We start from the raw sequence: 164,427 nt of genomic DNA on the forward strand, positions 1-164,427 counted from the left end.
TCACGACTAAACCGGATCGTCAAACTGATCGTTTAGTTTCCGCCAACTGGTCAATAAATATTCACGATCTCACCCTGGTTCAGAGGGCGGCATTCCTACGAAGCTTGCTAAGGTCATCGCCAATAATGGTCACCCTACGTTAGCCATTGCTTATTTCAAAGCCGATATGCTTCCCAAAGAATTAGAAGAAATTCCCCTCTCCTATTTCGAAAAAGCGACAGCTTGGCTAAAACAAAAACACCCTGCGCGAAAACATATCACGCTCATCGGATGGTCTAAAGGCGCCGAGTTGGCGTTGCTGCTTGCGTCCCGCGACACTGTATTTGATCGTGTAATCGCGATTGCACCAAGCTCAGTGGTGTGGGCAGGCATTCTAGATGATTGGCAAACGGTACCTGGCTCAAGCTGGAGTCACAACCAAAAGGGATTACCCTTTGTTGCCTTCAATCCAACCGGACCTGTTGAAGGGTTGTTAGACCTATATACCCAATCTTTACAAAATAGAACGGATGGAGGAAGTGCGACAATCCCTGTTGAAAATATTCGCGGAAATGTTGTGCTTTATTCGGGGGGAATGGATGAAATATGGCCGTCCTCTTCTATGGCGGCTTCAATCTGCCAACGTATGATAGAAAATGAACGGTCTCGTTGTAAGCATATTGATTACCCAAAACTAGGCCATCTGTTAGATTACAAGATGCTTAACGCCTCAGAAGACTTGTACAGACACTTTGTAAACAGCATCGCCGGCAAACAATAAAGAATAATTCTCTAAATCGACCTAGGGTTGGTTCAATCCAATTCAAATACGCTACAGTGGCGAGCTAGACAAACAGGGACTGAAAGTTGAAAAAAGTTGCGATTATAACTGGGGCTAGTAGAGGTATTGGTGCCGCTACCGCTTTTACGCTATCTAAAAAGGGTTACCACGTTTGCATTAACTATTTGAAGAATGAAAACCTTGCTAAAGCTTTATGCACTTCAATTAACAGCAGTGGCGGCGTTGCAATTACTCATAAAGCGGATGTCTCAGAAGAGGCAGAAGTTCAAAGCATGTTTAACAAGGTTAACGCTGAGTTCGGCACCGTTACGCATCTGGTGAACAATGTAGGTGTGCTTTTTACAAAAACTGCATTTTCAGAAATTAGTGCCGAGCGCTTCACAACAATTCTGACTATTAATGTACTAAGCGCTTTTCTTTGCTCGAAAGCTTTTGTGAAACAAGTTCAATATGATGGCGCCATTGTGAACGTTTCTTCTGTTGCATCTCGAACAGGAGCCCCGTTTGAATACGTAGACTATGCTGCATCGAAAGGTGCTATGGATACGCTTACTACCGGAATGTCATTAGAGCTTGCTAGCCAAAATATTAGAGTCAATAGCGTGCGCCCAGGCTTTATTGCCACCGATATACATGCAGACGGAGGTGAGCCAGATCGCGTAAATCGCCTAAGCTCACAAATTCCGATGGGACGCGGAGGCAATACACAGGAAGTAGCAGATGCTATCGCATGGTTATTATCAGATGAAGCATCTTACGTTACAGGTTCATTTATTGATATTGCGGGTGGTAGATAAGTTAGAATAATCACAGACTACATTTATGCGATTAATACGCAGTAAAAAATTCGAGTGAATTTCTCCTTGATAGATAAAAGCTATCTCCAAATATTATTGCTAACTATAGCCAATTATTTAAGCTACAAGCGTGATGATATCACATAACAAAAATCGCAATTTGTATTACAGTATCTGTTTTTTAACGCATTTATGTGTTTCGTTTATATTTTTACAACGTGCAGAAACGTTGCTGGCGTTTTGCGCAAAAGACGAAACCGTTTTAAAATTTGGTAACCAGCTTTAAAACCAACTCAACGATATTCTAAAAGAGAGGTATACATTATGTTTACTAAAGAGATGGTGCATACTGCGCTACAAACGTGGTGCGACAATGTTGTAAAAGTTGGGAAAGTACATACCGAAGGTGGAGACGTGCAAGCGTTCTCTCTTCAGGTGCTCTCTGACAGCTACGATTATGACAATGGTCATGTTTTGTTTAAACCTACCTTGACGTTTGGTCGGCAAACGTTCCGCCCTACGAAAGAAGGCGCGCTATCATATTTTGTGGGTGGAAACAGCGATTACCCCAACGACAATGGTTTTAAGCTCAAGCCTTGGGTGAAAGTATGGTACAGCAAAGAAGACTTTATTCTTAACGGCGAATTAGCCATTGTGCAGTGTAATGTTCACTTTATTGGGGATGACGACAGTCACATTTTTGTGAATAAAAGCTTTGTCTTTAAGCAATGTGACGATGGCAAGGTGCGTATCATTTTGCATCAATCCTCACTACCTTATCAGCCATAAGTAGATTATTGAACATTAACCCAGCGCGTTGCATGTTATCAAAAGATAAAGGCAACGCGGTATTAGCGCTATCGATTACGTCTGTTATCTTCGAACTCACTTTCAAGCATGCCTTCACGCTGATTGACCGGAAGCATTTGCTGGTCAAATTCACTATGAGGATTGGTTTCGTTATAAGCCAGTGGTTCATTTTCGCAATTGAGTGAATTCGTTAAAACTGCTACACAAACTGACTTCTCGGCTTTGGCACTAGGATCGTGACTAAAAGTACAAGCAGACAGTGTGGATAATGCGCCCAGTGCCACTAACCATAAAGCTGCGCTTCTTGTAACTGAACCGGTTATCGTCACACCATGGTGTGTAATCATTGTAAGCCCCTAAATTAACTAACGTTATTTACCAATTTGGTATACAATATTTAGTTCTCTTTGAGTACAATATCATTTTTAAATTGGGCGATAAAGCGCTTTGAAATAACCCTGTTTTAGATACATATCCTGGCCACCAACGATAGTTTATCAATATTTATTGATAGGCCCTCGTTCACAACTTCGAAACCATATCGGTTATTATGACAAAGTAATTAACAATGGGTATATTTTCCTTTATATTCAATAAAGGCTATACATAGCCAAATTTCAATGGAAAGGGATGAAATGAACGTAGATAAAAAAGGATCTTTGGTAGTTGTAGGTACAGGTATTACTGTATCTGGCCAAATGACCTTAATTACGGAAAGCCTACTTAAAACAGCTGATATCGTATTGAGCGTTGTAACACAGTCGGCGCTAATCAATCTGCAAATGATTAACGCGAATGTGGTGTGTTTACGTCACCTTTATGAGCAAGGCAAATCTCGGGCACTCACCTACCAAAAAATGACGCAACGCATTGTTGATGAAGTCAAGGCAGGAAAAAAGGTGGTGGCGGCGTTTTATGGTCACCCTGGGGTATTTGTAAATCCCTCACATGAGGCCATCAAACAATTAAAAGATGAAGGTTATGATGCCGAAATGTTACCAGGGATTTCTGCCGAAGACTGCTTGGTTGCTGATTTAGGGCTAGATCCCGCACATTATGGATGTCAGTCGTATGAGGCGACTCAGTTTCTGCTTAGGCAATACACCTTAGACCCTCATATGATGCAGATTATCTGGCAGATTGGCAGTATCGCCGATTTCACGCATAACAAACACCGAACATCGCACCCAGGCTTAATGCAGCTTAAAAATGAATTGTTGAAATATTTTTCTCCTCAGCACACCATTATAGTTTATGAAGCCTCTACCATCCCCATTGCAGCTCCTCGAATAGAATACCTTGAGCTAAAAGATTTAGCGGCAGTAATACCAAAACCTATCACTACGTTGGTTATCCCTTCTAAAGGATTACCAGATTTTGATATGAAATCGATGGCAGAACTAGATTTAACCCCTGCCCTTTTTGAACAAAAGTTGTTTGGCTAAAACGTAAGTTTCTAACTACATAAAATAAAGGAATAAAAAATGAACGATTTGTTAGTAAAGTTTTTGATTGCTATGGATAAAGATGAAAAGTTGAAACAACAGTATGTCAGCGATCCTAAGGGTACTGCTGAAGCTTTTGGTTTATCTAACGAAGATGTCCAAATATGCGCAAAAAACGATGTTGCAGCGATAAAAAACCGATGTGAAGCTGAAGGCGCAGACAACTTAGAAATCAGTCACTCTAAATAAGTTGATACTGGCTATATGGATTTAATTTTATGAGATTGTGGTGTCTTTTGTGGGTAGTGCTTTTAGCACTGCCCAGTTTTTCTGTGTTTTCTCAAGACGTAACTGTCGATATTGAGAAGGTATTGCAAACTGCCGATAAGAATGTATTTGTTAACCCCACGCTCGCAAAGAAACTCCTTAATCAAGCCGAAAAGTATCTAGCAGACAAAGACCTTCCAGCCTATGAAGCTCACTTGCTTAACCTAAAAAGTCATTCGTATATTCTTGAGGGTAATTATAAGCTGGCTTATGAAATGGCCACCCAGGCAAAAAAACTAGCCACAGAAGCTAATAACCAATTGCAACTTGCCGAAGCGTTAAGACGACAAGGAATAATCACTTATTTCTTTGATTTATATGGTGAATCTCTAGAGTTACTGCTTAACAGCCTGAGTATTCATCAGTCGTTAGACACCAGCTACATACAAAACACGCTACAAGCTATAGGGAATTTGTATGCTAAATCCAATCAATGGGCCGATAACTTAATAAATACAGGTGAACAACTGGTCGCCGAATCAATTAAACGCGGCAACACCTATTACGAGGAACAAGGCTACGGTTTCATTGTGTCTGGCCTACTGGCTAAGGGAGAAATAGAGCAAGCGAAGTCGTTGATTGACCGAGTAAATACTAACCCCGACAAATTCGCGCCAATCTTAAATTTCTATTTGGCAAAAACTTACCTGCAATTAGGTAACCATGAAGAAGCGCTTGCGGTTACGGAAAATATTATCGATCATGCAATTGCTGGGAAGCATCGCCAACGTGAGCTAGCGGGGCTGACATTGCAGTCAGAGGTTTTACTCAAATTAGAGCGCATTGATGAAGCCACCCAAACGGTTTTGAAGCTCTTATCCATTGCACAAGATTTAGACATTACTGAATATCAGTATGAAGGCTTAAAGATGCAAGCCAATATTGCGCTACTTAAGGGCCAATATCGCGATGCCTATCAATTTCTTTTGCAACATTCAGAATTGAAGCAGCAGGTCTTTGATACCCGCCAATCGGAGCAACTAGCGTTTAACAGAGCCCGTTTAGAAACCGATCAAAAGATACAAAAAATTACTGAATTAGAACTTAGTCAACAACTGTCAGAACAAAATAGTACGTTTCAGGTGTACATCATTGTCACTATTTGCTGCGTCGCTATTCTTTTATTTTTTATGTTTGTTATTACGCTTAAACAGAAGCGAGAATTGCGAGAGCTTGCGTTAAACCTACAAAATGCCACCGACGCGAAATCAGAATTTTTAGCCCGTATGAGCCACGAAATTAGAACACCAGTGAACGCCATAGTGGGGCTTACAAAGCTAACGCAAAAATCTGTTGTTAATGAAGAGCAGAAAACCAATCTATCCCAAATTGAACAGTCGTCACAAACCCTACTAGGGGTAATTAACGATGTGCTAGATTTTTCAAAAATTGAAGCGGGAAAACTTAATATTGAATCTGAGGTTTTTGAACTCGACAAGCTGGTCGAGCAAGTCATTCGGTTACACGGGATAAATGCTAAAGAAAAGCGTATTGAATTGTTACAGTACGTGGCAAGAGACGTTCCCCTTCAAGTCTCTGGTGATGCCCTGCGTATTGAGCAAGTGCTGAATAATCTGCTAAGCAATGCCATTAAGTTTACTGACGAAGGGATGGTATTCGTATCGGTTAATAAAAAATACTCTGAACACGGCGTTTTACTTGAGTTCTCAGTAAAAGATACGGGAATTGGCCTTTCAACAAATCAGATAGAATCACTGTTCGATGCCTTTACGCAAGCTGATGAATCCATTACCCGTAAATATGGCGGAACGGGGTTGGGCTTATCAATTTGTAAGCACCTTGTTTCGCTAATGGGCGGGGAAATATGGGTAGAGAGTAAGCTTGGTCAAGGCGCTACTTTCTTTTTCACTGTGTTAGTTGAGCAGCATAATCAACTGCCACAACCCACTACGTTAGGAAACCTAACGTTATCCGACTTAAAAGTGTTGGTGGTTGACGACACTATGCTTTCAAGACAAGCAATAGCGGAAGCGTTACTGCGCATCAATATTAACCCAGATTTGGCCACTGGTGGTAAAGAAGCGCTTATGTACCTGCGTACCGCTGTGGCAAGTAATGTACCGTATGATTTAATCATTATTGATTGGAAAATGGCGGACATTGATGGCATCGAGTTAGCCTCAATTATTAATCAAGAGTTCAGTCAAGGTAAGCCTAATATTGCGATGTTGTCAGCTTATGATATTGAATCACTTAAAACCCTCGGGCGACCAGTGGGCGTAGAGTACTATCTACAGAAACCGGTTAATAGTAGCTCGTTGCAGAATTGCTTACTGAGAATGTCTACTCGGGGCAAACCTCAAATGGCATCGTTAGAAAGTGAAGCTAAAGCGTCACCCGATTTTTCTGATAAAAATATCCTTTTGGTAGAAGATGATGCGATAAATCGTAAAGTTGCCAAACTGTTTTTAGCCGATACTAAGGCCAAGGTCAGTGTTGCAGAAAATGGCTTAATTGCTATGCAAATGTTGGAGCAAGAGAACGTTTTCGATCTTGTCTTGATGGATATGCAAATGCCTGTGATGGACGGGTTAACTGCTGCTCAAAAAATCAGAGAAGAGTTAAAGCTAGATGTTCCAATTGTGGCGATGACAGCACACGCTATGCAAACAGAGATAGAAAAAAGCTTCGCCGTGGGCATGAATGCGCATATTGTAAAACCCGTTAAGCCTGAGTATTTGTATCAGGTATTAAGTGAGCAGTTTGTAAAAGAAACTTAAGCCTAACATTTAGAAAAAAACGAGCCTCAACAAGCTCAATAACAACCTTAAATTTAAGAACACATACACAAACAACGCTAGGAAAAAAAAGCGGTTAACCTGTTTTAGGTTAACCGCTTTTTATTTATGTTTACGTGTTAGCTGTTGAGTTTTAGGCGTTAGCAAAAGTACACACCTAAATTTCAGCGTTGTTGAAATAAAACTATATAGGTGAACCCGGTGGCAACGGCTTCACATCAAACGCCCCAGACCAATGACCTGATTTCCAGTAAGTATCGAAGTACTTATGCAAAACTTCATCAGCGTCTCTATCGCTATCATCATCTAGCCATTCATCGAACTCAAGCAACGCACTGTGCATCGCCATTTTAGCTTCTGGTGCTAATGCTGGGTTTGTTACGGCTTTCATTATGGCATTCAATGCAACTAACTGTAGACGTGAAGCAACCAAATCGCGCTTAGCCCCGCGTTTGTGTTTAGCGCGATACCAATGCACGTTTAATATCTGGCGTACTAGCCCTTCCACACCCACGAGTGCTTTTGTTCGGCTACTTTGCCACGCTAAACGATTCAAACGCTCTGGGTGTAGTAATAACGACAATGCAAAATCACTGGCAGAGGCAGCTGCTGATACTGGGTCGAGCATAAGCCCCATTTTTCCCTGAAAATGCTCACGGGTAACATCATCACCGTACGCAGTGGGCGGAATGAGTGCTAATACGCTTTCAGGAATAGTTAAATAAGGCACGGTAGTGGCAGTAATAAGCTGCTGCATGGCACGTTGCTGTACCTGTGGTGCAACGTCTTGCTGACCTTGTGGCGTGGTGTAATCGCCCTTACGCTCGTATTCGTAAATCAAGCCTCCCACTTGTTTTGCTACCGCTTCTAATTGAAAGCGATGAAGCAAATAAATTGGCACTAACGCATTTTCTAGTGACGACAAGCTAGCATTGGGTTTCAGTGTATCCATTCCCAGTTGATCAAGCGCATGCCGCCTGACCGCGGAGATTTCATCGAAAGCATCTAGCGGATCGGCACCGTTTTCCCACATGTGTCCGTTTGCCGAACTATGACGTGAACTTCGGGTATCAGAATCTGACTTAAATGCCAGTCCTTGATTACGAGTTTTAACAATTTGCTTAGCCAAACCTTCGGCTTCTTCATTGAGAGAACCAAATTCTTGATAGCCATAAACAATAGCGTGTTTATCCCAGGCACCTATGCCCTTTTCGTAAGCCCCTTCAAGGCTAATTCTATCGCCTTTTAGGGTAATGCGCGGGTGTGGATAATCCATCACGGAAGCCAAGTCGTTTTCACTGGCCGCAAAATTGTGTGCTATGCCCAAGGTATGCCCTACTTCATGGGCAGAGAGCTGCTTGATGCGATCTAACGCCATGGCTTCTTGTTCAGGTGAGCTAGCATTGTCACCAGAAAATGGGCTGGTAAGCCCTAGTGCGATTAAATAGTCTTGGCGAACACGCAGTGAGCCCAGCGTCACATGGCCTTTAATAATTTCACCCGTGCGAGGGTCGACCACGGACGAACCATAAGACCAACCTCGGGTAGCCCGATGCACCCAGTTAATCACGTTGTAACGTACATCCATGGGATCGGCATCTTGGGGCAACACTTTCACCTGAAAGGCATTTTGATAACCTGCCGCTTCGAAAGCTTGGTTCCACCAGCTGGCGCCTTCTTTTAATGAGGACATCACCGGTTCTGGAATACCTGGGTCTAGGTAATACACAATAGGTTCAACCGCTTCGCTCATAGGCGCATGTGGTGATACCTTGGCGAGACGGTGGCGTGTAATAAAGCGCTGCTCCGTAGGCTCATTAATTGCCGTAGAGTAATCGAAATAGCGGAATTTCCAATAACCTGAGTAGGGATGATAAGCCCGTGGTGTATAGCCATCGTCAGGTAATGCAACAAATGAATGATGAAGGTGTACCGAAAGGTTTTCTGCATCTGGCGCGACATCTGTCAAATAGTTACCCGGCTTGCTGCCAGCAAACGTGACTAAAGCTTCAAGCTCGGTGTTTTTCTCAAACCCCTTTGTGCGCGGTAAATATACTCCGCTACGGCTTTTGTCTGCTTTAAAGCTGCCTTGTTTTTTAGCTGCTAGCCGGTTACCGATGCCGTGAATATCGCTGAACAAGAAAGGTGTGTAGTCGATTAAATTCGCATTATCACTTTTCGCAACTATCACAAAACCTGCTAATACCGAACTTGCAAAAGCTTCACTAATACTTTGTTTTTCAGCAGCGCTGCCATGGGCTGCACGGTACTTAGTATTTAACTGCTTCAGCATCAGCTTATTGCCAAAGCGTTCGAAGGCAATTAAGCGAGTGCGCCCTAACTGGCCTCTATCTAAACCAATATCGTTAGAGCCTACGCCGTAAGGTAAGCTGCTTTGAAATAAAAACTGCTGCTCATCATTAGGTATCGATAAATACACTTTGTCAGTTTCATCATCATAATACACGGGGATGAGGCCATCTTTGGCTGACATCTCTTTGGTAAATTCGCTAATGGTGGGTAACGCTGCCCACACAGGTGTCGCGAAAACAGCAGACACGACCACAACCATGAACCACCGTATAGCGCTGCACGAGAAGCGCTTCTCAACCCTAGCCTTTTTATTACTTTGTTTGTTTTCGACCAACACGACTGATTTCCTTTTAAATAACGCCAACGCTGTATTTTACTTTTTATATCATCTCAACTTATACCTTATCTACCCTATCGTAAGTGTTTGATTATGCATATGGCTATTCATCGAAAAACACTGACTATTGCGTGAATTTTTAATGGGTAAGGTTCTAACCTAGTCGCAGATGGTTAATGCTTGTATTGATTGCTATTAAAAATCGCGACTAGAACCGCTATTGGTCATTGCAGCTGGCTAACGCTACCTGCTTTTGCTATTAGATATGGCGACTTTGTTGGAAATTAGGTTGGCACAATTGATATAGTACGGGGCATTGTTACCCCACGTTGTAAGAAAGCATGTTGAAGTACGCTACTCGAGCCACCACCCTATCCCCTTTTTTAGCCATGGCCTATGGTGAAAAAGCCACTGCGCTTAGCAATCAAGGACACGATGTTATTCGGTTAAACTTGGGTGAGCCTGACTTCGGCGCGCCCACGCCGGTTGTTGAGGCTATGAAGCAGTCGTTGTCTCAAGCTGATTACCCGTATACTTCAGCATTAGGCTTACCTGAACTTCGTAGCGCCATTGCCCAGTTCTATAAAACTCAGCACAACGTTGATATTCCAGCTTCGCGCATTGTAGTTACCGCTGGCGCATCAGCGGCTTTATTATTAGTGAGTGCAGCGCTCGTTGAGAACGGCGATAAGGTAATACTTGGCGATCCTTCATACCCTTGTAATCGTCGATTTTTAAACACCTTTGGCGGCGAAGTTACGTTAGTGCCGACTTCTAGCAAGCAACAATTTCAGTTAACCCATGACGATGTAACACACCATTGGGATAGTAAAACCAAAGGCGTGCTTATCGCTAGCCCGGCTAACCCAACCGGCACCGCTATTGCAGAAAAGGAACTATATAGTATTGGTGAAACCTGCAAGCAAAATGATGGATTTCTTATTGTTGATGAAATCTATCTCAACTTAGATTTACGCGATAGCTCGCCTTCTGCTGCAAAGCAACCTGCCCCACTTAACACGGTTTTGGCGAATGAGCGCTTGCACAACAATACTATTGTGATTAATAGCTTTTCCAAATACTTCGGTATGACAGGCTGGCGCTTAGGTTGGTGTGTGGTACCCGAGGGTATGACCCAAGTTATGGAGCGATTAGCACAAAACCTATTTATTTGCCCCTCTACCCTAGCCCAGCAAGCTGCGCTAGCGTGCTTTACATCGGAGTCACTTGCCCAATGTGAACAGAAAAAAGCACAACTGAGAACACGTGCTTCGTTTGTGCTGGACGCCATTGCAGACATGGGCTTAAGTATTGACGCGACACCAGATGGTGCGTTTTACGCGTACATCAATATTGAACCTACTGGTCTTACCGCCATTGAGTTCTGTGACCGTTTATTAGAAACCGAATATGTGGCATTAACACCCGGTGACGACTTTGGCGAACATAATGCTACTCGTTATGTAAGGCTGTCGTTTGCCACAGAGATAAGCCGTTTAAAAGAAGGCTTAACCCGTATGAAACGATTTGTTAAACCCTACCTTCGCTAACCGCTATTTATTCGCCTCTGTCTATTTTGTTTTAGCAAGTACTGCGCATTAAATACTGGGTGGTAAATTACGTGTGCATTCACACCCAAATCAATACTCAATTATTACCTAAAAAAATAATTTAACCTGAATGGATTGCGTATATTGGTTGCACGTAAGTTTTCCATGAAAAATAAAATAGGACACGATATTTATGAGTGATCAACGGGAATTCGATGTAGTCATTTTTGGTGCTACGGGCTTCACTGGTAAATTGGTAGCTGAATACTTCCAAAGCCAGTATGGCAGCGACAGCAGCGTAAAATGGGCTATTGCCGGGCGCAACGAAGCCAAGCTTGCGGATGTTAAAGCCGAATTAGATATTAGCGAAGATGTGGTAAGTATTATTGCAGATGGTGATGACGACGCTGCACTAGATTCGCTGACTAAGCGCACATCAGTGGTATTAACCACGGTAGGGCCTTACCAAATTTACGGTGAAAAATTACTCTCTGCCTGCGTTGACAACGGCACGGGCTATACCGACTTATGTGGTGAGCCTGCGTGGATGCACCAGATGATCAACAAATATGAAGCCAAAGCAAAAGATACTGGTGCCAATATTGTTTTTTCGTGTGGGTTCGACTCTGTACCTTTCGATTTGGGGGTTCACTTCTTACAAGAACACGCTAAAAAGCAAACCGGCGCCGCGATTGAATACGTAAAAGGCCGTGTAAGAAAAATGCAGGGTACGTTTTCAGGTGGTACAGCAGCCAGCTTAAAAGCTACTATGGTAGCAGCACATAAAGACAAATCGATTATGTCTGCACTGATTAATCCGTTCTCGCTTGCTGATGCTAACCAAAGTCACCCACAGCCAGATGGCACCAAGCCATACTACGACGAGTCTTTAGGTTCGTGGGCTGCGCCATTTATTATGGCGGCTATTAATACCAAGAACGTACACCGTTCTAATTACTTGGCAAACTTCGCTTACGGCAAAACCTTTCAGTATGATGAGATGATGCTTACTGGCCCTGGCGAGAAAGGCGAAGCGATGGCGAACCATGTTGCCCAAGACAAATCATTAGGTGGTGAGGGTGGCCCTAAGCCTGGTGAAGGCCCAAGTAAAGAAGAGCGGGAAAATGGGTTTTACGATGTTATGTTTATCGGTGAAGCAACTAATGGCGATACCCTTGCGGTATCAGTAACTGGTGACAAAGACCCGGGTTATGGCTCAACCAGCAAAATGATTTCAGAATCTGCCCTTTGCCTTTGTAAAGATGTGTCACTTTCTGGCGGCTTCTTTACACCTGCATCTGCATTGGGTGATAAGTTGATTTCTCGCCTCACTGAAAAAGCAGGGCTTACGTTTAACGTAGAGAAGTAAATTTCTTTTTTAAAGAAAAGCTTTTGAAACGCCGCTGCGGCTCGCCCTGCACGCGGCGTTTTTGTTTTTCGAAGGTTTGCTCTTTATCCCTCAGCGACATTTTTATTTGTAAGCCCTTCTACTGTTTTCCTTTCTGCCCTTCTCAGTTACTTAAAGCAAAAATTGTCAACAAAGTGTAAAGATTTGAACAGATTTCGTCTTATTCACTCCTAATCTTTGAACAACAAGATGCCTGCCCCCTCGCCGCTCCTTGCCCTCGGTATGCAAACGTCTGAAGAAATTAAAAGTAATTATAAATGCTTCAAAGGATTTGAAGGTTCAAATAGCAATCAATCTCCCCATTTTTTTAATGAGCATGTTTGTTTTTTAAATAAGCAGTTACAGGACATATTATGAAAAAATTAGCGTTTTTAGCCGTTACGTTAAGCAGCTTATATGGCTGCGGTTCAGACAACAACGACGATGAGCAAACCACTAATGCCACATTAACATCCCCTGATGTTGATACCATTTCTGATGCAAATAATGATGGAAACAGCGATGGATAAGTAGGGTCTATTCCGCTTATTTGCTTATGTATTAGCTTCTGTATTAGCTTCTGTATTAGCTTCTGTATTAGCTCATTACCTTTTATCTATCAGTGCACCAAAATTGCCGAGTTGAAGTATACAAAGTAAGACTTAATTAACCTTATCGGCTTTTCTGCTACCTACCGATGAGAAAAAAGTAAAGGAGAATACTATGGCTAAGCAACACGCAGCCCAGATTAAGAACGACGACACGTATGAAGCGCTTCGGAATAAAGGCTACAGCAAAGAAAAATCGGCCAGAATTGCCAACGCGCAAGCCAACGATGAGCAATCGCCCTCGAAAAAAGGTGGTGAAAGTAAAAAATATGAAGAACGTACCAAGAAAGAGCTTTACGACAAAGCTAAAGAAGTAGGTATTTCAGGTCGCTCAACCATGAGTAAAAGTGAGCTTATTGATGCGCTACGACATCATTGATACTGCATTGAGGGTGCTTTACTAGAGAAAGCGTATTTTGAATGCTAATGCGTATTAGTAAAGGTAAGGTAAAAAGCCGATGGTTTTGCTGTTGTCGTACCCCATAGAGGTATCAACAAAACCACCAGCATTTAGTCTTTATATTGCGTTACAAACTTATGCTAAAACCGTTTTTAATGCTTTTACGCACGCATCCGTTTCTTCAGGAATACCTACACTGATTCGTGACCATGTGTCGTAGCCAGGCCATGTACGGCCAACTACTTTAATTCCTTGCGCTTTCATTAACTTTGCAAACTCGTCGTGCGGCATACCGGTATCCATATAGATGAAATTGCCTTGCGGGTTTTTCGCATAAGCCTGGCCTAGCGATTCAGCAGCGGCCGTTAGCTTCTCACGTTCTACTTTTACCCTTGTACGCATGGTATTTAGGTTTGCATGATCTTCCATGCTAGCCATACCCGCAACTAATGCTAAGTAGTTCACACCACCCATACGCAACATGCCACCTAATTGTTTTGCTTGTTCAGCGGGTAGAATGGCATAACCTAAGCGTTGGCCTGCCATGGCATGAATTTTAGAGAAAGTGCGGCAAATAACCACATCATGCCCTTCGGCCACTAACTTTGATTGTACATTAGCTGGATAAGCGTCTGACATTTCGATATACGCTTCATCGATAAATACCTGCGCCTTTTTAGATACCCGTTTTGCAAACGCGGTAAGCTTAGCCGCATCTACCACTGTACCCGTCGGGTTATTAGGGTTACAAATATATACGGCAGTGGTGTCTTCAGTAACCGCAGCTTCAATCGCGTCTAAATCGAAATTCATATCAGCATCTAGCGGAACGTAAGTTACGTCAGCGCCCATGAATTCTGCGCCACGAGGTACACCCTCGTAAGTAGCCATAGACGTTACCAGTTTATTACCATTTTTTGTAATCCAATCGGCGTAGCCAAATAAAATGGGAGAAGAGCCATTGGTAACAATAATTTGATCTTCAGATACCCCTTCTTGTGCAGCAATTTTGCTTTTAAGCACATCCACCGTTGCATCTGAATAGCGTGCTAAGTTGAATAATTCACCTTGCATGGCATCTACCGCTTTAGCTGAAGGGCCAAAGGCGTTTTCATTAGACGATAAACGAACAAGGCCGTCGCTTACATTAGGGGTAGCAGTAGGAAAGTGATCCGTTTTCATACCTGCTGCGCTAAGTTCTTTAATACTAGAGTCTACGCATGCTGTTAGTGCAACTGCACCTGCACCTATACCTACTGACTTTAACCAATTACGACGTGATGAGTTAACTGATGGATTATTTTTTAATTCTTGTTTCATTTGCCACTATGCCTAATAAGTACACCGAACTTTAGATTAATGGGTAACAAGCGGGCATGCAAGAGAGAATTTTTAGTAACCCACTGAATTCATTGCACTTATTTAGTGCGCACAGTGCTCAAAAATGTACATCACTTACTAACTGCTACATTGATATTTTAATTATTCTTTAAATCAGATGTCGGACAATCCACATACAATGCGGTGAAAACCTGATATTTTGCTATAGCGGAGCATAAGGTTTTATTACGCTAGAATTTCGTCCGTTTTTTACCAAGAAAGGGGATTCGAGACGCATTTTCATCATTCACGTTTGACACTATTATCATAGAAATCAAAAGAAAATAGCCTATTTTAGCAGCAATGTTTTTATCGTCCTGACTACAAGCCTCCCTCTATTTTTTAAAATCTTTCGGCTTAAAAGACGCGCCTAAACATGAGTTGCAGTTCACTTTTTTGTATACTTTCCCCCTATTGAGCTGCTTGATCCCCAAGCTCATTTAAGCGCACCGAATACGATGAACATCATGCTACGTGTTGGTGCATTGTGGTGCATATGAAGATTTAGAAAAAAACGGCTTTTTCTGATCATCCTTCAGCATTTTTATTGATCAGTCTTTAGGTAATATCTCTAATGTTCTAAGGCTAGACAAATTCGTAATTAACATGGGTAATACTCCTAGCACTGCCGCTAATGTAGTAATAATAGAATCGAAGGCAATGTTGGCACTGAAAATCACTAACAGAAATAATAGCCCCACCAGCATAAATAATGGCGGTCGCAAATTATGCCAAATACTCGACCGCGTTTCTTTAAGCCATACCTCAATGTGCTTCGCAGACTCTGCGCTCATGACAAATTGCCTGAAGCTCTCATTCACCAAGTGCCATCCGCAATCTCGATAAATTAGTCCCCTTCGTTGTAAATGACCAATAATTTCAGCACTGGCTGGGTTTAACTTGGCACCTTGGGCAAGCTGTAACAAAATGAGCCGTTCATTCGTGGTGCATTGCTCCCACCGCATGCGATAAGCAGGCCGGGCGTGGTGAACAAAAAACTCAACAATTTGCTGAGGAGACCAGTAATTGTCCAGTTTCAGCGCGTGCTGCACCTCTTTTAGGTGAGCCACATTAATGCCATTCAGCGCAGACAATACTGCATCAATATTTTCTGCTGAGCGCTTTAGCTTTATTTCTAGATGGTAAATCAGAAACGCCCGTTGCACATCGAGTAAATCGGGCCAATGCGTAGATTCATGCGCCAGTACCGAAAAGGCGGTAGGCGATGTGGTGAGGGTATTTTTCTTACTGGCTACCCAATAATAATGTATAGAAAAACTGCGAAGTAATTTGCTCCACTGCCATAACTCGTTTTTACTCGGTAAATGTTGAGTTTCAAACGCAGGGAAGCTCTCGGCGTGGCTAAGTAACTGCATCGGTGACATTTCAGATACTAATATCAAGTGACACTTGTGTTTTTGAAGGGTTTGAATAAGCTCGAATGCGGCATCCCGTTCGGTGTGATCAAGCAGTGCTTTGTTTAGCCCTTTTAAAATAATGGTTGGCGTATTTTCAAGTTCATCTATTTTTACTATCTTATCAAAATCGGGTTCTTTCACGCGTGTGAGCCAATCTTGTATATCACCCACTTTATTTTCAAAAATTGTATGTTCGTGGGCTAAAAATGCGTTTTCTAAGTCAGATTGGCTGAGTTGGCTAATAAACTGAACCTGCACACGTTCAGAGTGTTGTGGTGTAAGTTGTTTCCAAATGTACTCACTGTCTTCTGCTTCAGATGGAGGGCGCAAGCGATAGCTGTCAAAAATATGCTCACCTAACAGCTTGCGACTAATAAGCAATAGGGCTGCACAAAACACACTGAATACGAAAACAGCAGTAATCATTAGCACAGGTAAAATATAGAAAGCGCTGGATGATCGCATGAAGCGTTGTGATGAGTAATGGAGTATGTGGTTACTGGTTGTTTTTATGTCAGTCCCCGCTTTGAATCGATACTCGGCTGCAGAATCCGTTTGCAACGCTAAACTACTGACAATAGCGTTAATAAAAGTATCAGTGTTGTTGTTCAATACCGATGAATAGTCTTTAGCTTTATCTAATGTTACCCAATTCTCTCGTTCTAATGCCGGGAATATGGTCTTGAAGGGGATCTCGGGGTTAGCAGCTGGTAGCCCGCCTCTTGCGCTCAATGGCTCTTGATACATTAATGCTCGATACTGCTGGCTTTCCAATGAGACATGTTGCTGCATCTCTAATAGATGTTGGTTCTGGAAGGTTGCCTGCCCTTCTAGCATGTAGCTATTTACGCTATTCACTAATAGAACCGTAGGTACAACCGTAACAAGATAAATGCATCCCGCTAAATACCAAATGTAACTGTTCGGCACGCGACTACTCAACTCAGACAAACTACTGGGTTTTTTATCTGATTGAACAGCAATTCCCTCGCGGACTGATTTTATCCACATTAAGCAGGTAGAAAACAAAAATAATCCGATCCCTAATAGCGGAAAAAACAGCGAATCGTAGCTTGAGTGAGATACATGGCTGTTTTCAGTATTAGTGAAAACTCCCGATAAAAGCAGTAATGACAGCGAGGCGAAGCAAACCAACGGAATAAAGAACGGCATTCGAACTAATAAACCAGGCGTGCTTACGTATCGCCATGCTAAAGCCTTTAATGATAATTTCTTACCCTCTATTTCAACGGGCACAAAGATAAATTGCAAAATGATGAGCATGAACGTTAACGTAAAAGACAAAAAGGCCAACCGTGGAATAACGGTATCGATAATGCCAATGGTGAAAATTTGCATAGCGCAAGCAGACCAAATCCATAAGGCCAACCAGCGATAAGTTTTACGCTCTCCCCCTATGACATTTGCGTTAGGTGTAGTGCTATTTGGGTTAGGTATAGCGGTATTTTCATCATCGTACTGATAATGAAACAAACGCGCCCACACACCTTGTGAGCTAATGTATCGGCTAATTAGTACTAAGGGAATTAACAGGGTTAAGTAAAGGATAACTGCTAGAAACACCAGAAGCATATTAACCTGCGACGCTTCTTCTTGGTTGTAGAACACCACAAGCGCCCATTCAGGTATGGTAGAGTGCAATGGCCCAATAACCATGCTGTGTTCTTCTCCGCCATAATCTAACTGGAGCTGCGCGGGCTGGTCAATGTCTATATTCTGTAAGTTGGATAGCGTCGTTAAAAGCTGTAAATCGTGTCCGTTTTCAGCCACGAAATTCTCCACTAAACTTCGCTCTTCGTTACTGTGGTAGAGCACTTTCCCCACTTGGTCGATAACGGCATACCCTATATTTTTCGGCATTACGCGCTGATTTAAGCTGGTCAGTAGCGTACCTATAGAGCTTACACGCTTGGTTATTTCGCCGGTGCCATTTTCCCCATCTTTATCGATATGTTCGAAAACCAATTGGCTATTAAACCTTGCATCATCGATATTGCGTATTCGTTCAATGAAAAATTGCTGGGGTATAGCGTTAGTTGATTCAAGCAATTTTTCACAGCAAACTTTTCGCCTTGTAGTGTTATAGTGAAATTTACCAACAAGCTGTATGTCTAGGCGCCACAGACCTCCATTCCACGCTCGTTTATAGTACTCACGTTCATTTAGAGGTGTTTTTTTAAAGTTATGAAGGTTTTTATGCGGGCGAAAAATCATGTCAGGCCTGTTCTCTTTATAGCGACTCACCACACCGCTTTTGCCAAGCAAGAACCAGTTTTCAATAAAATAAGCGCTGGTATCAGCTACTGATTGCTCATTAATAAGCGAGCAATTCAATAAATCAGTCACGTTGACACTATTCTCGCTACCGCCTGAATCTACACAGCCTGAAATGACATCACTTTGGCTTCTCTTAAAATAACGAGAATCTAATAACAACAGTTCCGATAACTCTTTATCGAAATCTGAACTTATCATTTTGTGTATATGTGTGGAATCTAGGGTCTTTTGTTGAAGCCAATATCTAAAAAAAAGCTGATCGCTTATCGCAATCGTGGCAACTCCAACTAAAATAAATAACCCTAAAATACATTGGGTAACATCAGAACGCGTATAGCTATAGGTGGGAGCACAGTACTGAATTTTAAGAATAGGAAGTGTAGCAACGAGCAGTGTTAAAAAGAGTACTATCCATAACGCTGTATTGTTACCAATTTTAAGGTTATTGAGGACCACTTCTTTTTTTTCTACGAAAGCTAGCAGGTAGAGCGTCGTTGCGTCGTCTTCACCTCCAGTGTTTAAGCCAGTTATTGTAATGGGTTGCCGATAAACCCGAAGGTATAGCCCAGCAATTTGCCTATCTACAGAATCACTCGCCTTTAGATTACCTTTACTACCCGTTTCATTATTTTCTTGTTTGCCCAGTAATTCTTCTACGTTTGAAAAGCGAAGATCAGACAGCGCTTTTGCGAAATTACTATGTCTTTTTTCCGCAATGACCTCTCCATTCTCATCACTGATCACCAGCAATGGAAACGGGCTTAAATGATTCGAGATAAGGTCAGCGATGGGCACTGTTACCGTGTTATGCGCTACATGAACTTTAAAAATACGAGATTTTGCGTCAAATTCGCTGTTAACTTTATTTGCTTCGACCCTGGTGGGTTCTTCGGTACTAACATCATTTTCTACTTCACTTTTAGTGGTACTATTCACTATCACAAGGTGTTTAAAGTTTTCATTCGAACTAATACGCTTTTTAAACTCACTGACTTTTTCATTGCTATTGTGGCTCTCATTTCCACTTTCGTTTTTAGTTTCTTGAGGCTTAAACTCCTCTTTCACGCTTGTTAAAAGCATATCAATAGACTGCTGTAGGCTCTTGCCCGCCTCATTTAATTGCCGCAGGTAACCATGGTTTTGCTGAATTTCATTCTGTTGAATTCGAAGAAAGTAGTATGCAGAGCCCACCAAAATAGCAATGAGCAAAAGTAGGCTGTAACGTTTGAGGGCTTCATGTCTGCCTGTGTGCATAATCCATACATCCATGTCGAATTAAGATAAATAAGTATGGCTCACACAACCAAATTTGTACATTTTTTAAACAGTTTATTTATGACGACTTAAGCGATAAACAGAGATTTAACCCGTTTTGATCCATATCAACGCTATTTTGCCTGACATAAACCACACTACAGCTATCCCGAAACCAACATGACTACGTGTATGCTCTCGCTAGTAAATAACAGCAATACAAACCACGACATTCATCCTGAACATCATGGCTTGTATAAACTTAGCTTAAGCCCTAATGCGGATATTGCGGTGGCGAGCAAGCCAGTCTTTGGTGCGAGTATTACTTTTCACGCAGACCTACTCACTCACAACAGCTTCATTGTTAAACCTGACAATTTATTAGGATGGGTAGATATGGGGGGACTAGCTTATTTTACGATTTGTTCAGGCCAGCTTCCCCTAGGCGTCAATAACGTGAATGGCAATGCAACCACGCTACCTTCACAATTTATAAGCGCGGAAAATGGCATGCTGCGCTTCACGTCAGCACTTCGCATATACCTACTGGCAAAAAAGCCCAGAGACATTCAGGAACACGGGTTATGTTACTTCACCCCAGTATAATTAAAGACATAAAGCGACGCGCAGACAGATCAGCAAAAATGGTATTTCTTACTAAGGCTGCGCTATTAGCTACTGGCGCTACTTTTTTCGAGTTGTCAGCAGCTTATTCTCGGTTTCTTTAGGAACGCTAACGGTAGACGGCAACACGTTATTCACCTTCTAAAACGCACATCTTAATCGCTTCTGATAAACCTGAAAAACGCTTATCTCGCCGTTCTACCATAGCGCTAAATGTGGTGGTGTTCGCGATAATCAAACATCCTTCTTTCGCCCGCGTTAGGCCGGTGTACACTAGGCCCCGATGAAACAACCCTGCGGCTTTTTCACTTTCCGGTTTAGGCAGTAATAACACCACGTATTTAAATTCTGAGCCTTGCGATTTATGTATTGTCATTGCAAATACCGTTTCAAACGCAGGAACCCGAGATAACGAAATTGAACGTAGGTTGCCGTCTTGAGTTTCAAACCAAGCCAATAGCTTTCCATTAAAATCAGGCCAGATAATACCCACCTCACCATTTGATAAGCGCTGTGGATGATTGTTTTTCACAATCATAATGGGCTGGCCTTGGTAGAAAAAACCTTCGCGGCGTTTGATATTGTGTTTAATCGCATCGAACACCAATGCATTTAATCCTTCTACACCCATGTCGCCTTTTCGTATCGGGGTCAACCATCGCACGCGATTGAGCAAACTAAGGGCTTCTTTCGCGCTTTGCGCTTGAAACACAGGTTCGTAACTTTCTTGTGCTAACTTTTTTAACGCGCTGATTGTGAACTTACTTTCAGGTTGTATAAATACACCATCTTGTAGCCAGCGATTTTTGTCGCTTAGGTTTTTAGGCTTTTGGCTGGAAGCGTTTTCTGTGAGTAGCTTTTCTGTGGCAGCATCTGAATGCATAGCATCAAACGCCTGCTTGCTTTTTCCTGCCTGAATAGCGGTGGCAACTTCAGCTACCTGCCCTTTAAATCGCTGAGGGGCTTGAAGGGTATGTACCCAGGTTTTGGCATTTTCGTTGAGCGGAAGTAAAGGCAGATGTGGACAGAGGGTAGCGATGTGCTGACGTAGTTCGCTAGTCACTGCGCCTAGGTTATTTTCAGATATACCCATTTCGGCAAACTCTGCTTCGTCGCTATCGTGCACAAGTTGCTCAAGTACATTCCCCAACTCTACAGCAGGCAGTTGATCGGCATCACCAATAAAATACAAACGCGCACGAGGCGGTAGAGCGCGAATAATTCTAGCCATGAGTGCCAAATCTACCATGGACGCTTCATCCACTATAAGCACATCAAGCATAAGCGGGTTGTGCTGATTATAGCGTGTGGCGATGGTGTGTTCACGTAGACCTAACAACCTATGTAATGTGACAGCATCAGTAGGTACACTATTTAATAATTTGTCATCCACCTTACCCCGTAAGGTTTCCAAATTACTCACAATAGACTCGGTCATGCGCTGCTGCGCTTTACCTGTTGGGGCGGCTAGTACTATGCGTTCATTCTGGTTACACGCTTGAAGCGCTAATAACAGCCTGAGTACGGTGTAGGTTTTCCCTGTGCCAGGGCCACCGTTAATAACACTAAATTGTTGCACTAAACTTTTGGCCACCGCAACTTGTTGCCAATCTTGCTCATCAATGGTGTTGGTTGGAAACATGGCTGGCCACAAGGCTTTAACCCGTGATAGCCCGTCTTCACTTAGCGCTGTGATATGAGTTCGATTAGCGATACTGGCGGCTATCTCTTGTTCAAAGTTATAGTAGCGCCGGCTATACAATTTGCCTGATTGATACACAAATAGCGGGGATATCTTGTTATTTTTGTCATCCTTTTCACTGCCCAGTGCCTTTTTAATTACACTGATCATTTCGGTAAGGCCAGGAAATTTGTAGCCTAATTTACGAGATGACGTAACTGAATCTGATGTTGTAGGTTCAGGTTGTACATACAATACCTGAGCAGATTGAGGCTCAGATTCGATCCAAGGTCGTGAATCAGGGTCGATTTCTAATTCACGTTCTTGTTCCTGTTCGGAATCAGTTTCTAATTTGGCTTCTAATTCGGCTTCTGATTCGGCTTCTGATTCGGCTTCTGATTCGGCTTCTGATTCGAGAAGGGGCTCAACAAACAACCGAGCTCCCGCGACTTCAGTGAGTAACAAGCAACTATGACCGCTGCGCTGCATAAATGACAACGTTACCAACAGGTGTAACCAAATAACCTGTTCAGCGTCGGTTAGGCTTTCGCAATGCGCAAACTCCAGTGCCACAAAACGATCGATAGCTTCAATGCCGAAAAGTTGTTCTAAGTACTCGTGACTATTTATCATAAGTCCAACTCCCCTTGCACTGCATCGGCTGACGGGGCATTTAAGCCTTGCTTGTTTGAAAGCGCTTCGCTAGAAACCGTTTTTCCTGAAGGTTCTTTTTCTTCTTCTTTGTCGTCGATGACGTCTATGCCTTCGTCTGCAATCTCTGGTGCAATCTCTGAGCCTGAAAATAAGCGATCCAATGCCTGTAGCGTTGCGCTATCTATGGGCGTGAAAAAGACGCCCTCCCCGTTCGTATTGCTTGGGTGCATGCCTCGCAAATACAAATAATACACGCCTCCAAAATGCGCTTCGGGCGTATAGTCAACAATGGCATTCTTTAAGTATCTATGTAGTGCTAAGCAATAGATTAAATACTGCAAGTCATATAGATGGTGCTGATTATTAGCGTTTAATGCTTGAGGCATATAGTGAGACACACTGTCGCCTAGCCACGTAGATTTATAATCGGCAACATAGTACTTACCTTCATAGGTAAATATTAAGTCGATAAAACCGTGCATCATGCCTTCAAGGGCCGACATCATTAAAGACGGAACAGGCTCTGCTGTAATAGGTTCTGATATAGATAAAATTGTGGCAGATTCGCCACTGTTATCTAGTGCAAGCTGCTTTGCCACAGACTTTCTATGTTCGAATAATATGTGCTTTAGTTCGCTCCATTTACTTTCGTTCATGGGAAAATAAAACTCCGCTTCCCGAAGGGTTTGCGGTAGTGAAAGGTCTGATAAGGTTAAATGACTCGGCGCCTGCTTTGTACCCAATGGCGTAGCTAGCACTTCGTCTAACCAGTTATACAAATCGTCTGTACGCGATGCTTCTAAACCAAATCGAACGGCAAGTTCAGCGCCGTTTTCATTCCAATCAGGCGCAGAAAAGTCGTTTAGCTCGAGTAAGTCATGCAATAAATTACCGGCGCTCGCCCCTTTTTGTAAGGTAAAGCGTATTTGGTTCTGAGAAACAACCTCAGCAGAGTTAACCTCAAAACCATCATCTAGTGTTATCTCTTCGTCTCGTACGGTTTGCATAACGGGTATGCTGGGTACTGTTTGGTTAACATTTTTTGCTGCTTGCCCTGCTGACATCACCGTCATGCGGCTAATGGCCGAGAAAGAAAATAAGCGCCAATCTTCGCTGCTTGTACCTGCAAACGTTAGCGTAGCTAAAGGGACAACCGTTTCTGTGCCGTCAAAGCTTGAGTATTCATGCGCCATCGAATCGGCACTAATGTGAGTAGCGTGAGCGTCGGGTTCACGAGCAATCGCGTCTAACATGGTTGCCCAATCACGACCTTCATCGTCATTAATGTTAAGGGCGTGGGCCAAGGCGCTTTTTTCATGCCCGTCTAGTGGTAATACACCCATATAACAGCGATGAGCCGCTCGGGTAACGGCTACATACGCTAATCGCATTTCTTCAGCGTCGCCCTCTTTGCGTACCCGTTCAATTGCCGTATTAGTGCGTCCTAATTGCAGCTGCAATTCTTGGCTCTGTTCATCGTAATAGGTGAATATTTGCGAGTACGACTTTCCACTTTTCGCTGGGTCTCGGTAACCCGTAGCAAAGGGAACAAACACAATGGGGTACTCTAAGCCCTTAGACCCGTGCTGGGTAACCAAGCGTATTAACTGGCTGTCACTTTCAAGTCTTAGCGTCATTTCTTCATCACTTTCAGGCTGATGAATTTGCTTGTGTAACCAATCAAGTAATTGCTCGGGGCGCTGATGGGTTGCCCCCGCTTTTTCTAAGGTTTCCGCTAAATGTTGGTAATTAGTAAGCGCGCGCTCTACTTCTGAACCATATGGTGTGTAATTCTCTTGCATTAAGTGCAGCAGTACGCTCATGCAGCCTTTTTGAAGCCACATATCACGTAGTGAGGTAACCTTGTCATAGGCTTCATCCCATAGCGCATCGTCTTCGTGATATAACAAATTAACGAGGGTTTGCGGAGTGTACCCCCATAAAGGTGAAGCTAAACTTGAGGCAACCTTACTGGTATCGGTGTTATGCCACACACCATTAAGCAGGCGCAGCACATCTTTAGCCTCGGGGGTGGCAAATAAATTACTTCTATCGCTTAAATAAACGCAGGCTAAGCCTTGTTGCTGTAATACATATTTAATGACAGAAGCTTCATTACGGTTTTTTACCAGTATGGCAATATCGGCAGGTTTAACCGGTCTAGCGGGTTTAGCGGGATCCTTTTCATCGACAAAAGTCACCTCATTAAACAAGCGGTAAATCTCTTGCGCTATCCATTGTGCTAAACCACGGCGTAGCGTATTCGCATCACTTTTTTCATCTAAGCTGAAGCTCACGTAATTCATTGCATCACGTTCGTCATTAGGATCGTTAAGTGGATGCGTTGCTGCCGCGGCTTTGGGTGTAAATTCGACCGGATTGTATTGAATATTAAAGCCGAACACATCTCTAGGGCTAGGCGCTTGTGAGCCTAGCTTTTGTAGATCAGACTCTTGTAGGTCGGGCTCTTGTAGGTCGGGCTCTTGTAGGTCGGGCTCTTGTAGGTCGGGCGCTTGCGGAACCGGCGCGCCATAAAAAAGACGGTTATAGGCCTTCACCATACCGGCAACCGAACGCCAGTTGGTGTTCATTACCCACCGGTAATCGGCCTGCTGGCCTGCTTTTAAATAAGTAAATATGTCGCCGCCCCTGAAGCGATAAATCGCTTGTTTGGGATCGCCAATCATCAGAAGCGCGTTATCGCTTTTCGAATTACCAGCATCTGTTTCGATGCCCGTATCTTCTTTAGCGTTAACATCACTATCGTGAACCGATGCTTTGGGATAGACCGCATCTAAAATAGCGTATTGCTTGGCATCGGTATCTTGAAATTCATCAATTAACGCAACGGGGAATTTCTTTCTAAGCTCAGGTACCAAGCTATTATCAGGCTTAACCACTTCATCGGCGAGCATACGAATAAGGTCGTCAAAGTCGATAACCCCAAGTTGCTGCTTTTGCGCCGCCACATTAGTTTTAATAAAGCTAATGGCGTCGTTAACCAGAGTAAAAACAGGAATTTTATCGAGGTTATCTTGCTTGTCTTTGCATGCTGCTAATATGGCATCGGCAAAGCCTTTAATGGGTGCAAGAATTTCTTTTATCCCTGACTTATTTCTACCAAACCGACGGCCATCAAGAAACGAGGCTCCTTCTGCCGGTAGCGGCTCATATTCACCACTTTCAAGCCAAGATTTGAGCGCAGCAAGTTCAGGCGTGCGCACTGCTTTATGATCAGGCTTTTTAAGTAGTTGATCGTGAATAAGCGCTTCGTTATCCACAATATTATTATAATGGAACGTAAACTGTGCAGGCGCAGTACTCTCGTTTTCGTGCAGGCCAGCGATAAACGCCTTTTCTATGGTTTCTTCATCTAGCAAAACCGGCGTAAGCGCGCTTCTTACGCTTGAGGAGAATTCATTTAATAGGTTGTCTGGCACATGCCAGCCTTGTTCCGCCAACAACATGAAGTCGTCTTCATTTTGGGAGACTTTTCTTATCCAATCTTGCGCCGCTTGCAAATAGAGATCGTTAGTGTCTTTACTTAAGTTCAGCGCCATTGCAAAGCCACTATTAAACGCTAATTGCCCAATCACATGCTGGCAAAAGCCATGAATAGTGAAGACAGACGCATCATCAAGTTCTAATTGCGCAGCTTTTAGCAGGGCCAAACTGTCTTTCGGTGAACAGGCTCTATAGAGGTGGGCATAGACAGGGTCGGCACCGTTTAATAGCACAGCTAGGTCAGCGTTTTCCTTTAAATCTTCATTGTCGTTACTAGCGCTATCATTACCAGAACTGTCATCTCCAGTACTGCCATCTCCAGTACTGCCATCTCCAGCACTGGCACTAGCTGTATGAATGCCATCAACGTCTAAACAGGCCTCCCAAAACGCGGTGGCTTCTCTCAGCGTTTTGGCTACACGGCCTTTAATTTCTTCGGTGGCCGCTTTGGTGAAGGTCATCACCAAAATCTCTTTTACATTAAGTTTTTTCTCTAACAATAAGCGTAAGTACAAACGCGTGATGTTATAGGTTTTACCCGTGCCCGCGCTGGCTTCAATTAAATGCCTTCCTTTTAGGGGCATGGCTGGCACATTTAGCAATTGCGAAGCACTTTTAGACAAGCTCATAACTGCTCCTGTGATGAAATGTTAGCCACCAAAGCAAACAACAAAAATGCGTGTGTGGCTGGCATATCATGCCAACTCACGCCATCAGGGAATAACCATTTAACATAAGGGTTACTCGCGATATCAGCAGTAAATTGCCCAGATGACTGAAGCCAATTTTTGAGTATGCGCTCGGCATCATCACTGGCAAAAAATGCACGTATATCGGGTATTAGCGACTTGCCGGGTTCACCTGTGTCTTCAGTATCAACGCCGCCTTGTATATCTACACTTTCTCTATCTTCTATATCGTGGCCGCCAAGGCTAGCCAGAAATGTGGGTAAGGAGACTTTGTTTGCCAGAAGAGTTCCGGGGGATTTTTTTGTGCCACTGACTACCGCACTCATTAATGAGCTATATACGGGCGTTGGGGCGCTCAATACGTCAACAAACAATGATTCAATACTTAGTAAAATTTGGCAGGCTGTGGTTTTATCTACTGACGGAAAGCTACGCTTCATTAGCTTGGTTTCACCTTTTACCCAATCGCAGTAAAAGATATCTAGCGGGTATTGTGTATAGGGTGTTACTTCATCGCTTGCGCTAAACACAAGCTGTGTCATAAAGTAACCTAACGCTCTAATGTCATTCACCTTGCCTGCGCACGGCTGCATCAAGCTGTTTCCACCTTCAAGCGCACTCGCGGTAAACGTAAAGTGGTTGCCTGCAAATTGCGCCCGTTTGGGTTCGGCATCATGGGGCCCCATCGCTTGGGTAAGAGCTACCGCGCTTTCCTTCCACAGTTCAAGCTCCTCTTGCGCCACTGGGTTATTGGGAATGTCACCACGAAGCGCGGCGAACTGCACTACCCTATCGCTGTGCTGAAGGGTTGCTGCATTAGCATCATCAAATGAAGCACTGGAAGAAAACATAGCATCGAGTACTTGGTAGCGCACTAGTGCGTTGGTTTCAAAAGGTTCGCTATTGTCTAGCAAAGTCACCGATTGGGATAAATTTACCCCCAATCGCTGCTGAGAAAAGAACGCTAGTGGGTCGTTAAACGCTCGAGCCACCTGCATACACTGAAAGCTGGTATTTTCAGGCGTGCTGTCTACCGCCAAAGGCGCGAGTGAATGTTCTTGTTCCCCAGTTTCTTCGCTGCTTTCTTTGCTGGTGTCAATGTTGGGGGCACTGGTAGCGGCGTCACGTAGTGATTGGGCTAGACGCAACCATCCCGTTTCATAGCTTGGAAGTGTGCCGGTAAAAGCACTTTCGCTAAACGGGTGCAATGGGGCATGTTTTAAATAATGATCAATGTTTACTTGATAGCCGGTGTCTAACATATCGAGAAATTCGCCTAACACTAGGCTGGGCTGACGCTCACTGTTATTTTTTACATCGTTACCTTGATAGCTTAAATACAGGCTTTCTCTGGCCGAAATAATCGCTTCTAAAAAAAGATACCTGTCTTCTAAACGACGCGAACGGTCGCCCACTCTTCTATCAGGCCCCGCCATTAAATCGAGTCCTAACGGCGTAGACTTACGCGGAAACTCGCTGTCGTTAAGCCCTAATATGCACACTTTTTTGAACGGGATACTACGCATAGGTAGCATGGAGCATACCGTGACTTGCCCCGTCATGAAGTGGTTACCCGCATCTGGAGACGAAAATCGACTTAACAGTAATTCCCGCACCTGACGCAAACTTAAATCGTAGGTATAATCGGCTTCTTCACATCGAGCAGACAAATCAGCGGCAACTTTAGCAATAAGATCCCAGCTGTGTTCTTGTTCTTTGGTTGGCGTAAAGCAGGTATCACGTAGTGCTAATAAATCGGCACCCCATGCATTCGGACTTCGCGGGGTATTAAGCTCAGTGGCAAACTTCCCTAGTAACTCAATAACATGGATAAGCTTACCTAGCGTTACCGTCGACTGACCTTCTACGTCAGGGATGGTCAGCATGTTGTCAATAACACCTTCGCTATCTGGCGCTAACATACCTAATAATAAACGCTTAATTCCCCACCACCAGCTGTAAGTGTTTTCATGGGTGGCTCCTGCAGATACATTGGCTTTGTGGCTGCCATTTAATCCCCAGTGAATATGGGCTTGCTTAAGCCATACCGTCATTTGATCAATATCGTCTTGTGCAATACTAAAGCGCTTTTGAACCGCATCAAGTTGTAAGTAATCCACGATATCTGATACGCCAAAACGGCTGTCAGGTAAATGAAGTAGCGTCATGTAAGCAGCAATAAGGGGCTCTGCATCCATGGGGCTTCTATCTGCGATAGAACATGGCAAGCGTACAGGCCCATTGCCCCCTAGCGGTTTGGTGCCCACTCTATGAAATACGGTATCAACAAATGGGGCGTAGTTTTCTATCGCCGGGCACATCACCAGCACATCGGATGGCGTTCTCGATGAGTCTTGCGATAACCAGTGCAGTAAATGATCGTGCAACACCTGAACTTCACGTAGCGCCGAATGCGTACACATAATGGTAACACTGTCGTCAGCGTTATCGGTGGTGTCTGGTTCTGTGCTCTGTATGCTTGCGAAAGGCATAGCAGGTAACGCTTCTAATATATCGTTGTGAATTTGGTTCAATAGTAACGTTTCACCCCTTTCACTATCTGCAGGAATAGGCGCGTCGAAGGCACTAACTTCAAACGTCTCTAAATCGGTGAGCAAATTAAAAAGCTCTCTGCCCTGCTGGCCAAAATTACCTAATAGCGGGTTACTTTGGTCTTGCTGCATCCATTTCTCTAGGCCATCTATGCGCAGCTGCCTTGCGAGTTCACTATCGCTTTTCGCATCGCCCCAATAATTCACACTTGGGTTCAGATGAAAAATATGAATATCAATGTGCGCCGCTAATGCATCAAAAAAGGCAATTAACTGCGGCGCCATGGTGTTTATAGCGAACACCACAATACGTTTGGGTAATTCGTTATCACCACTTTTTAGGTGATCGCCGTTATTTAACGCAGTCAGGGTGAGTTGGTGCAGTCGTGCAGGATGTAAAGGTTCTTGCCTGGCTAGATGGCGCCATATTTCACTTTGCCAAATTTCAGATTCATCATTAGTTTTACGTTGGTTTTCTTCCCATGCAAACAACCAATCTGGACGATATAACAAATATTGCTCGTACACATCGGCCAGCGCCGTTGCCAATTGCAACCGTTGTACGCCTTGCTCTTGCTCACTTCCCGCTTGTAACCAGTACTTATTAACTTGCTCGAACGCTGCCATCGATTGCAGAGATGTCTCTTGTCCTGATCCCTCGAGTCCCGATGCCTCTAGTCCCGATGCCTCCAGTAAAAGTGCATCAATGCGCCATACGAGGACTTCACGTCGATAAGGCGACTGCTTAGGCACTTTATCTTTACCCAACACCAGCCTTGCCGTGTTCCACATAAATCGAACCGGCAAAGGAAAATCAAGATTCATCGCCACGCCCTGCTCTTTAGCAAGTTGCATACTTACCCAGTGCTGCATACCAGGGCTTTCAACTAATATCGTTTCAGGGGTAAAAACACCATTAGGTTGATGCTTGATTAGCGTAGTAAGAAGGAAGCTGAGGTGTTCAAGTTTGTTCGATGGATAAAGCGCGAGCAATCGGAAAATCCTTTGTCGTATTCAGCGGGCGTTATGATAATGAGTGTATCGTAATTCAATGAATAGGTAAGCTGAAATTAAACAGATTTAAGCGATATTATTACGGGATGGTGTTTAGTAGATGGCTAATAAGGACAGACAAAAAAAAGAAAAAAACCCATACAGGCCTCAGGACACGAAAAACCTGTATGGGTAAGGTTTACGGGTTACCCAGTAGCAACGTGAATAAACGTTGCCTGGCGCTCATTCACGTTAGCGCTACTGCATAACACAGTTAACAAAATTGATTTTGCAGGTTAAGTGCCAACTTTTATTCCTAATTAAAACAACAAGTTAATCAAACCTATAATTTATATAAGTCTTTCCTTAGGTTACTAATGGTGCAGATGCACCATTTATGCACCATGAATTAAGCTTCTATCAGGCACTACACGAGCGACTGCCCCCCTGAACCAGCAATGGATTTAAGCTAAATAAGTCATCAATAAACATTCACTGACTCTTCGCATTGCAGTACAATTTCCTCAATTAGAAATTAAGCATAACGCAACCAAATGCTTGATTTGATAGAGACTTAGCTTTAGGAATAATAATGCTTACACAACAACAACTTGCCACCATGCTTGCGCTGCAAGATAAAATGAACACAAAAGTTAATCCCGATTGGATTAACGCAGGCTACGGTTACTTACGAGCAGCCATGGTGGAATCCGTTGAAGCTATTGAGCACCACGGCTGGAAATGGTGGAAAGCACAGCAAAAAGACTTGCCACAACTGCAAATGGAATTGGTTGATATTTGGCACTTCGCTCTATCTGCATGCATCATTGATTCTGAAGGTGAAGTCAGTACTGCTGCTGAAAGCATTGCCGCGCAATTGGCGTTAGGTGATGTTACCGTTACTTTCGACGGCAAAGACTACCACCCCAAACAACAGTCGCTGCTAGACAATTTAGAATTGATGACAGGGCTTTGTGCCGCTAAACGTTTTAGTGTGCCCCTTTTCATGGAAATTGTTGAGCAGTGCGATATGCATGCCGATGAACTTTATCGCCAGTACGTGGGCAAAAACGTTTTAAACTTTTTCCGTCAAGATAACGGTTATAAAGAAGGCACATACAAAAAAGAGTGGCAAGGCCGCGAAGATAACGAACATTTGGTGGAAGTCATGAATGACTTGAACCTGTCTGACGCCAGTTTCAGTGACAACGTGTATAAAGGGCTTCAAGCAAGATACACTGCGTAACCTAAATGACTTAGTGCTAGTTGCGCTTTACCTAACAGCACCTACAAAAAAGCCGAGCATAGTCATGTGCTCGGCTTTGTTATTTTTGATGCTGCTAAACTGATAAGTTAAGCATCTACCCACACTAATTTTTCTTTGTATTCAGCTTGAATAACAATATCAAAGCGCTCTTCAAGCACATGACGTTTTACCTTGAGTGTAGGGGTAAGTAAGTCGTTCTCAATGCTCCACTCATTTTTCATGATAACTACACGATCCATAACCTGATGGCTCTCTAGTTTCGCATTGATGTGTTCGAAGGTCTTTTTAAGACTAGCTTCAACACTGGATTTATCATGCTTTTGTGCATCTTCACTTAGTACTAATAAAGCGACAGGCTGAGGAAGGTTATTCCCCGTTACACAAACCTGTTCTACGATAGGGTTTTCCATGAATTTGGCTTCAATAGGTGCTGGCGCTACATATTTACCCTTGGCTGTTTTGAAAATATCTTTCAATCGGCCGGTAATCTTAACGTAACCGTCTGCATCAATAACACCTTTATCGCCCGTACGAAGGTACTTATCTTCAGTAAAAACTTCTGCCGTTTTATCTGGCTCTAAGTAGTATTCCAGCAAATTACAAGGCGCTTTAACCTGAATCTCACCTTCTTCTGAAATGCGAACATCAACGCCCTGATACGCTTTACCGATACAACCAATTTTGTCGTGGCGGAAAGGCACGCTGCTAGTACCGTAGGCACTGTTTTCTGTCATACCCCAACCTTCTGAGATATACACACCAATTTTAGCGAACCATTCAATAACGGCAGGCGCTAATGGTGCTGAACCACTGGCCCATAATCGCGCGCTGTCGATACCAATTCCTTTACGTACTTTCTTCGCTACCAGCTTATTGATAATAGGAATTTTCAGTAAGGTATCGAGTTTTTTCTGTGGCATTTTAGCCAATACGCCCATCTGGAACTTAGTCCAAAGACGAGGAACAGAAATAAATAAGGTAGGTTCGCAGTGAAGTACATCACGTTGGAACGACGATAACGTTTCAACAAAGTGAATTTTGCCACCACTGTAATAGCTTGCCAATTCAACCAGTACTCGTTCGGTGATGTGAGCAAGAGGAAGGTAGCTTAGAAGCCTATCGTCACGGTTGACGTTAAGTTGCTCTAACGATTGCTGTGCAGCCCAACAAATAGTGTAATAACTATGTACTACCCCTTTCGGCTGACCCGTACTGCCTGACGTATAAATAATGGTCATGATGCTGTTCATATCTTGAACAGGCGAGTCATCTATTGGCGAACAATCGATGAACTCTTTCCATTGCTGCTTAGTAGCGATATTCGGATAAGGAAAGGCGACGGTATTATATTCAGCTGGAATAGACGCTACTTGCTCTGCAGTATTATCTAATTTGCCTACGAATAATAATTGAACGTCGGCGTGCTTGAGAACGTATTGTACGGTATCAGGGCCAGCAGTAGAGAAAATTGGCACGGAGACGTGCCCTGCCATCATTATACCTAGATCGGTAATGAACCATTCGGCACAATTTTTCGAGAAAATACCGATTCGGCTACCCGCAGGCAATGCCATTTCTTCAAGGCGTTTTGCCACGCGGCGAGCTAGGTTCCCCACCTGCTTCCACGTATAATTTTGATATTCACCATTAACAGGCTGAGTAAGGAAAACGTCGTCCCCACTGGTTTGTTCCCAGTGGTACAACATACTTAATGGCGATTTAATCACTTCAGTGCTGTTTGCATTTGCTGTCATGTCTAGCGGCATAGGTCACTCATATGTTGTTATAATGTAGCTTATTTTTACAATCATTTCACAGATCTCTAATAAGCCTTATTTTCAGATGAATAACAAGCTTTTTAAACGGACGTTTACATTTCATGCGATGAATGACGTGGCATAGCGCCTGAAATTTAGATTTCTTATAGTTTAGACTTAACTTCTATGATGATCTAATACGCGTTAATTTTAAGCAAACACGCATCACATCATCACTTTAAAAGTTAACAATGCACTTAATCAGCAAAATGCACTCACCATTTTTTATTCAAGTAGGGGAATAGTTCGCTGCTAGGCATAGGTTTAGCGTAAAAGTAGCCTTGGTGTAAAACACATCCTTTCTCAGACAAACTTAACGCCTGCTCTTGAGTTTCTACGCCCTCCGCAACACTCAGCATATTTAAGCTACTAGCAAGGGTTATAGTGGTGGTTACCAAAGCATCATTCGCATTGCTTGGCGCCATATCGTCAACGAAGCTTTTATCAATTTTAAGTACCGATAGTGGGTAACGTTTAAGATAACTTAGCGACGAGTAGCCAGTGCCAAAATCATCTAACGCTAGAATAAAACCTGCATCAACAAAGCGTTCAATTTGACGCAGCGCATTGTCACTATCATCCATCAACACACCTTCTGTAATTTCAAAACGAAACGCTTCTTTTGGCAGATTGAATTCTTTTAGTAACGAAAAAACACTTTCTAAATCAAATTCGGTTTTAAAATGAAGGGCAGATAAATTGATTGAAACGAACCCTGTGAAGCCGTCTTCATACCAAGTAGCAAGGTCTTCGGCAGCCCTACGCATCGCCGCTCGAGTGACTTCAATGATATACCTTAGCTCTTCTAGAACAGGAATAAAGACGTCAGGGTAAATGGGGTTACCATCGAGCTCACCACGCAGTAACAGTTCAACCCCTATCGTGTTTTTTTCATGGGTATTAATGATTGGCTGGTAATGATTGAAAAAACTGTCTTCAGAGTAAGCCCGTTTTATCAAATTCTCTGTGATGAGCCTTTGTTTAGCCCTGTCGTTCATGTCTTTTGTGAAATATGTGAAGCCACTTAGCGTGTCTTTCTTTGCAGAATACATGGCCACATCAGCTTGCTTAATAAGTTCGGCGGGCTCTATGGCATCGTCGGGGTAAAAGGCAATACCCACACTGCATGACACTCGTAGCACCTCGTTAGCCAGCGAGATAGGTGTTTCAACCGACTCGATTAATTGTGCCACAAAGGAGGTTAGCCCATCCGTGGTTTCCATGTCTTCAATGACGATTACAAACTCATCGCCGCCCAACCGCGCCACAGTACCTGCATCAGATACTAAATTGCGCATTCTATTCGCCACGACTTTAAGTAGCTTATCGCCATAATCATGACCGAGTGAGTCGTTAATACCTTTAAAGCGGTCTAAATCGACAAATAACACTGCTACATGGGCACTTTTTTGACGCGCACCAGCAATAGCATGTTCTAGCCTGTCCAACAGTAAGCTGCGGTTAACTAAGCCGGTTAGGCTGTCGTAATTAGCTAACTTTAACAGCTTACGTTCTGCATTTTTTTGTTCAGTAATATCAGACACCACAAGTAGATAATGATCAGCTTGCTCGTCTTTTTCGTTCCCTTTAACAGCGCTGATGTCTATAAGAACGTCGTACTGCTTTGTATCAGCGCCTTCAATAACCGCCTCGTCTTTCCAGAACTCTCCCCCTTTAAGATCAGAGAGCTTGCCAGATAGCTGCCATTCCAACGTAGGATAACGGGTGAAAAGCCTATCTATTTGCTTTGCTAACGACTCTTTACTGTTGAAATTAAATACGTTTTCAAATGCAGGGTTTGCAGCTACAGGCACTTTATTTTTATCAAAAATAAGTACCCAGTCGCGGGTTTGTCGAAACGCATCGCTAAAAAGTAACGCTCGCTGTTGCGCTTTTTGAAGTCGAAATAGATGACGCTGGCGTGAAACCACGTACGCAATAATCATCAGCAGTATTAAGGTGAAATACGCTGCATAGGCAAAAGGCGAACGCCATGGTACATAAGGCATATCAAACGTCAAAGTGGCGGGTAAAACGTTATATTCTACACTGCTAGCAAGTGGTCCCACTGTAAAGTGATAACGACCTGGCTCCAAGTTAGTTAGGGTAATTTTATCGTCTTCTGACACGCCCTCGCTGATAACTTGATTGTAGCGTGATAAGGTGTAGTGATACTTTGCTTTACCCACTCCATTCATCGACAAGGATGAAAAGTGGATGGTCATTCCGTAGTCTTGATAATCCAAACTGATATTCTGTCCGTTCAGATTACCCAGTGGAAGCGGTAGTTCCCGGGAATCTACGCTAACGTCAGTAATGGCAGTTTGTCTTGAAATTAGATTGGAGTTATTACCTATCTGTTTCAGCAAAGCGGGTGAAAACACCACGACGCCGGAAGTGGAACCGTAGGCGAGTCGCCCATCTATGAGCTCAAGTGATGCCCCTTGATTAAATTCTGACACTGATAATTCGCGGCCATAAATAAAGTTTTGCACTTGGGCTGAGGCTGGTGAGTACCGATGCAACCCAGAATGCGAACTAAACCAAATGTCCCCATTACTGTCTTTTTGTAGACCGTAAACGATATTGGAGAGCAACAAATTACTCTCGTTTAAATTGTAAAGCGGTTCAAAGGTATCAGCATCTACACCGAATAACCCATACCCGCTAAAGGCTAGCCATAGCACACCTGTATTATCGATAACCCACGACGTTATCGACCGTTCATTCGCTCGTTGTTTTTCTGAAAAGCGATATACCAACTCATGCTCTAAAGTAACTGGGTCGACCAGCCATAAACCGCCAACCATGGCGAGAAACAGACGGTTATCGTGATAAGGAGAGGCACCTAAGAAACCAATGGAAAAATTGATATCGAAGATATCCTCGTCCAAATCGATAATATCTAACTTTTGCGCGTCTAAGTTGTAGCGGTAGTAATGATTACCTACAAAATATAAGTCGCCGTCAGCACCGATGGTGATACTCGAGTTCCATGCATTGAACACATCGCTATCAAAAGATGATTGCAATCGTGGTATGGATAACTTCCCTGTACTGGGGTCGAACAACCGAATTCCCATGTAAGTTTGCACAAACAACCTGCCATCGCCTGTGGGAACTAACTTTTCGATTAGCCACTCTCTGTCGGCCACAAATTCACTGTCAGAGGTAATGAACTGTTCTGATGTGCGCGTATTTAGGTTAAATCGATTCAGTCCATTCTCGGTACCAATCCACAAGACGTCCTTTTCGGTTTGCGCTAAAGACCAAACCACACTGTCGCTTAGCGTGGTACTTTTGTCATTTCGGTTGTTTTGAATCGCATAAATTTCGGCGCTTTTCACACCAAAATATAGTGCTCCCGCGTAAACCGAACTTAACCATAAGTTCCCCGCATAATCGGTTTCAATATCAACAATGCGCTTGTTAGAAAGCTCTGTTCTGCCGTTATGTGGCTCAAGGATGTGTTCACTCACCCACTTGTTTTGGCTTAGTTGTAATTCGAAAAGACCTTCGTTGGTGCCAAACCAAAATGCATTATCGCCACGTTGTTCCATCGTCCAAATGTTGCGGCTTCTCACTACTCGCTGGAATCCCGAGGGCTTACCGCTAACAATATGCGACAACAACTCACCTTTCGTCGTCTGAAATAACCCATTAACCGTACCTAGCCAAATTCTACCCTGTGCGTCGTGCATCAGAAATTTGGTGTTTAGATTATCCACATCGGGCTCAACGCCATTTAGGTAATTAACGGAAACGGATTCTGAATTAGCACTGGATAAATCGAAGGCATCCAATCCATCACTGGTAGCCAGTAACAGCCAATTGTCCACGACGATAATGTCTCGGATGAAATGTTGCTGAGCAATCAGTTCGTCACTAAGTGTAAAAATCGTCTCGTAAGACATAGTGTTAGTGTCAAAACGAACGACCTGCTCAGGCATGGCAACGAATAAGGTGGTTTCATTTTGCCAAAAAAACTGACTCACATCCTGAAACCAATCTTCTTGGGTTGAAAAAGGCAACGCCACTTGTTTGGTGATGGCTTGGGTGTTGAAATCAAGGCGGAAAACACCCGACGCGTACGTGCTTATCCATAATGCTTTGTCAGTTTCTAAACTAATTTTGTTTATAGATGCATTAACGAAAAGATCGTTCGGGCCTTTTATGATTTTTGTTCTAACGCCATCCCAACGTGCTACGCCGCCATCAGTGGCTATCCATACAAAGCCATCTGCATCTATCGCGATATCGTTCACAACGTCTTGTGGAAGCCCATTTTTAGTAGACAGCGATTGAAATACGGGATTTGAAAGACGGGGAGACTCAGCGTAGCTAACAATGCTAACGAAACAAACAGCAAATAAAACTGAGATTAGGTACCAGCGCATGAAAACTCGTATGAATGAATCGTTATTATTGTTTGTTATAGTGTATCAGAATGTTTGACTAAATTGCAGCCAGTACCATTAAGTTACTGAGACTCGCTTCCGTTTAACTTTATTAGTCTTGTTGAACAGGAACTCGCCCAGTATTAATAACTTGCCGTCGAATACTTGGTTGAGGTGCTAGGCGATACAAATCACCGTTTTGCCCCACGTAGTGTTTTTTCACCCCACATTCTTTAGCTATCATCGCGTGGGCTTTTAAGTGAACCTCTTCACCGTGTACAGGAATAGCAATTTGAGGTTTTACCCAGTGATACATGAGTTTAAGCTCTTCGGCGCACGGGTGACCGCTTGCATGAATGGGCAGTTGGCTGTCTTCGCTCATTATTACTTTAACACCTCTAGCACTAAGCACACTGTTTACTCGCTTAATACTGTCTTCATTACCTGGTATAGCAATAGCAGAATAAATGACGGTATCGCCTTTATCTAACTGTAAATGGGGGTGGTTGTCGTTAGCCATTCGAGAAAGTGCTGTATTTTTCTCGCCCTGACTACCCGTTGCCACAGCAAGCACTTCATTTGGTGGTAAGTACCCTAAGTGAAACGCATCTGCCACTGGCAAGTCTGCAGGCCAAATGTCTTGCTGGCGGGCAATGCTGTACATATTGATGAGGGAACGACCGTACAGTGCGATGTAACGCCCTGTTTTTTGGGCAACCCTAGCAAGGGTAATTAGCCGCGCGATATTACTCCCAAAACACGTAACGACTACCCTGCCCTGCAGAGGTTTAATTGTACTCAACAGACCGTCGTAGCAATTGCGTTCAGATATTGAGAAACCCGGTTTCGTTGCATTGGTAGAATCTCCCACCATGGCAAGAATATTCTCCTCCCCTAGGGCGCGATAGGTATTACTATCAAAAGGCTTACCGGTAATTGGCTGGGCGTCAATTTTCCAGTCGGCAGTATGTAAAACCGTGCCCGCCGATGTGGCTATTTTTAACGCATATGGTTCGGGCAACGAATGGGTTACCGATAACCAACTAACATCAAAGGGCCCTAGTGTCAGCGTTTGCTCAGAAGCTATCTCTACTATAGGTACTTTATTGATCAATTTTGTTTGTGCAAGTTTGCGGCGCAACACTTCGGCAGTAAAAGAGGTGGTATAAATGGGGCACTGAAAACGCGCCCACAGATAGGGCAATGCGCCCACGTGATCTTCATGCGCATGAGTGATAACAATACCGGCAATATTTTCTTTTTGTGCTGCAATGAAGGTGGGATCTGGTGCAACTACCCTATGATGGGTTTGCTTGTTTGTGCCAGAATAGCGGTAAGGCGGAATAAGCGGTTCGTCGAATGATACCCCGCAATCTACCATTAACCACTTGCCGTCATGCCCATACAGGTTCAGGTTCATGCCTATTTCCCCAGTTCCCCCTAAGGGTAAAAACCAAAGTTCCTCTTTTTTCGGCGTTATCAAACCTTAACCACTCCTTTAACTGCTTTCAGGTTAGAATATAAAACTTCCATGAGAGTTGTTACTATACTTTCATACGTAAATACTTAAAGACCGAATATTTGTCATGACCACGACGTTATCTGAAATGGAAGCACGTGTTATTGGTGTATTACTTGAAAAGTCAGTGACTACGCCTGAACAATACCCTTTGTCCCTTAATGCACTCACCAATGGATGTAACCAAAAAAGTAACCGATTGCCCGTCACCCAGTTAACTGAAGACGAAGTCATTAAAATACTTGATGGATTGAAAGGTAAACGAATTGTTCAAGCTTCATCTGGCTATGGTAGCCGAGTAGACAAATATTCCCACCGTTTTTGTAATACTGAATTCGGTGACATAAAACTTAGCGACCATCAGCAAGCCATTATCACCGAGCTTTTACTTCGAGGGCCGCAAACCCCTGGCGAATTGCGAGGGCGGTGCCAGCGATTAGCGCAATTTGCTGACATCAGTGACGTAGAGGCAACCATCAGCAGCTTACTTGCTTACCAGCCGGATGCTCTTATTTACTCACTACCAAGAGAGTCTGGTAAAAGAGAGATACGCTATAACCACACATTTTGTCAGCTAGGTGAGAACAGCAGTGCCAGTGAAAGCACAGACGACAATACCGATACCGTTGAAACACTGAAGGCGGCTCTACTTCAAGTAAAAGCCACCCTTGCCGATTTAGAATCGAGAATTAATGATTTAGCATCAGGCGACTAGTGCAAACGTACGTTGAGTTGGTCAATAATTTCAGCCCAATCAGCGTCGTCTTCGATAGCCGTTTTCAAGAAATCCGCTTGGCTTTCAGACCAAAACGGTGCTTCGAAAATATGTTGGCTCTTATTTAAGCCTTTGTGCGTTTCAATAAAACTTTCTATCGCTTCGTCGCTACTAGCTAGCCCTAACTGTTCAAACAAACTGCTCATAGTCGGTTGTTCAGTAAACATGGTAGCTCCTCTTCAATCATGATAATCCGTTAATATTGAAACGCTAGAAGCAAATGATGGGATCATTAAATTTGCTGTGCAAATTCCTCTGGTTCCATCACTTCGCCTTCTTCTCCTGGTACCGGACAAACCATAACCGTAAGATTGTCTTGTGTCATGCCGCCCACCCATTTGGTAAGAAAGTCTTTAGTTGAGATTTCCATCGCTTCACAGTCTGACCAATCTTCAGTTGCCCACAGCAAAGCAAGAGATGATTCTGGCCATACAGGAATGCCATCTTCATCGTCTGTCGTTAACATCACGCAACCATGTTCATCTTTAAGAATGAAAAGTTTGCCCGAAGTTTTAATTAGTTCAACGCTGGCTTCTAAGCGTTCGAACGCGTTCATTTGTAATAATGGGTGTTGAGTCGTCATAATTTTCTCTTTGCTATTTGGCTGGGTGTATGGCCGATACACTTGTAATTAAGGCTTCAAGCCCTACACGCCTAACTTGTTTCATGGTGTGAAGGTAAACTTTCATGGTGATACCTTCTAAAGGCTGTAATAGTGAAATTGCGATAGTTGGATCAAGTTGATTTACCGCTCCTTCAGGGAGTACAGCAACACCACCTTCATATTGTAGGTTATTAAGGGCTAAATTGAGTGAGTTCGTACGCAGTTTAGCATCACGAAGCTGAGGGTATAACGTCAGTAACAAATCTCTGGCTTTGCTACCCCAATCAATAGCGACAAACTCTGCCGCGTCTACCACATTACTACCTTCACCAATTCGGTATAACCCTAATTGGTTTTCTAATAACACTTCACTTTTAACTTCTTCTGACTTGAGCGGCTCGGTTGAAAACGCCAAATCGGTTACCCGTTCGTGTAATTGACGAGACAGCCCATCAAGTGAGAGTACTTCTGCTTTAACAGACCAGTCGGGAAAGGTATTGTGAAGGTGACTTAAGGTGGTTGGCAACATTAATTCACTGGCTAATTGCGTTGCCCCGCACACTACGTATTCAGAAGATTGAATTTGCAGTTCTTGCTTGGCTTCATTTAACGTGCTGCATAGCTGACGCGCATACGGCAACAGCTTTTCACCAGATTGGGTTAGCTGAATACTGTTGCGCTGGCGTATGAAAAGCGTGGTATGAAAGTATTCTTCTAACAACTTGATCCGCGCACTTACCGCAGATTGCGTTAAATAGAGATTTTCAGCTGCTTTGCCAAAATGTCGGGTTTTTGCAACTTCAATAAATGTGGTGAGAAAGCGTATATCCATGCTTCTTACAAAACCGATAAATAAGTGATTGTAAATTGTCACAGATGATACGGCATGTAAACACAAAAGCACAGCAACGCACTGCTATAAAAGCAGTGCGTTGTATTTATTTTCAACTAAGAAGCGTATTAACTACCTTCGTGCATTAAACGGCGCTGTTTCTCTCGACGTTGTAAGTCACGATTTTGTTTGTTTTTTACGCTTTGGTGGCGCTTTGTGCCCACCTTCTTGGTGTGAAAGTCTTCCTCTTCTACCGAGTCCAATTCTTCACTTTGGTAACGATAGTCTTTACTCATGTCTATCTCTAGGTTATTGCCACGTCGTCATTATTGTCTTGGCACCAAAAATAGAAAACGAATTTTTATCATCGTTGCGACAATAATTTTTTATAGTGGGTTTCATTCACGTATTTCGCTTCATCCCTTCAATTCCCCCACGTCCAGCCACCTTTTCACTGCCGAATCCAAAAAATAAAAAAATTACATCTTATTCATGACCTTAGATGAAAATAGAAGAAAATATCTTTGGAAAAATACACTTTTTACACCCCGTAAATTAGTACATATTTACACTTTGCATTTTCCAACAAAATTTTTTATTGATAAGGAAAAAATGTTTTGTTTTATGTTCTGATTCTTTTGTCTTAAAAGTTCGCTTGAAGACAACTCAATGCTGGGTACAACCATGAAAAATTTATCAATTCGCGTTTCTCAAAAACCTTTTATAGATAGACAAAAATTTCCTTATGGCTTTCGAAAATCTGGCGATTTCAGTATTGGTGAGGCAGATATACTAACCGGTTATGGAAAAACCCTGCTGGCACTGGAATGCGGAGAATTAACACCAGAGACGGATGATGAGCGTCATTTTATAGATTTTGTTAGTGGTAAAGTGGATGCTGACAATACTATTGAGCGCACCTGGGCCAAGTATGTACGCTTATCTCGAGGCAAGAAGCACTTCTACACGTTGCATAGCACCGCTGCGAGTAATCAGTCAGACTACGATGAAGATTACAGTGACGAAGCATTTGACGTAGCGTAATTTGGCGTTCAATTTATGTATAACCAGCTCGATGGAAATCGTGCTGGTTGCTTTTACTTGTGATTTTTCCCTCGCTTTTCACCGCTTTGTTGATCCATATCTTGATTGCGTCCGAACAAATCTTTGCATATTTGTAATGTTCTAACAGATGGTTCTATATTAATAACTTAGCTTTGTGAAATTGCTATTTTACGCAAACCACGCTGTTGAGAAATAGTAGAACAATATCTAATGAATTACCCAAGCCTGAAGGCAAAGGAGGCGCAGCGATGATGGTGTCATATAAACAAATTAAACATTTTTCAATTCATGCTACCGATAAGGACATAGGCGGCGTACGAGATATACTTTTTGACGATAAAGATTTTGTCATTAGATATGTAGTTGCCGATACGAATACATGGCTTCCACTTAGCAGGAAAGTGGTGATATCACCTATTTCAGTCACCCGATTGGATCAGGAAGAAGAAACCGTTGATGTTTCCATGACCTCAGACACGCTTAAAAATAGCCCATCTATTGATGAACACAAACCGGTTTCAAGAGAATTCGAAGAAACACTATTTCGTTACTTTGGCTATGGCTATTACTGGATTGGTCCTGGTGCGTGGGGCGATTTCGCTCACCCTAATCAGCTAGCGGATCCTGAGTTAGCCGCTATGGGTAAAGAAGAGTTAGACAATAAACCTGAAAATCACTTAAGAGCTTGCGGCGAGGTCAGTGGCTACGAAGTGGCAACCCAAGAAGATAACGTTGGGCACATTAGCGATTTTGTGTTTGATATTGAAAGCTGGCAAATTCAAATGCTAGTGGTAGATACAAACAATTGGCTACCGGGTGGTAAAAAGCTCGCGGTACTGCCATCAGACATCAAGAGTATTGATTGGTCTTCCCATAATGTCTCTGTCGACCTAACCCATGAGGGATTGATGGCTAGACCGGAGGTTGACCTTGATAAACTAGGCGACGCTGCATACATAGAGGCTTTAATAGCGAACGCGAAACTTGTCTAGCGAGGTAGAGTGCCTGTCGAGCGTTAGCGGTTAACTACCTTTAAATAACTTAGATTTAAGTAATCTCTGTTTAAATGAAACTAGGTTAATCATTCTGAGCGCAAAAGAACTTGTGAAGCAAACCGATGGTTTGTTTCACTCTTTCGTCGGCTAGTCGATAGTAAATAGTTTGTCCGTCACGGCGTGTAGCCACCATTTTAGACTCTCTTAATAGTGCCAGATGCTGAGAAATCACAGGCTGAGAAACGTCTACATGGTCTAACATCTGAGTAACAGATAACTCTTTGTCCACTAAAGAGCATAAAACCATTAAACGGGTTTTATTCGCCAACTGCTTTAGATAGAGCTCGGCTTCCATTGTATATTGAGCCATTTCACTCGTATCAACAGATAGATTATCAACGGCAAGATTATCAGTCATAACAACTCACTTATAAATTTACGTAGACAGGATACCAACCCGCCACCTTATACTAAAGTATACTACTATAGCAGCGAACGCCAAAACTCAATGTCACTTTTTTATAAAATATATAATGAAAGTAGGTGGTAGAAAATATAGCGATTTCCTTATATAGTAAACTCATCATTATTTTTCAAGGTGCTTAAATGTTAATCGATATCACTACTAGACTTGCCAATATCCCTTTTCCCCTTCGTTGTATAACAGCGAAAGAAGCGATGCAGGAAATATCTTCTAATCACGGTTTATTACTTGATGTTCGTGAACCCGCAGAGGCAGCATCTAGCCCTGTGGAAGCAGCATTAAATATTCCTCGTGGCATACTTGAGATGAAGGTTATCGAAAAATGTAAAGATGCCAAGTTTCCCATCTATATTCATTGCGCCTCAGGCATTCGCGCCAAATTAGCTGCCGAACAGCTAATGCACATGGGGTATGACAACGTGAGCGTAGTAACCTGTTCAATAGGCGATATTAAGCAAGCCACTGACGCATAAGCGCTGACAGCCTCAGGCTGCTTGTGGTATAACCGCTCTATACAGTGACGGAATAATCGATTAGAGCTCGCGGATGTTAAAATCTACATTAGAACAATGGCGCATGTTTAAGGCAGTGGTAGATGCTGGAGGCTTCAATCAAGCTGCCGCATTAGTGCATAAGAGCCAGTCTAGTGTACATCACGCGGTTCAAAAGTTAGAAAATGCTATTGGCGTTGTGTTGTTTGAAAACAGTGGGCGCAAGGTAAAGCTATCCCCTCAAGGGGAGTTAATGTATCGGCGAGCGGCGTTCGTTTTAAATGAAGCCCAGAAATTAGAAGCGGTAGCGGCTAGCTTACAAGCAGGAACCGAAACCCTTCTCCGTATCGCCGTTGATATCATTTTTCCATCCGATTTACTTTATAATGTATTGAGTAAAGTCTCTGATGAATTTCCTCTGCTACGTATCGAGATTGAAGAAACTGTGTTGAGCGGCGCAAACTCTTTGCTTGATAGTGGCAATGTGGATATTGCGATATCACCCTTCCCCTACCCCGGCGGATTCAGTGAAGATTTATGCGAAATAGACTTTGCTGCCGTAGCACATGTTGATCATCCTCTGCACGCACTCGACCGCGCCCTAACACTAGAAGATTTAAAGTCACATCGTCAAATAGTGGTAAGAGACTCATCTGCTGAGCGTAAAGTTGATGCTGGTTGGCTTGGCGCCGAGCAGCGCTGGACGGTTAGCCATATTAGAACGTCGGTAGATATGATTTCTCAAGGACTTGGATTTGCTTGGCTACCTATCGCTATTATTAAAAAAGAATTAGAAGAAGGGCTATTGGTGCCACTACCTCTTGGTAGCAATGGCGGTTTACGTCGCGCAATGCTTTATCTCACATTTGAGGATGGTGATGGCTTAGGACCAGCAGCCAGAAGCTTTATCGGTGAACTTAGATATCAATCGATGCAGCTTCCTTCTGCCGATGGCATGCTTGAACAATGCGTAGAGTCTATACAAAGGTAACGTAAGCAATAGCAATTTACCTATCGCGAAGCTCTACGTAACGCATTGACCTAATAATACAAACCCAGCAGCCTTAGCCAATACCTAGCCCTATCTGTTGGCCACCGTATAAAAATCCAAACAGGGCGATGGATAGCCCAAATAGTGCTACAGCGCCGTCATCCGTTGCCATACCAATAGCCATAATCAATACAGCAAACGCCGGTATTAATCCCATAAAGGGTACTAACTCTAGTGGCACCATCAACAAACCACACGCTGCACAGCTTAGCGCTATAAGCGAACGGAACACAGGTTGGCGCATAAAAAACCAACGCGGCATTAAGAAACGGTCAAATCGCACCGCCACAGGTTTCATTTTATTTACCAAAAATTCTATTCGCTCTGCATCCATTTCAATTTTCATAATGGTAGCGGGAAGCCACGGATGACGTCGACCGAGTAAAATTTGCATTGCTATCAGTAAAATTGTCACACCGGTAATGGTGGGTATACCAGGAATAGCCCCTATGGGCGTTGCCGCAATAAACGCAGGCAGAGCCAACATGGGGCCAAATCCCCTTTTTTCCATCGCATTCCAGAACTCGGAAAACGCCATGACGTCGGTGGTGTTTTTAGGCTGCATTTTTCCCAACAACTCATAAAGTGTCATTGACCTTGCGCCAGTTTCCTTAAACATTTTCATTCCCTATTTATGGCTTAAGACTAATGCCTTATTTCCATCGAAACCTATGCGTCTTGGGTGATAGCGAAGCGCAATACGCTTTTGGTATTCCATCAAAAATTCAATTAGGTCAGCAATATCACCGTGTACAACGCTTTTATCTTTCACTAACTCAACCGTAAAAATCTGAGATTAATTTTTCAGAAGCATTCTGGTAAGCGGTGAATTTTCGCGTTCGGTTGCAAAGCGACTATGCGTAAATAATGCGATAACTGTGCCACTGAAGTTATTCGTCGTTCAAATTTATGCATTTTGGTAGCGATCGGCACAATATGTGCTTTATTAGCTAAAGATATGTCATTGTGCGGATTGTATTTAGCTAACCCCTTTTACGTGATGCGAGGATCGCATTATGAGGTCAGCCCAGAGATATTGCTGCGCTTTTCAACCAAAGTTGAGTATGAATGCGACAACGTCTACGTTTGAATGTAATAATGCACAAATAATTATAAAATCAGGTCAATTTACTTCCCCAGCGCGCTGAACTAAGCAATCAGGAAGTGATTGATCATTTAAAAAAGGGATATTCAAGTGTTAACTGTTTTGCTTGTAGATGATGATGCCGAGTTTACCGAGGTGGCCTGCACTATTATTGAGTTTCTCGGCCACGAAGTGCTAACTGCTGCCACATTAGGCGAAGCGCGTGACTGGTTAAAGAAAGAAACCTTCGATCATGTATTACTTGATTTCATGTTGCCAGATGGCAGCGGTGCACACTTGTTCGATGAACTTAACGCGCTTCCCAAACGCCCACGCATTACCCTTATTACCGGACACCCATCGGTTAAAGGCGTCATTAAAGGTTTGTGCGGCCCCAATATTGATTACCTTGTTAAGCCTATTCAACGCGAAGATATTGAAGCAGTATTAACAGGAAAACCTAAAGTCGCTGAAGATACCCGCGAAAAAATTGAAAAGCATTTCGATTTGCTTATTGGCGAATCTGCGCCAATGAAAGAACTTTATAAATTAATTGAAAGAGTGAGCAGAACGAGTGCCAACGTTATGCTACTGGGCGAAAGTGGTGTAGGTAAAGAGGTGGTTGCAGCCGCTATTCACCGCGCGTCACAAAGCGAAGGCCCTTACGTAGTGACTAACTGTGGTGCCTTTTCAAAAGAATTAATTGGTAGTGAACTATTTGGCCACGAAAAAGGTGCCTTTACTGGTGCAGTTGGCCGTAAAGAAGGTGTTTTCGAACAAGCTGAAGGCGGATGTTTATTCTTAGATGAAATCACCGAAATGCCTATCGATATGCAGCCAAATCTACTACGCGTATTGGAAAACAAAGTGGTTATCCGTGTTGGCGGTACTAAAACTATTCCGGTTAATTGCCGCGTGGTGTCAGCCACCAACCGAACCATGGAAGAGATAGCGCAAAGCAAAGTGTTGCGTGAAGATATCTACTTCAGACTTGCCGTGTTTCCAATCACGATACCTACGTTGCGCGAGCGTAAAGAGGACATTCCTTTATTAGCGAAAACCTTTATTGAAGAATTTAATAAAGACAATGGGTCTAAGTTTAGTTGGCAAGAAAGTCAGCTAAATACATTACAAGCCTATGACTGGCCAGGTAACGTTCGTGAATTGCGCCACTTTGTCCATCGTGCAGCCATTATGAGCGACCCGACAAAACAAGTAATAGAGCTTCCTAAAACGATTGAGTCGCCTTTTGCTAAAAAACAAAGTACAGCGCCAGCACTTCAAGCGGGACGTACTATTGAAGATGTCGAGAAAGAACTTATTTACGCCACGCTTGAGAAGGTAAATGGGAATAAAACCATGGCCGCTGACATGCTCGGCATAAGCACCAAAACTTTATACAACCGACTTCACGCGTATGGCGATTTGGTCAAAGAAGACTAGTAAGGCAGGACAAAAGTTATGACTGAAGATGAGTTTGCCCGATTAAGCACTTATGTACACGATGCACGCAAACCACTAAATCGCATTTCTATGCAAGCTGAATTGGTAAAAATGGCGCTTAATGGCGAAGTTCCCGCCCAAAAAGCGATGGCAGCATTGGATAAGATAATAACCAGTGCTAAAGATTGCAGTGACTCCCTTTCTGAAATGACTTCAGATTTTGGCGACACATTATTGGATTGATGTAATGCTAAACAAAGTTTTGTCTTCGCTATACAGCTGGGTAATCATGGTGGTATTCGTGATTGCTATTATCACTGCGAATTCATTTTATGTGGTGCAAACCCTTGATGACTTATCAGCCTTAGAAGCGCGTCTATTTACCACTAGCCGCGTGATAAGCGCGGTGAACAAGTTGCACGTGGCCGTATTGCGCGCCGAATCAGGTCAACGTGGTTTCCTTCTTACTGAAGATGAAGCTTATCTGGAGGAGTACACACAGACACTGAATAACTTCACTGCCCTTGCCGATGAAGTTGAAGTGAGCGCGCTTGCGTCTGATTTGCCGGAACAATCAGAACGGATTGATAAGCTACTCGCCCTAACCCGCGTTAAAATTAACGGTATGGTACGTATTGTAGAGCTAGTTAGAGTGGGTGATTTAGATCAAGCCTTCACGTTGCTTGAAAGTGATAAAGGTCTTGATTTATACAACGACTTTGAAAACATGTTCGAACGCATTGATTCCTCAGAAAGAGATATTCAAGGTACGCATTTAGCCAGTTTGATGAAGCTAAGGCGTGACTCAGTGAATACGCTACTAATTTCATCAGGTACCACCCTGTTTCTTATTATCTCAATCTTCTTGTTGTTAAAAGCCAACATTCGAGAAAATGAGAAGCATAAAGATACCCTTGTAGACGTTAATGAAGACCTAGAACATAAAATATCTGAACGAAGCCAAGAATTACGAATTTATGCCGATGAGTTAGCTCGCAGCAACCGTGAACTTGAAGACTTCGCGTTTGTGGCCTCCCACGATCTCCAAGAGCCGCTTAGAAAAATTCGCGCCTTCGGTAACCGATTAGACTCTGGCTACAAAGATGTGATGGATGAACGTGGACAAGACTTTCTTGCCCGTATGCTTAACGCAGCCGAGCGTATGTCTATGTTGATTTCTGACCTTCTGTCTTTTTCTCGGGTTTCTACACGGGGTAAAGACTTCGAACAAGTGAATGTCGGTGACGTTATTGATGGTGTACTAGGTGATTTAGAAATAGCCATTGAGGAAAAAGGTGCCAATGTTATTGTGCAAGACATTCCTACTATTCGCGCGGACAAATCACAAATTGATCAGCTGTTTCTAAACTTATTGTCTAACGCGCTAAAATTTCAAACCGCTGATAAAGCACCTCTTATTGAAATTACAGCAACACCACCAAGTGAAGCTGATATGAAAGACATATTGTTAGCCGATGAGTATGACTGGATAAAAATTCAAATCTCAGATAACGGCATTGGCTTTGAACAAAGTTTTGCAGAAAAGATTTTTGCCCCGTTTCAACGCTTGCACGGTAGAAGCGAATACAAAGGAACAGGGATTGGCCTAGCGGTATGCCGGCGCATTGTTGAACGACACAATGGTCAAATTTCGGCAAAAAGCTCGCCAGGAGAAGGCGCAACCTTTACTATCCTTCTGCCAACAAACAGCGAGCCTTTTGGCTCTCTAAATAATCATGGAGATATCGCACATGACGCGTAAACAAACCCAACCAATTAATATCCTTATGGCAGATGACGATGAGGACGATCGTCTATTAACTGTAGACGCACTAAAAGAAAGCCGTGTGTTAAACAACTTATTTTGTGTTGAAGATGGCGTGGAGTTGCTTGAATTTTTACGCCATGAAGGTAAATACACAGATGCTAGCAAAGCCCCCCGCCCTAGCCTAATTCTGTTAGACCTTAACATGCCGCGAAAAGATGGCCGAGAAGCGTTACAGGAATTAAAAACCGATCCTAAATTACGTGGGATCCCAGTGGTCATCTTAACGACATCCAAAGAAGAAGAGGACATGCTTCGCGGATACGACTTAGGCTGTGCTTCATATATCGCTAAACCTGTGAATTTCGAGGGACTTGTCGAGCTTATGCGCGCGCTAGGTCGCTACTGGATTGAGTTTGTAGAATTGCCACACGATTAGTCGAATCTTATTAATTCAATTTACGTAGAGATGAGTCCATATGTAGGACGCAGTAAGTTATTACTCATGCTGCACGGCGCTAACCATTAGTGCCGCTATGTGTTAAAGCGCTTGTTATTTAGCGCTACGTTACGACTAATGTTTTATGGAGCGCACAGTGACCGAAGTTATCCGGGTTTTACTGATTGAAGATGACGAAGATGATTATTTTTTAACATCGGATTATTTACTTCAATGTGAAGAACCCCGTTTCCAGCTTACCTGGGTAACCAACAGTGCTGACGCCATAGATGCGTTACAGCGTCGAAATTTCGACTTGTGTTTGCTCGACTATCTACTTGGCGCAGAAAACGCAGTAGACGTATTAGAAGTGCTTAAATCAAACCAATTTAATCTTCCTGTTGTTATTTTAACCGGTCAATCAGACTCACAGGTTGACGAATTGGTGATGCGAGCGGGTGCAGCCGATTACCTGCAAAAAACAGAAATCGAGTCACCCCGTTTTATGCGCACCATTCGCTACGCCATGGTTCGACGAGAGATAGAAAACGAGCGATTAGAAAGACACAAAGTTGAACAACAGAACAAAGCGAAAGATAAATTTCTTGCTCATTTAGGCCACGAACTTCGCACCCCGCTTACGTCTATTTTAGGTTACACAGAGCTGCTATTAGACGACAAAGGTAATGACCCTTTGGCCCAAGAGCTGTCTATTATTTATTCCAATGGAAAGCACCTACTTAGCCTGTTAAATGACCTTCTTGATATGTCTCGCATTATGGCGGATAAACTTGAGCTTAATATCAAAGAAGTGCATCTAAGCCCTTTCCTTACTGATATTCATTCATTAATGCGATTAGCAGCGAAAGATAAAGATCTTGTTTTCGATGTGATTGCAGAAACCAAGATACCGGAAGTGATTGAAACCGATCCTACCCGTTTGCGCCAGGTGTTAATCAACTTAGTCAGTAACGCTGTGAAATTTACCGATACTGGCGCCATAACCGTTACCGTAGAAGTTCGTCCTCCAGCACCAGGAAAAGCCAATGAAAGGCTACACTTCATTGTTGAAGATACCGGCATTGGCATGCCACCCGATAAGCTAGAGAAAATCTTTCAGCCTTTCGAGCAAATCGAAGATATCATGCGTGCAAATCATGGCGGTGCTGGATTAGGTTTGGCAATAAGCCGAGAGCTTGTGGCCAAGTTAGGCGGAAGCATTAGTGTAGATTCAGTTTTTGGCAAAGGCAGCCGCTTTTCGTTTTCTATCGATCCCGGTGACATTAGCGAACAAAGCCGTACTCAACTTGCACTTAAGCCACCTAGCAGAGCTGAATCCAATAATTTAGATTTACAGGTTACTGGCAAGGTATTGATTGTTGATGATATTCGTGAGATTCGTCGCTTAACGGGGCATTTAGTCAGCCAATGTCACGCTACTGTTGCTTATGCAGAAAACGGCGTTAAAGCGTTAGAGGCTGTTTTACAAGCCGAAGAAGATAACGAGCCCTTTCATTTAGTGTTAATGGATATTCATATGCCGGTTATGAATGGTATTGAAGCCCTTCATGCAATAAGGCGGCATAAGAGCAACGTACCTGTTGTGGCCGTTACCGCCGCGAGTCGCAAAGGGTTAAAACAATCTTTAATGGATGACGGGTTTAATAATGTTATTAATAAACCTATTGAACGAGCTGCCCTTACTGAAGTGCTAGACCAGTATTTAGTGCGCTCTCAAGGACCAGCCGTGTCGAAAATAGAAACCGTTAAAACGGTAACTCAATGTACTCAACCTCAACCGACGGCTAAAAAAATATTAGTGATAGAAGACGACGAGGACGCAGCTGAGTTATTACAATTATTTTTGGTACACCAAGGCCACGATGTTATTACGGCCAATACGGGCGCAGATGCTATCGACCGTATGAACGAAGTGGTATTTGATCATGTATTAATGGATTTAACCCTTCCCGACTACCATGGATATGACTTAGCTGCCGAGTTAAATCAAATTCAACCCAAGGCCAAGCTGGTTATTGTCAGTGGCAATGAGCCAGATAGAGATACCATGAAACATTTAGGAGTTAGCCAGTCGCTCTTAAAGCCTGTGAGTAAAGAAGATTTAATCAGTGTGGTGTCATAAAAACAACATCGCACTAATAAGTTAGCTGCGACGAGTAGCTAACTTTTCCCTCCGCAAGCCTTTTTAACTTCTAACCGATTACGAAATTATTACACGGCCTACCTTGCAACTCTTACCTTAAATTAAATGCTAGCGTATCCGCCAAAACAAAACTAAAAATAAAACCTAAACAAATCAACAGCTTAAATACTTTTCAATGTTGGTATGAGCGTTGCAACTCTCTATGTGCAATCTAGCAAACTTAAGGAGAGTACTATGGCAACAAAAACTACTACGCCAAAAACAGCGAAAGTGAATAGCGTAACCGAGCCTAGTCACCCAGTCACGGATCAGTTAAAAGAAACACTTCATTCGTCAGTTGATAAACTGGCTGATAGTGCGGCCGTAGCTGAGGACAACATTCGTAACACGGCAAGTCGCTCTGCGGACAATATGTCTGAACGAAAACGTTTAGCTGAGCAAAAATGGCAGTCGTCTGGTGTACGAAAATATGCTATTGAGAACCCATTAGCCACTGCTGGTATGGCATTCGCAGCAGGTATGTTAGTGACTTCATTATTTCGCAAGAAATAAAGCATGAAACCTTTACCAGATTTTCGTAGTGCCACATACACGCTGAGCAGCGAAAATCCGTTTCGCCTGACTTCTCCGAGAAGTCAGGCGACATTTCGCATTCCTCAGCAAAGTACAACCGGCGAGACATCCGAGTCGTCTAACAACATTCCCCCAGACATTACATTTGAAGAGGCGCTGGCTTCTTTTAAAGCGCTTTACGCACAGAAAAAATATCAAGGCTTTGCATTAATCGACCTGATTAACGCTGAACTTCAGCTCATTACCAAGTCGATTTTTGTCAGTATTTTTGGCGCACTTACCGCATTTGCATTAGGTGGTTTTTGCTGGATTTTACTCAATTCATGCATTGGATTAGCCATGCACCATGCTGGCATGCCTGCACTACTTATTATGGTTATATTGTTACTGGTTAATAGCGTATTAAGTGTCGTTGCATTTATGCATGCACAGAGTGCATTCCGTTTTATTAACCTAAAACGACTTACCACATTAATGCAGTCTTTAACCAAGTAGTAGCAAACTCATTACGGCATTGCCGTCGGACAGCGTAAAACTAAGGAGCACTTATCATGAATATTTTTCTGAAAAAGAACTTAGAGGATATCAGGCAGTGTCAGCATAATTATTTAGCCCAAAAACATCATGCTGAAGAATCATTTGAGGAGGCTAAGCGAGATTGTCGTCTGCTCATGGGCAAACCTGAAGTATTATTAGGTATTGTTGCTGCTGGGGCTTACAAAGGTATAAATACTGACGCTCCAAAGAGCAAAAGAAATCAAGCTATTATGACTTTTGTGCGCACCACCGCACTTTCGTTCCTAAAATAATAGTCACTACAATTAATACTAGGAATTACCATGCGCTTACCAACAAAAATGAAAATAGCGGCTTTAGCATGCAGTATATTTGTTACCGCTTGCACCACTACACCTGTTGCCTCGCCCACACCCTACAAATCTGCGGTCACTAAAGAAGGCTATGGGTATTCTAGCGTTCAACTAACCGACAATGAATACCGAGTATTATTTAAAGCTACAGATCGCACTTCAGCAGATATTATTCAGCAATTCGCATTGCGCCGAGCCGCTGAACTCGCTAACAAACATAACTATGAATGGTTGGCTGTTATCAAAACCGACGTGGATAAAAAACCCGTTATGGCCAGAGCAGTCACCCACAATACCGATGAGCCCCAACCATTTGCCACCAATCAGCAATGCACTATGTCAGGATGTACCGAGGTGGCACAGCCTGCCCCGGGTCAAGGGCAGAACACGGTGACGCAGACACAGATTAACGACGTGTACTTCTCTATTCTGGTAAGAATGAGCAATACCCAAGGTAGTATGGGAAAGAACGCTTTATCTGTTACAGAAATTCTCGCTGACCAAGTAGATAAGGTTAAGTAAGCGCGCTTCAAACAGAAATATTTTTTGATGAAATGACCGCCACATGGCGGTCGTTTTGTTTTAAGCCCTCTAAGCTATATTTGAATTTGTTCAATTTTGCTCAGAATCTAAATGCAATGTGTTGGCTCGCTCTACCCAATCAAGATCTTTGGTTTGTTCATCCAGGGTTCCCTTGGCATCTTCTAAGAATACTTTGCAAAAATACTCTACCGACTGAAACCTTTCTCGGTACTGCTTCAATTGCACTTCCATTTCGTACATGGCGTTTGAAAATTCTGAATTGGATTTCGACAACTCGTAGTCACATTTAAGATACGCACATAGCACATCAGCGGCTTTAGCAAGCCGTACATGAATATCGTCTTTATCTTGTTCTATTAAAGGTTGATAGCGCTTCTGTAGCGGCTCAGGCAAGGTTTGTATCAGCATAGCCTCAAACCTGCGCTCGAGCTTTTTTATGGCCGCAGTAGTTTCAGGGTCGTGGTACTTTACAGGACTTGGAATATCACTCATACCCGCAATCTCGCTGCCTTCATGGAAAATAGCCATGGCAGCGACTCGATCGGGATCAACCGCTTCGTTGAACACATCCGCCGCTATCGCACCTAACATGTGAGCGACCATAGAGGCTTCGTAGATGTGTGTAGACAACATCTCCTCTTGAAACTGTGCCATTAAAGGCCATCGCTTCACATTTCTTGCCCGTTGCATCAAACCTATAAATGCGGAGTGAGTTTTCGCCATTTTGCGCCCTATAAAATTACGATTGTTAGAAATTGATAGTAGCATTTGCAAATCGGGAATGCTGCCTTGCTTGGTATGCCTCCCGCCATGTAAAAAGTGCAAATGCTCTGTAAACCTTGTTTAGCCGACGAATACATTATCGGTCAAAAGCAGTGGAATTTAATATCAAATACATATAAATCAGACACTTAACATTCAGGCACGGAGTTCGCATTAATATCTATGTCAGTAACGGAGCAAAAAGAGGATTTAGCTATGTTAGGTTGGGCAATTACTTTTTTCATTATCGCCATTATTGCAGCAGTTTTTGGTTTTGGCGGCATCGCAGGTGCAGCAACAGGTATCGCACAATTTTTATTCTTTGTGTTTATCGCTTTACTAGTCATTTCACTAGTCGCGAATGCCTTACGCGGTCGGTCACCACGAGCATAGATTTAACACACATTTAGATATTTTTAGATACTTTTAGGATACAGGAGAATGGACATGATCTCACAGAAATCATTATTGAAACTTTTAGCAGCTGGTACATTTGCACTAACACTTGCCGCATGCGGTGATAACAACGCAGAAGATGCAGGCGAAGAGCTAGACGAAATTGTAACAGATGCAGGCAACGCAGTAGAAGATGCTTGTGAAGATGTTAAAGAAGGCGCAGACGCCGAAGATAAAGACTGTTAATACTCGCTTTATCACGAAAAAAGCTGATGGACCTTGTCCATCAGCTTTTTTATACTTCTTTTTATACTTCTTCGCCGCCAAGCTCTCGCGCTAAATCGTCTAATTCTGATAGCGTTCTATCAAATTCATCCACCGCATAACGGTAAGATACCAACACGTGACGATCACTACGTCCAAACTTTACGACCAGTGAATCAACATCCATGTGTTTAACCGTGTTGATAAAACGATATGCTGTCATCTCACTGGCAAAACCAAATTCAACTTGGCTTTTCATCTTAAGCAACTACCTCTGGATTGTTATCCAATACATTTACTATCCGTTCAAGTAAATGCGTTTCTTGGTCATTAACTTTCCCATGCGCAATCCAATCTTCTAGCAACTGCGCAGGAGATAGGCTCTCGCCCTTCTCTAGTTTCGCTGTCATCATGGTTAGCTGGACATTGGTTCGCATGCTGCTATCGCTCTCAGGGCTAGGTAAATCAGTAGCGGCTTCTAACGCCACGGTTAACCAATGTCGACTTTGTTGAACAGGTGTAGGTTTAGACAGTGCAGACTTCCATCGCTTTTTAAGCATGTCGGCGTCATCATCATTGATGTTAGTAATGTCTCCTGCTCGCAGGCTCTCACTTAACACCGAAATAACCGATTGGGCACGCTGCTGTACCTTGCGAACCTGGCGCTGCTGAGCACGTGTTTGCTGCTGCTTTTGAATACCGGTTATTTTCTTATCGAGTTTTGCACGCATTGCACCAGGCAACTCTTTGGCACGCGATTCGATATCCTGTATTGAAGTAGCAATCGTCGATTCATCAGATTCCGAGTCAATAGCATTCAATTGAGTAAAAAGGGTATTAAAGGTTTCATCAAATGCTGATGACTGTGCCTTACGTTGATCTTTTAAGCGTCCGAATAATGCATCGTTTGCTAAGCGAAACTCACGCCACAATCGGCTTTCATCACGCTTACCGGCATGGCCTATGGCTTTCCAACTGTGTTGCAGCTGCTGCGCTGTTTCAGTGGCGCTAGCAATATCTTTCTCTGCTAACAGCGCTGAGGCTTGAGCAACGAGTTGCTGCTTCGCTTTTTTATTCATCGCATGCCACTGATTCACTTTAGTTTGCAGCGGGCTGATGGTTTTATTCCAACGTTGCTTTAACGACTCGTATTCACGCTTTTCAACCTGACCACACTCATGCCACTGCTTAACGGTTCTATCGAACAGTTTAGCCAGCACCGCTTCGTCCTGTGACAAATCGATGGCAGCAACTTGTTCAATTAATGACTGACGAGCTTTAAGCGCTTTCTCACGTTCAGCATCTAATGCCGCGTAATGCTCGCGACAAGGCTGAAACGCAAGTTCTAACGCGGCGTCGAAAGCATTTTGAAGCGCGTCATCGTCGCTGCCAGCGCCTAACGAAAGCCACTGCTGACGAAGATAACGAATGGCTTCACCACGCTGTTTTATATCTTCGACGGGAGTTGAAGCTAATGTCTGCGCTTCCTCTACCAGTGCTGGTTTTCTAGGTGCTGCAATATAATCTTGCCAGCCTTCGAGATGAGCAATATCTTCGGCAGTTTTCTCAAAACGCTTAGCCAATTGTTTCTTAACACTCTCAGGCATAGATTCAAAGCTTGCAGATAACTTTTCAAACTTAGTAATAGCCCCGCGGTACTTACCTTGGGCGATTAAGTTATCTATCACACTGATTTGCTTTCTGCACTGACGAAGCGCCTGGTCTACTTCTGCTTTTTTAGCTTGTTTTTTCTGACTGAAAACACGGGAAGCTGCATGCCAGCGCTTATTAAGGGCGCTTGGTACTGAAATAAGTTCATTGCGTAAGTCGTGATACTTTTCACTTAACGCTTTAAATTCGGCTTCGATTGATTCTGGGGCTTTATGGCTAACGTCATCATTTTGATCGGTGCCATTTTGAACAGCGTCTCCTTCAACAGATTTACTTTCAGTTGCATCAGTGTTTACAGCTTTGGCCGCTTCAACAGTTTGTTCTGTGAGCACTTTCTCTTTATCGTCTTGCCCACTTGTTACTGGTTCAGAAGGCGTAATTGCGGTGTGTTGTTGCTTAGCTTCTTCTGCAAGGGATTCTTCCGCAAGAGCTTCTACTTGAGACAAACAAATCAGAAGCTTTTGACCGTACTGCTGTTGCATCGAAAAAGCTTCTAAACTGTTGTTTAACGAAGCTATTCCAGTACGTACTTCGTCAAGCAGTTTAGCGCTGCCACCTAATGAAGCCATGTGATCTGCGCTTACTTCTAATGCGCGTACCGACTCATTGACTACCGCTACATCAGCAAGGGTCGCCTCACACAAACGCTCACCATAGAGCCAATTAACTTGTATAGTGGCATGCGATAAATGCTGCTTACAAAGGGCTTCAATTTCGGCTTTTTCTTTTGCCGCTTTTTGCGCTTCCCACTCAGGTCTAATACGCGATAGGTGACGTGATACCTTTTCGCTAATACGTGCGAATTTAGCGTCCACCGCCGTCTTATCTTCTGAACTCAATATCGATGAATCTGTCATTAAGTCATTATATTCACCTAACAATTCAGCTTGACGCTTGTCAATATCTTCAACGTCTGATTTATCAACCAGCGCTTGATATTTAGACAAACACAAAGTCACGCGTCGCATTAATTCAATAGGCTTTTCGGCTTGCGCTTTCAGTACTTGAAGCTTTGTAGCTATAGCGGCGTGAATAGCATTATCTCTGCATTTCTTTTCCAGCTTTTGCAGCACACTACTATCTTCAATAGTGGCCAAAATAGACTGTTGCATCGCGTTATCTGCATGATGAAGAAAAATGGTTTGGGTAAAAGCTGGCTTATCGACTTTGTGAAGCAACGTCATGACAAGATTATTGTCTGCCAATAAACTTGGGTCGTTGACCAATACAGTCTGAATCAATTCACCATTGGCACTTTCACGCAAAAATGATGCTTTTTCATTCGCGTTTATGGTTACATCACCCTGTCCCATCAAGGCTGCCTCAACGGTGCGTTCAGCAATTTTTTTCACCTTCGCATGGTGGGCGCTTTGTGACATTTTAAGCCACAATACAAACGTGTTTAGTTTGTTAAGGGCTGCAAGGCTGACATCAGCATTGGCATCGTTAAATGCTAGTTCATGTAAAATCGTTTTGTCTGTGGGCTTTTCCGGCGACAGGTTTTGAATAGCTTCCAGTCGTTTTTCGGGATTCTGACTGGTGTGAGAAGGAGCAAAGAACCGACTAAATATCATCCTGTTTAAACCGCGCTATAGTGTTGTTATCATCTTCTTGCTTGGAAAGTGCACGTTTAAAATCTGATTTACTTTTATGCACTATTTCGCCGCTTTCATTAACCGTCATATGTTCCGACGATTTCTCTATTTTTGCTTGATACAGCATGACTGCCTGCATACAGCTGGCCTTCTGCTCTTCACTTAAAGGCGTACCATCAAGCCATTTACCGGTTTCCACGGATTGACGCAGGCGTTCATACACCTCAGGCGTCATACTATTTAGTAATACTTCTATATTCATGAACGAAAACGTTTAATAAGTACAATTCTTACGCGGTTGACAAGATACCACACGAAGCCTGCAATACTGGCTACAATAGCGAGATTATGTTGCAAGTCGCCGGGCCTTGTTCCGCCCCAATACATAAAACCGAATCCCGCCACAAATATGATCATGGCAATAAGCGATTGATTTTGAATGCTCTGTAACTTTTTGAATTTTTGTAGATTTTTCTTACGTTCAATATCTTCTGAGGAAGCATCGCCTATCTTGAAATCACAATGTGGGCATATTTTTGCTTTGTCAGACGTTTTCTTATTGCACGATGGGCAGTCAACGAGTGCCATAATTTGCTCCTGTAGGAATGATGCGGAAATAACCAGGTAGCATTGGTTTTAGAGGTGAGTATTTTACGTATTGAAATGCGTATTGCAAAGCCTATTCAAAGGCAGATGAGCATTAATATAATTTAATTGAAATTGTGGTGTGAAAGCCAAACTTAAAAGGCTACCACGTTGGCCTGCACACCACGTTCACGCTAGCGATTATTTTTTGTGTCTAGACCAATAATCGTCAACGGTTTCTTTCATTTCTTTACAGAGCAGCACAATACCAAATAGGTTAGGTAAAGTCATTACTACAATGGCCACTGCCGACAATGCCCATACCAAAGTGGTATCAGAAAACGCAGCCCATACAAAGCCAGCTACGTAGATAACCCGATATGGCATTACCGAACGGGGACCAAGCAAGTACGTCATCGCTCTATCACCATAATACGACCATGCAATGGCTGTAGAAAAAGCAAACAGCAAAAGCCCGATAGATACTATGTATTGCCCAAACTGCCCAAAGTAACCACGGGTAAAGGCGATGGTCGTTAGTGCAGCTGAGTGCACCAAGGATTTACCGCTCACTTCTAGGTTATCTCGTACGGGTTTACCCTCTTCTATTTTAAGCGTACCGGTAAATAAATCTTCGCTACCAATGTTGTATTTAACATCTTCAGCAACTGAGCGTGAATTTAACAAGGTAAAGCCATCGCTAACCGCAGTGCCATTTACTACTGTGATGCTACCTGTGTACGCTGTTATCTCATTACCTTCTACGTCGTTTAGGTAACCGTAAAGCTTATCGACATCGGCTTGATCGCTGTCATCATATTGGCCTTGAACAAAGAGCATGTCAGAACGATCGAATACGTTTTCATGCTTTTCTTTCCATACACCAGAAGACAAGATAACCAAACCAGTCACCGTACAGATAATGATGGTATCGATGAAAGGTTCAAGTAGTGACACCATACCTTCAGACGCAGGCTCTTTTGTTTTAGCCGCAGCATGCGCAATTGGCGCAGAACCCTGCCCCGCTTCGTTTGAGAACAAACCACGGTTTACACCACGGTTAAACGCATACGCAAGTGATGCGCCTAGGAAGCCACCTGCAGCCGCAGACCCTGTAAATGCATCTTTAACTACCGCGGTGAAAGAAGGAATAATATTTTCAACGTTTGCGAAAATAACCGCTAACGCACCAATAAGGTAAATAACCGCCATTACCGGCACGACTCGCGCAGTAAAAGCAGCAATGCGTTGAATACCACCAAGGATAACAAGCGCAAGTAAAATACCCAGCACGCTACCTACTGCCCAAGGCTCGAAACCAAACGTGGCTTCAATACTTTGCGCAATACCATTACTTTGCGGCAAGTTACCGGTACCGAATGAACTCACTACCGTGGCAATGGCAAAAGCCACCGCTAGCCATTTCATGTTTAAGCGTCTGTCCATGTAATACATGGGACCACCCGCCATGGTGCCATCTTCGGTTTTCACACGGTATTTGTGAGAAAGGGTAACTTCAACGAATTTCGTAGTCATACCTAAAAAGGCCGTTACCCACATCCAAAATAAAGCTGCTGGACCACCTAAGAATATGGCGAACGCCACACCACTGATATTACCGGTACCCACCGTACCTGATAGCGCGGTAGTAAGTGCGCGAAAATGAGTGGTATCACCTGGGTCGCTCTCTTTGTCGAACTTGCCGGTTACCACTTGCCAAGCGTGTTTGAAAAAACGAATTTGAGGAAATTTAAGGTAGATAGTGAAGAAAAGACCTACACCTAGCAATACGTAAGGAAACCACCCTGCGCCGCCTAAAAAACCATCCAGTATGACGAGAAAACTATATAACCCTTCCAAGGTATCACCCCTTTATTATCTTGTTGTTATGATTTCTATTATTGTATTTATTAATAAAGCCCCGATGAAAAGGGGCTTTTTTGTGATGCTAATTTAACGTATTAACCATTTAACTTCTTTACTACGGCATTTACGGCAATAAGTAAATCCTCACCTAGCTGTCTGCTGCGCTGAACAGACCAGCCATAAATTTCATCAGGCACATCGACATTGTCTTTGAATGGCATTTCAACGGTGTAAGACATGCAGTTAAACTTCTCACCTACTGCATTTGCTGCCACGGTTAAGTTCCCCTCACCTGGCGCGTCTTTATCGTATCCAAACTCATCTTGAAATTCTGGCGTTGCATTTAGTAGCGCATCTTTAAACGTATTTTCTAGCGCTTTAATTTCATCAGAATAACTTGGATTACCTTCACAGCCTGCCACAAAATTGTACGGCAGTGCTTCATCACCGTGCAAATCGACAAACATATCTACGCCTATGTTTTCCATTGCGTTCATGACATAAAGTACTTCTGGGCTTTTATCAGCGCTAGGCGTAGCCCACTCGCGGTTTAAATTGGTGCCTACCGCGTTGGTGCGCAAGTGACCGCGTGCGCTGCCATCAGGATTCATGTTAGGTACTACATAAAACACAGCGTTATCCAGCAATTGTCGCGCCAGTCCGTCTTGCTCATCTAGCAAACGGTAAATTAAGCCTTCCGCACACCACTCCGCCATGGTCTCACCTGGGTGCTGTCTGGCAGTTACCCATACTTTTTTCTTGTTCGGGGTTTCTTCTCCAATCACTAGCATGGACATATCGCGGCCATCTAGTGTTAAGCCTAGAAACCGATGTTCACATAGCAGTGACATTTGCGCATCGTGCACTAAATCTAAGTGCCTCTCATAGCTGTAAGGAATGAAGTAAGCGAAATAAACACTAGGTTGTTCGAGTGTTAGAGAGAATGTGAGGTTATCGCCATCAAACTCGCTGGGGATACGAAACCAGGTTTGGCGATCGTATGATGCAAGCACATTGTAGCCTTTCCAGCCATCTGGATACGCCGACTTTGCTAAATCAGTTAAGGTCATTGTGTGGGTAACAAACGTCTCGCCAACTAAGCGAAAATGAAACCACTGGGCAAACTCAGATTGATTATCTTTTGGAATGGCAAGACGGATGTCTTCAACCGATTCAGCGCTTAACACGTCAATGTTGCCGCTATCGAATTGACTAGAAATATGCATAAACTGTCGTTTCTCTTCTTAATTTTAGCGGTAATTTAGCATAGTCGGTAACACAAATACCATGTGCCAATGCGCTATTTATGCCTCTTGGCGGCACGGTTTTGTTTACACAAATAAAAAACCGACCCTAAGCGGTCGGTTTTTATTCAAATTGAATATTAAAGCGGCAGTGTGGGGAAACTAAGCCCTGCCATATCCCGAATAACACGCATTACCTGACAGCTATAACCAAACTCGTTATCGTACCAAACATAAAGGGTAAGACGCTTATCAGCCACTATTGTAGCCTGCGAGTCGACCACTGACGCTGCGCGAGAGCCCACTAAGTCGGTAGAGACAATCTCTTTACTTGCGGTGTAATCGATTTGGTGTTGTAAGGTAGAAAAGAGTGCAGCATCCCGTAAGAATTCATTCACTGCTACTCTATCTGTGCCTTTCGCTAAGTTAAGGTTCAAAATAGCCAGTGATACATTCGGCGTAGGCACGCGAATAGCGTTACCAGTTAGCTTGCCAGCAAGCTTAGGGTAAGCTTTCGATACCGCTTTTGCTGCGCCTGTTTCGGTAATAACCATATTAAGTGGCGCACTACGACCGCGTCTGTCACCCTTGTGATAGTTATCAATTAGGTTTTGATCATTGGTGTATGAATGCACCGTTTCAACATGACCGTCTTCAATGCCATATTCTTCATCCAACGCTTTAAGCACTGGCGTAATCGCATTGGTAGTACAACTTGCTGCTGAAAGAATGGTGTCGTCTGGCGTAATCTCGTCATGATTTACCCCATGTACGATGTTTTTAATATCGCCTTTACCTGGTGCCGTCAGTACCGCTTTAGACGCACCTTTCGCTTTAAGGTGTAAACCTAAACCATCGCGGTCACGCCATATACCCGTGTTATCAACAATAATAGCGTTGTCGATACCGTATTGGGTGTAATCAACCTCGTCTGGGCTGTTCGCGTAAATCACTTGTATAAATGAACCGTTTGCTTTTAATGCATTACGCTCATGATCGATAGAGATACTGCCGTTAAATGGCCCATGCACTGAATCACGGCGAAGTAAGCTAGCACGTTTTTCCAAATCACCATCGCGTCCGCCACGTACCACAATGGCGCGTAAACGTAGCTTATTGTTTTTACCTTGGCGTTCTATCAACAAACGCGCTAACAAACGACCTATACGACCAAATCCATAAAGTACAACGTCTTGAGGCTTCTGATCGTCCTCTTTATCAATAACGTCGCCTAACTTCTCACTTAAAAATGCATTTAAGTCGTCGTTGTCTACCGCCGAACCGTAATTAAAGTCGAAGGCCAATTTACCAATATCAATTTGAGCAGGGGCAATCTGCATTTCGCTCAGCGCAAGTAAAATTGGGAAACTCTCCCGAAGTCGCAATTTTACTCCCTCGTGCAAGCGTACTTTGCGATGCGCTTTGATCACATCAGTTGCACTGGCATTTAATAAAGAGCGGCCATAAACTGAAATTTCTACTGCGCTATTTCGGTATAGCTTACCGATAAGGGGCAACATCATTTCCGCGTATTCCTGACGCTCTTGCCAGCTGCTTTGTAATTCCTGCTCAAACTGTTGGTTCATGTTTTTGCCTTTATCGACGTAAATTAACGGTATGTGACACGTCAGTTTTTTAATATTTTAGGGTACACTAGGTGAAGATTTCGTCTGACGGTGACGAGCAGTATCTTAAAGAAACAAACAAGGATGACCAAATTGTTGATAAATTTCATGAAATCAAAAAATTTGCCTGTTCTAGGCACTTTATTTAGTAATTTTCCAACAGGTTATAAAAATGTTATCACCACGCTATCGATGACCGTCATGCTGTCTGGATGTAGCGATTGGTTCGAACCCACTATTAGTGAAATTTGCGAAACCAACAGTGAAATGTGTTTAGATTTAAGCCTAGATGCACGTTGTCGTCACGAGCGGGCCGACATCATAAGATTAAGATACAACCACCAAACAGATACCTCAGACGCGTTCAAATACCCATTATTATTAGCGTTTGAAGATTACTTGGTCTGCGTGGAAGAAGCACAGCATATTGAGCACATAAAACGTAAAGGCAAAGAAGCCACCCGCCTTAAGGGGGTCATTACTGCTCAACGCGAACTTACCCGATTAGCCCGCGAGACTAAACGTTCCCTTGACCCTTACCTTTCTTATTACCACTGGTCTCGTCACAATGACAACGAGGCGTTTCACCGGTTTGAGCGCTACGCCGCGAGCAACAAAGTTAACGATCCTGAGTTACTTATTTCTTTGGCCTCGGCGCAAATTAAAACGGATCCTGAGCGCACAATTAATACCTTGTATAAAGCACTAAGCCTATACAAAGATGCAGATGACATAGACAGTGCGGTGTACTTATCATTGGTGTCGTTAGGTACGGATAAAGAAAACTATAGAATGGCTTATGTATGGCTAGGCGTAAGCGAATACTTTGACGAAAACATACCCTCAGCTAGAAGGGAATCACTTGGCAAAAAATTTAATCTTCCGGTTGATATTTTAGACAGCGTGGTTAGTGATATTGTCTCTGCCCTTGATAACAGTCAATTCGATGCGAGCGCACTTAAGCTACATAGACTGTAATAATGAAAATGAATTACATTTTTTTCGTCAGAAATAAGTGCTAAAAAAAGAAAAAATCCGCCAAACATGAGCGGATTTTTTTATTTTTTAGGTTAAGGAAGCTAAAGCTGTATATTTTTTGTTCGACTGTTTACCTTGTGAAAGACTACCTACTCAATGTAATCGCTACAGAGTTCGAGCCTAGCCTTTTACCACAACGTCACCATTACCTTTAAATGTCAGTGAAATTGAATTCACGCAATAGCGCTGACCGCTTGGCTCTGGGCCATCTGGAAACACGTGCCCCAAATGAGAATCACATTGTTTACAGAAAATCTCTACACGATGCATGCCGTGCGTATTGTCATCTCGGTAGCCAACATTGTCGTTTTCAAGTTGCTGAAAAAAAGAGGGCCAACCACAACCAGCATCAAACTTAGTTTGTGATGAAAACAAATCCGCTCCACAGCACTTACAAACATAAGTTCCCTCTCGGGCTTCATCTAACAACGCCCCGGTAAAAGGTCGCTCTGTCCCGGCATTGCGGCACACTCGGTATTCTTCTTCAGACAGCGTTTCTTGCCATTTTTGCTCAGACATCGTTTCTCCTAAAATTCATCCCTTAAAAAGAAAAAAGGTGCGCCTAAAGAACCTGGCACACCTTTCAATTTAGTACAGGAACCGTATTAGCGTTTTATAGAAGTTTGCGGGCGTTGGGGATCACTCCATTCTAAGTGATACTTTTTACCCGCAGGCTTATCTACACGTTGATACGTGTGGGCACCGAAAAAGTCCCGTTGACCTTGTAGCAAGTTAGCCGGCAGCACCGCCGTTCTATAGGAATCATAGTAACTTAGTGATGACATCATAGCCGGGCATGGAACGCCTGCAATAGTGGCTTGCGCAATTGACTGACGCCAATCAGATTGAAATTCTGAAATCTGTTCTGCAAAGAACGGATCCATCAGCAGGTTCGACAACTCTTCGTTGTTTTCATAAGCCTTAGAAATAGACTGTAGGAAAACGGCACGAATGATACAGCCCGCGCGCCAAATTTTTGCTATTTCACCAAACTCTAATTGCCAACCATGCTCTTTGGCAGCGATAGCCATTAGTTGGAAGCCTTGCGCATAAGCACAAATTTTAGAGCAGTATAACGCTTGTTCTAATTTATTGATGATGTCTTCTTTCTGCTCATCCGAATGAACCACAGGTTCAGGGCCAGAAAGCACCTTACTTGCTGCCACACGCTCATCTTTTAAGCTAGAAATACTGCGCGCAAATACAGCCGACGTAATGGTTTGCGCAGGGCTACCTACTTGCAATGCACTAACCGCAGTCCAAAGACCAGTGCCTTTTTGCCCTGCTCTATCTAGAATAACGTCAACAAGGGGCTGCTTGGTATCTGGGTCGAGTTGGTCGAGCACTTCAGCGCTAATTTCCATTAGGTAACTATTTAGCTTACCTTCATTCCAACGTCTAAATACAGCAGCAATGTCAGAAGGCGACATTTGCAATGCTTCGCGCATCACGTGATAGGTTTCACAAATAAGCTGCATATCAGCGTATTCAATACCGTTGTGTACCATTTTCACATAATGGCCTGCGCCAACTGGGCCAATATAAGTGGCACACGGCTCACCTTCTAATATGGGTTTACCTGGCACGAAACTCTCAAGAGGTTTACCGGTTTCAGGATCGACCTTAGCGGCAATCGCTTTAAGTACAGGCTCAATTCGGGTCCACGCATAAGGGTTGCCCGATGGCATTAATGATGGCCCAAAGCGTGCCCCTACTTCCCCACCAGAAACCGCAGTAGAAAAGAAGATAAACTTGCCTTTATATTGCTCTTCCCGTGCAACTGAGTCTGTCCACAAGCTATTACCAGTATCAACCACGATATCGTCGGCATGAATACCCGCATCAATAAGATGATTACATACATGGTCGACAGGGTCGCCGGCAGGAACAGAAAGAATAATAAGATGGGGGGCTTTTAGTTTGCTGAGTAATTCGGTGTAAGAGCTGCAACCTTCAACGCGAGGTTCAGCGTTGGCATCTCGCTCACTGGCGTCTGTTACGAGAATAGCATCGACCTTATGCTGGTCTAAATCGAAACACGCTACTCGATAACCGTGATCTACCAAGTTCATTGTAAGGTTACTACCCATTACACCTAAACCGATAAAACCAATATCACACGCTGTTGTGGCGTGCTTATTTCCACCTTCATTTTGCATAGAAAAACCCTCACATTCAGAGGGAGAGCATAATACCACCTGTACCAATAAAGAACAGCATACCGTGCCGATATCCGTTCGGTATGCTATTTTTTTCGTCAGAGGTAAAGCTTACGAGGTAAATTCGTTAAAACTAAACAGAGTAAGAGACTTACCCGCTTGTAAAAATACTTTTTGAATACAGATTTTGGGTTGCTCGCTGAGTGAAGCGTAGCGAGTATCTAAATGCAAAGTCCAGCCGCCTTTCGGTGACAAACTAGGTAGATTAAACCTCACGTCGTTGTCGCTGGCGTTTACACACATAAACCAATGCTCTGGGGTTTGTTCACCTACCGCGCACCCTCTAATTTCTACACCAAAAGCTTTATTGTGTGCCGCGTTCCAATCTTCAGAGGCTTTATCGGTACCGTCAGGTTTGAACCAATTAATTTGGCTGACATTTTTCGATAACGAGTAATGGTCGTCTTCTAGTTTTATCTCGCTTAACAAGGTAGAACCTTGTTTTAGGCGAATAACATACTGGCAAAAGCTAAGGAAATCTTGCTGACGCTTGTTCATTTCCCACTGCGTCCAACTAATTGGATTATCTTGACAATAGGCGTTGTTGTTACCGTTTTGCGTGCGACTTAGTTCGTCGCCCCCTAAAATATGTGGCGTGCCTTGTGAGAAAATAAGCGTGGCAAATAAATTACGCTTCTGGCGTTCACGTAGTGCCAATATATTTTTATCTTGGGTTTCACCTTCAACGCCATAGTTAGCTGATAAGTTATGCCCGTGACCATCACGATTTTCTTCTAGGTTAGCTAGGTTATGGCGATCGGCATAACTCACTAAATCATGTAGGGTAAAACCATCGTGGTAGGTGATGTTATTCACCGATGTGGAAATATGCCGGTAGCCTTTATGAAATAGGTCGCGAGAACCCATAAAGCGAGTAGCAAAATCGGCTGCTAAGCCTTCATCACCGCGCCAAAACGCACGTGCCGTGTCTCGGTACTTATCGTTCACTTCTAGCCATGGCGTGGGGAAGTTACCCACCTGATAGCCACCAAGCCCTATGTCCCAGGGCTCGGCTAGTAAAACGGTTTGCTTTAATACGGGGTCTTGCCCGATGGCGCGAATTAGCCCAGCATATTTATTATAAGCTTGTGGCTCTCGTCCAAGGGTTACCGCTAAGTCGAAACGAAAACCATCTACACCAATAGTGGTTGCCCAAAAACGCATGGCGTCTAAAATGAGGGTCATCATGTAAGGATGAGACGTATGCACAGTGTTACCGCATCCAGAGTGATTAGAATAAACCAACTCTCCCCGCTTAGTTTGCTCTAACAGATACGCTTGATATGGGCAGAAACCTTTGTATGACAAAATAGGGCCGCCTTTACCGCCCTCTGCCGTGTGGTTGTAAACCACATCTACAATCACCTCAAGCCCCGCTTTATGGTATTCATCAACCATATGCTTAATTTCGGCCAACGCATCTTTGCTGGCATAACGAGGTTCCGGCGCGAAAAAGTTAACTGGGTTATAGCCCCAGTAATTCGTTAACCCTTTTTCCGTAATGTAAGGCTCTGGCATAAAGGAGCACATTGGCATGAACTGAACCGTGGTAATACCTAGCGCTTTTAGGTGGGCAATAACCGCGGGGTGGCTTGCCCCAAGGTACTTACCTCTGTGTTCTTTTGGCACATCGGGGTGTAACTTTGTTAACCCTTTCACATGCGCTTCATAAACAATACGTTTGTGTTTTGGGATCTCGACCTTGCGAATAACACTTTCAGGGTAATCGGCGTCTGCCACCACCACACACTTAGGCACCATAAATTGCGAGTCGAATTTATACTGCCTAGCATCCCAATGAATGGGTCTGCTTAGTTTTTTTGCATAAGGGTCGATAAGCAATTTATCGGTGGGCACACCGTGCAGTTGCCCTTCGCCGCGCTCCACTCGATAGCCATATAAATGACCTGCTTTTACATTGGGAAAGAAACCATGCCAAATATCGCCGCTTTTTTCAGGCAGCAATATTTCTTCTATAGGTTCTTCGGTATCGTTGTGAAAGAGACATAACGCCACCGCTTTCGCATCTGGCGCATAAACAGCGAAGTTGCACCCATCATCATAAGGCGTAGCACCTAATGGAAACGCTTCACCTAATAAAACATGGTTTACCTTTGTGACGTTCTGTTTCGCGTCCAACGTAATTCCTATTTCGTAATGTAAAATACGGTAGATAAAGGGGGCAAATTAATACTGATCGAGTGGTCTCGGTTATTCCATGCTACCGGCGTAGGCGTGACATGGCTGTCCACAGGATAATCGCTCCCCCAAAATACCTGACTATCAGTATTTAGTGCAAGTGCCAACTCGCCGGCCCCATCTACCCCTACGCGGTAATGTTCTCTTGGTATAGGCGTAAAGTTACAAATAACATAGACTTTTTGCTTACCATCTAGCGACGTGCGAACAAAAGACACCACACTTTGGTCGGCATTTTCATGGTCAACCCAGGCAAAACCATGATGACTGTGATCTTGTTCGTACATAGCAGGAGTGCTGGTATAAAACTGATTCAATGCTTTGTATAAGCTTTGAATACCTTTGTGTTTTTTATGTTCCAGAAGGTGCCAATCTAAGCTGGTGTCATTGTTCCATTCTTTGCTTTGTGCAAATTCATTGCCCATGAAATTTAACTTCTTGCCAGGGTGCCCATACATAAAGCCAGCATAGCACCGCACGTTAGCGGCCTGCTGCCATTCGTCACCGGGCATTTTGTGCAATAAGCTGCCTTTGCCATGCACCACTTCATCATGAGAAATAGGCAACACGAAATTTTCGTCAAAGGAATAAACCATGCTGAAGGTAATTTCACCATGATGGTAATTACGATAAGCAGGATCTTTGGCAATATACGTTAGCGAGTCGTGCATCCAGCCCATATTCCACTTAAAGCCAAAACCTAATCCACCTTCAAACACAGGCCGTGATACTTTCGGGAAGGACGTAGATTCTTCGGCAATAGTCATGGCGTCAGGATAGTGTTTATATACTTCTTCATTCATCCAGCGTAGCAGGCTAATGGCTTCGTAATTTTCATTCCCGCCATCCACATTCGGGATCCACTCGCCTTCATTACGGGAATAATCGAGATAAAGCATAGAAGCAACCGCATCGACTCGTAATCCATCCACGTGAAATTTGTCTAACCAGAATAACGCATTGGCGACGAGAAACTGGCGAACGGTCTGTTTGCCAAAATCATAAATGCACGAATTCCAATCCGGATGCCAACCTCGCCTTGGATCTTCATATTCATAAACATGGCTTCCATCAAAGCGCGCAAGACCATGGCCGTCTTCCGGGAAATGTGCAGGCACCCAATCAATAATCACCCCTAAATCAGCTTGGTGGCATTTATCGACAAAGTATTTAAATGCATCAGGGTTACCAAAACGGCTAGTTGGCGCAAACATGCCCACTGGCTGATAGCCCCACGAACCATCAAAGGGAAACTCTGAAACCGGTAATAACTCTAGATGGGTATAGCCCATCTCTTTTGCGTAAGGAATGAGGTCGTCGGCCAACTCTTCATAAGTTAAATAACGCTGACCACTGTCTGCGTCAGGGCGCTTCCACGAGCCTAAGTGCACTTCGTAAATACTCATAGGGTTGGCATATTTATTTTGTTTACGAGATGCTAGCCATGCATCATCGTTCCACTGGTACTTATCGTGGTTAAATATCTTTGACGCATGAGAAGGGTATTGCTCAGCGCTAAACCCTAGAGGATCGGTTTTGTGCGGTAATTCATGCCCGTGGGCGTCTTTAATTTGATACTTATAACGTTCACCTTCGCCTAGGTTTGGAACAACCAATACCCAATAGCCCAATGAGGTTTTTTCCATTGGATGTAAGCGTCCGTCCCATTGGTTAAAGTCACCAATTAATGAAACTGAAGAAGCGTTTGGCGCGTACACGCAAAAACGAGTGGCAGGGAGTGCCTCCCCTTTTTCAGGTGTAACAGTGATGAGTTGAGCACCGGCTTGGTGATATAGGTTTTCTGGTTTGCTATCGATGTAATGCACAGCGTGGTATGCATTATCGACGAATTGATAAGGGTCGCAATAGGTGTAGCTATCGGCTTTATTGTGGATAGTCACCCAATAAACCTGCGCACTTTGGGCCTTTGTAATTTCACCCTCGAATAAACCAGCTTCAGTGAGCGGTTTCAGCATAACCTTTGGCAATGCGGTATCTGGCCAACTTATTTCGATGGATGATGCGTCTGGACGCCATACTCGAATCTTAGTTTTACTTCCTGTTTCAATTGGCCCAAGAACGGAAAACGGCTGAGAACATGTTGCATGCTCTAATTGCTGCGCTATCTGCTTTACCCGCGTTACCTGCATCTGCTACTCCTATTAAAAACCCGCAAGAAAACGCGGGTTTACTGCCCTAATATTAGGCAAAGGCGCGCGTATTTGCACGCCAACATATTCACTTTAAAAAATGAAAATTATAACTTAAGCACTCGCTTGTTTACGTGCTTGCGTTAATTGAGCTGCCAACTCTGTTATATCATGAGTCTCGAAAATAGCCTCAACATTCTTAGTCAGCTTTCTACGCCAGTTAGGGTACTCATTGAAAGTACCTGGAATATTTACGGGCTTGTCCATTTGTAACCAGTCTTCTAGCTGCAAGCTTAATAAAGCACTTGAGCCACCAGCCATATGCACTTGCATTCCTTTACTAAGTTCGCCAGTCATGCCAGTAGTATTCACATCGCTTCCAACATTCTCAGGAATTGAATGATGACCGTGTAATGAATCTAATATTGACTGTTTGTTTGCATGGCGATCGGCATACAAGGTTTGTAAAATATCGTCTGTTGGATAAAGGCCAATATCTTTGCCAAGCGCCAAGTCAAGACAATGCCAGTAACCTATAAGCGTAGGCATGTCGTGTGTAGTAAGTGTAGACATAGACTGCACAGGGTAATGGCTTGGCGAGAAGAAACCGCCATCTTCTGCTTGCTCAAAGAAGAAAACACGGTAGGAATACACACCATTGTCTGCCAACTTACTGCGAATCTCTTCAGGCACGGTGCCTAAATCTTCACCAATCACTAAGCTTTGGTTACGATGACTTTCAAGAGCCAAAATACCCAATAAATCATCTACCGGGTAATAGACATAACCGCCCTCTTTCGCATCATCACCTTTCACTACCCACCACAAACGTAGCAGTGCCATTACGTGATCTATACGAAGAGAGCCCGACGACGCCATATTGGCTGCAAATAAGTCGATGATTGGCTGGTAAGCCTGTTCGTAGAGCTTGCGAGGATCCATAGGAGGAAGCCCCCAGTTTTGCCCCAAAGGCCCTAAAATATCAGGTGGTGCACCTACGCTAGCGTCAACGCAGTATAAATCTTTGTTACCCCAAATTTCAGCACTACCTTCACTTACCCCTACCGCAAGGTCTCGATACAAACCAATGGTCATACCGCACTCAGTGGCTTTGCTGCTCGCCGCTTCTAACTGTTGCGCTGCTATCCATTGTAAGAACAAGTAGAACTTTACTTCGCTGGCGTTGGCTTTTTTGAATTTCGCAACAGCAGGGTTGTGGTAGTCTTTGTATTCTTCAGGGAATACAGGCCACCCCCAGCAGTCTTTTCCTTTCGCTTTTAAGTGTGACTGAAGCGCATCGTATACCGCCAGCATATCTAGGCTTTCACCACCTTCGGTAACAAACGCTTTAAATGCTTTATTTTGCTTGGTATTTTTACGAAGATGGCGAGCATCGTAGACATCAAATACCGCTTTTAACGCCGCCAATTTGATATGCGCGACAGCCTCATAATCTACATGTTCAGTTGCACGAGCATGGCTTAGCGTTTTTTGGAATTCTTCTGCATTCACCACGGCTTGAACACTTTCATCATCAAAGCATTCAACAGCAGAAGCATCAATGTACAAGTAGTTTAGCCAGCGGCGAGAACTAGGACCATAAGGAGAACACGCGTCTGGGTTAGCAGGGTAAAGTGCATGAATAGGATTAAGCCCGATAAAATCTGCCCCTACGCCTGCCGCTTTTTCAATGAGCGTTGCAAGGTCGGTGAAGTCCCCTATTCCCCAGTTTTTTTCACTGCGCACACAATAAAGTTGCACGCTCAAACCCCAAATCTTTTTACCCGCGGCAATAGGCTCTGGGGTGAAGCAGGCTTTTGGTGCAACAATGATGCGAGACTCTGCAAATTGATCATCGTCAGCACTTAACGCCATGGTGTGATAACCCAGCGGTAAGTTAAGTGGCAAAGACACCACGTATTCATGGAACTCCACCTCATCGATGTGCGCCATGGTCGTCATTTCTTGGTCTACCGGTGTAAACGTATGCTTTTCAATTTTTCCGTTTTCACAGTGAACTGTAATGACATGTTCATCGTTTACAAGCTCTATAGGTAAGCGCACAACGATAACAATAGCCTCATCGCTACGAACCACTTGAACAGGGTTCAGAGGAGATAACCAAACTGAGCTAATGTCGTCTATAATTTGCGATTGAATCTTTTCTTCACTGGCGGTGTCATAACCCAGCACGTTAAGTAATTTGGCTTTACTTGACTCTGCGATGGTTGCTGGTTTGCCCCATGCGTCGACGTATTGAGTCTCTATTCCACGCATTTCAACCAGTTGTTGCAGAAGATCTTGTGTCATCGTAACTTGTTCCTGTATTCCTGTGAGAGGCACGCTTAATTTGCACTAAGCAAATTTGCTTATACGTACAAAATATTAACATTATTCTAGAAACAGTCGCGCTATGAAAACTGAATACGATTGCATAAGCTGTTGTTCGTAATTTTCCAACAGTTTAGCGTTTTTGTTTTGCCAATTATGGCATTTTGATCCATACTTTACGTAATTTATTTTCATATTCAAAAATAATCGAGGTACGTCATGACAATTCGCATCGGTATTAACGGTTTTGGTCGCATTGGTCGCTTAGTAATGCGTGCGGCTGCTGCCCGTGAAGACATCGAAGTAGTTGCTATTAACGACTTATTAGATACAGATTACATTGCCTACTTATTAAAATACGATTCAACGCACGGTTTATTCGACGGTGAAGTTACAGTAGACAACAACGACTTAGTTGTAAATGGAAAAACCATCCGCATCACATCAGAAAGAGATCCTTCAGACCTTAAATGGAACGAAGTAGATGTGGACGTGGTAGTTGAATCAACTGGCTTATTCTTAACAAAAGAAACTGCTGCTAAGCACATCGAAGCGGGTGCTAAGAAAGTGGTTATGTCTGCACCTTCTAAAGACGACACGCCAATGTTCGTTATGGGTGTTAACGATGAAAGCTACGCGGGTGAAACTATTGTTTCAAACGCATCGTGCACAACTAACTGTTTAGCGCCTCTAGCGAAAGTACTTAACGATAAGTTCGGTATTGTAGATGGCCTAATGACAACGGTTCACGCAACGACAGCTACTCAGAAAACCGTTGACGGTCCTTCTATGAAAGACTGGCGTGGTGGTCGTGGCGCTGGCCAAAACATCATTCCATCGTCTACTGGTGCTGCAAAAGCAGTAGGTAAAGTTATTCCTGCACTTAACGGCAAGCTAACAGGTATGGCTTTCCGCGTACCTACGCCAAACGTTTCAGTAGTTGACCTTACCGTTAACCTAGCAACACCAACTAGCTACGACGCTATTTGTGCGGCAATGAAAGAAGCATCTGAAGGCGAGCTTAAAGGTATCATGAGCTACACTGAAGACGCGGTTGTATCAAATGACTTTATCGGCAACGCCAATACATCAATTTTTGATGCAACAGCGGGTATTGCACTTACCGACACATTCGTAAAAGTTATCTCTTGGTACGACAACGAATGGGGCTATTCAAACAAAGTTCTAGACTTAGTTGCTCACATTTCTAAGTAATCAGGTTTATCGATAACGGCGACTTTGTTGATCAGTTATTGAGTACATTGTTAATAGACTGAAAAAAGGTGTGAATACTATTCGCACCTTTTTTATTTTCAATGCACAATAAGCCATTATTAAATGGTAATGCGAGACCTTGCGGAAATCTCGACAACGGTACAATCAGCACGTTGCTTCATGGAGGATTTATGTCAACAGAATCATTGCAAGTAAGCGAATCAAACGGATTGACGTTTTTAGAGGTAGATAACCACCTCGGTTCAGCAAAAATCAGTTTATTTGGCGGACATGTTTTATCTTTTATTCCCAAAAAAGATGGTCAAGAACGCTTATGGGTAAGTCCCCATGCCTACCTTAACGGGGAGCGACCCATTCGGGGCGGCATACCTGTGTGTTGGCCATGGTTTAGTGACGATCATGGTAAAGCGAAAGGTGAGCTGCCTGCCCATGGTTTTTTGCGCACACAAGTGTGGCAGTTAACTTCATCAAGTGAAGATGAAGCTGGCACGCATATTACGCTTACTCCTTCCTTCACTCGAGCGGAAGGATTTGAATATGACTGTGCGGTTACCCTATCGATTACTGTAGGTAACGCTCTTACTGTATCGCTAATAACTGAAAATACAGGCGTAGTGCCATTTATTTACAACTGCGCGTTACACAGTTACTTCCATGTTGATCATATTCAAGCGGTTCGCCTTGAAGGTGTAACCGGTGACTATAAAGATAAGCTCGATGACTGGGCGGTAAAGCCCACACCGGAAAATTATACTTTTACCGGTGAAACTGACCGTATTCATATGAGCCCGGTAGAAAAAGCGTCTATTGTGGTAAACGATAAACCATTTACTGATGTTGGTTCAAAAGGCCACGACTCATTGGTGGTCTGGAACCCATGGCAGAGTGCTGCTTCAATTTCTGATATGGATCCGTTCGGGTACAAACATATGCTTTGTGTAGAGTCGTCTATCACCCAAGGTAAGACACTACAGCCAAGTGAGTCTTATGCCATGGTGCAAACGATAACGCCTGTGTTGCGCTAGCGAGCCGTTTAACGGCTTAAATAAAGTAATGCGCTAACGAGCTGTTTATTGGCTTGAATAAAAAAGCCCCGATAATAAGTGACGTCATATCAGTCACCATTACCGGGGCTTTTTTTAATGCTTTTTAATTAGCTGATGTTGGCACCCGCAACCGCTTCTTTAGCAAGTTGCGTAATACGTGACCAATCACCTGACTCAATAGCATCGTCTGGCGCTAACCAAGAACCACCAACACAAACCACGTTCTTAAGGGCTAGGTAATCATTGTAGTTACCTGGGCCAATGCCACCTGTTGGGCAGAACGTAAATTCTGGAAATGGACCACTGATCGCTTTAATCGCTTTAACACCACCAGACGCTTCAGCTGGGAAGAATTTCATATGGGTGTAACCCGCGTCTTTCCCTTTCATAAGTTCAGACGTTGATGAAATACCTGGAATTAGCGGTATTTCTGCTTCCATACCCGCTTTTAATAAATCAGCTGTCATACCAGGGCTAATTGCAAATTTAGCACCTGCTTCAATAACCGCTTTAAGCTGTTGTGCATTCGTTACCGTACCAGCACCAATTAAAGAATCAGGTACTTCGTCAGCAATACGCTTAATAACGTCGATAGCAGCAGGCGTACGAAGCGTAACTTCTAATACTTTAATGCCACCTGCCATAAGGGCTTTTGCTAGCGGAACTGCCTTTTCCACGTCGTTGATAACCAATACAGGTACAACAGGGCCAGCAGCAAAGATATCAGCTGGCGAATATTTCCATTTACTTGTCATAAATCAGCTCGCAGTATGTTGTTGAAGATAAGCAGCTGCACCTAATAAGCCGTGATCAGGCTCTGCTATCAAATAAGTAGGAATATCTTTCACATAGTGCTTCATTTGTCCTTTCGCTTCGAAACGAGCTCTAAAGTCACTATTTTGAATGAATTCAGGGAAACGGTTTGCAATACCACCGCCGATGAAAATACCACCTGTTGTGGCCATATTTAACGCCAAATTACCCGCAAAGCTGCCCATAATTCTGCAGAACTGCGTTAAGGTAGCGGCTGCAATATCACAGGTACCGGCTAATGCGGCTTCTGTAATTTGAGCAGGTTCAGCGAATGTGGCTTCTTTACCTGCATCTTGTGCCAGTGCGGTATAAATATTAAGTAATCCCCTGCCAGACATTACTTCTTCAGCAGAAGCGCGGCCGAAGCTTTTTTGCAGGTGACGCCATACCACAACATCAGTTTCATCAACAGGAGAGAAGTCAACATGACCGCCCTCGCCGTCTAGGGTTTGCCAGCCTGTAGAGGTCATCGTGATATGCTCTACACCCAAGCCTGTACCTGGGCCAAATACTGCAATGTTACCACCGGCTTTCGCCGTACCATCGCCAATTTGAACCACTTGTGAATTACTTAAAACCGGTAACGAATGTGCCACAGCGGTAAAATCGTTAATCACAAATAATGAATCTAATTTTAACTGCGAGCATAGCGCATTCTGCGAAAACGCCCAGCTATGGTTTGTCATCACGACTTGGTCGCCCAATACCGGGCAAGCAATACCAATACACCCTTCGGTGAATTGGTATTCAGGCATTTCAGCAAAATACTGTGAAATTGCCAAATCGATACTGGCAAAATCATTACACATGTATTTCTTTATATCGGTTACACCTGTTTCGGTAACCCGAGCTACGCGAATGTTAGTGCCCCCTACATCGGCCACAAACTTCTGGCTCATAGCGCCTGCTCCTGGTTGTAGAACAACGAGCATGCACCTTCTTCAGCACCGGTAAGGATAGCACGCATGCCGCCGAACATTTCTCGGCCCATTCCAATATGGTGGTGACCAATATCGGCAGGTTTCGCTTCACGGGCTTCAAGGGTAGCTTCATCAACGTGCAACGTTAATGCGCCGGTTTCTGTATTAAGCTCAATCAAGTCACCCGCTTCTACTTTTGCAAGCAAACCGCCTTTATAGGCTTCTGGGGTAACATGGATTGCGGCTGGAACTTTACCTGAGGCACCAGACATACGTCCGTCAGTGACCAAGGCCACTTTGAAGCCTTTGTCTTGTAACACACCAAGAGGGGGTGTTAAACGATGCAATTCTGGCATACCAATAGCCGAAGGCCCTTGGAAACGAACTACAACAATGCAATCTTTGTCTAAGTCGCCCGCTTTAAAGGCAGCGTCTAAGTCGAACTGATCTTCAAACACTACTGCTGGCGCCTTGATGGTGCAATGTGGAGTGCGAAGCGCTGATGTTTTAATTACACCGCGACCAAGATTACCTTCCAGCACACTTAATCCACCATCTGGTTTAAACGGCGTTTCTACTGTGGCGAGCACTTCTTTGTCTAAAGACTCAGTAGGACCATCACGCCATTCAAGCTCACCGTCTTTCAACATTGGCTCTTTGGTATAGAAGTCTAGTCCTTCACCACAAATAGTATTAACGTCGTTATGCAACAACCCAGCATCTAGCAATTGCTTGATAAGCAATGACATACCGCCAGCAGCTACAAAATGGTTAATGTCGGCAGAACCGTTAGGGTAAATACGAGTAAGCAAAGGCACAGCATTAGAAATATCTGAGAAATCATCCCAGTTAATGATGAAACCGGCAGAACGCGCAACAGCAATTAAGTGCATGGTATGGTTTGTGGAACCACCTGTTGCTAATAAGCCTACTAAACCATTCACAATGGCTTTAGCGTCAACAATATGACCGATTGGACGGTATGTATCGCCTAAGTCAGTAATACGTGTTGCTTGAATAGACGCTGCTTTCGTTAAGGCATCACGAAGCTCTGTACCTGGGTTTACAAACGAAGAGCCAGGTAAATGAAGGCCCATCATCTCTACCACTAACTGGTTAGAGTTTGCTGTACCGTAGAAAGTACACGTACCAGCAGAGTGATAAGATTGAGATTCAGCTTCAAGTAGCGCATCACGCCCTACTTTACCTTCTGCGTATTCTTGGCGAACGCGCGCTTTTTCTTTATTCGGTAAGCCAGAAGGCATAGGACCAGCTGGCACAAATACTGTTGGCAAGTGACCAAAGCTTAACGCACCCATTAATAATCCAGGTACGATTTTATCGCAAATACCTAGCATAAGGGTTGAGTCGAACATATTGTGCGAAAGCGCAATAGCAGCACCTTGGGCAATATTGTCACGGCTCATTAAGCTCAAATCCATACCGGTTTGACCTTGAGTCACACCGTCACACATAGCGGGAACACCGCCAGCAAACTGAGCCACACTACCTACGCTTTTTACTGCATCGCGAATAATCGCAGGATACGTTTCGTATGGCTGGTGCGCCGAAAGCATGTCGTTGTAAGCTGATACAATCGCCACGTTCGCTTTTGTCATCGAGCGCAGATCAGATTTATCTTCTGTGCCACAAGCCGCGAAACCATGGGCTAAGTTTCCGCACGAAAGCACACCGCGGTGAGGACCTTGGCGGCGTGCGTGTTCAATTTTTTCTAAGTATGCCTTACGGCTGTCTTTGCTACGCTCTATAATACGCTGCGTAACTTCTGCAATTCTTGAATCCATCATTGTCTCCTATGGCGCCCACATCAAGGTTACCGGGGCTCTGTTTACCACGGCCGTGATGGGCTTTTGCGCTTCGGTAGCATTATCCAGTGCATCAAGCAGAACCTGCTTTTTCTTATCACCGGTTAAATGCAGAAAAATATGTCGACTGTTTAGCAACGCCGGCAACGTAAGTGAAATACGTTGATGGGGTGCAGTTGTAGGTTGTACAGCAATACATGTGCGGCCACTGTTCATGCTCAAGCCATCATTGACTTGTTCAGAACAGGGGAATAGTGATGCGGTATGACCGTCTTCACCCATGCCTAAAATTAGCGCATCAAAAGGCTGGGACATACTTGCAATCGCTTTTTCAGCAGCATTTACGCCTTCGCTAGCATCAGCAACGTCGCTTTTTAATTCAACGAAATGTGCTGCACTGGCTTTATTTTGAATAAGGTTCGCTTTTACTAAACTGGTGTTACTGGCTTCATGACCTTCTTCCACCCAACGTTCATCAGCAAGGGTTATATCTACCTTGTCCCACTCTATGTCGGTTTCGCTCAACTGCTTAAACAGCGCAAGAGGCGTTCTGCCGCCACTTACCACAAGCGAAGCACGCCCGCGGGTTTTAATGCCAGTTTTAAGAATGCTCACCAAGTCTTCAGCAAAGGCTGAGGTGAGCGCATCAGGTGTATCGAATGAAAGAGTTGTTAACGCCATATTATTTCTTCTTCCTTACCGTTTTGCTTTCGTACCAACTGCGATTCGCGCGTGCCAAAAGGCCAATTGAATCTACCGGTCCCCACGTACCTGCCTGATAAGGCTCTGGTGGTTCATTAGACGATTTCCATGCTTCTAAAATTGAATCAACCCATGTCCAGGCTTGTTCAATTTCATCACGGCGAACGAACAGCGCTTGATTGCCTAGCATGACTTCAAGAAGTAGCTTTTCATAGGCATCAGGAATACGATCGTCAGCAAAGGCTTCAGAGAAGCTCAAGTTCAATTTTGATTTTTGTAAATCCATAGAGCCAGAGCTGGTTAAGCCAGGCACTTTGTTCATTACGGTAATTTCAACACCTTCATCAGGCTGAAGTCGAATTACCAGTTTGTTAGGTGGCAAGTTTTTAAAGCTATCGCCAAACAAGTTGTGTGGCTGACGCTTAAAGTAGATAACCACTTCACTGACTTTCGATGGCATACGCTTGCCAGTACGAAGGTAGAACGGAACACCCGCCCAACGCCAGTTATCAATCTCTGCTTTAATAGCAATGAAGGTTTCCGTTCTACTTTGAGTGTTAGCACCCTCTTCTTCCAAGTAGCCTGGTACTTCTTCACCTTTAACAAAACCTGCTGTGTACTGTCCACGAACCGTGCTATCGCTAATGTTCGTTGAATTAATCGGGCGCAGCGCTTTAAGAACTTTAAGCTTTTCATCACGAATGCTGTCAGCATCCAGTGTTGTAGGTGGCTCCATGGCCACTAAGCTTAAAATTTGAAGCAAATGGTTTTGCACCATATCACGCATTTGACCTGCGTCGTCGAAATAGCCCCAACGGCCTTCAATACCTACCGATTCTGCAACTGAAATTTGAACATGGTCAATACAGTTGTGATCCCAGTTGGTCGCGAAGATAGAGTTAGCAAAACGAAGTGCAACAAGGTTAAGTACCGTTTCTTTACCAAGGTAATGATCGATACGATAAATTTGTTTCTCGTCGAAGTATTCGGCAACTTGCTCATTAATTACTTTTGAAGACTCAAGGTCATGGCCAATTGGCTTTTCAAGTACCACACGCACACTCGAGTCGATGATTTTACAGCCGTGTAAACCACGACAGATATCGCCATAAATAGAAGGCGGTGTTGCTAAATAACACACCATAGTACGAGCAGGGTCAACATGGTCTTCTAAAACGCAGTAGCTAGCGATATCTTTCATATCGACACATGCATAATGAAGACGCGCTTTCATGCGCTCCCACGTTTGCTCACAAAGCTCTTTATCACCAAACTTAACTAAGTTTGTATGCACCTCAGCGATATAGTCTTCTAATTCCATTTCGTGGCGAGCTACGCCAACAATCGTTGTGTCTGGGTGGATAAGCTCTGCTTTTTCAAGCTGATATAATGACGGCAGTAATTTGCGTCGTGAAAGATCACCCAATGTGCCAAAGAGCACGAAATCACAGGGTTCGTAGGAATTTTCCAATACCATTTTCGTCGACCTTTTAAATGTATGTGTGAAACTAACGTGAGGTAGACGTACCTTCTAACGCCATCCACGTGTTATTAGCATATAGTTAACACCAAATGTAGTAAAATTACAACTTTTGGAAACTATTGAATCTCATTTCTATATATTAACGGGTTAGTACCCTAACTTGGCCCCTTTTGTTCCCCAGAAATGATAAAAAATGTCAAAAAATTACATTTTTCTTGTCACTTCCGTCACATTGGGTACTATGAGTCGGGTAACCTACATCAATTTTCCCTTACTAATTGCTTTCTGTATGAATATTTTAGAAAAAATTACACAAAATAAAGCGTCATTCAGCAAATCAGAACGAAAAGTGGCTGATGTGATCCTTGCGAATCCGCAAACAGCTATTCACTCGAGTATAGCAACCTTGGCCAAAATGTCGGATGTTAGTGAACCGACAGTTAACCGCTTTTGTCGACGTTTAGATACGAAAGGCTTTCCAGACTTTAAACTTCATTTAGCACAAAGTCTCGCAAATGGAACGCCGTACGTAAACCGTCATGTTGATGAAAACGATGGGCCAGAAGATTATACCAACAAAATCTTCGAATCGACCATGGCTTCTCTTGAAGTTGCGCGACAGTCTGTAGACGTGCAAGTGGTTAATCGCGTTGTAGATTTGTTAACTCAAGCACAAAAGATATCGTTTTTTGGACTTGGCGCATCAGCCTCTGTGGCACACGATGCACTAAACAAATTTTTCCGTTTCAATGTGCCAGTGGTCTACTTTGAAGACATTTTGATGCAGCGCATGAGCTGCATGAATTGTTCTACTGGCGATGTTGTGGTGCTTATCTCACATACCGGCCGAACCAAAAGCTTGGTAGAGATTGCACAGATTGCCCGCATGAACGATGCAACGGTGGTTGGTATAACGTCAGCCGACAGCCCATTGTCACATGAATGTACGTATGTATTGTCGCTTGAGGTGCCGGAAGATACTGATATGTATATGCCAATGGCATCACGTATTGCGCAACTTACGCTCATAGACGTGCTTGCTACAGGGTTCACGTTACGACGCGGTAATAAGTTTAGAGAGAATTTAAAGCGGGTGAAAGATACCTTGCGCGGTTCTCGCTACGAAAAGCGCAACGAATAAGTACTGCTGCTTCACGCATTCGAGTTAGCCTACCAATACGTGCATTGGTGCCTAACTCGGGTTCGCTATACTTGTAATACTTCGGTAAATGCCCCGCTCCCTACTCTCTTCGGTAATTAACCACATTTTTTCGCCATACCTGCTACCCTAGTTAAGTGGAAACAAGCTTAACTATTGATTATTTAAAATACAGAAAAGGCAGTGGATGGCATTAACACTCTATTATTGAGATGAATGACGCAACTGGTCGGCTCAGTTCCCATTTCTTCATCTTTCATTCACATTTATGTCAGATTCATCTACTATTCTGTAATAAAATTACGTAAAGCGATTACAGGTTAACCTTTGTACAAAATACGCAGGCTAGCCATATATCTACTTGTGCTACATCACTTAAAAATTGCGACGGACTCCTAATGACCAGAAGAACGAAAATTCTTGCAACGCTTGGCCCTGCCACTGATTCACTCGAAAAAATTCAAGAACTAATTGCCGCCGGTGCGAACACGGTTCGTATGAACTTTTCACACGGCCAGGCGGAAGATCATATCGAGCGTGCGAAACGCGTAAGAGAAGCGGCTAAAAACTTAGGTAAATACGTTGCCATTTTAGGCGATTTGCAAGGGCCAAAAATTCGTGTTGCTCGTTTTGCTGAAGGCGCGGTTAAGTTGTCTATTGGCGATAGCTTTACACTTGATGCTGAACTAGACCGCGATGCGGGCGATGCCAAGCAAGTTGGCATCGACTATAAAGCACTACCTGATGACGTAAGTGCTGGCGATATTTTGTTACTTGATGACGGTCGTATTCAACTTAAAGTCACCGGCGTAGAAGGTCGTAAAGTACTAACAGAAGTAACTGTTGGTGGCAAATTATCAAACAATAAAGGCATTAACCGTCAAGGCGGTGGTTTGTCAGCTGAAGCCCTTACTGAAAAAGATAAGAAAGACATTATCACGGCTGCTGAAATTGGCGTTGATTACCTTGCGGTTTCATTCCCTCGTAGTGGTGAAGATCTTAATTACGCAAGAAAGCTAGCTGAAGAAGCAGGCTGTTATGCAAAAATCTGCGCTAAAGTAGAGCGTGCTGAAACAGTAGCCACTGATGAAGCTATCACAGACATTATCAGTGCGTCAGATGCGGTGATGGTTGCGCGTGGTGACCTAGGTGTTGAAATTGGTGACGCCGAGCTAGTGGGTGTTCAGAAAAAGCTTATTGCCCGTTCACGCCAGCTTAACAAAATTGTTATTACAGCAACGCAAATGATGGAATCGATGATTGATAGCCCTATGCCTACGCGCGCAGAGGTTATGGACGTTGCCAATGCGGTACTAGATGGTACAGACGCGGTTATGCTTTCAGCTGAAACTGCAGCAGGTAGCTTCCCGATTGAAACTGTTCAAGCGATGGCGCGCGTTTGTGAAGGTGCCGAGACGCACCCTAGCGTTAAAATTTCTAAGCACCGCATGGATGAGCTTTTCTCATCTACTAGCGAATCAATTGCGTTGTCAGCAGTATACGCAGCAAACCACCTACCCAGCGTTAAAGCGATTGTAGGGTTAACTGAAAGCGGTAACACGCCTAAGTTAATGTCGCGTATTACTACCTCGCTGCCTATCATTGCGATGTCTCGCCATGAAGGTACATTAAACACTATGGCCTTATTCCGCGGTGTTAAGCCTGTTTATTTCGATTCATCGAAAAGCGAACCTGGTCAATTAAAATATGATGTCGTTGCAGCACTTAAAGCCAAAGGTTTAGTGCAAAGCGGCGACAACATCATTTTGACATACGGTGATGAAATGGAAAAAATTGGTGCAACCAATACGCTTAAAATTGTTGAAGTAGAATAACCGTTACTCCTACTTAATACTTTTTAAAGGCAGCCAATGGCTGCCTTTTTTATGCGTATTCAACGTTCTGTATCACGGGCACCTACTGCCTATACACATTGTAATTCACATACCAAACTGGTAGAAATGAAAGGTGTCTTTCACTTGTAGTTTTACTTACCACGCTTACTTCAACGGAATAATAATGAAAATAACCGCTCCTCTTTTTTCCGCGCTTTTTGCGCTACTTTGCTTTAACAGCATGGCTGAATCATCCATGAAAAGTGTAATAGTAGCCGCTTCTGAAACGCCATTAGCGCCAATCATGATTCAAGGACCCATGCCAATTGAAGCAGAGTACTTCGCATCACTTTTAACCGACGTTCGTATTGAACATTCAGGTAACGCCACCTTCTATTTGGGGACGTTAAACGGGCACCCTATCGTGGTCGCCAAAACAGGAAAAGGCTTAGAGAACACTGCTGCGGCAACGGCTATAGGTATAAGTCGCTACCAACCAAGAATCATTATTAATCAGGGTACATCCGGTGGGCACGATCCTAAGCTAAACGTTGGTGATATCGTATTGGGCGAAAAAAGCGTAAACGCGAGTAATTTCAAAACCCCTAAGCTAGAAGCGGGCGAAGGCTCTCGCCCTCTGAATTGGATCCCTATGGATTTAATGGCGTCAGAAGGCAGTGCCGGCGAAGGTGACAGTGCAACAGATGCTGAAAAAATTCGTTTTTATGCAGGTGATGAAACCTTACTTGAGCTTGCGATGTCGTTAAGCAAGGAACATAAAAGTGGAAACGTTGTGAAAGGCACCATCGGCAGCGGTAATTTTTGGAATAACGAAATTGATCGCATTGCATGGCTTCACAAAAATCTAGGGACCAGCGTAGAGGAAATGGAATCAGCATCGGCAGCGCAAATTGCCCATGCTTATGGCGTACCTTTTCTTGGTATTCGTATCTTATCTAACAACATTACCAATCACGGTGAATATAACCCTGGTACAGCAGAAGCTTGCCAAATCTTTGTAAAAACCGTTGTTGAAGCTTATATCGCATCGTTGCCAAAGACTTTATAAGCGCCTTGGAAAATAGCCCCATTATAGCCGCCAAGTTATTTTACCCTTACAGCAAATAACTTGGCACTTTCATTCTTAAAACCCATTGGCATTTATTTTATGAAATTAACCCTGCTTCGTAAACTTATACTCGCACTCACCCTAGTTTCACCATCACTGATGGCGAACACTGCCGACACAAAGGCCTCATCGAGTGACTTAACGTTAGCAAACCGCTTCGCCCAACTCGCATTAGCCTGTGTTCATAAAGAATACCCAAACATCATTAAACACATGATGACAGGGGCCGAACATGTTAAGCCGCCTAAACAGCTGTATCCCGCGTTTTACGGCTGCTTTGATTGGCACTCATCTGTACATGGGCATTGGTTATTAACCCGCATTGCGAGCCAATATCCAGAAACGCCTCACTACCCGGACATTATAAAACACCTCGACATCAGTTTTACCGAAGAGAATATCGCTGGTGAAGTCGCTTACTTTAACCGTGAGGGTACAGGTACAAGCTTTGAACGTCCCTATGGGCTTGCTTGGTTTTTACAACTAACCAGTGAATTACGTGAGTGGAATTCACCCGAAGCTAAACGGTGGCTAACCACCCTACTACCACTTGAGAAAAAAATCGTCGCCAACGTAACAGATTGGCTCCCTAAGCTTTCATTTCCTATTCGAGTGGGCGAACATAGTCAAACCGCGTTTGCATTCGGGCTTATGTTAGATTGGAGCCGCACGGCTGGCGATGTTGCATTTGAAAATTTGCTTACCAAAACCATCACAAAGTTATATGCCAATGACGTGAATTGCCCGCTAGCTTACGAACCATCAGGCCAGGACTTCTTATCACCGTGTGTTGCAGAAGCTGACTTGATGCGCCGAGTATATTCAAGCGAGCGTTATGCAAAATGGCTGTCTGCTTTTTTACCCAGCATTCCTATTGATGGCGATGGTTCATGGATAAACGTAGCCACTGTAGTGGATAAAAGTGATGGTAAACTTGCGCATCTAGATGGTTTAAATTTAAGTCGTGCATGGATGCTTGAAGGTATTGCCTCTGCATTGCCGTCAGACGATAAGCGTGTTGCAGCAATTAACAGTGCAGCACAATCACATAAGGTAGCGGGAGTCGATGCTGTGATAAACGATATGCATTATATGGGAAGTCACTGGCTTGGCAGCTTTGCTACTTATCTGGAAACCCAACGCGGGCTTTAAACCACTTACTAATACTAGATTAAATGAAGCAGAGTTGGCGAGCTTAGATGCTCGCAAACTCTGTAGTTGTTGAAGTAAACTGTGTTTGGTGATGGACTAAAATGTTCTTTGCGCGGTCGATTAAATCATCACGCTTAAATGTCCAATTACGTAAGTCCGCCTGCTTTGCTTCTGCAAGGTAAAACTCAATACGTGTTTTACGTAATAAATCTCGCTTCTGAGATACATCGAACTCGGTCTGAGCAAGTATGCGTTCTACTTTTACGATAGAGGCATGGTGGGATTTGTCTGAATCATCTGCGTTCGCTTTACCCACATAAGCCATGTTGTTTGTTAACACGCCTGCAAGCACAATAAGCAGTGAAATCAACACACCTGAAACTAACCAATTTAATACTTTCATCATTCACTTCCTTTTATACTAACTTGCTATTATCCATGTAAGAACGCGTTGGTTCTAAATGACTACTGCACGTTGTAACTTAAACACTTAATTACAACTTGTATTGCACATTGTGTTCCAAATTTCTTACTGCTACCTGATTACCGCGAAGAGTATACGCATCAAGGGTTAGAAAGAAAATTCGTCAAAGGTTGTAAGACAAAAGTTGTAAACTGGATGGGAAAATACTACATGTTGCTGCGAAAAAACGGCATGTTGAAATAAGCGCAAATGTCACTTTACTACTCGATATATCGCGTTATTATGGAATTCTAGGGTTTGATAGACATTAAAAAAGGGGCCGATTGGCCCCTTTCATCTTACTAATAACTGCTTAGTGTTTCATGGCTGTTTCAGTAATAACTTGCAAATTATCTTCAACATTTTTTACATCTGAAGCATTTTTCGCTATTTCGACAGCAAGTTGACGCTCGGCGTCTGAGTCTACGTTACCCGTTAGTGTAACGTTACCGGCTTCAACATCTACATCAATATCGAAACCAGAGATGTCGCTATCCATTAATAGGCGAGTTTTAATAACAGTAGCAATTTTGGCATCAGTAAGCGTGCCCGTTTGCTCATCATATTCTGATTCAGCGTCATCCGACATGTCGCTTGCCATTTTATCCATGTCTTTCTCTTCAATAATAGAAAGCTGGTTGTCTACTGACATAACACCGTCGATATTTGAAACTAACTCTTCTGCTAATTTCTTATCAACTGAATGATCTACCTTACCTGTCAGAACAACGTTACCGTTGTTTACGTCTGTATTGATATCGAATGAATCAAGGTTGCCGTTGAATAGTAGTGTTGCTTCGGCTTTGCCGTCTATCCACGCATCCTTAGCGCCTTTTTCCCATTTGTTATCTGTCTCCATGTCACCAGCAAAAGCTGCAGTTGTCATCGAGGTCGCTACAAGTATAGAAAGTAATGTACGTTTCATAACAGTTCTCCTTTGTTGAAACTCCCAATAGCTAATGCGAAACTCGAGCCAACGCAGCAACCGACTGATTTATAACAATTTACTTCACTTTCACTTTAATTATCACTTGTTAACATCTCTGCAAACTTTTCGACCTATGCGCATTTTTTACTTACATCTTGCTCAACCGGAACGAAAATTGAATATTCGTTAACCAATATACTTATTATTAATCGAGCAATAGCCGAGTTTGTCTTGTTTAAAGAGTTCGCAAGCAAGACAGCAAAGCAAAAAACAACTTAGTCAGGAACGACAATGAATATTTTACTGAACACCATGGCGATATTGCTTATCGCTGCCACTTTAGCCCCTTCACTCCCGTCGAAGCATTGGTTGGTTAGGGTATGGGAATTTCCACGGCTACAGCTACTTGGCTTAATGGTGATAGTGTTGATTGCCCGAGGGGTTATGTATCCATCGGATTTCTCCGCTTTGAACACGCTTATCACCGCATTGCTTTATATTGGATTAATTGCCTGCGCGATTTACCAAGCTATTTGGATCTTGCCTTATACCTTCTTTTATAAAAAGGAAGTGGTTAAAGCATCTTCTCAAGATGCTGGTGAGAGTATTAGTATTTTATCTAGCAATGTCTTTATGCCCAATGAAGATTATGACAAGCTATTAAAGCATGTGCGTGACACCAATCCAGACTTCGTCGTTACTCTTGAATCTAACAAGCGCTGGGAAATAGCCCTATCGGCACTAAACGAAACTCATCCTCACCAGCAGCATTGCCCTTTGGAAAACCTGTATGGCATGCATCTTTACAGTAAATACCCACTGAAAACGGCCAAGCTCAACTATTTAGTAGAAGATGATGTGCCTTCCATGCTTGTCACTATCGATATGGATGGACAAGATGTGACGCTTTACTTCCTTCATCCAAAGCCACCTAGCCCCACTGAGAACAAAACGGCTAGGCCCAGAGATGTCGAACTTACTATGGTAGGCCATGAAATAGCTAAAAAAGACGGGCCTATAATAGTAGCTGGGGACTTGAATGATGTAGCATGGTCGCCTACTACCAGAAAATTTAAGAAAATAAGCGGTATGCTTGACCCAAGAATAGGACGTGCATTTTTCAATACGTTTCACGCCCACTACCCGCTAGTTAAATGGCCATTGGACCATGTGTTTCATTCGAGTCATTTTATGCTGGAAGACATTAGAAAACTGTCTGATATTGGCTCAGATCACTACCCGCTGCTAACGCGATTGAAGCTGAAGCCAAAAGCCTGAATGCAGAAAGTAAAAAGCCGCTATAAAGCGGCTTAATATTGAAAAGGCTTACAACTAGGTAGGCACACGACGTATTGGAACGGACCTAACTGCTTTTGTATTGTGATTTACGCACCACATTACGCTTTCGCATGCTTCTTCACGACGCTTAAAATGGGCAAGACCAATAAGTTTGTCTTCTCGCGGCCACACCGCTTGTTTCAAAATAGCGGTATCGGTTTCGCTAAGTGCGCTAGTATCTAAACTCATTTCAACCGCTTTTTTATTGGGTTTAATCAATGAAGGTTGCGCATCGGTAATAATACTTTTTTTGACGCACACGTATTCACGCAGAACAGGATCTCGTACCACACCTATATAGTCGTCATCGCAAATAATGGCTGGCCACCCTTCAGAAATTCGGCTTTGCCAGAACATTACGACTGTGAAGGCCACTAAAACAAACAGGGTTAAACCAATAAATTGACTATCTAAATCTGGTGCAACAGAAACAATTATTCCTACTAATGCAGCAAATAATATCCACCCACCAAATACCCTTCGCATGGCATTAGGTGAAATACCCGAAATAACACTAACTTGTTTTAACTGGCTTTTTTCATAGTTGCGAAGTTCAACTACCGATTCAGAGTTCACAACTCTCTCCACTTGATTTTTACTCACTTTATATAGATATGATTACGCTCACAAGTGAACCATAGTTTATTATACTAATTAAGATTTACGCCGACTTAGGAAGTTCCGTAGACAATTGACATATTTCAAAATGCATTGAGTCTGCAAGGTTATCTTGCTGACGACGTAATTTTGTCAAGATCACAGACGGCTCTGGCTCTCCAAAAAAGAACCATTCAGCAAAGCGCTTTCCAAGCCCCCCACTCCGTAACTGATAAACATGCACTACATAGCGGTAGCCATTTACGTAAGCATCTTGATAAGCACGGCTTTCATCTACTGACGTCAAACCACCTCTTGGGTGAATAGCAAAGCTTTTCACCCCCGCGCCTCGTTTCGTTAAAAACGATATTCCCGCTTCAGTTACACGCTTAACCGCTGCCTGTTTAAGTGTCTCTAGCGAAATATGCAAGTAAGGCACATCAATTTTACCGAACAACCGACATGCATTAGGGCATCCTGGCGCTAGCCCCACAGAAAAAGCCGTGTGGTCACGTCCTTCCCAAGGGCGGATCCATACGTAAGGGCTAACGTGAACATAAAGTTCAATACCATCACACTGGACGCTAAATACGTCTGGAACCTCTGAATTTCTGGCGTTTACTAGTTCGTTAAGGCGCTCGTCACTGTATTGCATACTAGGCCTCCAATAAAATATTTTAAGCCAATGCGCTGTGAAAAAAACCTAACAACGGGGCGCGCTAAAAATACTCAGCTTAATGATTGACGAGTATGCCATATTTGGTATTTTTTTGTTAGAGCGTTCTGTAATAACAAAGCAGAAACTGACGGTGTATTATTACACTGCCAGTTTACGTTTTTGGATGGGTATGGAAATGATAGAGCGGGGAATTAGCGCTGTTCGCGATGATTTTCAGGAACCGCTACCAGTTGCTCCTCAACCATTTCACAGGTACCTTCCACGCTGTCACCGCGGCGGGTTTCAAATGAGACCGAATCTCCCTCAGATTTATCTTCACATGCTTCAATAGCTTCAGGTGGCGGTCCATTCGGACGGCCCTGTTGGGCAAATGCACTTAAACTTCCAGTAATAAGTGTGGCAACGAATACAAGTTTTAACAATTTCATGACTTTTCCTAAGAAGATTAACTAACTCACATTCAGCATACGCGTTAATTGTGCAGATACAGTGTAGAGAACATGTAGAAGTAAGGGAATAAAAGCAGAAACAATTGTGAGCAACGCACAAGGATAGATATACTCAGCAGAATGAAACTATCCCATAAATTACTTGTTATTCTTGTCGGCTTTACCTGTGTGTCTTTGTCGCTTTCATTAGCACTTGCACGATGGAGCTTCGAGCAAGGCTTTAATGAATTTATTCAAAATCAGGAGCGAGAGCGCCTGAGGAGTTTGAGTCGCGTACTTATTGCAGAATACAGCAGCAATAATAACAGTTGGGACAACATTCAAATAGAGAGTGTAGCGCCTACTGGCATGCCCCATCGACGCCCTGGAATGCGACCTCGACCTGGTGGCTTCCCTCCCCCTAGACATCAAATTGAAGATGTATCTGCCGGCCCTCCTACATTACTCACTAATCCGTCTGGGGACGTCGTATCTGGGCAAGCGTCCTATGAAGACGAAAACGAACGAAATGAAGTAAGCGTGAAACTCGACTTTAACGGCCAGATCATAGGTCGGCTTACCAGTTACCCGCCTAAGACACCTGATTCTGATGTGGCTCGCGCTTTTTCTGAACAACAGCTGCAAGCCATTATCTTTATAGGCCTATTGTCGCTTATTGCCTCGCTTATACTGGCATTAGGCGTTACGCCGCGCATGCTAAGCCCTTTTAAGGCAATATTACAAAGCGTTAAAGGCCTAACCGCCCATCAGTATAAAACCAACTTGCCAGAAAACCGTCCTGATGAATTTGGCGAGCTGATGCGGCACATAAATACATTGGGAAATACCCTTGGAGCGCACAAAAATACTAAAAGTCAATGGCTAGCTGATATCTCTCACGAACTCCGTACGCCTCTCACCATTTTATCGGGCGAAATTGAATTGATAAAAGCAGGGATTCGACCACTTGATCAAAAACAACTGGCCTCGTTTGACCAAGAGGTCACACGCTTGTCTTTATTGGTTGAAGATTTATACCAATTATCACTGTCTGATATTGGCGGGCTTTCTTATCATTTCTCGTCAGTGAATTTGAGCCAAGTAATCGTGCAACAAAGCGAAAGCCTTGCGCATATTTTTGATACAAAAGGGCTTACCTTCACTTGTTCCTGCCCACCCAACATCACCATTAACGCCGACCACCAACGCTTGAAACAGCTTATGCTCAACTTGTTAGTTAACGCATGTGAGTATACCGATGCACCAGGTACCGTGGAGGTAGTGGTTTCAGAACAACCTTCCTTTATCGTTATTATTGTCCAAGATTCAGCGCCAAGCATCGCGAAAGAAAATGCGGCGGCATTATTTGAACCTTTGTTTAGAGAAGATGCCTCACGTAGACGTCGAACACAAGGTGCTGGCCTTGGTCTATCAATTAGTAAACAAATTATTGAGGCCCATGGTGGCAAAATTAGCGCGTCAGTTTCGTCGCTCGGCGGCGTTAAAATTACGGCAGAACTGCCCAAACATTTCACTACGGATAATAACTAATGACACCGCACAAACATGTACTCATTGTTGAAGATGAAGATAAAATTGCGCAAATTTTAGTTGAATTTCTTGCCTTGGAAGGATTCACATCTACCGTATTAAATGAAGGCACACACGTGGTTGATACGGTAAAAAAGGAAGCTCCGTCGGCCATTATTTTAGATAGAATGCTGCCCGGTGTGGACGGACTCACCATTTGCAAATCGCTACGTAGTTTTTCTATGGTACCCATAATCATGTTGACCGCCCGAGTCGATGAAATAGACCGACTTATTGGTTTAGAAGCAGGTGCTGATGACTACGTTTGTAAACCTTTTTCAGCACGTGAAGTCGTAGCACGGATACAAGCGGTATTGCGGCGAACCACGCAACAAACCCAAACTGATTTGTCATCAGAAAAGCTCACTTTCCGCCATATCGAATTGGATATGTCTCGGTTTGAATGTGCTGTGGATGGCAACATTATTGAGCTTACACCGGTAGAATTCCGGTTATTGAAAACGATGATGACAAAACCTGGCGTAGTCTATTCCCGCGACCAGCTTATGGAGCTTGGCTATGAAGATGGCAGAGTGGTAAGTAACCGCACCATCGACAGCCATATGAAAAACCTTCGCCACAAATTAGCGACGGCAGAACACATCAGCCCTATTCACGCGGTATATGGCATTGGCTACAAAGTACAGTAGCCTGTGATACATCTTCATTAAAGCCCCTTCGAACCTGCACAGAAACTGCACATTTTAGCGATAGTCTTGGAATTGGTAATTCAATAGACATTCAAATCTAAAAAACAGTTCTGAGGCCACATATGAAGACGTCATTCTACGCACTACTCATGCTCGTGCTGCTGGGCGCATCAGCATGCTCTGATAGCGATAATTCCGACAACACTTCCACGACACAGGATAGTGATACGTCTACTGACTCAGATAGCGATAGCGACTCAAGCAATAGTATTGTTGGCGCAAACCCTGACTACTTTCTAGCTGCGGGTTTGGCCGAAACGATTACCACTACCTCTTGTACGCTTACAGATGGAACCACCACCGATTGCTACAAGGTTGTTATCAACGGTGCTCCTGCAAATACAGACATAGGGCCTTTCTGCCCGTCCACTATTACTGACGATGCCACCCAAGGCGGTATATGGTTTGACGGAAGTGGCGAGGTATATCAGCTGGAAGGGCAATTTTTTGTGGACGTAAAAACCCTTTATGGCGATGACTGGGAATTATACGATGAAGATACTGGCGAAATTTTCGTTACAGATACTCAGGTAGCCTGTGAAGCGGCAGCCCGTCCCAACGTAGCCGAAGAATATCAAAATCACTGTGTAGAGTGCTCAATTAGCTATTATGACGGTGGTATGCAACAAACCATTTTAATTCCAGTCACGCCAGTCCCTCTATCAAACCCCGAATCTATTGGTGCTGACTTGGGCGTTTCATTAAACGGTGTAGTGATAGCAGGCCCTGCCCCCGTCTCTCAAATATTAGCCGCGAACACCATTGCAGCGTTTGACGATTGTGGTGGCCACGTGAACCCCGCTGAAGGCTATCATTATCACGCATCATTAGGCTGTAGCGAAGTGGTAACCAGTATTGATGATCATGCCAATCTCATGGGATATGCCCTTGATGGCTTCGGCATCTACGGCATGTTAAATGCCAATGGAGAAGAAGACTATGATCTTGATGAGTGTAGAGGCCATGAAGACGATACAAGAGGCTACCATTATCATGCAGCAAGTGCGGCGGAAAACATGTTTATAGGCTGCTATCAAGGTGCACAAGGCAGTATAGAGGTAAATTAATGACGTCTGTAGGTGTAAAATCATTCAAGTCACTACCCGGAACATTACCTTTACTCTCATCGGTAACGTTACTAGCAATGGCATGCACGACGACAGTTTTGGCCCACAGCGGTCATATTCACAACGAAGCATTTGAAGCCTGCGAAACAAAAACTAAGGGCGAGGCATGCAGTTACCTTGTAGCCAACACGCAGCGTTATAAAGGAAGCTGCCAAGTTTTTAATTTAAAGACCTTGTGTGTTCGAAGTGAGCCCATCGAATATTTACAAACAGTACCAGATGAAATTGAGATTGAAGTTAAAACAGACCAGGTAACTACAGACCAGGTAACTAAAGACCAATTAGGCACTGTGAAAACCAGTAATGTTAATGCAGCTAACACCCCCTCTCAGTAATCATTAAACCCTTTCCCAAAATGGGGCATTCGCCCCATTTTTACACTGTGAAATAGATTCACACTAAGTGAATTCTTTGCAAGCCTAAACACTGGCACCCAACACAAAAATAAATAATCTCCAAACTTTTCAATATATTAGACTAAGGTCTAATTATTGCTAAGTTACCTGCAAGTAAGCATTACAGATAAGACAGTTAATGCGACGTTTGATAACAATGACAGTAGTTAAGCTATCAAACACTCACCAAAGGGAAATTAGGAGGTTCACATGCATTCACCCGTCAGCGTTGTCACGATAGTAAAAAGTCGTACAGAAAAACTCTGCAGGCTCATAGAGCAGCTTGAGTCATGTAACCCACTCCCCGATGAGCTTGTCATCGTTTGGATGTGTTCTCCTTCAACGCTTTCATTAGCGAAAAGTGAGAAGTTTAATATCGTGCATAAGTTTGTGGCTAACGGAGCATTACCGATTGCTAGAGCACGCAATCGCGGCTTACAAGAAGCCAAAAGCAACCTTTTAGCTTACCTAAATGTTGATGCTATTGTAGATAAAAACTTCATCGCTAAAGGATTGAATGCATGGTGTCCAGGTTCAGTGGTATTTACCAAAGTGACATTCGTTCCAGAGTCACAATGGACCTTTCCCCACGACACCTTATGCCATATTAAAAGCCAAGAATTACCAGACGAAGATAATAACGAAATTCCGTCAAGACAACAGGAAGATGATCATGGAAAGTTTAGTGACGATAGCATTTGTTCTACAGTGTTTTTTATTAGCAAGACAGATTTTAAGAAAACCGGCGGTTTCGATGAAGGTTACGACGGCTTCGGACTAAATGACGAAGACTTTTTTACCAATTGCCGTTCATTGGGTTTTTCATTAAACCAAATCGAATTGCAGACTTTTGCGCCAGAGCGCCCCAATTACCGCTGCCCTATTAATCACCTTCTAGATTTTGTCAGAAACGCCGAGCGTTACCACGCAAAATGGGGCGTTAACCCTTGTATCGATGTGCTAAATGCATACGCAGAAGCCGGTTATATTAATGAAGATTTTGAAACCGCCGGTATTCATGTTCTGCAATTGCCAAAGCGCGAAAAAACGCCTTCTGAAAACGAAATGTCTTCGCAAGAGCACGATACAGCGTTGATTAAGCAATCGGCTTAAAAATCGTGGGAAGACTGTTCAAGGAGTGAGTATGTCGATTTTAAAACCTGATCTAGAGCAAAAAGTATCAGCTTTTATCAACCAAGCCGATTACCCCTGTGTGGGAGCCAAAACTGCGTTAAACAAGGGTAAAATCACTGTAAAGCAGTACGATAATTTTCGATGCGACACGAATGACACCGACATCTTGACGGACATCTACGACTTCATTCATCGCTTTGAGCTTGATAAAGATATGTATTCCTCGTTGGTACTTACGTTTGAACAACCAGAAATTTTGAGTGAGGTTGTTTTTGATAAATTGATGTGGCGCAAGCTTCAGCGGCTTCATGACATCGACACCTGTATGCACGACTGGGATAACCAAGTAGACGAAAATCCACATAGCCCTAACTTTAGTTTTAGTTTGGGCGGAAAAGCGTTTTTTATCATTGGACTCCACCCCGGTGCGAAGCGAAAAAGCAGACGCTTTGAGCGCCCCTCGCTAGTGTTCAATCTTCACGAGCAATTTGAACTACTTCGCAAACAAGGCAAATTTGAGGATTTAAGAGACCACATTCGTCAACAAGACGAAGCCTTCTGTGGTTCAAAAAATACCTTGTTGCAAAATCATGGTGAGCAATCAGAAGCATATCAGTACAGTGGAAAGCAGCAACCTAAGCGTTGGCAGTGTCCTTTCCATGCAAATCAAAACTAATCTACATTAATTCAAATAGAGAAATAAAGAGGCAGCAATGCGACAAACCATTCAACCAAGAAGCGGCACAGCATTCACTATTAATAAAGGTGAGCGGCTAAAAGTTATTGACCCTGAAGGGGAACAAGTTGCCGATTTATATGCTTTTAACGCCCATGATAAAAATGAGTTTATGTCGTCAGGCCGTTCGCTAGATTATAACGAAAGCACCCACTTTAAATCAGGATGTAAGCTTTACTCCAACGAAAGTCAGGTGATGTTTGAAATCATTGAAGATACGGTGGAAGAACACGATTTTCTTTTAACCCCTTGCAGTGTGGATACCTTCAAACACTTTTATCCCAGTGAAACACCCGTACCTGGATGCCATGGCAACTTAGTGGCCGCATTCGCTGAGTTCGATATTCCTGCACATCATATTGGCACTACATTCAATACCTTTATGAACGTGGATGTAAGCCCCGAGGGAAAAATTGCCGTGCTACCGCCTACGAGTAAAGCCGGTGACTACACTATTTTTGAAGCAAAAATGGACATGATTGTAGGTCTTACTGCATGCTCTGCGGGCGAATCGAATAACTTTCGCTATAAACCAATTCAATTTGAAATTTTGCCCGCTTTATAAGCAAAATTTGAGACCGTTAAACTTGCTCTCGTTGAGAGCAAGTTCGCCCTATCATCACCTTAAATTCGTTTTACCCTCTATTTTCAACATAGCTCCCACCATTCAATATAGTGCGCTTCTCATCAACTTTTTCTAAATTTAAAAAAGCTTAGCATTTAGTCCTTTAGGAAAATTGCGTAAATGCTTGGTATCAATTATCTTTTAGGTACTCTAAGAAAAACATTATTTTTATGTCCATTCGCATACGGTACACGCTAGCGCTGCTTCTCATTGCCTGTCTTGTCACGGCATCTGTATTTACAATGCGAACAATGCTGAACAATCAGCGTCTTGATGCAGAAATTATCAATATTGCGGGGCAGCAGCGAATGCTCTCTCAACGCATTGCCCTTCTCGTACAAAAAATAAGTGCCTGTGGTGAAGACAGCGCATCGTCTACCGACATCCTTGAAGCGGCCATCAAGACCTTTTCAAGTAATCATCAAAAACTTATCTCTTTGCCTTCTTTACCAGACTCTATCTCTAATATGTATTTCGGTACTAGCCAGCTTGATGCAAAGGTTAATCAATATATTGCACAAGCAAGGGTACTTGTGAAATCACCCCAATGTTCTTCTTCAATTGTTATTACTATAGAACAAGCCACCAGGCTGCTAGAGCAACTTAATAGTGTGGTTTATATGTTCGAGCTAGAGGCGAAAAGTCATGTTGATGCGGTCTCGTCTCTTGAGTTCTATTTGTGGCTTGCCACTATATTCCTACTAGGGGTTGAAGCTTTTTTCATTTTCGCGCCCATGGATAGAAAAATAAAAAAGACAATACAGCATCTATATGAAGCCTCTGAAAAAGCAGAAACAGAAGCGCTAAAGGCGCAGGAAGCCAATAGAGCTAAGTCCGAGTTTCTATCGAGTATGAGTCACGAATTACGCACGCCAATGAATGGGCTGTTTGGCATGATTGAACTTGCGATGGATAACCCAAGCAAGAGTGAAAATTACTTACGAAAGGCCAAAACCGCTGGGCGACAATTGCTTACCCTTATTAACGACATTCTCGATTTATCAAAAATTGAAGCGGGGAAAATTGTGGTTGAAAAAGGCCCTGTCGACTTGCTTCAACTGCTTGATGAGGTGGTATCTATACAGCGTATTTATTGCCAGAACAAAGGCTTAGATTTTCATTACAATAAACAGCAAACGCTAGCGCCCATTATTCAAGGTGACATCACCCGTATTGCACAAATCTTACATAACCTATTGAGTAACGCCATTAAGTTCACCGAGTCAGGTAGCGTAACCTTATCGGTCAGCCAAGCTCTCACGGAGAGTGGCAATACCTTGCTGTTTTCGGTTAAAGATACCGGTATTGGTATTGATTCTGATAAATTGTCGACTATCTTTCAAAAATTTGAGCAAGCAGACCAGTCAACCACCCGCCATTATGGAGGCACTGGGCTAGGGCTGAGTATCGCTAAAGAATTAGCACAATTAATGGACGGTAATATTTTAGCCACCTCAACCTTAGGCGCCGGTAGTGAATTTACGCTAACCCTTCCGGTGGTTGAAGAGTCTCTGCCCGCCATCGAGGTTAAAACTGACGCCATATTGCGCTGCGCTATTGTGGACGACTTGCTTACAAGCCGAGAATATCTAGAACACGTGGTTGCCGCAATGTCGCTTATTCCAACGTCGTACTCAAGCGCAAAGGACTTTCTGGAAGATACGCCCAATAATTACGATGTTATTATTCTCGATTTAGCGATGCCAGAGATGAGCGGCGTTGATTTGTTGCGAGAATTAGTAAAAACAGATATCTCGCCATTTCCAAAAATCATTTTGATTTCAGCAGAACTTGAACGATTAGATTGTGAAGAGGCCGTGAAAGACGTTATTTGGCGCTCACATGCAAAGCCGATCATCCGCAAAGACTTAGAGCTCGATTTACAAAGCCTAGTGTCCCGAGCCAGCAAGCCAACCGGCTTCCCCCATAAAGCAGCGCCTAGGTTGCGCATTCTTATTGCAGAAGATAATGATATTAACGCCGAAATTGTAAAAGCAATGCTTGAAGGCGAAGGTTTTAAAATTGTGCATGTGAAAGATGGTGAGCAAGCCGTTGCAGCCTGTGCCAAGCACTTGTTCGACTTCATATTGATGGACTGCAACATGCCCGTAATGGACGGTATTATGGCCGCTAGCATTATTCGAAACGAATTAAAGATAAACACGCCTATCGCAGCACTTACTGCCAATGCATTCCCTGAAGATAAAGAAGAATGTTTAAATGCAGGCATGAATGACTTTCTTACCAAGCCATTAGATAAAGACCTGCTGCTCTCTAGTATTAAGCAATTTACGCAAAAGTGGTAACGCACCTTGAAGCGACCGACATACCTGCCGTTAGAGAAAAATCTTTTACTCGTAGCGTTTTTCCTCGCCAATATACCCTGGTGCAATGGCAAGATTATCGGTATTTTCCAGCGTTTCCTGATTTCGCAACCACAGTTGGTATTCACCCGTACGCAGACTGGCATGTTTAGTACAATCTACATTCCACCGGCGCAGTAGATACCCTGCCATAGCGGCCCGTACTTCAAGGTGAAGTACTCCTTCTTCCATACCATAATCGAGCTCAATGGCAGTAGGATGGTTTATATTTTTCGGGTGCGGCACTACTTCTAAGGCTATTTTTCGCTGCCATGCTTCATCGGCTAGGCTCTGTTCGCTTAATGCAGGGTTGGCCTTTAGGGTAACTTTACTAATACGGGTTAGCACGAAATCTCTGAAGCTTCCGGTTTTTCTATCAAACGCACGCACGTGCCAACGCTGGCCATTATCTACAATGCTATGGGGCACCAATTCTCGCGCGCCCGAACCACTTGAAAGCGACGTATAAATAACACTCACTGCTTTGTTATTAACAATAGCTTGCACTAGTTTCGCCACTACATAAATATCGGGGATATTTAACGACGACGCACTTTCTACAGGAAAATGAATATCACCGATGGCATCGAAGCCATCAGAAATATCGTTCGCTAACTTCACCAAGGTTCTTCGAGGGTCGTGCTCGAACAAAGGCACGAACGAATCGGTTTGAAAATAACGCTTTTCTCTGGCGTCATACGTAAGGTTATTTGGGGCTAACACTTTGTATAGGCTGAAATCTCGAGAGCCTGCGGACAAGCCCACTTCGAAACGACCTATAAGATCTTGGCGATAAATCGCCCCTTTAAACAACAAACAAAAATCGATATAAGCCAACCGCTGGCGCTGAGCAAAGCTGACGGTATCAAGACTTGCGTTTTCTGAAGGTGAAGCATCCCTAAGGCCGAATTCTCGCCCTTCATTACCTAGCATTTGGGTGGCAGACATATCATTTCCATTTAACTGTACTTTTAACCAGTGTGGTTCATTTTGAGCGCACTGTAAATAGAAATTTTTTCGTATTTTTTGTTATTGTCTTCACAAGAAACCTTAACTGATTTAGCGAGTATCAAATATAAAAAACCCAGCAGATGCTGGGTTTTTATTAACATGCTTAGTAATAAGCGTGTTGAGTTACATTGCTACGATATCTCGATTAGCGACGAGCCTTAACCCGCGATACCGCCATACCGAAGCAAGCAAGTAATGCTAGAACACCAGTACTTGGCGCTGGAACTTCTGTAATTGAAATTTGAGCGGATGACGTAGTCGCCTGCAACTGCTGGCCATTGGAGTTGAGAACACTGCCACTTACATCAAACAGTGAGTCGTTCACAGCACTTAATGCTGAAAAATTCAACGTGTACAGCTCTAAGGTCCCTGCTAGTAATTGCTGAGTCCCTAACATCTCTAACATCCATGAAAACGGGAGCAAACCCGTTGACGATACAGAGATCATTCCAGGAACAGTTGAGAACAAACCATCTAAGAAAGTAAATCCCGAGCTATCGCCAAAGGTTACAGAGCCATCTGAATACGTCAAGCTTGTTGAATCATAGATAAACGTATTATCAAATGATACCAGAGGTAGTGTTCCACCAATCGCTAGTAGAGCGTTCACATCTAAATTAACCGTAGCCGTAACAGTATCACCCACGTTATAAGATGCCTGATCGGTACTAATGTTAATAACCGCTGCTTGCGCACTAAAACCAACTAATGCAAATAAACCAATAATAAATTTTTTCATTCTTTAATTCCTACTTATTCTACTGCACAACCAGCGCGAGTACACATGGCCATCAAGGCATTTAGGTCAAAGAAATTAACCATGCCATCATTATTAAAATCATACTGTAAATCGCTCGCACCACCTGATAAGAACAAGCCGTAGAACGCCATAATGTCGTTATAATCTACGTCGTTGTCGCCATCAAAATCGCCAGGTTGTACCGCATCTGGGAAGTTAAGTACTACTAATACTGGGTCGTGATCTGAAGAGCGGTATGCATCAGCGCCGTAATAATCCGTGATTTGCGCGTCAGTTTTATACTCTTCATTGTAATCAAACACACGAGGCTCATCTGCGTTAATGTGCCATACCGTCGCATCAACCACATATTCAGTTAAGCTTGGGCTAGATAATGCGTGGTCTAGGTAACCTAGTTCGCCGCCAAATGTGTATGAGTATGCCGAATCGCCACCAAAGGTGTTAACTAAGTTGGTATAGCCAGCACTTTCAAGGGCCAAAATAGGCTCTTCTGCTGCATACGCGTTTAAGTCACCCATAATGAGTAAGCGGTCAGATAAGGTATCGCTATTGTTTTCTACAATGGCAACCAAGCCATTAGCTGCATCGGTACGCAATGCGTTCCAACAGCCCTGTCCATCACCTGAATCGGCATTATCACCGGTAGCACTTGAACAACTTCCTTTCGATTTAAAGTGGTTTACGGCAAGGGTGAATGCTTCACCGTTGGCGTTCACTGTAAATGATTGAAGAAGCGGCTGACGGTTACCATAGTCAAACGGTGACTCAGACGATGTAACAGCGTTACCAAATGGTGTGACTACTGCAGGCTTGTAAATCATGCCTACTGCAATTTCGTCGGTACCTAATGCTTCACTGATTGACACATAGCTATACACATCACCGCCCATTTCAGCATTAACCGCTGCGGTTAATGTTGCAATAGCAGAGTCTTCACCATGACCATCATTTTCAACTTCTACAAGACCCACAACATCTGCATCCATTGCTGCTAGCGCTGCAACGATTTTCGCTTCTTGGCGAACCAATTCGAATTCATTGGTAGCGCCGCGAGAGGTTGGGAAGTCTGGTCCATCGAAATAGTTAAGTACGTTAAAGCTAGCCACTTTTACATCGCCGGTTAAGCCGATTAACGGGTAAGCCGTACGTGCATTGGTGCGAACTAATTCTAAGTCCATTACCGGTAGCAATTGATACTCGCTGAACGAGTAATGCATTACACCTGTGAGGTTTTCAACTGTATCGCCCAAACGTAGAGGGTTAGCATGCGTTAGCCCGCCCACAGGGAATGGAATACCATCTAGGTTTTGGCTATTTGAAGCATCATCTACCAACAATGTATTGAGGGCATTTTGTTCTGCTAACGCTATCGCTTCGGCTGTGCCCGCAGGATATTGGTTAGTCGGGATCATCACGCGCTCAGAGCCCACGTTAAACTGTCCGTAACGACCTAAGTTATATACGTCATTGACCAGCAACGATTGGGTAAAGGTAATTTGCATACCTTCATAGGCTTCAAGGTTGGTATCTGTACTAAATGGCATACTAAGTTCTGTGTAGAGAATACTTCCACCTGCGCCTAACACTTCAACGTCGCCTGATAATACAAACTCGGTTAAGTCGTTGTATTCAACCACGTCACCTTGCATGCGAACCAAGTCGCCAACCATTGGGAAAGTCTCTAGGGAAGTAGCATATACAAACACACCTTCAGAGGTTGCGTCGTTGCCATCTGAATCAGCCGCTTCTTCTTGAACAAAGAAACCAGACAAGTCTTCCGCTACTTTGGTCACTACCGCTTCAATGATTACGGTAGTATCAGCAAGTGGTGAAGCATCACCTTCGTCCTGCAGTTCACTGATAAGCACCAACTCGACTGTTGGGTCTACCGGATCTACTGGGTCGACAGGGTCTGTCGGATCAGTTGGGTCGGTTGGATCTGTAGGGTCGACCACACTGCCATTGTGCGAACCAAAATAATCGTAAGTGTTTTGGCTGTAGCTATCCCACTCACTGTCTGGGTCAAAAGCAGCGTTACGTGTTGCATTACCTTCAGTAATTGAAGCTTTACGCACTAGGGTTACATCTTTACCCCAGTTGGTTTTTACGCCAAACGTACCAACAGCATCAATGGTGACATCACCGTAACTTAGCTCGATGTAATCGTCACCGTTGAAGTTCATTACAAAGCTACTCAACGTCGAGCCTGTAGTCAGCGCATCTTCAGCGCTAGCATGACTAAAGGTAGCCACGGCACCAGAGGCTAACGTGCCGCTAAGTTCCAATACTTTTTCGTCACCTACGCTGGTAGCGCCATTTGAAAGTAATTTAAGCTTATAGTTACTTAAATCTACTGCCTCAGTTGAACCATTGTAAATTTCTACCGCTTTGTTAAAGCTGCTGCCTTCAATGTATTCAGAAATGAAAACGGCGTGGCCTGAACCTGTACTTCCGTCAGTGCCATCATCAACTGAGTCACCAGAATCTTCTCCCGTATCACCGCCATCTGAATCGCCAGCGTCTGTACCATCACAACTTGCATTGAATATTAGTGAAGCAAGCTCAGGCTTGTCGATAAAGGGGTTACGGTTACCTTGGAATTCGAAAACTTTGCTGTTTCTTTCAAGTTCGAATTCATCAACAGGGTCGCTTTCATGCCATTGTAAAAGAACACACAGTTTGCCTTGGGCGGCTTCGTCAGTGCTGGTTAAACGGTCAACCAATACCAAGTCTGCTTCCGACTCGCTGCTATCACTGCCATCGTACCGTACGTCCATGTAAAACATAGCGCGTGCTACATCACCCTTTACTGAATCACGAGGTTCAAAAGAGTCACTATCAATGCTGTTTGCTGGCGCTTCAGGTAGTGCACCATCACTGAAATCAAAATCTAGATTGCCGCGAGAACCGTTTACCGATATATCGGTTGGGCGAAGGTGATGAATATCTGAATATGCGGCTAAGCTGCTACTAGAGAAACCATGGCTGTTCGCCCAAACGTGCTCTCTATTCCAATTGTCCTGATTGCTGCTTTGCGTGCCACTACCGTTACTGAATTTAGCTAACGATGTTCCCATGTAGAACAACACGACATTGTCTGGGTTGGCAGGGTCTTGATCGGTGTCAGTTAGGGCTGTCCATGCTTCTGAATAAGAAAGCTGATGGTGATCGAGTGAGATAATATTTTGAGCCAGCGCTTTAAGTGTTTCAGCGCTTTCATTATTCGTTATTGCTGTATCAAGCTGCGCATAATAATCCGCTTCAACATAGTCGCTGGGCAATTTAACCGCGGTTAAATCAGGGCAGTTAAAGCAACTTTCGGTTAAGGTACGAAGCGTGTCGTCAGATGTTTCGCCATCATCGCCGCCTTCATCCTCTCCTTCAGAGCCAGTTGAACCTGATAAAACAACGCTGTTTACAAAGTGGGATTCTGTCCCAGCATTGTTCTTCATAGCTAGTTTTATTTGAACCGTGCTTGCATCAGGAATAGCAGAATTAACGGTTACACTAGTGTAGTCATCTATAAGAGTGTGAATATCTGTTCCCAGTGCATTGGTGACTAAGACAAACTCTCCACCATCAACTGAGTACATCACATCAACATAATCTATGTCTTCTTGCGTACCACTTTCTGATACTTCGACATCAAGCTGCAAGTCAGTTAAGCCATTTACGACAATAACCTCAGACACCCACACGGCATCGCCATCTACGTCGCGAGCACTTAGTTGGCCGCCATCGACTTTAAACCAGTCAGAAACCGCACTTAAATCAGCGTCTGTTACATCAATACTCCAGCGTGATACGCCATCCATATCAATAGTAATAGTATCTCCTCCAACCGCTCCTTTGCCATCTAATGTGGCTGCGTCGAAGTTTTCTTCCCAAATTACATCTGATAAAGCGTTAAAAGAAAGTGGCAGCGTTAACACACTACCCAATATTAATTTCACGCACAAAGCTGACTTACTCAACTTCGCTCGCCCTTGCCTACCCAGTTCCGCCATGTTGTTATCGTCCACTTTTTTTTAGGAACGTATAAAATTATATACTTGCGTATACACAGCAAGAACTTGTGCAAAATAATATCATATTTTTATTTAAACATTAAAATCATAAACTTACGCCGTTTAAATAAGTTTATTTTTTGTTTAACTCAAGTGTACTTTGGTACAGGTAAAACTAACTGTGTAAATTTTGTGCAAATACTTAGGTCGTAATAAAACTGAAGCTTACCGCCCTCTTATATGACAATTTGAGGTCGAAAATAAAAAAGAGGCTGCCGAATGGCAGCCTCTTACGATTAATCACAGTAATACTGTTGATTTATAAAGATATTAATTAATTCTTATGTTTAGTTTCCATATTTGGCTAAGAATTTATTAAAGTCTTCTTGATATGTCGCTTTTAAGCGCAAGCATTGGTTCGACTCATCCAACATAATGTCGAAACTACGCGCCATACCTTCATGCTTATCTTTGATTGGCGTGTAAAACGCTTTAGCCATATCTAAGTTTTCGGCACTACAGGTAGTAGATACAAACTCAGGCATACGAGATACATGGTAATCAGGCATCTTTGCAATCAAGGCATCAAGGTTCTTGTCTAACCATTTATACAAGGCAGTTTTGAGCTCTAAATTACGCGATACTCTTACCAACATGTAAAGCGTGTTGGCTGGCGTAATATCATCGGTTAATGCTAAATCTAGCATTTTGTTTGCCGTGGCTTCATCAGTGTAGCGCATGGAATAAAGCAAGGTACGTTTAACATTGGGTAGTTGCGCTTCTTTGAATGCGGCCACCAACGTATCGTAGAGATCATCTTCAGTATACTTCGTGGTGATACCTATCGCGGTGTCAGCAATACCCGCAGGAACTGCACTGCTATCTTTAATATATTGCTTGGCTATCAATTCACTCTTTTTAATCAGTGCTTCGTTGTTTGCTCTGTTTCCGAGCAGGCTATAAAGCTGATTACGTAGGCTAATAACACTCTCCGCTTCGCCACTAGTTTGCTCAAGGGTAAGCTCATTTAATAAAGGTAAGTACTCTTGGTTCAACAACGCAGCATAGTTCGCTCTATTGTCGTCGTTAATTAAGTAGTCAAACTCACCCAAAACGCCTACCGCGGCACGTTTAACAACAGGGTCGTTGTCTTTCGCCAATGCGGTTAATACTGGCATTATGCTATCAATACTTACCTTGCCCGCGTTAAGTAATGCTTGCATGTTATACAACACATTTTTCTTTTCGCGGTTATTAAGCACATTTAAATCGCTAAGTAAGTTAGCAAGTTGCTTACTTGTAATTGCCCAGCGGAAATAGCCTGTTGCGTTGTCGTTAGGGAAAACCCAGTCAGCTTCAGCAAGTTGAGGCAATGTGGTTTTGGCTTTATCGATAAACACCACTTCTTGCTTTATCTTGCCATTTACTTTGTAAGTAAGTTTAAGTGGAACAGCCCAAGTTTGTGCTTCTACGGTTGCGCCTGCGTAATGAAAACGTTCCTGCGTAATAGTGCCGTTATCGTCTATAGAAATAAGTGGGTAAGCAGGCTGTTCTAAATAGGCTTTCATCATGGCACTTAAATTAATGTCTGATACACCATCAAGAGCAGCCCATAAGTCGTCAGCAACCGTATTGCCCCATGCATGGGTGTTCATATAGTTACGTACACCTTCACGGAACTTCTCAGTACCAATTAACGACTCTATCATTTGCAAAATAGACTCGCCTTTTGAGTAGTTAAGCCCCAAGCCATCCATTACATCAGGCTGGGTACGAACCACTTTTTTCACCGGTTTAACGGTAGGGCTAGCATCGGCACCGAACGCAGATTCTTGCACGATACGATCGGCAAAATTAAGTTCTGGGTAAAGCTCCATCATGGTGTAGCTGGCAGCCCACGAGGCAAACGCTTCGTTTAGCCATAAATCGTCCCACCATGCCATGGTAACTAAGTTACCAAACCATTGGTGTGCCAATTCATGTGCAATAACATTAAGCGGGCCTTTACGTTCTGTTAAACCAGGCTCATCTTCTAATAATAATAAGCTGTCGCGATAAGTAATTAGCCCTACGTTTTCCATCGCACCGTGCGTAAAGTTAGGCACTGCAACAAAATCGAGTTTTTTGTAAGGGTATTTAATATCGAAAAAGTCTTCTAGCGTGGCTAAAATTTCAGGGGTATGTTTCACCACAAATTTTGTTTTATCTGCATAGCCTTTAGGCACGTAGATTTTACCAGGTACCGACAAGCCTTCTAACTCTGCGCTATCGAACGGCCCTACGGTATAAGCAATTAAGTAGGTTGGCATAGGTTTGGTTTTTTCAAACTTAACCGTTTGCATGCCTTCGCTAACATCGCGGCTCTCAACCGGCGTATTCGATACCACCACTTGTTTTTCAGGCGCTGTGATTGTCATTTGGTACGCTATTTTAAATGCAGGTTCGTCGAAGCTAGGAAATGCTTTACGTGCATGCATATCTTCAAACTGCGTAAATAGGTAGTTTGTTTCTTCAAAACGAGATAAATACATACCATCAGATGAGGTATTCACCTTGCCTTCGAAGTCGATTACGAGGGTGTATTTGCCTGGTGCAATGTCAGCATCAGCCATACCCCAATTAATGTTGTACTCGCCTTCTTCAACATTAAGTGCTATTACGCGCTCGTTTTGAATAAGCTCGGCATGAGTGATCGTAAGATCTTGCTGATAAAAGCCTACTTTTTTGGTCACCGTATTAACTGTGACGTTTATACGAGTAGAGCCAGAGTAATGTGGTGCGTCGGGATCTAGGTTTAAATGAATGTCTTGAAAGGTTGGCGTTACGGAAGATGGTAAGCGGTATTCAACGTCTTTTGCTAACACTTGAGTCGTTAACAGCGCCAAAACACAACTAAACAACGTTATGATTCGTCTCATATATTATAATTCCATGTAGAGAGGGAACTGAGTTCCTGAAGCCGGAGCATTGCCCCATGTATAATCGCGGGGGGGCATAATCAGGTTTATCGAGGCGCGCAACCTGACTAGTCGCAAATTTTTTTAGAAATTGTTACGAGAAATGTCTAGCCTAATAGTTAGTGCATTCAGCGTGTTATACACGTATTTCGCCTCCTATTCCTTTCTCATAACTTCAAGATGTAGCGGTAATTCACCGCTTACGCCAACTCCTATCTTCAATAAAATGCATAAACTGTATCCACAGGTTTACCGATTATTAAGCGCGTCCATCGCTGTTAATCTCTTATTGGCAAGTTAACCACAACTAAAAAATGAATTAACAATTAAAGCAATCAGAGGAAACTATCATGGCGTATAACGGCTATACCACGTTTACCGCAAAGCAAGACGGTGCAATACTTACCGTCACTTTCGATTTCGGCCCCGTTAATGTTCAGGGCCAAGAAATGCTAGAAGACCTAATGGGTCTTGCTATGCGCCTAGAGCGCGATCGCACCGTCAAGGTTGTAGTATTCCAATCAGCTAATCCGGAAATTTGGGTTTGTCACTATGACACTAACCTTCTAAAAGATATGTCAACCGAAGCGGTAGCTCGCGGCGATGTAAAATTGCTCGACCTTCAAGTGGTCTTAGAGCGTATTAGTAAATTGCCACAGGCCACAATCGCGAAATTAGAAGGGTTTGCCCGAGGTGGTGGTCATGAATTTGCTCTAGCTTGCGATATGCGTTTCGCCGCTCGTGGCAAATACAAGTTTATGCAAATGGAAGTAGGCATGGGAATACTGCCTTGTGGTGGTGGCGCATCTCGGATGGCTCGTCAAACAGGCCTTGGCCGTGCTCTAGAAATAATTTTAAGTGCCCGTGATTTTAGCGCCGATGAAGCCGAAGCTTACGGCACCATTAATAAAGCGCTGGAGCCTGATGAAATAGGCCCATATGTAGATGCCCTTACCAAACGCATTGCGCTGTTTCCCGCAGAATCGATTAATGCCTGCAAACAAGCCGTATATGAATCTATCGATAAACCTATAGATGAAGCGTTACGTGCAGAAGCTTACTGGCTATATCAAGCAACCAGTAAAACCCCTGCCGTTAAACGATTTAACGAAGCAGACATTAAAGGAATGGAATACGATATGGAAAATCAACGCAATTGGAATGATCTCGTTGTTGCCGTACAAGATATTAACTAACACTACTTGAAACATTTTAGTGAACAAAAAATTTAGGAGCACATTATGTTAGGTGAAAACCACTCGTTACAATCTGACTTTCCAGAATACAAAGCCGTTATTGAAAAACTTGTAGAAAGCGACAGTACGTTTGCCAGCGAGACTAAACAATACAACGGGTTAGATGAAGAAATCCGCAAGCTGGAGCTAAAAGGCGGGCCAACCAGCGACGAAACTCTGCATCAAATGAAGCATGACCGCGCAGTACTCAAAGATACGCTGTACAGCAAGTTACAAGCGGCAATGTAAATAATCAGCAGATTCAATAGGTAAAATCATACGCCCCCTGTTGCACGTATTACTAAGTACAACAGGAGGTATGAATCTTCGTTCTACACTAAGCGGCCTTTCCGTAAGCTCGCGTAAAGGTATCGACAATAAACGTGATCCACTGATCTTTTTGAGCCTTTGTAGGCATATCATCTGGGTGAGTTAAATAATAGAGTTGTAACTCACTTCTCACTGAACCAATAAATATCCTTGCTGCTTCTTCACTCGTTAATGACCCGAGCTCAAGATCCCCTGCTTCATTCGCTGAACCCATAATATTTGCGACAACCTTAATGCTCGCTCGCGGGCCAGATTCATAGAAAATCTTACCTAAATTCGGAAAACGCTCTACCTCTGCAATTACCATACGCGCTAATGCTGCCCCTGATTTAGATAGAACAACATTCAAGTACACGTTAGCCACCTCGTGTAACACGTCGCGTAACTGTCCGGGTTTATATCGAATGGTACGCATACTAGTCGAGGTGGAAAAGCATTCGGTCTGTACAACCGCACTGAAAAGGGTTTCTTTGTTGGCAAAATGCGCGTAAACCGTAGACTTAGATACTCCCGCTTCTCGCTGAATCATGTCAGTGGTAGCATTAGAAAATCCATGGGCTAAAAATACCTTTCTTGCCGCTTGTAAAACCGTGAGGGCCTTTGCCCCTAGTGTCTTACCAAGCGCTTGTGCTACGTTTTCTTGTTCATTTGCTATCGTCATTGTGCACTACCCAACCCTAAACGTTATTGACAAATCTTCAATTCAACTTTATAGTGCCGAACTGAGCGGTACAGTTCAATATTATTCTCTTCCCAAGAATTTATCTGAGAATTAATAACACTAGGTTTAAAAGACCACGAATTACCTGAAAATCGATTCACTATTAACTAGTGAGTCGATTTTCTTACGACCTCAAACTGTACCGATAAGTTCGGTTCGATTTTATGATTTGTAATAACCAAGAGATTCTATTGTTATGCGCACCCACTACTTCAAAACAGCCCCTAGGATTAAAAGTCTGACTCTTTCTGTAGGCATTGCGCTTCTTGCTGGTTGCACAGTAGGTCCAAACTTTACTATTCCTGAAGAAGCTTATTCAATAACGGATATAGAGAATAATAGAGACTACGTTCAGCAATATAATGTCTCTAATACCATGATTTCCTCTTCATGGTGGTCGCAATTTAATGACCCTATTCTGACTGAACTTGTCGAGCGAGCTGAACACGCCAATCTGGATTTACAACTTACCGCGAGTCGCATTGAGCAAAGCCGAGCACGCTTAGGAATAACCAAGGCCAATAAACTCCCCCAAGTATCTTTTTTTGGTGATTACACCCGTGAAGATATTAGTGACAATAGTAAATTTGCAGCGCTTGGCGCTAAAGACAGTGGAAACAACTACTGGCAAACAGGCTTCGATGCAAGCTGGGAAATCGACTTGTGGGGTCATATCAAGCGTGCCGAAGAAGGTGCTATGGCTGAGTTAGAGGCAACACTTCTAGACCGAGAAGCCTTTAAGGTTAGCTTGATGGCCGAAGTTGCCCACCAATATCTACAACTTAGAGGTACGCAAAGCCAATTACAGATCGTGCAACACAATAAAGCTATTGCAGCGCATAAACTAATACTGGTTGGTAACCAAGCTAACAATGGTTTTGCTACGCGCTATGATATGTCGATGGCAGAGGCTCAGCTAGCCACGGTGGAAGCGCAAATGAACAGTATTGCTATCTTGCTTGGCGAATCGCCGCACGCACTCGATGCACTGCTTATTATGCCATGCCCCAACCTTCGCTACCTAATACCATTCCCATTGGCATACCCAGTGAGTTAGCGCAACAACGCCCTGATGTGCTCTCTGCCCAAGCTAAGCTTCATAAGGCCACTGCTGATATTGGGGTAGCACAAGCTAACTTCTATCCGCGCATTACCTTAGTTGGCCGCACGGGGTTCGAGTCATTTGAAAGTGGCGACTTAGCCACATGGGATGCCAGTTTTTTAGTGTGGGCCCTGCCATTTACTTGCCTATTTTTCAGGGTGGGAAGCTCGAACAACGCTTAAAGCTAACTGAGGAAGCGCAAAAAAGTGCGGCTATCGCCTACCGAAAAACCGTATTAAATGCGTGGCACGAAGTAGACAATGCCCTCGATGGATTAGCGTCAATGCGAAGCCATCATGACGCCCTTGAAAAAGCCTATCATGGCTATCAACAGGCGCTTCACTTTGCAGAACGCCGTTTTGAACAAGGTGCGGGAAACTATCTTGATGTACTAACCGCACAGCGCAATTTACTCGATAGCCAACTTGCACTTAGTGAAAGTGTGACCAGCACAAGCTTAAGCTTGGTGTCTTTATATAAATCGTTGGGCGGTGGCTGGAACGCAGTAGAGGTGAGCGATGAGTAAACCAGCTTTACCACCCACCAAAATTCTCGCAGCGTTACTGGGTATATTTATCAGTGCGATGATGGCTGGTCTTAACAACAGAGTTGGCACCTTGGGGCTAGTGGATGTGCGTGGCGCGCTCGGCTTTGGTGTAGATGGTAGCTCATGGATAACTACCAGCTATTTAGCCGGGGAAATACTCATTACCCCCTTTGCGACATGGTTTGCCATTACCTTTTCGGTTCGTCGTTTTCACACCTACATGGTGTTAATTATCGCATCGATTGCGCTTACCTTGCCCTTCGTCAATGACTTATCACTGGTTATCGCGCTCAGGTTCGTTCAAGGCGTAGCCAGTGGGGCTCTTGTTCCACTATTGATGATGATGGCGTTAAAAGCATTGCCGCTGCATATACGTTTGCATGGGCTAGCGCTATACGCCATGACAGCGACATTTTCGCCTAATATTGCTATTTGGTTAACCGGACAATGGACTGATGAGGTAAACAATTGGCGCCTTATATATTGGCAAGTTATCCCGCTGTGTTTTGTGGCTATTGCGTTGGTACGTTGGGGGGCTCCGAAGGAAGCTACCAAGTATGGGCGATTTAAAGAAGGGAATTGGCTAGGCATGGGCTTAGGTGTAATTGGCATGGCGCTGCTAACTATCGCTCTTACACAAGGGGAACGTTTAGACTGGTTCAATTCCACCTTAATCACCCTAGCATTAATAAATGGGGGCGCATTGCTCACTCTTTATCTTATTACCGAGTGGTACCACCCTACTCCTTTTATAAGTTTGCGACTACTCGGACGCAGAAATTTAGGATTAGGATCGCTCATCTTTACCCTATTATTAATTGTGTTCATGTCAGCGACGGTACTACCCATGAACTTTTTAACTGCAGTACAAGATTATCGAGTACTCCAATCGTCTCAACTTGCACTGATCATCGCCCTGCCTCAGCTAGTGTTGGGTTCTGTGGTAGCCATACTGCTATATAAAAAGTGGGTTGATGCGCGTGTTGTGTTCGCAATAGGTTTATTAACTATTGGTATCGCGTGTTTCATAGGTGCCGGTATTACCAGCAGCTGGAACCGTGATCAATTTTTAGTAACGCAAATTTTGCAAGCCATTGGGCAACCTATGGCGGTGGTGTCTATGCTGTTTCTGATGACAAGCGTGGTTCAACCACACGAAGGCCCTTACTTCTCAGGTATTATCAATACGTTGCGGGTATTAGGAACATTGTTAGGCGGCGCATTAGTAGGCCACCTTTTGACGCAGCGCGGCAGTTTGCATACAGATACGCTTATCGGGCACGCGTCAACATCAAGTTCATATTTACCCATACTGAACCCTGCAGAGTTGTCACACATTTTCGCTCAGCAATCGCTTACGCTATCAATAGCCGATATTTACCGTCTATTTGGTGTGCTTGCATGCCTGCTGATCCCCATAGTGCTCAGTATGACTCACGTGCCAGCGCCCAGCTCACCTGTAACCAATTAATCATTTTTAGCAAGGATAACAAATTATGGCATTACCCCGCCCTATCAAATTGACTATCGCTAGCGTACTTGTCGTCTTAGCAGTAGGCACTGTAGTTTATTTAAATGAACCAGAATCTAACAGCACCTTCCAAACCACAAACGACGCTTATATAGAAGCCGACTTCAGTTCGGTGGGTGCAAAGTTATCAGGGACGGTTAAAGCCGTTTTAGTCGAGGAAAATCAGCAGGTCAAACAAGGTGACCTAATGGTTTTAATTGAAGATGATGATGTTAAGCTAGCCGTTGCCGCTAGCAAAGCGAAAGCCCATAGTGCTAATGCGAACCTCGCGAGTATTAAAGCGAAATTATCTCAACAACACACAAAGATTGAACAAGCAGAGGCAACATATGAAGCGAGTAAAGCCGCGCTGGCCTTAGCAAAAGCGAATCAAACTCGTTTCAGCAACCTCGCTCAAGATGGTTCAGGTAGTAAGCAAGCACTACAACAAGCGGATGCTCAACTTACTATTGCTCAGGCTAACGTAGCGAAAAGTAAAGCAGAATTAACCTTTACACAGCAGCAAACCCAGGTACTTGAAGCAAGTTTGGACGCGGCCCGAGCAGCGCTTGAACTCGCCGAAGCAGATCTTGACACTCAAACGCTTAAACTGTCCTACACAAAGGTTTATGCCCCTATAGACGGTATCATTGGGAAGAAACTAGCGCGGGTTGGTGAGTTCATAAATACAGGGGAACCTTTGATGGTAGTCGTCCCTAGTAATACTTTATATATCACGGCAAACTACCGAGAAACGCAATTGGCACATATTAAAGCGGGCCAAACTGTAAACGTTGAAGTCGATGCCTTACCGGGTATCACCCTAAAGGGTAAGGTAGCCAGTTTAGGACCAGCAAGTAATGTCAGTTACTCTGCAGTTGCCCCACACAATGCGACAGGGAATTTCACAAAGATTGTTCAGCGCCTCCCCATACGCATTGGTTTAGACGGGGCACAAGAACATATTGAAGATTTACGGGTGGGCATGTCGGTAGTGCCAACCATAGAAACTAGCGTTGGCAAATAACGAGAGTTTTACTATTTCATAGTCACTTTTCCGCCAATTATTTTATAAGCAGGAGCGCCCCGCACGAGAGTTTCTCGAGCAAAGGGCTGCTCACAGCCCGGGCATTGGCAAGGTGTGGTGGTATAGTTTTCAACAATACGCTCCTTAAAACACTTTACTAATGCTCCTTTACCACCTTTACGGTATTTAAAAATTGGGGTTTTACATTTCGCGCAGGCTATTTGCACTGTTCGAACTGGCCCCTTTTTGTTTGGTTTAGCCATATCTGCCCATTTTATGAATCAACTCGTTCCTGGCGATGCTAAATTTAAACAACTGTGGCAACAACAATTATCCTTTCCACATGCGCTAATTATTGATAATACACCAATCCATAAACTTCTTGGACACACGCTTAGCTTGTCATTAATGGAAGTTCCCGAAAACTTCACCTATTATGGTATTAAGGCTCATATCTCCATAATAACACTCAGGTAATTATGTGAGGTATTCGGTTTTAGGTATTTATTCTGGGTATGCCGTAGTGGAAGTCTGCATCTTTGTTTATTTTTTAAAGGTAAAAGGTAAAAGTAGGCACATTAACGTTCAGTATGGAGGATTTAACATTTTGCATAAACTTTCACTGCTAATATACTGAACTTATACTATTCTAAGTTCGAAGAATTAATACGTAATTATCGCGCCTAGCAGGATACAAGCTGGATTCGACGACACAGACGCAACGGCGCTATCGACTAACGCCTTACGATAGAGCAATCGCCCCCCTGCAATAGCAGTATCTTTAGATTTAGTATTTTAAGGAATAATGAAAATGAAAGCGAAAGCGGTCCTATTACTTAGTTTAATGTGTGCACTTCCTGTAAGTGCAGCAAACGTAATTATCGTTAGTGCAAAAAATAATTCGGGTATTGACGCCGATGCGGTGAAAAGAATCTACCTTGGCAAAATGAAAGCATTTCCTGACGGTAGCAAAGCACTTCCTTTGACATTTGAGCAAGGTAATGATGTTCGTGGTGCCTTCAACACGGGCGTATTAGGAAAGTCAGAAAGCCAATATTCTGCATTTTGGTCTAAATTAGTTTTTACTGGCCAAGGAACGCCTCCTGAAGAGGTATCTACACAAGAAGAAATGCTGCAACTTGTTGCTGATAACCCAAACACTATTGGCTTTGTGGATGAAAGTTTAGCGAATGACACTGTCACCGTAGTTGGTAGCTTCTAACTAGATAAAATTTTGCAACAAGAGCGCTTTTAATCATATTGAAAGCGCTTTTTTATTTGCCATTAAGTATCAAGTAAACCCTACGCCCCACAGCAAAATTCACCTATTCCTCTCGCGTTTACTGCCCCCTTTTTTTCTTCGGGCTAGCGCAAGATTCTCTTTGCGTTACTGAACAAGAAATCATAATTTTTTGTGAATGCCTGTCTTTATCTTCTATCAATTCAAGAAGAAGCTGGGCAGCTTCCTTTCCGATAATGTAAGGCTCTTGCTTTACTACCGCAACCGGTACTTTAAAAAACTCCGTCATGGGAATATCATCAAAACCTAACAAAGAAACATCGTCAGGCACACTTACCCCTTCTTGGTTTAAGTGCGCTAAAAGTTCGGTAGTAATAGCGAGATGCTGAGTAAAAAACGCCGTAGGCGCAGCATCTGATTGAAGAATTGCCTTTGGCGAGTGTTCAAACCCTGTTTCTCGTTGCCAGTACTGCACTAACGCTTCATTGTATTGAATACCATGCTTTTCGAGTGCATCGGTGTAACCTAAATAACGCTCATTCCTCGATTTAACGTTCTGGTATTCCTGCGTCACAAAGCAAATTCGTTCATGCCCTAATTTGATTAAATAGTCTGTCGCATCAAAAGCGGCTTTGCGGTAATCAGATAAAACAAGGTTCTTCTCGCTGCCGTCATGTTCTAATTGCACGTGTACTATAGGCAAGCCCTTATGAATATACTCTTCAATAAGGCCATTGTTTTTACCTGATGAGGCGATAATTATTCCGTCTACTTGCAACTGAAATAACGCCTCTAACGATTTGGCTTCTACCTCGGGATCAAAATCCGTGTTGTAGATGAGTGCGTTATAATTCTCTTTTTTACAGAAGTCGTCCACACCGCGAATGGTTCGGCTGGTATCAAAACCGGTAATATCCCGAACAATCACCCCTATTGTCTTGGTCTTGGTAGTTTTTAAGCCTTGAGCAAAGCGGTTAGGCGTATAATTTAATTCTTTAATAGCCGCCCGAACTCGAAGTTCGGTCTCCTTCGACATATAGTCGAAACGCCCATTAATGTACTGAGATACCGTACTGTTCGACACTTTGGCTAAGCGCGCCACATCCGCCAATTTCACTTTTTGCATAGCTTCTGCGAAAAACCTGTAGCTTATCGCACCATTGTTAACAACTTGTTGACATTATGCATTTGTATGCTAGCTTTAGTCAACTAAAACGTTTTACTAAAACGTTTTATGTCCTCATCCAAAGCAGAGGGAAGACTGGTGAAGATTGAAGAAATTAAGGTATTTGTATGCAGCCCGGGACGTAATTTCGTTACCGTGAAAGTTATTACAGATAGCGGAATTTACGGTATAGGCGATGCAACGTTAAATGGCAGAGAAATGGCGGTGGTCACCTGCATTGAAGAGCATATTGCACCGTGTTTAATTGGCCGAGATGCACATGACATAGAGGATATTTGGCAATATCTTTATAAAGGCGTTTATTGGCGTAAAGGCCCTATAAATATGGCCGCCATTGCGGCAATTGATATGGCACTGTGGGACATAAAAGGCAAAGCCGCTAATATGCCCGTTTATCAATTACTGGGTGGGAAAAGCCGTACGGCAGTTACCTTGTATGCACACGCTAGTGGCGACACTATTGAAGACACTATTGATAAAGCGCAAGCGCATATTGACGCAGGGTTCAAGGCCGTACGTTTGCAAGCCGCAGTCCCTGGATTAGGGGTGACCTACGGCGTACTTGGTGATAAGAAAGATTACTTTGAATTACAAGGCAACCGCCCGCTTCCCCCAGAAGAACCTTGGTCTACACTAAAATACTTTACTATGGTGGAAGACCTTTTCAAGCAAGCTCGTGCTCGCTTGGGCAACGATGTTCATTTACTTCACGATGTGCATAGCCGACTAACGCCTATTGAATCTGCGCGACTGGGTAAACTATTAGAACCTTATAACCTGCTATTTCTTGAAGACGCTTCAGTGGCTGAAAACCAAGAAAATTATAAGGTGATTAGGCATCACACCACTACCCCACTGGCCATTGGTGAAACCTACAACACCATCTGGGAATGCAAAAACCTGATTCAAGATCAGCTTATTGATTATATACGTGCAGCTGCTACCCATGCTGGCGGTATAACCGGCCTGCGTCGTATTGCCGACTTTGCCAATATCTATAACGTGAAAACTGCGCCTCACGGGGCACCAGATTTATCTCCAATATGCTTTGCTGCACATATGCATCTGAATATTTGGGCGCCTAACTTTGGCATTCAGGAATTTGTTGGGTTTGGCAACGAACAACTTAACGAAATATTCCCCCATCGCTATGAAGTTAAAGACGGTACGGTTGCCATTTTAGACGCACCCGGTTTGGGCGTAGATTTTGATGAATCTGCGGCGCAAAAATACCCTTATAAACGCTCTTATTTACCCGTGAGCCGTTTAGAAGACGGTACGGTATGGAACTGGTAATGAGATATTGCGCTGCAACAACAGATACGACAAAGGAAAGAACATGAGTAACCCTATTAAGGTATTAATTCAAGGTACTGGATTTGCGGGCCAAGGACATGCAGAAGCGTTTAGGTATGCAGGTGCAGAGGTAGTTGGCATAGTGGGGAGAACCCCTAGTGTAGTGGAAAATGTAGCGAAAGAGCTTTCAATTCCTTATTTCAGCACTGACTGGCAACAAGCACTTAAAGACTGCAAGCCAGACATAGTCTCTATTGCCACCCCCGGCGGCGCCCACGAAACGCCCATTATTCAAGCTATTGAATTTGGCTGCCATGTATTCAGTGACAAACCGCTTTCTACCACTGGTGATTCGGCTAAAAAACTTTATGAATTAGCGAAGGAGAAAGGGGTTAAAACCGCCTTTGCTTCAAGCTTTCGCTATATGCCACACGTCATTCATGCCAAACGTTTAGTGGAGCAAGGAATGATTGGTGAGCCACTAGAAGTTGAGTGCATTTCTCATTTCAATTTAGAGCGTGATATTCCCTTTGGCTGGTCTCATCGCAAAGAAGACGGCGGCGGGCGCTTGAATAACAACTTTACCCATAAGCTTTCAATTGTAACCTCTATTGTGGGCGAAGAAATTTTATCCATTATGGGTGAAGTTCGAGATGATTTGGGTAAAGCCCCTATTGTTGAAGGGGTACATAACTTCAAGAAGCGCCGCGACTTTATACCTAGCGACCTTAACGATCCTACCCTTAAATGGGGCGACTCTAATGTAGAGTGGTCGTACACCGTACTTGCGCAGTTAAAAAGTGAACTTGCAGCAAAACCTGTCTCGGTGTTGTTCAAACATGGCGGTTTACAACCACGTTTTAACGAAGACCATATTGTTGTTTACGGTAGCAAAGGTGCTATCTACATTAAAGGTCATTATGCCAGCGGCCCCCTTTATTACTGTGACGAAAATAAACAATGGACTGAGTTGCCACTATCGCAAGACATCATAGACAATACGCCCGAAGGCGAAGGCGATACCGAACGCAATTGGCGCTATTTAATTCGCGAATTAGTGAACGATGTGAAAGGTGAAAATGTTACGCCTTATCAAACCTTTAAAGAAGGTGCGCAATACCAGCAACTCATCGATCTTATTCGTCGAAACGATAATTGGATAGACGTTAGCCAACTGTAATAAAAGGGTGTCCCATGGTGTATGAATATCTGGTTATTGCAGGGTACTTCTGCCTGATCCTCGGGATCGGTTTTGCATTTAAATCGATGGCGAAAAACTCCACCAGCGATTACTTTCGTGGTGGCGGTAGAATGTTATGGTGGATGGTAGGCTCAACGGCTTTTATGGCACAGTTTTCTGCCTGGACCTTTACGGGCGCAGCAGGGAAAGCCTTTAGTGATGGCTTTGCTATAAGCCTAGTATTCTTCGCTAATACCTTTGCTTATTTCTGTGGCTGGCTCTATTTTTCGGCGCGCTTTAGGCAAATGCGTGTGGACACCCCTACTGAAGGTATTAAACGTCGCTTCGGAAGCCAGAATGAGCAATTCTTCTCATGGGCACTGATTGTATTAAGTATGATAAACGCTGGCGTGTGGTTAAACGCGCTTGGTGTTTTCTCTAGCGCCGTATTTGATACTGATATTAGTATTACCATTATTGCCACCGGTCTTACCGTGCTGTTTGTATCGGTATTGTCTGGTGCATGGGGCGTGGTAGCGTCTGATTTTGTACAAACCCTCATTGTGGCAATTATCTCAATAGCCTGCGCCATTGTAGCCCTCGTAAAAGTAGGTGGGCCTGTTGCACTGGTAACCGATTTCCCCGTCGATTTTGTGATGGGCCCCGACATGAACTACGGCCTATTGCTTGTTGGTACCTTTGTTTTCTTTTTGGCAAAGCAACTCATCACCATCATGAACCTAAACGACTCGTTTCGGTTTTTAAACGCAAAAGACACCATAAACGCACGTAAAGCGGCATTGCTGGCCATGGTCTTAATGGGTGTGGGCAGTATTGTATGGTTCATCCCCCCTTGGGCATCGGCCATTCTTTATCCTGATGCAGCTACCGCCTATCCAGAGCTGGGTAACAAAGCGGGCGATGCGGTGTACCTTGTGTTTACCCGAAATGCCATGCCGCTGGGTACCGTAGGTTTATTACTCGCTGGTCTATTTGCTGCCTCGATGTCATCTATGGACTCAGCGCTTAACAAAAATGCGGGAATTTTTGTTCGAAGCTTATACCAGCCGTTATTACTGAAAAAACAGAAACAAGTATCAGACAAGCACCTGTTGAACGTTAGCCGTTTGGTCAGCTTTATTAGTGGTATCTTAGTCATTGCTGTTGCACTGTTCTTCAAATCATTAAAAGAGCTGAGTTTATTTGAGCTAATGATGAACGTGTCTACCATGATTCAAGTTCCCCTGCTTATTCCCTTAATATTTGGCTTGTTTATCAAAAGAACGCCCCAGTGGGCACCGTGGGTTACTGTGGCTATAGGCCTGACGGTTTCCTGGTTAATGATGAATGTATTCACTCCTGAGCTTTTTGCTAGCTGGATTGGGCTAGAACAAGCGCTTACTCGTCGTGAGTCAATCGATCTTAATCTAATGCTTATTATTGTTGCTCAACTGGTGATTACCGCCGGCTTCTTCTGTGCAACCTCCTTATTTTATAACCCCGAAAAAGACACGCATAAAGCAGAGACCGAGCGCTTTTTTAAAGATGTAGAAACACCGGTGATAGCCGATTTTGAGCAAGATGACTACGACCGCCAACAACGCAATAAACTGGGGGTGATGGTTATTATTATGAGCGCAGGCATGCTCGTTATGATGCTTATTCCCAACCCATTGTGGGGACGGCTTATGTTTTTAGGTTGTGCTGTCATTATGCTAGCCATAGGTTTACTGCTTAAACACAGTGCCAAAAAAGCGCCTACTACTGCCACTTCATCGTTGAGTAAAAAACCATGCTTAGAATGACGCTATTTGCCGCATTAAGAAACCAACTTTTCGTGTGTTCATCAAATCTACAAACATTAGCGCAATGGTTAGGTGTGACGTTGGTTTCACTACTGCTTTTAGGTTGTTCAATGAGTCATCAAAGTGGCAAGGTAAGCTTAACTGAGGGAATGGATGAGTCGGCTGGGCCTGTACCTGCCTATATTATTTCAACCCCGTCGGCGACTTACTATCTTGAAAAGCACGGTGGCGGGCTATCGAGTATGCTCGATAAAGACGGGGTAGACTGGATTGGTTTTAACAACATCAAAGGCTCTGGCCACAAAGGGGAATACCATGGCTTTCCAAATGCCATTCATAAGCAAGATGGTAGTTATTTTCATGCTATGAATGCTGGTACCGACAAGGCCAATGGTGAAGTGCTTATCGAGCATCAGAACCATGTTCGTATAGCATTTACTTCAGCAAACGGAAAGTGGGTAGGCCAATGGGATTTCTACCCTACCCACTGTGATTTCACAATGACAACAGTAAGCCCCGGTTATCATTATTGGGTGCAATATGAAGGGGTGCCTGGCGGTACTATGGATGACACCGATTTCTGGTTTAATTCTGCTACTGACATACGCCACCCAATAAATGATTCACACAAAGGCGATTTGCCCAGCCCTGAATGGTATGCCTTTGGCGATGAATCATCTCCCCGAATGATTTTCTTGCTAAATCATGATGATGATACCCATCCCGATAATTACGTAAGCCGTCCTCACATGACCGTACTCGGATTTGGTCGCCAAGAAAAAAACAAGTTTTTGAATACACCTAAAACGTTCTCAATAGGTTTTATAGAATCGGTTGAGTATGACAAAGTGTCAAAAGACGTAGCTACTATATTGAACTGAGTGAGAGAGTGAGTGAATGAATAAGAAATGGTTCAAGTCCATCGATAACACATTGTGACCTTGCACATAAGTGTCTGGAGGCAGCTTAAGGTATAAATACGAGCGCTGGAATTAATCTTCCTTAGTGGAAAAGTGAGCTATTATAAATACATCTCCCACGGCCTTTAGTTACTAAAAGAGCTCACAATTCCAAATTTTTCGTTAACCATAGATAAAGACGCGTTTAACCAAATACGTCGCCGTAGACTCATGCAAATTTGTGGCGTGTCTGCCCTCGGACTGGTGGCGTCGCTTTCTGTGGCTCGAAATATTACCTTTATTATTATTGCCGCCGGCCTTACCTGCTTAATTGCTGCGTTTGTATTCGCTTATAAACATAAACTACTTGCCTCAGCTTCTACCCTGTTGGTGTCACTATCTACTATGTTGTTCGCGCTAGCGGCAACCGGTGCAGGGTTATTCGACCTAGCTATTTTGGGTTATCCCACCCTGATAATCTTCGCTGCTATTTTAGGCGGTGTGGGCTTGTTTTTAACGCTACTTTCTTTCGTGACTTTGCAGTGTGTTCTGATTGTCGGGTTGTCGCTACAAGGTGTTATTACCCCCCATATTCCTTCCACAAGCTGGGAGCATTTAATTTTCACACTAGTGATATTTATCGTCACCGGTTTTAGTGTTTACATTTTAGTTCGTGATATCAAAGATTTGATGACATCGCTTCAGGGCGAAAATATAAAAGTGGCGCAAAGTCGCACGCAGATTCAGCATTTAGCGCACCACGATAGCCTAACAAACTTACCTAACCGACTTTACGGTGAAACCCTATTTAACTTATCGCTAAGCGAGTGTGAAGAAAATGGGCTGTCATTAGCAATTCTGTTTATTGATTTAGATAATTTCAAGCCTATTAACGATGCCTTAGGCCATGCAGCGGGCGACCAATTACTTAAACTACTTACCCAACAGATAACCGAGATACTGTTACCTAAACAATATCTCATCCGCTTCGGTGGCGATGAATTTTTAGTTATTGCCCCTATCAATCCTCAAAGCAATGAGTTGACGTCCCTCGCTAATTCTCTGATTGGCCAATGCGCGTCTGTTTTTGATATATTTCAAAATCAAGTCACGGTTTCAGCCTCTTTAGGTACAGCAAGCGCGCCAAAAGATGGCACTGATTTTAAGCAGTTGTGCCGCAAAGCCGATATCGCCATGTACAAAGCGAAACAGGATGGTCGCAATACCTACCACCATTATGATGAGAGCTTAGACAAAGCCAGCGAAAACAAGTTTAAGATGCTTCAACTTCTGCGTCCTGCGCTAAGCGAACAACAATTTGAGCTTCACTACCAGCCTATCGTAGATTTAAAGAGTGGCAACATTAACACCTTAGAAGCGCTATTACGTTGGCCTCAACCTGATGGCAGTATGATCCCACCAGACTTATTCATCCCCTTGGCGGAAAATAGCGGCTTAATTAATCAACTAGGTAGCTGGGTAGTACGCCAAGCCACCCAATTTTGTGCCCAATTGCGCCAGCAGGGACATTCTGACATACGTATTGCGGTGAATTTATCGGTGATGCAATTTAAAGACGGCCAGCTTCAACGCACCATAGAAAGCGCATTGTACGAAGCGGGCTTACCTCCAGAAGCGCTAGAACTAGAGTTAACCGAATCGTTGTTGATTGATGAAACCGAGCAAATACAAAAGCAACTTGCTTCACTAAGTAAGCTTGGTATCACCATTGCCATCGACGACTTTGGTACTGGTTATTCAAACTTAGGTTATCTTCGAAACTTTAACGCCTCAAAGCTTAAAGTAGATAGATCTTTTATTAGCCCGTTGTGTTTCTCTGAGCACGATGAGTCTCTGGTAGGTGCAATTATCAATATGGCAGCCAGTTTAGGCTTAAAGACGGTTGCGGAAGGGATTGAAGATGAAGAAACCTTGCAAAAGCTACTGTCACTTGGCTGCGACATTGGCCAAGGCTATTTATGGTCTAAACCATTGCCCGAAAACGCGTTAATAGAATATCTTTTGAACCATAACACTTAGTATTTAACACGGCGGTTTTTATACACCCGCCGTTAACCGACTTATGTTATCTCATCTGTGTTTTCAGCCAGTCATTGAAAGCGCAACACGCGTTAATTAAAAAGCGACTTGATCCAATTAACAGATAAATCCAGCACCTCTTCTTTTTTGCTCTTATCCGGCTCATAAACGTTGAATATATGATCAGCCCCACCTAGGTAGTAGGCATCTTCACTAACCGCATTACTTGCCTCAAAAATGACTTTTTCGTGGGCAGGTAAATAGTCGTTCGAGCCTCTTATCGCTAATAGTTCCCCCTCAAAATCACCTAAATTGCGAATAGGGTTGTAACCTAACATGCCCACTACGTGCTTACGGGTCAGGGTCAAATCAACCCAGCTTTTTATCGTGCTTTGCCCCTCTTCTAGCGCTTGCCTTACTTCCTTGTAGTTTTGCGTATTTGTAACGACTTCATTCGGGTTTAGCGCTGTAGACCAAAGCACCATACCTTCAAATGCTTTAGGGTGCGTGCTGACTAACTCCATAGCGGTAGCACCACCTAAACTAAACCCTACCACTACCAGCATTGTACTGGGATATTGCGCTTGCAAATAATCTAGCCCGGCTTGCGCATCTTCTACGCGGCTTTTAAAGGTACTCGATAGTGTATAGTTACTTGCTTCACGCTCAGCCTCACCTCGAACATCAAATCTAACAGAGGCTATGCAATGCGTACTTAACTGATGAGCCAAATCTTTATATAAATCGCCTACTTCGTCTTTTTGCCCTGCCCAACCGTGAATTAACAGTACTGCGCCTTTTACATTAACATTTGAATCGTTTTTAGCGGTGCAACTAGGCTTTTCTAGCACCCCTTTGGCACCCGAACTCAAGTTTATCTTTTGGCTTAAGTTTACGTTTTGGCTTGAGGCTGCAGAACTGCTTAGGCTTTGATTATTCTCAGCTACCTCTGTTTTCGCATCAGCCGCAGCGCTTAATAGCAATGCGCTCGATAACACGGTCCGTACTAGCACCGAACGTAATGGCACCGACCGTAATAGCACTACATTTAATAGACAAGACCAAAGGCCTAACCTTGTACTACCCCTAACTTTCACGCGGTGTGATTTAACGCTTTGCTGTTGAGCCATTATTATCCTTATTACTGCTGCTTATTATTATCTGGCTTAGCGATTATGTCCTACGCTAGTGCCCAACGCTTGCGTCCAACGCTTGGGCCCAATGCTTGGACCTAGCGCTATTAATTAGTCTCAAAGCCTGTTAATACAAACTTTTGCACTCGTCGACCAGTACTGACTTCTGAGGTGTACAGATTACCCTCGCTGTCAGCTACCACACTATGCAGCCAAGTAAACTGACCTGGGTAGCGACCAGGACGACCAAAACTGCCCAACACTTGATAGTTCTCGTGTAATAAAATCCAAATACGGCCATTCATCATATCGGCCACGTACATGTATTTATTGTCGGGCGAAAACGCGATATCAGAAGCTGTCCCTAAGCCGCCGGTTTCGCCAGCCACTATCACGTCTTGCACGAAATTAACCGTACCGCTTTCATCAGCTTTGAATACTTGAATTCGATTATTCCGTCTGTCGCATACATATATTCTGCCGTCAGTTGCTTGGGTAACACAATGCACAATATCACCAAAATTTTGCGCTTGTGTACTAGTAGCACCAGCATTTGCGGTGGCTTGAGAAACATCGAATGCGCCTTCTCGCGTGCCGCCGCCAGGTGCAGTGCCGTATGCCCCCCATAATTGGTCAAACTCATTGGCATCTGTGTTAAACGCTGTCACCCGTTTATTAATGTATCCGTCGGCAATAAAAACTTTATTGGTTTGGGTGTTATGAAAAATATCGGCAGGGTTGCCTAACGTTGATTTACTTAAGTTACCATCGGTTTTTCCACGGGTACCAAACTGGCGAATGAATTCGCCTTTTTCAGTGAAATTGAGTACCACGTGATCCCCATCACCATTTCCACCTAACCATACCGTGTTTTCATCATCCACATATAATCCATGGACAGTTGCTGGCCACTGGTTTTCGCCGTTTATTGAAGGTGAGATTTCAGGTCCGCCCCACGCATTCAATAAGTCACCTTGTGGGGAAAATTGTAAAACATGAGGAGCTGCTTCACAGCATAGCCCCATATTGTTGGTAAGCCCCACATCGAGTTTACTTAGTGAATTTGGGCGGTGTAGCAACCATACGTTATCGTTTTTATCTACAGACAACCCTGGTACTTGGCCAATTATCATCGTTTTCGGCATGGTAGGCCAGCTAGCGTCTACACTAAATTGAGGTACTGGGTGGGTAACATTTGCTTCAGGGTAACGCTCAACGTTTACCAGACTGGATGAAGGTAAATCCTGAGGAAATTGACTATTCGTTGAGGCTTGGTTTTTAACGCTAGCTTGGCCCTCGGTGCCTTCAGCACTTGCGATATTTGCAGCACTCACCGAGAAAGAAACAACGACGCTACTAATGCACAAGCTAGTTATCTTCATAAAAGATTTAGCGCGCGGTAAACAGATACTAAGCATTGTGTTAACCCTTAAGTGTATGAACGAGCAATATTGAATTTGATGTAATTGATAAACTTTGTCTAACTAGCGCTCTAGCACAAGCTCGTTAGTTCGAGCACTCTGATAATAAACGTTTAAATCATAAGCCAACTGATTATTAAACACACTAACAAGTACGTCATGTTCGTTAAAGTGTCGTTAATTTCCGGCCAGTGATAGCAATTTTTTTGCGGCATCCCATTGTGCTGGAGTATTCACATTGGTTAGCCGCGAATTATTTTTAGGTGTTACTTCAATTGCACCAAAATTTGTACACATTGTATTGACTGAGCGTTGGGGCACTTTGCCTTTAACAACATCATCAAGGTACTGACGAACCTCTTTAGTCAACGGCAAAAACAAAGGCAAGTAGTGATGAGAAAAATACGCGGGCCGTTTCGCGCTGGAGCCTTCGTTAATAAGCTGCTCTAAATCTTCTGTGCGCAATAAAGGCAAATCGACGGGCGTGATAATCAATGCATCAGCTTTGCTTTGAATAGCAACAGAATATATTCCGCCCAGAGGCCCAACACCGGCCACTACATCATTGAACACCTCAAATTTATGAGCACAATTATAAGCGGATTTATGAGCACAGTTATAAGCATCGCCATCAGCATCATTAGGCTGATAACCAATGGTGGTAGCTTCATTTCGACTAATCAATAAACGTTCAATAGATAACGAAGAAACTAAATCCGCTGTGTAAGTAAGCATATCGCGCTCATCTCGTTTCAAAAGCGCCTTGTCTTCCCCCATTCGACTTGAAAGCCCACCTGCTAGCACTACACCATCGATGACCATATCGCCCCTCTTTCCTTATACTTGCCCTTAACACTACCTCGACCCACTTTATCACGCTATTAGCATGCGGATAATCATAAATATCAGTCAATTAAAATTAGCCAACACGCAATATAATTAGTGGTTTTCAGCGATTGAAGACGATACCTATTGCGCATAATCAGATAAATTGAGCGAAGTGATAACACTTAATTACTGAAAGCTTTTTTCATCCAGCGCTATTTTTGATTGGCTATGGCTTCAAACTGCTTATCTATTTGGCGGCGCTCGCCGGACTGTTCAATAAACGCTAATGCAGCATTAAATTTATCGATGTGCGCTTGCGCATTTTCAAGCTCTTTAGAGACAATGTAATAAAGCGGAATAGTGGCCACAGGAATGTCGATAATATTAACATTCTCCAATACCTCAAAGAGCTCTGAATTGTGATCGTCTTGCAGATAACCGTTAGTAAAGCCTACTTCGCCCCACCCTTTTGATACTTGAACAATACACCCTCCTGCATCAACCGCTCGTTGAACAGAAAGTTTATAAGCTTTGATAAACGCCGACTGCTCACGACTCAAGCTATGGCCATAGGGCAAACACAGGCGAGCCCCTGTCACATCATCCAATGTATTCACTTTCATTTCTTTAGAGGTATAAATACGTACGGGAATTGAATTAATTTGTTTAGAGTAAATAAACGACTTAGCTCGCTCGTCGGTATAAACATAAGGGAATGTCCCTTGATACTTGCCCTCAAGCGCCCACTTGTAACCGCGCTGCCACGGTAAAATGTCAATATAAATGGGAGTATTCATGTGCTTGAAAACAGCTTTTACTAAGGAAACAGACCAACCACCGTCTTGCGCATTTTTATCGACATAAGGGAAGTAGCTTGCACCAGTGGTTAATAGCGTATCGCTATCTAGCGGCAGCGGCTTCTGTTTTTGTGCAGCCACACTAAAGTAAGGTAAAAATCCCAAACACAGCAAGATAAGCCCTACTACACCGTACTTTTTCATGTACTACTTCCAGCCGTTTTGGTTATTTCATCGCCACTTAGGGTTAAACAACGACTACATATACTTTTAATTAACTATAAAGAAAAAATTACGAGATAAAAATAAAAACTCTGCAATGCCGCACAAAGCAGACCTGTGTTTAACTTTACTGCAGCATTGCATAATATTGATGACAACAGGAGAACGGCTAAGACTTACCGGTCGCTTTCTCACCCCAAATCTCTTCTAAGCGCTGATCGCGACCACAGTTCCAGCGGTAAAGCTTATAACGCACAGGACTTTTCTTATAAAAATCCTGATGGCCTATCTCATCACCTTTAATAGGATAAAACGTTGATGAATCTAAAATAGGCGTAACCACTGTTTGATTTGGAAATTGCGCCTTTACCGCATTTTTAGTGTCTTGTGCAATGGCACGTTCTTCTTCACTTGCCACAAACACAGCACTTAAATAACTGGGGCCTTTATCACAAAATTGCCCTCTTGCATCGAAGGGGTCGATATTCACCCAGTAGTGGTCGAGTATCTCTCGATACGATATTTTGCTTTCATCGTAAGTTATCTTCACCGCTTCATAATGCCCTTTATGGTTACCATTATAAGTAGGGTTGGGCACGGTTCCTCCGGTAAAACCCGAGACCACATCGGTTACGCCCTCTAATTTTTCAAAATCAGATTCCATACACCAGAAACATCCACCAGCCAGAACAGTCTCGTCAGCAGTGGCAATTGGCGCAGCGATAAACGTGCTTAACAATAACGCGTGCAAAATAGATTTCATTATTAACCTTAAAATTAACTATCGAAGACAAAATATACGGCTCACAAATACAGAACGGATTAAGCCTTAGAAACTTTCATTATCAGTCTCATTAAAATTGTGGGTAAAATTTTCATTTAGCCCTGTAACCTAAACGTGATAACACGACTATTAACGTACTACTCCAATGGCGCTTACTATTATCACTTTATCGCCAACGCCCGCATGGCCTTGGCTTGCAGAAAATAAGTGATAACGGCAGAGCACTTGCATCGTTACGTTTTTAAACTTCAAACTGTATAACCAGTTTGGTCAAAAACGTAAGGAAATAGTAAATGAGCATAGTTAAATCAGGCAGTGCGGCATACAAACCTTTAGGCAAACAAGGCAAAGGCAGTATTTCTACCGAAACAGGCGCATTATCTAATCAACCCTACGGATTTAATACACGATTTGAAGATGGCAAAGGCACCAACCCCGAAGAACTCATTGGTGCAGCGCATGCTAGCTGCTTCACCATGGCCTTATCTTTTGCATTATCAGGCGCAGGCTATGATGACGGAGAGTTAAATACTACCGCTAAAATCAGTTTAGATAAGACAGACGATGGTTATGAGATTAGCCAGTCAGCGTTAAGCCTAGAAGCTAGCGTTGAAGGTATTACCGAAGATGAATTTGCTAAAATTGCTCAGGAAGCAAAAGATAACTGCCCAGTCTCGCAGCTTTTAGATACGAAAATCACCCTTGAGTACACGTTGAAGTAGTCGTCTTTTTCACGCTGCTATTTACTTGTAGCTTCAGGGCTTAGTTCTTGAACTAAGCTAACGTAAAAAATATAGCGGATAAGTCAGCAGGCTAACGAAAGCCTGCTGCTTCTTTTATGTAATCCCACCTAATCCGTTAGCTCTTTATCCATTAATTCTTTTTCCGCTATTTTACTCGGCCGCTGCCGCTAACGCCTGTAAATCTTGGGTTAAACTGGTTTCTGCACGTTCTACCACTCGCCCTATCTCTTCACCATCGCGCATTAATATGAAGGTTGGCGTATATTTAAGCCCATGCTTTTCTGCCACCCCTTCCGGATCGCTCTTTTTCCTATCAACGGCAAATAAAGTAAATTGAGGCACATCTAACCCGCTAGCATCTAGTGTTTTTAAAAGTCGGGGCACTTCTCTTTCACTATCATGACACCATGTGCCAAACAATATGAGTAGCGTATCGTCTTCTAAAGCAGATACTGCTTTAATTTCAGCGTCACTAGGTTGATACGACTTATATTCGTCCATGAAGGCGGGATACTGGGCAAGCAAGGCTTCACCACTCATTTCCCCCACAACCTCTGAAATGTCATCTGCACTCATAGCATTGGTTGAGACCATCACTATTAATACAGCTAATATTGGCTTTAGCACACTAAACATGAACTTATCTGCAAACACCTTATCTCTCCTTAAAAGCGTATGCCGTATTCAATAATGCATTGACGTAAAACGCAAGCCTGCTTATCTCTAACTTTCCCTTTTCAAGCTTGCCGTCTTAAACTTTTGCTAGAGCCCAAACACAAAAAAAGCGGCATTTCTGCCGCTTTAATTAACAATATTATTAAATGATAATACCAGTTTCAGTACGCTATTTACCGATTACACCGCAAGCCACTCGCTCGCCGCCACCGCCAAGTTTGGCCGGAGAATCTGAGTAATTATCGCCACCGGCATGAATCATAATGGCGCGCCCTTCGATGTCTTCAAGCTCTAATTCTGGTGCGAAAACAGGCTGTGTGGCATTACCATTTTCGTCAACATACAAAGTTGGTAAATCACCTTCATGACCTTCTTCAGACCAAGGTACACTGTGACTACCCGTATTTTCAGGGTCGAAATGCCCACCCGCAGCACCGCCTAACACTTTTTTGCCATCTTTCATCGCTGCTGAACAATCGCCGTTTTCATGTACATGAAAACCGTGAATACCTGGTGTAAGCCCTGATAACTTCGGTGTAAAGACCACACCATCATCATCGTAGCTACTTACCATTACGCTACCGATAGCTTCGCCTGTTTTAAGATTATTCATCATAATCTTTTTCCCTTCATCCTCATGATGACCGGCGAAACTACTTGCGCTCAAGGCTAGTGAGACTGCACCCACCATGGCGGTTAATGTAAGCTTTTTCATAGCGTTCTCCTTCTCTGCTTAAAATTCGTATGACTGAAACCCGTAAACGTGTAATTGTTAGACGAGCGTGCATTACGACTTATTTTTAAGAGGAGCATAATTTGCACCACTAGTGCTTAACTAGCTATAACCACATGAAATATATAAATTAATAGGATTTCGAATATTTAAACATTACCGCTACCTTTGAACAGGTGTAACGATTTAACGGATGATGTGTAATCTTTACGCAAACCAGCGCCTATTCAATGTAGCCTTCGTTAACCCTGTTACCGCTTCTTTCTCGTTGCAACACGAATAACAACGCTTTATTCTCAAGATACAAAAATGATTTAGTGCATCACTATGCATTGGGTTAATAGTAACGATTAACGTGGTGCGCTACTTTGTTAACTAGAGTTTATAATTTGTGTCGCGCTTTATCGGTGCTGTCATTGTTCTTCTGTATCCCCGTGTTAGCTACCACCAGCTGGCATACGCTTCATCAGCCTACGTTTTATACGCCTCTAGCCGAGACCTCACTCATTGACGGCCCTATCCTTTCGGTATTGGAAACTAAAGACGGGTTTATTTGGTTGGTTGATTCCAAAGGATTATGGCGGTGGGATTCCCAGTCATTGAAAGCGGTAACATTTGAAAATAAGCAAAGCGATACGCCTTCGCCGCAAATTCAAGCCACCTTTGCTACAGACAATGGTGAAGTATGGGTAGGCACTCAACAAGGCCTTTACCGTTTACACCAAGAAAAACTTCAACTCATTGCTTATGAAGAAAGTTTACTTTCGAAAGTTTCAATCCTTCACCTTAACGTCACCTCGGTTGCCAAGAATAAAATTTTTGCGTTTACATCAGATAGAGCCTTGTTCATTTTTAATGATACAACGAAAAAACTATTGGGGTTTGAACTGCCTAATAGAGCGAGGATCCACGCACTTCATGTAGATAACAAGCAGCAGTTGTGGGTTGGCTCTGAACAAGGATTGTTTCATTTCCCGCTTGTTCATATCGCCACTAGCGGCATAGAACATTCTCCTCAACTGGTAGAAGTTGGCAGTTATAAGCAACCTCGTATCAGTAGTATTCTTTCGACCGCTTCAGGCTCCCTCGTGGTAGGTACTGCCGACAAAGGCTTGTTTGTCAAAAATGACGATGCACCGTTTCGCCCATTCGCGTTAGGTAACACGACATCGCCTTGGCTTTTCACAATGAGCGAAATCAAACCTGATTTGGTGCTGCTTGGCACTTTTGGCCAAGGCTTAATAGAAGTGAATATTAAGACTCATGAAATCCGCCAGTTTTCGCACAATCCACTGCAACCTGCCTCGCTTGCTGACGACAATGTTTGGTCTACCTTTACCGATAGCAAGGGGCTAGTATGGATTGGCGCTGGGCACAGCCTGAACATTTTTGATGCCAATAACCAATCGATAATTAACATTTTTGGTGGTGCAAATATTGATAAAAGCTTGGGTAACCGAAAGGTACATTCGGTGCAGTCTCATGATGGCGAACTTTTAGTGGGCACGGGTAACGCCGGAATCGAAATACTATCTCCTATAAATGGCAAAACAGGGCAGCTGTGGGAAACATCAGAAAATCCCGTAGAAACCTTACATGCCGCTAAAGATGGAGATGTATATGCTTCAAGCAACTTTGCAACAGTGAAAATTGACTCTGCCACTAAACAAAACTTTCCACTGGCAGTCGGTATACGTAAACCTTCAACATTTACCACTGCTTTTTTATCGACCGAGACGAGTTTGTGGCTAGGCGGCACAGACGGCTTATGGGTGCGACACAAGGGTACAGAAAAACAAATCGAATTTGCTAACAGTATTAACGAGAGACGTATCGCCTCATTGGCCATTGATGAAAGTCGCTTATGGATTGGCACGTGGCAAGGATTGGTAAAGGGCGATATTCACATGGGCCAAACTATCAATTTAGCGACAACCCAAATTACTCACCCCATTTTAAAACAACAATATATATCAAGTTTATTCGTTGACGAAAAAGGTTACCTTTGGGTCGGAACGGGCTCTGCAGGTGTATTTGTTAAACCTCAACAAGCTGATTGGATTCAAATAGAGAGCGCTAATGGCTTACCTGGCAATAATATTGCTGCTATCGCAGGTGAAAATGCAGATCATATTTGGGTGAGTACGACTCGAGGCATTGCGGCAATAAACCGCTATACCTTTGATGTCACCCGCGCAGCTACCGCACCAAGTATGGCCAATGCGCCTTATGCACATTCAGCGGCGACAACGACAGGTGAGAACGACATTGTTTTTGGGGGCGTTAACGGCTTAACCATTATTGACAGTGCTAATTTTACGTTTTCGAGGCCGACTGTTCCCATAGTGCTTACTGATATAACGTTGGTTAATCAGGACGATAGCATTGAATCACTGGGGCTAACTGCGACTGATTTAACCGTTCCTCCGTTAGCAAAACGACTTACTTTCGAATTTGCCGCGCTTGATTATCTTACCCCTGAACATACCCACTATCGCTATCGCGTATTAGGATTGGATGGAAACTGGGTTCAGGCAAATGCTGAGCAACGTTTAGCCGTTATTACTATGCCACAACCTGGCGACTATACTTTGCAAATTGAGTACTCTTACGATGGGATCTTGTGGGAAAAAAATGCATTGCATCGGCAGTTACTTGTTATGCCAGCGTGGTATCAAACCCTGCTAGCAAAATTTGTGGCTATTGTATTTTTATGTATCGCCGTCTACCTAGGTCATTTATTGGGAGTAAGACACCATAGACAACGTCAGGCATTTTTAAAAAAGCTCGTAAACGCGAGAACGGCTGAATTGTTGGCCGCGAATAAACAACTAAAAGAGCAAGCCACTGCGCTGAAAGAGGCTAGCTTGACTGACCCCCTGACCGGGTTACACAACAGACGCTATTTAGCACAACACATTGAGCGCGACATTGCTCTCGTGCAGCGTTATTACGAAAACTGTGCACAAACCTATTCTATTCCCAAAAACCAGCACGATATACTGTTCTTCGTTATCGATTTAGACCACTTTAAAAACATCAACGATACTTATGGACACCAGGCTGGTGATAAGGTTTTAGTAGAAACACAAAATCGCTTAAAGCATATATTTCGTGAAACTGATTACCTTATACGCTGGGGAGGTGAAGAGTTTCTTGTCGTCGTCCATAACACCCCTAGAGAAGATGCCTATGTGATGGCTGAGCGAGTAGTGGATATTGTAGGTTCACGTGCGTTCCAACTTTCAGAAGGTACACAAAGGCATGTTACCTGTTCAATTGGCTATGCGGCTTACCCGCTTTCTCAACAGCATTATGATATTTTTGATTGGCAAACCACAATAGGCTTTGCTGATACTGCGCTTTATGGCGCGAAAAATAATCGCCGCAACACATGGATGGGCTTAACGTCTATTCCATCAAGCACAGACCGAAAGGCACTAGAAAAGGTTGCCAACGCGCCTTCATCTATTTTCACCTACGCGCAAGTTCAACAACCTACGACACTGCAATAATAAAAACACCGAGTTTTATTTTACTGAATATAGAAAGCCGTCAACGAAAAAGCCCCCGCTCGTTGGGCTTTCCAACTGCGGGGGCTTTTATTAAAAACAATTGTCTATGTTACGACTAACTGTTTCTTTCTCGCTTGTCGCCGCGCTTGCCACGCTTTTCTTTCATCGATTCGAACTTTTCTAGCTGTTCGTCGGTTAGAATTTCGCTTACTTTGACACGTACATCGGCCATTTTAAGGAAACGTGCTTTCGCTTTTTCGGCTTTTAGGTTTGCAAGTTCATTTAGGTCTTGCTCGTAATTAGCGTCTGACGGATCGAGTGCCTTAAATTGCGCTCTAAACGAATCTTCGCTGCCTTTCTCTGGGCGGTTTGCTTTGCGCTCCGCTTTAAGTTCGGCCTTCAGTGCTTTTAGCGCATCTTGCTGCTCGTCAGTTAAATCTAGCACTTTCGTCATTTTGTGTATGGGGAAGAAGTCAGGACCTTTACGGTCATCAGAATGTTTACCACCTGCATAAGCAGTCGTGGCGATACATGCACTCAATAAAACACCGGCAATTAATTTTTTCATCTTAATATTCCTACTTGTTTTGGTCATGATGCTGCATGACATGGGGGAAACGTTTTGTTTCATCAACGGAGCTAAGTATGCATAAACGATTCGATAAGTAGGGTTAAGCTAGTGTAAAGTTCGGTAAAGTTGAAAAGTCCTCAAAATAAAACGGTTAATCTCTATTTTATGGAAAATGAAAAATACAAAATCTTACTGGTAGATGACGACGCAGAACTTTGCGCGCTACTCAGTGAATTCCTGCAAACCGACGGCTTTGCAGTTGAAACCTTAAATAGTGGCGATGCCGCCGTTGCCCGCTTATTGCAAAGCGATGAGTTCGATACGGTAGTGTTAGATATTATGATGCCCGGTATGTCAGGCCTAGATGTGTTGCGAAATGTGCGCGCTAAAAAACAGACGCCTATTCTTATGCTTACCGGTCGTGGTGATGACATAGATAGAATTCTTGGCTTAGAAATGGGCGCCGACGATTACCTAGCGAAGCCTTGTAACCCGCGGGAACTTGGCGCGCGTATTCGCGCCATTATACGCCGGACCCAAAATGGCAATGCGCCAACCCAAACGGTTGTGCATGCTGAACTTCACGGCATTGTGCTTGATAGCGGCGCGAGAACGGCGCTTGTCGATAACACTCCCCTGCCTTTAACGGGCGCAGAGTTCAATGCGCTAAGCTTGTTAATGGAACGCGTTGGGCAAACCATCACAAAACAAGAAATGACAGAAGAAGTGCTTAATCGGCCGCTTGAAGCTTATGACCGTGCCATGGATGTACACGTAAGCCGAATACGCCAGAAGCTGACTGCGGTAGGTATAAACGACGTGATTAAGTCGGTTCGTGGTGTGGGTTATCAAATGCTAACCCCACCAGCACAACAGTAAGGTATAGCATGAAGCATTCAGAGGTTTGGCATTCAATAAAACAGACGTTTGGGATTAAACGCCTGTTTTGGCGAATATTCCTTACATTCTGGGTAGCTAGCTTACTCGTGATGACTGCCACGGGATATGTACTGGTTAGCAAATACACGTCTGATGAATATAGTCAGCGTTACTTTAATGGTGTAATTAGCCAAGCCGAGCGCATTGTATGGCGTTATGAGCAAGACTTAGCTAGCGGGAACGTACCCAAAGGCAAGATAAAAGACTGGATAAGCCATAATGTCAGACATCGTAGCGATCTCATTGCTATGCAGATATCAGACAACACGGGTAGAACCATCTATCACTATCGTATGAACAAGGTGCCTCAAAGGGATCGCACAGTAAAATTAGTATATGGTCTATCGGCACTACCCTATCGCGTTGAAACCCGATTGCCAGAGGCGCCTCGCATCTATAAACAAGTACTTTACCGGTTTCAATCATTGCAGTTCGTTTTTATCTTTATTGCCTCTGCTATTGTCAGTGCGCTATTAAGTTGGGGGATCGTACGCCCTATTAACTTCTTAGGTGCGTTTAGTCGCCGTTATGCCGACCAACAAGAAGTTGCTACGCTGCCTAACGCCATTCTGACTCGTGGTGATGAACTGGGCGACTTAGCCGCCGATATTAGCTTTATGGTCAATAAAACGCATCAAGCTGCCACCAATCAGCAACAACTGCTGCATGATGTTTCTCATGAACTTCGCGCGCCGCTGGCTCGTTTGCAAGCATCAGCAGCCATTATTGAGCAGCACACGCCAGATAGTCGTCACGTAAAGCAAATTCATAATGATTGCGTTCGTATGGATGCACTTATTCAACAGATTTTGGATTATTCAAAGTTAGAAAAAGGTAACCCAACCCCAGAAGCGTGCGATATTAACGCCCTGTGTGAACGTATAGCCGATGATATGGCAGTGCATTACCCGGGCATTCCACTAACCCTTAACTGCGAGCCTAATGTAACAATTTCAGGTTATGCAGAAGCCCTTCATCAGGCACTGGAAAACATTATTGGCAATGCCTGTAAATATTCATCTCGCGGTGAATTGGTTGAGGTGAGCACGGAAAAACGGAGTAACACGGCTGTAATTACCGTGCGCGACCATGGTCCTGGTGTTGATAGTGAGGAAATAGAAAAGTTGCTTCAACCTTTCTACCGTGCAGGCAACCAAATGCATACATCAGGATTCGGACTAGGGCTGAGCATTGCGAAAAAAGCCATTGAAAAACATAGTGGAAGATTACAAATGACTCGCCCTGCCGATGGTGGTTTACGGGTTGAAATTGCGTTGCCGATAAATCAGTAATCCACCACGTAACATCCTCCGACTATTCAATATAGAACCTTGAAACCAGATTCAACCCTGATATAAATCAGTACTGTTTAACCGCCCCCCTACAGCCGAGTTAAAAGTCAGTACAGTGCAGCTTGAAAATAAGGCATATAACCTGCTTATTTATGATGACTAGCTAACTTATTCCCCGTGTTTGCCAATGTGAATAGCCTGCGTTAGGTGCTTGAAATACAGGCTCGACAACACCGTGGAGATAATACGTTTCTAATAAATAGCGTGCTTTTTTCGTGCTTTACTAAGGGTAGGATGATGATGACAAAAACAAGGATTGCGTTAATTGGTGGCGGCCCCAGCGCCCTTTCTATCCTTAAAAAAGCATTGTGTTTTTGTGGCAAGCAACTGGATGATAACGATAGTGTAACTGGCAGAGCATCGCCTCACTTAACCTTCGATATCTTTGAGCGAAATACCGCCCTAGGCAAAGGCATGCCTTACAGTAAAGATGGGGCGTCGTGGGAACATATTACCAATATTTCATCTGATGAATTGGCTCCGTTTGATGAAACCCTGCTTGAATGGTTGCGTCAGCAAAGCACAGAGTACCTCGCGAAATATCAAATTGAAAAAACTAAACTGCATGAAAAACACGTGGTGCCCCGATTGCTCTTTGGAGAATATTTACAGGCCCAATTTTGTGAATTAATTGGCAGATGCCGTGCAGCAGGGATACACGTGAACGTGCATCTTCAGTGCAACGTTTTGGACATTAAACCCAGCACTGCAGATGAAAACAGCCTTGAGCGTAATAATAGCCCTGAGCGTTTAGGCAGCCTTGAGCGCAATAATAGCCTTGAGCGTAATCACAGCCCTGAGCGTGGAAGCAGCCCTGAGCGTGGAAGCAGCCCTGAGCGTGGAAGCAGCCCTGAGCGTCAAACCAGCCCTGAGCCGGTAACCAGCGAGAGCCACACTGGTATCAATATATTAACTGACAACGGATGGGTAACCGGATTTGATAAAGTGGTGATCTGCACTGGTCACATTTGGCCCAAAACCCACGAAGGCAAAGTAAAAGGATATTTTGATTCTCCCTACCCGCCCACTAAGTTGCAGCAAAAATATAACCATACAATAGCGCTTAAAGGCAGTTCCCTTACCGCTATTGATGCTATTCGTACGTTAAGCGAAGCTAATGGTGAGTTTTATCAAACTGATAACCAATTAAAATACCGTTTATTCGACAACGTACCAGATTTCAAGATAATCATGCACTCGTTAGAGGGTTTACTGCCGAATATTCGCTTTCACTTAGACGACCCGCTAGTGTCTGATGAAGGCATGCTAAGCGAGCAAGAAATTGCTCAACATAGGGCTGATAACGATGGTTTCTTAAGTTTAGATTTTATTTTTGAGCGAAACTTCAAAGCGGCATTAAATAAACTGGACACTGTTTTTTATCAAAAAATAGCGAACAAAAACATAGAGTCGTTTTGCCAATGGATGCTTGATTCTCGTAAAGCGTATGAGCCCTTCACCTTATTTAAAATTGAGTACCTGCAAGCCGAGCAGTCGATTAAACAACAGAGCACATTGCAATGGAAAGAAGCCCTCGCATTATTAAGCTTCACGATAAACCACCCAGCTAAGTACTTTAGTGCAGAAGATACCCTACGACTACGCAATCACCTTCTGCCTCTTATTGGCCTTATGATTGCGAATATTCCGCAATCGTCCGCGGCCCAGTTACTTGCCCTACATGAAAGCGGCGTACTCGATATCATTGCTGTTGATAGCAGCAGCCGCTTAGAAATTGAAGGTGATGGCGATTTTCAATTTCATTATAAGGACGAGGCCAACAAGCCTACTGTAAACACATATAAAACTTTTATCGATTGCACTGGGCAGAAGTCACTGCCAATAGACGCATTCCCTTTTAAATCTATGTTTGCAGGTGCCGAGCCATTAGTCGCTAAAGTGAGGTTTAAAGATAAGTATCAAGGTAAAAAGCATCTAGTAGAGACCCCTAATAGCGTATGCAAAGGCTCCGACAACGAATACTATTTAGAAACAGGTGGTTTTGCTATTAACGATGACTTTCAACCCATTTTAGCCAACGGTAGTCTTAACGAGCGCTACTTTGTTATGGCTGTGCCGTATATTAGTGGGTTCAATCCAGACTATTCAGGTTTCGATTTTTGTGATCAGGTGGCAGAGCTGATTGTGAATAAGCTTAAGTGAATCAATAAAACTATGCACCACCTATGCTAGAGTGCTTGTATCATTTGGGGATAAAAAATCGTTTTTTAACTGAATACCGTATTAGTGGTAGATGCACTATTAGAACGTGCTTTAAAAGGATATAAAAATGAAAAAGATAATTGCCGTGATGGTCGCGGTAGCCAGCTTAGCCGCGTGCAGCGATAATGAAGTAGGAGATGTGTCGTTAGGCGTATTCACCACAAAGGATATTAAGTTAGACGCCATGCAAGACCCTATCGTAACAGGCGTGACTTGCCATATCTCTAGTATTGAAGCGAATTTAGATGTGTCAGACCCTTCCGATAGCTCTATAGCTTGTCGTCAAACCGGTGAAATTACCGCACAAATGCTAAGAGATATCGACAAATCCGATTCGGGCGACATCATATTCAGAAAATCGAAGAGCATTTTCTTTAAGAACATGAAAGTAAGACGCATATTCGACGCCAAGTCACAAACCTTGATGTATCTTTCGTATTCTACAAAAGAAACATCAGGAAGTTATAAACATAGCTTGTCGACAGTACCTTTATGGGGAACGGCGGCCTACGGTGTGATTACTAACGAAGATTAACCGCCGATTGCTACTCATCAATTGCTGGCCGTCAATTGCTAGCCGTCAAAGATTAGCTAGAGACGTAATTTACGTTTAATTTAGAACTAAAAACCGTGGTACGTGACGAATTCTTCGTTGTCGGCACGTACCGATCTTACCTCGTTAGCAGCAAAGTTTTCATCTGGGTACCCTAGCGCAATACAAATCATAATGGCTTCAGAGTCTGGTATTTGCGCATGTTTATGCACTACATCAGATTGCATTATGCCTTGGCCGTTAATTACGCAACCAAGCCCTAAATCCCAAGCTGCTAATACAATACCGTAAGCTAAAGAGCCTAAACCAAATTGCGTGATACCTGCAGGCTCTAGGGCTTTATCGTAAGTTAATACCAATGACACGGGCGCATCAAACTGCCTAAAACCACGCATCATCCAATCCATACGTTTTTCTTTGTCTTCCCTAGCTATGCCCATTACATCGAATAGCTGCATGGCAACATCACGCTGTCGTTGCTTATGAACGCCGTCATAGTCTTCTTTGTAAGGGAAGTCTCTGACGTACGGCGTACCGGCTAATGTTCTCTCAGTATTACCTTCACGAATTTTATCGAGCACATCACCCGCTACCGCATGAATTTTCCACGTTTGGGTGTTGTAAGACGAAGGAGCCCATTTCGCTGCGTTAATAATGGCATCCACGGTTTCTTTAGTGACAGCTTGTTTGGTAAAACCACGTACACTTTTACGTGATGCAGCAAATTCAGCAAAATTCATACTTACTTCCTATCTCAGTCATTACACTCAATTGTTAAAATAGAGTAAACACAGCTAGATAGGTATGCAATAAGCGCTAACCAGATATTGGATTGTTTGTTTTTATAGATATGTATTCGAGGGAAAAGTCAGGGTGTGTTGCCAATGATTTTAACAACACCCCTACCGAGGTTTTATTAGTATGGATTAACCATCTGAAGTGATAGTGTCAATTATCTCGTCTAGAACAGCTTCCGCTCTACTAGTTTCTACTTGGCACGTACCGGCATTCAAGTGGCCACCACCGCCGTACTTAAGGCATAGTTCACCGACGTTTGTATTTGAAGTGCGGTTGGTGATTGATTTACCAATAGCGAAAACCACGTTTTGCTTTTTAAGGCCCCACATTTTGTGAATTGAGATATTGCAATCGGAATACATCGCATAAATCACAAAACGGTTGGTCGCGTAAATGGTTTCTTCTTCGGTTAAATCGAGCACCACAAGGTTCTTGTGAACGGTTGCACATTTGGCCAATTGCACTTTCGCTAGCTCATTGTGCTCGTGATACAAAGCTACACGCTCGGCAACATCTTCCATTTCCAAAATTTCTTCAATACTGTGATCTTTACATGCATCAATTAATTTCATCATTAACTGATAGTTCGAAATTTTGAAATCACGGAAACGCCCCAAACCAGTTCGGGCATCCATGATGAAGTTCATCAATACCCAATCGGTTGGCTCTAGTATTTCTTCTTCGGAAAATTGCGCGGCATCTCCTTTATCTACGGCTTCCATCATATCAACAGAAATACTGGGAAACTTTTCTGCGCCGCCGTAATAGTCATATACCACTCGCGCAGCAGAAGGTGCCTCAGGGTCGATTACATGATTTTTAATGTCACTCGCGTTTCGAACTGTTTCACTAAGATGATGATCAAACGCAATATGACAGCCCGCCACATAAGGCAGATTAGTGGTTATGTCATTCTCAGTAATATCTATTTTGCCATCTTGCATATCTTTAGGGTGCACAAATAAAATATCATCGATGAGATCTAAATCTTTCAATAGCACGGCACAAACTAATCCATCAAAATCGCTTCGAGTAACTAGTCTAAATTTATTATCGGGCATGTGGTTTCCATCTCTTCATTAAGCTGCTGCTTTTAGTGTAACAGTTAAAATGAAGTTTAGCGTAATACCACAACAGTACAATTATCACCTCGCAGAAGCGCTTTAAATCGAACCTAAAATGCATTAGCATTACACTTCTTCATTGAATTAACCGTTGGAAATTTCGGTTAATTAGCAGTCGTTTGTAACAACAAACGCCCCCTGGATCAGCAGACAGGGCATAACTGAGCTGGCATCTTTAATTTTTATTATTTTATGGAGCCAAGTTATGTCTGAATTATCGCCCTTGTTTAAGCCTCAAAATAAACCTCAAGATAAGCCTTCATCTACATCAAAAACACTCTGGATTAAAAACCCGCAAGCCGTTTTTACGGGTAACGAGTTAGATGCCGCAGGCGGCATTGTGGTGCAAGGCAGCAAAATTGTTGAGCTTGTTGGTGCTGGTCAAACACCAGTAACGCCTATTGATGAAACAGAAGATGCCTCTCAATTGGTGATGCTTCCGGGGCTAATTAATACGCACCATCACTTTTATCAAACCCTCACCCGCGCATGGGCACCTGTGGTTAATCAGCCGTTATTTCCTTGGCTTAAAACCTTATATCCGGTTTGGGCAAAACTTACCCCGAATGCGTTGTCGCTAGCCTGCGATGTGGCGTTAGCTGAATTATTACTGTCTGGCTGTACTACCACTACCGATCACCACTATTTATTCCCTACCGGCATGGAAGATGCCATAGACGTACAAGTAGACTCAGTAAAACGTATGGGCATGCGCGCCCTGCTTACTCGCGGTTCAATGAGCTTGGGTGAAGATGAAGGTGGCCTGCCCCCTAGGCACACCGTGCAAAGTGGTGATGCAATACTAAAAGACAGTCAACGGCTAATAAACACCTACCATGAGCGTGGTGAAGGCGCGTGGATGCAAATAGCCTTAGCACCTTGCTCTCCATTCTCTGTTACTCGAGAAATTATGGCCGACAGCGCACAACTGGCGAAAGATGAAGACGTGCGTTTACACACCCATTTAGCTGAAACGCTAGATGAAGAAGATTTCTGTTTAAAGATGTTTGGCATGCGCACCGTCGATTATCTAGAAAGTGTGGGCTGGTTAAGCGATAGAACATGGTTAGCTCATGGTATTCATTTTAACGAAGATGAAATTCGCCGCTTGGGTGCGGCCGGTACAGGCATAACGCATTGTCCGGTTTCAAACATGCGCTTGGCCTCTGGCATGTGCCCTACCCTTGAACTGATTGAAGCCGGTTCGCCTATTGGCTTAGGCGTAGATGGCTCTGCCTCTAACGATGCATCGAACATGATGTATGAAGCCCGCCAAGCACTTTACTTACAGCGCTTAAAATATGGTGCAGCGAAAATTACCCCAGAATTAATTCTAGGCTGGGCGACTAAAGGTTCTGCATCGCTTATAGGCCGTAGTGACATAGGTGAAATAGCGGTGGGCAAACAAGCCGACCTGGCCTTTTTCAAACTCGATGAGCTACGTTTTAGTGGCAGTCACGACCCTATCTCTGCGCTGCTACTATGTGGCGCAGATAAAGCCGAACAGGTAATGATTGGCGGAAAATGGCGAGTAAAAGAAGGGCAAATTATTGGGTTAGATACCCAAACCCTAATGGCGCGCCACCGGGCAGTGGCGGCGCAACTCGTTAGTTAATCTAGAAACTTATTAGTAACTTAGCAACCCGTTAATCAAAAGCCGGCTTGGCTAAGTATGTCTTTATACTTAGCCAAATAAGCATCTACATCCACGTCTGAACAAACCGATTGCGCTGGACAATCTGCCCATTCATCGATAGGAAAACGCTTTGCTACCGTTTTTTGCATAGTATGGCCTATGGCAGGGCCTTCTGTGATCACACGAATAGGCCCTTCAACAGTTTCAAAAAGCTCTGGTGCTATCACCTGCATAATGGCTGATGAGTCGTGTACGTATATGCCATCAACTTGGTCTGTTTGTTGATGAAAGTTAGCGTAAAAACGGGTGATGTCATAAATAAAAGGCCCATATGTAGGCGAACACTCAGCAAGGCGTGCCAAGTAATCGTTACTCATTATCACCTTTTTAGTGACATCTAGCCCTACTACGGTTACCGGCCAGTCAGCGGTAAGCACTTCGTCTGCGGCATGCGGGTCGCCTATAATATTGGCTTCGGCATACGGGGTTACGTTGCCTGTATTACCATGGTAACCAAACGCACCGCCCATAATCACCACACGCTTCACTAAATTAATAATTTCAGGGCATTTTCGAAGTGCCAGCGCTAAGTTAGTCATACGCCCTACCGCTACTAACGTAATTTCACCGGGGCTGGCTTTCACCTTTTCAATAATGTAATCGTGAGCGGCAAGTGACACTTCACTCGGTAAGTCAGTTTCATCAATATCAACGTTGCCCAAGCCGTTATCACCATGAACAAAATCGGCAGGCTCATCTACCGGGATAACTAACGGCTCTTTTGCACCACGGGCCACATCTGCGCTTAAATTAAAGCGCTTTTTAAGGTACAAGGCATTACGCGTGGCGGTGTCTATATTCGCATTACCGAAGCCGGTTGTAATAGCCAGCAAATCAATATCGGCACTTGCCTGGGCAAATAAAATCGCCATAGCGTCATCAATACCTGGGTCGGTATCAAAAATAATCTTTTCCATTTTTAATTCCTTACGCGTGGGCACGCCGCTCACGTTTTTCCAACAATAAACAAAAACCAAACACAAGCGCCACAAAGGTATAGCCAACCCATGTCATAATAATTGCGCTTTGTACGCCAAATAACTGCACCACCCAACCAGATAAAATGGGTGCAATTGTGCTGCCTACATTGCCACTGAATAATAAAAAGGTGACGAGCACGGCGGGCGCTGACGCTAGTTGCTGAGAACCAACAGATATCGCAATTTTATATATGCAGGTCGTGGTAAACCCAAATAGGTAGCTAGTAAATAAAAACCATTCCGCAGAGGAAGCTAACATAAATGTGAAAGTGATCAGGCTTGCTAACACGGTTACCAACATCAATAACGAGCGCTGCGGAATTTTATTCACGAAAATAGCGGCGGTAATTAATCCGAAAATAGACATACCCCAATAATTTCCAACGGCCTGCGCCGATACTTTTTCGCTTACCCCGAACGTATGTTGTAAGTAATTGGGAGACCAAGTAAGAAAAGTAGTTTGGGCAATTAAATAAGCACAAACGCCCAAGGCAATTAAACACACCCTAGGGGTTAATACCCGTTTGAATTGTGACAATGCCGATGCCGCATTAGTATCGTCGGCCTCAGTGGCAGGAAAGCGAACAAAAAATAAGGTTGCCCAAAGTACTAGTGCCAACGCCCCCACAGCCCCATAGCTGTAAACCCAATCTATTTGCGCGGCAATGATTACGGCGGCTAAAGAGGGAAAGATAAACCCCGCGGCACTGAACGCGCAGTCGGTGGCTAAAAATGCCGAAGCTCTTTTTGCTTCATGATAAGTCTTGGATAAAACAACCGCCCCACCAGCAAGGCCACAACCACAGCCTACTCCAAGCCCCCAAAGCAATATTGCAAGCGGCCAATAGGTAGTAGGCGCTACCACGACCAATACCAGCATAATCGCCAAAAACAGCGTGTAATTAGCAATGAGTACTTGCTTCAGTGAATGGCGAGCGTACAAGAATAGTGATGCGAATGTACCGCACAGCGCGCCGCCAGTTAGCCAAGAAAACACGCCAACGGTTGCTGCCGGCGTGGCATTCAGCGAAGACGATACAGCATTCAAAATAACGCCAATTTGAGTGAGTAACCCCGACATTATCATGTAACTAACGAACGCTATTGCGGTAAGTAAAAGTCGATTCAATTCTTAGACCTAGGTGCAAGTAATACTCTTTTATACCGAGTTAGCACTGAAACAACAATGCTCTCCATAAAAATACTGACCATTTAGTCAAAAAATCAATTTATAACGCGAGCACTTGCCCTTGTTTCGCTAATATAAAGTTAAAGCCTAGTGCATTCGCACTTTCTAATTCTTGTGCAATAACAGCTCGCGGATCTGTGCCTCTCTTCAAGCTGTATTTTATGTGGCTAATGATAACCTTCATATTGCTAAGTTGTTCTTTGTCTTCCACCAACGCATGAAACTTGGTGAGCTCTTGCATCAACCATTTAGGCGTAAGGTGGCCAAATAACAGATTGTCAGGCCGTGTGTTGTCGAACGAGACTTCAATGGAAATACCTCGAAGGGTTTTATGCTGCATTTGCTGTGCGAGATAACGCCACACTGCATCTAGCTTTCCTTGCTTTTCTACTTCATCTGGCCCGGTATCACCAAAATACACAAACATATCGTTATTATGCTCAATCACAAATGCGGTGGACTCTAACGGATGGCTTAAGCTGAACGGCGTTACCGTAAGGGCCGTATCTTTAATTTCTACCGTTTCCTCGGGCGCTAAGTCGATAACATCGTACTTATTTAACTTTGGCGCGATGCCACGGTTGGTAAAATTAGCCCATGCCTGCCAATTAAAATAAGTATCGCTCATGGTTTGATTTACCGACGAAAGCGCATAAATAGGCTTGCTGCTGTCATCAGGGGATGCAATCAAAAGCCCAGCGACGTGGTCAAGGTGCCCATGGCTAAGCAAATAGGCTTTCACATGATGATGCAGAATATTACCATTTGGGTTTAACGCAGGGTCTGGTGTGGTAGTTAAGCTATCAAAAGCTTTGTTTTCGAGCGCCACGTTAATGCCGTTCACTAAAGAGCCTGCGTCTAAGCTAATAAAGTTCTCGTCTTCTATGCTGCGTAATAAAAACGAACTTAGGTTTCCATCTTCAATACCGCCCGTGTCACCTAAGGTAATAAGTTCAAAAGCCGGTGACACAGTACTTATTGATGTTTGAATGTCTTGCTGAGCCTGCTTTAGGTTTTGGTTTTGGTTTTGACTGTGTTCTTGCGCATTTTGATGAGCCTGACAGCCGCTTACTATTAAAACAAGCAGTAAAGTACTTATGAATTTCACGTATTTTCCAAATCTAGATGTTTAATTTTAGCGAGTCATTTCAAACTGCATATTTCTGTTTATGTTCTCGATATCGACTCACGAAATCAAGTCTCGCGTGCTTGCTAGCGGTTCTTGTTAAGTAATAGAAGAGAAGAAAGCTTGGCTTTCGCTGATGATCCTTGCCGTCTCGATAGGATCGGGCTCGGTAGTCCAATCGTTTAGTTTAAAGGTTCCACCTAATATCATATAGTCGTTTCTAGAGAACATGTATAAAACGTCTGAACCGCCACCGACCGTGAGGTAATCAACCGCAGGGTCTGGTGGTAACAATACCAACTGGCCTTTGGCTGGCATAATACCTTCATCGTTAAACAATGCTCTTGAGCCTAAACCAGTGCAGTTGAAAACAATGGGCTCAGCTAATAAGTGAATATCGTCTTGGCTGGTAAATTCGTGTATCACAAATTCACCGCCCGATAATCGAATATCAGTCACTAAGCGCCTTAAAAATGTGGTGGTTTCCACCAACATGGTGGCTGATGATGTGCAGTAATCGGTTGGAAATGGGTGCTGCTCTGGGCCATACACCTTTGTGTAAGGGTAATATTGTCTAAAACCCCCTTCACTTTCTGGCTTTTTATTTCCGGCGGTATATAGCTCTTTCCATTGAATGCCGTAATCCTTCCCCACCATCTTCGCAAAGGTGCTGTGTGCTATTTTTGCTGCTTGCTGCAATTGGGTTTTAAACACGCTGCTAGATATTAATGGGTCGTGCACACTGTATGGGCCCCATTCTCCACCTGCCACTTGCGAGGTGGTAAAGCGAGGCATAGCTTTAGTATACAAAGTCACCTTCCAGCCCGCTTCTTGTAGTAAGCGCGCGGTGGTTAACCCCATGACCCCGCTACCGATAATAGCCGCTTCTTTGGTTTCAACATTAGCAACTTCATTCACTGCCAGTGCCGAAGAGCCCCAAGATAGGGAAATACCACCGCCCCCATGCCCGTAATTGTGCACTAATGTTTTATTCCCAAATGCTTCGCTTTTCACTACAAAACCTTCGGGCCTGTAAGGGCGATGCCCCACAATTTCAGTCACAATGTTATTGGCGGAGATTTTCGGGGCTACCATAGGCTTTCGGGAAAACGGGCGCTGAAACACGCGGTTTGTTGGGGTTTTATTTGATGATGTAGCACACCCGGCAAGTGATGCAGCTATCGTACCTGCGCCAATACCTTGCATAAACGCTCGGCGTTTTAGTTTATTGTTCACCATGCCCATTCCTCGATTTGTTTTGTTCTATTTTGTTTTTTTCAGGCTTCACTGCAAGACACTGGGTTTATTTTGTTAAGCAAAATGAAAGAAAGCAAAACACTTGCCAAGGGCATTGATTTAAAATGGGAAAAGATGAAATCGAAAAGGATAAAGTGAAATCGCTGGAGAACACGGGTTATCTTGATAACGATAACCCGTGCTAAAACTGGAGTAAAAATTAATGGTTAAGTAAAGTTTATTCTTCGTTAAGTTGCGAATTTAGAAACTCAATGAGTGCATTGTAATACACCGCTGCATCATCAGGATATGAAAAGCCGTGGCCCACGTCGTCCATTACCATCCACTTGTGTTTTATACCGTGGTCTTTTAATGCAAAATGCAGACGATAAGAATGCTCAATATCGACAATATTGTCATCAGTTCCATGGGCAATAAAAACAGGCTTTGTAATACCTTTAAATTGATATAAAGGTGAGTATTTAAATAACTCATCTTGCTGAGTTTTAGGGTCGCCCATTATCTCTGTCAGTGCTCGCATCATGTCATCCCGTTGGGCATCGCTTCGTTGGAACCGTAAAGCAAGATCGGTGACCCCAGCAAAAGACGCTGCACACTTATAAAGCTGCGGGGAACGAATAACACTGTACAAGGCTGAGTAGCCGCCATAGCTGCCCCCTACAATACAGACCTGGTTTGGGTTTACATCGTAATTTTCTTTGGTGTAAGCGAGAGCTTGCTCAATATCATCTTCAATAAGGCGCCCCCATTGCTGAAGCCCCTGTTGCTTAAAGGCCTTTCCATAACCTGCCGAGCCTCTGTAATTAACTTGCAGTGTGGCAAAGCCTGCATCAACTAAGACTTGTATATTGCCCGAATAATGACGCGAGTCACTCACGCCTATAGGGCCGCCATGAGGAATAACCACCAAGGGAGGATTTTTGGTACTTGGCAGGGTTAGGAACGCTTCTAGCGTTACCCCATCTTCCGCTTCTAAGCGCAGTAGCTTTGTTTTACTAAGCGACTTATTGGAAAGCCAAGGATACAAATCAATAAGGTGACTGAAACTGTCAGTAGTTCGATTGTAATAGTAAGTTTGGCCTGGGTTCGCGCTGTCATCAGCCACGAAAATAATATTGTTCCCCGACTTATCCATATCTACTGCATAAACCCCTTCGATTTCCGTTGATTTACTGAGCCTAGTGGTTAGCGCGCTGTAGTCGTCAGAGAAATAAACCTGTTTCGCCATGCCTTTTTCAATAAAAGACACACCGATGATATCTTTCGTTTCAGGGTGTCTAATGGCAGCAGTTAAATCGTAAAGTGGGTGCTCAAAAACAACCTCAGAAAATTGTTGAGTTTCAATATCAAAGGTACGTAAATTGATTTTGTCGCTATTGTGATTGGTGAGCAAAAGCAGCTTTTCCGCATTACCACCAACAACTTTTAGAACATCACCTTTTTTACTTTCCCACACAGACTTGTAACGGTATTTCCTAGGCTTGCTTCCTGTTCTTGCAAACAGCTCAGTGACTTCATCAACAGTTCGTGTACCAGCCAATCGCCAACCTTTACTGTCAAATACCCAATTATGGAGTTTCGGCCCCGTTTTATTAAGTCGTAGTTTTCTACGAAAATTTGACTCAGAAATCTTTTCAGTAAGATCGAGCTTAAATAAGTCGATGTAATAATCGTAATCATCAGAATGTTCGTAACGGGCAAAAATAGCCTTATGTTCTTGATTAGGCAGTGTATCAACCCAATAACCATTCTGGGAAAGATATGAAAGCCTAAAAGCTGGATTCGGTTGCTGGCTTCTGTCTGCGAACTCAACAAGAACATAGCGGTGAAAACGGCCATTAGAATGTTGCTTAAGCGAAAGAAAGCTATCTGAGAGCCACTTAAGCTCATAAATTTTATTATAGTGAGTTTCCCAACTCATTATCTTGTTTTTATGTTGAACTTGAAGCTGCTGACGCTCGAACGTTATGGGGTCGTCCATAGTGCCCCGTTTCAGATCATAAACAACAAGATCGTACGTGGCTGCTTTGGGCTCTATAAATGCGACCGCTGTGCCTGAAGGGTTTATTGAAAATAACTTGTACTTAGATGCTTTGAAAAAGTCGCTTATATTTTCATTCTTAGCCTCTTCGTCTACAGCTTGAATAGATGAGCTAATGAACACTAAGCTTGAAAGTATGACTAAAAGTATAATTTTAAAATGTGACATATTTTACTCTCCCTCTTTTAATGCATGAGTGAGGTAAAAATCAATATAGTGATCGTTCGGATAAATACCGTTTACTACATCGAACTTGCCTATGTAACCAGGGTGATCCTGCTCTAGAATTTTGAGGATAATTGATGCTCTGTTTAGCTGTCTTACTTGAAGCTGACGGCCCAGCTTTTCAATCATCAGTAAGCCAGTGTAGTTCAACACGCCGGGTTTTACGGAAAAGGTTAAATTATCGTCAGATAAATCGTAATAGATTTTTAATAAATTACCTTTTTCTAAGGAACCAGTACGTTCAAATACCTCTGTCCATGAGTAAGTACCTGCTGGCATTTTAATGACTTCGATATGCTGGGAGTAGTTTAACGGGCCGAAAGTAAACTTGTTTCCAAAGCCATTGCCTTTTAAAACAATGCTTTCCGAATAGCCTTTAGAATACAGCGCTATGGCAACGTATCCTTCATCAGGTCCAAGGGGTTCTATTTCTGAAAATGCCTCAGCAGAAAATAAGGCAAATATTGCTAGTACAACAGCTTTCATGCAGTTCATTCCTTTGATTTTTTCTAGTTATTTTTGCCAAACACTTTACTCAACCAAAGGAGGGTTATCAACGGCGTTTTAAACAATATTAAATTTTAGCTCCTAACATGGGTGGGCACTATACTTTCATCTATACTCTATCAAGCACGACGTTTAAGGTTGATTCACTATTTTCTGTATGGGCTAAAAGAAGTTCAACATTATTACCTTAACGAGTTAGTTTAATCGCACTTGCAAGCTTACTAACTCTCCATGAGGTATTCAGAAAACAAGGTTGAACAACACAGCTTTAAAATTGTTATTTCAGATGTAAGAGGCAGTTATGACACCCCCTGCAACAAAGCCAAAAACTATTAGCAAAATTCTAATTCAATCGATCAGTTTAATGGTGGCTATAACTGGGCTAGCTATCTCTAGCTATTTGTGGTTTTCAATCAATACAGATATTGAGCAACAAGCCATAGAAGAACGGCAAGAGTTAAAACACGAATTGTTAGGCTTGCTAGATATCACCGACAGTTTAATGAAGCAGCAAGTGGATGCTGCACTAAATGTCTTGGTCGCTAATACACAGCGCCTAGGAGAACCAAGAATTGTCACAAACTCAGCTTCCACTCCCTCGTTGTATTTTGGTGACACTCTGATCAATGATTCAAATGCGCTGGTAGATGAAGTCACTAGGCAAGTTAATGGTACTGCTACCGTTTTCGTTCGTGAAGGCGATGACTATAAGAGAATAGCCACCAACGTGACAAAGCCTAATGGCCAGCGGGCAACAGGTACGCTGTTGTCTAAAGGCGGTTTGGCAATGAAAGCCATCAACAATAAGCAAACCTTTGTTGGCCAGGTTGATATATTAGGTAAGCCATACATTACTGCATATCGCCCTATCATAACTAACGCTAACGAGGTGATTGGCATTCTCTATGTAGGCTATAGCGCAGATATCAGTACCCTGACTAAAGCCATTAATAATGCCAGTGTGTTATCTAAAGGTTATGTGGTACTTAAAGATGATAAAGGCAGAGTCCGCGCTCACAGCGACAATATTAGCGAACATGAAATTAGCGCCAATGCTAATGAAAGTGCACGCTGGGACATTCAGTCTTATCCGTTCGAAGCGTGGCGCTATAGCCTATCAATTGGCTACTCTAAAGATGAAGTAGCCACTCGCGTTATGTCTAGATTAGGTATTTTATTGGTTTCACTTTTTGTAGCCTCTGCCCTACTGATTGCTATTTTGGTGTGGCTGATTAACCGTACTGTTTCAACTCCACTTAATACACTAACCAGACGTATAAGCGATTTAACTGGCGATGATGGCGACTTAACGCAACGTTTTGAAACGGGCCACACAGAGGAAATTAATGATATCAGTAACAGCTTTAACCAACTGTTAGACAAACTGCAGGCCACCATCTGTGAAACGAGAAAATCCACTCAGCAAATTTCGTCGAGTTGCGTACAACTTTCTGATATTTCCCGGCGCTCTAATCAAGCAGTATCTAAACAAGTAATGGAAACTGAACAAGTGGCTACGGCTATTGCAGAGCTAAACGCCACTGCACAGTCTGTTGCGCAAAGCGCTGCTACCGCTGAGACCCTTTCGGTAGAAATAACGGGGGTTGCTGGCTCTACCCGAGACTTAGTGGTAAACACATCAAATTTAGCGAAAGAACAACGCGCTGCATTAGTTGAAACGGCTCAATATTCTGACAACCTCACCCAACTTTCTAGCAATATTGGAAGTGTACTTTCTGTTATTGAAGCCATTGCAGATCAAACCAACTTACTGGCTCTAAACGCGGCCATTGAGTCGGCAAGGGCTGGTGAACATGGACGGGGGTTTGCGGTGGTCTCTGACGAAGTTAGACAACTGGCCGTGAGAACTCAAGAATCGATAAAAGAAATCCAGAGCAATATTTCTAAAGTGCAAAATGCGGTGGTTTCAGTTAATACCTCAATTACTGAATGCTCCACATTATCAGAAGATGTAGAAGCACAGTGTGAACGTATCGCGAACGAAATCACGAATCTAAACGACAGAATTGATAGCATTCGCAACACGAATATTGAAATGGCAAGTGTGGCAGAAGAGCAAAGCCAGGTAACCGAACAGCTGAGTGTAAATATTGAGACCATACGCGAGTCTGCACAAGACAGTGCACGCTATGTAGAAGAAACATCGAAATCGGCACAAACTACGTCTGACACCGCAGTATCAATAGACAAAGCGCTTAGTCACTACAAAGTATAAAAAGTAAACACGCAACTGGTGAATTAATACTAGATTGCACTAACCCATTACTGTCAATTCACCCCTAACTCACGCGGGCTGCTATATGGAAATAGTCAATCGGAGCAGTATTGAGAACGAGATACCCGATCTTCTTTCAGACACATCGGTTTGGAGCTTAGTGCCTCATAAGGTTTCAGAACACAGTGCTGAAATTTGGACGGGCACTTTATTCCTTTATTTAAGAAAACCGGCGATTAGCCGTGTAATTGTATATATAAATAATACCGAGATAAGCCGAGTAGATATTACGCTAGATCAATGGCAACGCCCTTTTCGCCGCGTCAGCAAGCGATTTTATGTGCTTTTAACGCTATATAACTTGCTGCCAAATCAAGAATACAAAGTGGTTTTTTTTCAACAACTAGAAGGCGATGCTCTGGATTACGCAGGCGATTGGCTTCTGTTAAAAACGGCTTATTTCAGTACCTTGCCTTTAGCACTTCCCACCAGCGAGACAAACGCTTTTACGGTTTCTTTAAGCAGCTGTTTCTATGAACACAAAGACTATGGCCAAACTGCTCAAGCCTTCAAAACGCTGTTCGCAAACAATAATAAGGTGTTTAAACCCGACATAAAGTTCATGGTAGGCGACCAAGTTTACTTAGATATTGGCGCTGACTCTCTTTCCCCGCTAACCAACGAAGTAAGACTTAGAATTGCCGATGACTACGCAAAACACTGGCAAGCACTAGGAAGCATGCTTTCTCGTGGCGGCACATGGATGCTACCGGACGACCACGAATATTGGAATGATTACCCTTTTTATGATGGCATAGTACCTACCCTATACATGTTGAAAATCCCTAAAATTCGCGCCGCGTGGAAAGGCGCATCTGAAGATGGTGTTAAGCGCATTCAGCAAACGAAAGCGCTGGTTGAAACCTTCACTATTGGTAACGATTTGTCTTTTTGCATCGCCGATTTACGCTCTTCACGGTCAAAAACCCAGTTTATCAACAAAGCGGGATTTGCTGAGCTCATTGAATGGATAACCACACTTACCACACCTGGGGTATTGGTCATTCCGCAGGTTTTAGTCACCCAAGAAAATAAGCTAGAACGCAACTTGCTAAGCTTTAAAAAACAATACACCGCGCTTTTAAATGCCCTTGCTACTGCCAGCCATGACATTGTTGTACTGTCGGGCGATGTGCACTTTGGCCGTATATGCTCGGTAGATATTGGTACAAAGGGAGTTAAACTCATTGAAGTCGTGGCATCACCAACATCGAACCTTACTGGCGTGAACTCTGTTGCCTCATCTAAGCCAAGTTATTGCCCTGAAAAGTTTCCCGACCCGAAAGCCAAGCTGGATGTGAATTGGCCAGAAAGTAACGTTAACTATTATGATGAGCCATACCAACTCACCACAACGAAAGGCAGATGGTTTTCTTCATACTGGCGAGACAGAACGAATGAACACATGATGACAATTGGTTTTAACAAAATAAACGGCAAAGTGAACATGATTGTTCAAGCGTGGTTAATTAGGAAAACGGATGCAGATGGAAAGCCAAAACCCCAATTTAAAGCGCCTTTTACGATTGCCTTAAACTGAACAAAAAACGTTATTACTACTGGCTATTGCTTGCTTCAATAGTGTAACTTTTCATTACGCCCCTAATTATCTTTGTAAGGCACCAGCAATGAAGTACGTTGCATTTGCATTAATACTGACGGCACTTTCAGTAAACAGCTACGCTTTTGACCCCAAGCAAGCGCGACAATCACACAAGATTGTAGTGGAATGTAAAGATATCGCTTGGTCAGACATTCAAACTCTTGTACAACCCTATTTATCTGACGATTTAAATGCAGCCCTAGTTATGCAGGGGCAAAGTGCCAATTACAAAGTGTCGTTAGCTGCCGAACAAGTTATCGGTGAACCTCTTCCGGATGTTATTATCACCATACTTGAATCTATCATAGCAGCAGATTGTTAACGCTATAGGCTCGGCAATATGCAAAAAGTAAGTAGCTTCTCCGAGCCGCTTTAGTGTTACGCTTATATAGCTAAAAGAAAGCCCCTAACAGATGTGTTTGGGGCTTTATTATTTAGATTCAAATTAGACAAAAATCTTAAAGATGCGTGGGAATTTAACTACACATTGTCTTATATTTTACGGCTATGACACCCACTTTTATAGCGAGGCTTTAAACGGGCTATTTCTTGTCAGAACGTTCCGCTCTTTTCTTTTTCTTGCGCTCGTTCTTGTCGGTTACAATCTTGATCGCTTCTTCTTGCGTTAAGTTAGGGTGTTTAGTGATTATCTCTTTAACTCTGTCATCAAATTTCGTCATTTATAAATCTCATATTTTGTATGTTCAATATTACAGCGGTTCTAGCTTTCAACGTGAATAGATGTGTAGCGGTTCAACTTCCTGCACCGTTCAAAAATGATGGCAAGATTAGAAATAAGCGCACCCTTTATACTTAGATATACTCAGATGCCTTCGCACAAATAAACTAGAACAACACCTCATGCGTGATAACCGTATTTTACACCAAACTCGGAAATAAAGATGTGGAAATCGAGTTAAAATTTGAGAGAGGCTTTGTGGACACCCACTGCCAGTATTTGACGGGAGGGAAAGCGTGAAGGAGGAAAATGGAAAGATGATAAGAGGATCAGAGTACTTTGAAATGGTGAATTAACTCTGACCCTTTTTTATGTTAGTTACACCGGCTGAACGTGTAGAACGCCTACTTCCACTTTCACCACTTCTGCCGTTGCGCCCTTTCTTATGGCCGATGAAGATTTAACTGTCCATACCACGCCAGAAAATCGCGCGGTACCGGGCGCCCCAGGAGCCACGTCACTTTCTAAATCGAACTGTGTTCCTATCCAGTCTGACTTTACCTCTTTAGGAGCACGATCTTTTTGAAGTAGCTTCAATGGACGCCAAAGCACTAATGTAAGGATTGCATCAATAATCGCGATGGCAATAAACGCATCTAACAATTCCTCATTGAGTATTCCAATATACATAAGACCTGACACCAGCATCATTGCAATGCCCAACGTCAACAGGAGTATTGTGGTGAAACCCATTAATACTTCGATAATTAGCAATAATAAGCCTATGCCAATTAAAAAGTGCGGTAAGTTGGTAAACATACTGTCCATGGCTACGCCTTCTTACCTATTGTGTTCGCAATCGTCATTGCTTGTGCCACAACATTACCTATTTCTGTTCCACTATCAGGCAGCAATACAATGGAAGACTCTTTTGCAATTTTCTCTTTCGCTTGAATAGCGCCTTTCGCTAGCTCAAGCTGCACCGCTTTTTGCCCTTCTTGGGTTGCGGCCGCTTTACCCACCGTTTCAATGGCTTCTGCATCTGCTTGAGCAACACGAATAATCGCTTGCGCTTCACCGTCGGCTTTTAGTATTTGCTCTTCCCTATCGGCTTCAGCAGCAAGAACGATGGCTTGTTTATCACCTTCGGCGCGGTTAATGGCTGCTTGACGATCACCTTCAGATTCTAAAATCTGGGCGCGTTTTAATCGTTCCGCCTTCATTTGCTGTTCCATCGCATCTAGCACTGAATTCGGCGGGTTAATATCTTTTAGCTCGTAACGCAATACCTGAACGCCCCATGGCGCAGCGGCTTCGTTAAGCGCAGACACAATATTGGTATTCAATAAGTCTCGCTCTTCGAAGGTTTTGTCCAATTCCATTTTTCCAAGTTCAGAGCGCATGGTGGTTTGCGCCAACTGCGTTACCGCAAACGTATAATCTTCTACACCGTAGGTGGCTTTGTAAGGGTCTACCACTTTGAAATACAACACACCATCAACGCTTAACGTGATGTTGTCTTTAGTAATGGCAGATTGCTCTGGAACGTCGCCCGCCTGCTCTTTTAAAGAGCGATTTGCAGCAACCTTATCAATAAACGGAACAATAAAGTTAAGACCGGCTTCCAAGGTGGTGTTGTATTTACCAAAGCGCTCAATGATGTACGCACGGTTTTGAGGTACAAATTTTATTGACGATTTAAGGGTAATAACAATTAGCACAAGTAAGATAATTTGATACGAAAAAACGTATCCTAGTAAGGTGTCTAATTCCATTTACGTACTCCTGAACGATTAATACAATGGCTTCAATAAGTGTTTATATCACAATAAGTAAACACTAAAAGCAGTTAAATTTTGAGGGAACGTTTCAACTGACTAGTGAACGCGGTAATTATTGGACACCCACCGATAGCGGGTAATCAAATATAAACTTACTGAACACCACTATTTTCTCCTGCGTTTTAACAGCTTAGCTCCCGCTCAAAAAATAACCATTGCCATGCATAGAAGTATTATGTAAGTTATACATAACACTTCTATGCAAAGAGACGCTATGGCTTCAATAATTGCAAAAGACTTAGTCGCGGCTTCGGCAACGCCGTTAATACTCTCTATTTTGAAGAATGGTGACAGTTATGGTTACGAAATTATTCAGCAGGTAAAAGAGCATTCAAACGGTTTGCTTGAATGGGCTGATGGAATGCTATACCCCATTTTACATCGCATGGAGAAAAACGACTTCATTGAATCCTATTGGGGTAAGGCCGACACGGGTAGAAAGCGAAAGTATTACACCTTGCAGGATGAAGGCCGCAAAGAATTACTCAAGATGCAAGAGCAGTGGCATCAGCTATACACTTTACTTATGTCTTTCAAAGGAGAATAACGTATGTTTGATCTCGATAACGCTGTTGAAAATTGGTGTAATAAGGTTGTCTCTCACAACATTTGGGATGCAGATAAAATTGATGAATTGAAAGACCACTTATATTGCATTATCGAACAAGATGTAAATTCAGGTACCAATGAACAGCTCGCTTTCGAAAAAGCGACCAGTGAATTAGGCTACCCCGAAGCAGAAATGAAGACGTCTTCTGACCGAGCCAAAGTTATCCATAGAATATGTCGAGTATTAAATAAAATTGAAGGTAATTCCTCGTCAGATTCACCATTAGTGCTCGGTCACGCGATAATATGGGCCAGCGTAATGCTTGCTATGGCTTTAGTTGTTGATGATAAAGACACGAATGGAGCTGTACTGATGATTTTAACACTAGGTTGGTTTGCCAGTTTCCTGACTCTTGATGGTACTAAGGCTTCAGCAAAAAAAGAATGGGCTTGTTTAAAGCGCTTCGTTGAACGAAAAATGTCTTAATTATGGGGCAATTATGGGGCGCTCATTTCATGAGCAATCAATGAGTGGGGTAAGTCATTGAAAAATAGGAGAGATTGGTCGGTGTGAGAGGATTTGAAAATAGTCTGATCACATTACATAGCAATATATAGTGGTACTCCCGTCAGAGCGACACTATATAGTGATACATAGTACTACGTTTTGGGTGCCAAAATATGCTGCTAGTGCACAAATGGGTGCAGTCCCCCAAGTTAAAAACTTTCATATTTCACGCATTCTAAATGCTGTAAATATTGCGATTAGTTGCGTTTTATCCGCGTACGGATTGATACGGCAAACAAGGCAATAATAATAGGGCCTATAACTGCGTATAGCGTATTTATTAAATAAACGGGGGAGTTTTTCGGTAAATTATCAAAAATTTCAAGCTTATCTTTTTGAAGTGTCAAAGTCTGTATCGAATATGTTAGTACCCCTCTAATTCCTTCAACGTTGATCTTGATGGAATTCATTAGCGTTTCAAAACTGTCAAATGAGCTTATATTCACTTCTGAAGTATTAATCTCAATTAGTGACTCATTAGCATAAATTGAATAATCCCAAAGGTGATAAGCATTTAGAAAAGTGAGAAGTGACAACCACAAAAACACTCTTAATGGGCTGGTCCCATAGTTGCTAAAAATTTTATATGCAGCAGGTACACTCAGTAACCAACGCCGTCACCATTTTAGCTGCCTTCGCTTAGCTTCCATCTCCCCTACGAAAAAATCATTTGCTAATCCAAAGTCTTTATTCTCTTCAAGTGAATACCTTATATTTCGATAGGTATTCTCGATCCCTGGCAGCATCTCGCGCCTGCTGTAATAGTCATTTTGTTGGTGAAAACTTAGTTCATCAAACAGTCCATTTGCGTATTTCGGTGAATCCGGTCGGTCGTTTCGGTTTTATCCGATCACTTTTTCTTCTTCTTTTTCGTCCTTGCCAGTTTTACCTTAAGTGATCGGATTGGTCTAGTTTTCTCATCGATTCGCCAGCCAGTTCAATTCGATGACTGTTGTGCAGTAAACGGTCGAGTAATGCATCTGCCACGGTGGGGTTACTGATGAGTTTGTACCATTCGGTAACGGGCAACTGGCTAGCGATAATGGTGCTGGTGTTTTGATATCGTTCTTCCATCACGTCAAGTAAGTCATTGGCCTGTCTTGCACTCAGTTTTTCCATTCCCCAGTCATCTAGGATGAGCAGCTCTTTCTTCGCGAGTTGTGCAAGCTGTTGTCGGTAACTTCCATCGGCGTGGCCGATATTCAGCTCATCTAGAAGCTGGCCGAGCCGGTAATATCGTACTGTATGATGCTGTTCACAGGCTTGTCTGGCTAATGCGCAAGCGAAGTACGTTTTACCGCACCCCGTTGCGCCAGTAACGATAATGTTATGGGCATGATGTAAGTATTGGCCGCTCAACAGTGTGGCGACTTTATCTTTGCGTAGACCGCGCTCTGCGCGGTATTCCAATCGGCTGGCGTGAGCTTCTAAGCGCAAGGTTGCCTGACGCAGTAAACGCTTCACTTTGCTGTCTTGCCGACAGTGGATTTCATGCTGTGCCAGTAATCCTAAGCGTTCTTCGAAGCTCATCTCGTCGTAGGTTGTCGCTTGGCTTTGTTGTTGCAGTAACGCTTGAGCGAAGTGTCCAAGCCGTAAGCTACGCAGTTGCTCTTGTAATTGAGATTGTGTCATGGGTTGTCCTATTGATAGTAATGTTGGCCGCGGATATTGTGGTGGGTTACAGGTTGCTCATCGTGTTCGACAGCGGTGCTCGGTACGCTTTCTTGGTGATGTTTGAGTAAGTTCATCACAACGCTTCTGTGAGGGCGTTCTAGCAGTAACGCCTTTTGGCAAGCGGCTTCAAGTCGCGCAGCACCATGCTGTTTAGTGAGATTTAGAATGGCTAGGCAGCTTTTAATCGCTTGCTCTGGATGTTGACGGCTATGGATGTGCCACTGCACCACACCGCGGGTACCTACACCAATATTCTCCGCCCAGTGCAATAAGCGTTCAGCGCTGAAGCGCTGTTTTACATGGCTGTCCGGCATGTGTTCTTTTTGCGTTGAGAAGCCGCCGTCTTTTGCTGATTTAGCGTGCTGTGTCACCAGTTGATTTTGGTGATAGATGCTAATCACGCTGCCACTAGCTTCGATGGTCACTGTGTTGCCCACTAAGGTGTGCGGTACAGAGTAAGCATGCTTTTGGTACAGCACATGGTAATCCGGCCCAACTTTGGCCCGTTTACTGTCTATGTACTCATACGTGGTGCCAGGCAATGGCATTAACGCGGGCTTATCGAGCAGTTCAAACTGCTCACGGCGAGAGCCTGGATGTAAGCGCTGCGGCCGATTATTTAACTCTTCCATTAACACTTTGCTACGTGCGTTAAGGCTCGCTAAGGTGTAAAAGCACTCCCGGCGTAATCGCATTAATATCCAGCGTTCAACAATCAGTACCGCATTTTCTGCTTTGGCCTTATCCTTCGGTTTGTAAGGTCTTGCCGGAACGATGGCGCAGCCATAATGCCGCGCCATTTTGGCGTAGTTTTCATTCATCGTGGGTGCGTAACGGTGGGCTTTGGTAACGGCTGATTTCAGGTTATCCGGCACAAGTAAACGGGGTACACCGCCAAGGTAGCGGAACGTTCTTACGTGCGCCATTATCCAGTCTTCTTCACGTTGTGAGCGGCCAGCTTCAACATACGTGTAGTTGGTCGCACCTAAAGTCGCTACAAAGATTTGTGCGTGATAACGCACTTCGCCTGTATCGGGATTAACAATAGGTACTGTCGGCCCGCAGTAGTCAATAAACAACTTGTCGCCCGCAATATGATGCTGGCGCATACTACGCTTCTGCTTTTTAAGCCATCGCTGATAATGCTCGCAAAACTGCGTGTAACCATAAGCTGACGCACTATCCTCGGCGCAATATTCTTCCCACAGTAACAGCTTAGTCATGCCTTTACGCTTCAACTCTTGCTGCATAAGCATAAAGTCAGGCAGCCGTTTTTGGCGCTGAACGGGACCAGTGTTATACAACTGAGCCTCGAGCGTTTTATCGTTGATCGCTTCCGGTAACGGCCACGATAAATCACTGGATTTAAAGCGCGAGAGTATTTCACTCACGGTTGAAGGACCGAGACTTAAGCATTGGCCGATGTCTCGATGACTTAATCCTACTTCGAATTTGAGACGCAGGACGTCTTTAATTTTTCTCATATCGGTTCTCTTTCTCGCCATGGCAGCTCGTTCCTTCAATAAAGTGATGAAGTTGAGCTTACCAATTGATTTAGTGAGAAAAAGAAGAAGATTTCGGGATTCCGATCAGTGATTTCGGAAAAACGTCATTTTTGATCGGGTAACTCCGAAATAAGCGATCGGATTAGACCGAAATCACTGATCGGATTGAACCGGAATGGGCCGGAACATGCACCATTGCGCCTAACCTTTTTCTGCCGCCAATCATTCCCTATAAAATTAACGCCGCGAAGGTCCCCCTGTGTCAGGATAGTTGTCGCCTCAGTTTTTCATAGTATTAGACAGGGTGCGGAAGTTAGGCATGAGTGAGAC

The 164,427-nt window shown here is 43.5% G+C and carries 137 protein-coding genes; 69 read left to right on the plus strand and 68 right to left on the minus strand.

What is annotated here, in order from left to right; genetic code table 11:
• Positions 1-166 precede the first annotated feature (166 nt).
• From J5X92_RS11850 to J5X92_RS11860, 3 genes are all read left to right on the plus strand, one after another.
• Positions 167-760: an acyl-CoA thioester hydrolase/BAAT C-terminal domain-containing protein gene (locus J5X92_RS11850; protein ID WP_208805814.1), complete on the plus strand. Its 594-nt coding sequence runs from the start codon at positions 167-169 to the stop codon at positions 758-760.
• 86 nt (positions 761-846) lie between these two features.
• A complete protein-coding gene (locus J5X92_RS11855; protein WP_126873226.1) occupies positions 847-1,578 on the plus strand; it encodes an SDR family oxidoreductase in 732 nt (243 codons plus the stop codon).
• A gap of 324 nt (positions 1,579-1,902) precedes the next feature.
• Positions 1,903-2,367, plus strand: a complete 465-nt coding sequence (locus J5X92_RS11860; protein WP_208805815.1) for a hypothetical protein — start codon at positions 1,903-1,905, stop codon at positions 2,365-2,367.
• Between the two features lie 68 nt (positions 2,368-2,435).
• Here J5X92_RS11860 and J5X92_RS11865 read toward each other — a convergent pair whose 3' ends face one another.
• Positions 2,436-2,735 (minus strand): hypothetical protein, encoded by a 300-nt coding sequence (locus tag J5X92_RS11865; protein WP_013783703.1) that lies wholly within the window; start codon positions 2,733-2,735, stop codon positions 2,436-2,438.
• Positions 2,736-3,023: 288 nt separating this feature from the next.
• Here J5X92_RS11865 and J5X92_RS11870 point away from each other — a divergent pair, with 288 nt between their 5' ends.
• The 3 genes from J5X92_RS11870 to J5X92_RS11880 are packed head-to-tail and all read left to right on the plus strand — an operon-like array spanning position 3,024 to position 6,901.
• Positions 3,024-3,833, plus strand: a complete 810-nt coding sequence (locus tag J5X92_RS11870) for an SAM-dependent methyltransferase (RefSeq protein ID WP_126873228.1) — start codon at positions 3,024-3,026, stop codon at positions 3,831-3,833.
• 39 nt (positions 3,834-3,872) lie between these two features.
• Positions 3,873-4,082 (plus strand): hypothetical protein, encoded by a 210-nt coding sequence (locus tag J5X92_RS11875; protein WP_129738965.1) that lies wholly within the window; start codon positions 3,873-3,875, stop codon positions 4,080-4,082.
• A 29-nt stretch (positions 4,083-4,111) separates the two neighbouring features.
• Positions 4,112-6,901: a response regulator gene (locus J5X92_RS11880; RefSeq protein WP_208805816.1), complete on the plus strand. Its 2,790-nt coding sequence runs from the start codon at positions 4,112-4,114 to the stop codon at positions 6,899-6,901.
• 202 nt (positions 6,902-7,103) lie between these two features.
• Here J5X92_RS11880 and J5X92_RS11885 read toward each other — a convergent pair whose 3' ends face one another.
• On the minus strand, positions 7,104-9,491 hold the full coding sequence (locus J5X92_RS11885; RefSeq protein WP_244360725.1) for a zinc-dependent metalloprotease: 2,388 nt from the start codon (positions 9,489-9,491) through the stop codon (positions 7,104-7,106).
• Positions 9,492-9,913: 422 nt separating this feature from the next.
• Between J5X92_RS11885 and J5X92_RS11890 the strand changes: the two genes are divergently transcribed.
• From J5X92_RS11890 to J5X92_RS11905, 4 genes are all read left to right on the plus strand, one after another.
• Entirely contained in the window at positions 9,914-11,119 is a 1,206-nt protein-coding gene (locus tag J5X92_RS11890) for an aminotransferase class I/II-fold pyridoxal phosphate-dependent enzyme (protein ID WP_126873232.1), read from the plus strand.
• A 193-nt stretch (positions 11,120-11,312) separates the two neighbouring features.
• On the plus strand, positions 11,313-12,488 hold the full coding sequence (locus J5X92_RS11895) for a saccharopine dehydrogenase NADP-binding domain-containing protein (protein WP_208805818.1): 1,176 nt from the start codon (positions 11,313-11,315) through the stop codon (positions 12,486-12,488).
• 392 nt (positions 12,489-12,880) lie between these two features.
• Positions 12,881-13,036, plus strand: coding sequence for a hypothetical protein (locus J5X92_RS11900; protein WP_208805819.1), 156 nt, complete (start codon positions 12,881-12,883; stop codon positions 13,034-13,036).
• 193 nt (positions 13,037-13,229) lie between these two features.
• A complete protein-coding gene (locus J5X92_RS11905) occupies positions 13,230-13,493 on the plus strand; it encodes a Rho termination factor N-terminal domain-containing protein (protein WP_126873385.1) in 264 nt (87 codons plus the stop codon).
• A gap of 156 nt (positions 13,494-13,649) precedes the next feature.
• Here J5X92_RS11905 and J5X92_RS11910 read toward each other — a convergent pair whose 3' ends face one another.
• Together J5X92_RS11910 and J5X92_RS11915 are read right to left on the minus strand one after the other, a co-directional pair.
• The gene (locus J5X92_RS11910; protein ID WP_208805820.1) at positions 13,650-14,834 is read right to left on the minus strand and encodes a histidinol-phosphate transaminase; all 1,185 of its coding nucleotides are present in this window, start codon (positions 14,832-14,834) and stop codon (positions 13,650-13,652) included.
• 611 nt (positions 14,835-15,445) lie between these two features.
• On the minus strand, positions 15,446-19,864 hold the full coding sequence (locus J5X92_RS11915) for a hypothetical protein (RefSeq protein WP_208805821.1): 4,419 nt from the start codon (positions 19,862-19,864) through the stop codon (positions 15,446-15,448).
• Positions 19,865-20,044: 180 nt separating this feature from the next.
• Between J5X92_RS11915 and J5X92_RS11920 the strand changes: the two genes are divergently transcribed.
• On the plus strand, positions 20,045-20,470 hold the full coding sequence (locus tag J5X92_RS11920; RefSeq protein WP_232363195.1) for a hypothetical protein: 426 nt from the start codon (positions 20,045-20,047) through the stop codon (positions 20,468-20,470).
• Between the two features lie 148 nt (positions 20,471-20,618).
• On the opposite strand, the gene recD is transcribed toward J5X92_RS11920, so the two are convergent.
• The 3 genes from recD to recC are packed head-to-tail and all read right to left on the minus strand — an operon-like array spanning position 20,619 to position 30,561.
• Positions 20,619-22,802 carry an exodeoxyribonuclease V subunit alpha gene (gene recD / locus J5X92_RS11925; RefSeq protein ID WP_208805822.1) on the minus strand — a complete coding sequence of 728 codons (2,184 nt, stop codon included), beginning with the start codon at positions 22,800-22,802 and terminating at the stop codon, positions 20,619-20,621.
• Complete coding sequence (gene recB / locus J5X92_RS11930) at positions 22,799-26,956, minus strand: exodeoxyribonuclease V subunit beta (protein WP_208805823.1); 4,158 nt, start codon at positions 26,954-26,956, stop codon at positions 22,799-22,801. Before recB ends, recD begins: the two co-directional genes overlap by 4 nt.
• Complete coding sequence (recC, locus tag J5X92_RS11935; RefSeq protein ID WP_208805824.1) at positions 26,953-30,561, minus strand: exodeoxyribonuclease V subunit gamma; 3,609 nt, start codon at positions 30,559-30,561, stop codon at positions 26,953-26,955. Before recC ends, recB begins: the two co-directional genes overlap by 4 nt.
• Positions 30,562-31,153: 592 nt before the next feature.
• On the opposite strand from recC, the gene J5X92_RS11940 reads away from it, so the two are divergent.
• Complete coding sequence (locus J5X92_RS11940) at positions 31,154-31,807, plus strand: dUTP diphosphatase (protein ID WP_126873391.1); 654 nt, start codon at positions 31,154-31,156, stop codon at positions 31,805-31,807.
• A gap of 107 nt (positions 31,808-31,914) precedes the next feature.
• Here J5X92_RS11940 and J5X92_RS11945 read toward each other — a convergent pair whose 3' ends face one another.
• From J5X92_RS11945 to J5X92_RS11955, 3 genes are all read right to left on the minus strand, one after another.
• On the minus strand, positions 31,915-33,594 hold the full coding sequence (locus J5X92_RS11945; protein WP_208805825.1) for an AMP-binding protein: 1,680 nt from the start codon (positions 33,592-33,594) through the stop codon (positions 31,915-31,917).
• A 266-nt stretch (positions 33,595-33,860) separates the two neighbouring features.
• Positions 33,861-38,042: an EAL domain-containing protein gene (locus J5X92_RS11950; protein ID WP_208805826.1), complete on the minus strand. Its 4,182-nt coding sequence runs from the start codon at positions 38,040-38,042 to the stop codon at positions 33,861-33,863.
• 112 nt (positions 38,043-38,154) lie between these two features.
• The gene (locus J5X92_RS11955) at positions 38,155-39,525 is read right to left on the minus strand and encodes a ribonuclease J (RefSeq protein ID WP_208805827.1); all 1,371 of its coding nucleotides are present in this window, start codon (positions 39,523-39,525) and stop codon (positions 38,155-38,157) included.
• Positions 39,526-39,628: 103 nt separating this feature from the next.
• On the opposite strand from J5X92_RS11955, the gene J5X92_RS11960 reads away from it, so the two are divergent.
• On the plus strand, positions 39,629-40,276 hold the full coding sequence (locus J5X92_RS11960; RefSeq protein ID WP_208805828.1) for a DUF480 domain-containing protein: 648 nt from the start codon (positions 39,629-39,631) through the stop codon (positions 40,274-40,276).
• On the opposite strand, the gene J5X92_RS11965 is transcribed toward J5X92_RS11960, so the two are convergent.
• The 4 genes from J5X92_RS11965 to J5X92_RS11980 all read right to left on the minus strand — a co-directional run bounded on the left by J5X92_RS11965 (position 40,273) and on the right by J5X92_RS11980 (position 42,068).
• On the minus strand, positions 40,273-40,503 hold the full coding sequence (locus tag J5X92_RS11965; RefSeq protein ID WP_013783682.1) for a DUF2789 domain-containing protein: 231 nt from the start codon (positions 40,501-40,503) through the stop codon (positions 40,273-40,275). The two genes, J5X92_RS11960 and J5X92_RS11965, sit on opposite strands and share 4 nt — an antisense overlap.
• Positions 40,504-40,568: 65 nt before the next feature.
• Positions 40,569-40,919 carry a DUF2750 domain-containing protein gene (locus J5X92_RS11970; RefSeq protein ID WP_057791259.1) on the minus strand — a complete coding sequence of 117 codons (351 nt, stop codon included), beginning with the start codon at positions 40,917-40,919 and terminating at the stop codon, positions 40,569-40,571.
• A 13-nt stretch (positions 40,920-40,932) separates the two neighbouring features.
• A complete protein-coding gene (locus J5X92_RS11975; RefSeq protein ID WP_208805829.1) occupies positions 40,933-41,772 on the minus strand; it encodes a LysR family transcriptional regulator in 840 nt (279 codons plus the stop codon).
• Positions 41,773-41,900: 128 nt separating this feature from the next.
• A complete protein-coding gene (locus J5X92_RS11980) occupies positions 41,901-42,068 on the minus strand; it encodes a hypothetical protein (protein WP_172602882.1) in 168 nt (55 codons plus the stop codon).
• Positions 42,069-42,456: 388 nt separating this feature from the next.
• On the opposite strand from J5X92_RS11980, the gene J5X92_RS11985 reads away from it, so the two are divergent.
• Complete coding sequence (locus J5X92_RS11985; protein ID WP_208805830.1) at positions 42,457-42,816, plus strand: DUF413 domain-containing protein; 360 nt, start codon at positions 42,457-42,459, stop codon at positions 42,814-42,816.
• Between the two features lie 269 nt (positions 42,817-43,085).
• Positions 43,086-43,829 (plus strand): PRC-barrel domain-containing protein, encoded by a 744-nt coding sequence (locus J5X92_RS11990; protein ID WP_208805831.1) that lies wholly within the window; start codon positions 43,086-43,088, stop codon positions 43,827-43,829.
• An 85-nt stretch (positions 43,830-43,914) separates the two neighbouring features.
• Here J5X92_RS11990 and J5X92_RS11995 read toward each other — a convergent pair whose 3' ends face one another.
• Positions 43,915-44,250, minus strand: a complete 336-nt coding sequence (locus J5X92_RS11995; protein ID WP_172602883.1) for a metalloregulator ArsR/SmtB family transcription factor — start codon at positions 44,248-44,250, stop codon at positions 43,915-43,917.
• A 188-nt stretch (positions 44,251-44,438) separates the two neighbouring features.
• Here J5X92_RS11995 and J5X92_RS12000 point away from each other — a divergent pair, with 188 nt between their 5' ends.
• Complete coding sequence (locus J5X92_RS12000; protein WP_129738997.1) at positions 44,439-44,789, plus strand: rhodanese-like domain-containing protein; 351 nt, start codon at positions 44,439-44,441, stop codon at positions 44,787-44,789.
• A 73-nt stretch (positions 44,790-44,862) separates the two neighbouring features.
• Positions 44,863-45,798, plus strand: coding sequence for a LysR family transcriptional regulator (locus J5X92_RS12005; RefSeq protein ID WP_129738999.1), 936 nt, complete (start codon positions 44,863-44,865; stop codon positions 45,796-45,798).
• A 73-nt stretch (positions 45,799-45,871) separates the two neighbouring features.
• On the opposite strand, the gene J5X92_RS12010 is transcribed toward J5X92_RS12005, so the two are convergent.
• Positions 45,872-46,477, minus strand: coding sequence for an exopolysaccharide biosynthesis protein (locus J5X92_RS12010; RefSeq protein ID WP_208805832.1), 606 nt, complete (start codon positions 46,475-46,477; stop codon positions 45,872-45,874).
• Positions 46,478-46,486: 9 nt separating this feature from the next.
• Positions 46,487-46,630 carry a hypothetical protein gene (locus tag J5X92_RS12015; RefSeq protein ID WP_208805833.1) on the minus strand — a complete coding sequence of 48 codons (144 nt, stop codon included), beginning with the start codon at positions 46,628-46,630 and terminating at the stop codon, positions 46,487-46,489.
• 423 nt (positions 46,631-47,053) lie between these two features.
• Here J5X92_RS12015 and J5X92_RS12020 point away from each other — a divergent pair, with 423 nt between their 5' ends.
• From J5X92_RS12020 to J5X92_RS12060, 9 genes are all read left to right on the plus strand, one after another.
• Positions 47,054-48,385 carry a sigma-54 dependent transcriptional regulator gene (locus tag J5X92_RS12020; protein WP_208805834.1) on the plus strand — a complete coding sequence of 444 codons (1,332 nt, stop codon included), beginning with the start codon at positions 47,054-47,056 and terminating at the stop codon, positions 48,383-48,385.
• An 18-nt stretch (positions 48,386-48,403) separates the two neighbouring features.
• Positions 48,404-48,628 (plus strand): hypothetical protein, encoded by a 225-nt coding sequence (locus tag J5X92_RS12025; RefSeq protein ID WP_126873402.1) that lies wholly within the window; start codon positions 48,404-48,406, stop codon positions 48,626-48,628.
• 4 nt (positions 48,629-48,632) lie between these two features.
• The gene (locus J5X92_RS12030) at positions 48,633-50,147 is read left to right on the plus strand and encodes a sensor histidine kinase (protein WP_208805835.1); all 1,515 of its coding nucleotides are present in this window, start codon (positions 48,633-48,635) and stop codon (positions 50,145-50,147) included.
• A complete protein-coding gene (locus J5X92_RS12035; RefSeq protein WP_208805836.1) occupies positions 50,137-50,589 on the plus strand; it encodes a response regulator in 453 nt (150 codons plus the stop codon). The genes J5X92_RS12030 and J5X92_RS12035 overlap by 11 nt, the downstream gene beginning before the upstream one ends.
• Positions 50,590-50,746: 157 nt before the next feature.
• Complete coding sequence (locus J5X92_RS12040) at positions 50,747-52,732, plus strand: response regulator (RefSeq protein WP_208805837.1); 1,986 nt, start codon at positions 50,747-50,749, stop codon at positions 52,730-52,732.
• Positions 52,733-52,987: 255 nt separating this feature from the next.
• Complete coding sequence (locus J5X92_RS12045; RefSeq protein ID WP_208805838.1) at positions 52,988-53,305, plus strand: DUF883 domain-containing protein; 318 nt, start codon at positions 52,988-52,990, stop codon at positions 53,303-53,305.
• A 3-nt stretch (positions 53,306-53,308) separates the two neighbouring features.
• Positions 53,309-53,821 carry a hypothetical protein gene (locus J5X92_RS12050; protein ID WP_208805839.1) on the plus strand — a complete coding sequence of 171 codons (513 nt, stop codon included), beginning with the start codon at positions 53,309-53,311 and terminating at the stop codon, positions 53,819-53,821.
• Positions 53,822-53,877: 56 nt separating this feature from the next.
• Entirely contained in the window at positions 53,878-54,135 is a 258-nt protein-coding gene (locus J5X92_RS12055; RefSeq protein ID WP_013783664.1) for a hypothetical protein, read from the plus strand.
• Positions 54,136-54,165: 30 nt separating this feature from the next.
• Positions 54,166-54,717: a hypothetical protein gene (locus J5X92_RS12060; protein WP_208805840.1), complete on the plus strand. Its 552-nt coding sequence runs from the start codon at positions 54,166-54,168 to the stop codon at positions 54,715-54,717.
• A gap of 90 nt (positions 54,718-54,807) precedes the next feature.
• Here the strand turns inward: J5X92_RS12060 and yfbR are convergent, their stop codons facing one another.
• Positions 54,808-55,461, minus strand: coding sequence for a 5'-deoxynucleotidase (gene yfbR / locus J5X92_RS12065; RefSeq protein WP_129739015.1), 654 nt, complete (start codon positions 55,459-55,461; stop codon positions 54,808-54,810).
• Between the two features lie 255 nt (positions 55,462-55,716).
• On the opposite strand from yfbR, the gene J5X92_RS12070 reads away from it, so the two are divergent.
• Together J5X92_RS12070 and J5X92_RS12075 are read left to right on the plus strand one after the other, a co-directional pair.
• Positions 55,717-55,893: a DUF1328 family protein gene (locus tag J5X92_RS12070; RefSeq protein WP_041452796.1), complete on the plus strand. Its 177-nt coding sequence runs from the start codon at positions 55,717-55,719 to the stop codon at positions 55,891-55,893.
• A 54-nt stretch (positions 55,894-55,947) separates the two neighbouring features.
• The gene (locus tag J5X92_RS12075) at positions 55,948-56,142 is read left to right on the plus strand and encodes a hypothetical protein (protein WP_083820183.1); all 195 of its coding nucleotides are present in this window, start codon (positions 55,948-55,950) and stop codon (positions 56,140-56,142) included.
• A gap of 61 nt (positions 56,143-56,203) precedes the next feature.
• Here the strand turns inward: J5X92_RS12075 and J5X92_RS12080 are convergent, their stop codons facing one another.
• The 7 genes from J5X92_RS12080 to J5X92_RS12110 form a co-directional block, all read right to left on the minus strand.
• Entirely contained in the window at positions 56,204-56,419 is a 216-nt protein-coding gene (locus tag J5X92_RS12080; protein WP_013783659.1) for a hypothetical protein, read from the minus strand.
• 1 nt (position 56,420) lies between these two features.
• Positions 56,421-59,405 (minus strand): DUF349 domain-containing protein, encoded by a 2,985-nt coding sequence (locus J5X92_RS12085; RefSeq protein ID WP_208805841.1) that lies wholly within the window; start codon positions 59,403-59,405, stop codon positions 56,421-56,423.
• A complete protein-coding gene (locus tag J5X92_RS12090; protein WP_129739019.1) occupies positions 59,395-59,688 on the minus strand; it encodes a DUF1315 family protein in 294 nt (97 codons plus the stop codon). Before J5X92_RS12090 ends, J5X92_RS12085 begins: the two co-directional genes overlap by 11 nt.
• On the minus strand, positions 59,685-60,014 hold the full coding sequence (locus J5X92_RS12095) for a zinc ribbon domain-containing protein (protein WP_013783656.1): 330 nt from the start codon (positions 60,012-60,014) through the stop codon (positions 59,685-59,687). The genes J5X92_RS12090 and J5X92_RS12095 overlap by 4 nt, the downstream gene beginning before the upstream one ends.
• Positions 60,015-60,212: 198 nt before the next feature.
• On the minus strand, positions 60,213-61,871 hold the full coding sequence (locus J5X92_RS12100) for an AGCS family amino acid carrier protein (protein ID WP_208805842.1): 1,659 nt from the start codon (positions 61,869-61,871) through the stop codon (positions 60,213-60,215).
• A gap of 101 nt (positions 61,872-61,972) precedes the next feature.
• The gene (locus J5X92_RS12105) at positions 61,973-63,103 is read right to left on the minus strand and encodes a M14-type cytosolic carboxypeptidase (RefSeq protein ID WP_013783654.1); all 1,131 of its coding nucleotides are present in this window, start codon (positions 63,101-63,103) and stop codon (positions 61,973-61,975) included.
• A gap of 158 nt (positions 63,104-63,261) precedes the next feature.
• Positions 63,262-64,707 (minus strand): glyceraldehyde-3-phosphate dehydrogenase, encoded by a 1,446-nt coding sequence (locus J5X92_RS12110; protein ID WP_013783653.1) that lies wholly within the window; start codon positions 64,705-64,707, stop codon positions 63,262-63,264.
• A 147-nt stretch (positions 64,708-64,854) separates the two neighbouring features.
• Between J5X92_RS12110 and J5X92_RS12115 the strand changes: the two genes are divergently transcribed.
• Complete coding sequence (locus J5X92_RS12115; RefSeq protein WP_126873408.1) at positions 64,855-65,724, plus strand: DUF2989 domain-containing protein; 870 nt, start codon at positions 64,855-64,857, stop codon at positions 65,722-65,724.
• A 180-nt stretch (positions 65,725-65,904) separates the two neighbouring features.
• On the opposite strand, the gene msrB is transcribed toward J5X92_RS12115, so the two are convergent.
• The 5 genes from msrB to malQ all read right to left on the minus strand — a co-directional run bounded on the left by msrB (position 65,905) and on the right by malQ (position 74,662).
• Positions 65,905-66,303 (minus strand): peptide-methionine (R)-S-oxide reductase MsrB, encoded by a 399-nt coding sequence (gene msrB / locus J5X92_RS12120; protein ID WP_013783651.1) that lies wholly within the window; start codon positions 66,301-66,303, stop codon positions 65,905-65,907.
• Positions 66,304-66,389: 86 nt separating this feature from the next.
• A complete protein-coding gene (gndA, locus tag J5X92_RS12125) occupies positions 66,390-67,943 on the minus strand; it encodes an NADP-dependent phosphogluconate dehydrogenase (protein WP_208805843.1) in 1,554 nt (517 codons plus the stop codon).
• Positions 67,944-68,054: 111 nt separating this feature from the next.
• Positions 68,055-70,142 (minus strand): glycogen debranching protein GlgX, encoded by a 2,088-nt coding sequence (glgX, locus tag J5X92_RS12130; RefSeq protein WP_013783649.1) that lies wholly within the window; start codon positions 70,140-70,142, stop codon positions 68,055-68,057.
• An 8-nt stretch (positions 70,143-70,150) separates the two neighbouring features.
• Positions 70,151-72,352: a 1,4-alpha-glucan branching protein GlgB gene (glgB, locus tag J5X92_RS12135; protein ID WP_208805844.1), complete on the minus strand. Its 2,202-nt coding sequence runs from the start codon at positions 72,350-72,352 to the stop codon at positions 70,151-70,153.
• Between the two features lie 114 nt (positions 72,353-72,466).
• Complete coding sequence (gene malQ, locus J5X92_RS12140) at positions 72,467-74,662, minus strand: 4-alpha-glucanotransferase (protein ID WP_208805845.1); 2,196 nt, start codon at positions 74,660-74,662, stop codon at positions 72,467-72,469.
• 240 nt (positions 74,663-74,902) lie between these two features.
• On the opposite strand from malQ, the gene gap reads away from it, so the two are divergent.
• On the plus strand, positions 74,903-75,898 hold the full coding sequence (gap, locus tag J5X92_RS12145; RefSeq protein ID WP_013783646.1) for a type I glyceraldehyde-3-phosphate dehydrogenase: 996 nt from the start codon (positions 74,903-74,905) through the stop codon (positions 75,896-75,898).
• 191 nt (positions 75,899-76,089) lie between these two features.
• On the plus strand, positions 76,090-76,944 hold the full coding sequence (locus J5X92_RS12150; RefSeq protein ID WP_208805846.1) for a D-hexose-6-phosphate mutarotase: 855 nt from the start codon (positions 76,090-76,092) through the stop codon (positions 76,942-76,944).
• Between the two features lie 128 nt (positions 76,945-77,072).
• Here the strand turns inward: J5X92_RS12150 and J5X92_RS12155 are convergent, their stop codons facing one another.
• From J5X92_RS12155 to zwf, 5 genes are read right to left on the minus strand one after another with little or no spacing between them, the layout of a single operon-like run.
• Positions 77,073-77,720, minus strand: a complete 648-nt coding sequence (locus tag J5X92_RS12155) for a bifunctional 4-hydroxy-2-oxoglutarate aldolase/2-dehydro-3-deoxy-phosphogluconate aldolase (RefSeq protein ID WP_208805847.1) — start codon at positions 77,718-77,720, stop codon at positions 77,073-77,075.
• Positions 77,721-77,723: 3 nt separating this feature from the next.
• Positions 77,724-78,677 carry a glucokinase gene (glk, locus tag J5X92_RS12160; protein WP_208805848.1) on the minus strand — a complete coding sequence of 318 codons (954 nt, stop codon included), beginning with the start codon at positions 78,675-78,677 and terminating at the stop codon, positions 77,724-77,726.
• Positions 78,674-80,503 (minus strand): phosphogluconate dehydratase, encoded by a 1,830-nt coding sequence (edd, locus tag J5X92_RS12165; RefSeq protein WP_013783642.1) that lies wholly within the window; start codon positions 80,501-80,503, stop codon positions 78,674-78,676. The genes glk and edd overlap by 4 nt, the downstream gene beginning before the upstream one ends.
• Positions 80,504-80,512: 9 nt before the next feature.
• The gene (gene pgl, locus J5X92_RS12170) at positions 80,513-81,205 is read right to left on the minus strand and encodes a 6-phosphogluconolactonase (RefSeq protein WP_013783641.1); all 693 of its coding nucleotides are present in this window, start codon (positions 81,203-81,205) and stop codon (positions 80,513-80,515) included.
• Position 81,206: 1 nt separating this feature from the next.
• Positions 81,207-82,703 (minus strand): glucose-6-phosphate dehydrogenase, encoded by a 1,497-nt coding sequence (gene zwf / locus J5X92_RS12175; RefSeq protein ID WP_208805849.1) that lies wholly within the window; start codon positions 82,701-82,703, stop codon positions 81,207-81,209.
• A 295-nt stretch (positions 82,704-82,998) separates the two neighbouring features.
• Here zwf and J5X92_RS12180 point away from each other — a divergent pair, with 295 nt between their 5' ends.
• From J5X92_RS12180 to J5X92_RS12195, 4 genes are all read left to right on the plus strand, one after another.
• Positions 82,999-83,850, plus strand: coding sequence for a MurR/RpiR family transcriptional regulator (locus J5X92_RS12180; protein ID WP_126873424.1), 852 nt, complete (start codon positions 82,999-83,001; stop codon positions 83,848-83,850).
• Between the two features lie 416 nt (positions 83,851-84,266).
• Complete coding sequence (gene pyk, locus J5X92_RS12185) at positions 84,267-85,703, plus strand: pyruvate kinase (protein WP_062087417.1); 1,437 nt, start codon at positions 84,267-84,269, stop codon at positions 85,701-85,703.
• Between the two features lie 184 nt (positions 85,704-85,887).
• On the plus strand, positions 85,888-86,772 hold the full coding sequence (locus J5X92_RS12190) for a 5'-methylthioadenosine/S-adenosylhomocysteine nucleosidase (RefSeq protein ID WP_208805850.1): 885 nt from the start codon (positions 85,888-85,890) through the stop codon (positions 86,770-86,772).
• Between the two features lie 159 nt (positions 86,773-86,931).
• Positions 86,932-87,984: a DUF2891 domain-containing protein gene (locus J5X92_RS12195; protein ID WP_244360730.1), complete on the plus strand. Its 1,053-nt coding sequence runs from the start codon at positions 86,932-86,934 to the stop codon at positions 87,982-87,984.
• A gap of 43 nt (positions 87,985-88,027) precedes the next feature.
• On the opposite strand, the gene J5X92_RS12200 is transcribed toward J5X92_RS12195, so the two are convergent.
• Positions 88,028-88,390, minus strand: a complete 363-nt coding sequence (locus J5X92_RS12200) for a hypothetical protein (RefSeq protein WP_244360699.1) — start codon at positions 88,388-88,390, stop codon at positions 88,028-88,030.
• A 370-nt stretch (positions 88,391-88,760) separates the two neighbouring features.
• Positions 88,761-89,372: a BON domain-containing protein gene (locus J5X92_RS12205; protein ID WP_126873415.1), complete on the minus strand. Its 612-nt coding sequence runs from the start codon at positions 89,370-89,372 to the stop codon at positions 88,761-88,763.
• A gap of 294 nt (positions 89,373-89,666) precedes the next feature.
• Between J5X92_RS12205 and J5X92_RS12210 the strand changes: the two genes are divergently transcribed.
• Positions 89,667-90,653, plus strand: coding sequence for an endonuclease/exonuclease/phosphatase family protein (locus J5X92_RS12210; RefSeq protein WP_208805852.1), 987 nt, complete (start codon positions 89,667-89,669; stop codon positions 90,651-90,653).
• A gap of 54 nt (positions 90,654-90,707) precedes the next feature.
• On the opposite strand, the gene J5X92_RS12215 is transcribed toward J5X92_RS12210, so the two are convergent.
• The 3 genes from J5X92_RS12215 to J5X92_RS12225 form a co-directional block, all read right to left on the minus strand.
• Positions 90,708-91,289, minus strand: coding sequence for a hypothetical protein (locus J5X92_RS12215; RefSeq protein ID WP_208805853.1), 582 nt, complete (start codon positions 91,287-91,289; stop codon positions 90,708-90,710).
• Positions 91,290-91,374: 85 nt separating this feature from the next.
• Positions 91,375-91,965, minus strand: coding sequence for a hypothetical protein (locus J5X92_RS12220; protein ID WP_208805854.1), 591 nt, complete (start codon positions 91,963-91,965; stop codon positions 91,375-91,377).
• A gap of 215 nt (positions 91,966-92,180) precedes the next feature.
• Positions 92,181-92,417, minus strand: coding sequence for a hypothetical protein (locus tag J5X92_RS12225; RefSeq protein ID WP_208805855.1), 237 nt, complete (start codon positions 92,415-92,417; stop codon positions 92,181-92,183).
• Between the two features lie 141 nt (positions 92,418-92,558).
• On the opposite strand from J5X92_RS12225, the gene J5X92_RS12230 reads away from it, so the two are divergent.
• From J5X92_RS12230 to J5X92_RS12265, 8 genes are all read left to right on the plus strand, one after another.
• Positions 92,559-93,968, plus strand: a complete 1,410-nt coding sequence (locus tag J5X92_RS12230) for an ATP-binding protein (RefSeq protein ID WP_013783630.1) — start codon at positions 92,559-92,561, stop codon at positions 93,966-93,968.
• A complete protein-coding gene (locus J5X92_RS12235) occupies positions 93,968-94,657 on the plus strand; it encodes a response regulator (protein ID WP_208805856.1) in 690 nt (229 codons plus the stop codon). Before J5X92_RS12230 ends, J5X92_RS12235 begins: the two co-directional genes overlap by 1 nt.
• 122 nt (positions 94,658-94,779) lie before the next feature.
• Positions 94,780-95,784: a YHYH protein gene (locus tag J5X92_RS12240; RefSeq protein ID WP_208805857.1), complete on the plus strand. Its 1,005-nt coding sequence runs from the start codon at positions 94,780-94,782 to the stop codon at positions 95,782-95,784.
• Positions 95,784-96,179 (plus strand): hypothetical protein, encoded by a 396-nt coding sequence (locus tag J5X92_RS12245; protein ID WP_208805858.1) that lies wholly within the window; start codon positions 95,784-95,786, stop codon positions 96,177-96,179. The genes J5X92_RS12240 and J5X92_RS12245 overlap by 1 nt, the downstream gene beginning before the upstream one ends.
• Before the next feature lie 270 nt (positions 96,180-96,449).
• Positions 96,450-97,352: a galactosyltransferase-related protein gene (locus J5X92_RS12250; RefSeq protein WP_208805859.1), complete on the plus strand. Its 903-nt coding sequence runs from the start codon at positions 96,450-96,452 to the stop codon at positions 97,350-97,352.
• A gap of 31 nt (positions 97,353-97,383) precedes the next feature.
• Positions 97,384-98,049 carry a guanitoxin biosynthesis heme-dependent pre-guanitoxin N-hydroxylase GntA gene (gene gntA, locus J5X92_RS12255; protein ID WP_208805860.1) on the plus strand — a complete coding sequence of 222 codons (666 nt, stop codon included), beginning with the start codon at positions 97,384-97,386 and terminating at the stop codon, positions 98,047-98,049.
• 37 nt (positions 98,050-98,086) lie between these two features.
• A complete protein-coding gene (locus J5X92_RS12260) occupies positions 98,087-98,674 on the plus strand; it encodes an urea carboxylase-associated family protein (protein ID WP_208805861.1) in 588 nt (195 codons plus the stop codon).
• A gap of 230 nt (positions 98,675-98,904) precedes the next feature.
• Positions 98,905-101,040 (plus strand): response regulator, encoded by a 2,136-nt coding sequence (locus J5X92_RS12265; RefSeq protein ID WP_208805862.1) that lies wholly within the window; start codon positions 98,905-98,907, stop codon positions 101,038-101,040.
• Between the two features lie 45 nt (positions 101,041-101,085).
• Here J5X92_RS12265 and J5X92_RS12270 read toward each other — a convergent pair whose 3' ends face one another.
• From J5X92_RS12270 to J5X92_RS12285, 4 genes are all read right to left on the minus strand, one after another.
• The gene (locus J5X92_RS12270) at positions 101,086-102,045 is read right to left on the minus strand and encodes a WYL domain-containing protein (protein ID WP_244360703.1); all 960 of its coding nucleotides are present in this window, start codon (positions 102,043-102,045) and stop codon (positions 101,086-101,088) included.
• Positions 102,046-102,253: 208 nt separating this feature from the next.
• Entirely contained in the window at positions 102,254-102,847 is a 594-nt protein-coding gene (locus J5X92_RS12275) for a hypothetical protein (protein ID WP_208805863.1), read from the minus strand.
• A gap of 14 nt (positions 102,848-102,861) precedes the next feature.
• The gene (locus J5X92_RS12280) at positions 102,862-106,875 is read right to left on the minus strand and encodes an ExeM/NucH family extracellular endonuclease (RefSeq protein ID WP_208805864.1); all 4,014 of its coding nucleotides are present in this window, start codon (positions 106,873-106,875) and stop codon (positions 102,862-102,864) included.
• Positions 106,876-107,222: 347 nt separating this feature from the next.
• Positions 107,223-109,793 (minus strand): M1 family metallopeptidase, encoded by a 2,571-nt coding sequence (locus J5X92_RS12285; protein WP_208805865.1) that lies wholly within the window; start codon positions 109,791-109,793, stop codon positions 107,223-107,225.
• A gap of 389 nt (positions 109,794-110,182) precedes the next feature.
• On the opposite strand from J5X92_RS12285, the gene J5X92_RS12290 reads away from it, so the two are divergent.
• Positions 110,183-111,028: an enoyl-CoA hydratase/isomerase family protein gene (locus J5X92_RS12290; RefSeq protein WP_208805866.1), complete on the plus strand. Its 846-nt coding sequence runs from the start codon at positions 110,183-110,185 to the stop codon at positions 111,026-111,028.
• 45 nt (positions 111,029-111,073) lie between these two features.
• Positions 111,074-111,316 (plus strand): YdcH family protein, encoded by a 243-nt coding sequence (locus J5X92_RS12295; RefSeq protein ID WP_126873025.1) that lies wholly within the window; start codon positions 111,074-111,076, stop codon positions 111,314-111,316.
• An 88-nt stretch (positions 111,317-111,404) separates the two neighbouring features.
• Here the strand turns inward: J5X92_RS12295 and J5X92_RS12300 are convergent, their stop codons facing one another.
• The gene (locus J5X92_RS12300; RefSeq protein ID WP_126873024.1) at positions 111,405-112,058 is read right to left on the minus strand and encodes a TetR/AcrR family transcriptional regulator; all 654 of its coding nucleotides are present in this window, start codon (positions 112,056-112,058) and stop codon (positions 111,405-111,407) included.
• Between the two features lie 256 nt (positions 112,059-112,314).
• On the opposite strand from J5X92_RS12300, the gene J5X92_RS21060 reads away from it, so the two are divergent.
• From J5X92_RS21060 to J5X92_RS12315, 5 genes are read left to right on the plus strand one after another with little or no spacing between them, the layout of a single operon-like run.
• The gene (locus tag J5X92_RS21060; protein ID WP_244360705.1) at positions 112,315-113,175 is read left to right on the plus strand and encodes a TolC family protein; all 861 of its coding nucleotides are present in this window, start codon (positions 112,315-112,317) and stop codon (positions 113,173-113,175) included.
• On the plus strand, positions 113,121-113,402 hold the full coding sequence (locus J5X92_RS21300; protein WP_250636034.1) for a TolC family protein: 282 nt from the start codon (positions 113,121-113,123) through the stop codon (positions 113,400-113,402). Before J5X92_RS21060 ends, J5X92_RS21300 begins: the two co-directional genes overlap by 55 nt.
• Entirely contained in the window at positions 113,363-113,746 is a 384-nt protein-coding gene (locus tag J5X92_RS21305) for a TolC family protein (protein ID WP_250636033.1), read from the plus strand. Before J5X92_RS21300 ends, J5X92_RS21305 begins: the two co-directional genes overlap by 40 nt.
• Entirely contained in the window at positions 113,739-115,238 is a 1,500-nt protein-coding gene (locus J5X92_RS12310; protein WP_013783615.1) for an MFS transporter, read from the plus strand. Before J5X92_RS21305 ends, J5X92_RS12310 begins: the two co-directional genes overlap by 8 nt.
• Before the next feature lie 25 nt (positions 115,239-115,263).
• Complete coding sequence (locus J5X92_RS12315; protein ID WP_013783614.1) at positions 115,264-116,304, plus strand: HlyD family secretion protein; 1,041 nt, start codon at positions 115,264-115,266, stop codon at positions 116,302-116,304.
• An 11-nt stretch (positions 116,305-116,315) separates the two neighbouring features.
• Here the strand turns inward: J5X92_RS12315 and J5X92_RS21070 are convergent, their stop codons facing one another.
• Positions 116,316-116,567: a hypothetical protein gene (locus J5X92_RS21070; protein ID WP_013783613.1), complete on the minus strand. Its 252-nt coding sequence runs from the start codon at positions 116,565-116,567 to the stop codon at positions 116,316-116,318.
• Positions 116,568-117,148: 581 nt separating this feature from the next.
• Here J5X92_RS21070 and J5X92_RS12320 point away from each other — a divergent pair.
• Positions 117,149-117,526, plus strand: a complete 378-nt coding sequence (locus J5X92_RS12320; RefSeq protein ID WP_208805884.1) for a phosphate ABC transporter substrate-binding protein — start codon at positions 117,149-117,151, stop codon at positions 117,524-117,526.
• Between the two features lie 118 nt (positions 117,527-117,644).
• Here the strand turns inward: J5X92_RS12320 and J5X92_RS12325 are convergent, their stop codons facing one another.
• Positions 117,645-118,670: a LacI family DNA-binding transcriptional regulator gene (locus J5X92_RS12325; protein WP_208805867.1), complete on the minus strand. Its 1,026-nt coding sequence runs from the start codon at positions 118,668-118,670 to the stop codon at positions 117,645-117,647.
• A gap of 138 nt (positions 118,671-118,808) precedes the next feature.
• On the opposite strand from J5X92_RS12325, the gene manD reads away from it, so the two are divergent.
• The 5 genes from manD to J5X92_RS12350 all read left to right on the plus strand — a co-directional run bounded on the left by manD (position 118,809) and on the right by J5X92_RS12350 (position 125,950).
• A complete protein-coding gene (gene manD, locus J5X92_RS12330; protein WP_208805868.1) occupies positions 118,809-120,026 on the plus strand; it encodes a D-mannonate dehydratase ManD in 1,218 nt (405 codons plus the stop codon).
• A gap of 43 nt (positions 120,027-120,069) precedes the next feature.
• Entirely contained in the window at positions 120,070-121,206 is a 1,137-nt protein-coding gene (locus tag J5X92_RS12335; protein ID WP_208805869.1) for a Gfo/Idh/MocA family oxidoreductase, read from the plus strand.
• A gap of 14 nt (positions 121,207-121,220) precedes the next feature.
• A complete protein-coding gene (locus tag J5X92_RS12340; RefSeq protein ID WP_208805870.1) occupies positions 121,221-123,011 on the plus strand; it encodes a transporter in 1,791 nt (596 codons plus the stop codon).
• Positions 123,008-123,892: a hypothetical protein gene (locus J5X92_RS12345; protein ID WP_208805885.1), complete on the plus strand. Its 885-nt coding sequence runs from the start codon at positions 123,008-123,010 to the stop codon at positions 123,890-123,892. Before J5X92_RS12340 ends, J5X92_RS12345 begins: the two co-directional genes overlap by 4 nt.
• 249 nt (positions 123,893-124,141) lie before the next feature.
• Positions 124,142-125,950, plus strand: a complete 1,809-nt coding sequence (locus J5X92_RS12350) for an EAL domain-containing protein (protein ID WP_244360711.1) — start codon at positions 124,142-124,144, stop codon at positions 125,948-125,950.
• Positions 125,951-126,042: 92 nt separating this feature from the next.
• Here the strand turns inward: J5X92_RS12350 and J5X92_RS12355 are convergent, their stop codons facing one another.
• The 5 genes from J5X92_RS12355 to msrA all read right to left on the minus strand — a co-directional run bounded on the left by J5X92_RS12355 (position 126,043) and on the right by msrA (position 131,114).
• The gene (locus J5X92_RS12355; protein WP_208805871.1) at positions 126,043-127,080 is read right to left on the minus strand and encodes an alpha/beta fold hydrolase; all 1,038 of its coding nucleotides are present in this window, start codon (positions 127,078-127,080) and stop codon (positions 126,043-126,045) included.
• 110 nt (positions 127,081-127,190) lie between these two features.
• Positions 127,191-128,465, minus strand: a complete 1,275-nt coding sequence (locus J5X92_RS12360) for a beta-propeller fold lactonase family protein (protein WP_244360717.1) — start codon at positions 128,463-128,465, stop codon at positions 127,191-127,193.
• A gap of 216 nt (positions 128,466-128,681) precedes the next feature.
• Positions 128,682-129,326: a molybdenum cofactor guanylyltransferase gene (locus J5X92_RS12365; RefSeq protein WP_126873019.1), complete on the minus strand. Its 645-nt coding sequence runs from the start codon at positions 129,324-129,326 to the stop codon at positions 128,682-128,684.
• A gap of 218 nt (positions 129,327-129,544) precedes the next feature.
• Positions 129,545-130,333, minus strand: a complete 789-nt coding sequence (locus tag J5X92_RS12370) for a transporter substrate-binding domain-containing protein (protein ID WP_126873018.1) — start codon at positions 130,331-130,333, stop codon at positions 129,545-129,547.
• Between the two features lie 187 nt (positions 130,334-130,520).
• Entirely contained in the window at positions 130,521-131,114 is a 594-nt protein-coding gene (msrA, locus tag J5X92_RS12375) for a peptide-methionine (S)-S-oxide reductase MsrA (protein WP_126873017.1), read from the minus strand.
• 314 nt (positions 131,115-131,428) lie between these two features.
• Here msrA and J5X92_RS12380 point away from each other — a divergent pair, with 314 nt between their 5' ends.
• The gene (locus J5X92_RS12380; protein WP_013783601.1) at positions 131,429-131,857 is read left to right on the plus strand and encodes an OsmC family protein; all 429 of its coding nucleotides are present in this window, start codon (positions 131,429-131,431) and stop codon (positions 131,855-131,857) included.
• A gap of 171 nt (positions 131,858-132,028) precedes the next feature.
• On the opposite strand, the gene J5X92_RS12385 is transcribed toward J5X92_RS12380, so the two are convergent.
• The gene (locus J5X92_RS12385) at positions 132,029-132,532 is read right to left on the minus strand and encodes a thioredoxin family protein (protein WP_126873016.1); all 504 of its coding nucleotides are present in this window, start codon (positions 132,530-132,532) and stop codon (positions 132,029-132,031) included.
• Between the two features lie 190 nt (positions 132,533-132,722).
• Positions 132,723-133,268, minus strand: a complete 546-nt coding sequence (gene sodC, locus J5X92_RS12390) for a superoxide dismutase family protein (protein WP_126873015.1) — start codon at positions 133,266-133,268, stop codon at positions 132,723-132,725.
• 386 nt (positions 133,269-133,654) lie between these two features.
• Between sodC and J5X92_RS12395 the strand changes: the two genes are divergently transcribed.
• Complete coding sequence (locus J5X92_RS12395) at positions 133,655-136,801, plus strand: ligand-binding sensor domain-containing diguanylate cyclase (RefSeq protein ID WP_126873014.1); 3,147 nt, start codon at positions 133,655-133,657, stop codon at positions 136,799-136,801.
• Between the two features lie 115 nt (positions 136,802-136,916).
• On the opposite strand, the gene J5X92_RS12400 is transcribed toward J5X92_RS12395, so the two are convergent.
• Positions 136,917-137,369, minus strand: a complete 453-nt coding sequence (locus J5X92_RS12400; protein ID WP_013783597.1) for a Spy/CpxP family protein refolding chaperone — start codon at positions 137,367-137,369, stop codon at positions 136,917-136,919.
• A gap of 168 nt (positions 137,370-137,537) precedes the next feature.
• Between J5X92_RS12400 and J5X92_RS12405 the strand changes: the two genes are divergently transcribed.
• From J5X92_RS12405 to J5X92_RS12420, 4 genes are all read left to right on the plus strand, one after another.
• Positions 137,538-138,251 carry a response regulator transcription factor gene (locus J5X92_RS12405; RefSeq protein WP_013783596.1) on the plus strand — a complete coding sequence of 238 codons (714 nt, stop codon included), beginning with the start codon at positions 137,538-137,540 and terminating at the stop codon, positions 138,249-138,251.
• 8 nt (positions 138,252-138,259) lie between these two features.
• Positions 138,260-139,603, plus strand: coding sequence for a HAMP domain-containing sensor histidine kinase (locus J5X92_RS12410; RefSeq protein WP_013783595.1), 1,344 nt, complete (start codon positions 138,260-138,262; stop codon positions 139,601-139,603).
• Positions 139,604-139,903: 300 nt separating this feature from the next.
• Positions 139,904-141,826 (plus strand): FAD/NAD(P)-binding protein, encoded by a 1,923-nt coding sequence (locus J5X92_RS12415; RefSeq protein ID WP_244360720.1) that lies wholly within the window; start codon positions 139,904-139,906, stop codon positions 141,824-141,826.
• 127 nt (positions 141,827-141,953) lie between these two features.
• A complete protein-coding gene (locus tag J5X92_RS12420; RefSeq protein ID WP_126873011.1) occupies positions 141,954-142,421 on the plus strand; it encodes a CreA family protein in 468 nt (155 codons plus the stop codon).
• An 86-nt stretch (positions 142,422-142,507) separates the two neighbouring features.
• Here the strand turns inward: J5X92_RS12420 and J5X92_RS12425 are convergent, their stop codons facing one another.
• Positions 142,508-143,179: a nitroreductase gene (locus J5X92_RS12425; protein ID WP_126873010.1), complete on the minus strand. Its 672-nt coding sequence runs from the start codon at positions 143,177-143,179 to the stop codon at positions 142,508-142,510.
• A 186-nt stretch (positions 143,180-143,365) separates the two neighbouring features.
• Complete coding sequence (locus tag J5X92_RS12430) at positions 143,366-144,298, minus strand: exopolyphosphatase (RefSeq protein ID WP_126873009.1); 933 nt, start codon at positions 144,296-144,298, stop codon at positions 143,366-143,368.
• Positions 144,299-144,566: 268 nt separating this feature from the next.
• Between J5X92_RS12430 and J5X92_RS12435 the strand changes: the two genes are divergently transcribed.
• Positions 144,567-145,976 (plus strand): 8-oxoguanine deaminase, encoded by a 1,410-nt coding sequence (locus J5X92_RS12435; RefSeq protein WP_208805873.1) that lies wholly within the window; start codon positions 144,567-144,569, stop codon positions 145,974-145,976.
• Positions 145,977-146,011: 35 nt separating this feature from the next.
• Here J5X92_RS12435 and J5X92_RS12440 read toward each other — a convergent pair whose 3' ends face one another.
• The 6 genes from J5X92_RS12440 to J5X92_RS12465 form a co-directional block, all read right to left on the minus strand.
• Positions 146,012-146,974 (minus strand): nucleoside hydrolase, encoded by a 963-nt coding sequence (locus tag J5X92_RS12440; RefSeq protein WP_126873008.1) that lies wholly within the window; start codon positions 146,972-146,974, stop codon positions 146,012-146,014.
• Between the two features lie 10 nt (positions 146,975-146,984).
• Entirely contained in the window at positions 146,985-148,166 is a 1,182-nt protein-coding gene (gene tsgA, locus J5X92_RS12445; protein ID WP_208805874.1) for an MFS transporter TsgA, read from the minus strand.
• Positions 148,167-148,266: 100 nt separating this feature from the next.
• A complete protein-coding gene (locus tag J5X92_RS12450; RefSeq protein WP_208805875.1) occupies positions 148,267-149,334 on the minus strand; it encodes a 3',5'-cyclic-nucleotide phosphodiesterase in 1,068 nt (355 codons plus the stop codon).
• Positions 149,335-149,451: 117 nt separating this feature from the next.
• Complete coding sequence (locus tag J5X92_RS12455; RefSeq protein WP_208805876.1) at positions 149,452-150,591, minus strand: FAD-dependent oxidoreductase; 1,140 nt, start codon at positions 150,589-150,591, stop codon at positions 149,452-149,454.
• A 235-nt stretch (positions 150,592-150,826) separates the two neighbouring features.
• Positions 150,827-152,818: a prolyl oligopeptidase family serine peptidase gene (locus J5X92_RS12460; RefSeq protein ID WP_208805877.1), complete on the minus strand. Its 1,992-nt coding sequence runs from the start codon at positions 152,816-152,818 to the stop codon at positions 150,827-150,829.
• 3 nt (positions 152,819-152,821) lie between these two features.
• The gene (locus J5X92_RS12465; RefSeq protein ID WP_208805878.1) at positions 152,822-153,361 is read right to left on the minus strand and encodes a hypothetical protein; all 540 of its coding nucleotides are present in this window, start codon (positions 153,359-153,361) and stop codon (positions 152,822-152,824) included.
• A gap of 322 nt (positions 153,362-153,683) precedes the next feature.
• Between J5X92_RS12465 and J5X92_RS12470 the strand changes: the two genes are divergently transcribed.
• From J5X92_RS12470 to J5X92_RS12480, 3 genes are all read left to right on the plus strand, one after another.
• Positions 153,684-155,618, plus strand: coding sequence for a Cache 3/Cache 2 fusion domain-containing protein (locus tag J5X92_RS12470; RefSeq protein WP_208805879.1), 1,935 nt, complete (start codon positions 153,684-153,686; stop codon positions 155,616-155,618).
• A gap of 85 nt (positions 155,619-155,703) precedes the next feature.
• Positions 155,704-157,218: a hypothetical protein gene (locus tag J5X92_RS12475; RefSeq protein WP_244360723.1), complete on the plus strand. Its 1,515-nt coding sequence runs from the start codon at positions 155,704-155,706 to the stop codon at positions 157,216-157,218.
• 88 nt (positions 157,219-157,306) lie between these two features.
• Entirely contained in the window at positions 157,307-157,603 is a 297-nt protein-coding gene (locus J5X92_RS12480) for a hypothetical protein (RefSeq protein WP_208805880.1), read from the plus strand.
• 220 nt (positions 157,604-157,823) lie between these two features.
• Here the strand turns inward: J5X92_RS12480 and J5X92_RS12485 are convergent, their stop codons facing one another.
• The 3 genes from J5X92_RS12485 to J5X92_RS12495 form a co-directional block, all read right to left on the minus strand.
• Entirely contained in the window at positions 157,824-157,961 is a 138-nt protein-coding gene (locus tag J5X92_RS12485) for a hypothetical protein (protein WP_013783578.1), read from the minus strand.
• Between the two features lie 377 nt (positions 157,962-158,338).
• Positions 158,339-158,788 carry an NfeD family protein gene (locus tag J5X92_RS12490; RefSeq protein WP_208805881.1) on the minus strand — a complete coding sequence of 150 codons (450 nt, stop codon included), beginning with the start codon at positions 158,786-158,788 and terminating at the stop codon, positions 158,339-158,341.
• 2 nt (positions 158,789-158,790) lie between these two features.
• Complete coding sequence (locus tag J5X92_RS12495) at positions 158,791-159,735, minus strand: slipin family protein (protein WP_013783575.1); 945 nt, start codon at positions 159,733-159,735, stop codon at positions 158,791-158,793.
• Positions 159,736-160,015: 280 nt separating this feature from the next.
• Here J5X92_RS12495 and J5X92_RS12500 point away from each other — a divergent pair, with 280 nt between their 5' ends.
• Together J5X92_RS12500 and J5X92_RS12505 are read left to right on the plus strand one after the other, a co-directional pair.
• Positions 160,016-160,348 carry a PadR family transcriptional regulator gene (locus tag J5X92_RS12500; RefSeq protein ID WP_013783574.1) on the plus strand — a complete coding sequence of 111 codons (333 nt, stop codon included), beginning with the start codon at positions 160,016-160,018 and terminating at the stop codon, positions 160,346-160,348.
• 3 nt (positions 160,349-160,351) lie between these two features.
• On the plus strand, positions 160,352-160,837 hold the full coding sequence (locus J5X92_RS12505; RefSeq protein WP_013783573.1) for a hypothetical protein: 486 nt from the start codon (positions 160,352-160,354) through the stop codon (positions 160,835-160,837).
• Between the two features lie 966 nt (positions 160,838-161,803).
• Here J5X92_RS12505 and istB read toward each other — a convergent pair.
• Together istB and istA are read right to left on the minus strand one after the other, a co-directional pair.
• A complete protein-coding gene (istB, locus tag J5X92_RS12510) occupies positions 161,804-162,550 on the minus strand; it encodes an IS21-like element helper ATPase IstB (RefSeq protein ID WP_015066349.1) in 747 nt (248 codons plus the stop codon).
• Between the two features lie 8 nt (positions 162,551-162,558).
• Positions 162,559-164,076: an IS21 family transposase gene (istA, locus tag J5X92_RS12515; RefSeq protein ID WP_208805882.1), complete on the minus strand. Its 1,518-nt coding sequence runs from the start codon at positions 164,074-164,076 to the stop codon at positions 162,559-162,561.
• Positions 164,077-164,427 lie beyond the last annotated feature (351 nt).

The sequence above is a fragment of the Alteromonas sp. K632G genome (assembly GCF_017653625.1).
GTDB classification, from domain to species: Bacteria; Pseudomonadota; Gammaproteobacteria; order Enterobacterales; family Alteromonadaceae; genus Alteromonas; species Alteromonas naphthalenivorans.

Bases quoted from the DNA above. Each gene is read 5' to 3' on its own strand.
- J5X92_RS12325 (WP_208805867.1), bottom strand. From the start codon at position 118,670: ATGCAAAAAGTGAAATTGGCGGATGTGGCGCGCTTAGCCAAAGTGTCG.
- msrA (WP_126873017.1), bottom strand. From the start codon at position 131,114: ATGAAATCTATTTTGCACGCGTTATTGTTAAGCACGTTTATCGCTGCG.
- J5X92_RS11980 (WP_172602882.1), bottom strand. From the start codon at position 42,068: ATGAGTAAAGACTATCGTTACCAAAGTGAAGAATTGGACTCGGTAGAA.
- gndA (WP_208805843.1), bottom strand. From the start codon at position 67,943: ATGCAAAATGAAGGTGGAAATAAGCACGCCACAACAGCGTGTGATATT.
- pyk (WP_062087417.1), top strand. From the start codon at position 84,267: ATGACCAGAAGAACGAAAATTCTTGCAACGCTTGGCCCTGCCACTGAT.
- J5X92_RS12495 (WP_013783575.1), bottom strand. From the start codon at position 159,735: ATGGAATTAGACACCTTACTAGGATACGTTTTTTCGTATCAAATTATC.
- J5X92_RS12415 (WP_244360720.1), top strand. From the start codon at position 139,904: ATGACAAAAACAAGGATTGCGTTAATTGGTGGCGGCCCCAGCGCCCTT.
- J5X92_RS12085 (WP_208805841.1), bottom strand. From the start codon at position 59,405: ATGATATTTAGTCGGTTCTTTGCTCCTTCTCACACCAGTCAGAATCCC.
- J5X92_RS12475 (WP_244360723.1), top strand. From the start codon at position 155,704: ATGGAAATAGTCAATCGGAGCAGTATTGAGAACGAGATACCCGATCTT.
- J5X92_RS12355 (WP_208805871.1), bottom strand. From the start codon at position 127,080: ATGGCTCAACAGCAAAGCGTTAAATCACACCGCGTGAAAGTTAGGGGT.
- edd (WP_013783642.1), bottom strand. From the start codon at position 80,503: ATGGATTCAAGAATTGCAGAAGTTACGCAGCGTATTATAGAGCGTAGC.
- J5X92_RS12190 (WP_208805850.1), top strand. From the start codon at position 85,888: ATGAAAATAACCGCTCCTCTTTTTTCCGCGCTTTTTGCGCTACTTTGC.
- J5X92_RS12200 (WP_244360699.1), bottom strand. From the start codon at position 88,390: ATGATGAAAGTATTAAATTGGTTAGTTTCAGGTGTGTTGATTTCACTG.
- J5X92_RS12295 (WP_126873025.1), top strand. From the start codon at position 111,074: ATGTTAGGTGAAAACCACTCGTTACAATCTGACTTTCCAGAATACAAA.
- J5X92_RS11885 (WP_244360725.1), bottom strand. From the start codon at position 9,491: ATGGTTGTGGTCGTGTCTGCTGTTTTCGCGACACCTGTGTGGGCAGCG.
- J5X92_RS12480 (WP_208805880.1), top strand. From the start codon at position 157,307: ATGAAGTACGTTGCATTTGCATTAATACTGACGGCACTTTCAGTAAAC.
- J5X92_RS12095 (WP_013783656.1), bottom strand. From the start codon at position 60,014: ATGGCACTCGTTGACTGCCCATCGTGCAATAAGAAAACGTCTGACAAA.
- J5X92_RS12345 (WP_208805885.1), top strand. From the start codon at position 123,008: ATGACGCTATTTGCCGCATTAAGAAACCAACTTTTCGTGTGTTCATCA.
- J5X92_RS12080 (WP_013783659.1), bottom strand. From the start codon at position 56,419: ATGAAAAGCCAAGTTGAATTTGGTTTTGCCAGTGAGATGACAGCATAT.
- J5X92_RS11970 (WP_057791259.1), bottom strand. From the start codon at position 40,919: ATGACGACTCAACACCCATTATTACAAATGAACGCGTTCGAACGCTTA.
- J5X92_RS12455 (WP_208805876.1), bottom strand. From the start codon at position 150,591: ATGGTGAACAATAAACTAAAACGCCGAGCGTTTATGCAAGGTATTGGC.
- J5X92_RS11920 (WP_232363195.1), top strand. From the start codon at position 20,045: ATGACTACGTGTATGCTCTCGCTAGTAAATAACAGCAATACAAACCAC.
- J5X92_RS12290 (WP_208805866.1), top strand. From the start codon at position 110,183: ATGGCGTATAACGGCTATACCACGTTTACCGCAAAGCAAGACGGTGCA.
- J5X92_RS11860 (WP_208805815.1), top strand. From the start codon at position 1,903: ATGTTTACTAAAGAGATGGTGCATACTGCGCTACAAACGTGGTGCGAC.
- J5X92_RS12110 (WP_013783653.1), bottom strand. From the start codon at position 64,707: ATGAACCAACAGTTTGAGCAGGAATTACAAAGCAGCTGGCAAGAGCGT.
- gap (WP_013783646.1), top strand. From the start codon at position 74,903: ATGACAATTCGCATCGGTATTAACGGTTTTGGTCGCATTGGTCGCTTA.
- J5X92_RS12230 (WP_013783630.1), top strand. From the start codon at position 92,559: ATGAAACTATCCCATAAATTACTTGTTATTCTTGTCGGCTTTACCTGT.
- J5X92_RS12340 (WP_208805870.1), top strand. From the start codon at position 121,221: ATGGTGTATGAATATCTGGTTATTGCAGGGTACTTCTGCCTGATCCTC.
- J5X92_RS12280 (WP_208805864.1), bottom strand. From the start codon at position 106,875: ATGGCGGAACTGGGTAGGCAAGGGCGAGCGAAGTTGAGTAAGTCAGCT.
- J5X92_RS11850 (WP_208805814.1), top strand. From the start codon at position 167: ATGCTTCCCAAAGAATTAGAAGAAATTCCCCTCTCCTATTTCGAAAAA.
- glgB (WP_208805844.1), bottom strand. From the start codon at position 72,352: ATGCAGGTAACGCGGGTAAAGCAGATAGCGCAGCAATTAGAGCATGCA.
- J5X92_RS12485 (WP_013783578.1), bottom strand. From the start codon at position 157,961: ATGACGAAATTTGATGACAGAGTTAAAGAGATAATCACTAAACACCCT.
- J5X92_RS12270 (WP_244360703.1), bottom strand. From the start codon at position 102,045: ATGTCTGCCACCCAAATGCTAGGTAATGAAGGGCGAGAATTCGGCCTT.
- J5X92_RS11985 (WP_208805830.1), top strand. From the start codon at position 42,457: ATGAAAAATTTATCAATTCGCGTTTCTCAAAAACCTTTTATAGATAGA.
- J5X92_RS12300 (WP_126873024.1), bottom strand. From the start codon at position 112,058: ATGACGATAGCAAATGAACAAGAAAACGTAGCACAAGCGCTTGGTAAG.
- J5X92_RS12075 (WP_083820183.1), top strand. From the start codon at position 55,948: ATGATCTCACAGAAATCATTATTGAAACTTTTAGCAGCTGGTACATTT.
- J5X92_RS12000 (WP_129738997.1), top strand. From the start codon at position 44,439: ATGTTAATCGATATCACTACTAGACTTGCCAATATCCCTTTTCCCCTT.
- glk (WP_208805848.1), bottom strand. From the start codon at position 78,677: ATGAGCCAGAAGTTTGTGGCCGATGTAGGGGGCACTAACATTCGCGTA.
- J5X92_RS12350 (WP_244360711.1), top strand. From the start codon at position 124,142: ATGCAAATTTGTGGCGTGTCTGCCCTCGGACTGGTGGCGTCGCTTTCT.
- J5X92_RS12460 (WP_208805877.1), bottom strand. From the start codon at position 152,818: ATGTCACATTTTAAAATTATACTTTTAGTCATACTTTCAAGCTTAGTG.
- J5X92_RS12365 (WP_126873019.1), bottom strand. From the start codon at position 129,326: ATGGTCATCGATGGTGTAGTGCTAGCAGGTGGGCTTTCAAGTCGAATG.
- J5X92_RS12310 (WP_013783615.1), top strand. From the start codon at position 113,739: ATGAGTAAACCAGCTTTACCACCCACCAAAATTCTCGCAGCGTTACTG.
- gntA (WP_208805860.1), top strand. From the start codon at position 97,384: ATGTCGATTTTAAAACCTGATCTAGAGCAAAAAGTATCAGCTTTTATC.
- J5X92_RS11990 (WP_208805831.1), top strand. From the start codon at position 43,086: ATGATGGTGTCATATAAACAAATTAAACATTTTTCAATTCATGCTACC.
- J5X92_RS11910 (WP_208805820.1), bottom strand. From the start codon at position 14,834: ATGAAACAAGAATTAAAAAATAATCCATCAGTTAACTCATCACGTCGT.
- J5X92_RS12025 (WP_126873402.1), top strand. From the start codon at position 48,404: ATGACTGAAGATGAGTTTGCCCGATTAAGCACTTATGTACACGATGCA.
- J5X92_RS12250 (WP_208805859.1), top strand. From the start codon at position 96,450: ATGCATTCACCCGTCAGCGTTGTCACGATAGTAAAAAGTCGTACAGAA.
- J5X92_RS11870 (WP_126873228.1), top strand. From the start codon at position 3,024: ATGAACGTAGATAAAAAAGGATCTTTGGTAGTTGTAGGTACAGGTATT.
- istB (WP_015066349.1), bottom strand. From the start codon at position 162,550: ATGACACAATCTCAATTACAAGAGCAACTGCGTAGCTTACGGCTTGGA.
- J5X92_RS11900 (WP_208805819.1), top strand. From the start codon at position 12,881: ATGAAAAAATTAGCGTTTTTAGCCGTTACGTTAAGCAGCTTATATGGC.
- J5X92_RS12035 (WP_208805836.1), top strand. From the start codon at position 50,137: ATGACGCGTAAACAAACCCAACCAATTAATATCCTTATGGCAGATGAC.
- J5X92_RS12010 (WP_208805832.1), bottom strand. From the start codon at position 46,477: ATGTTTAAGGAAACTGGCGCAAGGTCAATGACACTTTATGAGTTGTTG.
- J5X92_RS11905 (WP_126873385.1), top strand. From the start codon at position 13,230: ATGGCTAAGCAACACGCAGCCCAGATTAAGAACGACGACACGTATGAA.
- J5X92_RS12245 (WP_208805858.1), top strand. From the start codon at position 95,784: ATGACGTCTGTAGGTGTAAAATCATTCAAGTCACTACCCGGAACATTA.
- J5X92_RS11950 (WP_208805826.1), bottom strand. From the start codon at position 38,042: ATGCGCTGGTACCTAATCTCAGTTTTATTTGCTGTTTGTTTCGTTAGC.
- J5X92_RS12435 (WP_208805873.1), top strand. From the start codon at position 144,567: ATGTCTGAATTATCGCCCTTGTTTAAGCCTCAAAATAAACCTCAAGAT.
- J5X92_RS12155 (WP_208805847.1), bottom strand. From the start codon at position 77,720: ATGACAAGTAAATGGAAATATTCGCCAGCTGATATCTTTGCTGCTGGC.
- J5X92_RS12470 (WP_208805879.1), top strand. From the start codon at position 153,684: ATGACACCCCCTGCAACAAAGCCAAAAACTATTAGCAAAATTCTAATT.
- J5X92_RS12105 (WP_013783654.1), bottom strand. From the start codon at position 63,103: ATGCATATTTCTAGTCAATTCGATAGCGGCAACATTGACGTGTTAAGC.
- J5X92_RS12425 (WP_126873010.1), bottom strand. From the start codon at position 143,179: ATGAATTTTGCTGAATTTGCTGCATCACGTAAAAGTGTACGTGGTTTT.
- J5X92_RS12150 (WP_208805846.1), top strand. From the start codon at position 76,090: ATGTCAACAGAATCATTGCAAGTAAGCGAATCAAACGGATTGACGTTT.
- J5X92_RS12115 (WP_126873408.1), top strand. From the start codon at position 64,855: ATGAAATCAAAAAATTTGCCTGTTCTAGGCACTTTATTTAGTAATTTT.
- J5X92_RS12320 (WP_208805884.1), top strand. From the start codon at position 117,149: ATGTGTGCACTTCCTGTAAGTGCAGCAAACGTAATTATCGTTAGTGCA.
- J5X92_RS12220 (WP_208805854.1), bottom strand. From the start codon at position 91,965: ATGCAATACAGTGACGAGCGCCTTAACGAACTAGTAAACGCCAGAAAT.
- J5X92_RS12205 (WP_126873415.1), bottom strand. From the start codon at position 89,372: ATGAAACGTACATTACTTTCTATACTTGTAGCGACCTCGATGACAACT.
- J5X92_RS12420 (WP_126873011.1), top strand. From the start codon at position 141,954: ATGAAAAAGATAATTGCCGTGATGGTCGCGGTAGCCAGCTTAGCCGCG.
- J5X92_RS12440 (WP_126873008.1), bottom strand. From the start codon at position 146,974: ATGGAAAAGATTATTTTTGATACCGACCCAGGTATTGATGACGCTATG.
- J5X92_RS12005 (WP_129738999.1), top strand. From the start codon at position 44,863: ATGTTAAAATCTACATTAGAACAATGGCGCATGTTTAAGGCAGTGGTA.
- J5X92_RS12490 (WP_208805881.1), bottom strand. From the start codon at position 158,788: ATGGACAGTATGTTTACCAACTTACCGCACTTTTTAATTGGCATAGGC.
- J5X92_RS11995 (WP_172602883.1), bottom strand. From the start codon at position 44,250: ATGACTGATAATCTTGCCGTTGATAATCTATCTGTTGATACGAGTGAA.
- J5X92_RS11940 (WP_126873391.1), top strand. From the start codon at position 31,154: ATGCTTACACAACAACAACTTGCCACCATGCTTGCGCTGCAAGATAAA.
- J5X92_RS11975 (WP_208805829.1), bottom strand. From the start codon at position 41,772: ATGGATATACGCTTTCTCACCACATTTATTGAAGTTGCAAAAACCCGA.
- J5X92_RS12405 (WP_013783596.1), top strand. From the start codon at position 137,538: ATGGAAAATGAAAAATACAAAATCTTACTGGTAGATGACGACGCAGAA.
- J5X92_RS11915 (WP_208805821.1), bottom strand. From the start codon at position 19,864: ATGCACACAGGCAGACATGAAGCCCTCAAACGTTACAGCCTACTTTTG.
- yfbR (WP_129739015.1), bottom strand. From the start codon at position 55,461: ATGGCGAAAACTCACTCCGCATTTATAGGTTTGATGCAACGGGCAAGA.
- J5X92_RS12060 (WP_208805840.1), top strand. From the start codon at position 54,166: ATGCGCTTACCAACAAAAATGAAAATAGCGGCTTTAGCATGCAGTATA.
- J5X92_RS21070 (WP_013783613.1), bottom strand. From the start codon at position 116,567: ATGGCTAAACCAAACAAAAAGGGGCCAGTTCGAACAGTGCAAATAGCC.
- J5X92_RS11895 (WP_208805818.1), top strand. From the start codon at position 11,313: ATGAGTGATCAACGGGAATTCGATGTAGTCATTTTTGGTGCTACGGGC.
- istA (WP_208805882.1), bottom strand. From the start codon at position 164,076: ATGAGAAAAATTAAAGACGTCCTGCGTCTCAAATTCGAAGTAGGATTA.
- msrB (WP_013783651.1), bottom strand. From the start codon at position 66,303: ATGTCTGAGCAAAAATGGCAAGAAACGCTGTCTGAAGAAGAATACCGA.
- J5X92_RS12360 (WP_244360717.1), bottom strand. From the start codon at position 128,465: ATGAAGATAACTAGCTTGTGCATTAGTAGCGTCGTTGTTTCTTTCTCG.
- malQ (WP_208805845.1), bottom strand. From the start codon at position 74,662: ATGACACAAGATCTTCTGCAACAACTGGTTGAAATGCGTGGAATAGAG.
- J5X92_RS12210 (WP_208805852.1), top strand. From the start codon at position 89,667: ATGAATATTTTACTGAACACCATGGCGATATTGCTTATCGCTGCCACT.
- J5X92_RS12240 (WP_208805857.1), top strand. From the start codon at position 94,780: ATGAAGACGTCATTCTACGCACTACTCATGCTCGTGCTGCTGGGCGCA.
- J5X92_RS21060 (WP_244360705.1), top strand. From the start codon at position 112,315: ATGCGCACCCACTACTTCAAAACAGCCCCTAGGATTAAAAGTCTGACT.
- J5X92_RS12055 (WP_013783664.1), top strand. From the start codon at position 53,878: ATGAATATTTTTCTGAAAAAGAACTTAGAGGATATCAGGCAGTGTCAG.
- J5X92_RS12265 (WP_208805862.1), top strand. From the start codon at position 98,905: ATGTCCATTCGCATACGGTACACGCTAGCGCTGCTTCTCATTGCCTGT.
- J5X92_RS12315 (WP_013783614.1), top strand. From the start codon at position 115,264: ATGGCATTACCCCGCCCTATCAAATTGACTATCGCTAGCGTACTTGTC.
- J5X92_RS12090 (WP_129739019.1), bottom strand. From the start codon at position 59,688: ATGAATATAGAAGTATTACTAAATAGTATGACGCCTGAGGTGTATGAA.
- recD (WP_208805822.1), bottom strand. From the start codon at position 22,802: ATGATAAATAGTCACGAGTACTTAGAACAACTTTTCGGCATTGAAGCT.
- J5X92_RS12195 (WP_244360730.1), top strand. From the start codon at position 86,932: ATGGCGAACACTGCCGACACAAAGGCCTCATCGAGTGACTTAACGTTA.
- J5X92_RS11960 (WP_208805828.1), top strand. From the start codon at position 39,629: ATGACCACGACGTTATCTGAAATGGAAGCACGTGTTATTGGTGTATTA.
- J5X92_RS12465 (WP_208805878.1), bottom strand. From the start codon at position 153,361: ATGAAAGCTGTTGTACTAGCAATATTTGCCTTATTTTCTGCTGAGGCA.
- J5X92_RS21300 (WP_250636034.1), top strand. From the start codon at position 113,121: ATGCCCCAACCTTCGCTACCTAATACCATTCCCATTGGCATACCCAGT.
- J5X92_RS12180 (WP_126873424.1), top strand. From the start codon at position 82,999: ATGAATATTTTAGAAAAAATTACACAAAATAAAGCGTCATTCAGCAAA.
- J5X92_RS11875 (WP_129738965.1), top strand. From the start codon at position 3,873: ATGAACGATTTGTTAGTAAAGTTTTTGATTGCTATGGATAAAGATGAA.
- J5X92_RS12500 (WP_013783574.1), top strand. From the start codon at position 160,016: ATGGCTTCAATAATTGCAAAAGACTTAGTCGCGGCTTCGGCAACGCCG.
- J5X92_RS12380 (WP_013783601.1), top strand. From the start codon at position 131,429: ATGAGCATAGTTAAATCAGGCAGTGCGGCATACAAACCTTTAGGCAAA.
- sodC (WP_126873015.1), bottom strand. From the start codon at position 133,268: ATGAAAAAGCTTACATTAACCGCCATGGTGGGTGCAGTCTCACTAGCC.
- J5X92_RS12235 (WP_208805856.1), top strand. From the start codon at position 93,968: ATGACACCGCACAAACATGTACTCATTGTTGAAGATGAAGATAAAATT.
- pgl (WP_013783641.1), bottom strand. From the start codon at position 81,205: ATGGCGTTAACAACTCTTTCATTCGATACACCTGATGCGCTCACCTCA.
- J5X92_RS11965 (WP_013783682.1), bottom strand. From the start codon at position 40,503: ATGTTTACTGAACAACCGACTATGAGCAGTTTGTTTGAACAGTTAGGG.
- recB (WP_208805823.1), bottom strand. From the start codon at position 26,956: ATGAGCTTGTCTAAAAGTGCTTCGCAATTGCTAAATGTGCCAGCCATG.
- J5X92_RS12370 (WP_126873018.1), bottom strand. From the start codon at position 130,333: ATGAAAAAGTACGGTGTAGTAGGGCTTATCTTGCTGTGTTTGGGATTT.
- J5X92_RS12410 (WP_013783595.1), top strand. From the start codon at position 138,260: ATGAAGCATTCAGAGGTTTGGCATTCAATAAAACAGACGTTTGGGATT.
- J5X92_RS12260 (WP_208805861.1), top strand. From the start codon at position 98,087: ATGCGACAAACCATTCAACCAAGAAGCGGCACAGCATTCACTATTAAT.
- J5X92_RS11945 (WP_208805825.1), bottom strand. From the start codon at position 33,594: ATGCCGCTAGACATGACAGCAAATGCAAACAGCACTGAAGTGATTAAA.
- J5X92_RS12030 (WP_208805835.1), top strand. From the start codon at position 48,633: ATGCTAAACAAAGTTTTGTCTTCGCTATACAGCTGGGTAATCATGGTG.
- J5X92_RS11865 (WP_013783703.1), bottom strand. From the start codon at position 2,735: ATGATTACACACCATGGTGTGACGATAACCGGTTCAGTTACAAGAAGC.
- J5X92_RS12070 (WP_041452796.1), top strand. From the start codon at position 55,717: ATGTTAGGTTGGGCAATTACTTTTTTCATTATCGCCATTATTGCAGCA.
- J5X92_RS11880 (WP_208805816.1), top strand. From the start codon at position 4,112: ATGAGATTGTGGTGTCTTTTGTGGGTAGTGCTTTTAGCACTGCCCAGT.
- J5X92_RS12050 (WP_208805839.1), top strand. From the start codon at position 53,309: ATGAAACCTTTACCAGATTTTCGTAGTGCCACATACACGCTGAGCAGC.
- J5X92_RS12225 (WP_208805855.1), bottom strand. From the start codon at position 92,417: ATGAAATTGTTAAAACTTGTATTCGTTGCCACACTTATTACTGGAAGT.
- J5X92_RS12400 (WP_013783597.1), bottom strand. From the start codon at position 137,369: ATGAAAAAATTAATTGCCGGTGTTTTATTGAGTGCATGTATCGCCACG.
- J5X92_RS12335 (WP_208805869.1), top strand. From the start codon at position 120,070: ATGAGTAACCCTATTAAGGTATTAATTCAAGGTACTGGATTTGCGGGC.
- J5X92_RS12285 (WP_208805865.1), bottom strand. From the start codon at position 109,793: ATGAGACGAATCATAACGTTGTTTAGTTGTGTTTTGGCGCTGTTAACG.
- J5X92_RS12275 (WP_208805863.1), bottom strand. From the start codon at position 102,847: ATGAAAAAATTTATTATTGGTTTATTTGCATTAGTTGGTTTTAGTGCG.
- J5X92_RS12505 (WP_013783573.1), top strand. From the start codon at position 160,352: ATGTTTGATCTCGATAACGCTGTTGAAAATTGGTGTAATAAGGTTGTC.
- zwf (WP_208805849.1), bottom strand. From the start codon at position 82,703: ATGGTATTGGAAAATTCCTACGAACCCTGTGATTTCGTGCTCTTTGGC.
- J5X92_RS12430 (WP_126873009.1), bottom strand. From the start codon at position 144,298: ATGCCCGATAATAAATTTAGACTAGTTACTCGAAGCGATTTTGATGGA.
- J5X92_RS12045 (WP_208805838.1), top strand. From the start codon at position 52,988: ATGGCAACAAAAACTACTACGCCAAAAACAGCGAAAGTGAATAGCGTA.